Origin of the sequence: Catenovulum adriaticum (genome assembly GCF_026725475.1) — a bacterium.
GTDB classification, from domain to species: domain Bacteria; phylum Pseudomonadota; class Gammaproteobacteria; order Enterobacterales; family Alteromonadaceae; genus Catenovulum; species Catenovulum adriaticum.
In genome coordinates this window covers 57672-288357 of record NZ_CP109965.1, presented here as the reverse complement: position 1 = coordinate 288357, position 230686 = coordinate 57672, and the positions used below count along the sequence as shown (strand labels likewise).

Genomic DNA, 230686 nt, shown 5'->3' with positions numbered 1-230686 from the left:
TATTCTAAATTAGCTAAAACCTTATCGCTAAGCCTAAGATCAACCCCAACCCCAAACGACACATCCGATTCAGATTCAGACGAATCACCTAACGAACTTGTATAATCAAACGAGCTACGGGTGTAACCTGCAACGGCATACGGGTAAATAGATTGAGTAATAGGCACCCCAGCTCTAATATATGCACCATATAAACTGGCTAAATCAATCTCAGTACCCATTGTAGTATCATCTTTAATGCTTGAACCTAATCTCAGCTCTGCTGAAAAATTAGGGTGAAATTGAGAGCCAATACGACCTACCAAGCTGGTCAGGTTTACTTCGGCAAAATCTTCATCAGCAAAAGCAGACTCTGAATAATTCGTTTTAACAACCCCAATACCTGCATACTTATCAGCTATCGCAACACTGGATAAAACAGATAAACTCACGAAAGAAATTACCTTATAAAAACGATTCATGGCGTACTCCTATTACTTACTAGCTTAAGTTTAAATCTATACCAAGAAAACAAAAAATAACAAAGTTTGCCCCTTAAACTGTGAACCCGATAAAAAAGCGCTGTTAAAAGTCAGAACAAGTTCAAACTTTAACGTCTAAAAAGCGGTCGTTATAAGCATACTTTTAACTTTTGGATTGATGATTGTATATAAACTCAACTCGGTTTAATGAATTAACTGATCCAATTCGCGCTATATACATAAGGCCGGTACGCCTCCCAAAAACCAAAAAACCACATATTGTTTACAATAAACTGTAACATGTATTTTTATTTATAAAACAATAAGGTATATTTGTAAAAAATATCAATAAATTGGAATTAAAAATGTTTGCTCACTTAGTAAAATTTCGCCTTCGCAAACTGGTATTGGCATGTGCTATTTCAACCGTAGCCGCCTGCTCGGCTCCACAAAATCAGGTTGTTAACTCTGTAACCACTGCCCCTATAAAGTTAGATACACGCTCGGTACAAACCCTTAATGTAGAGGTTGAGGCGCATTTAACCCAAAGACTAACAGTCACACTTGAAAACCCGGCAAACTATGCAAACCTGACCATTTTATCGGGTAGCCAGATACTAGCTGACAGTTTAAATATTCCCACGTCTGGCCGCCATACGGTTAACGCACTCGTTCAATTTAAAAATACCGGAACAACTGAGATCTCGCTATTAGCCGAAAACGCAAATTTAGAAATTTACAGCATTGAACTGAGCCCAGTTAAAGGTGTCGACCTACCCACATTTAGCGATATTTCGGTGGCTGCCGGATTAGATAAAGTAAGTTCTATAAAATATGGTGGGCCGACAATTGCCGACTTTGATAATGACGGCGATTATGACTTTGTTGTCAACAATCATAACCTGGAGTCTAGCAAACTGTATTGGAATCAAGGAGAGGGTACGGTTAGTAAACATCATAAAGATTTATCTCGCTGGTTTATGAATGATCTACATGGGACCGCAGCCGGAGACTATGACAATGATGGTGATTTAGACTTAGTGGTAACCCAAGGTGGCGGCGTTGGCAAAAACCCTTCAACTGCTAATTTTTATCAAAACAATAACGGCGAATTAGTCTTGATGACCGAAGATGTTGGTATAACCAAAGGGGGCCGTGGGCGTGGTGCAAAATGGTCTGATATGGATTTAGATGGTGATTTAGATTTACTTTTGTTTAACGAAACCAGTCTGCACGGAGATAAACCGCAGCACTTTTTTTATGAAAACCTAGGCAATGCAAAATTTAAGTTAAAATCAGTGCCAGGCATACAAGATGTGCATCCATCGCGCGCAATTGTAACCGACCTAAATCAAGATAATATCGATGATATTATTTTTTACAGCCCCTTATCAGTTTGGCAAGGCAACGGTGATTTTACCTTTACTGATATTAGCGGGCAGTTTCCGGTTGAGGTAACAAAGTCAAAAGGCACAATCGCAATTGCAGACATTGATATAGACAATGATGGCGATTTAGATCTTTACATGACTGGGGGTGAATCTTATGGCCAAAACCCAACCAACGCCCCCATGTTTGACTTTGATGCGCTAAAACAAAAACTCTCTATTCGTAGCGAAGGTAAACCCGGAATTGAATCATTTAACTTTACAGCCAAAGGTAACGTAAAGTTTGCTAATTACGAATTTTCTGCCAGAGCCATTCAACGCAGTAAACAATATCCAATTTATGTAGGTAAAGATAAACAGCTAAAAGCCGTTGATCAAACAGACACCTTTATTTTAGATCCAAAAAATTCAACCGCTTGGCCTACCGATACCTCAAAAAGTGGGTTGTATTTAGGTTACTTAGGCAACGGCGAATGGAAAGCCATGTTAGTGCGCGAAAAGCATTTATTTTGGAATTACAGCTTTTCGTTATACGGTGTAAATTCTGCCACACCTGATTTTGAACCGGTCAACCGTAATCAGCAAGATCTTTTATTACGTAACGATCAAGGACAATTTGTTGATGTTTCACAAGAATGGAAAATTCCGTTAGGTGGTAAAACCAATGGTGTGACTGTGGGTGATTTTAACAATGATGGTTTACAAGACCTGCAACTTTACCGCTGGGGCAAAATTAGTGACCGGATATCAGATCTTATGCTGTTAAATACCAAAAAAGCTCAGTTTGAAGTAACCAGTATGCATAACGCCAGCAACATAAACAGCGCAGGCCACGGCGATATGGGACAAGCGTTTGATTTTGACTTAGACGGCCGTGTAGATTTATTAAATGGTGATGAATCGGGTGAATGGTATTTATATAAAAACCAAACTGAAAATCAAAACACATTTATTAATGTACGGGTGGGTTATTCACCCAAAGCGAATATAGACCCTATTTCGGCGCGAGTCACAATAACCACAGACAAAGGTATTGTTTATAGCCGACGTGTGGGCTCAGCTGGCGCCATTTTCTCACAAAGCCTGCTAAATATAGTCCATTTTGGTTTAGCTGATACTAAGCGTATTCAGTCGGTTAAGGTGCGCTGGCGCAATGGCGAAACACTCGAGTTTAACAATAAAACCGTTAACCAAATGCTAGATACAGATAAACGAGATCCGGCTCAAATCGCCTTTGAATCAGAACAGTTTGAGATCCGTAAAACGAGCACAAGAAACCTTAAACTTAACTTTATGCCAAACAATGCTGATCAATCCGTTCGCTGGCAATCAGCTAATTCAAAGGTTTTAAAAGTTAACCAGCAAGGCCAAATTACCGCAACCGGGCAAGTGGGTGATAAAACCGATATTATTGTGACCAGCCAAGCCAACCAAACAGTTGCACGAACAACAGGTACCATTACCAAGTGGCAGCCTGTAAAGGTAAAATCGATTGATGTATCGCTTGATAAATCTTGGTTATGGGTTGGCGAAAAACTCAAAATTAACACCAGCATAAAACCTGAATATGCAGACAACAAAATGCTTAACTGGCATACGAGCACGCCTGATATTATTAAAATTTCTAGCGAGGGTGAACTCGCAGCACTGGCACCGGGCCAAGCTGTTATAACGGTATCGGCTCAGGGCAATAACGCCATCAAAAAACACATAGAGCTAGAAGTTAAAGATAAAACGCCCGCTTCTATCAATATAATAAATGAAGATTTTTATCAAAACAGTACACACCACGTAGGAGATACTTTAGTTGTGAAAGCTGAATTTCACGCAGGCTCAGGCCATAAAGTGATTCTTGCGGACCAAGGCGGGCTGCGTTTTTGGTTACGCCACTTTGAATCAGAATGGATACCCGTTAAAGATGTCATTTTAAAAGATGCAAGTGTCGTTGGCCAAGAATCAGGTGAGGTAGAAATGGCAGTTTCATTAAAAGACTTAACGCCTTCAGATGAATTACCTGAAGGACACTTTTATTTACTGGGTGTTTCTTTTGCGTCCAGCAATGGGCAAATTTATAACAAAACCATTTACCCACTTAAAGTTGCCGCGCCTGAATAAATGAGCTGGCAACAATGAATTAAATGGGTTTCAATATCTGGCTCGCTAAAAAAGCAAGCATAGGCGTATGCTCTATGCTTGTTCAAATCAAAAACTGGCTGATCAAACAACGAACCAAACTCAATAAATTTGGTTATTTTCGCTTGTACAATGATTCAATGGTACTTGATTCAATGGTATTGGTATTAATCATAAAACCGGCCAAAGCACCAGAAGCGCCTTTTGGTAAATCTAGCTTTTCAACCGACAAAGCATACACAGTAAAACGATACCTATGCACACCATGTCCGGCAGGCGGACAAGCGCCGCCAAAACCTTTGCTGCCATAATCATTTGCTACCTGAAAACTGCCTTTAGGTGCCAAATTTTTTGTGGTACTGCCAGCGCCAGTCGCTAGCTCAGATACGTTGGCGGGAATATTAACGATTTGCCAATGCCACCAGCCACTACCGGTTGGCGCATCTGGATCGTATGCCGTAATGGCAAAACTTTTAGTGCCCTTTGGCGCATTAGACCACTTAAGGTGTGGTGATAAATCGTCCCCGTTACAACCAAACCCATCAAATTCCTGAGTTTTGCTCATAAACTCACCCTGAGCAATATCATTGCTTGATAATGTTAATGAGCTTGCTTGAGTTGCCGCTGAGATACTCAGTGATAATAAAGCAATAAGTTTTAGTGATTTAAACATAAATTCCCTCTGATTAATTGCGGTTAACTGAACAATGCCCTCAACTTACATTAAATTGGCTGTTGATTAAATTGTTGTGGCGGTTAGCTATTTTATTTAGGTTTTACCGAATTAACTAAAAGCCTGAGTCTGGCGTTTTTAAAAACGACTGCTCTTCTGGTGCTGAAACTCGCCCCAGAATTTTATTCCTATGTGGATACCTGCCAAACCTGTCAATAATCGCTTTGTGCTTAAGCTCAAAATGAAGGTTTTTTTCGATCCCCAATTTAGTATAAAGCTCAACTGCCACTTTATGAATAAAAGGCGATTCACTATGCATATAGGGCATATACATGAAACTGCGCTGTTCTGGGGTTAACTCATTATCAAAACCCCGATTTATAGCTGACTGAGCCAGTGCTAAAGCCAAACTATCATAAGCGAATGATTGGGGTTTATCTCTGTAAATGTTCCTGGAAAACTGATCTAATACAATAATTTCAGCCAAACAGCCCAAAGCAGAATCACGCCACTGATACAGTTCACAGTTAACGGCACGATCGTGCAATGCCAAAAATCTTTTTTTCAACTGTAAGTCAAACTCATCACTTTTTGCAAACCAGCTTGATTGATTAATTTCTTCAAACCAAAACTTAATCACGTCCATATACATAAGAAACCGCCTAAATCATTATAAAACCAGAATTGAGCAAAGCCGGATACAAAGTAATTTATACCGGTGCCAATTAAACAGCGGTTAATAACAAATTAACCGCCCCAGCAAAAAAGCACAACTTATTGGTTTAATAATAGTCTATCTGCCCCGCTTGGGGCGAAAATACGTAGGCCACAATCGCTATTGCAACAGGTTTTTATATTTACGCGGCTGTCGCTTTTTAGGTTTTATTATCTTAAGTCGCAAATCTTTAATCAGCGCCTTACTTTTATCAGCTGCTACCCGGGCTATTACTCTAGAAGTACCATCGCCGTTAGAGCGAGTACTGTATTGTTGAACCACGCCATCGGTCTGCCATTTTTTCCCATCAATAGTGCCTTCTATTATAAAAAAGTAATCATAACCCAGCACATCATTGCGCTGAAAGGCAAGCCCTACATATTCACCTTGCGCATCACTTACTTCAATCAAATGAGGTTTCTGTTGTGCAGTTGGTGAGTTTGGATCGGTTGGATTTGTTCCAAACACAAATTCGTGAAAATTGTCGATGCCGTCCCCGTCAGGATCATCAGTGGCATTTGAAACTGCATATTGTTTTTCAAACGCATCCGATAAACCATCACCATCGCTATCAGCTGGCGGTAATGGCGCTTCTGAATCCGTATTATAAAGATCATATTGAGCTAACATTGGCTCAAGCTTGGCTTTTTCAGCCAGTAACATGGCTTTATGCTCACCTTCTGGAAGATCGTTAATTTTAACAAAACTGTCGTAGTCAGCAGGCGTCTTGGTTGCATCGTACCAAACACCGTGCCCATCCTTGAGTACCTTATCATTACGTATCATTTGAGCATCAAGGCGCATCGCATAAATGTAATCGCGGTGCTTGTCAGTTTTTTGAGTCAGGTATGGCCACATGCTTTTTCCATCCAGTTTGTCATAACCTTCGGGAAATTCGAAGCCCATTATGTCGGCCAGTGTGGGTAAAACATCGGTCAAATCAGCCTGAATATTCTGCCGCCCCTGAACCAGTCCCTCTACACCTGGTGCATAGATCATCATTGGCACATGAGGACCTTTTTGCCGATTAATAGAAGCTTTTCCCCAGCCCTGCGTGGCATTATCAGCGGTGAATATAATCACGGTGTTTTCAAGTTCGCCCATATCCTGCAGCTTTTGAAGGTACTGCCATAATTGGTAATCAAGATACTCTAAGTGATAGCTAATCCCCTCTGGGGTAATATTTTTTGTTTTATAAGTGCCATCTTTTTGCGGAATATATTTAGCGTCTGCTCGGGTGTAGGTTCCAAACTTGCCTTCGTCTTCGTTATATGAAATTTCAGGTGTGGGTACCCACTGTGTTGGGTTGCCTTTAACAGCAGGATCTCGTGCCGTATGACCTAGATGAGGAGTGTGGTATACAAAAAATGGCTTGCCCGATGCTTTAGAACGATCCATAAAATCAAAAATGTATTCCATTTCTAGATCCGGCGCATAATCATTCAATGTGGTTTTAACATATTTATACGGCTCAGCAGGATAATCTGGATGATTGATTAACTGTATTTCCGGCCACCAATAAAATGACTTATGATCCCAATGTTTGGGATCAGCGGTTCTAAATATTTCATAAGGGTTCTCATTAGGGGTTCCAAACGGGTTCCACCCTGCGCGTTTAGTTTCGGCAGGATTAAACACCCCTTCATTAAACCCCATGCTAAGCAAATCAGCTCCGTCGGTGTTATGCGTTTTCGAAACCCAAATATTGGCATAACCTGCATCTCGGCTCATGTTTCCAAGCGTAATTGGTGCGCTTTGATAGGCTACGTATTGAGTATGACTATTGGTGCCCATGTGGCTGTTATCCCAATACTTATTTTGATGCGCATAAGTGCCATTCATAATTTGAACACGTGTAGGCTTACATATAGTACTGGCCCAAACCGTTTCAATAAAACTACCACCCTCGGCCGCTATCTTATCCAGTACAGGTGTTTTGGCCCGGCGATCGCCATACCACTTGGTCGACTCATACATCGGAAACTCTCTGGCACTGATATCGTCCGCCATAATCAAAATAACATTCATTGGTTTTGCCGCAACATACCCAACTGAAAGTATACTTAATAGCGCTAGTAATACTTGCTTCATACATCCTCTACTCATATCAACTTACTTAACAGAGCTAAGAATATATGAATTCACTAAAATTGTTTAACTTTTTTTATATTTAAAATTCAATGTTTATATAAATATTTTAAATAACTAAAGTTACATATCCAAAATAATCTATAAAATTTTTACATGGCAGATATGCCTTGTGCGCGATCTACACGCTGTTTAATTTTATCGTAACGTCAAGTTCGCCGCGCGACACAATCAAAATATAGAATGGATGACAAAAATGTTATTAACGCATTTATTGTTTAATCAAAAATAAAAACCAGCGAGCTCAAAGAAAAAACAACTAACTAACTGTCTTTATGAACTTTTATAGATGGCTGTCATTGATTTTTTTAGAAAATTAATGCCGCTCACTCTTAAATGAGCGGCATTACAGTCAAACGGGGCTTTTAGTCATTACTGATTCTGGACCAGTGGCAAATCTAATTAAGATATTTAGGGGCAGTCGGTATTTTAGACTGACGAATTTTAAGATATTCGTCGCGCATTTTTTTGGCGCGCTGCGCTTCAGTATCAACTAGATTTTGTGCTTCCAATTCGCGAATATTATCCTTTAGATTAAATAGTGCGATAGGTTCAAACTCATCTAGTTGATAGTTACTCTGCATGATCAACTTCCAATCGCCCTTAACATAAATCGCTTGGGTTTTACTGCCACCTTGCAAAAACATACGTTCACGGCTAAAAAAGTCACCAGACTGGGTTAATAACGGAAGCAGGTTATTACTATCAGGTGCTGCTTTTTCATCTAACGGCACGCCAGCTGCAGCTGCGATTGTTGCCAATAAGTCCTGAACAACCACTGCCTCGTCAGAGATCACGCCGCCAGATATGCCATTTGGCCAGCTAGCAATATAAGGGGTTCTGTGCCCGCCTTCATAAGGCAGGTTTTTTGAACCTCGATAAATACCACTGGTTTTATGACCGGCCTGAATGCTTGCTCGTTTCATTAAACCGCCGTTATCTGAGGTAATTAAAATTAACGTATTTTGATATTCCCCCCGAGCTTTTAAGGCTGTAACCAGACGCTTTATTTGCAAATCAAGTTCTTTAACCATATCTAAATGCTCTGAAGGTGTGGCGCCTGCAATCTGTTCACCATCAAAAGTTTTTGGAGGCATATGTGGTATATGCACCATTGGGCTCGCATAATAGAGAAAAAATGGCTCATTAGATGTGCGCTGATTGATAAAGTCGACTGCTTTTTGCGAAATGACATCTCCCATTTTTCGCGTATCCCAGTGGCTGTCACCCATACCTGGGCCCTTATCGCTGACAATTTTAGGCTCTATAGCGGATGTTTTATCCAGATAAGTAATTTTAGAATCATCAGTAAGCGGTTGCCACTGCTGGTTTTCATAGGTTAAATAAATCGGGCCTTGGATACCTGTGGGTAACATATAGCTATAGTCAAAACCTAAATCATTCGGGCCGCCGCCAACCATTTTAGTTAAGTCTATTTTTTCCTGTTCTTTGTAATCAGTGCCCCGGTAGATTTTATCTGAATCTTTTAACAAATAATCCCCGCCCAAATGCCATTTACCAACAAACCCTGTTGTATATCCACCGCGTTTAACAGCTCGTGCCAAGGTCATATCCTGGCTTTTAATCGCATTGGGTCTAAACGTATTCCAAACACCCCAAGGGGCATAAGAGCGATAATTATTATTGCCACTTAACACTGCGTAACGAGTGGGAGCACATAAGGCAGTTGCTGAATGACCATTGGTAAACCAAACACCTTGATTGGCAATGCTGTCAATGGTTGGGGTTTCAACCACAGGCTTTTTACCGCTAAATTTTTGGTGATAAAAGCTAACGTCACCCGAGCCTAAATCATCGGCAAGGATCACAATGATATTGGGTTTTGCTGTTTGTTTATGCGCTGCCGGTTGTGACATGGGCGAAGTTGCGGTTTGGCTACATCCGAGCGCTGTCAGTGCAAATGCAGCCGACAATAAAGTTAATTTTATTTTCATCGTATTTCTCAATTGTTTTGTAAGCTAAATCTTATTTTTGTTTTTTCCAAACTCTTACCCAATCATAATAGGTGGTGCGCGCTTCTTGGTTGCCTCTTTTAACCATGCCGCCATCTGGAGGCACTGGGTTCCAGTCGTAAGTTTCAATAGCCATTTGAATAAATGCTGGCACATCCCATACAGCCGGTGGTGTGATTGAATAAACATACTTTCCATCTAGATAAAAGCGTATTTCATCAGTTGACTTCCACCAAGCTGCATACACATAATAATCTTCATGGTTTTTGCTTTTTGTTTTAACCGAACCCTGTATTTGAATTGGCTCTGGATTATATTGGTTTTTACGATGGATCGTATTGGAATGAAAGATTTGATCCCATTCTTTTGCCCAACTGTGGGTTAATTCTGATGTGGTACCGACACATTCTTGAATGTCTAACTCAAGCTTCTTTTTAGAATTGCCTTTTGTCATTAACCAAAATGTTGATGACATTTCTGTAGCGTTGGCTTTCATGCGGGTTTCAAAATACCAGCCGGGTTGCCCTGGGTTAATCGAGCGAACAATAGCGCCTTGGTAGGTGTACTCACGCCCTTTTTGTATTACTGGATCCGGCAAAACACTGACTTCAACTTGCATTGCACCGTCTCTTTCGGACACGTTTTCGGCTTTAAATAATCCGGGTGGTCGACCAATCCAGCCCCAACCATTGCCTTCTGGCTCGATTTGCCATTTAGTTAGATCAATTTCAGTGTCATTAAACTCATCTGACATATTATCAACTAATTGCCATTGTTGAGCTTCTATTTGCGGCGCTTGTCCTGGAATGACGTAAGGACCAGAAGCCATCACCATACGGGCTGGCACAGAGGATTGAGGGGCGGAACAGGCCGTTAATAGGCCTAAGAGCAATATACTAAATATTTTTTTCATTTTATTTTGCAACCTTTTAACAAAGATATGCAAAATATACCCTATTTAGTTTTATATTTAAATTTAAAATTTTATATACATTCACCTAGATGAAGTATCCAAGACCATCACAATTACAAAACCACGCATTAAATCTATGGTTGCTGAGGTTTAATACTCATTTATTTGGGTTTCAGAGATCACTTTGTACGGCACTACAAAAATCATTGCACCAACTGCTACCAAATAAAAAAATAATAGACAGACCTAAAAACCCATGTACACAAAAGCAATAAATTACTAACCAACTGTTTTTATAACCTTTTATAGATGGCTGTCATTGGTTACTAAAAAGGCTAAAGCACTTGTTTTAATCGCATGAATTAAAGAATGCTGTGTGAATCATAAACAGCAACTTTACGCCAAAGGTGTGATGCATCTTCTACAAATTTGTGATGTACGGGCTCATCTTGGTACTTATCTTGTGCAGCTTTATCATCGAAAGTGACAATGAGAGTGTAATCATAACTGCTATCAACCACATCTCGATGAGAGCTAGCTTTAGTGCCTATGTGTTTGCTTTTAACGTATTTAGATGCATTAATAAATTTAGTAAGGTGCGCTTCAAATTCTTTGCGTTCTGAATCACTGTCAGGATTTTTTAACCAAAAGTAGACGCTGTGCACAAAGCCACCAGCTTCAATTTTTTGTTGATCAGCGCTTGCCATAAAAGGCAGCCCCATAAAGGCGATTAGTAAAATGCATAGTTTCTTCATTATTCTTCCTAAGTTTCATCAGTTTTTTGGTTTCTATAGTTTAGGGGGATTCGCTTGTTATTAGAAGTGCTTGTTCGGGGGTTGTATTACATATATCGCGAATTTAGATAAAATCTAAATAGTAGTGATTGAATAATTGAACAAAGTTATAAAAAATTATACCTTTATAAGTGGCTGTCATTTGCATTCTTCTGTTCCAATATGCCTGAATTTCACCCGTCAACAACTAACTGATATAAGGTACTAGACACATTCGTTAGATGACTGCCAAGTTTAAAAATGTCAATAATAAAAACCAATGAATCCAAAGACAAAAAATAACTAACCAACTGTTTTTATAACCTTTTATAGATGGCTGTCATTGATTATTTTTGCTCTAATTCGAGTTTAAAATTATGGCTTAAAAAGTTAGGCAAGGATCAGTGCGTTTAACTTGACAGTGGGAGTCATACCGCCGCGCTCACCGGCAATTTGAAGCGAAGCGGAAAATTGTCCGAGTGCAGCGCCTTGTTAGGGCTTGACATGTATTTTTATACAATTAAACTGGTACTCTCTACAGGTTTCGAGAAGGAAACTAAAAATGAGTACCGAAATTACCATTAAAGAAGCAGCTCTGCAACTAGATATTAGCGAGCAGAGAGTCAGAACCTTGTGCCGACAAGGTGATTTAGTCGCGCGAAAAATTGGCAATTCTTGGGTCATAGATGCTAAGAGCCTTAATAGATACGGCTTAAAAACAGCACACCATGTTGCCGAAGACCATCCTGCATACTTAGCGAATAGCACAAAGCCTATTGCACTAAGCTTCTTTTCAGGGGCAATGGGGCTTGACCTAGGTATAGAGAAGGCTGGTTTCGATATACGCCTTGCTTGTGAAATCGATAAGTTTTGTAGGCAAACTATTGCTTTGAATAAACCTGATATTGCTCTTTTAAATGATATAAACGACTACAATGCTGATGATATCAGGAGTGCTGCAGGCTTAAATAAATGCGATGAAATTGATTTAATTGTCGGCGGACCACCATGCCAAGCATTTAGCACTGCGGGAAATAGGAAGGGCTTCAATGATGAGCGTGGCAACGTCTTTTTAAAATATTTGGAATTATGCCTTGAATTAAGACCCAAGTATTTTGTAATTGAAAATGTTCGGGGACTTCTCTCATGCCCGATGGAACACAGGCCACATGAACAAAGAGGAAAGGACTTTCCTGACCTTGGCGAAGATGAACTAAAAGGTGGTGCGCTAAACTTTATAATAAATAGGCTTGAAAAATCAGGGTATGGCTACTCATTCAACCTTTATAACTCTGCGAATTTTGGAACGCCCCAAATAAGAGAGAGAGTAATAATTGTCTGTTCTCGTGATGGAAAGGCTCCACCATTCTTAATGCCCACACACTCTGAAAATGCAGAGTACAGCTTACCAAAATGGAATACGTTGAAAAAATGTATCTCGAAAATAGACAAACATGATCACATCACCTTCCCAGAGAAGAGACTCAAATATTATCGACTGTTAAAATCTGGTGAGAACTGGAAAAATCTACCGGTTGAACTACAAAAAGAAGCTATGGGTAAGTCTTTTTATTCCGGTGGAGGAAAAACCGGTTTTCTTCGCAGATTGGCATGGGATAAACCTTCGCCAACTCTCGTTACGCACCCAGCAATGCCTGCGACTGATCTTGCTCATCCAGAGGAAGATAGACCTCTGTCTATTCAAGAATATAAGAAAATCCAAGAATTTCCTGATAGATGGGATTTAGCCGGCCCCTTAATCCAACAATATAAGCAAGTTGGCAATGCTGTACCTGTAAGCTTAGGACAGGCTGTTGGAGCCTTGATTTTAAACTTACTGAGCGGTATTGATGTTATTCAATATAAAGGCTTTAAGTATTCGCGTTATAAATGCACGACGGATACGGAGTGGAGAAATGAGTTTAAAAAGCTTGTAGATCGCCATAATTCCAAATCTGAGCAGAAAGAACTGGGTTTTGGTTGAACCACAGTTCTTAAAAATCAGAGCCATGGATTTTCTTTTTCAACAGCCAAACAAGATGGGTTGCTAGCGAGGGTAGATTGAACGAAGCTTACAAAAGAATCTTCCGAAAGTGTGGTGGTTCCACAAATTCCGTTCAGGGACTCCCACATGTATTCAATTCTATCCGCTTTAATGCGGAACCATTTTTCGATCTGAGTTCCATGCCGAATTGCACTGCTTGAGCTATTTTCAGAGTTGCTACGATTTTTAATCTGAAGAAGACGACCATCTTCGTGAACGAAATCGACGGACTTTACGGTTTCTCCCCATGCACAATGCCAACCATTAGGCTCTAAGTTTACTGCCAAATACTCTTCTAAAATTAATCCGAGAATATTTTCAGCCGACATACCTAAACGGTGGGCATAGTTAATTTTGATAAGGTCATTCGGTGTAAGTGCCGTTATTCTCGCCCCAATTATTTTTTCGATAATAGGATCAGACACCGTTCCCGGAGGATTAGAAACTCTTTGGCTTGCTCTGCCATCTTTTCCGCTTCGATATTTCAAAATCCATTTTCGAATAGCGCTAGAATGATCGTCGTTTTTACCCCCAATATTTCCAGGGGCTCGTTCAAAGTCATTAACTATTGCATTAAAAACAATAGCCAAGCTTCCTTCCCATTGTATATTTAAGTCTGAGGCAATTTGCACACCCAGAGCAATCGCTTTTTCCCGACCTAATTCTTCCAATGCTTCTTTTAACTTCAAGTTATTCTCCAATATATAGGTGACGCTGAGCCCTAACAGCTTACTCATTAGAAGAGCATATAGAACTTTTTAACATTGAATCTATCAACGCCATTCTAATGAAATTTAAATTAATCATTTCATAAACTTAAGCCTTGGTTGAGTAAAAAGCAACAAGAATTTTCAGATAGAAAGCAAGCCTATCGTCAAAGCGAGCCAGGTAAGGGGCGTTATGTAAACTCATTATTAAAAAACATAAATAAAATCATATTGTTAAATAACTATATCTCCAAGAAACCAATACCTTGTTAAAAACAAAGCAAGAAATAATCTGAGTTTTTGGTACATCAGCATTTATAACTGTATAAGTAAGCAATAACTTGAGTTTAAGGAATTATTGATGGCTAAACCTCAATTTATCGAGTCAATTAGAACTGAACTCAGAACTAAGCACCATAGTTACACAACCGAAAAATCTTATTTGCATTGGGTTCGTTCCCAAGAGGCCATGTTAATTATTTCTAATCTGTCGGGTAAGTATCGAATTATAGCCAGTTTGTTATTTGGTGCCGGTTTAAGAATAAATGAGGCACTAAGATTGCGAATTAAAGACATTGATTTTCATAACAAAAGTATTTTTGTCTTCCGTGGTAAAGGGAATAAGGATCGCTGTACATTGTTGCCCGAAAATTTAATTGTCTTTTTACAAGCTCAAATTGAAAAAGCTAAGCAATTGCATCAACAAGATATAGAAGAGGGTCTTGGTTTTGCTTCAATGCAAAAAAACCATAAGACAAGCACACCTAAAAACATTCGTACCGTACAAAGCCAACTTGGTCACTCAGACGTTAAAACAACTCAAATTTATACTCATGTTTTACAGCAAGGTGCAAATGGTGTTATCAGCCCATTAAATAAATTTTTAGCTTAAGCATAAAAAATACCCAAGCCAGCTTGGATTAAAAAGCGATTGCTTGGGTATTTTAAATATTTACCTGCGCTCAGATTACATTAAAAGCAGGCCAGAGATATTAAAAGCTGGGTACTAATTGATTAAACAAGGAGTTTTTAGGGGTTGGTCTAACCCAAACTTGCGGCTCGTCTTCATCAGCAAAGTCGATAAAAAAATCATATTCGCCGGTTTGCTCTGGTACAAATTTAAAAGGTTCAAATTTAGCACTGCAATTAGCCGTGACACTGTTATCCGTTGTCACTAATTGATCGCTGGCTTCATAATAACCGCAGTTTGCACCAAGCGACCAGTTTACGTCGGCAAATTTAAATTCGTACGGCTGGCCATCGGCAATTAAGTCAACCGTGGCTTTGTATAGTTGCCCTTCAACTCTTTCTACTTTGGCGTGCTCTTCAGTGTCCCACCAAGTAAAATTACCACGTAGGTATAAAAAGTCTGACCGATCAGTATCTAGTGGATTTTTTTGGATTGGCGTTACTGCGCAGCCTGATAAGATTAAACTGCCAACCACAAATAAAATTAATTGAGTTAATTTCATGTTCAGCCCTTTTATAAAAATTTGGTTATTTATAAATGTAATAGCCAAATTTATTTTTAAGCTAAATTAGGGCGATCCACATCACAATAAAGTGGTACTTGCCCTAATTCAGATTATGAGTTTACTTTTGTAAAACCGAAATATCTGCAATCTGTAAAAATAAATCGCGTAATTCAGATAATAGCAATAAACGGTTATTACGCACGGCTATGTCTTCATCCATTACCATTACGTTATCAAAAAAAGCATCCACTGCATTTCTAAGCGATGCTAATTCGGTTAACGCTTGTTGGTAGGCTCTTTGTTCAAATACAGGCGCCAGTTTAGTTTGCATTTGTGCAATTAATTGCTGTAATGCTTTTTCTTCATCGGCCTGTAGTAAGCTTACATCAACTTGTTTGGCAAGCTCTGTTGGGTTTTTAGCTAATATATTGCTAACCCGTTTATTGGCTGCTGCAAGTGCCTCTGCTGCATCGAGTTCTTTAAATGCCGAAACAGCTTTAACACGTTTATCAAAATCAACTGGCTCGGTAGGACGCTGCGCAAGTACCGCTAAAATAATCTCTACTGGGTAACCTTGATCTTGATACCAAGTTCTAAAGCGGGCAAATACAAATTCGACTACATCAGCTTCCACTTTGTCGTTGCTTAATTTGTCACCAAATAAGCTAACGGCTTTTGCTGTTAGATCGGCAATGTCTAAATTTAGTTCATTTTCGACAATAATTCTAAGTGCACCAATGGCTGCTCTGCGTAACGCAAATGGGTCTTTGTCGCCTTTTGGTAACATGCCAATACCAAAAATACCGGCAAGGGTGTCAAATTTATCGGCTAAAGCCACAGCACAGCTTACTGGGTTTTGTGGTAAGTTATCGCCTGCAAACCTTGGCATGTATTGCTCGTTTAATGCGTTAGCTACGGCTTCGCTTTCACCATCGTGGCGAGCGTAGTGCATACCCATTACGCCTTGCACTTCGGTAAATTCCATCACCATTTCGGTCATTAAATCTGTTTTTGATAATAAGCCAGCGCGTTTGGCATCTGTGCTGTTGCCGTCAATTTTTTCAGCAATATAGGCAGCTAACTCAGATATGCGCTCTGACTTTTCATATAATGAGCCAAGCTTTTGCTGGAATAAAACACTTTTAAGGCTGTCTAACCGGCTTTCAAGGGTTTTCTTTTTATCGGTTGTAAAAAAGAATTCAGCGTCAGATAAACGCGGACGAATCACTTTTTCGTTACCTGAAATAACTTGTGATGGGTCTTTACTTTCAATGTTTGAAATAAAGATAAATTTATTGGTTAATTTACCCGCTTTTGAAAGCACCGGAAAATATTTTTGGTCGCCTTTCATGGTGTAAATTAGGGCTTCGTCTGGTACATCTAAAAATTTATCTTCAAACGAGGCGACTAATAAAACCGGCCATTCAACCAAACCTGTTACTTCTTCTAATAGGTCTTCATCCATATCGGCAATGCAGTCAAACTCTGCCGCTTTTGCATTTACTTGCGCTTTGATTTGAGCTTTACGCGCTTCAAAGTCTGCAATAACGTAGGCTTTGTTTAAAACAGCTTCGTATTCATCCGCGTGGTTAATCTTAACTAAACCTTGGCTATGAAAGCGATGACCTTGTAATTTGGTGTCTGTTTTTACGCCTAACAATTCACCGTTAATGCTTTTAGCACCATATAAAACCGTGGCGGTATGTACTGGCCGAATAAACTGAGTGGCCGAATCACCCCAGCGCATTGGTTTAGGAATAGGTAATTTAGCCAACGAGCGCGCTGCCATATCTATCACTAGCGTTTCAATATTTTGCCCTGTGACTTCGGCTTTATGTAATAACCAAGCACCTTTGTCGGTTTCTAATTGTTCGGCTTGTTCAATCTCAATACCACAGCCACGCGCCCAACCTAAGGCGGCTTTTGTTGGATTGCCGTCTTGGTCAAATGCAGCTTTAATTGCAGGCCCACGTTTTTCAACAATTTTATCGGCTTGTTTGGCGACTAACTCGGTTACTTTAATGGCTAATCGACGTGGCGATGCAAACCAGTTAATTTGCTTATAGCTTAAATCGGCTGATTTTAATTCGGCTTCAAAGTTAGTTGCAAATGCTTGTGCAAGTTTGCGTAATGCTTTTGGCGGTAGCTCTTCGGTACCAAGTTCAATTAATAAATTTTCAGTTGTCATTATTTATCTGCCTGCTGGGTATCTTTTTTTAACAGTGGAAAGCCTAGTGCTTCACGTGCAGCATAGTAGGTTTCTGCACAAGCTTTAGCTAACGCTCTAACACGTAAAATATAGCGTTGGCGCTCTGTTACCGAGATTGCATGACGAGCATCCAGTAAGTTAAATGCATGAGATGCCTTCATCACTTGTTCATAAGCCGGCAATGGCAAATTATTTTCAATCAGCTTTTGGCTTTCTTTTTCGCAGTGATCAAATTGTGCAAATAAAGCATCTACATCGGCTATTTCAAAGTTGTAGGTTGATTGCTCAACTTCGTTTTGATGGAACACATCGCCGTAGGTCACTTTACCCATAGGGCCGTCTGCCCAAACTAAATCGTAAATGCTGTCTACGCCTTGAATGTACATGGCAAGACGTTCTAAACCATAAGTGATTTCACCTGAAACTGGTTTACACTCTAAGCCACCCACTTGCTGAAAATAGGTAAACTGGGTTACTTCCATGCCGTTTAACCAAACTTCCCAACCTAAACCCCAAGCGCCTAATGTTGGTGATTCCCAGTTGTCTTCAACAAAACGAATGTCATGAACTTGGGTATCAAAACCTAGCATTTCTAATGAACCTAAATACAGTTCCTGAATATTACTGGGTGAAGGTTTTAAGATAACCTGAAATTGATAATAGTGTTGTAATCGGTTTGGGTTTTCACCATAACGGCCATCAGCAGGGCGGCGACAAGGTTGTACATAAGCGCAATTGTGAGGCTCTGGACCAAGCGAGCGTAAAAATGTCATTGGGTGGAAAGTGCCCGCGCCTACTTCCATATCTAAAGGTTGAACAATTACACAGCCTTGCTGTGCCCAGTAATCTTGCAATGCAAGGATAAGTCCTTGAAAGGTTTTAATATCGTACTTAGCCATAACGGATGTGAGTACCTTGTCTGTTTGTTGACGGTTATTCGGGTTTTCGCCATGCGAAAATGCGCTGATTATACCTAAGTGAGTAAACTGCAACCAGAGTAAATTGGCTTAGATTTTAACAAATTTGGCAAACTTAGGGGTAATTAACGATAAAATTGCGATTTCTTTACAAAGGCATGCGAATGCTTGCCTGATTTTAGTTTGCTTTCGCCAAATAGTGACTGATGCAATTCGCTTTTTTAGCCTTCTTCTTACAATGGATTCTTCTTGCAATGGATCACTCTGGCAATGGCTTCTTTTGCGATCTTTTAGGATCAAACCGTGAGTCTTATTTTTTAAAATTGATAAAAACTGATAAATTAGCGTTTTGCCTAACCTAAATAGAGCCTTTTTATGTTATCCATTGTGCGCATTCAATTAGACAACCCCTTACATTGTAAAGCTTTGCTGCAATTGCTAACTGACTATGCGCTTGATCCTATGGGTGGCGGCGAAGCGCTGGCTAACTCGACTCAAGAAAACTTAATTGCCCAATTAAAATTAAGGTCAGATTATACCCGACATTGATCAGACGATCATTCAATAATTTTATTTTTAGGGATCGTCAGATCCTCTTAAAAAACATAAAATAGCACTTCAATTTATTGAGGTGAATATGAAATTAAAAATCAAACGGTTAGATCATCATGGAATTGTAGCAGGCGTAATTGACGACTTGAAACTAGTTGAATTAATAGACCAATATTTACCTCAAGATGAAAAGCAAGAGATAACACCAGGTGAAGCGGTTAAAGGCATGATTATGAACGGGTTGGGCTTTTCTAACCGACCTTTGAGCCTCACACCACAATTTTTTGAAAATTTGCCAATGGAGCATCTTTTTAGACAAGGAGTCGAGGCAAGTCACTTTAACCGTCACAAATTAGGACGCACACTCGACCAATGCAGCGACTTTGGTTGTGACAATCTTTTTGCTCGTATTGCCTATCAAGCTTGCCAAATAGAGCAAGTCGACACCCAATTTCAATCTTTAGATACAACAAGTTATTCACTTACAGGCCAATACAATATAGATGATGAACAAGAAGATGAAATTCCAATTCAAATCAAACATGGATACAGCAAAGACCATAGACCTGATTTAAAACAAATCGTGCAAGAGATGATTGTTACGCAAGACGGCGGCGTCCCTATGCTCAGTAAAAATTGGGATGGCAATGCATCTGACAGCACTATATTTAGAGAGCGTGCCAGCGCATTGGTAGATACATTCAAAGCAAGCGATGCCCCCAAATTTTGTATAGCAGACAGCAAATTTTACCACAAAGAAAATGCCGAATTTCTCCAACAAATTCGATTTATCACTCTCATTCCATCCACGATAAAATTAGAAAATCAGTCCATTTCAGAAGCGTTAACGGCCAATGATTGGACACGTATCAACGACAACTATCAATACAGACCGCTTAGAGTTGAGCATATGGATATTGAGCAGCGTTGGCTGGTTGTTTACTCTAACGCAGCAAAAGCACGTGCACAGAAAAGCATCGAAGGTTTAGTGGCTAAAGAGCGCAAAGCATTGGATAAAGCCCTATTTCATTTGCAAGCGCAAAGATTTGCTTGTGAAACGGATGCACAAAGCGCCTTAGCAGTATTAGATAAAAAGCAAAAATACCATAGTTTAAGCATTGCTGAGTGCAACGCACATAATCAATATGAAGGAAAAGGCCGACCCAAAAAAGATGCGGTGGTTCAATCAGTGCAATGGCAACTTATCGGCCAAGTGACCGAAGATAAAGCCGCGCAACAGAATTACGTCGAACAAAAATCTTGTTTTGTATTGGCAACAAATGCCTGTGAAACTGAGTTAAGCGATGAATGCGTTTTTGAGCGCTACAAAGCGCAATCTCATGTTGAGCGAGGGTTTAGATTTTTAAAAGACCCACTATTTTTTGTCTCGTCACTTTTTATAAAAAAGCCAAGCAGAATCGATGCCTTGTTGATGATTATGACGCTGTCGTTATTGGTTTATAGCATAGGTCAAAGACGGTTACGTGCGAATATGGCTAAAGCGCAAGTAACCATTCCAAACCAGATAAATAAACCAATTAGCAATCCAACTTTACGTTGGGTATTCCAGTGTTTTGAAGGTGTAAACCTAGTGCAGCTTGATACCCACTATGACTATGAGTTGGTGCATGTGGATGGGATAAATGACGTGAGGAATAGTGTAATCCAGCAGCTCGCAGGATGTGCTGAACGCTACTATAAAATTAATAATTTTGAGCTTGGGGTCTGATCAATGTCGGATTATACCGGCTGGCTTGCTTACTGGCAGAACCAAGCGGTTGGTTTACTGAACGCCTTTGAAGGTTTTTCAACTTTTTATGCCAAACCTTTACTTAATATTCATGATTTAACCGTTCAGCCTGAGCACAGAGGTAAAGGGATTGCCAAAGCGTTAATGCAAACCGCTGAACAATATGCCGTTAAACATCATTATTGCAAGCTAACACTTGAAGTATTAGACGAAAACCAAGTAGCCAAAAAGCTTTATCAAAGCTCTGGGTTTAAAGCGTATCAATTAGCTGAAAATGCAGGCGTTGCTGAGTTTTGGGAAAAGCCATTATCGTGATTACAAGGGCAACCCTGTTGACATAGCAAACGGGTTAAAACCACAAAGCCAACCAGCACTGCGGTTGCTTAGTATTTTCAGTCTAAAAATAAACATTAATGCCGCTAAATGGATACCCGACGCCTCGGGTATGACGAATAATAGCCGTCATTTCTGTATTTATCGTCATTCCTGCGCAGGCAGGAATCCCGCCAACGCTAACAGTGCAATAAAAGCCACAAAACCAACCAGCCCTGCAGTTGCTTAATATTTTATGTCTAAAAATAAAAATTAATGCCGCTAAATGGATACCCGACGCCTCGGGTATGACAAATAATAGCCGTCATGCCTGTATTAGCCGTCATTCCTGCGCAGGCAGGAATCCAGCCAACGCGAATAATGCAATAAAAACCACAAAACCAACCAGCCCTGCGATTGCTTAGTTCTTGAATTCAAGTATTAAGTCTAAAATTAAAAATTCATGCTGCCAAATGGATACCCGACGGCTCGGGTATGACAAATAATAGCTGTCATTTCTGTATTTATCGTCATTCCTGCGCAGGCAGGAATCCAGCCATCGTGAACAATGCAATTAAAACTACAAAACCAACCAGCCCTACGGTAGCTTAATATTTTCAGTCTAAAAATAAAAATGAATGTTGCCAAATGGATACCCGACGCCTCGGGTATGACAAATAATAGCCGTCATGCCTGTATTAGCCGTCATTCCTGCGCAGGCAGGAATCCCGCCATCGTGAACAATGCAATAAAAACCACAAAACCAACCAGCCTTGCGATTGCTTAATATTTTAAGTCTAAAAATAAAAATTAATGCCGCTAAACGGATACCCGACGGCTCGGGTATGACGAATTAATCTAAACCCTCATTAACTAAACCATAGCTCAACATCTTCAATTATTTTATTGCCGCTATAAAGCGGATGATCTTTTAAGTTTTTCTCAACTTCAAAAAAGCTTTTTTCACTGTCAGACAAAGCTTCATACTCACCTATCACTTGGTATAACCAAACTTCAGGATCAAACTCTAAGCCTAATTGTTGATGATACTCAAGTGCAGACTGACGCTCACCGCTATCAATAATTTGGCAAAAATAATCTTCTACCGCTTGTTTTACTTTATTTTCATCTAATTCAACCTGAGCCATGGCTTCAACCTGAATAGCCTGCGCAGCGCTGGCAACAGGCTGAGATTTAAGATGATAAATCGATTTTAATCGCGCTACTATATGAGTTAAATCAGCTTCATGTTCAGGGTTATTTATATCAATTGCCGCAGGTTTTATAATGCTATCGGCTTGATTAAATAAATTAGGCACCTGACTATGTTTTGCGTATTGAGCAGGTTGATAGCTTGGGTTTTGCTCTAAATGCAATACAAAACCTTTAAGCAGCCGGGTTTTACCCTGAAACTCACGAAAACGCCCCAGCAATTCAGTTAACCGGCCTTGCGCTAAACTAAGCTCTTGGCTAATTAATGAAAAGTTAGATTGCAAAGTAACCACTAATAAGCGCCGTAAATCTCGGTTGCTGCCCGCTTCTTGCGCTAATTTATCAAACTCAAATAATTCAAGCTGCGCCAGCATTTGGCTTACCTGACTTTGCGCTAATTGGTTTTCACGAATTTTAGCGCCTATTGAAGCAACATAACCAAATTCTTTATGAATACGTGCCCATAAGGCCCTAACACTTTGTCTTAACGCATCCACCATTGAATAAATTAATTCGGTTAATTCGGCTAAATGCGCGGATGCTTCTGCAAACTTATGTTTGTCGCAAGCTTCTTTATAATGCGCAACCAACGTCATTACTTTGCTAAGCGAGCCGCCAATATTAGCGTCGATTTGGCGATTGCGTTCATCACTTAAGCCTTCCTCAAGCAAAGCTCGCACCACCCGACGCAAACGCATATCAGATTCAGCATCAGGTCGCCAAATAATGCCTAAATTTTGCAAGTTTTCTAATACTTGGGGCGAATATTGGCTTTCATCAACCGTACCTGTCAGGTAGGTTTGCATAATAAGCTCACTGTGGCGGCTTAATGCTCGTAAAAATTTAGCGCCAACTTGGGTCAGATTATCCTTCACAGTAAGCTACCTTGCTGCATGGCAGCTTCAGCTTGCTCAGTCAGCGATAGGCTTTCAGTTTCATCAATAAAGCGTATCACTTCGTAAATATAATCTAGCTTGCCGGTGGCAATATAAATTAGCTTTTCTGGATTTGGTTTTTGTAAATAGCCCAATTCGCTTAAGCGTTTGAAAACTTGTTTAATTTGGCCATCAACGGTTTTACTGGTTGAGTTAAATAAAGGGTAAGCCGATATCTTAGTCAATTGCTCTGCTAGTGCTGGGGTGTCTTCAATTGTGGTTTGTAGTTCGTTTAAACGAATGGCCGCCCCTTGCGTTAATGGCATGTCTTTACCACTGCTTTCTTGCACTAATAATAACCATTCAGTTAATGGTAATAAGTTGCTGGTTATCTCTTTAAACTGGCGCTCAAGCACTTTGCACTCTTTGTCTGCCAGTGATAGATAGCTGGCAAAATAAACTTCATCGTCTACCGCGGTTGATAAAGTGCGATTTAATAAATTAAGTTGCTGTTCAATCTGCGCTGCATTTTGGCTATTTTTTAAAAACTCAAAGCCATCTTCATAACTAACCCGGCAAATAAACTCACCTGATAATAAACGCTCTAATACTAAACCTGGTTGACTCATCATGCGCCGGCTCCTTCATTTTCAATCTGGTTCGCTTGTTTGGCTTTAATTCGTGCGCTAATGGGGTTCATTCTGGGCTGCACAACCTGTAATTTTTTACTCGCTTTATCAATTAAATAGCGGTTTTCAAATAAATTAAGCACTTCTGATTCTGGGTTTGGAAACGCGCCAACCACACAAATATTATTATGCTCACAAGCGGTGAAAATCTTTTTAACATTGCTTTGGTGTAAAGTGCCTAGCTCATCAATGGGCCAGTGAATCGTCGCTTTTGAATTGCCCCGTAATAAACGAGTAAAAGCCAATAAAAACTTACATAAAATTAAATAAGCCATACCATGACTTGAGGATTCATTTAGCTGGCGGTCGGTACGAATTATTAATACGCTTTGACCTTCTTTAATTTTTAACTCTATATCTAATAATTTACTAATACCGCCAGATAAAGCTGAACGGCCGATAATGTCTAACGCTTGTTTTATGCTTTGCGCATACTCTTGTGTTGGGAGCTCGTGCGCACCTTGCTCTATCCATTCTAAATACAGTTGTTGGAAATATTTGAGCTCTGGCCAAAATTCGAGTTCACTGATTTTAGAGCGAATGTTAACTTGCGATTCAGACACCCCTTCAAGAAATAGCTCTGCGTCAACCTCTTTACTAATTCGACTACTTTGGCTGGCAATGCGTTTATCAATATCGGCCAATACTTGATAATAACTAGATAAGTCTTTGCCAAATATTTTGCCTTGGTCACGTAAACCTTGTAGTCGCTGGGGCACAAAAACATGAATTAATTCAGATAACTTTTCAACCAGCTTTCGGTGATCTAATACAATAATGCCTTGTGCATTAGTTTGGCTGCACTCTTCGCGAGACTTTTCCCAAATTTCAGCTAAACCTGAGCCCGATTGTGAGGCAATTAAGCGATCAAACCGTTCAAGCTGGGTTTTAATTTCAGCTTGCAATTGCTCTCGTTCAGTTAATAAAGTTTGGCCTTGAGTAATGCGCTGAGCTAAATTAGCGTTTTCTTTTGTTACCTGCTCGGGCGGCAGTTTTAATTTAGCAATTTGGCGGTTAACTTGTTGCAGGTCACTTTCTTGCTGCTTGGCTTCTCGTAAAACTTGTTCAATTTGAGTTTGCTGGGTAAGTTGTTGCTCACGCTCTGTTTGATAGCTTTTTAGCTGGCGATTAAGGCTGCGCTCCGTTTCTAATAAAACTTGCTTTGCTTGATTAAGTTCAGCTTGCCAAGTGAGTTTATGACCATTAAATATGGTGTTATACCAATGCAAATAATCATTAACTAGGTTGCGGTTGTCTTCGGTATGTTTAATATCTTGGTTAAGCTTTTGTATAGATTTTTTCAGTAGTGAAATTTCATCAACATCAACATCGCGTTTGGCTAATTCATTTTCAACCCACAAATTGGCTTGCTTTTTATCTTGTTTAAGCCCAGTTTGTGCTTGCTTAATACGTAACTCTATTTGCTCTATTTGTTGTTGTGTATCAGCAATCAGTTGCTGCCAGTGTGCTTTATGCTCTAACTCAGCCTCTACCTGTTGTTCTTCAATTTCTTGTAAGCAAGCATCCAGTTCCGATTGCTGCGCTTGATACCTTTGTTTAAGTTGCGAAAGCTGCTTTTCAAGCTTGAGGCGACGCTCTGCCAAACCATGCTGATATTGAGAAACCAATGCATCTTTATCTTGCTGTAAGCGTTTTCGAGCTTGAGTTTTATCTGTTACCGAAATTTTTAACTGACTTAACTGGCGTTCAATTTGTTGAACTTGCTCATTGGTTTTGGCCAGTTCGCTTTCTGCGTTTTGCTGAGCCGTTTCAGCACCTGTTAGGTCGGTTTGAGCCGCGGTTAGCTTCTCTCTTAAAGTTTGTTCTGATTGTGCGTATTCTGGGGTTTCAATCGCCGATAAATCAACGAGTACATTGTAAATACCGGTTGTAGAATCTTGGGTTAACGCTTGTGCCAGTTGCGGCGCTAAATCTGAGCGTTTTAATAAGTCAGGATGAATCACCTTGCCTATATCAAGCTCCCATTCGGGTTGTTGCTTACGCAAAAATTCCAATAGCGTTTGTTCACCTGGATACAACAGGGCTTCAACCGCTTCAACTTGTTTTTCGCGTTTTAAACTGAGCTGGCGTGCTTTAGCAAGCAATTCGTCAGCTTGACGTCGGTTTTGCTCTGCACTTTTCAGTTTTTGCTCTAGTGCTTGTTGCTCATCGCGGGCGGCATCTTCAATGCCGCTGGTTTCTTTAATTTGCGCATCTAATAAATCCAGCTCGGTTTGCTCAGCTTGGCTAAACCCTAAATGATTTAATTCAACTTTAAGTTCAGCTTGTTGTTTTTCAAGCTGATGCATGGCTTCGCTAAACTCTAATTGAACGCTTTGGCTTTGCTGCTGGTAGTTTTGCTTTAATTTTTGTAGTTGAGTATTTTGCGCTTGTTTATGCTCAGACAATTGCTCGGCTTTGTCTTCTTTTTCGGCTCGGTAAATGTCTATTTCTTGGCTATATTTTTCACTTAGCTCTGCTAAACGTTTATTAAAGGCTGCTTCAATGTCTGAGTGCTTTTCTGTCAGCAGTAAATATCTTGCTTGCGCCGATTCAAGTTCGCTTTTCCATCTGGGTAGTTCGGTTAAATTTTGTTGTAACGATTCAATATCTTTATCTTGCCAAGTTAAATAATCTTGCTCAACCTGATCTAAATCTTGCTCGTATTTTTGAACATCTGCTTTGGCGGCAGAAATGCTTTGGTTAAGGCTATCTCTTTGGTGAGTCCAATTATTTTCTAATTGGTGTAAATCGAGCGAGCTTTCTTCAAGCTTGGCTTGGTTTTCAGTTAAGGTTTTGCTGAGTTTGCTTAAATCTAACGCATAGTGCTGTTTAAGCTCGGCTAGTCTTTTTTCGTTGTTTTGTAATTGCTGATAACTTTGCTCAAGTTGTTCAAATTCAGGTTTAATCGCATCAAACCCTTGGATTAATTGGCACTCTTTAATCCATTCATCCACTTTATTTAGGTTTAATTTTGAGCTGGGAGGCACAACACCATCTTCTTCTAAAATTGCTGAAACCATCGCTTTAATGGTTTCCATTTTGCCTTCTTTTGAGTGTACCGCTTTAGCCAGTTTTTCAATATGACGTAAACCAGCGTCTGCTTCGCATAAGCTATATAAACGCGCGTAAGCTAATAGCTCTCGGCTATTACTGCTATTATTAAGTTGGCTGCGATCATTTTGGATAATACCTCTAAATTGAGAGGTGTTCAGTAAGCTGGTTTGGTTAACACCTGAGCGCTTCATGTTTCGCCCTAATTCCACCATAGTAACGGGTTTGTGTTCACCATTTGCTTGTAATGGTAAATAGTCTTCTAGCTCAAAACCTTTACTGATGAGCCGATAGTTAACCCCTGAACCAGATGAAGACAATACAGCCTGACACGTTTGCTCGTTATTTCTTTGATATTCGTAAACAATAAAGCTGGATTCTCTGGGTAAGTACCAACGCTCAAAGCTGTCTCGGGTTGAGGGTACAACGCGGCTTGGAAATTCACCATAAAAAACTGGGATCAGCCGTTGCAGTGTGGTTTTACCAGACGCATTAGTGCCACATATGTTGGTGTGCCCATCTAATTTTAGTTCTACCACTCCGGGTAAATGCGTATCTATTAATATAATCCGCTGCAAACTTGGCATAATATAATCTTCTTATAAACAATTTGAATAAACCTGATAGATATAAGGGCGTGGTTGCTATATCTCAATCGTTTATAAATAAAATTAACGGTTATGCTATTTTTATGATATTTTTTAACCTCTTATTATCTTAAATTGTAAAATTAAAGTGAGGCTTACTGTGTTGTTTTCAGCCATTATTGGCATGTTAACGGTAATTGTATTTTATCTGTTTTACCGTGCAGAAGTGCTAAAACGAGAGCTTAAAGTATCGAAAGCTCGCTTAAATAACATGCACAGCTCAACTAAACATCAAAATGATATTTTATTGCAGCTGGCCCAAAATCAAGCAGATTTACTGCAAACTAAGCTTAACCAAAATAAATCATTTGCCACTGATGATTCTGCCGACACTATTCAATTAGCTGAAGCCATTCTTTCTCAGTATTGCAATATTATTGCGGATGTCGCTTTAAAAAATGAATCTGTGAGCAAATCCGTTGCCCGCTATTTAGATCGTAGCTCTGACTTTTCAGCACAAGATTTGAAACAAGTGATTATGAAACAAAGCAATGAAGTAAAACAATCATGGCATAAAAACAATTTAAGTGGGTTTATTCGATTTTGTGAGTTGCTAATAGAGCCACCTAAACCTGCTTAAGTGCTTTATAAACATAAGCAATTTTAAATTAAACCTCTATACTTAACAGATATCGCATTTATATTTTGTCGGGTAAAACTGCATCGGAGTGTGCTAAAAAATGGGAGTATCTGAGCTCGATTTATTGCTTTATGTAATTGGGATTTGTGTATTTTTAATGCCTATCGCTTTAGTTTCAAGCGACAAAAGAGTCAGCGGGCAAGAGAAAAATGCATGGTTGCTGGCAACTGTATTATTATCTTGGCTGGGTTGGCTGGTATTTGTTTCAACAGTGAAACCACAAAAAATTAAAACAGAAACAAAAATCGTCAAACTTAGAAAGAAAAAACGCTAAGAAGGAAGTCCTTTTTAGCGCTTAAGTTTAACCTGCTTTTTTATCTTGCGATCCTAAGACCGGCTGATTTCTTAAAACAATATTTGGATGGGCATCGAGCTCTCCATCTTCCGTGATTGCAGCTAAGTTATTATCTTCTCTAATTAAAACTGCCAACTTTCCTTTATCCGTATTGCGAATAAAAGCAAGCTGATAGCCAAATTGAAATAACGAATTAGCAGAAAACTTTTGCGCTAAACTCAATAAATCCCACCATTGATTTGGCGAAAGATCTAAACTGCGTTTATACCCTGCCATACAATGTACTCCTTAAAATTTTATTGAAACTAACACCTTGCTTATATTTGATAGTGAAGCACAACATAAACAGAGCGCTTTAATATCATTGCATGAAAATACAAAAAATCAAATTAAAAATATCAATTTGATAACACTGAATCGTGTTGGTTTGTAAAAACTAGCAACAATTACAATCCTGGATCTGATAAACGCACAGAACCCAAAATATTCATTTATCCAATAAAAAAGCACCTAAAATAGGTGCTTTTTTAGCAGAACAATTTGTTAAATAACTTATTTGGTTCTTGAAGCTCGTTTTCTTTCGTTCTCTGTTAAGAACTTCTTACGAATACGAATACTTTTTGGTGTAACTTCAACTAGCTCATCATCATCAATAAACTCTAAAGCTTGCTCTAGTGTATAAATGATTGGTGGCGTTAAGGTTTGAGCTTCGTCAGTACCTGCTGCACGGATATTATTTAACTGCTTACCTTTTAATGGGTTAACGGTTAAATCGTTATCTCGGCTATGAATACCAATTACCATACCTTCATAAACTTCAATACCGTGACCAATAAATAAACGCCCACGCTCTTGTAAAGTAAAGAGTGCATTAGTTAAAGATTTACCCTGACCGTTAGAAATTAACACACCGTTTTTGCGCTGACCTATAGTGCCACCTTTGTACTCACCGTAGTGATCAAATGAGTGGTACATTAAACCAGAACCTGAAGTCATAGTCATAAATTCAGTTTGGAAACCAATTAAACCACGGCTTGGAACCGTAAAGTCAATACGAACTCGGCCTTTACCATCTGGAACCATATCAGTCATTTCAGCTTTACGCATACCTAAAGCTTCCATCACTGAACCCTGATGAATTTCTTCAATATCAACTGTCATAGTTTCAATTGGTTCGATCAAGTTACCATTGTCATCTTCTTTAATGATAACTTCTGGACGAGATACGGCTAATTCAAAACCTTCACGACGCATGTTTTCAATTAATACGCCTAAATGTAGTTCACCACGACCTGATACTCTAAATTTATCTGGATCATCAGTTTCTTCTACGCGTAATGCAACGTTATGAACTAATTCATTTTGTAAACGCTCTAAGATTTGGCGTGAAGTGACAAATTTACCTTCTTTACCACAGAACGGAGAGTTATTTACTTGGAATGTCATGGTAACTGTTGGTTCATCAACCGTTAATGGTGGCAAAGCTTCAACATTGTTTTGATCACATAAAGTATCTGATATTTTTAACTCACCAGCACCCGTAACAGCAATAATATCGCCTGCGCTAGCTTCATCACGTTCGTATCTGTCAAGACCTAAATAACCTAATACTTGACCTACTTTTGCGTTTCTCGTTTTACCATCAGCACCAACAACCGTTACGGCCTGATTTACTTTAACTGAACCACGTTTCACTCGACCAATACCAATAACCCCAACATAGTTAGAATAATCTAACTGTGAGATTTGCATTTGGAAGTCACCTTGCGGATCAGCTGCTGGCGGCGCAACTTTATCTAAAATAGTTTCGAACAATGGCGTCATATCAGTGCCAATTTCGTCTTCTTCAATTGATGCCCAACCATTAATAGCTGATGCATAAACAACTGAAAAATCTAATTGCTCATCTGTAGCACCTAAATTATCGAACAAATCAAATACTTGATCCATTACCCAATCAGGACGTGCTGCAGGTTTATCAATTTTATTAATAACAACAATTGGCTTTAAACCATGCGCGAAAGCTTTTTGAGTTACAAAACGCGTTTGCGGCATTGGGCCTTCTTGAGCATCAACTAATAAAAGTACGCTGTCAGCCATTGACAATACGCGCTCTACTTCACCACCAAAATCGGCGTGTCCAGGGGTATCTAGAATGTTGATGCGGTAATCTTTGTAGTTAATTGCCGTGTTTTTAGCAAGGATGGTTATTCCGCGCTCTTTTTCTAAATCATTTGAGTCCATCACACGCTCGTCGTTATCACCACGAGAATCTAACGTACCCGATTGCTCTAACAATTTATCAACTAGGGTTGTTTTACCGTGGTCAACGTGGGCGATGATCGCAATATTTCTTAATTTATCTAACACAGGCTTTTTCCGATTCAATAATAATTCAGTAGCACCAATGCAATGTATCAGTCTACTTAACTGGTAAGTTAAAATAACCCTGAATTTTTAAACATTGATGAATTTGCGCGCATTGTACACAGTCCTGTGCTTTTATAGTAGCAATTATGATAAAAACTTAAGCAATTAAAGAATAATTGTGTTTGGCTCTTGCTCTTATGAGTACGAATACGGTATTTTAAACAAGTTATTTTTGGTGAACTCGCGCGCTAACATTGAGTGCAAGCCGCACCATAACAATGCACAAATGCACCATAATAATGCAACATTTAAAGATTTTGCCAAGTTAATGTGATAAAAAGCCTGCCAAATGCACCATTTACGCGTTGGCACATTAGTTGCTTAAGTGTTGGCAAGGCGTCGTTTATGATGTGCGCTATTTAAATTATAATTTTCGGAGAAATGCAATGTCTGCAGAAATTCTAGATATGTTGAAAGATGGCGAGATTAAATTCGTCGACTTACGATTCACAGATACTATAGGTAAAGAACAACACGTTTCTATTCCTGCTCACCAAGTGAATGCTGATTTTTTCACAGAAGGTAAAATGTTTGATGGCTCTTCAATCTCTGGTTGGAAAGGTATTAACGAATCAGACATGATTTTAATGCCTGACCCTTCAACCGCTGTTTTAGACCCGTTCTCAGAAGAAGCGACTTTAAATGTTCGTTGTGACATTATTGAGCCAAGCACAATGCAAGGTTATGACCGTGACCCACGTTCAACTGCAAAACGTGCAATGGAATTCTTAAAATCAACAGGTATCGGTGACGATGCATACTTTGGTCCTGAGCCAGAGTTTTTCTTGTTTGATGATGTAAAATACAAGCAATCTATGGGTAGCGGTTTCTACAGCGTAGATTCAGAAGAAGCATCTTGGAACTCAGATAAAGATTACGAAGGCGGCAATACTGGCCATCGTCCAGGTGTTAAAGGCGGTTACTTCCCAGTTCCTCCTGTCGATTCAGCAAACGACATTCGTGCGGCTATGTGTTTAATCCTTGAAGAAATGGGTCAAACCGTTGAAGCGCATCACCACGAAGTAGCAACTGCTGGTCAGAACGAAATCGCAACTCAATTCAACTCTATGGTTGAAAAAGCAGATGAAGTTCAAGTTAAAAAATATGTCATTCATAATGTTGCACACGCATATGGTAAAACAGCAACCTTTATGCCTAAGCCTCTTTTAGGTGATAATGGTTCAGGTATGCATGTACATATGTCTATCGCGAAAGGCAAAACAAACGTTTTTGCTGGTGATAAATATGCTGGCCTTTCTCAAGAAGCTTTATGGTACATTGGTGGTATCATTAAACATGCTAAAGCAATCAATGCTTTTACTAACGCTTCAACTAACTCATACAAGCGTTTAGTACCACATTACGAAGCGCCAATTATGTTAGCTTACTCAGCACGTAACCGTTCAGCTTCAATCCGTATTCCATACGTAACAAGCGATCGTGCACGTCGTATCGAAGCACGCTTCCCTGATCCAACGCAAAACCCTTATTTAGGTTTCACTGCGATGTTAATGGCTGGTCTTGACGGTATCATCAACAAGATCGATCCAGGCGCACCTATGGATAAAGATTTATATAATTTACCAGCAGAAGAAGAAGCTGAGATTCCAAAAGTTGCTCGTTCATTAGAAGAAGCATTAGCATGTTTAGATGCTGACCGTGAATTCTTAAAAGCGGGTGGCGTAATGAGCGATGATATGATCGACGCTTATATTGCTCTTAAAACTGAAGAAGCACAGCAAGTTAGTGTTGCGCCACATCCAGTTGAGTTCCAATTATACTACAGCTGTTAATTGAGCAATTTATTTAGCTTTTAAGTTAAATGACACTTAATTAAAAATAAATATTAAAAAGTCCGCTTAGGCGGACTTTTTTTATGGCAGATTTTGGCAACAGCGAGTACAGTTAATAAAATAAAAATTAAATACATAGGCCGCACTTCTCATTACAGTATGTTTATATTTAAAGGATTAATTAAACCACTAACACTCGTAAGCATAATATTTTTTTCCAATATATTATGTTATGCCGCAGATATTTACATGTACCGTAATAGTGAGGGCACTTTAGTATTTTCAGATAAGCCTCACCCTGAAGCCACCATAATTTCAGTTAAAAGCAAAGTAGAGTCAATTCCGGCAAGCCAGCCCAATAAAACAATAAAATCATCACCGGCCAAGAAAAATATGAGCTATCAACTTAATATTTTACAGCCCAAATCTCAGGCCACTATTCGCAGCAATCCAGGTCAACTTACGGTTAGTCTTAATGTGAGTCCTAATCGCCCTAACTCAGCCCAACTAAAGTTGTGGCTAGATGGCGCTGTTGTTAAAACCCTCCCTTATCGCGCAATAACAACCCTTGAAAATGTATACCGAGGTGAGCACCAATTAAAAGTTGAGTTAATTGACTCAAACGGCAAGCTTATTGCATCTTCACAGACAGTTACTTTTTATATGCACCAAGCTTCAATTGTAAACACTAAATAAGCTTAGCTCGGTTTAGTAAATTGGTTTCAAACGGTCTTTTTTTGGCGACTATCAGGTTAAATTCACTTGCTGTAGGCGAACTATTAACTCGTGAAGGTATTGTACCGCGGAAAAAAATCTTATTAGAAACCGCACCGGAAGATAAATCTTTTTAATTCAATGGGTTATGATTTTTTATCTAGAGTTAGGATTAAATAACACTTTTGAGCTTGAATAATGCAGGCATCTTGCTGCATTATTGTGAAATGCACAAATCTGGTGCACTACTCTATGAGCAATGAGGCCATCGTGTTTAGTGAATATATCGTTAATAATATAAGCAGTTGCATTTTAATTGCAGATGCCGAACTACAAATTGTCTATGCAAATCCTGCTGCCGAAGACTTTTTCAAATTAAGTGAGCGACGCTTACAAGAACTTAACTTTACTCAGTTGTTTCGTTACAGTTCTTACGATCTTGAACGAGTGCAACAAGCGATTCCTACGCTACATGGTTTCACTGAAACCGAAGTGTCGTTAGTCACCATGGACGAGCACCATACCATGGCTGAAATGGTGTTTACGCCCATGCAAACTGATAATGGCGCTCGGTTATTAATTGAAATCCACACGATAGATCAAATTAAGAAAGTCAGTCAGGAAAGCTTTGTTCAATCACAAATGTTGGCATCGCGCGATTTAATTAGGGGGCTAGCCCACGAAATTAAAAATCCGTTAGGCGGTATTAGAGGCGCAGCCCAATTATTAGATAAAATGCTTGATGATCAAGGCTTAAAAGAATGTACTCAAGTTATTATTAACCAGTCTGACCGACTTAGAAATTTAGTTGACCGCCTATTAGGTCCTAATAAGTTACCACAACGAAATGTTGGTAATATTCATAAAATTTTAGAACAAATTAGACGTTTGATTGAGCTTGAAGATGGCAGCAAACCCATTGAGTTTGTCCGCGATTATGATCCTAGCATTCCTGATTTTAATATGGATGAAGAACAAGTTTATCAGGCATTATTAAATGTTGTTCGCAACGCTTTTCAGGCGTTGCAAGTACAAGATAACGGAAAAATTATTTTCCAAACTCGAATCGCAAACCAAGAAACCATCCATGGTCAAAGGCATAAATTAACCGCTATTATAAAAATTATTGATAATGGACCGGGCATACCTGAAAACATCAGAGATACGTTATTTTATCCTATGATCACCACTAAATCTGATGGCACTGGACTTGGTTTGTCTATTTCACAAACCCTAATTAACCAACATAGAGGAAGAATACATTGTGAGAGCTGGCCAGGACGGACCGAGTTCACTGTATATCTTCCCATTGATTTAAGGAATTGATTTGTATGAGCGCAACTAAAGTCTGGATTGTAGATGACGACAGTTCAATTCGATGGGTCATCGAAAAAGCTCTCGATGCAGCTGGTATTAGTAATACTTGCTTTGAATCACCATTGGAGTTACTGCAAGCATTAAATACCCAAAGCCCAGATGTGATTATTTCTGACATTAGAATGCCTGAAATGGACGGGATGGAGCTACTAACTCAAGTTAATCAGCAAGATCCCGATATTCCCGTTATCATAATGACGGCTCATTCAGACTTAGATTCTGCAGTGAATGCTTACCAAAGTGGTGCTTTTGAATATTTACCTAAACCTTTTGATATTGATGATGCAGTAAGCTTAACCCAACGCGCATTAACTCATGTAATTGAGAACAGTAAAAAGAAACGTGCTCGTCCTGAAATTGAGCCTATCTCAACTGACATTATTGGCGAAGCACCATCAATGCAGGAAGTTTTTCGTGCTATTGGTCGTTTATCGCGTTCAAGTATTAGTGTATTAATTAATGGCGAATCAGGTACGGGTAAAGAGTTGGTTGCCAGAGCGCTCCATAAACATAGCCCTCGCCGTGATAATACGTTTATTGCACTTAATATGGCTGCGATTCCAAATGATTTAATAGAATCAGAATTATTCGGCCATGAAAAAGGCGCATTTACTGGCGCCAATGCCATTAGAGAAGGACGGTTTGAGCAAGCTAATGGCGGTACTTTATTTTTAGATGAAATTGGCGACATGCCATTGCAAGTACAAACGCGTTTATTACGCGTATTAGCCGACGGACAATTTTACCGTGTAGGCGGCCGACAACCTCAAAGTGCCGACGTGCGTATTATTGCTGCAACGCACCAAAATTTAGAGAAACTAGTTGCCGATGGTAAATTTCGTGAAGATTTATTCCACCGGTTAAATGTCATTCGTGTACACCTTCCACCGCTAAAAGAACGCCAGCAAGATATTCCAAAATTAGCGTCTCAATTTTTAAATCGAGCTGCCAAGGAAATGAAAGTAGAAGAAAAACGACTTTCAAAAGAAGCTTCTGATTATTTAAGTAAGTTGTCGTGGCCGGGTAATGTTCGCCAGTTAGAAAATACCTGTCGTTGGTTAACCGTAATGGCAAGTGGACAAGAAGTATTAATTTCTGACTTGCCCCCTGAGTTATTAGCTGATCAACCTCATAAAATGACTGCCTCAAGTAGCGCGGTTGAAGGCGATTGGCAATCTTTATTAACTTGCTGGGTTGATGAGCAATTAGCCAGTGGCAGAGATAATATTTTAGACGATGCAATGGCGACTTTTGAGGCCATTATGCTCAAGCGAGCCTTACATCATACACTTGGCCATAAGCAAGAAGCAGCCAAACGTTTAGGTTGGGGTAGAAATACCATTACCCGAAAAATGAAAGAGTTAAATATTTAAACTCGACTGAGTTATAACTCAAAATAAGTGTTAGCTAAAAATATGAACCTTTATTTTAACGGTTTTTGAGGCGCCAAAACTATGTTTTGGCGCTCGTTTCCGCTAATCTATACAGCATACTATTTATTTCCTGCAAGCTGTTTTCATGACAACACATAATGCGCTGGTTGATAGAGATTCCAATTGGGATACTTTTTACGAGCAATATCTACAGCCCTTTTGGCAACAATATGCGCAAAATCTGCAATACCAAACTCCTGATGGCTTAACACTTTATTATGCGTTAATTGAGCATCCTCAACCTTCAGATTTAGTTATTTTACTACCCGGTCGAGTTGAAACTTATTTAAAGTATCAAGAGGTTATTTATGATTTATACCAAGCCGGATTTAGCGTATTAACCTTAGATCATCGTGGCCAAGGCATGTCATCCCGTATGCTTAGCGATCCTGAAAAAGGCTACGTCAATAATTTTAATGATTATGCGCACGATCTACAGGCGGTTATTGAGCACAGCAAAGTCGCCAATAAATATAAAAAGGTACATTGTTTAGCTCATTCAATGGGGGCTGCTATTGCTCTGGCGTGGATTAATCAATATACCGAAAATAGCAACTTTGCGAATGCAAATATTCCACAGTTAAGTTCAATCGTTTTATCGGCACCTATGCTAGGCATTAATGCGGGCCCGCTCAACCAAACCGCGGCATTATGGGTTGCTAAAATAAGCCAAAAATTAAGCCAAATAATTTGCAAAGAGCCGCCTTTTTTTATTGGGCAGCATGGTTATTTTAAACAAAAATTTGAACACAATGTACTTTGTTCTAGTCCGGCTAGATTTAAGTTTGCGCATACGTTGCAGGCACAACATAAATTGGGTGGTGTCACCACCAAGTGGCTAGAACAAGCATTGGTTATAATTAATCAAGCAAAACGCATCGCGCCCAAAATAAAATGCAAGCTACTGCTACTACAAGCGCAAAACGAGCTAGTGGTTAGTAAAAAGTCACAAGATTTATGGATTAAATCTGCGCTAGATTCAGGCGTAAATTGCAAAAAAAGCCAAATTACGTTGGCTAAACATGAGATATTAATGGAAACAGATGCAATTCGTACACCTGTCATGCGTGAAATAATAGCCTTTATGCAAAGCCAATAAACTCTATTATGGCATTTATTTTAAGCTAAAAGCTTAATGCATAGATAATTAACAAACCTCAACCACTGTATTTCGGCCATTAGCTTTGGCTTGATACAAAGCTTTATCCATGTCTGAAATCCATTTTTCTTGGCAGCTTGGATGCTCATCAATATTAAATTCGGCCACGCCAAAACTGGCGGTTAATTTAATTTCTTGGCTAAACTCAAAGCCTTGAATCATCTTTCGTGTTTGCTCGGCAATATCAACTGCCGCGGCTATCTGACATTCAGGTAGTAAAATTAAGAACTCTTCCCCACCCCAACGACACAACATGTCAGACTCGCGTAATTGCTGCCTTAATATGCCAACCAACTGCTTAATGACCTCATCACCGACTACATGACCATACTTATCATTTATCGCTTTAAAGTAATCAATGTCTAATAAAATACCACTAAAAGGTTTATTTTTACGTTCTGCTAACCGTAAATGTTGCTCAAATAAAATATCAAAACTATGTCGGTTGAAAGCACCTGAAAGACGATCTGTTGTTGCCATGTATTCAAGTCGTCGCTGATAAGCAGCTAATGTATAGTAGCTAGCAACTAACACTATAATACTAATAACAATACTGACCACTACATTAATCATTAAAGAGTTAAACAGCTTTTTGGTTTGTGCGTCATCGGTTTGTTCAATCACGACATACCAGTTAAATTCAGGAATAAACCGTGTATTAACATATACCGTATGAGAGCCCGATTGATATTGAAACGATGCGGCTGTGGTAGTGGTATCTTTATCTAACACATTTTTAAATTCAGGCTGCTGCAGCGTTTTAGCGTTAGCTGAAAACTGACTGCCACGCAAAGTCAGCTCCCCATTTTTATCTATAAAGTAGACGACTCTATTAAATTTTCTTTGATAATTTTCAATTAATTGCTGAACTTTATCTAAAGCTAACCCCACCCCAGTGGCGCCGATAAACTGATGGTTATAATCAAACACCTTATAATTAACAAAAACCGATAATCGTTCAGGGTTAGCAGTATCGTGATCGATGTTAATTTCGTATTCAGTCGGCATTTTTTTAACGCGAAAATACCACTCGTTGATAACAGGGCCCGGTTGGATCGTCTGTATGACACCATTTGGATGATAATATTGGCGGGTTTCATCTAAAACAAAAAAAGCAGTGACTGTTTTATATTTCTTTTGTATTTCAGATAAATAACGGATAAGAGGCTGGGGTTCTTTCCCGCCTGAAATTGCCCAGTCGCGTACAAATGTATCTTGTGCCATTAACGAGGCAATAAATACAGGGCTCATTAAGTCGCGTTGAATTTCAGAATAGATATTATCACTGGTCAGTGGTAAGGCTGACTGGGTAATTTGCTTAGAAACAGCTTGGTGAGCAACAAAATAGCTAATCAGACTCGTACTGATAAACCCTAGCAAGGTTAACAAGGTTATTGCAATAACAAACCGCATTTTTTGGTTTTTACAAAGCACTTGTACCATTTTGCTCTGTTTCATAAATGTATCTCTACTTTGAAGACAAAAGATCAACAGAATCTAACAATACACTATTGAGATTCTTGTTATTTATCAAACAAAGTAAGGATAAAAACACCTATAAACCACTATTTATATCAAGCAGTTTCATAACGCAGGTTATTCAAAAATGACGGTATATCATCCTTGTTTGTTTGCATAGCCGCTAACATTATCACCCTGAAAGTGCGTAACAATGTTAGCAAGTAGCCTTGCAAATCAAACTACCGCAAGGCTGAAGTTTTATACGTACAATATTAATCAGCTAATATTTTTGTTAGCCAAGCCGAAATGTCAGCGACTTGCTCTGTGCATACATTATGCTGCATTGGGTAATCTTGCCAACGTAAATCAAAGCCAGCTTGCTTAACCGCTTGTGCCGAAGCTTTGCCTAATTGGCAAGGCACAACTTCATCTTGAGTACCATGCATGGCTAAAATTGGCGTTTTTTTAGCGGCTTCGCTTAATTCTGTAGGCAGTTTATCTGTCATCGCTAGATAGCCAGACAAAGCTAAAATACCAGCTGCGGGTTGAGTTTGGCGACAACCTAAATGATAAGCCATGACCGCACCTTGTGAAAAACCAGCGATCACTAATTTATCTGCGCTTAGCTGATTTGCATCGAGTTCATAATCAATTAATTGTTGCAATGCTTGTGCTGATTCTCGCACACCAGCTTCATCTGCTCTTTGATTAAAATCAAAAGAATTGATGTCATACCAAGCCCGCATTGGCATATTGTTATTGATAGTAATAGGTTTTACTGGCGCGTGTGGAAATACAAATCGGATGCCTAATTCATCTGCCAGCCTAAGTTCAGGCACTAAAGGCGCAAAACCATGCCCTGAATCACCTAGGCCATGCATCCAAACAACAAGGGCTTTAACTTTACCTTTTGGGTTCACGTCAATGTGAGGAATTAAATCAGCCATTGGTTCTCCAATTTTTTATTATTTAAATTTTACGTCTGAACCGGCTTGCTTGCTAACAGCTTCGTTCATAAAGTGCCAGAATTCATCTCCGAATCTTTCATCAATCCAAACGCCATCTTGGTAGTTAAAATGATAACCATTAAATTTGGTTGCAACCCATAATTGTAATAAAGGCTCTTGCTTATTAATAATGATTTTACTGCGGTCAGCAAATTCGATGTCTAGCTTGCCGCCCATGTTTTCGTAGTCTATGTCAAGTTGCTCTTCAATTTCCTCTAATTTTTGTTCAATTTCGAGTAAAATGTCGTCAACAAGTTGGTGATATTCAGTTTCTGTTATTTGGCTCATGAGTTTCGCTTGATTTTCCTATGATGAATGCGATTATAGTGCGCATTATTAAACAATATAAGTAGTGTTATGAGAATTCGTTTAGTTTGTTTTATGTTACTGACCATTTTTGGCTTAAATGCATGTGGTCAGAAAGGGCCATTATATTTGCCTGAAAAACCACAAACAAGCCCTGAACAATTATCTGATAACAATAAGTAAGCGGAGTTTAGTTTGGACTTTTTTAATTACAAAAACCAGCAATTATTTGCTGAAAATGTATCTGTAGCGAAAATCGCGCAAGATTTTAATACCCCATGCTACATTTATTCACGTGCGACCATTGAAAGACATTGGAACGCCTTTGATCAAGCTGCCCATTCACATCCTCATTTAGTCTGTTATGCAGTTAAAGCTAATTCAAATTTAGGCGTGTTAAATGTATTAGCTCGACTAGGCTCAGGGTTTGATATTGTATCTGGTGGCGAGCTAGCTCGAGTGATTGAAGCCGGGGGCGACCCAGCTAAAGTTGTATTTTCGGGAGTGGGTAAAACCGAGCCTGAAATAGAATATGCTTTAGAAGCCGGTATTTATTGTTTTAACGTCGAATCTGAAGCTGAATTAGGTCGTATTAATAAAGTTGCTGCTGAACTAGACAAAAAAGCGCCTATTTCAATCCGAGTTAACCCAGATGTTGATGCTAAAACTCATCCTTACATTTCAACCGGGTTAAAAGCCAATAAATTTGGCATTGAGCGCGAGCGCGCAATTGATGTATACAAGTATGCATCATCACTAAGCCATTTAGAAATAAAAGGTATTGATTGCCATATTGGCTCACAGTTAACTGAAGTTCAGCCTTTTATTGACGCATTGGATAAAGTGCTGGCGCTAATCGATGAATTGGCGACAAATGGTATTGAGCTTTCTCACCTTGATGTGGGCGGCGGCTTAGGCGTAACTTATCAAGATGAAACCCCACCCGCCCCCGCCGAATATGTCAGTGCTTTATTAGACAAACTCACCAATCGTAAAAATTTAAAAGTGATGTTTGAGCCAGGCCGAGCCATTATGGCAAACGCAGGTGTATTGGTTACAAAAGTTGAGTTTTTAAAGCAAGGTGAAGAGAAAAACTTTGCCATTGTTGATGCGGCTATGAACGATTTAATTCGCCCTTCGCTATACAGCGCTTGGCAAAATATTATTCAGGTTGATGAATCTCTTGAACGTGAATCAGCAAACTATGATGTGGTTGGCCCTATTTGTGAAACAGGCGACTTTTTAGGGAAAGACCGAGCATTAAAAATTGAATCTGGCGATTTATTAGCCGTTCGTTCATCGGGTGCTTATGGTTTTACCATGGCTTCTAATTATAATTCACGCGTACGCGCTGCCGAAATCATGGTTGATGGCGACACAGTTCATTTAGTTAGAGCGCGTGAAGAGTTGGTTGATTTATGGAAAGGTGAAGCGGTATTACCTGAGTAAGTCTGAATAAACGTCTTTAAACTGGGTTTGAGCGCAGCCAAACCCAGTTTATAAACATAATAACTTATTGCGTCACAGCAGGAATTAAATGAGCTGGTATATCAGCAATTTTATCATCTGCCCCTTTGGCAAAGTTACTAATATGATAGTCATTGGCTTTTGACCAATCAGCTTCGACCCGTCCATCCCCTAAAACTATATTTCCTAACTTATTTCTAAACCAATTAGCCAAGGCCGCGTATTTTGGTTGATAGGCTAAGTTGTGCCTTTCAGCCGGATCAACTGCTAAATCATACAGCGCCATTTCAGCTTTCTCTGCAGGCACATTTAAAGCCCATTTTAAATCTTTACCTAAATAATCAGATTTAACCGGACCATTAAATGGTCGGGTGCGCATTGAAAATCTAAATCTTTCAGTATGCAAGTATGCTCTTGGCCCACCCACTAAGTTAATTTCGCCTAAAATATAATCTCGTTTGGCTACTTTGTTATTCATAACATCTAATAAATTATATCCATCCAAATAGTCGTACTGATCAGATTGAATGTCTGCACCTGCTGTCGCTAACACGGTTGGTGCAAAATCAACAAACTCAATCATGTCTCGGTTAACACCACCCGGCTCAATTAAAGATTTGTCAGAGCTAACCACAATAGCAGCATTTCTAACAGACTGAATCCAAGGTCCAAATTTGGCTTCTATGCCTTGCTCACCCAAGTGCCAGCCATGATCGCCTATCGTAAATATAATTAAATACTCTTGGTTATTCGCTTCACTGTATTGCTTAAATGATTCTACGGCTTCGCCAATTAGTGCATCACCATAAGCACAAAATGCATAATAATCCCGAATCGCTTGTTGTTTTTCTTCGTATGTCATTTCGTCAACTTTCATTGACTGGTAGATAGTTCTCAACTGAGCGGGTAATAAATCTAACTCTGATTTTTCAAATTCAGGAATGTCATAAATTTTATCTTTAAATCTGTCTCTGAATTCTTTTGGAGGTAATACGGGTGTATGAGGTAAATGAAAACCTAATTGAACAAATTGAGGTTTGGAGCTATCGGGTCCTGTCGCTGATTTTCCCCAACTGGTTTTAAATTGCTTATCTGCGTTATTCAGATAATTTTGCATTTCTTTAACGATATAAGCATCAACAGTTTCACCAGCTGGTTTCGGGTTTACGCCTGCTAAAATTAAATCTTTTTGATGACGGGTATAAGCTCTCAGTATTGAAAACTCTTCAGTCGTTTGTTGTTTTTGCTCAATATCATCTTCAGTTAAGGCTTTTGCATTGCGCTTTAAGTAGTATTTGCGCGTATCGCCGTTAGGGTATTGCACATTTTCAGTAGAGCCAACCATTTTAGGCGCACCTTGCGAATGGTCGTAACCCGCTTTGGTATATAAATCACCCAAGCCATTCGCTTGCAAATCATGCTTAAAATGAACTTTATAGTCGAATAAATTAGCATCATGAAAACCTTGACCCGGCCCCCATTTAAAAATGTAGGAATCTTCTTTACCAAACACAGAAGTGCCGTATCCATAATCTCTTATCGTTTGAGAAACAGTGGGAGTAATAAAATCAGGGTTCTGATGGGTTAATTCAAACGCATAATGGCCGTTTCTAAATGGATAACGCCCGGTCGCCATAACCCCCCGTGAAGGGCCACAAACAGGAGAGTTGGTATAAGCTTGAGTGAAAAATACCCCTTCAGATGCCAGTTTATCTACATTAGGCGATTCAACATAACCCAAAGGACTATTTTTTGTGCCAAACACTTTTTGATTATAGTAACTGACTGAATCTGGTCTTTGGTCATCAGTAATAATCCAAAGTATATTGGGCTTAGCTTTAGATTCAGCTAGCTCTGCTTGCTTTTCAAGTTGTGGACTAACCTCTTTTTGCTGTGTACCACAACTGATTATCACCAACGGCAGCGTTAAGCTGAGCGCGGTTTTAATCGCTTTAACTTTATGTTTTTTAATTATTTTCATTTTTCACGTCCTTCATTGCTCTCGCACTTTAATATATATGAAATATACAGAATAAAAATATCAGTATTGTGTTAACCAAATTAATCACATACTGGTAGGTCTAATTTGGCTAATCCCGCTAGCTTTCTATCATGTGCTCCGGTTGCATAATCATTCACATAATAAGTATTCGGTTTTGACCAATCGACTTCCACGCGGCCATCGCCAATGACAATATCGGTTAATTTTTTTCTAAAATAGCGGGTAATATCGGCATATTTATCGTCATACGCTAGGTTATTTTGTTCGTTTGCGTCACAGCGTAAGTCATATAAGCCCATTTCAACTTCTTGGTCTGAAGCTTGGTAAGCCCAATTTATGTTTTCGCCTGGTTGGTAAGCTTTACCAGGAAAACCATTTTCTTTTCTTACTCGCATCGAAAACGCAAAGTCTTTTCCGCGCAAATAAGCTCTTGGGCCAACAATGGCGTTCAGTTCGGCAATAACATAATCTCGCTTTAATTCTGGCTGACGAATAACTTGCGCTAAATCAAACCCATCTAGCTCAGGTTTATCTTGCGACGCATTAAGCCCTGCCGCTTGTAAAATTGTTGGTGCTAAATCGACATACTCAACAAAATCATCCACCACTAAATTTTCAGGAAAACGCTGCTTGGTTGAATCAGCAACAATCACAATTCCTTGATTTGATGTATTCCAAGATGAAAACTTAGCTTCTATTCCTTGCTCCCCTAGTTGCCATCCGTGATCGCCTACAGTTAATACAATTAAGTAGTCTCTACCTTGTTTTTCGCTAAAGGTTTTAAATGCATCAACAGCCTGACCTATTAAATAATCGCCATATGCACAAAACGCATAATAATCGGCAATAGCTTGTTGTTTCTGTGCATACGTCATCCCATCAACTTTAAGATTTTGATAAAGACTTTTCATTTGCGCTGGTAACTTTTCAACTTCAGCTTTGCTAAAATCAGGTATTTTGTAAGTTCTATTTTTAAACTGATCTCGAAATGATTTAGGGGGCAATACTGGGGTATGCGGAAAGTGAAAACCTAGGTTTAAAAACTGTGGTTTATCCGTGTTTGGGCCTTGTATATTGCGATCAAAATGCGCTTTATATTGCTCGTTTGGGTGTTTTAAATAATCGACAAATGATTTAAGAATATGCCCATCGAGTGTTTCACCTGCAGGTTGTGGGCTAACACCACCTAAAATAAGTTTTGACTGAGAACGGGTATAAGAGCGTAAAATATCCAGCTCTTTTTCTACCGCGGTTGGCTTATTTGGATCAACTTTACTTTGGTCAATAATCTCAACACGCCCATCCGGAAATAAATAATGCTCATGTGAGGCTATTTTTTTCCATTTAGCACCGCTTTTATCAAATTGATCAATACGAGAAACATCCGTAAATAGCTTATGTTTTCCTCCATGATTATAGCTCTGATGTCCTAAATCTTTATTAAAATCAATTTTTTCATCATAAATTGGAATAATTTGTCCCAATTTATTATCGTCAAACTGCTTTAACCTAACCCCTCGTTTACCAACCAATGTCGTTTGATAACCTTGTTTTTGTAACGTTGTTGCAGTTGGCTCAAGCTTTAGGTCATGCTGATTATGATAATATTCAAACCCAAACCGACCTGAACGATGCGGATATAAGCCAAATTGCATAGATGCACGTGATGGCGCACAAGCAGGTGAGTTATTATACGCATGCGTGAACATAGTGCCCTGCGCTGCCAACTTATCAATAGCGGGTGAGGCCACAAAACCCAACGCACTTTCGCTAGTGCCACGCTGACTACGATTAAACGCCGCGATTGAATCAGCTCGCTGATCATCGGTAATAATCCATAAAATATTCGGCTGCTGTTTGGGTGTGGGTAAGGCAGATTGAACTAGCGCCGAGTCTGTTTTTGGCGGTGTTTGTTTAACTGTTTGAGCTTCGGTTTGCGGCTTAGCGCAAGCGACCAAAAATAAAGTTTGGGTCAAAGCAAAGTAAAATAAAGATTTTTTGAAAGTGAACATAAATTTGAAATAGCCATTTTTACATTTTCAAACATTGTATACAAAAAACAATAAACTATTTTTAACTTTACCAAAAAATTACACTTTAGGATACAAAAAGCCAACTTAATTTAAAGATCAAGGAGAACTGGCAAGATAAGTAAATATGAAAAAGAGAGCATGAGAGAAAATGAAAAAAATTAATAACGGGTATTTAGATTTAAACGCCCGCTATTAGATAAACTTAACAGATAAATATAACAACTTTAACGCGATTAAATTAACAAGCCTCAGGTACTGCGGTGCACTCTTTTTTCTGCGCTTGAGCTTTAATTTGAATGTAACTTAACCACCACATTACCAAACCACCCGTAAATAAGGCAGCGGCTACCATACCCGATTGATTGGGCAAAGCACCTTGCGCAATAACAATCCCCCCCATCCAAGGACCAATTGCATTAGCGGTATTAAATGCACACTGAACTAATGCGCCTAGCATTGCATGCCCTGTTGGTGAAATATCCATTAATAAAGACTGAATCACAGCCCCTATCCCAATACTGGCTCCAATGCAAAAAATAACAAGATATAAAAACCAAATGTTATGGCTGGCATAAACATAAATAAGCGCAAAAACAATACTAAACACTAAAGCAATACCCGTGGTTGGCATCGCTGCTTTATCACCTAATTTACCCAGTACCAAATTACCGATAGTACAACCAATCCCAAACATAACCATAGCAATTGAAATGGTGTAAGCGGGTGTGCCTGTTACTGCTAATATCGTATCTGCGATATAAGTATAAATGCAAAATACACCGCCAAAACCAATAATCACGATTCCTAAAATAGTCCACACTAATTTATTTTTTAATACCCCAAACTCACTCATTAAGGTAGATGGTGTAGCATTTTTTCGATTGGGTAATACTTTAAAAATCAACACAAACAACACCAGTGCTAATACAGCTGCACCGGCAACACAGTAGCGCCAGCTAAAATTTTGGCCAATTAAAGTAACCATAGGTACACCCACAATAGTGGCTATAGTTAACCCTAAAAATACTTTGGCGATAAAACTTGACCGCTGCCCTTTAGGCGCTATATCCGTCGCCAGCAAAATCGCAGTACCAAAATAAGCACCATGTGGTAAACCACTTAAAAACCTAAACACAATTAATTGATTAAGCGATTCTGCAAATGCACTCAATGCGTTAGAAATACACACCATGCCAACAAAAATAGCCAAGGCGTTGCGTTTTTTCATATTAGCCGTAAGCATCATCAAAATAGGTGCGCCCACCACAACGCCGATTGCATATGCACTAATGGCATATCCACTTTGTGACGGTGTCGTTGAAAAAGTTTCACTAATTAATGGCAGCATAGGCATCATAGAAAACTCAGTTAGACCGAGTATAAAGCCCCCCATCGCCAAAATGAGTAAAATAGGAAATACGCGTACATCAGCTGGTGCTGATATAGAATTTGATGACATAAAACGCCCTAAAATATAAACTTAAATTCAGAAAATAAGTGCGAAGAGATCGCAAGAAAAAACAGATAAAACTCGAAACTGTCTAATCTCGAATTTTAGGGCTCTATTATAATTTAAACTGGTATCCCAAAACCAGCTATTTGAACGAAAAACAGGCAATGGTTCGTGTTATTTTTAACCAGCAACAATTCAGTAAAGTAATGCTTACCTTAGCAAAACAAGGTGAAACTTCAGCTTAAAACTGATCACTTTTTTGTTCAATTCAATTTTTTAATATTGATGGTTTGAGCGGTTTAAAACCGCTCAAGTGTCCATTGTAAGGCAATAACCGCAATTAACAATGACGAACATCGTACAAAATACTGAGCATACCAATTAAAGTTTCTCAGCCAAATTAACACTGGTAAAACGAGTGCTAAGATACATAATTGCCCTATCTCAACACCTAAGTTAAAAGACAATACTGACCAAAACTTTTGATCACTTGGTAAACCCAGTTCTGACAACACGCCAGCAAATCCCATACCGTGTAATAAGCCAAACGCAAACGTTAATCCGGCGACTCGCACCACCAATGGCCAAATATTATTTAACGCCGCTAATAACACAGAAATCGCAATACCAATTTCAACCCAGCGGCTATTAACCGTCATCCAATTCATTGCTGTTGCTGTTAAGGTAATTGAATGCGCTAACGTAAAAGCGGTAACAATCCAAGCGGTTGAGGTAATAATCTGACGGTAATTTTGTTTAACTTGCCACTGGCGATTTTCACGGTATAAAACACAAGTTAATAGCAACACCAATAAAAATAAAATATGATCCAAACCTTTCCAAATATGCAGCATGCCTTGATATACATATTCTACAACGGTATTCATTAAGCTGCCGTTAGCCATATCCAACTGAACACTTTGCTGATTAGCAGTCATCACGCGACTCACTATCGCATCATCAGCTGCACTCAAATTCACTATCAATTTATGTTCTGAGTCATGTTGAAACAAAGCTTGATAATGGATTGATATAGGTCCTTCAAGCGCACATTGGGCTTTAAAGTCGGTCACTATATAACCTTGATTAAAATGTTTATCCGCCTTTAACTGCGGACTTATCATTAATTGGCAAGCCTCACCGGCCCGACTAAATGATAAATTTTGCGCAATATACTGATTAATTTTTTGTGAGCGGCTATTTACTTCAAGCCAAGTCAACTGACCATTATTGTCACTATCAAGCGCTAACGCCAAGTTAAAATCAAAACCTCTAATTTGCAGTTCACCAGATAACAAGCCTTGCTGCTCTAATTCACCAGTTAAATAGGCCGTGCTTAGCTGATGAGCCAAGACTGGACTGGTCAAAAATAACGATAAAATAATGAGTAAATATTTCAATTGATGCACCCCTTGCATTTAAATTATTCGGCTGACATCCCAGATGGTGGCTCTGGTAACATAGCTGAGCCTTGCATTGAGACTGCTGCTTCTAGTAATTTTTTGTCCGCAGCCAATTTAGTCATTCGCCAATTTTCTTCAGCCCAATGCAGTGCTTTTGAAGGATTGGGCGCGATATCAATGTAAAAACGTGCAATTTCACTGGCGTGAAAACGATCATTGCGTTGAATCCGCAATTGAATTCTAGCTAAGGTTTGTTCTGCCCAATAAGTACCTGTATTCATTTGTTTTTCTGCTATAGCTAATCTTAATAGCAATGCATCATCTTTGAATTCAGCATGATTCACAACCTCCGAAAGCTGCTTATCAACCGCTTCTGCATTATTGTTTTCTAACTGAATATCTGACCATAAAACCAACAGACTCATAGGCTTAAGCTGCTCTGAATATTGTTCAAGCCATGTAATTGCCGTTTTATTTTGTCCCAACCTGTGTGCCATATCAGCCAATATTTGCAGTATCCACACTTGTGACTCGTCGTCAGGTAAACCATAACGTTCAACTAACTCCGTTAGCTGCTGATAACTCGCTTTTAGCTTATTTTGATAGCTTTCTACTTCTAAACTGCAGCTGGCAACCGTTAACATATCTGCTTGGCCTAGCAAACTAACACAAGCACTACGCGCTTGACTGTATTGAGCAAGTGCTAAATGAATATTTGCTTTTAATAACCATGCACTGGTTAGGCTTTTGTTTTTTGATATTGATTTATCTAAATCTTTTAATGCGGCTTGAAACTGATGCTGGTGCTGTAAAATTCTGGCTGAAAGATACCAAGCTTTGCCGCTGACATCTTGTTTTAAATGAGGTTTTAATAAAGCATTTGCTCTACCAACATTATATGCGCTTTTTCCGGGATACTGTGCCTGTTCTAGTAGATTTTCTATATCAGTTAAACTAGCTGATGTTTGATTTGATTTATTAGAATTTACTTGCCAGCTGTCTAGTACAAAGTCGTTATCTTTTGGAATATAAGATTGTGCACTTACCGTCAAACAACTCACACCCGATATAAGATACAAAGATAGAGATAATATTTTTTTTATAAACATAATGTATTAATCCAAGCTTTGAAAAAATAGCCATCCTTGGCCATTGGCTATACTCTTCTGTTCACAAGGTACTTAAGTACCTTGAGCGCTTATTGATCGATTAGCAAATCATCATAAGCGGTTTGAGTTGTGACATCCTGTATAAAATTGCGTCCATTCGTTGATAAAGGTTCATCAGTTTCCATTTGATTAAAAGCACTACGACTATAGCTTGAAAAAGTTACTTCTAGCGCTTCGATATCAATGTTGACCATGCCATTTACAGCAGCATTAACACCATCTGAAACTTCAAACTCAAAGCTATCAGAACCGGTAAATTCACTATTTGGCGTATAAGTAAAGCTACCGTCATCATTGAGTTCTAACATGCCTTTCATCGGATCTGTGGTGACCGTATACGTTAACGTGTCTCCATCAGCATCTGTGGCCGTTATTTGTTCCATTACTTGGGTGTCGGTCTGAGTCATAACGGATAATGTTTCTACAACTGGAGCCATATTTTCTTCAGGCTTATCATTGTCGTTGTCGTCATCATCAAGCAAATCACACCCTCCTAAAGCAAGTGCAAATGCACAAGCCAAGGGGATTTTTGAAAGTTGGCTATTCATCATAATCTCCTTATTTTGAACCAGCGATTGGCGTAGCTAAATATGGAAATTCAGTCATCATCATGCTGGCATCAACAGGTGCGCCATCGGTAAATGGAACATTACCTACATTTGCATCAGCCTCTTCACATAAACCTAAATCTGTATCGGTTCCATTAACTGGCACTGGATAGCATAAACGACCCATTACGACTCGTAATGCAATATCAACCACATCATCACCCGGACGACGACCATTTGGGAAACCGGCTAAATCATCACCCGCAACACCAAACGCTGATTGATCGGCTGACGCTTTTGCAGCTATCGCTGTGTTTAATCGCAACATTTCAGAAGCGGTAACGGTTGATTGTTGGTTAACACCTTCAAAACCAGTTAAAAACGCAGTTACTAAATCCACTCGAGGGAAATTAGTTGGTGCTAGCGTCGGTAAATCAGCTCCTAAAGTTGTATTAACAGCATCTTTAAATAAAATATTTAATAACTCAGGTAAGCTTGGGTGAGTCACGTAATCAGCAAATTGACCATCATCTTTAGGGTGTGCTGATGAAAACTTATCTTTGTCTTTTAAACCAATAACCAACTCATTCACTAAAGGGTTACCTAAACGAGAAACTTGAGTTAACGCACCACCATTCACTTCAGTATTATTAAAGCTGGCATTTGGATTTAAAATTCGTGCTTGCGGTAAGCTTGCAGTCGTCCAAGTACCGATAACGCCATTACCAGAACCTGTCACACACTCTTTCGCAATTTCAATCGATAATGCAGTCACATTTTTATCAGCTAAGTCATCGTTATCTGATGATTGAGTAATACCACCAGGGAAACCACCTTCATCACCAGCACCCGGCGCACTGTCACCTTCAACTGGCACATAATTAACCAAGTCAAAAGTTTCACCTAGGTTAACCACAAATGGGTCTTTACGCTGACCAACAAACACTCGGCCCATGGTGTCACAACCTGGGATATCAAAGTTATAAACAAATTTGTCAGCGTATGCTTCATAACCTGATTTGTCGGTAAATGTTTTGTTACCAATATAATCAAGCGGCTTATGGAACATAGTTGTACTGTCGCTTGCATTATTTAACATTGTCGAGGTGCCAGTGCTCTGAGGGCCCGTAACTAAAGCGAGTGAATAAGATTCACTGAAATTAGCATTAGCTTGATCCATTGCACTAATACCGCCCACATTTTTAAGCGGTACTGCAATTGATTTTTTTTCGCCTTCTGCGCCTACATCTAAAGCAACTCCCGTTTCACCCGGTAATGCTTGCTCAAATCTAAACTGAAACGTCATATCCTCAACTGCGTCACCATCGTTATCAATATGAATGCTATAAACCGCAGCTGGATCCATCGCAAAATAGTTTGGACCACCATATGCATCTTGCAGTGGGATATAGTTAGCAATTAAAGTTACAAACTCACCTCGACCAGACTCGTAACTATTGAACGCATAAAAGTCGGTAGAATCTAGCGTTGGCGTACGTGTAATATTTGGTGCTTCTCTGTGACTTGAAGCTAGTGCTGTTTGACTTATTAAACCAGCGACCAGTGCAGCAGAGATTGTATTAAGTTTGATATTCATGACAAATTCCTTTGTTAGTTGTGAATAAGACTTGTTTTATTTTTAAACAAATCTGACTGTCACTAAGTTAAACGGGTGAGATGCATGATTGGATGCAAATTAATTTATTTTTTTTCAAAAATTTAAAATTAATTTTTAAAGCGTTGAATTTTAATATAAAAAACCCGGTTCAAAACCGGGTTTTAAAAGCGGATTAAGGGTCAAGTTTTGATAACACTATAACGTGACTAGCTCCGTGGTATATAAAACTTTAGTAGGTGAACCACTAGGTGAGCCACCTAAAGGTTCCAAACTAACGGCTAATGCCGCTAATTCAACTGTGCCAAATAAATCGGATTTGGCTAAGTTGAGCTCACCGGATTTAGGTAATAACCCAAGTGAAACTGGCGCTCTGCCATCCGAAGCCACAAACCAAAGTTCATAATCGTTATTAGCTTGAGCTGTTAATTTATCCGTTGCTTTAACTTTTATTTGCTGCTCACCAACTTCAATTAACCAAAGTGCTTGAGCTTTTTCGCTTTGCACTACCGCAAATTGTGATGGCGTTGAATCAACAGGTTCGAGTCGCACTAAAATAACAGCCAATATAATAGCGGCTGCCGTTGCAATGCTGGCTAATCCCGGCCAAAATTTAGCGGATTTAAGTTCAACTACTTCTGCGGATGCGGAGCTTGTTTGTCTGGTTGAAGCAATGCTGTCTTCGTCAAACCCAAGTCGCTGACTCACTTCAACCCAAACTTTGTCACTGGGTGTTTTAGGTTCGAGTTTATGACCTAATACATTAATGTATTGCTCCCAAATCCAAGTTGTTTCACGTACTAGTTGGTGCTGCATCATTAATTGCTGATAACGTCGCCTTGCGCCGCCTCGCAATGTACCCAGTACGTATTGTGCAGCTAATGCATTACGTCTGTCTTCTACTAAATAGTTCATATGGCTAAACACCTCTGCAGACTTTGCAGCCCACGTCTAATCCAACTTTTAATTGAACCCAAGGGTGAGCCCATATTGGCGCAAACTTCCCGATGGCTCAAACCATTATAATACGCAAAATGAATGGCTTGCTTTTGATCTGAATCCAATTCATCCATGCATTCAGCCATTTTTGTAGCACTAATACCAACCTGCTCTAAACTTGAATTTTCTGCTGATTCATCTACTTGCAACATATCTTGCTCTTGTAATGGCAATTCATGTCTGACATTGTGATAACGAATCAAATCTAAAGCTCGATAGCGAACAATACTAATCATCCAAGTTAAAACGGTTCCTTTACCCAGTTGATATTCACCAGCGTTATGCCAAATTCGAACGTAAGCTTCTTGTAAAGCTTCTTCCGACAGCTCTTTTTGCTTTAGCATTTTAAAGCAAACCGCATATAACTGAGCACTAGTAGCGTGATAGAGCTCAGCGAAAGCTTGTTTGTCTCCAAGCGCTGTGGCTTTTAATAACTTTAAGTGTTGTTCGTGTTCCATGGTAAGACCTTTTTATAGGCTCAGCTTAACAAGCAAATCATTTAAAGCTCAATAAGCCAAACGAGTATGTTAGATTTTTGGATGCAATTTATTTATAACAGTAGTTTATTTACGCCACATAAAGTAAATAGATCATGGCTTACTCTAGTTTATTTTATCCGCTGCAGCAAATAGATAGGCTTAACTGTTATTTTGTCGAGAAAGAGTTTTTCTTGTACTTTTCTCAATCCACAAGCTAATATACTGTTAATTTAAACAGTTCAAATTAAACTACTTTATGCAATTAAGTCGCTTAGCAAAACAATCTGTCACTAGCCTAACAGGTGTTGGTCCTAAACTGGCCGAAAAGCTAGCGCATCTGCATATCCACTCTGTTGAAGATTTACTCTTTCATTTACCATTTCGCTATCAAGACAAAACACATATTTACCCAATAAGTGATTTATTACCAGAGCTGCAAACCAGTGTGCAAGGTGAAATTATCAACAGCAGTATTTCATTTGGAAAAAAACGCATACTGAATTGTGTACTGGATGATGGTTCTGGCTTAATAACATTAAAATTTTTTAATTTTAATGCCGGTCAAAAAAATCAATTAACGCCGGGTAAATTTGTTAGAGCTTTTGGCGATATTAAACGCGGTCGCAGCGGCTGGGAAATCATCCACCCTGAATACAAAGTAAGCAGCTCAGCACAAATCGAAGTTGAAGAAGCGTTTACCCCTGTTTATTCAACAACTGAAGGCTTAAAGCAGTCAAGCCTACGGCAACTAACCGAACAAGCGTTAAATAAACTACAAAAAGCAGGTGTTGAAGATTTATTACCTAATGTTTCGCAAACTCAGCATTATAATTTGCAGGCCGCATTAGAATTAATTCATCGTCCGCCGCCTGATGTTTCACTTGCTGATATTGAGCAAGGCAAACATCCCGCACAGCAAAGATTAGCGCTAGAAGAGTTAGTGGCGCATAATTTAAGCATGTTAAAGATCAGAGCCGATGCTCAGCAAGTTCAAGCCGCCTCCATTCCTATTGCCCAACCAACGATTGAAGCGTTTCTAGCTAACTTACCTTTTAGCCCAACTCAAGCTCAAAACCGAGTTACTGGGGATATCCAACAAGATATGCAGCAAAATTACCCGATGATGCGCTTGGTTCAAGGCGATGTTGGCTCAGGTAAAACCTTAGTCGCGGCCTTAGCTGCACTCTCTGCACTCGCGCAAGGGTTTCAAGTTGCACTTATGGCACCTACCGAAATTTTAGCTGAGCAACATGCTATTAATTTCCATCGCTGGTTTAGTCCATTAGGCTATAAAGTTGACTGGCTTGCCGGTAAACTAAGTGCAAAACAAAAGCGAGAAGCACAAACCAGAATTGCCAGCGGCGAAAGTAAAATGATTGTTGGCACACACGCCCTGTTTCAGCAAGATGTTGAGTTTGATCACCTCGCATTAGCAATTGTTGATGAACAACACAGGTTTGGCGTTCATCAACGTCTTAGCTTGCGCGAAAAAGGCGCTAAAAAAGGCATGGCTCCACATCAACTAATTATGACAGCAACGCCCATACCCAGAACGTTAGCTATGACAGCCTATGCCGATTTAACGACCTCTGTAATTGATGAATTACCGCCAGGGCGCACTCCAATTCAAACTGTTGTTTTGCCTGATAGTAGACGAGATGAAGTAATTCAAAGAGTTTATCAAGCCTGCAAACACGAAAAACGCCAAGCTTATTGGGTTTGCACCTTGATTGAAGAGTCAGAAGTATTGGAATGCCAAGCCGCAGAAGATACCGCATTTCAATTACAAGCATCATTGCCCGATTTAAGTATAGGCTTAGTTCATGGCCGTATGAAGGCAGCCGAAAAGCAGCAAGTAATGACAGAGTTTAAACAAGGAAAAATGGATTTATTAGTCGCCACTACTGTTATTGAAGTAGGTGTCGACGTGCCTAATTCAAGTTTAATGATTATCGAAAACCCCGAACGACTTGGTTTAGCACAACTTCATCAATTAAGAGGTCGAGTTGGCCGTGGGGCAATTGCCAGTCATTGCGTTCTTATGTATAAAGCACCGTTGTCTGATACTGGGGCAAAAAGATTAGCCGTAATGCGCGACAGTACAGATGGCTTTTACATTGCCCAAAAAGATTTGGAAATTCGAGGGCCCGGCGAGTTACTAGGAACCCGCCAAACAGGCGACATGAACTTTAAAATTGCCGACTTATTAAGAGATAGCGAATTAATCCCTCATGCCCGCACATTGGCAAAACAAATAATGCAGCAACAGCCCGAAACCGCCAGCGCGCTCATCCAACGATGGGTTGGTAGTAAAGATATTTACACACAAGCTTAATTATTATACTTTATTGGTTATTTTTTAATAACTAAAAATAACTTTACTATATTACTTTGATTTAGTGCATTAATTGACCAAGCGTAAAATCAGGCTCTACAATAAATGAACACGCTATATTTAAAATATGCTTAATGGATTCGGTTTTTATTTAAAAAGATTGGATAATACCAATATGAAAATGTAAGCTGATAGCAAGAAAATAGCAGTCATTTAAGTAAATCAAGATAACGTTACTTTAAGTAACAAGCTACCAAGGAAAGGAGAGTTCCATGTCAACAAAACCTCAAAAGCGGGCAAGATCAGCTGAAGATAAATCGCTTAAAAAAGATCTTATTTTATCTACAGCAGCGACTTTATTTGATAATCAACCTGATTCGTTACCAACCGCTGCGGCAATTGCTAATAGTTCCGGCATTGCAAAGGGTACTGTCTATTTATACTTTAAAAGCAAAGAAGAAATTTTCCTCGCTTTGCTTGAACAACATTACCAAAATTGGTTCAGAGATATTAGAACAGCAATCACCGCAGATTCGCCCAATGCTGATGATATTATCAATGCGATTTGCCACTACATTGAAAATCAACCGCAGTTTTTTCAATTAGCCAGTCTAAGTAGCTCTATCATAGAACAAAATGTAAGTAGTAGTGTATTATTGGCCTTTAAAGAGCGCATGGTTAATATGGTTAACTCAACCTCTCATGATTTAGCCGAAAAACTAAAATTAGACGAACATGACACTTGTGCACAACTACTAATGCGCAGTTACGCCATGTTACTAGGGCTATGGCAGATAAGTCACAATCCTGAAGCATTGTCTGATTTGCTTGATCAGCCCAGCTTATCAATTATCCAGCCAGAGTTTGGGCTTGAAGCAAGAGATGCCTTATCACAACTATGGCAAGGCTATGTTGGTCAAAAAGATTCTAAATCAACAGGTCGTTTTTGGAAAATTGGAAACCTATTTACCAGTTAATGTAAACAAGCAACCCGTATACTCTATTACAAGCTACCAAAAGCCCTGCTAGGTTCAAGCCAAACAGGGCTTTTTTATAGCTCTAACCGACCAATATTATTTTGAAAAAAATCTAAAAAGACTCTTATTTTAAGGGGTAACGAGCGGCTTTGATATAACACACTTAATTGCTGCGCCACTGGTGGTTGAGATAAGCTAACCCGCTGCATTTTACAGTCGCTTTGGCACGTATAGTTAGGCAATTTTGCTAATCCTAAATCTCGTTGAGTCGCTTGCCTTCTCATTTCAGGGCTCGAAAAAATAGCTCTGGCGTTTACAGGGACAGATTGTAATTTATTACCTTGGCGAAATAACCAAGCTTCTTGTTCGTGTGACAAAATACAAGGCTCGTCAATTAAATCCTCCGGCTCTTTTAAATGTGATATATCCGCCTGATTTGACGCATAAATTGATTGCGGAAAACTCAATAAAGTTTTGGCAATACCATTCGAAGCCGGTAACTGAGATTCGTGCAACACAAAGGTAATGTCATAAGCTGTATTATTTTTTGGAAATGGCTCAGAATAATGCGCACAGTTAAGCATTATTTTTGGGTAAATGAGTGCAAACTCAGTAATCAATGCGCTCATAATCTGATTAAAAAATTCAAGTGGTAATAATATATTAAGCTCGCCTTTGGGCTCGTTAATAAAAGAGCCCACTTGTTCTTCTGCAGAATATAAAGCGTCGATATGAGGCTTACTGGTTCTATACAGCAGCTCTCCTGCCTCAGTTAGCCTTTGCGTTCGAGTGGTCCGAATCAATAATGGATTACCGACACTTTCTTCTAGCTGAACTAAATGTCGACTGACTTTTGATTTGGGAATTTTTAATTTAGCTGCCGCCTTGGTTAACGAACCTGACTCAACTAAAGTCACAAACAGTAATAAATCATCTAAGCTGGATCGCATAATTCTCTTTGTTGCATATTTAGAACAATATTTTCTATTAAACCCGACTAATCAAGTAAAAGCAAACTCGTTAGACTACACCCACTTTCAAGATAAACATTAAACAACCGAGGAGCTAACTCAATATGACAAACGTAACTCAAATTAAAGCACAAGATTTTAACCAAGCTGTTACCGAGCATGATGGTATCGTATTAGTTGATTTTTTCGCTGAGTGGTGTGGCCCATGTAAAATGGTTGCGCCTATTTTAGAGCAACTATCAAATGAACGTGATGATATAAAAATTGTAAAAGTTGACGCTGATGAAGCCCCTGACTTAATGGCTCAATTTGGTATCCGCGGGATTCCAACCTTGTTGCTATTTAAACAAGGTGAAAAAGTTGGCAGTAAAGTTGGAGCCGTTTCATTATCACAACTGCAAAGCTTTGTATCTCAAGCTAGTGCATAATATTTAGTTTATTTAATTTAAATTCGTCACTTTAAAATAAATAAAAACGGCCAGTCATATTTTATTTGCTGGCCGTTTTATTTTTGTCTGCTGTCAATCTCACAATAGCCAGTTCAGTTAATAAAGGAAAGTGATCTGAACCCACCTCATCTAACCTTCTCATGCTTCTGATTTTAAAATGCTGGTTATGAAACAAGTGATCCAGCGGCCAGCGTAAAAACCAATGCTGGGCATGAAACGTATTAAAAAAACCACGCCCGACTCTGGGATCTAAAAAACCACTTTTTTTAATAAAGTAACGAGTAGTAGGCGACCAAGCTACATCATTTAAATCACCAGCGACAATTGTAGGCATTCCATTATTGGACACTTCATCAGCCATTAGAACCAATTCTCTATCTCTCGCTTTTGAGTAAGTATTTTCCGTAGGGCTCGGTGGCGCAGGGTGCAAAAAATGAAATTGAATCAAGGTTTCATCATCCAATTCAAATTTACAATGAATGGATGGAATATCTTTTTGAATAAGCTCTGTCACTTTAATATCTGACAACGGAAAGCGACTAAAGACATGCATTCCATAAAGATTTTCTAGCGGTTTATTAATTTGGTACGGGTAGGATTGTGCAACCGATTCTAACTCTTTTTGCCACCATAAATTGCTTTCTAACGTTACAAAAATATCAGGTTGATATTTTTTTATTAGATTTAACAGCTTTGATGAGTCTTTATTGTCCATCAGCACATTAGATGTCAATACTTTAACTGTTTTAGTCGACTCATCATCGCATTCAACTTGCGTAGGGTAAAGCCTAGTATATGGCAAAATCCAATGCAGCTGATATGCCAAAGCCACTAAACTCAAAGTTAGCCCAAATAGCATCATTATAGTAGCGGGCAAAAAATAATATCCCAGCGCAACTTGGATAATAATTAGCGCTGAGATTTGCAATCTAGGAAACTCCCAAACACGTACAAGCCAATGATTACTGGGAAATAATGGCAATATCGTGATAGCAACAAAAACAAAACTGGTAATTAAAAATAGCAACATGATTGGCCTTAGCGTTTAATTTTAATCTAACTTGAATTAATGAACCAAGCTTTACTTTAAATCATCTTAACACTGTAGATGCGTGCTAAATACCAGTTATTTTATATCAAATAGATATAAACAAACATTAATTGTCACTTCTCATGTTTTATTCTGCTAGTGATAAGATAAAACAGAACGGTACGGTATAAAACATTACCGTACAGTTAATTGCTATTGCACCAAGTTGTTATTTATTGCTTTGATTTTTGCGATTGCGGTACCAGCTAATTCCTTTGACTACGACAGCCGCAAATGCAATCCAAAAGATGGCATGATAAAAAGAATGTGCTGTATCACCCAAATGGTGATCCGGATGCGCTAAAAGCTGGCTACTAAATAAAGTTAAACATAAAACAAACATTGAACGTAACATAATAAATTCCTCTGTCTTAAAACTGGGTTAAAATCAGGCTGACTTTGTAATATTTAACATGCCTTCGGTTTCGATAAAATCAATAATTTCAGCTAAGCCTTGCTGAGCTTTGATATTAGTGAAAATAAAAGGTCGGTCTCCACGCATTTTTTTAGCGTCTCTGTCCATCACCTCAAGTGATGCGCCCACATATTCAGCAATATCAATTTTATTAATAATTAATAAATCAGATTTAGTAATACCTGGTCCGCCTTTGCGCGGTATTTTATCACCGGCTGACACATCAATCACATAAATAGTTAAATCGGACAACTCAGGGCTAAAAGTCGCGCTTAAGTTATCGCCGCCGCTTTCCACTAGAACAAAATCCAATTCGCCATGACGCTCTTGCAATTCGTCAATCGCAGCTAAATTCATAGACGCATCTTCACGAATCGCTGTATGTGGACAACCGCCAGTTTCAACGCCCATAATTCTATCAGGTGATAACGCACTGTGACGGGTTAAAAACTCTGCGTCTTCTTTGGTATATATATCGTTGGTTACAACGGCCATATTGTATTTATCGCGTAATGCCGAACATAACTCACGCAATAAAGCGGTTTTACCTGAACCTACTGGTCCGCCTACACCAATTCTTAAAGTTTGTTTTTTCATTTAAATTTCCACCTTGCTTTCGCTCTTTTTGCCTATGACTTTTGCTAATGCAAAACTTCATTTAGCCGGCGAGCGATTATTAATTTATGCTTTTTTGTTTTCAGTTTTGTCAGATTAAAGTCCGAACGATTAGCCTAGAGCCTGTTGCGTGTTAGGAACAATTTCCTTTGGAAGCAATTTATTGTCGCTCGCCCTGTAAAGTGTTTAACCTCAACTCTGCCAATGATTTAGGATCTAAATAATCTGGTATATTGGGTTTCATGCCAAGCACTGGCCATTGCCAGCGCCGGTAAACTTGAGCCCACCTCATCTAATTGAGTTTGTTTAGCAATCTCAATGGCGCGGCTTGTTTTTTCACTTAATTTAAACATTAAATTTTGCGCCTGAGTTTGCCCAAGTGGCACTAACTTAGTGGCCGCGGCTATTTGGTTTTCAATAAAAGTCCAGCAAAATCCTGCTAGTGCTGCATCGCTTTCAATTTGCCAACAATAACAAGCTAATGCAAAGGCGCTGATAAAACTCACCTCATCCCACTGATTAACTTGCTGTAATACACAACCAAATTCAATATCTTGCTGATTTAATAACCGAATAAGTGCTTTACCCATAGCTAAATCAGCCAAACGTAACTCTGCACTTTCACGGCAAGCAATAATAAGCTGATTTAATTCACTAAATTGCTCAAAGTTTTGCTGCTGCAAAGCGTTAACTTGCTCAGCCAAGATAACTAAATCTGTATTAGCGATAGATTCAGTTAAATTAGTTTCAACCCAATTTGCTGTGGTTGCTGCGTTGTGAACCCAGTCAACTTCAATCGCGTACTCTAAACCTTGCGAAAATGAAAAACCGCCCACCGGTAAGCCAACGCTGCATAACTGCAATAATCGGTTTAACTGTAAAACACCTAATTGAGTCGACATTAAATTAGTGCTCGTGGCTGTGGGAATGGCCTGAATGTCCGCCATAAGCTCCGCTCTCTGGTTCAAAAATTTCAGCTTTATCACTGGTGGTTAAACCATACATTTCACACAGCTCTTGTAATACGTGATCTGGTTTAAACCTAAGCCAGCGCTCACCTACCTGCAACACTGTATGGCGGTTACCTAAGTGATAACACACTTTACTAAAAGTATGCCAATCTGAGGTTGATGCGGTAATAACTGGCTCTTGTGCCCCTTTTACTTCAATCAATTTGCCACATTCCGTTTTTAATACTTCACCCACTTTTAGTGGATGACCACGTTCAACAAAAATACCAACCGCTTCATCTTGGTCTGTTTTTGTTTTAATTCGGGCTTTCTGGCGTGTGCCATGATCCAGCGTAATGCTGTTAGTCACTGGCTCATGCACATGTGATAGCCTTTGGTAAACTTGTAACATCTAATTCCTCAAACTGCTAAACGTAAAGCCGAAAAATGCTTTACAACCAAATCAATTAAAATAAACAATATCGTTGCGCTAATGGTAGTTCTTGTGCTGGTTCACAGGTTAATAAAACACCATCAGCTCGCACTTCATAAGTTTGTGGATCAACTTCCACTTTGGGCGTTTCACTGTTATGAACCATGTCTTTTTTGCCAATGTTGCGCGTATTTTTACATACCCCTATTTTTCGGGTTAATCCCAATTGTTCAGGTACTTTATTTTCAACCGCTGCTTGCGATAAAAAAGTCATAGAGGTTTGTGAAGCCGCTTTACCTAAAGCGCCAAACATAGGCCGATAATAAACAGGCTGAGGGGTAGGTATAGATGCATTCGCATCACCCATGGGCGCTGCAGCTATCATGCCTGACTTTAAAATCATGGCGGGTTTTATTCCAAAAAAGGCGGGTTTCCACAACACTAAATCAGCCAGTTTGCCTTCTTCAATCGAGCCAACTTCATGCGCGATACCATGACTGATTGCCGGATTAATAGTGTATTTTGCAATGTAGCGCTTAGCTCTAAAGTTATCATTGTCTTGTGTATCCGGTGCTAAAGGTCCACGTTGAGTTTTCATTTTGTGGGCCGTTTGCCAAGTACGGCAAATCATTTCACCTACTCGGCCCATGGCTTGTGAATCAGAGGCAATCATACTAATAGCCCCGATATCATGCATAATATCTTCAGCCGCTATGCTTTCTTTTCGAATACGAGAATCGGCAAAAGCAATATCTTCCGGGATAGATGGATCAAGATGATGGCAAACCATCAGCATATCTAAATGTTCGTCAATGGTATTAACGGTATAAGGGCGTGTTGGATTAGTGGACGAAGGCAATACGTTTTCTTCACCACAGGCCCGAATAATGTCAGGCGAATGTCCACCACCTGCCCCTTCGGTGTGATAGGTATGAATGGTTCGGCCTTTAAATGCGCCAATCGTATCTTCAACAAAACCGGATTCATTTAAAGTATCGGTATGAATGGCAATTTGCACATCGTATTTTTCTGCAACGGATAAACAGGTATCAATCGCTTGTGGTGTAGTGCCCCAGTCTTCATGTAATTTTAAACCACAAACGCCGGCTTCAATTTGCTCGGCTAGCGCTTCGGGTAAACTGGCATTGCCTTTACCTAAAAAACCAAAATTCATGGGTAAGTCATGGGTGGCTTCAAGCATTTTATGAATATACCAAGTGCCAGACGTACAAGTGGTTGCATTACTGCCAGTTGCTGGGCCTGTGCCGCCGCCAATCATAGTGGTAACACCCGACATTAAAGCTTCATCAACTTGCTGGGGGCAAATAAAATGAATATGTGCGTCTATGCCACCTGCAGTAATAATTTGACCTTCACCAGCAATCACTTCTGTGCCCGGACCCACTTCAATATCAATATTATCTTGGATATCTGGATTGCCCGCTTTGCCTATTTTTTGAATGCGACCATCTTTAATGCCGATATCCGCTTTAACTATGCCCCAGTGATCGAGTATCAATGCATTGGTGATCACTAAATCTGCGGTATCTGCGCATGAAGCCTGGCTTTGCCCCATACCATCACGAATCACTTTACCGCCGCCAAATTTAACTTCTTCACCATAAGTGGTGTAATCTTTTTCAACTTCAATCCAAAGTTCGGTATCCGCTAAACGGACTTTATCGCCAACAGTTGGCCCAAACATATGGGCATAAGCATGCTTATCTATTGATGCCATTATTTTAATGCTCCCATGACTTCGCCTCTAAACCCGTATACTTTGCGTCTGCCTGCATAAGCCACCAGCGTAATTTCACGGCTTTGCCCTGGCTCAAAACGTACCGCTGTGCCCGCGGTAATATCCAACCTAAAACCCAATGCTTTTTCTCGCTCAAATTTAAGCGCAGGGTTGGCCTCATAAAAATGATAATGCGAGCCTACTTGCACTGGTCTATCTCCGGTATTGACCACTTCAATTGTGATTTTTTCACGTCCGACGTTTAGCTCATGTTCACCGGAGGGTGTTTTAATTTCACCTGGAATCATTTTAGCTCCCTATACAATTGGGTTATGTACTGTGACTAATTTAGTGCCGTCAGGAAAAGTAGCTTCAACCTGCACTTCTGGTATTAATTCAGCAATACCGTCCATTACTTGTTCGCGGGTTAATAAGGTACGGCCAAAGTCCATTAACTCTGCAACTGTTTTACCATCGCGAGCCCCTTCCATTATTTCCATGGTGATATAGGCCATCGCTTCTGGATAATTCAGTTTTACACCTCGGTTTAACCGCCGCTCAGCTAATAAAGCAGCTGTAAAAATCAGTAGTTTATCTTTTTCTCTAGGTAATAAATCCATAATCTTTTCTCTTAATCATTAAGATGTTAGGTTAACCAAATTCTTGGCGCCTTGCTTTCAAGTTCGCACAAAGCTTTTCGTAATATTTTCCAAATCGCAGCAAACAGTTTTTTGCATTCTTCACTTCGCTCGCCTAAATAACGAATAATAAACAAACCATCCAATTGGCTAATACTCACTTTTTCCTGAGCCTTAAGTGCTTCAACTTTACCTCTAATCAGAGTAAGTAAGTCTTCACTCTTAACTCTGTTTCTTTCACCACTTAATTGATTTGGTGCAGCGGCTATAAAAGTCCCCACGATATGATTACCTGCCAAGCCTGCTTTTTTATCCATCAACTGGTTATCTTGATTTACCTTTAACCTATCATGAAAGACTAATTTGCCATCCAATTTAACTTGGCAAAGCTGCTCAAACCGGCCTTTATCAAAAGGTTGATCCATGACGGGCAAACCTAAACAAATGACATCCCAGCCTAAATAAATGCTTGATTGAGTTAATTGAATATCTAGCTTATTGACGGCATCTGCGCCTTGAAAAATTAATGTTTCTTGCGGTAAATGCTCTAAAATCGCATTGTCGGATAATTGATATTGGGTTTGTTGAAGCTGTAAGCTAACACCTAAATTTTTATCATCTCTGGCACGATAAAACCGGTTGGCACCTGGCGTAGTTAACAAAGCATGGCTGTTTTTTTCTAGCTTGGCTGATAAATGTAGCTCGTCACCCGAGACAATGCCCGCTGGCGGATGTAATAAATAAACATGCGCGCAATCAGGGCCTTCTGGATAAAAGGCTTTTTGTACCGACAAAGGGCCATTACGTTCAATAGAACTTAGCCGGCTGCCATTTGCCGTTTGACTAAAAATTAAATCCAGATTGGCTATCCAGCTTCGGCCATTTTGAGCTGCTGTTGCTGAGTTCGCTGTGGATTGACTCATTCTGTTCTCGTTATTTATGATTCATGTTTGATTCGGGACACACCAAGTCTGTCGTTAGCGTAAAGCTTGCTGAAAATAAAAAAAGCTTCCGAGGCTAAATTTATTTTCAGCCGCTAATTATACCGCTAAATACTTAGCAATTAATTCATCATCCAATTTATCCATCGTACCCGATGCAACCACCTCGCCTTTTTCCATTAAGTGAAAGCATTCACCCACGGCCCGCGCAAACGGTAATTTTTGCTCAACCAAAATAATGGTCATTCCTTGCTCTTTGTTAAGCTTTAACAATACATCACGAATTAATTGAACTATGTTAGGCTGAATCCCCTCATTGGGTTCATCTAAAATTAATATATCAGGATTCAATACTAACGCACGCGCTATTGCTAATTGTTGCTGCTGACCGCCGGATAAATCACCACCTCTGCGGTGTAACATCTCTTTTAACACCGGAAATAGCTCAAACACTCGTTCGGGAATCTCTTTGCTGGCTTGGCGTTTGCAATTTAAGCTCACTTTTAAATTTTCTTCCACTGTGAGCTGGCCAAAAATATGCCGACCTTGGGGTACATAACCTACGCCAATTTCTGGTCTGTGTTCAACTGATTTTTTGCTAACCTCTTTTCCATTAATGGTTAACTGGCCTGTACTGATTGGCAGCATGCCCATAATGCATTTTAATAAAGTCGTTTTACCAACCCCGTTTCGGCCCATAATACAAGTACGTGAACCTTTTTCTATTTTCATATTCAGATCCCATAAGATCTGAGTGCCACCATACTTTTGATTAACTGAATTTAGCTCTATCATGCTGCCCCCTGATCTTCACCTAAATACACACGTACCACTTCCGGATTTGACTGGATTTCAGACATTGAGCCTTCGGCTAATACACTGCCTTGATGCAACACTGTGACTTTACGCGCGATTGAGCGTACAAACGCCATATCATGCTCAACCACAACCACAGAATGCTCACCCGCCAGTGAGGTTAATAGCTCAGCGGTGCGCTCAGTTTCCTGCCCTGTCATCCCGGCTACTGGTTCATCAACCAATAATAAACGTGGTTTAGCCGCTAACAACATGCCAATCTCTAGCCATTGCTTTTGGCCATGAGATAAAGCCCCCGCTTGCATATAACATTCTTTGGTTAAGCCAATGGTTTGTAAAATTTTACCAATTTCGTCTTTTTGCTCGCCGCTAAGTTTGTGAAATAAGTTAGTCCAAATGCCTTTATCGCCAGCTAAACTTAGCTCTAAATTTTCAAACACAGTCAGCATTTCAAATACGGTCGGCTTTTGAAACTTACGGCCAATCCCTGCTCGAGCTATTTGAGTTTCATCCATGCCAAGTAAATCAACCTGCTGACCAAAATTAACTTTACCAACATCAGGTCGAGTTTTTCCGGTAATCACATCCATTAGCGTTGTTTTACCAGCACCGTTAGCGCCGATTAAACAACGTAATTCACCGTCGTTTATGTACAGGCTTAAATCGTTTAGTGCTTTAAAACCATCGAAGCTCACACTAACATCTTCAACATATAAAATGACGCCATGCCTAGTGTCGGGCCGAATATTATCTTCTGCTAATAAAGGCGAACCTTGTTTATCGACAATCACTATTTCACCTCCGCAGTCGTTTTATTTGAAGCTGATTGAGCTTTTTTCGATTGCTTAATTTTATCTAAAACACTTGGTACAAAGCCAGCAATGCCTTTTGGTAAAAGCAAAGTCACGAGTACAAATAACCCACCTAACGCATATAGCCAAGCTTCTGGCATAATGGCAGTGAATCGTGTTTTTGCATAACTCACAACTAACGCACCAATGATTGCGCCATATAAAGATCCACGACCTCCAATAGCAACCCACACTACAATTTCAATTGAGTTAAGTGGTGAAAATTCACCCGGGTTAATAATACCCACCTGAGGTACATACATAGCCCCTGCTATCCCAGCAAGCATGGCTGACACAACAAATATCCATACTTTGTAATGCTCTGGTTTATAACCAATAAATCGCACCCGATTTTCAGAATCACGAATAGCTGTTACCACCCGTCCCATTTTTGAGTTCACTATAAAGTGGCAAATTGCGAAGCCTAAGGCTAAAAACAAAGCGGTTAATGCAAATAAAACAATTCGAGTGGTATCTGATTGTAATGAAAAGCCTAAAATATCTTTAAAATCTGTTAAGCCATTATTGCCGCCAAAGCCCATTTCGTTGCGGAAAAAAGCCAGCATCAGCGCATAAGTAACAGCTTGAGTCATAATAGATAAATAAACCCCACTCACCCGCGACCGAAAAGCCATTGTGCCAAAAATGTAAGCTAACAATCCTGGCCCCGCTAACACTAAGAAAATAGTAAAAATAAAGCTATCAGAACCAGCCCAATACCAAGGTAGAGCATCCCAATTTAAAAACACCATAAAATCAGGCAGTTCAGGGTTACCATAAACCCCTCTATCACCAATTTGGCGCATTAAATACATGCCCATGGCATAACCACCCAGCGCAAAAAATGCACCATGTCCCAAGCTTAGAATACCGCAATAGCCCCATACTAAATCAACCGCTAACGCTAATAAGGCATAACATAAATACTTGCCAAATAAAGTTACGGTGTAAGTACTTACATGCATTACTGAGCCTTCAGAAAATGCTAAATTGCACACAGCGACATATAAAGTCGTGATAAATAGGCAGCCAACGACAACCGGCAAGCTACCAAATTTTTTAAATAAATTTTGTAATGAACTCGGGATCATTCTGCTGCTCTCCCTTTTTGTGGAAACAAGCCTTTCGGACGTTTTTGAATAAACAAGACAAGTCCTACCAAGACAATAATATTTGCCAATACTGAACCAGTCAGTGGTTCTAAGAATTTATTAAACGAACCTAACGACATTGCAGCCACCAAAGTGCCCCATAAATTGCCTACACCGCCAAATACCACGACTAAAAATGAATCAATAATGTAAGACTGACCTAAGTTTGGTCCCACATTCGTTAGCTGGCTTAATACAACACCAGCAATCCCTGCAATACCAGAGCCTAAACCAAAGGTAATGGCATCAACACGATCACTGCGAACGCTCAATGCTCTTGCCATTTCACGGTTTTGCGCAACGGCTCTTACGTGTAACCCCAATGAAGAACGTTTCATAAAAGCAAGCAATGCTAAAAATACCGTTAATGCAAAAATAATGATATATAAACGATTATAGGTAATTGAAAATATAGGATTTATTTGCCATGAGCCACTCATCCATTCTGGCGCAGCCACGGTTCTATTTAAAGGTGAAAATACTGTTCGAACTAATTGCTGCAAGATCAAGCTAATACCAAAAGTAGCTAATAAAGTTTCAAGCGGGCGACCTTTAAGAAAACGAATAACCCCACGCTCAATTAAAATACCGACACTACCGGAGACAATAAAAGCGGCTGGAATTGCCATAAATAACGAATAATCAATCCACTGAGGAAACATTTGCTGAATAACATAAGTAGTATAAGCACCCAGCATAATCATTTCGCCATGCGCCATATTGATAACGCCCATCACCCCAAAAGTAATAGCCAAGCCAATTGCAGCCAGTAATAAAACCGAGCCAAGACTTAAACCAAAAAAGATGTTTTCTATTACTTCGTACGTCGAGCGTTTTTGCTTAATGCTATCAATGGTTTTATTTAATTGTGCTTTTAACGCTTTGTCAGATTCACTTAATTCAGAATTTTTGTATTCATTTAAGCGATTGAGCTGCTGAACCATATTATTGCGTACCGCTGGTTCTAAACTGCCTTTAAGTGATTTAACCGCCGCTAATTTAGCTTCACTATCACCATTTTTAAGCTGGTTAACTGACATAGCGGTTTGCATTAACTCAACAACATCTGTGTCTGACTCAGTGGCTAAACGCCCTTTTATTAACTGAATAGATTCATCGTTAGGATCATCTAAAATTTGTTTCACGGCCGCTAAACGCACCGTTTTATCTTTATGTGTTAAATCAATTTGTGCCAATAATCCTCTGATATGGCTTCGAATTCGGTTACTCGTTCTAATTTTTTTAAGCGCAGATTTAGATTGATTAGCAAGCGTTTCAGTCGATAAAACAGGCGTAAGCTGATAATCACCAGCTGGTTTTTTTCGAATGCTAACCACTTGCTTATTGCTTTTTAGGTAATATAAATCACCGTTTATAATTTCGGTTAATACAAAACGAACTTTATCGTTATCTTGCTCTGCTAGTTGATTTAAGACAGGGGTAATATTACGTAAGCTTTTATGGGGAAGCTGGTTAACCAAAGACTCAAACTCATCAGCGCTAGCTGCTAAGCTGGTCATTGATATCAGCAATGACATGATAAGGCAGAATGTGCGCAACATTGCGGTATTCCTTAATTTGGTGTTACTTGTATCCGGATAAATATCCTTGCTTTAGCAGCACAGTCTAAAACAAGGATATTACTTGGGAGATTAATTAAAGCGAACTAAAGATGTGCCTATAGCTTCAAAGTAAACAAGCTCCGGTATGGCGGCCGAAGCTTAGCCTGCAAATTTATATCGACATATCTTTTATTTTTAACTTAAAAGTTTTGGCCTGAACATTTAGTGGTTTTAATATCAAAGTTGCCGCAGTTAACTGGCGCAGTCCAATCCGCAATTAAGTTTTTAGAGCTAGGTAAAAAATCAGACCAAGCATCACCAATGACAGTACCTGCAGTTTCCCAAACCACTTCTAATTGACCGTTATCTTGAATTTCACCAATTAAGACTGGTTTAGATAAATGATGATTTGAGTTCATAACGGCAGTGCCACCGGTTAAGTTAGGTACGGTAATACCTATCATCGCTTGCTCAACTGCATCTACATCTGTAGTACCGGCTTTTTCAACCGCTTTAGCCCACATTTTAAAACCAATATAAGTCGCTTCCATTGGGTCATTGGTTACACGTTTGTCATCACCAATAAATTTTTTCCAGTTAGCGATAAATTTTGTATTTTCTTCACTTTCAACACTTTGGAAGTAGTTCCATGCCGCTAAATGACCAACTAGTGGCGAGGTATCAAAACCAGATAACTCTTCTTCACCTACCGAGAAAGCGACTACTGGAATATCTTCAGCAGAAATACCTTGGTTACCTAGTTCTTTATAAAAAGGTACGTTCGCATCACCATTAATCGTTGAAACTACCGCAGTCTTTTTACCAGCTGAACCAAATTTCTTAACTTCAGACACAATACTTTGCCAATCTGAATGACCAAACGGGGTATAGTTGATCATAATATCTTTATCTTCAACACCCTGCGCTTTTAAGTAAGCTTCTAATATTTTATTAGTGGTACGTGGATACACATAATCTGTGCCTAATAATACCCAGCGCTCGGCACCAATATCATTCATTAAATAATCAACTGCAGGAATCGCCTGCTGATTTGGCGCAGCCCCTGTGTAAAATACGTTTTTAGAAGATTCTTCACCTTCATATTGAACTGGGTAAAACAACAAACCGTTTAGCTCTTCAACAACTGGCAATGCTGATTTTCGTGAAACCGAAGTCCAACAACCAAAAATGACATCCACTTTATCTTTTGATAATAATTCACGGGTTTTTTCTGCAAATAGCGGCCAGTTTGATGCAGGGTCAACTACGACGGGCTCTAATTTTTTACCTAACAAACCACCCGCTTTATTTTGCTCTTCGATCATCATTAAAACAGTATCTTTTAATGTGGTTTCAGAAATAGCCATAGTGCCAGATAAAGAGTGTAAAACACCCACTTTAATGGTGTCAGCTGCGTAAGCCATTGAGGTCACTAAACTTGATGCAACTATGCTACTTGCTGCAATTAACTTTTTAATTTTCATTAGGTTATCCTTTCAAAAATTGATAATTTAAAAACTGCTTAAATTCGTTTGGGTTTATTTTTTATTTTGTTGCAGGTGAGCTGACCCACCTGCTTATTATTGTTATTAATGTAATTTTTAAATTAGAAAGTAACTAAAGCTTCTACCGCAATCGTGTTTGAGTCACCTTTTGTATCGCTTTCATCCATACGGTATTCAAACACCATTAGTAAGTTATCACTCACTGTGTAACTAGGAGAAATTGTAATCGCACTACCATCATCAATCACAGCGCCCGCCGCATCTTCAATTTCAAAATCATGGTATCTCAAAGTGATACCTGCAGAATCAAATGCATAGTTAGCCATTAAAAGAAAGCCATCCCCTTCTGAACCCGCTCCTGCAGTATCTTCAGAGCTGTTATACTCAGCCGCTAACGTTAAATCGCCAGCAGAATAGGCAGCCCAAGTGTTAAATGCTTTTGTATCACCATCTTGTAAATAAAAAGCTTTAACGGTGACAGAATCGGTAGGGGTAACGGCTAGCATGGCTTCAAAGCCAGGGTGTTCTGAATCTGTATCTTCAGGACTAAATGGACTGTTAATGACTGAAAGTGCAGCAGAAAAAACATCACCGCTATATAAACCAGAGACACCTTGCTGATAATAGCCATAAAAGTAAGGGGCATAACCTGTACCTGAGTATTGGAATAAACCTGTTGGTTCTTCCGTTTCCCAGCCCGAATAACTTAAGAATCGACCTGCTTTTACAGTAAATTCATCCGTTAACGCGTAGGTCATAAAAGCTTGCTCTAAATCTACTGCGCCATAAGCATCTTTATATTCTAAATCGACTTGAGCTTTTAGTTTGTCATCAAAATCATATAAAAAATCGATTTCGAATTGGTCTAAACCAGAGGCACTAACTGAGTCGCCGCCATCTACATCGGTATAGACATACGACATATCAATAAAGCCAGTTGCGGTTAGCTTTTCTGATAACTGGAAACCATCAGCTTGAGCTAGAGGTGTTGCGGTTGCTGCAGCCATTGCAACAGCCAAACTTAACAAACTACGTTTAGATACTTTCATGTGTTCACCCTTAATTTAAGTTTTTTATTGTATTTGGCACGCAAGCAGAACTGAAAAATCACAATTGGGAAATTGGTCAGTCAAAACAGTTCTGCTTACGACTGCAAACAGTATCTCTTGATTTAGCTATGGCGAACATTCGCCAAAGTGCGCATAGGCATACGTAGATCTACGTAGTTTTTTAACTTTTACAGGTTATACTGATGAAAAAACACCCCAGACAAGGAAGCAACTATGGGCAAAAAATTTGCCGAGTTATCAACTCAACACATTGAATTTATTAATAAACAGAACATTTATTTTGTGGCGACTGCCGCGCAAACTGGCAATGTGAACTTGTCCCCTAAAGGCGGAGATTCATTAAGAGTATTAAATAAAAACACTATCGTTTGGCTGAATTTAACGGGCAGTGGTAATGAATCAGCCGCTCACCTGATTCAAAATTCAAGAATGACAATCATGTTTTGTGCGTTTGAAGGCGCCCCTATGATTTTGCGTGCATACGGAAATGCTAAAATGTTGCATCAAACCGATGCACAGTGGTCAAAATATCAAAACTTATTTGCGCCCAGTGTTGCAGCCCGACAAATTTTTATCTTAGATATTAATTTAGTACAAACTTCGTGCGGTATGTCAGTGCCTTATTTTGAATACCAAAGCGACAGAGATGATTTAGCTAAATGGTCAGTTAAACAAGGCAAAGCAGGTATAGACAAATATTGGATTAAAAAGAACCAGCAAAGTATAGATGGCTTTGAAACTCAAATTGTTGAACGTGCGGGCATCCAACATAAAACTTAATTTATTGTTTAGGGGTGATTAAAATTCGAAATTGATAGTTAACCTAAGCCGCTTTATAGGTATTCAAGCAGCTCTATTCTATTACCAAATGGATCACGAAAATGAATCCTATCCAAGTTTTTAATGTTAACTGGCGCTGAGAATTCAATGTGAGCTTGTTGCAACTTTCGCCGCCAACTTACTAAATTCTCGACTCGGTAAGCTAAATGCGCTTTGGTATTTGCTCTGTGCTCAAAATCTTCAGCGCCAAGGTGTATTTGCTGTGTGCCTGCTTCCAACCACAAACCACCGCCTGCTTTTAAGTTGTCGGGTTTTTCAATCTCGGTAAAGCCAAGTAACTGACAATAAAACTGGCGAGCCTGCGGCTCCGAATTTTTAGGAATAGAAATTTGAACATGATCAATAATGAGCATAATACACCTTAATAATTGAAACTAAGCCAAATCACTTGGCCACTACAAACTAAGTTATTTTACCCATATTCAATTCATAGTCACCCTGATAAACTATTAACAGACTATAGCTGATTCAAAAGCATAAAATTATCAATGCAGCCAAATCCTAAAATCCGTTTTACCAGAAGAACTTATAATAAACTTGTCGCCAATGAAATGATGGAAGATTTTGCGCTGCGCTTTACCGCAAAACGTGCCAGAAAATGGTCATCAATCTGGATAGCCAATACCGCACTTGGCATTGTTTCATTTTTAGTATTAGAAGCAATTGGCGGGGCCATTACCTTAAATTATGGCTTTGTTAATGCCGCTTGGGCCATTGCAGCGGTTTTTGCTGTGGTATTTTTAAGTGGCTGGCCCATTAGTTATTACGCAGCTAAATACGGTGTAGATATTGATTTACTCAGTCGCGGCGCAGGTTTTGGCTACATAGGCTCAACAATAGCTTCACTCATTTATGCATCATTCACCTTTATCTTTTTTGCGCTTGAAGCCGCTATTATGTCAATGGCTTTACAGCTCTTGTTTGGCCTGCCTTTAGTATTCGGTTATGTCATTAGCGCGCTAATAGTGATCCCGCTGGTAACACATGGTATTACCAATATCAGCCGCTTTCAGGTTTGGACTCAGCCTCTGTGGATTATTTTACAAATAGTGCCACTCATTTATGTATTTAATCATCCAGACAGTCAGCTGGATGAGTGGATAAATTTTACCGGCGAAGCGGGCGAAGCAGGCGCCTCTTTTAACTATTTGCTGTTTGGTTCTGCCTCCGCTGTGTTGTTGGCCCTTGTTGCACAAATTGGCGAGCAAGCTGACTTTTTGCGTTTTTTACCAGAAAAACCCAAAGGCAAACGCTGGCAATGGTGGCTAGCGATGACAATGGCCGGCCCAGGTTGGATGATTTTTGGTGCAGCCAAACTTTTTTTAGGTTCATTTTTAGCTTGGCTTGCTTTAAAACAAGGTATTGCGGCGAATGTTGCTGATGATCCAGCACATATGTATCAGGTGGCATTTGGTTATGTCATTGATAACCCACAAGTGAGCGTTATTTTAGCTGCCAGTTTTGTGGTTATTTCACAGCTTAAAATTAATGTCGCCAATGCTTATGCCGGCTCTCTGGCGTGGTCTAACTTTTTTTCACGGGTTACCCATAATCATCCAGGACGAGTGGTCTGGATGTTTTTTAATGTTGCTATTGCCTTATTATTGATGGAGCTAGGAATTTACCAAACCATCGAGAACATGCTTCAGGTTTATTCGGTATTTGTTTTAGCTTGGTTGAGCTCTGTGGTGGCAGATTTAATTATTAACAAACCCTTAGGGCTGAGCCCAAAACACATAGAGTTTAAACGCTCACATCTATACGATATTAACCCAGTTGGCGTAGGCTCTATGCTGATTGCCTCGTTAATTGGCTTTACTGCGCATTTTGGTTGGTATGGTGACGTTATTGAAGCTTTTGCCTCTTACATAGCGTTTTTCTTACCTTTTATTACAGTACCTATTATTGGCTGGTTAACTAAAGGAAAATATTATTTAGTTAATCCAAACCGGCAAGAAATTAAGCAAGCAACCCAGTGCTACATTTGTGAAAACGAATTTGAGCAAGAAGACATGACTTTTTGCCCAGCTTATGGCAAAGCCATTTGCTCTTTATGTTGCAGTTTGGATGTGCGTTGCGGCGATATGTGCCGTGAAGACGCCACTTTATTTGCCCAAGCCCATCATTTTTTCCAGCGATTTTTAACCACTCAATTGCTAAAAAAAATGAGCTCTCCTATGGCTCAATTTTTAGGAGTCACCCTATTACTCAGTTTTATTAGCGCGGGCATTTTATTTTTAATTTATATGCAAGTGCCATCCAGCGATGCTGAGTTAAAAGCCGTATTTGGCGCCACTTTATTTAAAATATTCTTTTTATTGCTAATTATTATAGGCATTGTCAGTTGGCTATTTATTTTAGCCCGCAGTAGCAATCGCTTAGCCTTAAAAGAGTTACGCTTTCAAACCAAAACATTGGCACATGAAATTGATGCGCATGAATCCACCACACTCGCCTTGCAAAAAGCGAAAGAAACGGCTGAATCAGCCAACCAAGCCAAAAGCCGTTATTTAACCGGCCTAAGCCATGAACTACGCACGCCACTTAATGTGCTGCTGGGTTATGCCCAATTACTCAACCAAGATAAAGCGATTCCCGCCAGACAAAAAGAATCCATTGCGATTTTAAAACGTAATGGCGAACATTTAGCTGACTTAATTGAAGGCCTATTAGAAATATCCAAAATTGAAGCAGGCCGCATGCATCTGCAGCGTGACGAAATACATATTCGCCCATTTTTAAATCAATTGGTCGACATGTTTACCATGCAAGCCAAAAATAAAGGCATTGAATTTATTTACACCCCTTGTGAATTTTTACCTGAAGTAGTGGCCGCAGATAAACAAAGGTTTAGGCAAATCTTAATAAATTTATTATCTAACGCCGTAAAATTTACCCAGCAAGGGCAAGTTCACTTTAAAGTAAGTTATCGCAATCAAGTTGCCCAGTTTAGAGTTGAAGACAGTGGCATAGGGATTTCAGCAGCTGATCAACAGCAAATCTTTAAACCGTTTGAACGAGTAAAAGATGCTCAAATACAAGCTATTAGTGGCACGGGTTTAGGCCTAACGATATCCAAGTCTTTAGCTGAGTTAATGGGAGGCGAAATTAGCCTGACCAGCCAACTCGGTGTAGGTAGCTGTTTTAAACTTAGTTTAATGCTGGCTAGAGTTAACAATTCAGCCACTGAACCTGAATACAACAAAGCCCATGCTGTCGCTTACGATGGTGAAGCAAAAACAATTTTAGTGGTTGATGACGATCCAAATCAAAGACAATTAATGGATGACTTTTTATCACCACTTGGCTTTAAGTTACATTTAGCAGACAAACCATCCAGCGCGCTTGAACTATTAGCTCAATTTAAAATTGATTTAATTTTACTAGATGTCACTATGCCTGAAATGAACGGCTGGCAATTAGCAAAATTATTGCGCGAGAAAAAATATATAATGCCCATCATCATGGTTTCAGCTAATGCCAGAGACACTGAAAAAGATGAACAAAATGCGGGCTATCATGATGATTACATGGCAAAACCCATTAACACTGACAACTTATTAGGTAAAATAGGCCAGCAGCTTAATTTAGAGTGGATGTACCAGTTTGTGAACGAAGAAGAGCCACAAACCTCACAGCCAAGCGCTGAATCATCCGTTAGCGCCCTGCCTAAAGCCGGAAAAGCACAATATCAAAGTTTAATGGCGCTGGCCGAAATAGGCTATTTGTCAGGTTTTAAAGAAAAACTAGCAACGCTGCAAACAAGTTATCAATTTGACGATAGCAGCCTACACAAATTAAATGAGTTAGTTCAAAGCTGTAACTTTAAACTAATTACCGAATATTTACGTGAGTTAATTGATGAGCAAGCCAATCAATAATGTAGTATTAGTCGTTGACGATTCGCCTGAATCGTTAGGCATGCTTAATGTTGCCTTAAATACCGCAGGTTACACCGCCTTAGTGGCATTGAATGGACTACAAGCTTTATCTATTGCCGAAAAAGTAGAACCCGATATTGTCTTAATGGATGCCATTATGCCTGAGCTAGATGGCTTTGAAACCTGCAAACGGTTCAAACATTTGTTTCCGTCGATTCCGGTTATTTTTATGACAGGCTTAACCGACTCTGAAGATGTGGTAAAAGGCTTTGAAGCCGGCGGCGTAGATTATGTCACTAAACCAATTTCAACAGATGAAGTATTAGCCCGAATAAAAGCTCACCTAAATACCGCTAAATTGGCATTAAGCGCACAGTCAGCCTTGGATCATGCCGGTAAAAATGTATTTTGTATCGACAATAACGGCCAACTTGCTTGGGCAACTCCGCATGTATATCAGCTCATTGAAGAAATATACCCAAATCAAGATTCTCCTTGGACGCAACTAGAGTCCATATTGCAAGACTGGATAAAACAAGGGGATTTAGCGCCATTAGCATTGGATAACACCACACCGGTTGTGCAGGTAATGTATGAAAGAAAACAAGATGAGCTTCATTTAATCCGCTTAGCCAAAGCCAAAATTCAGCGCACCGCGAAAGACTTACAGCAAGCCTTGCCAATTACTAAACGTGAAGCCGAAGTATTATATTGGTTGGCACAAGCTAAAACGAACTGGGAAATTTCGCAAATTTTAGAAATGAGCCCCAGAACCGCCAATAAACATTTAGAACAAGTATTTAAAAAGTTAGAAGTCGATAACCGCACCGCAGCCGCCGCTATTGCGATCCGAATTTTAGAAGGCTCGTAATTCAGCAGCTTGCTAAAAAATTGGCGACTTTATAAACATCAAGCTCGGCCAACAAAGCACAAAATAATAGCGGCTAAAGCAAACAAACTCGCAAAAATTCGGTTTAATGTTGTTTGTTGCTCTACTGATTTAAGGTGCTGTAAAACCTGAGTTGCTAATCCGGTATAACCCCCCATTACGATAAGGTCGACAAAGATCATCGTCACCATCATTAGCAAATATTGCGGTAACAAATCTGCTGAGGTATCCATAAATTGCGGAAACACAGCCAAAATAAATACAATCGCTTTTGGATTGCTCATATTTACCAAAAATCCTTTTAAAAACAAACCGCGCTTTAAATGCTCAATTTGCTCTGCTTTTGCTAATGTAACTTGCTGAACAGGCTGTCGCCACTGTTTAAAAGCCAAATAAAATAAATAGCCAACCCCTAACCATTTAATCACATTAAATGCGGTTTCTGATGCTGCAATTAAAGCGCCTAAACCAGTGATGGCAATTAAAATTTGCACCACTATGGCAAATTCCATTCCCAGTACATTAAAATAACCACGCTTAAAACCATAGTTCACCCCGCTCGACATACAAGCTACGGCTCCCGCTCCGGGCGATACACTAATGACCCAACAAGCGACAAAAAAAGCGAACCAAGTATCAAATTGCATTTCACACCCAAAAAATATTCAAAATAGATAAAAATAGTTAAATAACCATATTCGAAATAATATAAGCCAGTTAGGTTAAAGTATTTAACCGAGGGCAATTGTAACCTCTGGGGTTTTATTAACAATTACAGATGACTAAAAAAGATTGGGGTTAGATCAGTTAGGTGCAGATTAAAGTTATTAAAAATAAAGGTAACGTTAGCTTTGTTGAGCATTTCACTCGTTCGAGCTTTAGTTCATTTGATTAATTTTATTCAAAAATACTGACAAAAAAGAGGCCATAAAAATTTTATGGCCTCTTAAAATTTTATCGTCTCCAGAATCGTAACTGGCTCAGTATGGTCATAAATTTATCACCTTTTAATTTAGTGAGTTCATAAAAACCATCATCCATTTTACTATCTAGGTTCGTTTCTTTAAGTAACGGCAGGCAGTCATCCGTATAGCCAATAAATTTATTATGGGCAAATGCATCCATAACAAAGTCTTTAGCTTCCGGAATTAAACTGAGTTCTTTTGCCCCCTCTGTTGAGGTTAATAATAAAACCGCATCATAAAGCACAGATGGCCCACCATTAACAATTTGATCTGCGGGTAACACAGTTCCGCTATCTGTTTTTACTCCGCTGCGGGTTGGGGCTATAATTTCAAACATAGCGCCTTCAACCTCAAGAGCGGCTTTTACTGAATCAAAAATATCTTGGTTTAAGCCATTTGTAGCTAAAATACCGAGCTTTCTACCTTTAAAAGTTGCAGGCGGATTTTTCAAAATACTCAGTGCATCAGATACTTTTAAGTCGGTTCTGGCTGGCATAGCTGCTTCTGCAGGTTCCGGCATTTCTGGAAACCCTAACCCTTGAGCAACAACATTCGCCAACTTTTCATCAATATTTAGCAAATGAGAAACCACACGCTCGCGAATTTTTGGCTCTTCAACTTTAGACAATTCAAATACTAACGCACTTTGAATATGTTGTTGTTCAACTTCAGTTTGGCTCTTGTAAAATTGCACAGCCTGACTATAGTGATCCGAAAAAGTTTCAGAGCGATATCTTACTTTACTTCCGCTAATTGTCTCTTGGCTACTCTTGAAACCGTGTTCAGGGCACGCTCTGGGATTATCTTCACCTCGATCCCAAGAATTGGGTTCATAGTTTGCTCGACCTTTAGGGTTCTGCATTGCCATATGGCCATCTTGCTGAAAATGACGAAGTGGACATTTTGGCGCATTAATCGGTAAGTGAGTAAAGTTTGGTCCGCCTAAACGCTTTAATTGGGTATCCAAATACGAAAAGTTTCGACCTTGAAGTAAAGGGTCTTCGGTAAAATCAATACCCGGAACAATATTTTGCGTACAAAAGGCAACTTGTTCTGTTTCAGCAAAAAAGTTATCAACCACACTATTTAGCACCATTCGGCCAACTTTTTGTACAGGCACATCTTCTTCTGGAATCAGTTTGGTCGGATCTAAAATATCAAATTCAAACTGGTCGGCAAATGTTTGATCAAACACCTGCACGCCTAATTCCCACTCAGGAAAATCGCCAGCTAATATAGAATCCCAAAGATCACGTCTATGAAAATCCGGATCCGCACCATTTAGTTTTAACGCTTCATTCCAAACTACAGATTGCAGGCCAAGTTTAGGTTTCCAATGAAACTTAACAAATTTCTCAACCCCTTGGGCATTAACAAACTTAAAAGTATGCACCCCAAAACCTTCCATAAATCTTAATGAACGTGGAATTGCTCTATCCGACATTGCCCACATAATCATATGCATAGACTCTGGGGTCAGGCTGATAAAATCCCAAAAGTTATCATGTGCCGTTTGTGCTTGCGGAAAACCTCTGTCGGGCTCTGCTTTCGCTGAGTGAACTAAATCTGGAAATTTCATCGCGTCTTGAATAAAAAATACAGGGATATTATTACCCACTAAATCCCAGTTGCCTTCTTTTGTATAAAACTTAACCGCAAAGCCACGTACATCCCGAGCTAAATCTGGCGATCCCTGACTGCCTGCGACCGTTGAAAATCGCACAAAAACAGGCGTTTTTTCATTTTTACGCTGAAATAAATCAGCACAGGTTAAGTCAGCTATTTCATCATAAGTTTCAAAATAACCGTGCGCCCCATAACCTCTAGCATGAACAACTCGTTCAGGAATTCTTTCGTGGTCAAAATGAAATAATTTTTCCCGTAATATATGATCTTCCATCAAAGTAGGGCCACGCGAACCGCCCTTTAATGAATTTTGGTCATCGCTAACCGGGCAACCTTGGGCTGATGTCATTACCTCATCGCTATTGTTAGGATGCTGATGAAGCTCCCCTCCTTTACCTTGCCCTTTGCCGTATTTAAATGTTTCAGCCATACAATTTTTCCTCCAGTGGTTTGCATTAGTGAACCTTTACGCTACTGCTTGAGAAAGGTTGATTAAAATATTACTCAAATAATGATTACTTATTACGATGCGCTAACTTCAATTCAACTCAGCGCAATGAAAATAAAACAGCTAAACTGGCGATATAACACAGCCCTAAAATGCCGGATTCAATCCCCATTCCTAATATTTTTCTTTTTGACCTCACCAATAAGCCAAGACAATAAATGGCCGTCATAAAAATACCAGCACAAAGAGCAAACGTTGCGGCAGTGTCGATTTCATTGATAATGGGCCCTTTCGTAAAAGCAAAGTCGTTTGGAAATAACAAAAATGTCATAATTAAATTGCTACCAAATACATTTGAAATAGCCATTGTGTAAGCTTTAACTTTGACTGCCGCAATAGACGTGCTTAATTCAGGTAGTGAAGTGGTTAGTGCCAACAACGAGGCTCCAATAAAACTACTGCCTAAACCAGTTTGCTTTGAAAGGGTTTCAGCTAAATCGACTAAAGAAACCCCACACGCAAGAATAACTGCGGCGCATAATATAGAAAAACAAATAAGATATTTAAGCGACTTTTGGTCAAATTTATTGTCTCTTACTGGGTCTGTTTGGTCATCATCAGGTAAATCGACTGGGCTCCAAGTGTCTTTATTTTGCATTATTTTTAAAACAAACATAGACAGCACATATAGCAGAGCAATGCTTAAGCTTCCCAAACCTAACTGAAACCCTAATTGAATGTCTCCTAACGATTTAGCCACTAGTACGGTCGATAATGAAATAATACAAAGTATGCCGGCTACCGCCACCGTAGGATCATGCGGACGTGAACACAAGGTGCCTTTTTTAACCCACACATCAGCCACAGTTAGCACAGCTAATTGTAACAACATACCACCAAACATATTATTCAGAGCCAAAGTGCCATTACCGCTGGATGAAGCGGTTAGCGTTGTGACAAACTCAGGTAATTCAGTTGCAGTCGCTAGCAAAATCAGCCCGAGCAATGCTCTGGCTAACTGGGTTTTCTCTGCGATAGAATCAATTAAATAAGAAAGGCGCGTGCCAGCCAGCCATATTAGGCTCGCTAACACGGTGAAAATTAATAAATTGATGGTTACCGGAAATTGATTAAACAACGGCTTTATCCCATAAACCATAAGTATTATGAATTTTCCCTTTAGGTAAACTCAACCCAATAAATAAGGCGCCACACAAAATACTAGATACAATAGCTAGCAAGCTAGCACCATATATAAATGGTGTGAAAAATAACGCAACACCTAAGGGGATAAGTGCAAATCGAGCAGCTCTTCCAGATTCAGCTAAGGCAGTAATGACAACGGTTATAGCCAGTGAACCAATAATATGATCAGCATTTGCCATCCCTCCCTGAGCATCTAAAGTTATTCGCGTAAACATCAACCATATACCAATTGGAATACACAAGGCTAAATTCCAAGGAAGCGTAACCCCTCCGCCTAGCATATCTTTAATAATGGTCCAAGCGGGTCTTTCAAAATCATCTGTTTTTTCTTCTTCTTTTCCTTCATCAGTATCACCTAAGAAGAAAATTCGTAATAAAGGACGTCCTTGTTTTTTACGGCGATAAAGAAATTCAGAAGTTGCCACCAATTCATCTAACGAATATGGAATTTGGATAAGCATTGCTGCGGCGGCAATTAAACATAGCGTGCACCAGGTCCCCATTAAAATAGGTTGAATAATAATAAATAAAATAGAGATAACCCCAAGCGGCACTATCATAATTCCAAATAACATAACCAACCAAGGCATGGTACGCCATCTACGAACTGAGCCCATAACACCTGTCACAATCTCTAACGCATAAGTCATAGCACCTAAACCGGCATCGGGTACGGGCCACCCTTTAGAAAAATCAGAGGTGATAATTTCTTCAGTACCATTTTGAGGATCACTTGGCATCCCACTAAAAAACGGTTCCCAAATTGAATCTATATGCCCCAATTGATAAGCACACAAATATCTGGAGATAAAAAAACCAACAAAAGCTAAAACAATGATTGGCATTCTTTGCAACCAGCCAGAAGGATTAAATCCCCAACCTGGTGGCGTATTTGGCCCTGTTTCTGAAGCAACTCTACTGACCCCTGGCGTCGGTCTTGAACATACCGCAAACCCAATCACTAACATGCCAACAATGGTATCGTTTAAATAACCTGCGGCTGTTGGTGCCCAAAAAACCAAAGGGGCACCCAAAAGCCATAACCCAATAGCACCAGCAACCCACCTTGCCCAACTCATTCGCCATGACAAAGCTAAAAACGACATCACAAGTAAACCAACCCCAGAACCCATATTACTCCAAGTCATTAACTCTGATTCATAACCAAGAATAAAAGGGGCGCTAATAAGCCAAAGCGCTAATCCCATATTAATAAAATGCGCCCACAAAAATTGCTGATGTTGCGCTTTAAAATGCGACTCGTGCTCTTCACGTAAATTATTCACATTAGATTTTTTTTCATTTGCTGTTTTTACCCAGTCAGGGGGAGTAATGCCATTTTGTTTATACCAACGCGGAGGATCTGCCTTTAAGTTTTTGACTAAAGTCTCAAGCTCATCATAAATATTATGTTTAGGTTTCCAATTAAGTTGTGATTTAGCCTGAGTAATATCTAAGTGATAATGCTGTGAAGCAAGATCTATCATAAAGGGCTTTATAAAAGGCTTTTCGCCTTGATCAATCGCGTCGGGCACTACTGGTTCTGACTTAGTTTCAAGCCAAGCACCGGCTTTAGCGATCGAGCCCGGCACGATAGCCGTACTCCACTCTTCATCCCCAAAAATTAAGCTGCCCAAGCGATTTTGTAGCGCTTGATAACCCATAACATCTTCTTCGCCAGCAAGTAAAGTATGTTGCTGAGGCACCTCATTTCGCTTTTCAATTAAGCACTTGAACATTTCAAGCATATCTTCGCGATGTATAAAAGCCTGACCTGCCATCAGATCGCCTGAATACAAATGACTTTTCAGATCGCGTTCATAAATTCGTGCTATTTGGTCAGACAAAGTAGGAACAGCTATTTTATCGTCGTATAATCCAGCCAACCGAACTAAAGAGTAAGGCATGTCTTTGCAATTCTCTACGACAACTTCTTCAGCTTTCGCTTTAGAAATTGGATATTCCCATTGAGGATCAATTGGCGTTTTTTCATTCACTTTTTGACCCGGAACGCCGGCCTGATGCACGAGCATAGTTGAAGAATAAATAAACCTTTCGACCTCAAACTCTTTCAACCCTTCAATCAGATTCCGAGTGCCATCCACATTTACTTTTTGATACATCGGGTTAGGTTTACCGGTAAAATCAAAATAAGCGGCTAAGTGCACAACCGCCGCAATATTACTGCCATGATCAGCTTTAATTTTACTCATAGCCAACGCGATTGAATCTGCAGAAGTCAGATCGCAGCGGTGAGATTCATCCGTAATTTTACTCTCACTTCTATCCAACCCTATGGTTGTGTAAGAAGATTTTAGCTGTTTACACAATTCTGTCCCTATGTTTCCTGACGCACCGGTAATCAATATAATGGGTTTAGCAGAACCTGAATTTTTGGGTGTATTTGTCATTGGTCAAATGCTCTTCCGTTGAATTAAATTAAACGACTGCGTTTGCTTGGTAAAGAACAATGCACAATGTTTGCCAGCTTTACTTTTTCTCTGTGTATTACGAAAGGTCATTGTAAAAGCAAGCTCTTTGTCTACCGCCTGCTTTTTGCTATTGTGAAAAATTTTTATAAATAACCCACATCACCAATCCAAATGTGTAAAATTTTCAACGAACCGGAAATAATTTACTTGCGGTACCTACCTTATTTAGTTTGCTTACAACTATGGTTAACAAAAAAAGTGATTAGGGTTCTAAAAAATAACCTATGTTTTTGGCTTATCTAATCTCAATTTTAATCTGGGTATGAATTATGCAGTTGACTGACTTCGCGAATGGCTAAATTCGCGAGTGACATTGATGTTTTTATTAATTTATGGAGATATAAATGAAACCGATTAATCAGTTTTCGATGCAAGATCCTCGTACTCAATATTCGATGGATAACAAACGCAGTAACCCAGAACAACCCGATCCAGGGTTAGATACTATTTTAAAACCGCAAGCCGATCACGGTGAAAACAGTTATCAAGGATGCAACCGTCTAGCTGGCCGAAAAGCTTTGATTACCGGCGGTGACTCAGGCATAGGACGCGCTGTCGCAATAGCCTTCGCTCGCGAGGGGGCTGATGTAATTATTAATTATTTACCTGATGAAGAGAAAGATGGCAAAGAAACCCTAAAACAATTGGAAGGCTGCGACGGAAAGAGCTGGGCGATTGTAGGCGATATTTCTCAACAAGATTTCTGCCAAGATTTAATAAAGCAAAGCGTAGACAAAATGGGATCGATAGACATTTTAGTTAATAATGCAGGCAAACAAATATTTGTTGAAGAACTGGAAGAGCTCAGCTCAGAGCAATTTTGCCAAACCTACGCCACGAACGTATTTGCTATGTTTTGGCTAACCAAAGCTGCCGTACCCCATATGCCACCCGGCGCAAGTATTATAAATTCAACGTCAATTCAATCATACCAACCATCAGCTGGTTTATTAGACTATGCGTCAACCAAAGGGGCAATCACCAGTTTTACAAAGAGTTTAGCTAAAATGCTAATTAACAAAGGCATTCGAGTTAACGGCGTAGCACCGGGACCAATTTGGACACCATTACAACAAAGTGGTGGGCAACCAGCTGAAAAATTAGACCACTTTGGTGAACATGTTCCTATGGGCCGTCCAGGACAACCGGCAGAATTAGCACCCACTTACGTTTATCTCGCATCTCAAGAATCAAGTTACGTAACAGCTGAAATTATGGGTGTAACAGGTGGCGCGCATTTACCTTAATGCTTAGGACATTTGTAAATGCTCATTAATGTAGTAGGCAAGTAAAGTGAGTTTGTACCTTTGCTTGCCTATTTTTTTAATCAAACTAACCAAAAAACCAGTAACAAACCACAATCGCGGCGGTGAGGCCTGCGGCATCTGCAATTAACCCACAGCTAATTGCATAGCGGGTATATTTAATGCTAACGCTGCCAAAATAAACTGCCAACACATAAAATGTAGTTTCAGTTGAGCCCTGCATAATGCTGGCAAGTCTTCCGGCAAAAGAGTCTGCGCCATGAGTATTCATGGTTTCAACCATCATAGCGCGGGCGCCACTGCCAGATAGGGGCTTTAAAAATCCCGTTGGTAGCGCATCTACAAACCGGGTGTCAAAACCCAAACTCTGTACAAGAAAGCGAATTGCAGTTAATAACCCATCCAGCATTCCACTGGCTCTTACCGCAGCTATCGCCACCAGCATGGCCAATAAATAAGGAATTATTTGAACTGCTACACCAAAACCTTCTTTCGCGCCTTCTACAAACTCCTGATAGGCTTCAACCTTTTTAATCGCTGCAATGGCTAATACCAAACAAATAAAACTTATTAATAAAAAATTAGCCCAAAAGGATGAAATCTTTGCAAGTTGTTCCGCACTCATAGTTAATAAATAACTGACGCCCGCGGCAAATAGCGCAAATATAACACCAAAGATGGCCAGCGGTTTAAGCTTAAATAACGGCAGTTTTTGAATGCTGGCTACCGCAATAATGCCCGCAATAGTTGAGCAGAGTGTAGCGAATAAAATAGGTAAAAAAACATCAGTAGCGGTTGCAGCCCCAGCTTGCGCCCGATACATAAAAACGGTAACAGGAAAAATAGTGACCGATGATGTATTAAGTACCAGAAACATAATTTGCGCATCGCTGGCAGTATCTTTGTTTAGGTTATGAGCTTGCAAGCTTTGCATAGCCTTTAAACCGAGTGGTGTAGCTGCATTATCTAACCCCATCATATTGGCGGCTAGATTCATCGAAATATGACCTTGTGCTGGACTATTTTCAGGAATACCCGGCATCAGTACCCGAAACACAGGTGACATTAAATGAGCGAGTTTATCAATGAGGCCTGCCTTTTCTGCTACTTTGCTAATGCCTAGCCAAAATGCGAGCAAGCCTATCAAACCAACCGCTATCTCAACACTTAATTTAGCCATATCAAATAAGCTTTGAATCATGCGCGCATAAACATCGCTATCGCCCATTACCAAAGCATTAAAGCTTGCATATATAAATGCAGATAAAATGAATCCAAGCCAAATCCGGTTAAGCAAACAAAGCCACTCCTGAGTTAATAATCTGCAAATGACAAACTAAGAAATACTTAAATATGTTTTATTTCAAACTGTTTTAATTCTTATCATAATAGCAAAAACAGTCGTAAAAATATTAGCTTAAATTTGACTCAACCAAAACAGCTGATTTATTTATCCATTAAAAACTGTTAGGTTTTAGCTGTCAAAACTCAAAAAATACGAATAAATACGAACATTCAGTACCCTCTAAATAATTAAAAAGGTTTAACCTTATGTCTTTGCTTTCAAGTATTGATGCAGCACTTGCTGCTTTTGTTACTTTTGTATGGGGCACGCCCTTGCTCATATTACTGGTTGGTGGCGGGCTTTTTCTGCTAATCACTTCTCGCGCTAGACCATATCGCTATCTGCAACACAGCATAGATTTACTACGGGGAAAATACGATAACCCAGATGATCCCGGCCAAGTTTCGCACAGTCAGGCATTATCCACTGCTCTTTCTGGCACATTAGGGCTAGGCAATATTGCCGGTGTTGCTATTGCAATTTCTACAGGCGGACCCGGCGCTATATTTTGGATGTGGGTAACCGCCATTGTGGCCGTTGCTACAAAGTTTTATACCGCATCTTTGTCAATTATGTACCGTGGTTATGACTCAAATGGTGAATTACAAGGCGGCCCCATGTATGTCATTCGTGAAGGCTTAAGTAAAAAATGGCGACCACTCGCTTCATTATTTGCAATCGCGGCGTTATTGGGGTTACTACCTTCATTTCAATCAAATCAAACGGTTCAGCTTTTAAGAACCGCATTTGCCGAACCATGGGGGTGGGCAAATGAAGATAATTCATTTTTGTTTGATTTAAGTTTAGGCTTGGTTTTGGCTGTTGCCGCTGGGGTTGTTATTGCGGGACGAATTCAGCGTATTGCCAAATTTGCCGAAAAAATTGTACCGGCTATGGTGGTGTTTTATCTAGCATTAACCTTTATTGTGATTGCTTATTTTTGGCAGCAAGTACCCGCCGCTTTTATGAGTATTATTAGCGATGCATTTAGCGGCGAGGCTATTGCGGGCGGTGCATTAGGCACGGTGATAGCAACCGGAATCAGCCGAGGGGCATTTTCAAATGAGGCTGGGATAGGTACAGAATCATTAGCGCACGGGGCAGCTAAAACCCGAGAACCTATCCGCGAAGGGTTAGTTGCAACACTAGGTCCGATTGTTGATACCTTAATTGTTTGCACCTGCACGGCACTCGTTATTTTAGTTACGGGTGTGTGGCAAGAGGCCGATGGGATCAAAGGCGTTAGCTTAACAGCAAATGCTTTTTCGAACGTTTTTGGAGAAAGCCTAGGGCCTATATTGTTATTAATTATGGTACTGCCGCTGGCTTTTAGTACTATGGTGACTTTTTGGTATTACGGCACTAAATGTTTTGCATTTTTATTCGGCCATAAATGGTTAAAATTTTATAGCCTAAGTTACATTATACTCATTATCGTCGGTGCTGTGGCCTCGCTAGACATAATCAATAATTTAATTATCGGTATGTATGCGATTATGGCGATTCCAACTATGGTTTCGACCTTGCTATTACATAAAAAAGTAAACTACTCTGCTAGTCAGTATTTCGAACATAACCAGAAAAAATTCACTGGAAAAGTTAATTAGAAATCCACTCTAAAAAAGGGTGACCAAAGTACAATAGTACCAGTAATATTAACGTTGAAAATATTAGCACTTTAAATAAAGCCCAAATGCTTTTACCAGCATCGCAAGACTGAATTAACCGGTTTTCTCGTTGTAAATCTGAAATCCGGCTAGTTTGCGTTTGGTTCGCATTGCTTGTATTTTGGCAATGTCCACTGGCTAACTTAACCGATTGTTCAATCGCTGTGGCTAGGTGGTTTACTTGTCCACTTTTAGTCACGGCAAGTAAATCACAGGCAAGCTCTGTATCATGTAAATAATCTTGCTTTAACCGAACTTTACCTTGTTTGGGCCAGCACCAACTTGCCCAATAGATCAGCCATTTTCGTAAATTATCATGCCGAATAGCATGGGCGTATTCGTGCATTAAGACCATATTTAATTCCTCAGGCGATAGCTGCTCTACAAGCAAGCGAGAAACATAAATTTGAGGATTAAATAATCCAGCACACCAAGCTAATGCCTTGTCACTTTCTACCAACCGATATACTAAAGATTGTTGATACAGCACATTGTCAGACACAGAATCCAAGCGCTCTGTTTGTTTAATTGATAACTTATTCAACACCGAAAGGTAGCGCTTACTTACTTTAACTTGCCTTAAGATTAGCGTTAAAAAAAGACTAATAAATAATAAAGAGAGGGAAATAAGCGTAACGCTTTCAATTTGATGAGCATCAATATGTAGCCAATGCGGAGCACAAACATTGTCGTGACAATGCCCTACCACCCAGTTTTTTATCAATTCAGGTTGGGTAAATAAAAACAATGCCAAGCTGGAAATAACCACCGGCAGTAACCCATAAAATAAACGTAGTCTCAGCCTTTGGTTAACGGGTAAATATTGGATAGATTGATTAAAAAAGCCGTAAAAAAAGCTAAAGACCAAACTATTAAAAACAAAAAAAGTAACCCAAACAAATAAAATACTGGCGATCAAAAACAACAAATTATTTTCCTTTAGGCTTATTCTCAGCACTTAAACTTTGCTGAACCTGCTTTAATGACTCGGGAGATTCGCCAGCCACAAATTCCATAAAACCAGAAATCATAGGTGCCATATCACCATCGCTTATTTGACTGGCTATATCTTGTAATAAACTGCTAATAATTGAGCTTTGCGACACGCTTGCAGTGTATAAAAAATAACGGCCTGATTTTTTACGGTTTAATAAAGTTTTACGGTGCAAACGTTCAAGTGTGCTTTGCATAGTACTCAAACTAATCTTTTCAGTTTCAATATAATCTAATACTTGTTGAGCCGACAACTCACCCTGTTGCCATAATATTTGTAAAACTTCGATTTCGCGTGCGCCTAAGGTTGGCACCTGTGTTTGTTGGCGACGATTGCCAAACCACTGACTGAGCCCCTTACCCAAATTTTTCATAAAACCTAGCCCTTATCGGTTTTTAAATCCTGTTAGATAATGAAACTAATACGAGTCAATCTGCAAATTATATCACTTATAAAGGAATTAAAAATGAAAAAGCTCTCAGTGATTTTATTAAGTACGCTTACAGCTCCCGCTTTTGCTGATGTACCAGAAAAAGAAGTGATTGAAATAGAAGGCCGAAAAATGAACCTAATTGGCGAAGCTATATCTGCGTCACAAGGGATTGTCGGTAAACAAGAAATTGAACTTAGACCTATGTTAAGAACCGGCGATGTACTTGAGTTTGTGCCCGGCATGGTGGTAACTCAACACAGCGGAACCGGCAAAGCAAATCAATATTTTTTACGTGGGTTTAACTTAGATCATGGTACCGATTTTTCTACGTCTATCGACGGTATGCCGATTAATATGCGAACCCACGGGCATGGTCAAGGTTATACAGATTTAAATTTTATTATTCCGGAAACCATTGAAAAACTCAGCTATAAAAAAGGCGGTTATTACGCCGATGTAGGTGACTTTAGCGGGGCTGGTAGCGCTCAAATGTTTACATCTAGCCAAGTCGATAATGGAGAAGCTGAAATTACTTTAGGTGAAAACAACTTCCTTAGACTGCTTGCAATGGATAGCTCAGAACTTGCCAATGGCCATATTTTAGCAGCCGTTGAATACAATGAAAACGAAGGGCCTTGGTCTGATATAGATGAAGATTTAAGCAAAACTAACTTGTTAGTTAAATATGCCCAACCTTTGGCTGACGGACAACTCAGTTTTAGTTTTATGGGTTACGATAACAGCTGGAACAGTGCAGACCAAATTCCCTCTCGCGCGGTTGAACAAGATTTAATTAGTGAGTTAGGCTCGCTGGATAACTCACTAGGCGGTGAATCCAGCCGCTATAGTTTAAATGTAGACTGGCAAAATAAACACTGGCACGCGAGTGCTTATGCAATCCAGTACGATATGAAACTCTGGTCAAATTTTACTTACTTTTTAGAAGATGAGGATAACGGTGATCAGTTTGAGCAAGTAGACAAACGAAATATTTTTGGTGGTCAACTTCATTTTATTGAGCACAGTAAAATTGCAGGGCTAGATATGAGCAATAAAATTGGCGCTGAGATCAGATACGATGATATCGACGAAGTTGGCTTATACCACACTCAACAACGCAATCGATTAGGCGTAGTACGCAAAGACGCAGTAAAAGAGCTAAGTACGGCGGTGTACTGGGAAAACCGTATTAGCTGGAGTGATAATTTACGCTCTGTTTTTGGTGCCCGTGCTGATTATTATGATTTTGAAGTGAAAGATTTAGCCGGAACCAACCAAAACGGTGTCGATTTATCAGCAAATAGTGGTGAGCAAGATGATAGCTTGGCCTCGTTTAAAGGTAGTTTGATTTACACCTTATCAGATGACTGGGAAACCTATTTATCAGCCGGACAAGGCTTTCATTCAAATGATGCGCGTGGCACTACGATTCAGGTTGATCCAAGTGATGCCAGTGCGGTTTCACAAGTTGATCCTTTAGTGCGCTCGTTTGGCTACGAAGCCGGTTTACGGGGTTTTATTACTGAAAAATTAAATACCTCAGTGGCGCTTTGGTCACTGGAATTAGACAGCGAGCTTTTATTTGTGGGTGATGCCGGTAATACCGAAGCGAGCCGAGGCTCTGAAAGAAAAGGGCTAGAGATCACCACTTACTATTATTTTTCAGAACAATTGAGCGCTGACTTTGAGTATGCTTACACGGATGCTGAATTTTCACAAAATGCACCTGAAGGAAATCATATTCCTGGTGCTATTGAGCATGTTTTACAAGCCGGTTTAAATGCTAAATTTGATAATGGTTTATTTGGCAGCGTGCGTTTGCGACACTTTGGCGAGCGTCCACTAAACGAAGACGCATCAGTTTATTCTGGCAGCAGTTCAATTATGAATTTACGAGCGGGTTACGCTTATGATAAATGGACATTTGTCGCAGATATATTAAACCTAACCGACAGTCAGGATCATGATATTGATTATTTATATGAATCAAAACTGGCCGGAGAAAATACAGCAGTAGAAGATATTCACTATCATGTGTTTGAACCTAGACAAGTTAGGTTTTCAGTCAGTTATCAACTGTAAACGTTAAAAAAAGCTGAGTAATAATACTCAGCTTTTGTTACTCGCTAATCCCTTGCCTTAATTATTAGCCGCTTAGTGTTAAATAACCTTTAGTTTTGCTTTAAATAATCCACAAAGTGGTCAGTAAAATCAGTAAATAAGCCATTAATTTCAAGCTGATGAACTAATAAATTAAATAATTTGTCTTGTGATATTCCGGTGGGGAGCAACTCAACTCGGTAAGTATATGGATGAATTTTAAAACCTAAATTTTTGGCTACTTTAGCAAACTGGCTCGGCTGACTTGTTTTAAAATTAATTAAATGTGTTATCCGTGGACCAATAAACGGGGTCACTTTCGCTATTTTTTTAAGTCCTTTTTCTGTTCGCATAAAATTATAATCGGTATCAGATTCATTCCAGCTATTTTCGCCTATCAAAAAAACCAGTTTGGCTTTTAATTGTAGCTCCTGCTTTAGTCGGCGTATTTCGTTAAAATCAAAACATTGTACATAAACCGCAGCCTTCGTACTGTCTAAATTGTGCTGGCGTAATACCTTAACCAGCATTTTAGAAATATCTTTTCCTTGGTTTTGATGCCATGCAGGTGATTTGATCTCTGGATATAAACCTACGTTTTTACCCGTCTGACGGTTTAGCTGAGTAATAAGCTCAATTTGCTCAGCAAATGTTGATATTTTAAATGCCGCATGCCCTTGATATCGATTACTAAAAACTTGGGTATTATCTATGTGTTGCCTTTCATGTACAGTTAGCTGTTTTAATTCTGCCAAGGTAAAATCAATTACATAGTATCGACCATTTTGTCTTTTCCGGCTCGGAAAAACCTGAGCCACGTTAGTGACTGTATCTAAATAAATATCATGTAAAACAACTAAATGATTATCTTTAGATAGCACTAAATCTTGCTCAATATAATCAGCACCAGCCGCATAAGCATAAGTTAAAGCAGGCAAAGTATGCTCTGGCAAATAGCCCGACGCACCGCGGTGTGCAATCACAATAGGCTTAGCCACTGAATGATAACTGACTATAATGGCCAGTATAAAAGTTGTGATTTTAATCATCATAAGAAACGCTCTTTGCAGCCTAATATAGATAATAATCAAATCAGCCATTCAATCACTATCTATAATTCAGCCTTATTTTTATTAAGTATAGCCACACCTACTAGCAATACTTATCGACAAGTTCATTCAATTGACTCAACCAGCCAAAAGTTAATACTAAAAGGTGCAAGACTTGGTTCTAAAGGAAGCTGGGGAAAGTCGTTCAATGCAATGTTTCCTTTTTTAAATTTCACTATTTGACCATTTATCATCACCTTTTTCGCATCAATTTTTTTTGCTGTGAGTGCATAAGCTTGCTGTATTTTACCAAATCCAGTTAAGTTAATATCAACTCTTAAGCTGGCCAAGTTAATCAATAATAGCGTTTTCGATTTACCTGATTTATCCGGTGTTTGATGACAATAAGCTCGAATTCGCGAATCTGAACTAGAAATTTCAAATACCTGCTCTCCCATTAATTGATTCCATAGCCAACTGACCCAGTAGTCAGGTCTGGGTTTAAGCGTTACACGGCTAATTAAACCATAATCGCCGCCAATTAAACTTTGTCGAATCATCACTTTATGACCTGATACCGCCCCTCGCCCTAACTGTTCAGCCCACCAAAAACAAGATACAAAACGATCCGATAATTCAGGTTGGCCGCCACATTGAGCTGATCCAGTTTCACCTGTCCAAAGTTCAGCTTGAGGCTGATACGTATCACGCCAAGTATTTAGTTTATCAGTGTATTGCTGAAAATCTTTAAATGATTTAGGCGACAGTAATGCGCGTAACGTCGCTGTGCGGGTTCTAACAGGTGAGCGGGTACTTTGAAATGGGTAATAATGCCAACTTAAAATATCCAGTTTAAAACTTAAATTTGCCAAAAATTGCTGACTTAAATTAGGCAAAGGTTTTAACGATTCACCCAGTTTTGGCCAATAAGCACTACCCGGGCCCATTACCTTTATATTAGGAAAATATCCCTTAACTAAAGTCGCAAAAGCTGCATAATCTAGCGCTAAATTTTGCCCGCTTGGCTGGGCACGAAAACCATGAAAAGCCCAATAAGCATTAAGCTCATTACCGAGTTCGCAAACCTCTATTTGGTAACCTTGCTGAGTTGAATAATCTAATAAAGCTTTAATTTCAGAGCCTTGCCAGTTGCCATGTTGGCTACGTTCAAATAAACCATATTTAAATGTAAAGATGAGTTTTAGTTGATTTTGTTGAACAAATTGATGCAAGTGATCCCACATTTCCGTAGTTAATACTAACGCATCAGGTTGTTGAGCTGGCCGAGAAAAATAGTGAATTTTGTCGGCTTCAGATCCGCCCACCCGCAGGTATGATGGTCCTAAAGCTTTTACGAGTCGGTTTAATTTTTTAGCCGTTAAATCAATTGGCGAAACGCGTAACGTCCCTAAACCTTTTTTAACGCCTTGACTGCCTTCCCACCAATAACCGCCAACCAGTACTGAGGTATCAAGTGAAAATGACAAATATTCGGGTTCAATTTGAGCTACAGGGTTAATTTTTTCTAGCTTAACCTCAACTGTTTTAGGGATTGCTGCTCGGTAATGAAAACGCCAAACCCGACAAAGTTGGGCATAAACTCGTCGACTTATTCGCTTAATTAGCATAAACCTCAAATGTGCATTTAAGTTATAACACTAGCCTAGCCCAGTTGGATGGCGGATTTATGACAAAGCGTTCAACAACTGGCAGACAATTTGCTCTACTAACCGAGCTAAGGCAGCTAATAGATAAACTGGCAAAAGCTTGCCGTTAATTCAATATAAGCGGCAATAACCACAAACGCAAAAAGGAAAAAGGATGATTTCAAATATTCAACTTACTCAGCAGTCAGTAAACTTACTGCAAAAAAGAGACTTATCTCAATCTGAAATAAATCAATTTTCTGGGCTGTTAAGTAAAACTAATAGCGCCGAGCAATCAGCACATGAAAAGCTACAAAGCTTAACGCCTGAAGAATTAAAGCTAGTACAAAAAGCGAATTCGTTAGCGCAAAAAATAAACATTAGCCAACTATCAGAAGAAGGGGCAAGCAACTTACTTAAACAGCCTGATAACAGTAATAAAGTAGATCTCAATAATGATGGCATAGTCGAAGTAGGAACGGCCCGAAACATAGTGTTTCCGCCAGTTAATGCCCCTGAATCAGTTAAACGTGCTTGGGAGGAATCAACCGAAGGCATGCCCGAAATGGAAAAAATGACACTGCAACTAACCATGCATACTGCCATTTATGGATTTAATATTAATGGCGCCGAGCCAAAACCTGCGCTACCACCAAAAGAGCAATGGAATGCCCAAAATATTGATAAATTGTTTGAGTATTTGCAAGGCACTTTAGATTTTAGAGTGAACCAAGAAGGTTGGACAGAGCATAATTTAATGCTAAAAGATTTTTATGCATGCTTTGAATCCAATATCAATAAGCAAACCCAGCAAGCTAATGAACAGGCCAATAACGCCGCTGTTTATTTAGCTGATCAGGATGACGAGAACAACCATAATCATTATCTTGAAAATACCCAAGACAATGCATCCAAGCAAAGTGCAACCCAAACAAACGAAGAATCGACACAAACTATTATCCAATTATTGCTGGATGCCCAAATGGGTATCGACAGAGAAAAAATAGATAAAATTGATGAAAAAATAAAAGCCGTGAATAACAACACAAGCTTAAGTGCAGAACAAAAACAAGGGCAATTAAAATCACTTGAAGAACAAAAACAAGCATTAATTGAAGACGCCCAAAAACAACGAGTTGAAGCAGAAAAACGCAAAGCCTTACTTGGTAAAAATGATCTTATGCTAGAAAACTTTCAAGAATCATCAATAAAAAATAAATTTGTTGCGGCCAGCTAACAGTATGACAGTCGACTATACTTAATCAAGGTTAAAGCGTTAAACCATATTTAACCTTGACTAAGTCAATTTGGCTGCAACAGTGCCGTTATCATTTTTAGTTTATATCCAAAATCACTCCTATGACGTCTCAGCGGTTAATGTGTTAGGTAATTATGGTTTTTCAATGAGGAAAATAGCCATGTTATTTGCAACGAATAGAACCCCCAGAGAATCCAACCGAAGTAAAAAAAATCGTAATATTTCGTTTAGCAAACAAACCACACGTCCCACTTTGGATATGTTTTTTTGTGAACGCGAACACCCAAGTAAATATACCGAAATAGGCAGTCCGGCATTTTTTGAAAGGCTTAAAAAGCTCAGTAAAAATATGCAAATATTATTATATATTCACGGTTTTAATAACACCCCAGAAGAAGATATATTCCCTGATGCTGAAAAATTACAAACTTTAATTAACCAGCTAAAAGGTGAACATTTCGCACTGGTTGTGCCATTAATTTGGCCTTGTGACGACGATTGCTTTGTCGCTTTTTTAGATGATTACTGGGACGATCAAAAAGCAGCTGATGCCAGCGGGTTGGCATTTGCACGAGTGCTCAGTAAATTTGACATTTGGCGAGCCAGTGAAGCCAAAAAAGTAAATCCTTGTACTCGGCGGGTTAATATTTTAGCGCACTCCATGGGCAACCGAGTGCTTAGAAATGCGTTTGCCAGTTGGGCAAAACATGATCACAGAGGTGCAGCGCCCTTATTGTTCAGAAATATATTTATGATGGCACCCGATGTGGTTAACCAGTGCTTAGAGCCAGGTGAAAGCGCGGCAGTATTACCGCAATGCGCTCGTAACTTAGTGGTTTATTTTGCTAATGATGATTTAGCCATGCCGGCCAGCAAGCTTGCTAATTTAAAATGTAAATCAGTTTCGAGGCGCCTTGGTATGACAGGGCTTGAACGTTTAGACAAAGTTCCAAAAAATGTTTATGAGGTCGATTGCGATAATTTTAATAATTTTTTTGATTTAAAAGGTCATCACTACTTTACAGAGAAAAATAACGTAATTAGCCCAGCGTTAACTCATTTATTAACGGTAATGGAAACAGGCAGAATGCCAAGCGAAGCACGCTCTATCATTTTGGCTAAGCCTTAAATTCAGGCTGAACTTTTCGGCTTTTTATATTGTTTAAAAAACGCATTAATGTCATTTATTACGGGGGCTTTTTTAGGTAAAAACCAAGTTAACCCCGAAATAATACCGACATGATCAACATCTGGATAAATAATGCGTTTTACTCTGCCTTGCTTCTTAAGAATTTTTTCCGTTAATAAATCAATATTTCTGCGCCACACGGCTTCGTCTTCATCGCCCCACATTAATAACATAGGTGGTTCTGTACCATCAATAAAATGACTAACAACCATATTTTTAAAATTCTCTGGTGGCCCAAACATATCTTTTAAATCAGGCGCTTTGGGTACAAAATCATAAGGTCCAGCTAAGCCAGCAAATGCACTGATAATATTAGGGCTTAAATTTTCAGCACCTAAATAAGACTCATCAGCGGTAATTAATGCCCCTATATGTGCGCCCGATGAATGGCCTGATACAAAAAGCTGCTTTGGGTCGCCACCGTATTGACTAATATGACGATAAGTCCAAGCAATAGCTTTAGCGCCATCTTCAACAAAGGTAGGAAATTTTACGTTTGGATATTTTCGGTAATCCGCAATTACAGCAATATACCCTTGATTCGCCAGTTTTTGTCCAATAAAAGCATACATTTCTTTGCTGCCGTCAGTCCAGCGTCCTCCGTAAAAGAAAACAACCACAGGGCGTGACTCGGTAATATCACCTTCTATTTGTTCCGGAATAAAAATATCTAACTTTTGCTGGTTTTGTTCGCCATAAGCCTGATTTTTAACAATGGTATGACTACTTAATTTGGCAGGTAAATTCGCTATGGTGATGCCAGCTTTGGTGCAGCCTAATAGCAATAATGAACTCAAGATCACAAGCACGCTTTTCATTTTATTTATCCTTTATCCTCTTTAACCGACGCAAAATATTAATATCAACATATCATCAATTAATACTGCTTCCATTGCGTTTTGGCTCATTTTTGATTTATAAATCGCCATGATGGCATTTACCGTTATGGGGATCTGCTCTGTGAAACGGGCTAAGGTTAAGGTAAGTTATTTTAACAAAGTGAGAAATGCTTGATTCAAAATACTAAACGGCACTTTGGAGCAAATGAAACGGAATTTGTTCCTGCTCCAATCGTAAGTTAGCTTGCCAATAATGAGTTTTAAGGTTTGAATACAGTAAGTGTTCAGCTTGAGTTAAATTTGATAGCTGCTGAGCCGCATGCACTTTGCTTTCAGGCTCTTTCCCCCAAACAGGTTTACAAGCAAGCAAAGTTGCTTCATCCATTAGCATAGATTTTACTTTAGGAAAGTAACCTCTTAGCTGAGATAAAATCGCAAAACCATGAGTGTCTATGTCACCCCAATAATAAATAGCGACCTGATTTAACCAACTTACTTCTTTTAATAATTGCACGCCATAGCCTAAACCAAAAACACAGATAGCGTTATTAACGGGCGGAAAAGCCAATCCACTGATTTTATTTTCTGTGATAAATACTTTATCAATGAGCAAATTCAATTGTGCAAATTGCGCAATTGGTAAACTTAAATCAGTCAACCCCGCTAAGTCGTCGGCAAGCAAAGGATCTAATACTCGAAAACGAATAACAGGTGCATCAAACAGCAAACCAAAACGCTTTTCAAATCCGTGCTCTGCTAATTTATCAAAATTTGCGTTAATTGCACTGGCAGGCAGCAGGTGATCAAATAAGTTCTTTAAAATTCGTTTATGGCTTTCAATAAATTTAGTATCTACCCCTTCAATATCGAGTTGGCGAATATAACAGTTGGGGTTAGGATGATTTAAAAAATATTGGCATACCCGAATCAATTTATCCCAAACCTGCATATATTCAACAATATACCGAGCGTTCCCGGGTAGCCAACTCGCTAGCCCCGGCAATTCTTGTGTTATCTTTTCAATACTGCGTAAAAAGCCTTGCCAAGCTTGAAATTGCCCCAAATAACGAGCCAGCGATTCAATATTGTCTATTTGAATCATCACCGGAATATTTTGTTTGCCCATTTTAGCAAACTGGTTGATTTGTTTAACCAATGTAAAACCCGGATATTCATCAAAGGTTTGCATTTGCTGTTGCCAATGCACAAATTCGTCCCAGTGATATAGCAAATCTTTATCTGTGACCTTTGATAACTTAACCTGAACTGGAAAGCTCAACTCTCCAGCTAGCCAATCCTGATGAAACTTAAATTGATGCCAAGAGATCGTTGCAGCTTAGCTTTGATGGTTTTGGGATCGGCTAATTTCATTGTAGCTCAAGCATTCTGGCGTATTGTTGTAATTTTTTATTCTGTTCCAGTTTTTCTCGGTAAGCATCAATGGTCATATTAAGCAACATAGAGCGATTATTTTTTTGGTCTACAAAGTGGACATTTTGAACGTAATTTTCAATAACATCCAATTTTTGCATCGGGGTAACCAATATCAGTTGCAAGCCCAGTTTTTCAAACAGCTCAAGTCCAAAACGGGTACTGTCTTTTGAGCCGCGGGCAAAAGCTTCATCAATCACCACCAAATTAAAACGGCGCTTGGCGTTGTCGAGCAATCCATATTGCAGCAAAATGGCCGCCGCCAAAATAGAGTAAGCCAGTTTTTCTTTTTGCCCACCAGACTTGCCGCCGGAATCGGAATAACATTCTTTTTCGCTATTATCTTCCCGGTACCGTTCAACCACATTAAATAAATACCAGTAGCGTACATCCACTACTTTTTCAGTCCATTTTGGCTGGTTGCGCATTTGCTCAATTAAATCTTTGACCCGCTCAAATTTTTCTTCTGAATACAAATTATCGTCAGTGCTAAGCTCGACACATTGTTTGAGTCTGACTTTAAAATCACGAATATCCACATCGGCAGAACTAATACTGTCAATTTCAATGTAGGTACCGGCTTGATAGTCTAGTTCGTGTAATGACTGATTGATTAATCGAATACGGGCAGCAATGCTTTCATCTTGCCTGTCGAGGTGGCTGCGAAACAGTGCCATGGCACGTATGGTATCCCGGTTAAGCATTTCTTTAAAACGCCCTTCATGGCGAGGAAAATCTTCATCAGTAAGCTGTTTCAGCAATTGTTGATATTCAGGCAAAGCTTCAGCACTTTTATCCAGTTCAGTCACCTCATTCGGAAATGCACTGGCGAATTCCCCCATCGCACTTATCATTTGATTCAGTTTTCGTGTACGTTTAGCTTCAAGGTTGCTGATATTTTCATTCACTTTGCTTCTCAGCTGAATTGATAAGTTATGCAGCATGTTAACCCTTATTTGCGTCGGTTTAATATGCTGTTTATAAATAGCATCTAAGCTAACAAAGGTATCAGTGCGCGCGGTTTCAGGTAATGATTCAAACAAGCTTTTGTTTTCATTCAGCGAATTTTCATCAGACGCAATTTCAGTTTCTGTTGCGCCTTTTTCTGAATAATGGCGATTTAATGCCGCTTCATTATCCTTAAACTTTTGTTGATGTTCTTGCAGCGCCTGTTGAAGGTTTTTAAGTACATCTGAGGCAGATTCCAAAGTTTGCTTTTCAAGCTGCAATTGAGCCACTTTATCGCTGTAATATGGCCAGTTTATTTGGCTAAATGTAAAATTAAAGTCGGCTAAATTAAGCGCATTTCGGCTTTGGCTAATCAGTCGGTCTTTCTCGTTTTTAAATTGTGAAAGCTCTGTTTTTAGTGCTTTTTGTTGTTGCTCAAGGTTATCTAACCGAGCACTCAGTAAGTCGATTTTCTCTCGGTTACTCCACCCCAAGACGTAACGGCTTTTATCCTGAATGTTATGCCTGTCATCTTTTTCATGGCGAAAGCGTCCACTTTTAATCTGCCCCTGCAAACTAAGCGCTTTTTCACTGCGCCTAAAATCATCTAAATGCTCACAACAGCTATAATCAAACCTTTGTTGAAGCTGGCTTTGCAACCATTGGTAATGTTCTGAATCAGGTTTTATCTCAACCTTACTCAATAAAGAATCAGACTCAGGTGAAATCGGAAAATAGTTTTGTCGTTGTTTGATACGATAATAAACTACCCGAGCGCCCAAATGCGTATTTTCAATAAAGTCACAAACATCTGCATATAGATGATCGGGCACCATTAAACTTAAAGCAAAATTATGTAAAACGCGCTCTATTGCGCCCTGCCACTTAGTTTGTTGTGATTTAACTTGTAATAATTCCCCAACAAATGGCAGCTCGGATTCATCAATATCTAATTGCTGACAGATATAGGCGCGTACATTAAGCTGCTTTATATTAATATTAGATTTACGTTGTTTAAGTGCTTGTAGCTCATCCTTGATTTGTTCACTCTGCTGCGTTGAGGTTTGAACGGCTTGTTCTTGGGTAACTTAACTTGCTTATTACCAGCTTCGCCGCGCCAGTTAATCATTTGTGAACTGGATTCATCTATGGTGGCTATCTGATCTTGTTCGCATGCTAATTTAACGTAAGTTAAAATTTCATCCAGCCCAAATTCAACCGGATAACGACTAACCACATCCGCTAACGTAACTTGCCCTTGTGTGTCTTGTAAGCAAGTTTGAATCTGGCGCTGTAATAGCTGCTCATCAATTCGGCTTATATCAAACAGTCGACTAAGATCAACATCTGGCGCTTCTTCTACGTCAGGTATGTCTGTATTCAAATTTTCCTGTTGTTTAGGCTGCTATAAGGATCGGCTGAACAGTTTAGATATATTCGCGCTAAAGCTATCAATTGAAGTGAAGCGCTGCTCTGGCTCTGTCTCGAGTTGATGTGTTTTGTTTTCAAATTCGCGGATAAGCTCTAATATACGTTTGTTATCTTGAGATTGCTCCTGAACGTAACGTCTGAGCTGCTGGTTAATTTGCTGTTTGGTTGTGTTGACTTGCGCGCCAGCTTCAAGCAAATAAGTATATAAATGCTGCAACAGTTCATCTTGCAGTAAAACAGCCCGACTCTCAGGTAATTCAAATAACGACTTTAAATCGTCACGCATATTCTCACGCATATCAGGCCGCATCAGTAATTCAAAAAATGCGCTAAATGACTTACCTTCATCTGAGCCATCAATTAAATCCTGATCACCAAATACAGTATCTAAAACCTGACCTTTATGTTGACCGGTGGCGGTGATTTTTTTACGGGTATCTTTATCCAGCACTCTAAAGTTCGCTTCAACCTGACGAAAATCACCTAATAAATGACGGGACATATCTGCCAGCAAATAAACCTTTTCCCGAATTTGAGTATCAGAATATCCTGTGTCCATACCAAGTTTAACGGCTTCTATTTGCTGTTCTAATTGCGCTTTTTGAGCTTCAAGTGATGCTAACTTAACGTCGCTATCTTCGGTTGTACCCTGCACTAAATCAGTGATTAAGCTGAGCAACATTTGCAATCTGGATTCAGTACCAACAAAACTTTTACCTTGCATGTCTTCCAGCCAACGCAGTGCTTTTTCAACATCAGGTAATAAATCACATTCAGGTTCATCTGCTTGTAACGGTAAAAATTTACGTAAATACCCACCTTTTACATTCACCCAATCGTCAATATAAGCTTTCGCTGATTTTGGGTATTTGTCTGCACCGTAAGTTTCAGCAATATCCGCTAAATGATAATCCAGCAAAGTCACTAATTCTTGATAGGCAATGCTGCGCCGGTTTTTACTTAAAAAAGCTTGATGTAAAAAACTACCGATCAGCGGAAAATTTGGAGAACGCAGCAACTTTAAAGCTAAACTTTGCTCTTTGAGGTAATCTAAAAATTCGTAATTAAACGGACTGGCAGGCATAAACTCGCATCAAAAAAACTGTTAATTTAACCAATCTATCTAAAAAATAACTCGATACATAGATGCTTGCGCGTTAATATTTAAATTTTATCAGGCCCGCCTGCACAACAGCGTTTTTAATACGCTAACTTACCGTTTTTAAAAAGTTTAAGGTTTCGCTAGTAAGCTGCAAATCTCTGCAGTTGCATCAGATGCATTACAACCTTCAATAGCTAATACCAGTAATGGTTTAAATCTGGTTTTGTTTGCGCAGTTGCGGCGATGTATTCAATTGACTAGCATTTAACTCTCCCCTCCTACTGACGAGTATGTGCCACCAAAGTAAGGGTTTCTATGGTTATGGGGTATTTGATTTAGGGAAGTCTTTTAAATTAAACATGACTATTAACTGTACTTTCGACTTGTTTATTTCAGCAAATATATTCACGCTGAAAAATCGCATTAATATCACGGATTAATTATACATTCCAAAAGATTGATTTGCGGAAGGCGCTTACATTAATTTACTACAGACTTAATAAGGTTGGAATTGGGAAGTTAGGCCAAATAAGAAAACAGCTTTAAAGCTTTTAAAATCAACAAGGTATAAAAAAGAAATGGCGCGCCCGGAGAGATTCGAACTCCCGACCAAGTGGTTCGAAGCCACCTACTCTATCCAGCTGAGCTACGGGCGCGTAGGGTGTTAACTCGATTAAGTTAACTAAAGCTGATTCTATCGATTATCTTGGAAGATTCCAGCTTTTTTTGATATTTTTCGCTTAACTGATTAAAAATAAAGCGATTATCTCCAAAGAGTAATAATCGCTTTATTTAATAAGTGTCAAGTTGAGCTTAATTTACTTTTGACGTCTCATTGCATCAAAGAATTCATTATTGGTTTTTGTCATCGACAATTTATCAATTAAAAATTCCATCGCATCAACTTCTGACATTTCATGAACAATGCGGCGTAAGATCCACATTTTTTGTAATTCATCTTGGCTAGTTAATAGCTCTTCTCGGCGTGTACCAGAACGGTTAAAGTCTAGCGCTGGGAATACACGTTTTTCCGCAATTTTACGGTTTAAGTGAATTTCCATGTTGCCCGTACCTTTAAACTCTTCATAGATAACTTCATCCATTTTAGAGCCGGTATCAATAAGCGCAGTAGCGATAATGGTTAAGCTGCCGCCCTCTTCTACATTACGCGCAGCGCCAAAGAAACGCTTTGGTTTATGTAGTGCATGTGCATCAACACCACCTGTTAATACTTTACCTGACGATGGGATAACTGTGTTGTAAGCACGTGCTAAACGGGTAATTGAGTCAAGTAAGATAACCACATCTTTTTTGTGTTCAACTAAACGTTTTGCTTTTTCAATGACCATCTCAGCAACTTGAACGTGGCGGCTGGCTGGTTCATCAAACGTTGACGCAACCACTTCACCATTGACCAATCGCTGCATTTCGGTTACTTCTTCCGGACGTTCATCAATCAATAATACCATTAACAAACAATCTGGATGGTTCGCACTAATGGCTTGCGCTATGTTTTGTAATAGCATCGTTTTACCGGCTTTTGGCGGTGCTACTACTAAGCCACGCTGGCCTTTACCTATAGGTGAGGCTAAATCTAAAACACGTGCGGTTATATCTTCTGTGCTGCCATTACCGCGCTCCATTCTAAGTCTTTCGTTAGCATGTAGCGGAGTTAAATTTTCAAATAAAATTTTGTTGCGCGAGTTTTCAGGCTTATCAAAATTAACTTGGTTAATTTTTAATAGCGCAAAGTAACGTTCGCCTTCTTTTGGTGGACGAATTTTACCGGCTATTGAGTCACCTGTGCGTAAATTAAAACGACGAATTTGTGAAGGTGAGACATAAATGTCATCAGGTCCCGCCAAAAACGACGAATCAGCAGAGCGTAAGAAACCAAAACCATCTTGCAGGATTTCTAGTACACCATCGCCAAAAATGTCTTCGCCACTTTTAGCGTGCCTTTTTAAAATTGCAAAAATGATATCTTGTTTACGTAAACGAGCCATATTGTCGAGTCCCATTGACTCTGCAAGTTGGACAAGTTCGTTAATTGGTTTGTTTTTGAGTTCCGTTAAATTCATATTGGTGGGTTCTTTATCTCAGAGACTGGCTGAAACTGTACAAGTACATAAGTGATTTGATTAAAATTAAATGGAGTTTTCGGAAAGTTGTTGGGACTATTCCCAAAACGTCTGGAAGTTAAGTTAGCACTTAACGTTGAATAGATCCAGAAAAAAGAAGCTCTTTTTTTGAGCTTCTTTTAAAAGTGTCTCAATTACAACTTATAAACTTTCGTCTAACCATTGTTTTAATTGAGTTTTAGACAAAGCACCAACTTTAGTTGCTGCTACACTTCCACCTTTAAATAATAATAAAGTAGGAATACCGCGTACACCATATTTAGCTGGTGATGCGTTATTTTGGTCAATATTTAATTTACCAACTACTACTTTATCTTGGTATTCAGTTGCGACTTCGTCCAAAATAGGGGCTATCATTTTACAAGGGCCACACCACTCTGCCCAAAAATCGACTAAGACTGGCTTTTCAGAGTTAATTACATCTGTTTCAAAGCTTGCGTCGGATAATGTTAAAATTGCTTCTGAGCTCATTGAGTTCTCCAGAATTATGACGGCATTTGCCGATGGAAATAAAACAAAGTGGTTTTTTAATCGATTCAGATTCTTTTTGCAAGCTTAAACTGATATGCTTGAGGCACTATGACAATACAAACACACTTATCTGAAGTTGAATTTGCATCACTTTCGATGCATGAAAAGGTTCAACAAGCGTTAGCTGAAGCTAACTATAAACAATGCACCCCCATCCAAGCTCAAAGCTTACCTTTGGCATTAAATGGTCAAGATGTAGCCGGTCAAGCACAAACTGGCACAGGTAAAACCATGGCTTTTTTGGTGGCAATATTCAATCAACTATTAAAGCAAGAAGTCCCAGCTGACAGGCCTGCCAACCAAGTTAGAGCGATTATTTTAGCGCCGACTCGTGAGTTGGTTGTGCAAATTCATAAAGATGCTGCACTGCTTGCAAAACATACAGGTTTAAAACTAGCTTTAATCTATGGCGGCGATGGTTATGAGAGCCAAACTAAGCAATTAGAAGCCAGCCCAGATATCGTGATAGGCACCACTGGACGTATTATAGATTACTATAAGCAAGGTCTAATTAATCTAAGCAAAATTGAAGCTGTGGTCTTAGATGAAGCTGATCGTATGTTCGATTTAGGTTTTATCAATGACATTAGATTGTTGTTCAGACGCATGCCTGAACCTTCAAAAAGACTTAATTTATTATTCTCTGCTACTTTATCAATGCGAGTGCAAGAATTAGCATATGAACACATGGACAGCCCTACTCATGTTCATATTGCCCCCGAAGAAATGACTAACAATCGTATTTCAGAAGAATTATTTTATCCTGCCAATGAGCATAAAATGATGCTTTTGTTAACCTTAATGGAAGAAGAATGGCCAGATAAAGCGATTGTATTTTCAAATACCAAACATGACTGCGACAAGGTTTTTCAGTGGTTAAAAGCAGACGGGCACAGAGTTGGCTTATTAACTGGTGATGTTCCGCAAAAGAAACGCCTGAGTATCTTAGACAACTTTACTAACGGACACTTAGATATTTTAGTAGCAACAGATGTTGCGGCTCGTGGCTTACATATTCCATCTGTGACTCATGTATTTAATTTTGATTTACCAGATGATTGTGAAGATTATGTTCATCGTATTGGTCGTACAGGTCGTGCTGGCGAATTTGGACATGCAATTAGCTTAGCTTGTGAAAAGTATGTTTACAATTTACCTGCAATTGAAGAATATATAGATCATAGTATTCCAGTGAGTAATTATGATGCCAGTGCTTTGCTTGATGATGTGACGCCACCAAAAATATCACCTAGACGCAAAATGCAACGCGGTCGACAACAAGTCAATCGCAAACCGCACCATAATAGAGGCCACCGACAATAGTTAAAAGAAGGAAGCCAAGCCTAAATGCCAGAGCAAAATTATCCGATTTATGCAGCCATAGATTTAGGCTCAAATAGTTTTCATATGTTAATCGTACGTTCAGTTGAAGGTAGCGTACAAACCATAGGAAAAATAAAACGTAAAGTGAGATTGGCTTCCGGGCTACAGCAAAATGGTGAACTTGACCAAGCCGCTATGTTACGCGGCTGGGACTGTTTATCTTTATTTGCAGAGCGCCTGCAAGATATTCCCCCGCAAAATGTCCGTATTGTTGGCACCGCAGCGCTTAGACTCGCGCAAAACAGACAAACTTTTTTAGATACAGCCGAAAGCATTCTCGGGCATCGCATTGATATTATTAGTGGTGAAGAAGAAGCCAAGCTTATTTATGTAGGTGTTGCCCATACTTCAGGGACCTCAAAAACTAAGTTAGTGATTGATATAGGGGGTGCCAGTACTGAAATCGTTGCCGGTGAGCGCTTTGAACCTAAAGTCGTTAATAGTTTAAATATGGGCTGCGTGACCTTCCGTAATCAATTTTTTGTCGATGGTGCTATTACGCTACGCGGATTTGAACTAGCAAGTGCTGCCGCACAAAGTGAATTAAACGGAAAAATACAACCTTACATGGCATTTGGCTGGCAAGCTTGTTTAGGGGCATCGGGTACACCTCAAGCCATTCAAGAGATCTTGATTGGCCAAGGCCAGAACGAAATGATTACGCTTGATAAATTATTAAGTCTCCGCCAAGCCTGTATAGATTGCGGTCATATCGACAAGTTAATTTTACCCGGATTATTAGAAGAAAGACGACTCGTTTTTGTGAGTGGCTTAGCTATTTTGATCGCATTATTCAAAGCGTTTCATATTGATTATATGGTGGTAGCAGGCGGCGCATTACGCGAAGGTATTGTTTACGGTATGATTCCTTGCTTACAAAACCAAGATATACGCCAGCGAACCCTAACCAGTTTTGTTCAGCGTTACCACTTAGACCAAGAGCAAGCTTTAAGGGTTAAAGCGATGGCACTTAATTTATATGAGCAGCTATACGCTCCTTGGTCGCTTGAGCAGCATGAAAGCCGCGCTATTTTAGAGGCTGCGGCCGTGTTGCATGAGGTTGGATTAACGGTTGACTTTAAATTTGCCAGTAAACATGGTGCTTATATATTGTCCAACACCGCTATTCCAGGGTTTAGTTTAGCTCAGCGCAAGTTACTTATCTCAATGGTTCGCAATTATCGAGAAGATATTGCAATTAATCGAATTAACCAGCAAACCATGACCAGCCCTGTCCTTGCAGGACAGTTAACTCGAATTTTACGCTTAGCTGTTATTTTAACAATGCGTCGTAAAGATGAAGTACTGCCCAAAGTTAAAGTGAAAACAAATCATATAAATGAATTAGATCTTCACTTTGAAGAAAACTGGTTAGCGAATCATCCATTAATGGAAAGTGAACTTAAACAAGAGCAAACGTATCAACAAATGGTAAATTGGCAACTTACTTATCGTTAAACTGCACCAGCTCAAGGTTACGAAGCTGATTGTTCAATGAGCTCTTCTAGCTCTTGAAGGTATTCGTCTATTTCATCATACAGATGCTGTTTTTGAGTGTCGCTAGCCTGTGCAATAAATTGAGATAAAAATTGCGCGTAAAGCGTTTGATTTAAACCAATAATCTGTTGTAATTCAGGGCTTCGCATTTGATCAGGATAACCAAGCAGGTCTGCCAGCTTCTCAAATTGATCTAGCGCTTGGTTGTTAAACAATAAAGCCTCAAACTGTTTGAGGTAATTTTGTCTATAATTAGACCACATCGTTTGACTCGACTGATATTTAGTCAGTTGTGTTTTAATTTGCTGTTCTTGCTTATCCGTTAAGCGACCAAACCATTTTTTAAAGGTTTTTATATTGCGATTTTCTGTATCTTCAACTTGCTCTTTTAATGATTTTTCTGCAAATTTATTTGCTTTTTCTTCTAATTCATCCGCTATATTATCAAGTAGTTCTTGCTTTTGTTCAGCAGACAAAGTTAACAGTTGGTGGGTGACATCCGGCGCTATATGTTCTAACAAGTTAAGCCAATGTGATCGAGCCTGATGCGTATGAGCTAAAATTTGTTGTGAATTAATACCTTGTTTGATATCCAGTTTTAATTGTTTTAACTGGTCATAATAAAGCGGAAGTTGGGTTTTTCTGTGCCACTGGTGCCAACTATTGAAGTGCTTTTCAAATAACTTGTCTTGCGAGTCGGTTAATTCAACAAAATCATCTAAGTACCAATTAGCAAACCAATCTAGTTTATTATAATAAAATGAGATTCCGCAGCCTGTTAATAAAGGCCAGAGCACCAGCAACCAAAATATTTTTTTCATTTTTACTCCTTTGCATTATATTGCTGACATTCAAGTAGCCTAATGTAAAACCACACAGATTTAGTTTCCAAAAAACGCGACTTGTTTACCTTTTAATACAGCCTTAGGCCTTAGTTCGATCGCCTTTGTTCAATATTTTATCGAAAAAATTGATATACATAGTTCGCCATTATCGTGACTCGGGTGAGCGAGCATATAAACTAAATTACTTGCACTCAACAATGAAAATATTTAAAGCTAACAAACAGTCATTGGTCACAATCCAATAAAATCAAGCTGTACTTTCAAAAACTTAAGTATATCTTACCAACTAAGCATACAAAGGCTTAAAAGTATTAAATTAAACTAAGTTAGGTTGGGAATTAACGCCTTTTAAGCTAAGATAGCTTTTAGTCTCCCAGTTTGGGTAAACAATAAAGGTGATTGAATTTATATGAAAAAGCATCTTCGCATTGCAACACGCGATAGTTTATTAGCACTTTGGCAAGCAGAATATGTGCAACAAGCACTACAGAACGAACACCCAGAGCTCACCGTTGAATTAATTAAAATAAAAACTAAAGGCGATAAAATTTTAGATACGCCATTAGCTAAAATTGGTGGTAAAGGTTTGTTTGTAAAAGAGCTAGAAGTCGCCATGCTAAATAACGAAGCAGATATTGCAGTTCATTCAATGAAAGATGTGCCGATGGAGTTTCCGGAAGGTTTAGGCTTATCTGTTATTTGTGAAGGCGAAGATCCAAGAGATGCATTTGTTTCTAATAAATTTAATAATATAAACGAGTTACCACAAGGTGCAGTTGTCGGCACATCTAGCTTACGCCGCCAATGCCAATTGCTTAGTTTACGACCTGACCTAAAAATAAAAAGTTTACGGGGTAATGTACAAACTCGATTACGTAAACTTGACGAAGGTCAGTTTGATGCCATTATTTTAGCTTGTGCGGGTTTAATTAGACTTAAATTAACGGATCGCATAAAACAATCAGTTCCCCCTGAAACTATTTTACCTGCCGTTGGCCAAGGCGCAGTCGGTATTGAATGCAGAACTGATGACGCTGATACAAAAGCCTTACTTGCTTGTTTAGGTAATGAAGAAACCAGTATCCGTTTACGCGCTGAGCGTGCATTTAACACCAAACTCAATGGAGGCTGCCAAGTACCTATTGCCGGTTATGCTACTTTTGAAGATAACCAATTACGCTTACGGGGTTTAGTTACCTCTTTAGACGGTAAAGACAGGTATTACACAGAACAAAAAGGCGCCATTGAAGACGCACATCAACTAGGCGTAAAAGCAGCGCAAGCTTTATTAGATGCAGGTGCAAAAGTGGTGCTTGACGAAGTTTATGGCGACCAATAATAGTTATTGTATATTTCATCCAAGACAAGGCGAACGAGCCGAGCAATTAAATAAATTGCTCGGCACAGCTGGTTTTCACTATATAAACCAGCCGCTATTTCATGTAGAAGCGGGCGAAGACAGCACCAATATAAATAACCCTGAGCTATACAAAGAGCACGACTGCTTAATTTTTACCAGCCAATATTCAGCGGCCTATTTAGCTCAGTTGATTAACCCACAACTACTGCACTCATTGCAAAATCATTTAGCCATTGCAGTAGGCCAAGCCACAGCAGATAAACTTAAACAACTTGGCTTTACACATATTATCACCCCAAGTGAGGCTAATTCTGAGGGCTTATTAGCATTAACAGAATTACAAAATGCTCAGCACGCTATTTTATTTAAGGGTGAACAAGGCAGGAATCACATTTCTGAAAGTTTTAAACTAGCCAATAAAGTATTAAATACCTACAATATATATAAAAGAACTTGGCAACCACTTGCAATTAGTCAACTAAACAAAATCGCCACTGCGGATTGTTTTGTATTAACCAGTGGAGAAAACGCCAACTTTTTAATTGACCAAGCCAATACAGCATTATTTAACAAGCTAAAAACGGCGCTTTGCTTAGTGCCCTCTGAACGCGTAAAACAGCAATTAGAACAACATGGTTTAACTCAAGTAAAAAATATTCATAGCGCGAATAACCACGACATTTTAACTGCGCTGCAGACTTTAAATGGTAACCCTATATGACAGAGCAACAAGACGATCCAAAAAAAACCGTTGAACTGGATACTGAAACCTCCGCAAATACAACTGAGGCAGCACCAAAAAGCACACCTGTAGAGAAAGCGCCTGCGGCTGAAACAAAACCAGAAACAACAACCGAAGCCACAGCGCGTAAAACCACTAACAAAGAACCCAATACAAAAAAATCTGGTTCAAATTGGGTTGCTTGGGTTGCACTTTTGATAGCACTGGCTGTCGCAGGGTTTGTCGCTTGGGCTTATTGGTTATACTGGCAAGACACTCAACAGCAAAAGCAACCGGATGATAACCAACAGCAACAAACTCAGCTGATAAACTCAATTAAAAGCAGTCAGCAAGAATTTAATAATCAACTAAACCAAAAGCTATCTACCTATCGCTCACAAATAGAGCAAAACTTAAAAACTCAAAAGCAAGACGTTCAAAAGTCGATTGAGCAATTTTCTGTCAGCCAAATAAGTAGTCATAATCAAGCCATATTAATTGATGCTAAGTATTTGCTCACACTGGCATCTCGCAAACTGCATATTGAGCAAGATAAAGCCGGCACTATTGCTGTGCTTAAATTAGCACAAGCCAAATTAGCAGAGCAAAATAGTAATAGCCAATGGTTTAATTTAAAAAATCAGATATCAGATGACGTAGCTCGCGTACAAACTTTAGATGAAGCTGAATTAGATAATATATTTTTTAGCTTAACTGAACTCATTCGCCAAGTGATGCATTTGCCACTGAACCAAGCCAATTTACCCGAAGAAGTTGAAAACCCAGTAGAAGACAGGGCACCAACTGAAGACATTAGCATGTCGAATTTAAAAATTATCTGGCATGACTTTTTAGAGTTATTTATGCCAAAACAAAGATCAGGTGAAGTTGAGCCTTTATTAACGCCTAAACAAGCGCAAAATATTCGTCAAAATTTAATCAGTAAATTAAATCAGGCGCAGTGGGCTGCGCTACATCAAAAACAGTCTATTTATCAATTAGCTTTGCAGCAATCAGGTAACTGGATCCAACAGTTTTACCAACAAGAAAATGCAGATGTGCAAAAGGTGATAGACCAATTAGCTAAACTGCAAAACAAACAGCTTACTCAAGATTTTTCTACATTAGAGCTAAAATCACTGGGTGTCGTTGAAAATTTAATTAATACATCGGCTCAGTCATCACAGTTAAATAATAAGGTAACACCATGATCAAAATTCTGCTGCTTTTTTGCTTTGCATGCGGTTTAATGGCCGTTGGTGCATTTGTAGTAGAAGAAAAGGGTTATGTCTTAATTTCAGTAGCAGACTGGACTTGGGAAGCTAGCCTATTTGGCTTTGCGCTACTACTACTGGCTATTTATATTAGTGTTGTTTTGCTTAGTTTAATTATACGTTCAGTGTTTAATGCGCGTAAAAATTGGCGTGCGTGGCGAGTGGAAAAAAAACAAAACCGCAGTTTAAACAGCTTACAAAATGCCATTGAAGCTTTGTTAAATCAACAATGGCAAAAAGCCGAACAACAAAGTTTAAAACATGCCAAAAACAGCCCTATATCTAGCAGCCATTATTTAATTGCGGCCGAGGCCGCTCGTCAGCAAAACCATAACGATGATAGCAGCGTTTATTTATTGCGCGCCCAACAAAGTGGCAATGAAACAGACAAACAATTGGCTATTTGTAAAAGCTTAGTTCAAGAAGGTAAATCAGAACAAGCCATTCAAAATTGTGAAGCGCTACTAGCAACAGAACCTAAACACTCTGAAAACTTACTTATGCTTGCTCGGCTTTACCAACAAACTCAGCAATATGAAGCGCTACGCGAGATTTTAAGTAAAGTTAAACGCTATACAGATATAACCAAATCCGAATTTAGAAAAATGGCCATTGAATCTTTTGAGCCATTGTTTAAACAAGCAGAAAAAGATAAAAATTTAAAATTGCTACAACAATATAATAAAGCGCTGCATAAATTTATTGAACAAGATACGCATAGTGTAAAGGCGTACTTAGTCAGCTTAAATAATGCAGGTTTTAACAAAGAGCTTGAAGCTGCATTAATTAAACTATTTGAAACAGAAATAGATCGCCAAAATATCGTTTTATTTAACCAATTAAATTTACATCAACCTTTAAAGTTAACAGCTTGGATTGAAAAGCAAATTAAAAATCAGCCTAATAATGCTCAACTAAAAGTATTGCTTGCAGTAGCTGCAGGAAAAAACAACGACTTGCAATTAGCTCAACAAGCATTAGAAAGCGCGCTGCATCAACACCCTGAGCAAATTGCAACAGCGGAAAATTATGCATTGTTAGGCGATATATATAACCAGCAAAATCAAGATAAAAAAGCGATTAGCTGTTACCAAAAAGGCTTATCATTGACGTCAAATACGAATATATAAACCTTCACTACACTTTTTTAAAGGTTGATACTTTGCCACTTTCAATGATTCGAACTGGGTACAAACACTTTATATTATGTGCGCTTGCTTGGTTTTCGGTTAATGCCAACGCTGAGCAAGCTATTATCGCCGTTGCCTCTAACTTTACGCAGCCGATGCAACAGCTTAAAAATACCTTTGAGCAAAGCTCTGAACACAACATAAAGCTATCATTTGCTTCATCAGGCAAGCTTTATGCGCAAATAACTCAAGGTGCGCCTTATGCCGCTTTTTTTTCAGCGGATCAAGTTAAACCCATATCGCTTGAAAAGTTAGGTTTGGCTGTTGCAAATACTCGGTTTAGTTATGCAACTGGCCAACTGGTTTTATGGTCGCCGCAAAATAATTTAAGCTTAACTCCGGCCAAGTTAGATTTAACCTCATTTAATAAAATTGCCATTGCTAACCCTAAATTAGCCCCTTATGGAAGTGCAGCGGTTGAAACCCTAAAATCTTTACAACAATATAAATTTACCAAAAAAAATTTAGTATATGCTGAAAATATCGCCCAAACCTATCAGTACGTATTTACTCAAAATGCCCAAATTGGATTTATCTCAGCTTCACAACTCAGTCAACATAAAACAGGTTCATATTGGCTAATACCGCAAACTTACCATTCACCTATTTTACAAGATGCTATATTGCTAAAATCGGCACAAAATAACCAAGCCGCTATTGATTTTTTACAATTTATAAAAAGCACAAACGCAAAAAACATTATTCATCAATTTGGTTATAAAACCAACGGTTCATTATAATGCTTGAGCTTAATCCAGCTGATTATTCTGCGATTTGGCTGACATTAAAACTGGCAGCTGTTGTCACCCTAATATTATTAATTATCGGTACACCTTTAGCTTTATGGCTGGCTACCAGCCGCTCAAAAATAACGCCTTGGATTGATGCTTTAGTCGCCCTGCCTTTGGTTTTACCCCCAACTGTGATTGGCTTTTATTTATTATTAGCCATGGGGCCAAATGGGCCAATAGGCTCCATCAGCCAATGGTTTGGTATAACCAGTTTTGCGTTTAGCTTTACGGGTTTAGTGATTGGCTCAGTATTTTATTCGCTGCCTTTTGTGGTTCAACCTATTCGAAATGCCATTCAGGCCATGGGCAAAAGGCCATTAGAAGTAGCCGCGACATTAGGTGCAGGGCCTATAGATCGCTTTTGCACTATTATTTTACCTAATGCAAAACCCGGTTTTATGACGGCTGCGGTGTTAGGTTTTGCCCATACCATTGGCGAATTTGGGGTAATTTTAATGATAGGTGGCAATATTCCGGATGAAACTCGGGTAGTCTCAGTACAAATTTACGATCATGTTGAAAGTTTAGCTTACGCTCAAGCCCATCAACTTTCGGCTATCATGCTGGTATTTTCATTTTTTGTTTTATTGCTGGTTTATTCGTTAAACACTCGCTCGGGGAAACAAGCTCGTGTTTTCTAACCCGTTACCAAATGATCATCAATTGCTTATTAACTGCCGAGTTAAACGAGAGCAGTTTACTGCTCAGTTTAACCTTAACTTACCGGCTCAAGGCATTACGGCTATTTACGGGGCATCAGGCTCGGGCAAAACCAGTTTATTAAGATGCATTGCCGGATTAGAAAAACACACGGACAACCAAGTGCAATTTTTAACTCAAACTTGGCAACATCAGCAAGTTTTTATGCCAACTGAAAAACGAAATTTAGCCTATGTTTTTCAGGAAGCCAGTTTATTTTCACATTTAAATGTTGAACAAAATTTGCATTACGCCCAAAAGCGAGTTAAAAAGCAGAAAAAACAAATACTCAATGATAAAAAAATCATTGAGTTATTTAAAATTGAAAATTTATTAACTCAATTTCCAGCAACACTTTCCGGCGGCGAAAAGCAAAGAGTCGCGATTGCTAGAGCACTATTAAGCCAACCTCAGTTATTATTAATGGATGAGCCTTTAGCGTCTTTAGATAACCAGCATAAAAATGAAATTTTACCCTATTTAGAAACACTAAAACGTGAATTTAATATCCCAATAATTTATGTCAGTCACAGTGCGGATGAAGTCGCTCGACTAGCCGATCATTTAGTGGTTTTGGATAAAGGTCAAATCATTTCATCCAAGCCGCTTAAGGAGTCTTTAGCTTATTTGAATCATAGCCTTGTAGACGATCATGCTATTTATATGAGTGCTCACGTGACTGAGATATCGCAGACGTGGCAGCAGATAAAAGTTGCCGTAAGCTCCTCAGCCAGTAACGTCACAAGCCATTTGTGGTTAAGCGATAATAATTACCAAGTAGGTGATGAAATCCGGCTTAAAATTCAGGCAAAGGATGTCAGTATCAGCTTAACTAAAGCCACAGATTCGAGCATTCAAAATATTTTAGCGGGTGTGATTAAACAAATTACAACTGACAAACAGAACATGAAGTTGATTAGCATTAAAGTCAACCAACAAATTTTTTTAGCGCAAGTGTCAGCTAAAGCAGTTGAGCAACTTAGCTTAGCGATAGAGAAAAAAGTATTTATTCAGATCAAAGCTGCGGCTCTATTATAAATCCGTTATTTTATTGATTCTGAATTAAGACGAAGCAGCCAATCCTAGTTCAAGTGAAAAACGCAGCATCATATTTAAATAATGCTGCGATTCGTGTCATAAAGCATAAACAGTTAGAATTTTGTTCTATGCAAGCTAATAAAATGCGTAAAGTAATATTTTAGGCATAAAGCCAATAACAAAGATAAAATAGTCCAATAAGTGGTACTGCCACCGCCGCTTGATTTAGACTCTTCTTCTGGCTCAACCTCGGGTTCTGGCGCTACCGTTTTATCTTTAATCGTTAAGGTAATAGAATCTTTATCGCCTGCAATTGCATTATTTAATGCCCCCATGGTAATCACCAAAGTTTCATCAGATTCCAGTTGGTCATCTGCCATGGCTGTCATGCTTAATGACGCTTCCTTACCTGCCTCAATAACAATGCTGCCCTCATTTAAATTATGATCTTGCCCCTGTGCAGTACCGCTGATCGTATAAGGTATGGTCACCGGATAATTCATCGCATAATCAGACAAAATTACTTTTATAGTAATGGTTTGGTTTTCATCAATATTGGCATCCTGAGCAAAATTTGCCGTAGGCTCCTCTGTTATTGGCTCAATACAAGATTCACCCGGTAACCCGTAACACCCATTACCAGTCGGGCCTAATTTTTGCTCCCATGTAATACCAGCAACCCATTGAGCATTATCACCATTTATTTCATAGGCACCTACATCTGGTTTCCCATCTGTTACATCATCTGTAAAGTCAGGAATAATTTTTCCTGCATCCACTGCGGCTGTGCCCGCTTTAAGTTGAAAGTTACCATTTTCATAATCGACAAAAGGCGAAGTTGAAATAGTCACATTGTTTTGTTTATCTGACTGCGGCTCCCATGAGTTTTTATCTGAAAGGTTATTCCACACTTTCACATTTGAAAATGAAGTCCCCTCTTTATGCCAAGCCCCCATGGTTGCACTGCCATTCCACAAAGTATTATTGTAAATATTTAAATCAGTTCCATCCCAATTAATTTGGATATTTGACCATTCCGTATTCCATATAACATTATGGTGTACGTCAAAGCCTTCGGCATCATTATCTAAATAAATACCTGCTGCTTTACTTTTACTGCCACTCGAATACGCATCATGCAGCCAATTATGATGAATTTCAGTATGACTTGGCCCACCCACTGTATAAAAAAGGCCACAGTCATCGGCTATAAGGTTGCTATAAGATATGTCATTGTAGGCGTATTCTGCGTTGTCATTAAAACCTTGAATGGCATCTCTGCCGGCGCGGGTAATGGTATTATTTAATACCTTGGTATGATTACCGCCCCTTGCATTAATAATGGCATCATAGTTACCTAAATAATTAAAATCATGAATATAAGAGTCTAATATTTGAGTGCGTTCGCCTGAATCATAAATACCAGTGCCTGAACCAAAACCGATTTCGCTTTTTTCAATAACATTGTTAACCGTGTTAAATTGATTCCAATCACTACGAATATTAATGCTTTGACTGCCCGACGCAAACCCAGAAACCACACCTAATGTGTAATTACCATATAAGCTAGTAACAGCATAAATATGGTTATTTGACGCCCCATTAGTGATTTCAATTGAACCACCAAATACCGCAAGATTTTTTATATGGATGTGATTACGAGCAGAAAGATCAATTGTTTTTTCACGCTTACGCATTTGTACTTGATCTTCTGTCGGCATACTTCCTTCAGGTAAATAAACATATAACTTTTTGTTTTCAGCATCAAAATACCACTCATTTTGATAATCTAATGCCGCTTTTATGCCTTGAAGAAAAAAGTCACCTTTGTCTGCTGGCGCATGAAAAGTACGGATCCAACTCGGATTTTTATTTAAGTCAAAATAAACTCGATTACTGGTATTGCTGGTTATAAACGCACGCCAAGTAGTCCAGCCTGACCCTGGTTTATCACCATAAAAATAAATAGAGCCACCTTTAGACCAATCGCCTTCTGGAATCCCTTGATCATAATCAAGATAAGCATTATCGGCTATTTCACTCGCGCTACCACCTGTATTTCTTAACGAGTTTTGCGTAAAGGGGTCACCATCCACATTATTCGGCCAACGCGCTAAATCCATGGCGGTCCGCCCTTGCATCACAAAGTTCGATTGACCTAGATCCCAATCAACATCAGCAACATAAATATTTTCTGAGTCGGCAGACCAACCATTAATAGGTTCCATCGCGGTAATAACGACTTTTTCATCTTGATAAGATTGAAATACAATAGGGTTTGACTCTGTACCAGAGTTAGCGGGTCTCAAAATTTCATTGTAAACGCCCGCTCTAATATTAACAGTATCACCAGCCACCGCTATTTCTGCAGCTTTCGATAAAGTTAAAAATGGAGTTGATAAGCTTCCGTCGTTGCTATCATCACCATTATTTGCCACAAAATAGTCGGCAGCATTAATGAATGGTGAAGCCACAGTTGAAACCACCACCAAGGTTATCCGCATTATTTTTGTTAATTTCATTCCCATGAGCAACTCTCGTTTATTATGTGAATTTTAGTTTTCATATTCAAACAATAATATACCAGATAAAAACAAAATCAAATATAAATTAACATTTTTAAATACAACCATAAACAAGATAAAATATCTTAAATCTAAAATTAAAGCAGCTTGAAAAACATGGGGGAATAAATAGATAATGCGTTATAATCAGGCAATGCTTAAGCGTTTTAATACAGGCATTGGAAAAAGATAATTAATTTAAATAAATCATAAACTTAAACCTTAAGCATTTGATTTTTTATGATAAAAACTCCTTCTTTACTCCCGATATTTTTCAAAGACGTTATGGCGCTCTTCATGTTTCAAGCATTTAGAATAAAGGAATTTAGATTAAAACCAACAATCACAATGTGAACCAAACAGGCCTACCGCATGTTAACCTTTTGTTTTAAACGCAATTAAAAGTCAAATATAAAAACAATAATTCACAATAAAATTAAAAAAGATTTAGTTTTACAGCTAAGTAGGATTTATTTTATCAGAAAAATCGTTTAAACCAGTTGTGAGCGAGCGCAACTAGATAAATCTCTTCAGTCTAGTTATTTGAATCGCACTATATGAAGTTTGAACCTATGTTTGTCTCGGCTTTGGCACACAGCATTAAAACCACCAAGCAGGCATATAGATCAATGGCTTTTATATTTTATCTTAAGGTAAACTCTGCTGAACAAAAAACTCTTTGGTTTCGGCTTTATAAATCGTTAATTTATTACCCCAAACACATCCAGTATCTAATCCAATAAAATTTGAATCATCCGTTTTTCCTAATAACGCTGCCCAGTGACCAAAAACATGAATAGGTGTAGGTGTGGTGGTTTTAGGTTTCAATTCAAACCAAGGCGATAAATTAAGCGGGGCTTGCGAGGGTGGTTGTTTAGTCTCAAAGTCGAGTGCGCCATCATCGTCAATAAAACGCATTCGGGTTGTTGTATTAACAATAAACCTGAAAGCTTCTTCTTCAGTTAAGTGTGATCGCCATTTTCTAGGCTCGTTCCCGTACATTCGTTCTAACCAAATTTTATAATCTTTTGAAGCTAATTTTTGACGTGCTTGGTCAGCTAATTCCATTTGCGTTTCAAGTGGTACAAAAGGATGCGTACCGGCGTGGCTTACAATAATGTTAAATTCAGGATAATAACGGATCAGAGGTTGGGTTCTTAACCATTTTGCGTAATCACTAACCATTGGAGATTGAACAAGCTTTTTTAGTTTGTCGTTTTTTTTATCTTTAAATAAACCAGCATAAATTGAGAGCAAATGCAGATCGTGATTACCTAAAACAGGCTCTACCGCATGCCCCAATTCAAGCATAAGCTTGGCCACTTTTTCAGACGCAGGGCCGCGCGCGACTAAATCGCCAACAGGGCATAAAACATCTTGAGTAGGATCAAATTTAACTTTGTCCAACAAACGCATTAGTTCGTCATAACAGCCTTGAATATCACCTACAAAATAATGCGCCACTACCCTGCTCCAAACTTAATTTAAGATGTTTGGCTGGGCAAGCCTAAAAACATCAATATTTGCTTTAAACGGAGATGCGCTTTCAATTTCGATCATATCGTAATAGCCCTGCATAGTCGCAACCGGAGTATCAACTACGGCTCCGCTGGTATATTGAAATTTACCATTGGGTTTAATAACGGGCTGCTGACCAATCACGCCGTCACCTTGCACTTCAACTTTTTTTCCATTGCTGTCGGTAATTAACCAATAACGGCTTTTTAACTGTACGGCCTGTTGACCTTTGTTTTGAATGGTTATCGTGTAAGCAAAAACGTATCTGTCTTCATTAGGATCAGACTGCTCATCAACGTAATAAGTTTCTGTTTGAATCTGAATCGATTCTTGTGGATTAATCATAATAACTACTTCTGACTGATAAATTGTGCAATTTGAATAAATTGAGCGAGTGATAATGCTTCAGCTCTAGCTTTAGGGTCGATAGATAAAGATAGCATTTCTTCTTCATTAATTAACTCTTTCAAGCTATTACGAATGGTTTTTCGGCGCTGATTAAAAGCGGCAGCCGCAACTCGCTCAAGCATTTTAGTGTCTACCTCTGCCCGTTTCGCTTTAGGGGTTAAACGTACAACCGCAGAAACTACTTTAGGGGCAGGCGTAAAGCAAGCTGGATCAACCGTTACCACAGTTTCAGCATCACAGTAATATTGTGTCATCACACTTAATTTACCAAATGCTTTGCTGCCCGGGTTAGCACACATTCGGTCAACCACTTCTTTTTGTAACATAAAGTGCATGTCAGATATTTGGTCACAAAATTCAAATAAATGAAACAATAGCGGGGTTGAAATGTTATAAGGCAAGTTGCCAAATAATTTCATTTTTTGCTCATTAGTTATCAATTGCGAAAAATCAAACTTCATGGCATCTGCTTGATAAACGTTGAGCCTACGTGTTAATAGTTGATCTTCTTCAAAACGTTCAACTAAATCTTTATCCAATTCAACCACATTAAGCCGCTGTACTTCTGCTAGTACCGGAAACGTAAGCGCACCTAAGCCCGGACCGATTTCAACCATAACGTGCTGGTCGTCTGGAGAAATAGCATTAACAATTTCACCGATAATATAATCATCTGTCAAAAAGTTTTGGCCAAAACGTTTTCTTGCTCTGTGACCTAAGTGAACCTTATCTGTCATTTTTTGATCTTTCCGCTAAGGTGATGGCTTCATTTAATGCCACTTGAAAACTACCCACTTCTGCAAGTCCGGTGCCGGCTAAATCAAGTGCTGTGCCGTGATCAACTGAAGTTCTAATAAAAGGTAAACCTAAAGTAATATTAACGGCTTTACCAAAACCTTTGTATTTAAGCACGGTTAATCCTTGATCGTGGTACATAGATAGTACCGCATCCGCATTTTGTAAATATTTATCCTGAAACAAAGTATCGGCAGGTAAAGGACCAATAATATTCATGCCACGATCCCTAAGCGTGTTAAGCGCGGGGGTAATGGTTGTAAGCTCTTCAGTGCCTAAATGACCATCCTCACCTGCATGAGGGTTTAATCCGCATACATAAATGGTTGGTTTATCAAGACCAAATTTACTTTGCAATTCGCTGTGTAAAATTTCTGTGACTTTAATTACTCTGTCATAGGTAATGGCTTTAGACACATATGCCAATGGAATATGTGTTGTCATTAAAGCAACTCTTAGGCCCTCTGTTGCTAGCATCATAACAACGTCTGCAGTATTTGACTCAGTTGCAAAAAACTCGGTATGGCCGCTAAATGAAATACCAGATTTATTAATAATGCCTTTGTTTACAGGCCCTGTCACAATAGCAGCAAACTCGCCATCCATATTTTTTTGGCAAGCAACACGCATAGTTTCTACTACATATTGACCATTTTTTGCATTTAACTCACCGCAAACAACCGGTGCTTTAAGCGGTACAGGTAAAATAGTTAGCGTACCTTTTTTTTGTGGCATAGCAGCTTGGTTTGAATCGTATTCAGTTAATTCAATATCAATGCCCAATTGCTCCGCTCTTTCAAGCAACAGCTCTTTTGAACCTACTACAACTAATTGTGCAGGCCAGTCGTACTGGGCGATTTTTAATACAAGATCCGGCCCAATACCGGCAGGTTCACCTGGTGTAATTGCAATTCTAAACGTCATTAATTGTTATCACCTAAAATTTCGATATAAGCTTGATCTCGGATTTCACGTACCCAAGCTTCGGCTTCTTCATTAAACTTTCGATTAAACAACATACGGTACGCATTATCTTCATAGGCAGAGTCAGTTGCATCTTGAATTCTACGGTCTATCAACTGAACAATGTGCCAACCGTGTGCTGTTTTAAAAGGTTGTGAATATTCACCTGGCTCAAGTTCTGCCAGTGCATCTTTAAATTCTGGAACATACATAGAAGGATCTGCCCAGCCTAGCTCACCGCCTTTAGCAGCAGAACCGGGATCTTCTGAATGTTGTTTAGCTAAATCAGCAAATTCTTCATTGCCAGCTTTAACATCTTTTAAATATTGGGTCAGTGTATTTTTTGCTTTTTCATCACTAACAATAATAGACGGCTTAACTAAAATATGGCGAGCATTAACTTCTGATACTTCAACAGTTTCACGACCACGTATATCAATAATTTTTAAAATATGGAAACCGGCACCACTTCGAATCGGGCCAATTACTGAATTTTTGCTTTGATCGGTAACGGCTTCCGCAAACAAAGTTGGCATTTCGTTTACATTCATCCACCCTAAGTCACCACCATCTAACGCTTTTGCGCCCGCTGATGAGCCAATAGCGACTTTTTTAAAATCGCTTCCATCGTTTAATAATTCTATTACTTTTTCGGCTCGGTTTTGGCTGCTTTCAATTTCACTGGCTGTCGCATCTGACGGTAAACCAATTAAAATATGACCTAAATGATACTCTTCATTTTTTTGACCACGTTCTTTTAACAGGGTGACTAAACCGTCTATTTCTTGCGGTGAAACGTAGATACGGCGAGATACCATGGCACGACGAACTTCGTTAGCGGTTAGCTCCTGACGTACCTTTTCAAGATAAGATTCATAGTTGCCACCACTGTAAATTACTTGCTGGCGTAAGTTTTCAATGGTGGTTTCTTGTTTAAGTGCAATTTCTTGAACAGCTTGCTGAACTTGAGCATCACTCACTTCTAAACCAATGCGTTGAGCAAATTGTTGCTGTAATTCATTTACTATAAGGCGCTCTGTTACTTGAACTCTTAGTGCTTTATCAGAAGGTAATTCTTGTCCTGAGCGACTCGCTTGTTGCTTAAGCTCTGCCATTAAGTCTTGTATTTCGTTTTCTAAAACAACCCCTTGGTTTACCACAACCGCTACTTTATCTAGTAACTCAACAGCTTGTGCATTTGACATGATTAACATCCAACTCGTGCACAACAGGGTTATCATTTTTTTAATTTGTTTCATCAATCACTCACTGGTTTAAAAAATTAGGTGTTCGGTAGCCAAAGATACCAGAGTTTAATACCCCTAGTGCCTGGCTCTTGCTGCTTCCAAAGCCTTTAATTGTAAAGGTTAACATTAAGCCTGAATCTCTTTCATCGGTGGCAACCGATGTTTGACTGTCGACTGCAGCCAGATTAGTTTTCACTCTTGTTTGCCAGCCAAGTTGTAGTTGCCAACAACAAGATTCATACAATAGACCGAATCTAGCTTCAACAGTTCGATCTAACTCAAGATCTTGGTGTATACTAGCAAATGTTTGCCACTGAGGGCTAATTTCCCATAAGCTGGAAACACCAACCTGTTGAATTGGGTTACCGGAAATGTCTTTAACAAACCTGTGACTGAACTGTACTAAATGGTCATCATTTCGATGATAATCAAGGGTTAGCTGACTTTTTCGGGTATTACCTTGTTGGGTATCAAATTGTAACCCGTAATGTAAAAACCAAACTTTACGAATATCAAAATCAGCTTCAAGTGCCAGTGCTGATTCGCCTTTTTCAGTGGTCTGTTTAAAATCGACAAAATCTGTTCTCGATTCTTTTAAATAAAATATTTGGCCAACACTGAATCTAAATTTCTCTCGGTTTTCATCACTAAATAAACGAGTTGTCATCCCTAACGTGACTTGGTTTGCTTCGGGTATTCGGTCTATACCACTAAAACGGCTCTCGCGAAAAAGGCCTAAATAGTCATCTTGTAATAATGCGGTATCGTATAACCCTATGTCAGATTGATCAGTATAAGGCACCCGCAAATACTGTGCTCTGGGCTCTAAAGTTTGCTTCATTGCACTACCAAACCAATCAATAGGCCTTTCTAAAATGATTCGACCATTGACTCTAAAGCGCGGTAAAACACGATCAATTTGTTGAAAGTCGCCTTCTTGCAAATCGCCGTTTACAGTTTTTTCTTGTAAATAAATCGTTGATGCAAGTGAACCTTGCGCCATTACTTCCCATGCGGGTCGATACATAGACCAAGTAAGTTTTGGTTCTGAGTGTAGTCTAAATGCTTCTGTTAAATTCGCTTCATCTGATTGAAACCACGCAAACTCGGCAGGCAAATCAAATGACCAATTTTCGTCGTTAACAAGTCCACCATACCAAAACTGCATTTCTGGCAAGGTTCGGTAAGGTCGGCTGTGCTCACCAAATACTTCAAAATCCCGTACCGTTAAATTAAATGACCAATCTTCTTGCTGCTGATAAAGACTTAAATAACGCTCAACGTGAGTATCTACTTCGCTGTAATTTTGAAACCCTAAATCACTAATGTAACCATCATCGCTCAATAGCATTATGTCAAGATCACTTTTCCAGCTTTGAAATATATCTAAACTGTTTTGCCATCTCATTGCCATTCTCGACTGGTTCATGCCGCTGTCTGTAATTTCATCAGGCTGGAAAGCTCTATCATGTGGCATCCATTCAAGATAAAACTCACCTTGGTAATTTGGCTGTAAATATCTAAATTCGCTTCCTAATTGCGCGCCTCTGTCTGTCATTACTCTTGGGGTTAAGGTCAAATCAAAATTTTCAGCAATATTCCAATAATAAGGCACACTAGCATCGACCCCTCGCTGAGATGACGTTGAAATACTTGGGTAAAGCCAGCCAGTTTTGCGTTTATCACTCAGCGGGAAAGATAAATAAGGTAAATACAAAACCGGCACTTCAAAAATCTCAATTCGACTGCCCCACGCTTCACCCCATTCATCATCAACCGATAATTTAATTCGGTTTGATATTAGTTGCCAATCAGGCGCATTTTGTGGCGGACAATTAGTAAAATCAGCATTAACTAGCTCGATACTGGCATTTTTTTGATCCACTCTGAAAGTTTCAGCTTTACCATGCCCGGTAAAGTTTGCTAACTGATATTTAGAGTCATTTAACTGAATTGCAGATTGATCAAGTTCTGCTTGCAAAGATTCGCTATAAACCTTGGTATCGCCACTTGAAAATACAATACCACCTGCCGCAGTCATCTTGTTACGGTCATTCGAAATTTGTGCACTGTCAGCGGTTATTGAGTTATTGCCTTGAATAATGCTCACTTCACCAAAAAATTTAGCTGAGCTATCGCGACCAACTTCGGTTTTATCCGATACTATCATCAGCGCATTTTCGTTTACATCTTCCAAGCCTGCCCATAAAGTAGATTGCACCGATTTAACTTGCTGATTGTCGGCCGGTTGAGGCTGATGACATTGAAGCTGAGCAGCAATTAAAGGTGGACAAAAAGCACCGATTAAAATGAAAAAAGTACGTATCACGCGAATAAAAACCAAACTCGAAAAATGAGGAAAAATACCAAAACGAGCTAAGCAATCTTACTATCGCTCGTACAAAACGTTATGATAAAACAAAATGACTCGCACGGCTATTTATACCAAGTTAAATAAAGGAAATAGCTCAAAATTTATATTAATTATTGATAAATTAATTTATGTCCCCAAAAAAAGCTCGAGAAATACAATTATTTAATTGGCTTGAACAGCAGATTGAGCCAATGCCGTCAGCATCACTTGAAATAAAATTAATTTCAGGCGATGCCAGTTTTAGGCGCTACTATAGAGTTAAGCATCAAAATCAGTCTTATATTGCGGTAGACGCACCACCAGAAACAGAAGACAACGCCTTATTTGTTCATTTATCAGAACAATTGAACCAAGCCGACATTCCTGTATCAAAAGTGCTCGCAGCTGATTTAAAACTTGGCTTTATGCTACAACAGGATAACGGCGATGTTCACTTAGCAGACATTATTAACCCCGATAATGCAAAACAAGCTTACACTCAGCTTTGGCCCGTGATTGCAAAGTTTCAGCATTGCCATCAAAATAGCCAGATAGAACTTCCCGCGTATGCACCTGAATTTGTAAAAACTGAGCTTGAGATATTTAGCACTTGGTTTATTCAGCAAGGCTTGAATTATTCGCTTTCATCGGCCGAACAAGAGTTACTGGCTCGCAGTTATCAAATATTAACTGACAATTTTAGTCAACAACCTCAGGTTGCAGTGCACAGAGATTTTCATTGTCGAAATATCATGCTCAATCAGGGATTGTTAGAGCAACCTATTTTAATTGATTTTCAAGGCGCACTTATTGGGCCTGCGAGCTATGATTTGGTCTCATTGCTAAAAGACTGCTATTTAGTTTGGTCGAATGCTTTAGTTGACCAACTCAGTGACAACTTTAGACAAGCGTATTATCCACATGTTGATGAAAATACATGGCAAACCTGGTTTGACTTAACTGGCTTACAACGACATATAAAATGCGCCGGAATTTTTGTAAGGTTGGCAATGCGAGATAATAAGCCTGCGTATCTAAATTATTTATCTAACGTGATCCAATATATAAAAAGTACAATTGTTAAATACCCTGAATTAGCTGAATTTGCCTACTGGTTTGAGCACAAGATATACCCCGTTTACCAGACAAAAGTGCAATCAAATTTGCTAGGCACAAACATATCTTCAGTTAAAGGCTGAGCATTAAGAGAAAAGAGCAATATGAAAGCAATGATTCTAGCCGCCGGCAAAGGCACACGTATGCGACCACTTACTCTCACTAAACCAAAGCCTTTACTGGAGATTAATGGGCAGAGTTTAATCGAATATCATATTAAAGCATTGGTTAAAGCCGGTATAACTGAGTTGGTCATTAACCATGCATATTTAGGTGAACAAATTCCTGCACACTTAGGTGATGGCAGCCGTTATCAATGTCATATTCAATATAGCGAAGAAGCTGTCGATCAGTTTGAAACCGCTGGCGGTATTATTAATGCGCTGCCTTTATTAGGCGAGCAACCTTTTTTAGTGGTCAATGCTGATATTTGGTGTGACTATCCTTTTTCACGATTAATCAAACATCCAATTGATCAACTTGCTCATTTGGTCTTAGTTAAAAATCCGCCGCAGCATCCAACCGGCGATTTTGCAATTGACCAAGGTATGGCACAATTAGCATCAGGCGATACTCAATTAAAAAAGTACACCTTTTCAGGCATAGCGATTTACCAGCCTGAATTTTTCCGCGGTGAGCATTCAATGCCCCTCGCGCTGGGTAAATTATTGCGAAATGAGATAAAAAACAAAAATGTAAGTGCTGAACTTTACAATGGCCAGTGGTCAGATATAGGAACGCCTGAGCGATTAGCTAATATAAAACAAAAGCTTGCACACATATAAATCAAATATAAGGTAAAAAATGAACACGACTAACTGGGGTAAAATTTTAGGTTTAATTTTTGGCTCTATGCTATTTCATGTGCCTGGTGCCATACTTGGTTTTATCATTGGTTACTTTTTTGATAAAGGTTATGCCCAAGCTTTATCTGACAGTGGTGGCTTTGCAAGCTTGATGCGACGTAAATCTAGCCTCAAAAACCGCGCTATCTTTTTTCATAGTTTATTTTCGTTAATGGGTCATATTGCTAAATCATCAGGACGTGTAACAGAAAATGATATAGCGCTAGCCTCTGCATTAATGGATAGAATGGGTTTAACAGGCGCGCTTAGAAAAGAAGCTCAAACTGCTTATCGTGCAGGTAAACAAGCAAATTTTCCGGTAGATGAAACCGTGTTGGAGTTTAAGCAATACTGCTACAGCCGCCGCGATTTTATGCTGATTTACCTAGAAATCCAAATTCAAGCCGCATTAGCTAATGGACACTTGCACCCCAAAGCGCGTGAAATATTATATTCGGTAGGTCAGAGTTTAGGCTTTAATAAAGCAACAATTGAAAGCATTATAAAACAAAACGAAGCTAGCACTCACTATCACCATAACAACCAACGCTCTGCTAAATCAGAGGGTATGAGTTTAGTTCATGCTTGCCAGATCTTAGGAATTTCAGAAACTGATGAACCGCGAGCTATAAAAAAAGCTTATAAAAAGCTAATGGCTCAACACCACCCTGATAAGTTATCAGCACAGGGGTTACCAGAGCAGGCGTTAAAATTGGCAAAAGAAAAAGCTCAAGATATTCAAGCTGCTTACGAAACCATTAAGCAGCATAAAGGTATAAAATAGGGATGAGATAACTAAAACTAAAAAACAACTAGAGCGGCTCCCGCTAGAGCGTATTTATTTACCTTTGTTTGGGCTAAAAAATAAGACAAAGGTTCACTGGCGCCGGAAACTTAATATAGCTTAAGCCGCATTGATAACAAAACCTTCTCAACTTCAATACTCGCTAGCTGAACCGCTGGCTCAAGATCTGCCGGCTTTATCTTTAATTGCTGACACAGGTTTAAGTTTTGCTCTGACTCTATGGGGTATTGTTCTGTGAACTGCAAACCCAGTGCTAACCTATGTGCCAAATATAATAATTTAGCATCCTGCCCCACCTGCATTTGCTTTGCTTGAGGGTAATTGGCAATTGGGATAATAATTTTTTCTGGAATTTTCCAAAGCGTTAATAACTCCGCAGTGACTTGTGCATAAGTAAAGCCTAAAACCGCTTGTTGAGCTTGAGTAGGTTCACAATTTAAGCTTTGTTGTGTGCATTTGTCTGCAGCAGTGGGATTAACTTTGGCAACAATTAATGCGCCAAAATTATGGAGTAATCCAACCACAAACATTCTTTCAATATCTTTTACGCCAGCGTGAAATGCCAGATTTTTGCTAATTAAGCCAGTTGATATACTTGAGATCCAAAATTGCTTTAAATCAATTGAAGGTGTCATAAAATGTTTAAATGCAGTTGTTGCTACATCAATCAGCATCATATTATAAATGGCTTGAGTACCAACCAAAGTTACTGCCTTTGAAATGGTGCTCACTTGGCTACGAAAATTGTAAATCGCACTATTCGCAATTTGCAATAACCGAGACGCCATTGACGGATCTAAGCTAATGACATTCGCAAAGTCTGCCGCACTCGAGCGTTCGTCTTCCATTAATTGTCGAACTTTAAAACACACATCAGGTAAAACAAATGACCCCTGCGCTTTTATTGCATAATCTTTTGCATTCATAATCGTCCTATTTTATGAGGTGTGATTGTGTAGTATAACTTTGGCTAATAGATATAGAATCTTATATTAAATTTAGCAGATCTTCGGTGTTAGTGTATTCAAATTCTGGCAATACAGCCCCAGGAAACGCCACCTTACTTGGATTAAACCAACCTGCAATCATATTTGAGTTAATTGCCCCTTGTACGTCTGTAATATGGCTATCTCCGACATGGACAATATTTTTAGCAGGAATATTAAGTTGCTTACTACCGAGTTCAAATATGGCTTTATCTGGCTTCATTAGCAATTCATTTTGCGGGCGAATAACCGCATCAAAAATACCGGATAAACCAATTAAATCAGGGTCAGCATTGCCATTAGTAATTGCAATTAATGGTACTTTTTGTTTCATTTTATATAAAAGTTCAATACAGCTTGGCGCAACCATAAAATTATTTCTATGCTGATGAAAATATTCATATGCCTGCAGCGCACTTGACGATGCTTTAGCTACATTAGCTGAAACCAAAAGATCCGTTAAAAAGTGTTTTCTTAACAATGACACATCATGTGCCAAACGCTGGTTTTTTTGCGTAAATAGAGACTTTTTATGCTGCCACGTTACCTCATCTAATTCAGAAAAAGCTGGAAATTTTTCAATGATATAATTTAATAGCTTATTTTCTGCGGCTTGAATGATCGGCATGTTGTCATACAAAGTATCATCCAAATCAAAACTAATGGCTAAAACTTGAGGAAAGCTTTTATAAATGGTTAGCATACTGACTCACTAATTAAAATTTAGTGCCAGCATAAAATAATTTTATTTAAAGGAAAACCACAAAACAAAAAAGGCGTAATAAATACGCCTTTTAGCCTGATGTTTTTTCATTTCCAAATTACTGTCGAATAAATTGAATGAAATTATTGGCGAGTTGCTCTTAACATCCAAGCCGTTTTTTCATGTATTCTCATTCTGTCTGAGACCAAGGCGCTTGATGATTCGTCACTTGCTTCATTTGCTAATGCTAAAACTTCGCGAGCTGTTCTTACGACTTGCTCATGACCTTGCGTTAAAATATCAACCATTTCATTTGCTGATGGCACACCGTCAACTTCTTTGACTGAGCTTAGTTTAGAAAACTCTTTATAAGTACCAGGCGCAACCACATCCAGAGTTCTAATTCGCTCTGCAATATCATCAACTGCTTCAGCTAACTCTGTGTAATGCTCTTCAAACATTAAATGTAGCTCTCTGAATAAAGGCCCAGTTACATTCCAATGGAAATTATGAGTCTGTAAATACAGAGTGTAAGAATCAGCTAATAAGCGCTTTAAACCATCTGCAATTTGAGTTCTATTTTCTGAGCTAATACCGATATCAATGTTTGTCATAATGACCCTTTTTTAATTATAAAAATTGTTAATAATGACTTTGGATAAACTTATAAGGTTGCTTAAACAACTTACAACCGAATAAATTTATCAAAAGTCGATTGACTAAAATTAATACAAACACTGTTAACAATCCGTATCTTCAGCATCCGCATTTTCTTTAGCGTCTTCACACCAGTCTTCCATTTGATTACCTGTATCTTCCATTGCTTCTTCGGTGTTTTCTCTAGCATCTTCCAATGCATCTTCGGTGTTTTCCCTAGCATCTTCCATGGCGTCTGCGGTGTCTTCTCTAGCATCTTCCATTGCGTCTTCTGTATCTTCTGCCATCTCTTCGCTAGCATCCTTGCTATCGTTCCAAGTATTTTCCACTTCGTCTTGATATTGCTTAAGCTCACTCTCATGATGCTCTGCATAAGCTAATGCTGACATGCTTAATATGGTAGCTAAGCCCACTGATTTTGCTAATATTGAAATTTTCATTTTGTCTCCTTAAAACCTTTTGTTAAAACATTTAATCCTTCGCTTATAATTTCGGTGGTCGACCTCTAACTGCATTTGCAATTAATGAAATAACCAACAATACGACAAAAACAAAAAATAAAATTTTTGCAATTCCGGCTGCAGCACCTGCCACCCCAGTAAAACCTAATACACCAGCAATTAGTGCAACAACTAAAAAAACTAGACTCCAACCTAACATAATATTCTCCTTCGCTTTTAATTTAACTCAAAACAAACTAGTTCGAGATTTAATTAATTTTACAGCTCTTTAATCGTCAGAATAGGTATTGCTAAGTTTGTGCCAACTTTAAAAAATAAACATTAAACTACTGATTTTAAATCAAAAATATAAAACTATTTTAATTCAATGGGAATATATAAGCTAAATTCTTAGGGTAAGAGTTTCATAACGAAATGTAATATTTACCGAGCGTTATTTTGACTACTAGCTCAACTAAACTAACCAGTGATAAAGATAGTTAGCCTCAACTCGGTTTAAGGAATATGTGTCAAACGCTCTTTTGTCACGGGGACTGTTTTAAATTCCCTTGCAATACGCCCCCGCGGATGGGGCAGGTAGAGCGTCGCTGGAACTAAAGCCGAGGCTAGCCATTGACACGTGAATTTATTTTGTCCACGCAAAAAATATTGCTAGAAACCATACAGCGCTACAAAGCTAAATAATTCAATTAGTTAGAATACATTTTAAGCCGAGTTGAGGTTAGCTAAAAACGATTTACTTACGCTTTGCTCTTGGGTGGGTTTGATCATAAATTTTGGCAAGGTGCTCAAAATCTAAATGAGTGTAAATTTGTGTTGTCGACAAGTTTTGGTGACCTAACATTTCTTGTACAGCTCTTAAATCTTGACTGCCTTCAAGCATGTGAGTTGCAAAAGAGTGGCGCATTTTATGAGGATTTAAATGAACGTCTAACCCTGTTTTTATTCCAGCTTGTTTTATTCTTTCTCTTATATATCTTGGGGTTAAACGGGTTCCTCTAGTGCTAATAAAAATAGCATCGTCCGTTTTAGTATTACAATATTTTAGTCGAGTTTGTAGCCAAGTCGTTAGCTTGTCGAGCGCAGTTTGGGTGACAGGAATAATACGAGGTTTACCCCCTTTACCTTTTTGAACTGTTACGGTTTTTTCATTCCATTGAATATCCTCTAGATCAATCGCTATCACTTCAGCTAACCTCAAACCCGAGCTATACATTAGCTCTAGCATAGTATTATCACGCAGATTTAAATCCACTTGATTATTAGACTGATCTAACAATTGATTGATTTGGTCAACATCCAAGTTTTTTGGTAAACGCTTGTCCAATTTAGGTGCATTAATAGCTTGTGCAGGATTAAACGCCAGTGCTTTTTTTTTAATTAAAAATTGACAAAAAGCACGTAAACTTGATAACCGTAAATTAATGCTACTGGCACTAAGTTTTGCCGCTTTTGCTTGAGTTAAAACTAAGCGAACAAATTGCACATCAAGCTCGGCTAGACTTAGGTTTGAACGCTTTTCAAAAATTGCAGTTAATTGTCGTTGGTAAGTTGTTAGCGTATTTTCAGATAACCGCTTTTCCCCTTGTAGATAGTCATAAAAAGCATCTAGATAATCAACTACCAACGAATGACTCATGCCAATTCTACCGCTTTTTCATCTGTTGAAAAATCAAGCAGTAAACGATTAATCAATTTAACCATGGGTGCTAAAAATAAAGTATCCATGTCACCTTGAAAGTGCTGTTCATCAATGCTGCCAAACGCCAAAATACCCATATCTTTTTGTCCGCCTAACCGAATCAGGGCCACAGATTTAATCGCTTGTTCTTCATTAAAAAATAAAGCTTGCTCTTGCTTTTTCAATCGACCAAAGTAGTAATCATCTTTCGCTAGGCGTGAGACTAATACATCTTGATATAAATTTCTGGGTTCAACCAATTTAGCGGTATGTTCATCACTACTTGCAATAAATAAAACTAACTTCATTCCATCAAGTTCAATTTGCTCAAGTAAGATGGCGCGCAACAAATATATCATTTGCTCGCTATCTGGACATTCTATTAACGACATATATAAATTCATAAAAGCTTTATAAATGTGCTCGTTATGCTTGGCCGTAGCAATTAGCTTTGCAATGTCTTTTTCTTGCATTGACGTTTTATTACGTAATATTTGTAATTGACGCTCAACCAAAGAAATAGTGCCGCCGTTATAATGCGCCAGTTCCATTTTACTTAAAAGCTCTGGGTGATTATTTAAAAAGTCAGGGTGTTCATTTAAATAAGCTAAAACATCGGCTTCTGTTATTGTGTTTGATTCAGGTTGTGCTTCACTCATAAATTTATTTGTCCATCAAAAACATGGGTCGCTGGACCTGTCATTTTCACCGGTGAACCCTCACCGTGCCAGCTAATATTTAATTTACCTCCAGGCAATTCAACATCAACTTGATTATTAAGCTTGCCTTGTAAAATACCAACCACAACCGCTGCACAAGCGCCAGTACCACAGGCTAATGTTTCACCAGAACCACGCTCAAACACTCGTAGTTTAATTGAATCCCGATTGATAATCTGCATAAAACCAATATTAGCTCGCTCAGGAAAACGCTCATGACTTTCAAGCAAAGGGCCTAGTGTTTCAACTTCGGCAGTATTAACATCCTCGACTTCTAAGACACAATGTGGGTTGCCCATAGAGACAGCGCCAGCCAGCAAATTACGTTCACCAGCTTGCAATAAATACGTTTTTTCGGGGTGGTTAGCTTTAAATGGGATTTTTTGTGGCTCTAATTGAGGCACTCCCATGTTAACCGAAACTTGATTGTCTTTTTCAATATATAAAACAATGTTACCGCTTTGCGTACTCACCGCTATTTTGTTTTTATTGGTTAAGCCTTTTAAGCGAACAAAACGGGCAAAGCAGCGCGCGCCATTACCACATTGTTGCACTTCGCTGCCATCAGCATTAAAAATACGATAATGAAAATCTATTTCAGGATCGTAAGGTGCTTCAACCACTAAAAGTTGGTCAAAGCCAATACCAAAGTTTCGGTTGGCTAATTTGGTGATTTGCTCAGGCGAAAAATAAATATTTTGGGTGATGTTATCCACCACCATAAAGTCATTACCTAAGCCATGCATTTTCGTAAAATTTAGCTGCATTAAGCTCTATCTTAATCTTTAACTTTCAATCTGTACAAAATACAAAGGAATGACAAAACAGTCGAGAGCTAATCGAAAATATATCCACTTTTTAGGTGATTTTTAAATAAAAAATTTAAAAATCAGGGTAAATCACCCTACGATGATCATTTTTTACTGAATTTTAGCCTTTTTTGCTGTTGCTCAATTACAAATGGAAATCGAGATAAAAAATTCATTCCTAGCAAACCATCACTACCGGCAAATGAATCAATGTCTAAAATCGCTAATTTAAAATCGTTTAGCTGCTTGTTACCAACCGAAAATGTCTCAACTTCAATCAATTCAGCTTGAGTTAATCCGCCCGCCGTTGATAAAGTTCTATAACCTAACGTTTGATAACCTAAATTAAGTTGCGCAAATTTATTGCGGCTTAAACTGGTAACTGAAGCGCCGGTGTCAATCATTAAGGCCACGCTGGCATTTTGATTAATTTTTGCCTGTACAATAAAATGCTCACCCGCCTTAGCTAACGGAACAGGTTCATCCGTAGAGCGCTCAATTTGAGCTATCAGTTGTTCCGCTTGTTCTTGATATTGAGGATCGGCCAATAAATAGATGAGTTGCTGCTGAGCCAGTTTAAATTCATTAAGTTGTATATAGCATTGGCTCAGTGCATAAATATACTCGGGTTGACTATCATCGTACCAAACTAACATTTGCAATGTTTCAAGAATCGTTTCACAGTTTTGCTGAGCCAAAACTGTTTCCATGGTTTGGTTTAACAATTGAACCAGTTTATTAAGCTGTGCTTGTCGGTATTGTCCTGCATCTAAACGATCAATAACTGAATAGATAATATCCGCCGCTAACCCTAATTGGTTTTGAGTTAAATACCAGTTGTATTCAAGTAAGCTAAGCGCGAGTAAATCAGGCGCAATTGCTTTCCATTCCGTTAATAATGCAAGGTAAACTGATGTTTGATTATCGCTAAGCCATATAGTTGCTTGATTAACCCAAGCTTGCTGCCAATTATTCGCTAATTCAGGGTTATCTTGTCTTAATTCACTCCAACGTTGTAACGCTATTTTAATTTGCTTGCTGGTAGATGAACTATTTAGTTCTGGCATCACCCATTTTTGCTCGGGCTGAGTACTAATAGAGCCCGTATTTAAGGGTATGTTTTTCGTGCTATTTTGTTGCCATGCGTTAAACAGCAGCCAATTTGCTAAACCGGATAAAACGCAAAGTGCCATAAGTACTATACTCAAGCGTCGCCAAAATTGATGAGTCATCTAGTTAAATTCCAAGTTATCGCCTTTATTAGCCCCGTTACACTTGATATATGCATCACTCATCCTTATTCTGACGCTATTGAAACTATAAATGCAAAATGAATATATATGTTGAGTAATGACATCTGGTCAAAAATAAAAACCGAAGCACAAACCATGCAAGCAAGCGAGCCTTTATTAAGTGATTATAGCCGTTTATGTATACTGCAACATAATAACTTAACACAAGCTTGTGGATTTGTATTTGCTCAAAAAATGGCTTCAGATGTTATGCCGGCTGAAAAATTAATGCAGCTTTTTGCCGAATTTTATCAGTCAAAACCAAATACCATTGAAACACTCGCATTTGATATTCAAGCGGTATTTGAACGAGACCCAGCTATTCATTCATTTTTAACAGTATTACTAAATTTAAAAGGCTTTCAAGCTATCCAAATTCACCGGCTGGCACACTACTTATGGTTGCAAGATAGAAAAGATCTTGCAACCTTCATTCAAAGTCGCAATAGCCAGGTAATGGCGGTCGATATTCATCCTGCATGCAAAATTGGCAAAGGGGTTATGTTTGATCATGCCACCGGCATTGTTGTCGGTGAAACAGCAGTAATTGAAGACAATGTTTCTATTTTACAATCTGTCACTTTGGGTGGCACAGGAAATGAAGGGGGCGATCGTCACCCTAAAGTGCGCCACGGTGTTATGATAGGCGCAGGCGCCAAAGTACTAGGTAATATAGAAATTGGCGCCAACGCTAAAATTGGTGCAGGCAGTGTTGTACTGAGTGATGTAACGCCTCATACAACAGTTGTAGGCGTTCCGGCGAAACAAGTGGGGGTTCCACGGTGTGACGTTCCGTGCCAATCTATGCAACAAAATGTATGGGATGATGCCAACGAAAGCGAAAATGAAAAAGCAGCCTTGCAGAAAGGCTAACGCTTAAACAAAACTAGCGACTGCCTAAATCAAAAGCCTCACGCAGAGGCTTTTGATTCGGTAATAGTAAAGCTCTGTTCGCACTCAGTTGATTCAACGGCTTTACGCTTTAAATAGCTAAACAATAATAAACACGTTAATGCCAGTGCTACAGCACAAAAAGAACCAATACTCGCGACTCTAAAACTATAAAACTGAGCAATTAAGCCTGTACTGCTGGTGCCTAACATCATGCCAATTTTAACTGCGTTTGAATAAAACGCAGAAGTAAAGCCAATTTTTAACGGTAGCTCTTCCTGTAAAATCGTTAGGCCGATGCCTGCAAAAACACCATAAAATAATGCATTTATAAATTGCAGTGCAATAAAGTGCCAAACCTGTTCAGCAAAATAAATTCCCGTGTAAAACAACATGGCACAGAAAAATGAAAAAATAATCATGTTAATTTTATTATGTTTTTGTGCCAACTTACCAGCCAACAACATAATAGGTATTTCTAAACAAGCAACCAACCCCATAAAAATACCCGGCATATGCTTGGCAAACCCAAGCTCTTTAATTGTGTATAAAGGCAATGCAGAAAAATACATAATATTTGCCGCAGAGCCTAACATAACAGCCGCGCCTAATATCCAAAATGAAAACGGAATAGCTTGTTTACTGTGCTCTGTCGTTTTTTGAGCATGGCTTGGCACTTCAGGAATAAACCTAAACGCAAATAGCAAAGCTACCAAAGCACAAAATGCAGCAACATACAGCGAACGACTAAATTCAGCACCAGAAGCCAATGCATAACCCAATGGCGGTCCGCCAATCCATGCAAATGAAATCGCAGCTCTTAAACCAGAGTTAAATTGAGTTACATTAATGTTAGGCTGACGCCCTGCCCACTGACGGCCCAGTGTCAATACTTGAGGAATGGCGGCATTGCCCATTGAAAATAGCAATACCCCTGCAATTAATACAGTCCAAAAAGACGTTGAATTGGCGAAAATAAGTAACGCAACACCCATTCCAGTGATCGCAATCATAAACATTTTACGTGCACTCACGCCTTTATCTGCAAGTGCGCCTAACCACTGGCTGAACACCAACCCTGCTAAAGTAACTGATACCGTATAAATGCCTATGTAAGCGGGCGGACTATTTAGTCCCTCGACAATAAATAAACTCATTAGGGGGTGTACAAATGAGCCAATTAACCCAGTTAGCATACTAAGGGTTAAAAATAAAAGGCCTTGCTGTTTTAATCCTGATAACAATCTGACTACCTGCAACAACAGCTTTTTGTTTAGTTGATAACAGGGTTAATCAAACTAATACAAAATAAGCTAAAAAATGGGTCGCATATTATACAGAAATAGAACTAAAATTACGAATTTTGAATGTAATTTAGTCAAGTTTCGTAATAATTTATCCTAAGGTTAAGCAATCTAAATAGGCTAGATAAACCAAACATTTTTCGCTGAAAATGGCTAATAAATTCAAAAGTGCTTATTTAAACAAAAACTCACAGCCGTTTATTGGTGGTGGCTCACATGCGGTTGCGCCTACTAATAGCGCCTTATCTTGCAAATCAGCCGTTATATATAGTATCAAATGACAATGTACGCCTTTTGATTCATAACGGCTGAGTGCCTGTAGTACTGCTGGTTCTTTGGCATTACACACCGCGCTTAACTGAGCTTTCACCTCATCCAACCGCGCGTCGGCTAACATAGCATCGCCTAAATCAAGCTTATACCAGCCTATCATTTAAATTAATTTAGCCACTGTTTAAACTGAGCTAAGTTAAATTCAGCTTGATAAACAAATGCAGTTTGTCTGGCTTGCTCACCGGCTTCAAAGATCAATAACGCAGGCGGGCCAAACAATTGATGCTGATTTAAGAAGGCTTGTTTTGCTTCTGTCATATCGGTTAAATCTAATTGCAAAAATTCGTAGTCTGGATAATCCGTCGCCGACACTTTAGCAAAAACTTCATGTTCGATAACTTGACAACTTGCGCACCAATCAGCGTATAAATCAACCACGACTTTTTTATCGCTAACATTAGCCATATGTTGCTCTAATTCAACGACTGAATCAATTCGCTTAACTAATTGAGGTTGTACTTGTTGCTGATTATTTGTTAATTGAAAAGGCATAAACGTTTGTAGATAAACATGGCCTAACCAACCTAACGAAGCAATAAATAAAATAATGGCGAGCGCTTTTTCATTTTTTCGCCAAGTTAAATTGGCTGTATTATCTGATAAACCTGTAAATAAGTTTAACTGAATCGCTGTCCAAACGCCCAAGGCCGCCCATAATGCAGCTCCCCAAATTGGGGCAAATAAGCGCTCAAGCATCCATACTGCCATTGCCAGCATCATGATCCCAAACAGTTGCTTAACCTTTGTCATCCAGCCACCCGCTTTAGGTACCAGCCCAGAAAAACCAGCGCCAACTGCAAGCAAAGGCAAGCCCATGCCTATACTCAATGCAAACAACGCCAATCCACCTAACAAACCATCACCCGTGGTTGATATGTATAAAAGCGCACTAGCAAGCGGCGCTGAAACACAAGGTGACAATGCAAGCGCTGAAACGCCGCCCATCACATAAGTTGCAAACAACCCTTTTTTGTTTTGTCCTTCGGTTGAGCCTTGCAATTTAGACTGCAAACTTGCAGGCAAGGCCAACTCATAATAACCAAACATAGCAAACGCCAGCGCAATAAATATGGCGGTAAAGACCAAAACCACAACAGGTGTCTGCAAATACAATTGCAAATTGAAGCTAGCACCAAAGTACCCCACTAAAACACCGCTTAACGTATAAAAACTGGCCATCCCCAAAACATAAGCAATTGATAAGATTAAACCTTTTTTCGCATTACTATGCTGCTGTCCTGTTACAATAGCAGATAAAATAGGCACCATAGGCAAAACACAAGGTGTTAACGATAAACCTATACCCAGCACAAAAAAGCCCAATATAATAAGCAGTTGGCTTTGGTTATTAAATAAGCTATTTATATTATTACTGGTATCATTTACCGGCTCTTGAACCATTGAAGCTGCAGGTTTATTTTGGGTTTTCGCTGCTATGGTTTGTTTTAATAACGGCACTTCAATTAACTGTGGAGGATAGCACAAACCTGCTTCAGCACAGCCTTGATAAGTAACCAGCAAGTGATCGGCGCTAATCTCACTGATATCAATAGTCACATCTAAATTTTTGTAAAAAACCATGACTTCGCCAAAATACTCATCATGTTTTTTCTTACCTGCCTGAACAAAATTAACGCTTAACTCTGATGATTCCGTTTTAGCTTTTGTTCTATGCTTATATAAATAATAATCGTCAGCTATTGTCCAACTAAGCGTTAATAAATCGCCTTGCTGATTAAAATCAAATTGAAAAGCTTGTTCTACTGGCAAAAAATCAGGCTCACTATTAAGTTGTGAGAAATCCAGCGCATTTGCAGCATAACTAACGACAAATAAAAAAACTGCAATACCGTACTTTTTAATCAAAGACACCAAAATAACTACCTTTATTAATAAGAGTGACAGGGGTTAAAAACGTGAAAATTAACTTTTTCTAATTTTTACTAAAAACAAAGACCCTACAAACTGATGATTTATTTCGCTTGAATGAAAAACATTTTTTTATTTAGAACAGATTAGAACAAAAATTTTAGACATTTCAATGCTCGCTTATTGACTCGCGTTTTATTAATAAGTTGCAACCAGAAAATAAAAATAAATTAACCGCCTAATAAAAATTGTTTCGCACGGCCAAACCAGCTTTCTGGCACTGCATTGTTTTGCATATCCATCACAAACAACCTAAGTGATACTGGCGCATTTGGCCCCCAAGGCCACCAAGCAGCCATGATGCAGTTTTGTTCTGACACACCTTTATGAGTAAATAATAGCTGACCACTTTCCATTTGAGAAAAAGTACCAGCCCCGCGTTTTATATTAGAAGGTGCCTGACGAATGGTTTTTTTATCCCATGAATGTTCAAACAGATCTGATAAATCGTTCTTCACTTGAACTAATTTAGGTTTAGGAATTTCAGCAATTAAGGCATCAAAGCGATTATCCATTTGCCAAATTAAGCTTTCTGGCAATTTAGCTTTAACGGCAGTAGATAGGTGATTTAACTGATTAAGCTGGCTTTCATTCATACTTGTTTTTCCTTTTGCAAAGCGGCACTTTTCAGTAACTGAGAAAAATCATCAAAAGAAACAGGACGGCTAAAATAGTAACCTTGAAATAACGTACACCCGACTGAAGTTAATTTATCGCAACATTCTTTATTTTCAACCCCTTCAGCTATTACATCAATCCCTAAACTTTTCCCTAAAGCTATCACCATTTGCGCAATGGCTAAGCTCTCATGATTATGACAAATATCCGTTACAAAAGCCCTATCGATTTTAACTAAATTGGCAGGGATTCGTTTAAGGTAGGTTAATGATGAATAGCCTGTCCCAAAGTCATCAATTGAACAATTAACACCTAAGGACTTGAATTGATGCATAATATCAACAATTTTAGAAAAGTTCTCAACCATTAAATTTTCTGTAATCTCAAGAGATAATAAATGACAAGGGACGTTATCGCGTTTAATTTTTTCCATTGTACGATTAAAAAAATCATCCTGAATTAACTGTTTAGGGCTAACGTTCACAGCTACGTTCCCAAATTCAACTGGTAAATCAAATTTTGCGAGTTGATGAATATCTTTACACGCCTGCTGAATAACCCAATCTCCAATTTCCAATATTAAGTTACTCTCTTCTGCAATTGGAATATATATCTCAGGGGAGACGAAACCACGCTTTGGATCATCCCACCGGAGCAAAGCCTCGGCTCCGGTAATTTTATTATCAGCATTAAATTGTGCCTGATAATAAAGCTGAAATTCATTATTTGCTAAAGCCTGCCTCATATCGCTTACAAACGCATCTTTTTCCGCCAAGCGGGCAGACATATATGGCTTATATTCTACGCCTGTTAATAACTTCTCCTGTTTTGCTTCATACATCGCAATGTCTGCAAATTTAACTAAGTCATCTGCATTATCAACCGCTGAAAACAAGCAATAACCAATGCTGGCAGAAATATTATAAACATTTTGTTCAATCACAAAGTCTGGCTTAAATAACCCTTGAATTTGCTGTACCAACTCTATCAATAATAATGGATGGGGCTCGTGTTCTTCTGGTAATTGATCTATTAAAATAACAAATTCATCGCCACCATACCGAGCAATATGAATATTGTTTTGCTTCAATTGCTGAAGCCTTTGTGCAACCATTAGTAACAAACGATCGCCCACTGTGTGACCTTTAGTATCATTTATTGATTTAAACTTATTTAAATCAATAAAAATTACTCCGCCTGACGCTCGATGCCCTACCGATTTAGCCAAGCTTTGTTCAATTAAGGCGTTTAAGTAATCTCGGTTATATAAATTGGTCAAGCCGTCGTGACACGCCTGGTAAGCAACTTTTTGCTCTGCTTTATGCCGGGCTTTCATTTCAATTAATAATTCATTATGCATAATTGCCGCATAGCAACTGGCTTCTAACTTTCCAATTAAAGGCACTACACTATCAATTATTTCAGCAGCAATCGGAGAATAGCTATGCCAAATTAAAAAACCATAATGCCCAATACTACATACATAATAATAAGCACCGTTCACTTCAATTTGACTGCAACCAAATATTTTTTTTGTCTTTTTTAGCTTTTCTTCAATTATTTTTAATGAATCTTGGTATTGCCATAATTCGCCTTGATGTCGCTTTGGTAAGCTTAAGTAATGGTTTAGCTGATAATCACCATTGGCTTGACTTGTTTTAGGGTAACCATTTTTATCTTGATATAAATAAACATGGCAACTGGCTAGATACGCACGATTAAGGCAAACTTTCAAAAAAGCTTTAAGCATTTTGGCAAGGTTTAGCTCTGAACCCATCGACATTGACAATTCATGCTGCAATGCAATTAAATATAAAGCTTGTTTCATTGGCTAAAAACACCCTAAGACTATTGATTTATTTAGCAGCTTTATTGCGCCATTTTGCGTATTGCTAATTTCCCCTAAAGACAGCACCCCAAAGGCGGATTCTTTAAATATTCCGCCTGATAAAATGGCATCCAATTCCTGATCAAAATCATTTTCCAAAAATAAAAAACGCCCAATACAATCAACAATAAATAAATTATTACACTCAGTTGTCGTCGCATAAAACTGTTCGCAGCTTTGTTTTAATGATTGGATTAACCCTGCTCGATCGCCCGTTAAAATATACACTGACGCATTATTGGGAATATTCCCTACACACTCAAGCGTGCCATTTTGAACTTTAATCGGTTCTCTTACCAAAATTTCATCATTGGCGCCTTTAATGCCGAGTGGGAAGTTTTTAGCTATCGTAAAAAAATCTTGCCCTTCAAAGCGCATATCGCTCAAAGATTCAATGCTAGTTTGATATTGCTCTGCCGCATTTTGATAGTTTAAAGAAGTGATTTGATGGGCTGTCGCTTCCGTAACTAAATAAGGTCCGTCTAATATTTGCCAACCGTGAGTCACATTAATAAACAGCTTAGCTGGAAGTGCCGCCAATTGAACCACATCTTGCAACATACCTTTATTGGTAAACACACATGGCCGAGAAACAAAATCAAGTGAGCCTGCACCGCCGCCAATCACTTTTACATCCCCCAAGCAATAAAACAAAGCATCAATAAAATATTCAGAGTTTGGAGAAAACGCATCATGAAAAAGAAAATAACTGGGCGCATTCACATTCAATTTCTGTTCAATTTCAGCTTCATAAACTGCCTCTGCATCCTCCGCTGAGAGTCGGCTAATGTGTTCAAACGTATCAACCTGTATCGGCTCAACAAAACCGACTAAAACATATCCAGTCGTTAATACATTTTCTTCCGATAATAACGCTGGAAAGACACCACCAAAAATAGTGATATTTAAACGGGTTAGTAATAAGTCACATTCAGTAACGGATATATGATTATCTGCACAAGCTAAAATTAATAAACTTTGTACTTTTGCTTCAACGGCTAGTTCAATGCCTTGATTTAGTGATGATATTGCGGGATTTTGGGTAAACCATTTAAACCCAATATTAAGCATAACTGTCTCTGTTATTTTAATTTAACTAAGTTTAATACATAATACAGAAATTGCTCGCCACAAAAAAAGCAATAAAGATCATAAATCAATTAAGACAACCCCAATAATCTAACAACTTTCCAGCGACCCAATAAAATGAAAATGCCCAAACCTATCTACTCAGGATTTACTCTGGCGTTTATTGCTGTATCACTCTTTTCAAGCAAATCTATTTTTATTAAATGGGCGTATCAATATGGTGTCGACACCACCACTTTATTAACACTTAGAATGTTAATTGCGCTGCCTTTTTATGCTGGCATCTTAATTTTTATGCTAAAAAAACCAGCTTCACCGATAACCAATTTAACACCAAATAGCTTAATGAGTATGATCGCTTTAGGCATTTTAGGCTACTATGCGGCAAGCTGGCTTGATCTTAAAGCCCTTAATTTTATTAGTGCACATTATGAAAGATTAGTGCTATATACCTACCCTGCATTTGTTCTAATTATTAATTTATTATGGCAGAAAAAGCGTATTAAGCGTTCAGAGATGATCGCTTTAACCATTGCTTATAGTGGTTTACTGTTAATTTTTGTTCATGATTTAAATGTATACGGCGAAACTATTTTGATGGGCACTTTGCTAGTACTCGCCAGTAGCTTCTGTTTTTCTTTTTATGTGGTCGGTAGCCAAAAATACAGTACTCGTTACGGCAGCAAATTTTTTACTTGCGTGGCTATGTTAGCCGCTAGTCTCGCTATTTTTATTCATTTTTTAATAAACAACCAACTCTCTGATTTAGTTCAACCTTGGCAAGTTATAGGGCTGGCATTTGCCATTGCTATGCTGGCTACTGTCATTCCGTCATTTTTAATGAATGCCGCGATTGAGCAAATAGGCGCTAACAATGCTGCAATTTCTGGTAGTTTAGGTCCTGTCTTGACTACCGGGTTTGCGATTTTATTATTAGATGAAGAATTTACTTGGCTGCATGCATTTGGTATGTTTTTAGTTATCTTTGGGATTTATTTTTTAATCCACAAAAGTGCGATAAAATCCAAAACCTAAGCATTTTTAAACAAATTCGATTGTATCAATGCTACAATCCTTTTTATAAATTGACGACTTCAATAAGCAGACAAAGACTATGATTAACGCTAAAAAACTTGAAGAGATTGCAAAACAAATTTCAGACTCAATGCCTCCGGGCGTTAAACAATTTGCCGACGATATGGAAGGCAAAACCAAGCAAATATTGCAAAGTAAACTGGCACAACTTGATTTAGTCACCCGAGAAGAGTTTGATGTTCAGACGCGAGTTTTAATGCGTACACGTGAAAAACTTGCTGATTTAGAGCAAATAGTCGCTCGGCTTGAAGCCCAGCAAGACTCCTCGGAAGATAAACAACTAGATTCACCACCAAATCAAGACTAATCCCATTTGTTCCCAAGCGATTTAACACCTTGTTTATCCGCTTGGGAGCGATATAAATAGCATATAACGCCTTCTATTTTAATCGACTTAATCCACCCCTCTGCTCAATAATTGTTTACAAAAAAAAGTTAACAACTCCTAAATAATATGATAAAAATATTAAACGTTATCGTTAAAAATTGGCTTTAATGATATTCTGCCTGCTGATGTCATTAAAAAGAGACAAGAAAAATGGATTTAATCCTTGATTATGTAATAAGCGTTCAATTTGCGTTATTTATCTTTGTACTAGTAACGTTAAAATCTTCAATAAAATTTGTCCCGCAAAACAGGGCTTGGATTATTGAGCGGTTCGGTAAATATCAATCAACCAAAGAAGCTGGGATTAACTTTATTATCCCTTTTGTAGACAAAGTAGCCGCTAATCGCTCGCTAAAAGAGCAAGCTTTTGACATTCCTAGTCAAGCAGCTATTACCAAAGATAATATTTCATTAACCGTTGATGGGGTGCTTTACTTTAGAGTGTTAGAGCCTTACAAAGCGACTTATGGGGTTGAAGATTATGTTTTTGCGGTCACTCAGTTAGCCCAAACCACAATGCGTTCTGAAATTGGTAAAATAGAATTAGACAAATCTTTTGAAGAGCGAGATATGCTCAATGCAAAAATTGTCTCTGCAATAAATGAAGCGGCAGAATCTTGGGGCGTTGCTGTTTTAAGATATGAAATTAAGGATATCACCCCGCCCGGCACTATTATGGAAGCGATGGAATCGCAGATGAAAGCTGAACGAGAAAGACGTGCAAAAATACTAGAATCAGATGGTGAAAAGCAAGCGGCTATCAATATCGCAGAAGGCGATAAAAGAGCTAGAGTACTAGCCGCAGAAGCAGAAAAACAAGAGCAAGTGCTAAAAGCAGAAGGTGAAGCTCAAGCTATTATTGCGGTTGCAGACGCTCAAGCACAAGCTTTAAATGTAGTGGGTGAAGCGGCCGATACCGAAGAAGGCCAAAAAGCGATTCAACTCGATTTAGCAACCAAAGCAATTCAAGCTAAACAAGCCATTGCCAAAGAGTCAAGTGTCGTTTTACTACCAGACAGCAGTACAGATATCAGTTCAGTAGTAGCACAAGCAAATAGTATATTAAACAGTTTAAATAAGCCTCAATAAATTAAGCCGGCGGAAGGTTAAGATGACAGATTTAATTAACCAGCATTTTGCAGAGTTTTTAATTGCGCTCGGCATTATTTTGTTAGCGGTAGAAGTTGCCATTTTGGGATTCGCGACCTTTATATTGTTTTTTATTGGTTTATCTTTGGTGATCACAGGTATTGGTATTTGGGTTGGGTTACTAACAGAAAGTTGGAGCACTGTATTATTAGCAAATGCGGTATTAACGACCTTTTTAGCTATCACTTTATGGAAGCCATTAAAAAAATTACAAAACCAAACCGATAATAAAGTCGCAAATAATGACTTTGTGGGTTTGCGTTTTATAACCGAACAAGTAGTCTCACGAGAAGGGCTCAGTCAGCATAAATACTCAGGCATCAATTGGACACTAAAAAGTGATGCTGAGATTGCGCCGGGCACTGAAGTTGAAGTTGTAAAAGCAGAAGTTGGCACTTTTTGGGTTCAAGCTGTCAGCCAATAAGTTGTTACTTTATTTTCTAACGTATTATTTTCTAACGTACAAAAAGGATAAGTACATGTTAAAAACCATTCGCACCATTAGTTTATTTGCAGCCTTGTTACCTGCCATCGTATTAGCGCAAGCAAACAAAACAGAGTTAATTAATCAAATTATTGAGCAATCTGGTATGGAGTCATCTTTAGATTCATTGCCGGCTCAGTTTCAAGCGCAAGCCTTACAACAAAAGCCTTACGCTAAAGATCCGCAAGCTGTTGAAACCGTAATGCAGATTTTAACCGATAACTTTGATAAACATTCAATTCAGCAAGCCATGGTTGCTACATTTGATAAAAATATGAGTTTATCAGAGCTACAACAGGTTAAAACTTGGTTAGATTCAGAGCTTGGCAGCGAGATCGCAACAGCAGAGGCACAAGCTTCGAACCCTGCTATTATGCAAGAAGTCCAAGTATTTGCTGCCAGTTTTCAAACTAATCCACCAGCGCAAGATCGCATTACAGCTATTCAAAACTTTGTGCAAAAAAGTAAACTGGTTGAATCAACATTAAATATGGTTGAACAAATAATGCGCTCTACGCTTACCAGCATCGAACAGTTTAATGAGCATCCAAATACCGACAAAGTGGATCAAACGGTTAATAAAGTAAAAGGCATGATGGAGCAAATGTTGTGGCAACAAATGATTTTAATGTCACATTATACTTATCAAGATTTAAGTGTTGCCGAAATCAATCAATACACAGACTTTTTAACTTCTGATACAGGTAAAAAATATTTAAATACCAGTATCAGTGGGGTAACAGCTGCCATTTCTCAATTAATGAATAAATCAATGCCGCAAATTAAACAAGCAGCACAAGCACATAAACAGGAAAGCTAAGCTGTAATTGCTCAAACAATCAAGCAATTAAGATTAAATCAGGTTGTACAAAGTGAAATGGTAGTTAAAATAGTCTTTTAACTGCCATTTTTTGTGGAGATTAACTTGTTAGATTTAATCAATGCGCTGCCTGACCAAGGACACGCGTATTATTTGTCTCGGCTTGGCGTGATTGCAGCAAGTATAATTATACTTAGCTTCATTGCTTTTAGATTATTATTACCCGCCCTTAGAAAAGCAGCAACCCGAACCCAACACGGCTGGGATGATTTATTAATCAGAAATAAATTTATTAGTCGAGTATTACTGATTGTGCCTGTTATTGCCGCAGATAAGTTAACGCACCTGTTATTTGACTTACCAGAAGCCGTAGATAAAAACGTCACTCACCTTATTAGCATTGCAATAACACTCGTTATTGCAGGTGTCGTACTCAGTATTATTAATACCGTCAGAGATGTCTTTGATGAAATAGAGTCACTTCGTACCTTACCTATTGATAATATTAGACAATTAGCAGTTTTGCTGGTTTATTTATTCACCGTTATTTTTATTGTCTCTATTATCTTTAATAAATCACCGCTCACCTTATTAACGGGTATATCAGCAGCGATGGCCTTGGTTCTACTGATATTTAAAGATGTTATTTTGGGTTTTGTAGCTGGCGTTCAATTATCATTAAACCGTTTAGTTAGAGTTGGTGATTGGATTGTATTTGAAAAAGGTAAAGCTGATGGCGATGTAATTTCGGTAGGTCTGACCGTTGTAAAAGTGAGAAATTTTGATAAAACGATTACCTCAATTCCAGTTTATGATCTAGTTTCAAACAGTTTTACTAACTGGCGTGGCATGCAAGAAACTGGTGCCAGGCGCATTAAACGAGCTATTTATTTAGACCAAAACTCAGTGGGTTATTTAACTCAGGCTAATTATGAAAGATTAAAAGAGCACCCTTTATTAAAGGATTATTTAGCCAATAAGTTAGCTGATGGTGCCTGTATAGCCACCATAGATGAATTGCCTAGCCATAGATGTTTGTCTAATTTAGGCACGTTCAGAGCCTATATTGAAGCCTACTTAACAAATAAAAAAGAAATTCGTAATGACATGCTCATGATGTGCCGGCAACTCGCCCCTAATGAGCATGGATTACCGCTTGAAATCTATTGCTTTAGCGAAACCGAGTGGTTAACTTACGAAAAAATCCAAGCCGATGTATTTGACCACCTATATTGCGTATCAAAATACTTTGGCTTAAAAGTGTTTCAATTTGGTGAGTTTAAAACACCTGCAAATACAAAATAACGCCTTTATGCTTGAGTTAACGCCCCCGCGTATACTCAAGCATAAAATACTCGCGCGATTTTACCGAACCTGATACAAAGGCAGGACGGCTATTCGCTTATCAATTTGCGCTGCAACTTGTTTATATTCTGCGGATTCCGTTGAGCCATAATCTTGGTTAAATTTAGCCTCTGTTAGGCCTTCAATTAAACCCGAAATAGACGGAAAAAAGATAGTTTCATCGGTAATGCCTGCCAGTACTTTTTGCGATTTAAGCGGATAATTTAATATCGTATCAGCAAAAGCCAAGCCAGCTTTATCAGCCGTTAAATCAGCAAAACTAAAACCAGAACCACCCGTGTTACTATCTAACAATTCTTTTAATTCGCCCACTTTTAAGCCCATTTGCAATTTAACCACCCGTTCTAAAACGGCTGAATATAAAAAGTGTAAGGCTAAATCGTCCCGCCCAGATAATTGAACGCTAGGTCTTTTAAGTTGGTTTAAAATTGATCTATCTATTCCTACAAAATGGCCGAATCGCTTGTTACCAAATGTAGTGGCTAATGCCCATAACACCGCTTGATTTTCGGTTGAAGCATCACTTACAGGGGTTCTTAGCTGCGCTAGATAAAACATTTTACCAATATAAAAAGCTAGGCTATTCGCAACTGGCTGCTCTTTAAAATCATCAATCAGTTGCTGTAATTCGTCTATATATACTGCGACTTTTTGTGCATTCACATTATTTTTAATGGCATCGCTCACCATGCTGTCACTAGCTGCTTTGCGGTGCAGCGCACTCAACACTTCTTGCTTCATACCTTCTTTAATATAAAGTTTAATTTTAATTTTTTTGGCTGATAACTCTGCTTGTTGCACCATATTTAATACATTATTGGTTAGCTTATCTTCAAAAACAGCGAGTAAAGTTTGCTTAAATCCCCACATGACCAGCCAATCCGGTAAGCTTAATTTGCCTAATCGACAACGTTCAATCACTAACTTTTTCTGGTTGGGCAATAAAGTACATTGCCAATTAATATATTGAGAAAAATAAGGCGTAGTCAATTTGGTGGTGGCCGCAAAATGAACCCCCATTTCAGAAAGGTTAGTTTTAAATTGAGTATCAGGCACAGTAAATGAAGCCACTGCCATTAACGCATCAACTTGGGGCTGGCTAAACGTAAATTCAACTTCACCCACACTATTGTTTAATTGGTGAGCAATAGTATGTAAAGACTTTTTCGCTTGTTCTACCCGTTTAGCTGAAACCGGATCGCTATGAGTGACCAAAGCTTCATTTGAACGAATCAAATAAACTAAAAAAACAAATAAGCCGACGCTCAATAAAGACAACCAAAGTAATTTGCGTACGGTAGAAAAAATTAATTTCATCCAAGATCCTGAAAGCCACTAAACTTAGCCTGCTTTATAAAATACTCAGCATGCTAATCCTCACCATTTTAAACCCTATGATACAAACCGTTCGCCTGCACAATAGCAGGTCAACAACACATTGATGTCTGGATTTAAAGGTATTTATATACCCGTGTTACTCAAGATACATGTTTCAAAGCTATCACAGCGCTTTCAATACAAGACACATTGGTGAATGAATGTAGGCACCTTTCAAACCAATATAACGCAGTAGTGGAAGCGCAATGAAGCTCCCGAAAGTCCGAGCTAAAATCAGTATCTTGAAGTAACACGGGTATATTAATGTTGATGCAAACTGATTGCCAGCAACTCAAGTTAAATAGCGATAATTTATTATTTTTATCAAATAAACGTGACTTAAGACATAAAATTTTAATGATTGAAACCTAAGCTCAAAAACGTCAAACTTATTGCTATTGATTTTTACTCAGTAACTTAAAGCAGACTATGGCATCAGCGCATTCTTACTTAAGCTTATTTTTTTGTTTTTTACGTTTAGGCTGCACCGCATTTGGAGGGCCCGTTGCCCATATCGCATATTTCAGAGAAGAGTTTGTTGAAAAGCAAAAACTGCTAAGCGAGCATGAATACACAACACTTGTATCCTTATGCCAATTTTTGCCCGGGCCCGCCAGTAGTCAAGTAGGCATTGCTCTTGGTTTAAATAAAGCAGGACAGCTAGGTGCTATTATCGCATGGTTTGCCTTTACCCTGCCGTCTGCCATTATCTTAATTTTATTTGCACTTAGTGTTCAAACGTTGGATAGCACGCTTGTCGATAATTTAACTCATGGTTTAAAAATTGCAGCGATAGCCATTGTGATTCATGCCCTTTGGCAAATGAGTAAAAGTTTTTGCCAAACTAAAACTAGTGTTTTAATTATGCTGGGTGCAACCGTGATAATGACCAGCTACCACTCAATTTGGCTACAGTTTTTAGTGATTAGTTTAGCCGGGGTGATTGGCGTGTTCGCTTTTAAAAGTCATCCTCAATCCGCACATAATCAACTCAACATTTCAATTAGCGCTAAAGCAGCTCATATTAGTTTAACTTTATTAATAATTGGGTTAATTGCTTTGCCGTTATTAGCAGCTCAGTCTCAGTCTGGTTTAATCCAATTGGTTGATAGCTTTTTTAGAATTGGTGCCAGCGTTTTTGGTGGCGGACATGTGGTATTGCCAATGCTAGAAAACGAAGTGGTATCGTCTGGTTGGGTAAATGAACAAAATTTTCTGGCAGGTTACGGAGCAACTCAAGCGGTGCCCGGTCCAATATTTACATTTTCCGCTTTTTTAGGCGCGGTCAATGAATTAGGAATTACGCCCTTAATTGGCGCAATTTCTTGCTTAATTGCTATTTTTCTTCCGTCTTTTTTATTAGTTAATATCAGCTTATATTATTGGCAGTTTTGCCAAGAAAATCGAAACTTAAAAAATGCCCTGACTGGCATTAACGCCGCTGTCGTTGGTTTATTATTAAGTTATTTGTACCAATTTATTTCGTCAAGCATAACTGAAAATAAACAAGATATAGGATTGATCGTATTAATTAGCTTATTGGTTTTCAGTAAAAAATTTCCAGTTTGGTTAATTGTTATATTATGCGGCGGTTTAGCTATGTGGGTGTATTAGTCGGCTATTTTTGGCAGTTTTTACAGTACACAGTTGCGCGCTGGCTAATCATTAATCCGGTTAGCTCTAAATCACACTTTTTACATTTTTCTCCCGCGCGCCCATACACCATTAGCTCCTGCGCAAAATAACCCGGTTTGCCATCCGCTTGGCTAAAGTCTTTTAAAGTGGTTCCGCCTTGTTTAATCGCTTTTGCTAAAACCAATTTAATATTTTCAACCAGTATTTTGTATTTTGCTAAACTGATTTTCGCCGCCGCTTTCTTTGGATGAATACCACTCATAAATAGCGCTTCATTAGCGTAAATATTGCCTACTCCAACCACCACTTTATTATCCATAATAAAAGTTTTAATCGATACTTGTCGCTTTTGTGCTTTTTGGTGCAAATATTCACTATTGAAATTGTCAGTTAACGGTTCTGGTCCTAAATGAGCTAATACATGATCGGCGTCAGATAACTCATTAAACCATAATACTGCGCCAAACCGCCGGGTATCGTTTAGCCGTAAGCTCTTTCCTGACTGCAAAAACAATTCAAAATGATCATGCTTTTTAAGCGGCTCGCTACTGCTAACAACACAGAGCTTACCCGACATTCCTAAATGTAAAAGCGCAACCCCCGCAGTGCAATACAGTAGTAAATATTTAGCTCTGCGCTCTATTTTTTCAATCATCTGTCCATTTAACTCTGCAATCTCAGCAGGAATTGGCCAGCGCATATTTGGGTTGTAAACCGCTACTTTTTTTACAGTTTGTGATATTAAATAAGGGCTTATCCCCATTCGAGTGACTTCGACTTCTGGTAATTCAGGCATGCGCTTTATCTCTAACAAAATTTGCGTGCAGTATACAAAAAAGCAGATAAGCGTGCACAGAATTCATGTCGGGCGCGCTAATCATTTTGTTATTGCACTATAAGCAGACAGTCAACTCGGATTTTTGTGATCGAGTCTGCATCATCGCCCTATTTTTGTGCTTGTTGCTTTTTTAATCGCACCATTTTGTAGCATTGATTTATTGAAAATTTAAAATTAACACATAAGCAATTGATTTTAAACAAAAATAAAATTATGGCACAAGAGTTGTAAGTACTGTAAAGACATTAACTTACAACACTTAGGAGCACATCGCTATGAAATTGGTCAGTGCGATCATCAAACCATTTAAATTAGATGACGTTCGAGAAGCCATTTCTGAAATCGGTATTGAAGGTTTAACCGTTACAGAAGTTAAAGGTTTTGGACGTCAAAAAGGTCATACAGAATTATACCGTGGTGCAGAGTATCAGGTTGATTTTTTACCAAAGGTTAAATTAGAAATTGCCACTCAAGACGAAAACGTTGAGCGCTTAATTGAAGCCATTAGCGGTGCAGCAAAAACAGGCAAAATTGGTGACGGTAAACTATTTGTTTACGACTTAGAACAGTGTATCCGTATTCGTACTGGTGAAACTGGCGATTCTGCAATTTAAACAATTATAAATTTTTAATTCTTTTAGGAGAGAACAATGGAAAATAATGTATTTCACTTGCAGTACGCAATGGATACCTTCTATTTCCTGATCTGTGGCGCCTTGGTAATGTGGATGGCTGCAGGCTTTGCGATGTTAGAAGCGGGTCTTGTTCGTGCAAAAAACACAACTGAAATTTTAACTAAAAATATCGCGCTATTTGCGATCGCTTCAATCATGTACTTGGTATCTGGTTATGCCATTATGTATGATGGAGCGTACTTTTTATCAGGTATTCAAACAGTAGACGTAGACGCTACTTTAGCTAGCTTTGCTGAGCAAGGCGACTTTACTGGCGGTTCTATTTATTCTGGTGCATCTGATTTCTTTTTCCAAGTCGTATTTGTTGCAACAGCAATGTCAATTGTTTCAGGTGCAGTTGCTGAACGTATGAAATTATGGGCATTTTTAGCCTTTGCTGTAGTGATGACAGGTTTAATCTACCCATTAGAAGGTAGCTGGACTTGGGGCGGACAAGAAGTATTTGGCCTGTTTGATTTAGGCGATTTCTCTGACTTTGCAGGTTCTGGTATTGTCCACATGGCTGGTGCAGCTGCTGCTTTAGCTGGTGTGTTATTACTAGGTGCACGTAAAGGTAAATATACAGCAGATGGCCGCGCTCATGCGATCCCAGGTTGTAACATGCCTTTAGCAACTTTAGGTACCTTTATTTTATGGATGGGCTGGTTCGGCTTTAACGGTGGCTCAGTATTAAAACTAGGCGATATCGCAAGTGCAAACTCAGTTGCTATGGTATTTTTGAACACTAATGCAGCTGCCGCAGGTGGTGTTGTTGCTGCTCTAATTACAGCTCGCATCTTGTTCAAAAAAGCAGATTTAACAATGGCATTAAATGGTGCGTTAGCCGGTTTAGTTGCTATTACAGCAGAACCTTCAACGCCAAGCGCATTTGAAGCGACTATGTTTGGTGCGATTGCTGGTGTGTTAGTTGTATTCTCGATTATCACTTTAGACAAATTAAAAATTGATGATCCAGTTGGTGCTATCTCAGTACACGGTGTAGTTGGTTTATTAGGCTTATTATTAGTACCAGTAACTAACGACGGTGCTAATTTTGCTGACCAGTTATTAGGTGCAATCGTTATCTTTGTATGGGTATTTGTAGCCAGCTTAGCCACTTGGTCAATTATTAAAGCGGTTATTGGTTTACGAGTAACTGACGAAGAAGAATACGAAGGGGTTGATATCTCTGAGTGTGGTATCGAAGCTTATCCTGAGTTCACAAAATCAGCTAAATAATAGCTCAAAATACAGTCAAAAATAATAATAAAGATAACTGTAAAAAAACCCGCTTCGGCGGGTTTTTTATTTTTAAACAAATTAAGTATTGATAGCTTACGCCTGTAATTCACCCTTATAAACCTTATATGCAATGATAAAACATCTTTACGAATTTTAACTCACAGCAATCTAATGTCGCTAAAACAGCGGATATAGTCGATAAATAAACCGCAACAGTAACTGGGTTTTCACTCTCGCTGTTTAAATTTAGCAAGGAGTACTTTTTACACTAATAACTGAAAAAATCACTCTCAATGTAATCTACGCTCCCTCCCCGAAAAAAATCAATCCCTAAATTAACCCCTACAAAACAATCAGTTGAGACAAGACTTAAATCAATTACTCCACTGGTATTAAAATTGCACTCGTTGTTCTAGCTAAACATTTTTGATCGAGAAATAATATGTAACATAGTTATTCTCGACAATGTGCGCCTAAATTAATGTAGGCGCATATCAATTTCGAGCAATGAAAAATACAAGCATAAAGGGGCGTCTTATACTCGCTTATGTAACACATCACACGCCACTCACTATGCCTTGGATCAATACCAAACAAACGACTGACAAATTGTACTGAATAATCAACAAGCTCAAGGAGCGGCATTATGAATCAAATTTTAATAAAGCCTCAATTCGAATGGGGCGCACGAATCGGATATGCTGCTAGAGGTATCATATACCTCTTAATCGGTGGCTTAGCAGTTATGGCTGTTTCAGGTGGTGGAGGCAAAACCACAGGTACAAAAGGAGCATTAAAATCTCTATTGGACGAACCTTTTGGGCAAATCATGTTTGGTTTGCTTGCACTGGGTTTATTTTGCTATTCAGGCTGGCGTGCCATTCAATCCATAAAAGATGCGGACAACCATGGTAACAATGCGCAAGGTGTGGCGATTCGTATCGGACTGTTTATTAGTTCGATTACTCATCTTTTATTGGCCATTTGGGCCTCTAGTATTTTGCTGGGTTTCGGCTCGTCAGGTTCATCTTCAAATCAAGGTGGCTTAATAACGCACAGCTGGGGGCAATGGTTATTTGGCATAGCCGGTTTGGCTATTGTGGCAGCTGGAGGTGCTCATTTAATTAAAGGCTGGAAAGCTGGATTTGAAAAATATATGGATATCCCGCAAAGCCAAAGAGTTTGGGCTGTTCCTGTGTGTCGAATAGGTTTGATTAGCCGAGGTGCCGTTTATTGTATCGTTGGTTTTTTCTTAGTATCTTCAGTTTGGATAGCGGGTACAGGCGAGCTAAAAAGTATTGGCGAAGCCTTGTCGTGGTTAAGAGACCAGCCTTTTGGTGCTTGGCTCTTGGGCATTATCGCAGTGGGACTTTTCTCATTTGGTATCTACAGTTCTCTTGAAGCCGTATATCGACGTATTGATCGGTAGATAAAACTTGCTAATTACAAAAATTCAAATTCAGTCAGTGACATCCGAGCTAAAACCATAACATGGCGATGGATATCGCGTATGGAAAAATTTGGTCCGAATTTTTCCATATCTGACAGAATCGTAAAGATTCGTTTGTATATAAACTTAAATTTAGTATTACGATATCAGCATTCTAAAAATCGAATAACTGACTAATCTTACCTATCTCTTAACCACAACAGTAATTTCATAAATGACAATTGCTCTTTTTTCTAAATAATAGTTCAAGATAGATTGAAGCCTTGAGCGTTTGTCTTTTAAAGTTAATCCTTTAACCGTTAAAAGATTAACTTTACTTTTTTCTTAAAAACGGGCTGTTTTTGATCATAAAAATATAGTTATCAACAATGCACTCTGCCATTGCTTCTAAATCAAAACTTTGTGGCATAAATAACCAGTTATTCATTAAACCTGCAAAATAACCATGTTTTATTAAAGCGGCTTTTCTAGTGTCTAAATTTTCTGGTAATTGACCTTTATTAACAGCGTTTAGTAAACCTCGTTCAATTCTATCGGTACAGTCACGAAAAGATTGCTGTTGTTTTGCTTCTAGCTCTGCAACTTCACCGTTAACTTCAAAGCGGTGAAATAAAATGGTAAAAACCCGACGCTTTTGTTCATCGTGAATCATGTCTTTTAAAAACCGAATTGAAAACTCTCGCATTTTTTTAAGTGGATCCGTCTCGTTTTCATCTGCTGGTTCTTCGGCCAATGCATCTAACGGCGTGCAAACTCTATCAACCATAGCTTCAAATAAGTCGACTTTGTTTTTAAAATGCCAATAAATAGCACCTCGTGTCATCTCTACATGTTTTGCCACGTCCATTAGCGTTGTGTGTGCATACCCTTTTTGATAAAAAACGATTTCAGCTGCATCCAATAATTGATTGCGAGTCGCTAACGTTTCTTCTTTAGTTTTTCTAACCATTTAAGTACACCGGTTTGTTGCACCGAGCAACACTTTAAAACAAGGCAAGTAGTTTATTCAGGTTAAAACTGCTTTACCAACAAATATAGGTTGAAAGTTTAGCCAATTTCATTCTAAAATACAAACATACATGCATGAATGTTTAAAATGTAACTTAAGCGTCATGCATTTTTAGTATTTTATCTAACTTGCGTTCTTAGTCCTGAGCTCAAGTTGCTTAGTATGGTTAATTATGCTTGGCTCAAAGCAATAGCAGCGAACTGTGCTAAACCAAAATTCAATTACACGAGGTTATTATGAAAATGAAATTCAGTGCATTAGTGCTGGCAACTGGTTTAGCTTTTGCGTTATCCGCTTGCCAGTCGGGCGAGTCAGAAGAAAAAGCGCAAGCACCTGGAGCAAAACCTGCTCAACAAGTAGATGCTATCGAAATCATAACTCAAACAATCGAATTTAGAGAGCAACTCCCAGGTCGCACCGTGGCTTCTAAAGTTGCAGAAGTTCGTCCCCAAGTAAGTGGTATTATTTTAAAACGTAACTTTAAAGAAGGTAGCAAAGTTGAGGCAGGCCAAACCTTATATCAAATTGATGATACTGTTTTTCAAGCTAACTACGAAAGTGCAAAAGCTGACGTAGCTCGTACACAAGCTAACTTAAAGACAGCTAAAACGGAACTAAAACGTTACCAAGCATTAATTCAAGATAAAGCTGTTAGCCAACAAACTTTAGATCAAGCACAAGCCAACTATCAAGCGTTAGAAGCGCAACTGGCAATGAATAAAGCAGCTATGCATAGAGCAAAAGTTGATTTATCTTATACTAAAGTGCTAGCCCCTATCTCTGGACAAATTAGTAAATCAAATATCACTGAAGGTGCGTTAGTCAGCGCTGGGCAAGCTGATAGTTTAGCCACCATTACCCAATTAAACCCTATCTATGTTGACATGATTCAGACCAGTACTGAACTCAGCAAAGTCAAAAATAAAATCGAAAATGGTGAACTTAACGTCACTGAAGCAAAAGCTGTGGTTACAGTTGCAGACGAAACTTTTACCGGCAAAATTTTGTTTAGCGAAGTTCAGGTAAATCCCTCAACAGATACTGTCACTATTCGCGCTGAATTTGATAATTCAGCCAATAAGTTAATGCCTGGTATGTTTGCCAACGTAAAACTGGTACAAGCAACACGTGAAAATTCTTTATTAGCACCTCAAAAAGCCGTTCAGATTGGACGAAAAGGTAAAGCGAGTGTTTTTGTTGTAAATAATGATAACAAAGTTGCGGTTAAACCCGTCACGATTGGCCGTTCATATGGCGAAAACTGGCTTATTACCTCTGGCCTTAAAGCGGGTGATAAAGTCATCACAACAGGTATTCAAAAAATAGGGCCAGAAGCCCCCGTAAATCCGACCATCACTAAGCAAACTCAAACTGCAGCGGAGTAAAGTATGGCCAAAACATTTATAGAACGTCCGATTCTTGCATGGGTAATTGCTATTTTGATAATGCTTGCTGGGCTATTATCAATTTTCCAATTACCAGTTGCACAGTATCCTGACGTAGCACCACCCGCTGTTTCAATTTCAGCAACTTACCCAGGCGCTTCAAGTGAAGTGGTTCAGGATACGGTTGTGCAGGTAATTGAGCAAACGCTCACTGGGATTGATGGCGTTCAGTACATTAATGCAAGTTCTGATTCATCTGGTAATGCCAGTATCACCCTAACCTTCACCGCAGGGATAGATCCTGACATTGCTCAAGTACAAGTGCAAAATAAACTGCAAAGTGCCATGCCTTTATTGCCACAAGTGGTGCAGCAAAACGGCATTCAGGTAACCAAGTCAACATCTGGCTTTTTATTGGTAATTGGTTTTTATTCATCTGATGGGAAATTATCTCGTACCGATATAGCCGATTTTTTAGCGTCAAATGTTCGCGATCAAATCAGCCGAGTCAATGGGGTCGGTCAAGTTAACTTTTTTGGTTCTCAATATGCGATGCGTATTTGGATAAACCCTGAAAAAATGACTCAATACGCTGTCACCTCAAATGATATTGTAAGTGCAATCCAAAGCCAAAATGCACAAATTGCTGCTGGTGAACTCGGCGGTGCTCCGGCTGTTGAAGGTCAGCAAATTAATGCCAGTATTATCGTTGAAACTGGCTTAAAAACGCCTGAGGAATTTGGAAATATTTTGGTTAAAGTGGCCGAAGATGGTGCCACAATCCGTTTAAAAGATGTCGCCAGAGTTGAGATTGGCGGCGAAAATTACCAAACCATAGGCGAATACAACAATATGCCTGCTGCTGGTTTAGGGATTAGCTTAGCCTCAGGTGCGAATGCACTGGATACTGCGGCGGCTGTTCGTGAGCGGATGAGTGAATTATCAGATTTAATACCAGACGGGGTTGAAGTTGTTTACCCGTACGATACAACACCATTTGTTAAATTATCTATTATGGGTGTTGTTCAAACATTAGCTGAAGCGATTTTGCTTGTGTTTGTTGTAATGTATTTATTTTTACAGAATTTCCGCGCTACCTTAATTCCGACCATTGCGGTACCCGTTGTTTTATGCGGTACATTCGCTATTTTATGGGCGTTTGGTTTTTCAATTAATACCTTAACCATGTTTGGTATGGTACTGGCGATTGGTCTGCTGGTAGATGACGCTATTGTTGTAGTTGAAAACGTTGAGCGGGTCATGCACGAAGAAGGCCTCTCCCCTAAAGAAGCAACCAAAAAATCAATGAAGCAAATTACTGGTGCCCTAATTGGTATTGGTCTTGTACTATCCGCCGTATTTATTCCTATGGCATTCTTTGGTGGTTCAACCGGTGTTATTTATCGTCAATTCTCGATTACCGTTGTATCGTCAATGGTGCTATCAGTTATCGTAGCGTTAATTTTAACCCCAGCGCTTTGTGCCACTATGCTTAAGCCTGTTGAGCATACCAAAAAACCAAAAAGAGGCTTTTTTGCCTGGTTTAACAGAAAAGTAGATAACTCAACCTTAAAATATAAAAACGCATTATCGCGAATTTTAGGTAAAACAGCGCGTTATATGGTGGTTTATGTACTGTTAATCGGTGGGCTGATATTCTTATTTACCCGCTTACCAACCTCATTTTTACCTGACGAAGATCAAGGCACCATGTTTACACAAATGGTTTTACCTCAGGGTGCAAGCCAAGAGCGTAGTGCTGAAATAATGGACTCAATAGAAAAGTTTTATTTGGAAGAAGAAGCTGAAAATGTAGAGTCTCTATTCTCAGTTATTGGTTTTAGCTTTAGTGGTCGTGGCCAAAACTCTGGTTTAGCTTTTGTAAAACTCAAAGATTGGGATAAACGCACCAATGCAGATCAACATGTTCAAGCCGTTGCCGGCCGAGCTATGGGTTATTTCTCGCAGCTAAAAGAAGCCATGGTATTTGCCTTTGTGCCGCCTGCCATTTCACAGCTAGGTACAGCATCTGGTTTTGACTTCCAATTACAAGATTTAGGTGGCTTAGGTCATGAAGCGCTTATTAATGCCCGTAATCAAGTATTAGGCATGGCTGCTAAAGATGAACGTTTAGTCGGTGTTCGTCCAAATGGTAAAGAAGACACCGCGCAATTTAAAATTGATATTGATCAGCAAAAAGCCTTAGCACTTGGCGTATCATTAAGTGATATTAACGAAACCTTTAGCACAGCTTGGGCTTCTAAATATGTCAATGATTTTGTTGATAATGGTCGAGTCAAACGAGTTTACGTGCAAGCGGACGCGCCTTATCGGATGATGCCGGAAGATCTAAAATATTGGTACGTACGAAATAATCAAGGTGAAATGGTACCAATGTCAGCCTTTAGTGAAACCAGATGGGTCCACGGTCCTTCAAAACTAGAGCGTTACAATGGTGTGTCATCGGTACAAATTTTAGGTCAAGCGGCGCCAGGGTTAAGTAGTGGTGATGCGATGCGAGCTATGGAAGAAATTGCCGCTACATTACCTAAAGGCATTGGCTTTGAGTGGTCGGGAATGTCATTGCAGGAAGTTCAATCAGGTGACCAAGCGCCTATGCTGTATGCTATCTCTATCTTAATCGTATTTTTATGCTTAGCGGCATTATACGAGAGCTGGAGTGTTCCTTTTGCGGTCATGATGGTGGTACCTTTGGGTGTGCTGGGGGCTGTATGTTTTGCGCTCGCTCGTGGTCTATCTAACGACGTTTATTTTCAGGTTGGTCTACTTACAACCATAGGTCTTGCCTCTAAAAATGCGATTTTAATTGTTGAATTTGCCAGAGCGCTTTACGAAGAAAAAGGCTTAAGTTTAGTAGAAGCGACTATTGAAGCCGCTCGTTTACGCTTGCGCCCAATTATAATGACCTCTTTGGCCTTTATGTTAGGTGTAACGCCACTGGTGATTAGTTCAGGCGCGGGTTCTGGTAGCCAAAATGCAATTGGTACAGGTGTATTTGGTGGCATGTTCTCAGCCACAGTGTTAGCGATATTTTTTGTTCCTGTGTTTTTTGTTGTTGTATTCAAACTGTCGCACAAAATCACTAACAAATCAGGTGATCAAGTATGAAAAAAATCCAAACTTTAACTTTAGCCTTAAGCGCAGCCGTTTTATCGGCTTGCTCTTTGGCGCCCGATTATCAGCAGCCTGAACTTAGTGTATTACCAAAGCATCAGCCTGCAATCGCTATTTCGCCGCTTAATTGGCAAAAATTTTATCAAGACGACCAACTTAAACAATTGATTGCATTAGCACTTAAAAACAATAAGTCGCTAAAAATGAGTGAGTTACAATTAAAGCAATTGCAGGCTAACTATCAAATTGAAACCAGCCAGCATTGGCCAGACGTCAATGCGAGCGCCAGCGGTACACGCCAACGTAATTCACAATCGTCGAGTACAGCTGCATTTTTACCAAAATACAGCAATAGCTACGCGGTTGGTGTTGGCTTTACTGCCTATGAATTAGACTTTTTTGATCGTATCGGAAGTTTAAAACAAAGTGCACTCGCGCAATTTAAAGCAGGCCAATATGCCCAAAAAACATTAGAGCAAAGTTTAGCTTCGCAAGTGGCCAATCTTTACTTTGATTACCAAGCAGGTTTATACAAAGCCCAGTTACAGCAACAAGCGATCGAAAGCGCACAGCAAAAATTTAAAATTGCAGAAAAGCAATATCAACAAGGCGTAATTGATAATGTTGACTACCGTCAAGCTCAATCAAACCAACAGCTTTCTGCTATTGTATTGAGCCAATTAACACAGGAAAACCAAGCTAAATTAAACCAGCTAAAACAACTTGTGGGATACGAACAAGCGAAAAATTTAGGCACGATAAAGACTGATTTTTCAATTGCTCAATTGAATGCTTTGCCAGCACAATTACCAGCCTCGATGTTGTTAGAGCGCCCAGATATTGCCGAAGCAGAGCAAAATATTAAAGCGGCTAATGCAAATTTGGGCGTTGCTCGAGCTGCATTTTTTCCAAGTATTAGTCTAACTTCAAACATTGGTTTTGCGAGTGAAGATTTATCTGATTTATTTAAATCGACCTCTCAAACTTGGAGCTTTACGCCACAACTTAATTTGCCTATTTTTAATAAAGGCCGCTTAGACGCGCAACAAACTATTTCAGAGCTTCAACAACAAGCTGAAGTGATTCAATATCAAAATAGAGTTGAAACCGCGTTTACTGAGCTTAATAATCAAATGCTAGCGCAAAAATCGCTTGCTGAGCAAATTGAGTTACAAAAGCAAGTCGTAGCTAACTATCAACATCAAGTTGAGTTAAGTCAGAAGCGCCTCGACCAAGGTTTAGAAGACCCACTAAACTATGAAGAATTCAAACTGTTATTAGTTGCGCAAAAGCAAAACTTAGCCAACATTGAATTAGCCTATTTAAAAAACCAAGTTACTTTATTTAAAACACTTGGCGGCCAATATCAACAAGTTGAAAAACAACTTACTATCGCTTTTAACGACTAATTATATTTACCCCCTTTATATCTTACGCACTTAAGATCAGGTTTAAGTGCGTAAACTTCCTATCTTCTAGTATAATAAAACTATTCTTAATCTAATTGTTTTTTCAGGTGTCCTAAAACGTTGAGAGCTTACAAATATTTACACAGAGCGCCTGTTAGAGTTATTAGAATTAACCGTCAAGCGCAACGGTTAAAATTAAGACGGCTTATGTTGTCGTTAAAACTGGCTCTACATCAAGAAAAAGTTGAAACCCAGGAAATGCTAACAATTTATAAGCGCCATACTCGCGGCCAAGCCAGTAAAGAAGAGCTTGCAGTTGCTCACGCTCAATTTTTTGATGTGCTGCGCGGCATTGGTCTAGGTATTTTCGCCATTTTACCGTTTGCGCCCATTACAATTCCTATTATTGTAAAGCTCGGACGTTTAGTTGGAGTTGAAGTTATTCCCAGCGCTTTTCTTGCTAAAAAGCCTTTAAAAGGCGATAGTACTGAACTATAACCTGCCTTTATCTGTCCAATTTTTATTAAAGACATCAATCTAATCAATCAATTGTTTTTAATTGTTACCCTTGTTTGTTTTTATTCATCAAAAATACTATGTTTAGTGGTATAAAATTAAACCACAAACATAATCATACAGAGGTATCTATGTTTAAATTTAGTACATTTAAATTTACGCAAGCAAAAGTAAATTTCGCAAAATTAAGTGCTATTGGTTTATGTTCATTCGCAATAGCCTTTAATGCAACGGCGGCAGACTTAGAAGTCACATGGCAAGATCCGGACGAATACACGGATATAAAAGAAGGCCAAACTAGTACTAAATCTGGCTTTAGAGAGCATGTGTTTTCTACCTTTGAAGAATTTTTAACGCATAGAGCGGCAAAATTACCAGAGGATCAAACATTAAAACTAACGGTAACTGATTTAGATTTAGCCGGTGAAACACGTTTTAATTTCGATGAAATTAGGGTGATTAAACCAACCTATATTCCAAGAATGAAGTTTAGTTATCAATTGCTTGGTCAAGCAGGCAATGAGTTAAGTGCAGGTGAAGAACATTTAAAAAGCATGGCGATGACAACAACCTATATCACTAAACCTTCAGAAGACCAATTTGAATATGAGTTTGACATGCTAAATCGATGGTTTAAAAAAACCTTTCCCGATACTGACTTTTAATCCGTTAGCCGGGCAAATTTTGCCAGTGTTAGTTGCTGTAAATCTTGGGGTTGTAACTCTATTTCCAGCCCTCGTTTTCCAGCACTCACAAATAAAGTTTGGTGCTGTTGAGCAGTCTGACAAATATAACTTTTAAGTCGCTTTTTTTGGCCTAACGGACTAACACCTCCTAATAGATAACCGGTTGCCCGCTGCGCAGCGTCTGGCTTTGCCATTTCAGCTTTTTTAGCGCCTGCTGCTTTTGCTAACAGCTTAAGGTTAAGCTGTTTATTAACAGGTAATACCGCAACTACTAATTGGTTTTTATCTAATTCAGCGATTAAGGTTTTATACACTTGACTTGCATTACACCCAAGTTTATCCGCAGCTTCTAAGCCATATGAAACGGCATTGGGAGCATGCTGATATTGATGGATTTGATAAACAATTTTATGCTGTTTGGCTAAATTGATTGCAGGAGTCATTTGAGTGCTACTTGAAGTTATTCCGTTACATTTAATACCTGACTGGCGTGGTTTGTTAATTCTTGCATCACACGCTTTTTAATTTCTAGCTGATCTTCAACTGGAATATGATACCGCTGGGCAAGTAATTGGTAATCATCCAAAGATAACGAAACTGTTAGCCTAGGGCGCTTAGGCCTTTTGGTTACGGGTAATTCTAATAAATTTCTTATTTGATCTGATGGCCCCAAGCCAGCATCTAAAGCTTCTTTACGAATAACGTATTGCAGCTTTTCATCCATGTCAAAAGCCACTTGCACTGCTTTAATGGCTTTATTGCTACTTGCCCATTTAGGTTTGTCACTTTTAACTGTCACTAACATCTCCAGGATACATTTCAACAATATCATGAATCGGTAAATGCAGAGTCAATAACACATCAGTATCGCCATCTTGCCAAACTTCAATTTCAACAGAAAAAGATTCATCACTACTGGTTAACTGAAAATAATCTAATGCTTCACTGTCATCGCCTTCTTCGATTGGCGGACGCGATGGTCGGAAATCTTGGCTATAAAAGTAGCCTCGCTGCGCAAAGTGTCGTTGAAAATAAACAGGTGAAACCCAGTTTGCGAATTCATTTTGTTCATTTTGTAACGCAAGTTCAGTATTGGTATCTTCATCAAAAATATCTGAAAACTGTTCTAAATCAAACAAACCTGATACTTCATCATGATCAATTTTTATCGATACATTTAACCATTCTTCATCATCTTGCATCACAGCTAAATACACTTGTTTATTACTTTGCCCTAATAAGACAAATTCGGTATAGCCGCTGTGCTCAAATTGATAAGTATGTATTTTTTCAACTCGAAAACTTTGCTTACGAAGCAGTTCAGGCAAGGCAAATGAATCTGAAAAAGTGATGATATCTGCAATTTTTAATGATTTAGGGTGAGAAACGTCTCGAACGGTTTTTTGTTTATCTTTGTTTGAAAACCAACGGCTAAAAAATCCCATTGAAGTGCCTTTTATCCAACTGATATCAATTACTGATAAGTATACCCAAGTGATATAGAAATGCGAGTTTGATAACGCCTCAAGCGTTTTCAAACTCGAGTTTGGTAAGGGTAATTAACCTTGTTTTGCTTTAATGCGATCTAATACTGAGTTAGCAGATGATGCTTGATCACCAATACCAGCCGCTTTCAGTTTAGCTTCAAGTGACGAATCGCCTGATTCAGCTTCTAACTGCTCTGACGCTTTTAATCTGTCGTCAAAGTTTTGCTGCTTAGCTTTAATGCGCTCTAAAGACTCTTTTGCACTTAACAATTTACTGTTGCCCGAGACAAAATTATCCGTAATTGCGGCCGTTGCTTTGTGCACGCTATCCGTTGTTTTAACAACGCTTAATTGTCGTTTGTAATCAGCAACCTGACGCTCAGATTTTTTAATTAGCTCTTTTAGCCGTGCAACGCTAGCGGTAAAGTTTTCTAATGCTGATTGCTGAGTTGTTAGTTCTGTATCTAAAGTCGATATTTTTTCAGCAATTTCTAATGCTAATGCCTCATCGCCTTTATTTAATGCTTGTCCTGCGTAGCCTTCATTGGTTGAAATTTCACGCTGGATACGCTCAACTTCGCGAGCCGCTTGCATTTGCTTAGCCATTACATCAGTTAAGTCACGCTTTGCTTTAGTTAAATGATTTTCTGCATCACGAATTTCTTGTTCAAAAATTCGAGTCGAATTTGCATCCACTACGGCTTCGCCAGCTTCTGTTACCCCACCGCGAACTGCGGTCATAATTTTTTTAAAAATACTCATGGTTAAACTCCACTGATTAAATTAAAAATTCACTAAAGTCATCAATAACATCAATCGCATTATCACTTAATACTGCTAATTCATGCTCTATTTCAGCTAGGCTTGAACTAATAGCTAATGCACCAAATACGGCATATTTGTCATCAATTTTTGCAAATGACGACAATGGCATTGGCATGTTCATTTCTAACATGGCTTCCATCATTTCAGCTCGCTTTTCGCTAACAACTTCAGTTTCATCCCATAAATAGGTAATACATAAAATTTGATCATCCGTTACCGATACAAATATAGGTAACTCTTCTCGTCCGCCTAAGCTAATTTGCAGCACATCCACTTCACCTGCAATTGGCTGACAATCAAAATCGTGTCCGGTAACAGAGTGATCACCCAGATCATTGAGATACTGTGCTATCTTATGAATATTCATTGCTATCCTCTAAATTTAGCTTTATGTGACTCGACATATTATGTCTGGGAATTAAGTTACGCCTCGAGACATAATATGTCAACCTTTTTTTATTCGTTCAATTTTCCCGTTGTTAAACGTCCACGCTCAGTTTGCCAAGCATTAAAGTGATACTCAAACAAAACCTGCGAACCTAACTCATTGGTTTTAATTTGTTCATAATCGTCATAAAAATGGGCTGGAAATTCAAAACTCGCTAAAATTAAACTTTCAGTTACCCAATTAACATCGCTAGGTAACGTTAAATTAGCTTTTAGCCTTTGGCTGACACCTTGCCCTTGCTTGCTGGCAATCGTCCATCCCCATTCACCAAAGCTAGGTACATTTTGATGATATTGTTCTACCGAACTAAAGCCAGCAGCCGACAAGGTTTTACCAATTGAAATAAAAGCTTTTCTGGCATGATAAGGTGAGGTTGATTGAATCACTAGCGCACCATCAGCCGACAATAATTGATTAAGCCTTAAATAAAAATAATTAGTATAAAGTTTATTTAAATCTGGGTGATTAGGATCAGGTAAATCAACAATAATAGAATCGTAATATTTGCCCTTTTTAAGCAGTTTATCTACTGCATTAAAAGCGTCATCAATTTTAATATGAACTCGCTCGTCGGTAAAACTAGATTGGGTAAGGCGACTGACTCGCTGCGCTAATCTAGGCGGTAATTTGTGCTCTGGATGACGAAATAAATCAACAACCTGAGCATCTAAGTCAATTAAATCTATTGATTCTGGTTGCCACTTTAAAATTTCTCTTACCGCTAAACTATCACCACCACCAATCACTAAAATATGCTGATGCCGCGCTGAGGCAGCCATGACAGGATGGACTAGCATTTCATGGTAAATTTTTTCGTCGCTTGACGAAAACTGTAAGCGCCCATTTAAAAATAAATTAATGATGGAGGGAATATCTGCACCTAAATAGCGTTCAGTTAATACCACCTGCTGATAATGGGTTTGAGTTTGATAAACCGCTTTATCTAAATACAACATATCGGTAAATTGTTGCATCCAACGATCACCCGATTTTGCTAGTAATAAAATAAATACCAACAACAACAAATGAAACCCAGCGAGCCATTTTTTAAAACCGATTTCTTGCCAAAAAACAATCAGCACTATTGTGCCAGCTACCCAATTTAAGCTTGCGGTAAAAACAGCGGCTTGGCTGATTTCAAGTGTCATCATCCAGCCAACCCAAATAGCAGCGCCTATGCCAGCACCTATATAGTCGGCACCATAAATTGTTCCGGCGTTATGGGTTAAATGACGTTGATGTAAATGCTCACGAACTCGGGCAATCAGCGGAATTTCCATGCCGATAAATAAACCTAATATCGCAGCAAAAACATAGGGGGTATAACGAGAAAACTGATAAATTGAATCCATAATACCGCCGCGCGGCAAAGCATCTGCGGGGATGCCGTAGGTATCAGCTAATAACTGCGGCAAACTAAAACTTAAACCAACCAGCATAGCGATAATTAAAATGGCACTGGCGCCAATAAGCGCAATAATGCTTTCAAGCCAGGCAAATCCGGTATAGGCGTTTTTAATTTTGCGAGCTGCAAAAGAGCCAACACCCATAAAAACAATCATCAGCCCTATGGTGGTGTAAATAGCATGCTCAACAGCGCCTAGCACACGGCCGGCATAATGCGACAATAAATATTCGTAAATTAGGCCGCACCCTGCCAAAACAGCCATCAGCAGGATAATCAGAATGTCTAATAAAAACAGCTGTTTTGAGCGGGTCGTTTGAGTACCTGTAGAACTCAAAATTTATGCCATAAGTGCAGTTAAAATCAAGGCGATAGAAACTACAATTGCAAACTCTGCAGCCGCAACCCCAATGTTATCTTGTTGGTCAACTTCAGCACAGGTATCGATATTCATCAAAATAATACGTCGGGCCAACTTGTTTAACAAGAAAATCAAAATAGTCATAATTAATGAAATACTAAACCAACCAATTAAGTTAGTAACAATACCTGTAGGCTGATAAACCAAAAAGTAGCTGGCCGCTTTAACCGCAAATGCTGTGGCTATCATATGGCCAGCATGACGAATCGCCACGGCAATTTGACCATGTTTTAATGCATCTTGAAAAGAAGCATCTTGATTGTTTTTTGCGTAATTAGACTCTCTCAACCGTGTCACAACCACGAGTACGGTTTGCGATACGGCAAAGCCAGTTAAAACTGCGATTAGGGTATAAATATCCATCCCTTCAACCCAGAGTAATACGGCCCGGATAATAATCGCTGTTGCAATGACAGCTGCTGCATCCACAATAGCAACGGCAACATTTTCATCTCGTATGGCTTCAACTTTATTAATTTTATTGAGTGACACTTTATCGTGCACAAATCGGCCAATTTTAATTAAAATTAAACCCGCCACCCCGTACGAGAATACGCCAATAGCTTCAACCAAGTAACTATTTGCAGATTCCCCAGTAATTGCGCCTGTTAACACAACGCCCATCGCAATAATGCTACCGGCTAAGCTAATACCAAATGCAAAGTTATCTTTTTGTGATAATTCTTCCGTCGTGTTGACTTTAGCCCACAGCCCAGAAATAAAACGCATAGCTGCTAATAAAATAATTGCGATTACTAAATCAATTGCTAATAAGGCAATTAACTCTGGCTTGAGATAGCTAAAAACATTAATACTATTCATTATGTCATCCATCTATTTGAATTTATTTACCGCCAAAGCCACCGCGGCTAAAGCTACTTGAGCTGCTGCGAAAACTTGAGCTACCAAAACCACTGCTTTTTTTAGAGCCCAATGAGCTCGATGATTTTTTAGTCTGATATTTACTTTGGAATCTTGATTGTGCTGTCTGAGCCGTGCGGCTAGCTGAAGAAACCCGTGAAGCGCCCGTTCGTTTTTTATCATAGGCGCTGGTAAATTTGCTGCCGCCAAAGCTTTTTTTCGCTTTTTGCTCTACCGAATATTGCTTTCTAATTTGGTTAGGTGATGAGTAGCGGTAACGGCCATAATCGTTATAATAACTATAGTTCCGTCGCCCTGCCCAGTCGTTATAATTTACCCGACCAAAGCCACCGGCAACATTACTAAATAACGAGTACATGCCATACCATTCCCAAAATGACATGCCATTGCTACCTGTCGACCATTGCCCATAGCTAGGATTACCAATTAATTGGCTGCCTGCTCCATAGTCTTGCGCTTGGTTTGCCTGCAAACTGGCCGCCTGACTAACAGAATTAACTCTGGGTAGCTCACCTTCACTTAAATCAGCCAATACATTTAATGGATCAGACAAAGCATCGTTATATAATTCAGGCGTAGCAGCCTGATAGATGTTTTCTAATTCGGCTAACCTTTCTTCTTTAGATTGGAATAACTGAGGCTGCTGAGCCGCACTTTCAAATCTGTCCAGCAAACTTGTATACAAAGGACCAGAAGTGGTTGCATCCCGAGCCATTTCATTGACTATGGTTTGCATATCTGGCTTTTGTTTTTTTAAATGTATCGCATACTGCTTGATTAAGTTCGCGTTTCTAACCTGTCCATTATCAAGTCGCTGGGCTAGCTTTTTAATTTGGGCTTGAGAAAAGTGAATTTGATTTTCAATTTTTGCATCAAGCGGATCACTACAGGCAGACACCCCTAGCAACAGCAATAAAACAAAAATGTGGCGAATTATTTGAACGCCCATACTATCCCCTGTTTTTTTATTGAGATAATGTTATTTTTTACGTACTGTACAGAGCCTAACTCTGTAGTCAATGTAAATAATAAAAACTTTAAGGTTCACCGATATGGCTTCACACCCAAGCAATTTATTTACCCCCTGTGCAACTCATCTAACTGAAATGCCAGCAGAATTACAACAAGCAGCAGATGAAGCTTGGGATAAAATTATATATCGCCATCCGCACTTTGAACAGCTAGAAGCGAAACAACAAGATAAAATAAAATGGCATTGTGCTCTAAGTAATTTTATATGTGATGCCATTTTGGCCGATCCTGAGTTTATTTTAACCCAACTCAACAACCCACAGCCTGCTGAACAAGCCTTCTTACAGGCTCAGGGGGACTTTAAACAAGCTTGCGCTCAGCTTACAACAGAAGCTGAGTTACATAAATTATTACGCCAATACCGCCGACAGCAAATGATGTGGATAGCCTGGCAAGATTTTAACGGTCATATTAATTTAGATCAGGCATTTGAATTTATCTCAAGTTTAGCCGACCAGCTAATCAGCCAATCGTTAGACTGGTTATACCAAAACTTAACCACCACCTTTGGCACACCGACCAGCCAGGATATTGATGACAAAACCCCAGGCCAAGCGCAACCATTTTTTGTGTTAGGCATGGGAAAACTCGGTGGTGGTGAACTTAACTTTTCATCAGATATTGACTTAATATTTTGTTACCCAGAGTCAGGTAAAACTCAAGGGGCGACCCGTAGTTTAAGTAATCATGAATTTTTTACCCGATTGGGTCAGCGTTTAATCACCTCATTACATCAGCAAACGGCTGACGGGTTTGTTTACCGTGTAGATATGCGGTTGCGTCCCTATGGCGATAGTGGCCCGCTGGTGATGAGTTATGCCATGTTAGAAGATTACTACCAAGAGCAAGGTCGAGATTGGGAAAGATATGCGATGTTAAAAGCCAGAGCCATAGTACCAGAGCGCTGGCAAGATCACCCAGAATTGGACTATTTAAACCAATTGATTCGTCCATTTGTTTACCGCCGATATATTGATTTTTCTGCCGTAGAAGCACTGCGAAAAATGAAAAAATTAATCGCCCAAGAAAACCGCCGAAAAGGCCTGCATAACAATATAAAACTAGGTGAAGGCGGCATTCGAGAAGTTGAATTTGTGGTACAAGCTTTTCAGCTAATTAGAGGCGGACGCGAACCCGAGCTAAGAACCCGCTCAACCCGTAAAGCATTGCAAAAGCTATTAGCGGCGGGTGAATTAGATGAACATGAAATCGATTTATTAACCGACGGCTACTATTTTTTACGCAAAGCCGAACATGTGTTGCAAGCCATAGCCGATCGCCAAACTCAAACGCTACCAGATAATGAGCTAGATAAAATGCGGCTCTGTTTCGCCATGGGCTTTGAAGACTGGGATTCGTTTTATCATGCGCTGAGTATCCGCATGAGCCAAATCCATCAAATTTTCAATGATATTATCCGAGATGATAACGAAGAAGACAGCGACTCCGTTCAGTTTGATTATTGGATCAGTCAGTTAAACGGCGATATTGCAATATCGCAATTAGAGCAAGACTACCCGAACATTGATGCTCAAGATTTTTGGCGACAAATAGTTGAGTGCCAGCAGCAAGTTGAAAAACGCTCAGTGGGCCCGCGCGGTACCGACATAATGACTAAACTCATGCCAAGATTAATTGAGTTATGTTTAGACAGTTCAGAGCCCTCAACAACACTCTCTCGGGTTAAAGACCTAATTATTGCGATTTGTACACGCACCGCTTATTTAGAACTTCTATACGAAAACCAAGCAACCTGTAAACAGCTACTACTTTTTTTACAAGCCAGTCCTTGGATTGCTCAACAGCTCAATAAACAAGCCTTTTTATTAGATGAGCTATTAGATCCACGCCAGCTTTATCGTGAACTCGATGCAAATCAATACAAACAAGATTTACGCGAACGTTTGCTGCGTATTGAAGAAGACGATTTAGAACAGCAAATGGATACCCTTCGCCAATTTAAACATGCCTACCAATTGCGTATTGCCGCGGCTGATTTAATGGGCTATTTACCTTTAATGCAAGTGAGTGATCACCTCACTTGGCTGGCGGAAGCAATTTTAGAACAAGTGGTTAATCTAGCTTGGCGACAAATGACCAGTAAGCATGGTGCGCCAGAATCGTTAAAAGGCAATGACAAAGGTTTTGTTGCATTAGGCTATGGTAAATTAGGCGGCTTAGAATTTGGCTATGGATCTGATTTAGATATGGTTTTTGTTCATAACCAAAAAAGTGATGAACAAACCGATGGCGAAAAACCAATAGGCAATACCCAATTTTATATTCGTTTAGCCCAGCGTATTATGCATATCTTTTCAATGCAAACTCACGCAGGTATTTTATACGAACTCGATTTAAGGCTTCGTCCTTCTGGCAACTCGGGCTTATTAGTCGCCACCTTAAATGGTTTTAAAAATTATCAGCAAGAAGAAGCCTGGACATGGGAACATCAAGCGTTAGTAAGATGCCGAGCGATCACCGGCGATCCTGATTTAATCCAAGATTTAAATCAAGTTAGAAACCAAATTTTAACTCAGCCTCGAGATCTAGATAAATTAAAAACAGATGTCACAAAAATGCGTTTAAAAATGTTTAACCATTTAAGCGCCGGTGATAAAGATTGCTTTGATTTAAAACAAGACAGAGGCGGCATCACCGATATTGAATTTATTACCCAATACATAGTATTAGCCTATAGCCACCAGCATCCAGAATTAACCAAATGGTCAGACAACATTAGAATTTTAAGACTGGCTGCAACCGTTAACGTGATCAGCGAAGAAGAAGCTGAAGCTTTAGTTGAAGCCTATAAACAATTTAGAAACGAAGGCCACAAACTCGCACTGGCTAAAAAGAAAGTGGTCAGCAAAATATCGCCATTTGAAGACTCAATTAAACAAGTTAAAGCCGTTTGGCAGCGATTATTTAACGAGGAGTAACAGTGTTTAGTTATCAATACAATGCGTTTTCTGGCGTGCATTTAACCCTCACTGAAAACGCCATAAACACAGCACAGTTTACTATTCAAATAGCTCCGTTAATGAATGAATTTAAACAAGCTAATAAAAAAATTATTTGGTTTACCCTGCCCATTGAGCAAGCTGCGTATATTCCGCTCTGCACCCAACTTGGATTTGAGTTTCATAATTGCCTGCCCGATCAAATTACCTTAATTTATAAGTTACAAAAAAATGCATACGCCCCTTTTGTGCCAACACATACTGTGGGGGCTGGCGCTGTGGTGATTAATCAACTCAATCAAATTTTGTTAGTTAGAGATAATTTTGGCCAATACAGAGGATTTAAACTACCGGGCGGACACGTTGAATTAGGTGAGGATATCCACTTAGCAGCAGAGCGAGAAGCCCTTGAAGAAACCGGTATAAAAGCACAGTTTAGCCAAATATTAGGAGTGGTTCACAAACATCCCTATCGTTATGGCAAATCTAACCTTTATTTTATCTGCCAATTAGAAGCCCTGACAGAAACCACCAGCATTCAAGATGCAGAAGAAATAGCCGAAGTGAAATGGATAGATATTGCGAGCTTTATCAATGACGACTCACAAAGCGAATTTGTTCGCCAAGTGGTTAAACAGGCTTACCAAGCACAACATAATAAATCAGGCTTAAAACTCACCGCCTGTGCCAAAACAACGGAAGCGAATGTTGAAAAACGTGACTTATTTATTTTATAGGTTAAGGTTCAGGCCAGATAATAATGTATAAAGATGAAACAAAAAATCGTTAACTACCATTTAGATGAAGCAGGCGACTGGGTTGCTGAACTGGCCTGCAAACACTGTCAGCATGTACGCCATAATCCCCCTTTTATTAACCGGCCGTGGGTAATAACAAACCAAGGGCGTGAACAAATGAAAGGCTACGAACTAAACTGCAAAAAATGTGATATAGGCGCCCCCAAAGATATATAAAACAAACTTAAAAATTCATGCTAGCTGTAAATTGCAGGCTTTAGTATTTTTTAATTTACGCAATAGTAAACGGCTAGGGAGTGTCGACTTTGAGCAAAAAGCTGTCACTCGATACTTTTTGAGTTCATTAAGCGTATTTTACGCTTTTGTCCTAATAGTGATGAAAAGTAATATATTAAAGTCCAAAAGATTATGGTGATCGTGTTTTCATAAATAAAAAGACTTATAAATAACACTAATACTGTTGATATAGGAATAGGAATTGAAATTTTTAACTTTAAATAAGCAAAAAATATTACCAACGTAAAAGTCAAAACATTAAAAAACTGGAAAAAGGCATAAGCTTGGAATCTCTCTGTTTTAGCTTTGTTATCTTGAACAAATGTTTTTTCAAGTTTCTTCAGTCTTTCATATTCAAGCTCATTGATAATGCCGTCAGAACTCATGTTTTGATATTGAACATGATAATAATTTTCATTATTTAATAGTTCTACCATTAAAGTCTGGCTTATATAAGTGAATATGCATATAAAAATAGTTATAAAAATTAGCTCTTTAATATAAATTACTTTACTCATATCCAAATACACCTCGATTTATGCCACTACAGACTCCTAAATCATAACAGTATGCTTCATCCTCATACCCACTCGGATCAACCATACTCAGTGGATTATTCCACACATAAGTATATCGGTTGTAACTTTGGCTATGAGTGGGGGCTTGCACCAGTATATCCGCACTTAAAAAACGGCCGATATTTGGGTCGTATACTCGGCCATTCATATGGATTAACCCATTATCATCTAACATTTTGTGGCCGGTATAACCTTTACTGGTTGCTGTTACTTGTGCCACAGAGCCGTTACTCATATTAGGCTTAAACATTCGTGGCAAACGCTAACATTTTCACTCAACCTGTGTCGGCTTTGAGCGAGAAGCGGATCTTTGTAGATTATGTTCTAACCTGAAAAACCATTCGCGCGAGCGACTTTTCACATGTTCAATAATATTGTTAGCATTCGCTTTATCCGACTAAACTTTCCTAGGTTAAAATAGCAGGTATGCCAAGTAAACTGATACAATTAATATTCTGGTTATAACCAATGTCCTTATAATAATTTTATCTGAGTCACTTAGTAATAATGAAAAATCACTATTGTCATATACTGCATTTTTTACTCTAATTCTGTCCGATTGATAAAATAGCTGATTTGCATCTTGTGGTATCTTCTTCGCTACCTTGCGAACAAATAAATGCAAAATTACACTAAGCAAAAAAAAAGTAACGAACACGCTAATCAAAATATACATTAACAACCTCTTTAAAATTTAAGTCTTCCGAATGTTGCCGGCATTGCTCTAGAGCCCCATTTATGATTGTAAGGATCCTCGATATAGGATCTATTATTTCTTCCTTGTAAATCGTCTTGTTGTCGGATCCCATTATCTGAAGTATTGTTAAATATTGAAAGAAACATAATTGATAGGTCAATCGCATCAGCTATTTGACCTATTGACATAGCTTCAGTTAAATAGGCGGATGCAATACCTTCCATTGCTAGAGGAATAGCTATACCAGTCCCCGCTAAAATTGCAGCTTGTCTACTATTATGATTAGCAATTATGTTTGCGCGAGCCCATTCTGTATCAATTCCTTTGTTTCCCCTATTCATGGCAGCATTTCTACAACGAGCATCGCAATAAGTAGTGTAAGTGCCCTGATAATTCCCTTTTCCTTTAGCTGTTTTTACAAACCCAGGATGACTTGTGAACGTCTGCTCTGTACTCCTTCCTGACATATTAGACGAAGGCTGGACTTGCTCAAATAGTTCATCATGCATTTTTTCAAGTGCTTGCTGGTGGTCGTTAAACGCACAATTAGGCGCGCATGCATCTGGAGTCGTATTACTTATAATACTAGTTTGAATGTTGACCATTTGTACAAGACATTGATTGATTTTTCTGCTCTTGTAAATAATCTAAATAGGCTTGATCACAACCGCCATAAACTGTCGACTCACCTAGTGAATGTTCGTAATGACAACCTTCGGTGGCATACCCACTCGGATCAACCATGCTCAGTGGATTATTCCACACATAACTATAGCGATTATAACTTTGGCTATTAGTGGGGGCTTGCACCAGTATCTCCGCACTTAAAAAACGGCCGATATTTGGGTCGTATACTCGGCCATTCATATGGATTAGCCTATTATCATCTAACATTTCGTGGCCGGTATAACCTTTACTGGTTGCTGTTAATTGTGCCACAGAGCCGTTGCTCATATTAGGCTTAAACATTCGTCTCAAACGCTAACATTTTCACTCAACCGCACGGTTATTTGCACCTGCCCAGTGTCGGCTTTGAGCGAATTGCAGACATTTTAAGGGGCCATAAAGTGTATAATCCTGCTAGTAAAGTTTCGCTTTTTAGCATTCTAAGAATCAAAATAAATTTAATTTTATAATCTTAGCTTGCAAGCTTTTTTAAAAATAGCTTGAAATTCTATTTTACTTATTTTTAATGCTAATGAATCCGTACAAAACTTATCTCTACTCTGTCCAGCGCCATAAACCATGATAAGTTCAAATAATTTATCATTGCCACTACTCAAAGAAAAATCCATACAACTCGGCATTTCCCCTGCATCAGTAATAAGGTAATCAGCAACTAAACCATTATCAATCACTAACTGAACCAATGATAAATTTGAGTTTATACACGCAGAGTTAATTGCAGCCCTATTATTCAAATCTTCCAAATTAATGCCTTTTTCTAATAAGGCGCTAACAAGCTTATTTGCCTGCATGTTTCCAGCTAAACTAAATAAGGTTAAATGTGAACTATATTCATAGTTAACATTTTTCATGTAAGGTATTACTTTTATTGCTTCGGTCTCATTACCCTGCATTAAGTGAGCTTTAATCATTGATGCGTAAACAGGATCTTTATTGATTTCAGTACCAGTGCAAAAAAAGCTAATAAAAAATATAAACAGACCTAATTTCATATTACTTACCTGTAGCTCCGCATTCAGAAGCGTAAAGTGACGAGCAAAAGTTTGAGATAAAGACTTCTACAGCAACTTCAGCTGCAGGGTTAGGTATGGATAATTTACCATATTTGGGTAGCTCCACTTCGATATCTTTGATTGGTGTTTTATCTAAACCTTGCCCCATCATAAAAGCAACACTATTCATTTTACTCATACAATCTTGGAACATACTGCACTGTTCAAGAGCGACGTTGTGACCTCCTCTTGAACCAATCTCCATTGCAATCTTTTGATCAACCCAAGCGTGCTTGCCATTTGGTAATTTAACCCATTGGGCAGAACTATATGGCTTGGGAGGTCTAGAATTTGAATCTTGTTGATTCAACGTCCGCTCTGTACTACTTGCAGACATTAACTGATCATTTTCTCTTGCCCACTTATCAATTAGCCACCAATAATTTATTTTCTTTGGTTTACGATAGGTGATGTGAATAACTTCCATTTCTTCTGGCTCATCGACTTCTGAACAAACCGTACCTTCACTTGGCGTTTTACCCGACTTAGCCTCTTCTTCAGTGACTCCAAAATCGTAACAATATGATTCACCCTCATACCCACTCGGATCGACCATACTCAGTGGATTATTCCACACATATGTATAGCGGTTGTAACTTTGGCTATTAGTGGGGGCTTGCACCAGTATATCCGCACTTAAAAAACGGCCGATATTTGGGTCGTATACTCGGCCATTCATATGAATTAACCCATTATCATCTAACATTTCGTGGCCGGTATAACCTTTACTGGTTGCTGTTACTTGTGCCACAGAGCCGTTACTCATATTCGGCTTAAACATTCGTCGAAAACGCTAACATTTTCACCCAACCGCACGGCTATTTTCACTAGCCCTGTGTCGGCTTTGAGCGAAAAGGGGATCCTAATTAACTCAAATATTTTATAAATATCATAAAGCCAACAAAATAGATCTACCGACTAAGAATAGTAAAGCGCTTATAAAAAAGAGATAGAAAATTAAAGCTATCAGGCGCTCTTCACTGTTGCTTGGTTCATACCTGAGAAAACTAGCCATGGCAACCTGTATAGGTTTTTTATCGAAATAGGCTTTGATATTATGAGTAAAAAACATATACAAATAAATTAAGATCGCTGCTTTAACTATTGATTTAACGTTTAGAGTTAGATAAAGATCAAACATATTCAAAATGATATATATACCAATAGATAATTTGTAAATCATAAATTAGTCCTCCGGATCAAAGTCCATTTCAATATTGGTTGAAACTGTATCAGCTAATGCATTACCGGTAGCCCCAGCAGTGAATTCGGACCTACCTTGTTTTAATAATTCCTTGCTTGCTCTAAGTCCGAATCCATAGACTCCCACCATTTATGCGCGCAACATGCTAATAGTGATTGTTGATATGCGCATTAAAGCAACATTTAACACCAGCTGCCGCGCTTAAAATAATGATTCCGCCCAACGAGATAAACAATCTGGTTTGAGTAAATGTATTCCCTGGTTCTCGAAATGACATTCCAACGGATAACACTATTAAAAAGCAGCTAAAACAGTAATAAAACCAATTGCAAATGATTTACTAGGAGTAAACTTTTTTCTTTCACAAATAACTTCAATAACTTTAAAAATTAATGCCACGAAACCAAATAATAAAAATTCCATCTAATCCCCCGTTATTGGAATAAAACCCAAACCATTTCCAAGCCACCATGAATTGTGACCCCATATGATTTCTGAAGATTTTGAACCTTGAGTAATTTGGTTGACTGCTGGCGACAAAACTTTACCAATTCCAACAGAATAGCCATAAACTTTCCCTAGAAACATCTGAATCCACAATTTCCGTTCAATTCTGAAAAGATTAAACCGCTTCCTGCTGGTTGTGATATATGGTACCTAAGCGAGCTTCCGCGTTTAACGTAAACATTGATTGTGACTCTTAAAGCCTATTTAGGCTAACCCTTAAGACTCAAAACGTTTGATTAATAATCTGCTGATTCACAAGCCATCGCTACTTTTGCCCCACATGCAACGCCAAGCCCTATGCCACCTAAAAACCATAAATACCGATATTCAGCCCCTGAATTGGAATATGAACCGACCATGATTTCACCACTAAAAAGTAAAACCATAGAAGTCACAAACAAACTAACGAACCCATAAAAAAAGCTTTTTTCATAGAAAATTTTTTAGATTTGCAGATAGCTTCAGTAATCACTAAAGCCATATATAAAATAAATGCACCTATAATTCCCATAATATGGATTAGCCCATTATCACCTAGCATCAAAATCCATGGTGGAGATGTTTATTGACGTAGCCTTATTCGCATGAAAAAACACAGGATTTTAAGCAAGTAACAAATAATTGAATTGGATTAACAACAAATTTAAAACATAAAAAAAACAAAGTAAACATTTATATTTAACTCGTCCAATTCAAAAATAAATCAATGTATTATTTCAGTGCTATTAAAATACTTGAGCAAGCGTTAAGTCACTATATAAAAGCTTTGTCGCTATAAATCCCAAATAGCAACACAGAAACAAAATATGACCGGACTTAATAAGCTATCGAGTGCTTTTTAGCTCGTAACTTTAAATAAATGAGGCTTAAATTTTAGTTAATAAAAAAGCCTGCCAAAAAGGGGGTTTGGCAGGCGGGTGGCCGATTGAATAGCGATAAAGCTGCTAAGGCCTATAAAGTTTAACTCTTTTCCAATTGAACAATCACTTTATCTAAACCAACATCTGAAATTCGGCGCACGACTTCTTTTTGTTTGGCACTTAATAAAGATATGCCTTCCGCTACCATGTCATACACTTTCCATTCACCTTGTTTGTTTTTTCTTAGCTTAAATTGCAAGTCAATTTCTGGCGCACCGGCTTCAATAATGCGTGCTTTTACTGTGGCATATTTACTCTCAGTTGGTTCGCTTGATTGAGCAAATACTACTTTTTGACCTTTATATGCCATTAGTGCATTGGCATAAGTTGATACAAGGTTAGCTTTTACTGCGTTTACAAATTTTGGAACATCATTGCGGTTCACAGTACGGATATGTTTTCCCAGCAGTTTAAAAGAAACAAACTTTAAATCCACATGCGGAAACAATTGGGCATTGACCAATTGCTTTAAATTTTCTCGTTTTTGTTGTTCATTGTCAGAATCCAGCTCTGCAATTTGAGCAAATAACTTTTGACCTACTGAACTTAATAATTCACTAGGTGATGGATGAGCTTGAGCCCATGTTGAAAATACAAACGAAAAAACCAAACCCGTGGTCAAAAATACTTTTTTTAAGAAAGCCATTATTTACTCCAAAAAATCAATTTCGTTATTATATCGAATTGACAGTTGAATACTTACCCCAATCTTGGCAATTAATTGATGCCAAACGAGCAACAATAACCTATGATTATAACTTTACTGCCAAACATGTATTAAACTATGGATTTAACAAACCGTCTGCTCATTTTTTTAGAAGTTGTCGAACAAGGCTCATTTAGCAAAGCAGCTAAACGACGTAACATAGATAGATCGGTCGTATCTAAGCAAATTAGTAAATTAGAAAGTAGTTTAGGGGTTCGTTTACTGAACCGCTCCACTCGCTCATTTTCATTAACGGCAGCTGGCGCTGAAATGGTCAAAAAGGCCGAAGAGATTCGTTATTTATTGCGTGAAACCATTCAAATATCAGAAAACTTTCACACTGAGCCTAAAGGTTTATTAAGGCTGACTAGTTCTTCTATTTTAGGTAAACGCTACATTCAGCCCGTCATTAATGAATTTCAAAAAAAATATCCGCAAGTTGACATTGAACTTAGGTTAGAAGACAGGTTGGTAGATGTTATTAGCGAAGGCTATGATCTGGCTTTTCGCGCCGGCCCACAAAAAGATTCAAATTTAATCTCAAGGCCAATCGCCCCTATCCGCGTTTTAATTGTTGCCTCACCTGAGTTTATTAAAACGTATGGCGAACCTAAAACGATGGAAGAACTAGCAAAACTCCCTGCTGCTACATACGCTGGCGAGACCAGACGTATGATTGAAATGCCGTATATTACTGAAAATGGCGAAGAAGTGAGTATTAATATGCGCTGTGTTTTTCAGGCAAACGATGGTGAGTTAATTTTATCCAAAGCTTTATCAGGCACGGCTTATGCGCCTATTCCATCGTTTGTAATTGGGCAAGAAATTTTAAAAGGTGAGCTAGTACCTTTACTAAAACATGTTAAATTACCCAATTATTATTCCATTAACGCGGTTTACCCTCATCGAGGTTTGCCTGTGCGCTCTCAGCTTTTTTTAGATGCAGTGATCGAATATATCGGAAAAGATAAACCTTTGTGGGAAAAGAATATTCCTGAGTTTGACAATATGTATGGTTATCAGGCATAACCATCAAACTCAAAGTATGCAGCTACTTTGAGTTTGATTTGATTTAAGTGTATTAATCTCTGAAGTTATTAAACTGAAATGGTTGATCAAGTGACTCATCTTGACGAACGAGTTGCATAACCGCTTGTAAGTCGTCTCGTTTTTTACCGGTCACTCTAACCTGGTCACCTTGAATAGAAGCTTGAACTTTAAGTTTGCTGTCTTTTATTAATTTAACCACTTTTTTAGCGACTGGTGTTTCAATACCTTGGATAAAAGTGGCTACTTTTTTAAAGGTTTTTCCAGAATGCTCAGTTTCACTTAACTTAATCGATCTAGGATCTACTTTTCGCTTTGCTAACTGGCTTCTTAATATGGTTACCATTTGATCCAGTTGAAAATCAGCTTCGGCTACCAGTTTAATGCTCTCTTTGTTAAATTCAAATTCAGCATCAACGCCTTTAAAATCAAAACGAGTTGATAGCTCTCGTTGTGCATTTTCGGCAGCATTACGAATTTCTTCCTGTTCGGTTTCAGTGACAATGTCAAATGATGGCATTTTACTTTCCTATTAAACAAATTTAATTTATCGCTATTTTATACTTAAGTGAGCTAAAAATGCGAATTTAACCCTTGTTTTAGCCTAACGCATAATTTGCCAATGCTTGTTGAATGCCGAGTACAGTGTCGCCATTTTTTAATTCACGCTTGATTGGATCTTGGTGGCTGCTTATCCATATTCTCAACTCTGAATCCATGTCAAAATGACCAGCGGTTTCCAATGAAAAGTGGCTAATCGCTTTATAAGGTATAGAGTGATACTCCACTTTTTTACCTGTTACCCCTTGCTTATCAATCAAAATAAGGCGTTTATTAGTAAACACATACATATCTCTAATTTCTTTACAGGCGTAAGTAACTTGTTCTTCACGACCTAATATAGGTGATAGCTCTTGCTCTACTTCTGCGCTATCAATTTCACTGGCATTGCCTAATAATCCATCTAATAATCCCATTGCTTTGCTCCTGCTAATATAAAATTAATTTATTCGTTTATTAGGTATATATCAAAACGGTGCTTTTTTGAATCAATTGTAAAGTTTGGTTTTTCACCGTTGAGCGGTTTAGCATAATCAGGTCGTTTAACCACCACTCGTTTAACTGCCATTTTTCGGGCGCTAGCTAATAAACCATCAGCATCAAGATCAGCCCCAACCAAGCTTTGAAATACTTTCATTTCTTTTTTAACTGCGGCTGATTTTTTTTTATGGGGGTACATAGGGTCTAAGTAAACCACATCTGGCTTTTGCGCTAGCTGGGGCAAAATATCTTCGCTGGTTAAGGCTGAACTATGAATTAACTTGAGCCTTTGGCTAACCCAATCTCCAATATTTGGATCTTGCTGAGCCCGATATAGACCATCAAACAGTAAAGCAGCAACACAAGGATGGCGCTCAAGCCAAGTTACATTGCACCCTAATGCTGCCAATACAAAGCCATCTCGGCCCAAACCTGCGGTTGCATCTAAAACATTAGGCCGGTAATTCGCTTTAATTCCAACGGCTCTGGCAATGACTTCTTTTTTTATGCTAGCCTGATTTCGCCTGTATTCTGATTGTGAACTGCAAAAATCAACACGCACCCCGCCTTGATTTTTTTGTTCTATTTGAAATAGTTGCAATTGACCATCTTGCCAAATTAATTGTAAAGGTGAATCGCTTTTTGTGACTAACTTAAAACCAAACTCAACTGACAATTGCTTTAAATATTCATTCATTTCAATCTCAGTTTCACTTGCTTTAATAATTAAGCTTGTTGTCATTCGTGTGGACCTTGCATACCAACATAGTTATCGCCTACGCCATAAGCAATTAGCTGGCTAATGCTTTGCAAATCGTAATTTGATTCTTGCTGCCAAGTATTAAAACAATTTTGAATAATCTTTAAATTGCGCAAACTGGTTAACCCGCCCTCAATTAATTTTTGGCTACGAAAATAAGCTTCAATATCTTGGGTTAATAAAAAGGTGTCTTTTCCCAAAGCCCTTAATGCATATGGCCCTGTATTACCACCCAGTCGGCTTCCATGCTTTTTAAGATAAAGCCAAAGTTGAGTAATTTCCGAGCTAGGCCAATCAGCCAGCCATTTCGCAAATGACGTTTGATGCTCAACTTGCACGTCGTGCATCATTAATGCGTTATCTCTAATCGTCATCACTTTTTTGGCGTTGCGAATAATGGCAGGATCACTGGCCCTTTTTTCTAATAGCTCATCGGGCATCATTAAAACTTTTTCAATTTCGAAGTTAAAAAACAAACGCTCAAATTCACTCCATTTGTTTTCTACAACTCGCCATACAAAACCAGATTGAAATACTTTTTTAGTAAATGCCGATAATATTCGACTGTCGTCATACTCAGCAATTTGCTGGTTAGAGACTGAAGTGCCTAATAAACCTGAAATGGCTTGCTCGCCACCTTTTCGTTCACATGCTCTGTTATATATATTGTCAAAATGTTCCATAGTTACCTATAGTTAATATTTTGTGATTAAAGATTGCCGTGCCTTAATGAGCCCTTTAAACTACGTATCATTGCATAAAGATTAATATCGTTATAAAAGGACGACCGTGTTTCAGCCCATTACACTTTTTTTTACTGCGCTATTAGTTATTTTTGCCTGTCCGATAAAAGCCGAAGATAATGAAAACGATAAGTCGCTCGTGCTTTTTCAGACGTTAAAGCATATTGATTGGTCAACCATTCGAACTCAAAATAAACCACTAGAAATGTGTAGTTTAACTCAAAATGAGCATTCAGCGGCTCATTTAGTTGGGGATAAACAAGCTTTTAAAAGTGGCCAGCATTTAGTTAATTTACACTATTTTTATCAGATTAAAGACTTGTCTGATTATATAATTGAGTTCAGTTGTGACATTTATTATTTTGATAATGTATTTAGCCAACTTAATATACGCCATATTTTAACCACTGCCATTCAAAAAAATAGCATTAGTATTGGTAATGGTGATGCTTTTTTATTGCAAAATGGCACGCTCGCTTTTATTCAGCAGGATGAAAATTTAACGTTAAGAGTAAACATGAATCAAGCAAACACAAATAGCCTTATAAAAAATCCTGTTATTTTAGCATTATCAGGTAACCCATAATGAAAATAAATAAGTTTCCAAGCTGGGTTATTGTTGTAGTCTGCTTATTTATCGGCTTAGCGACTTCATTTAAAGCCAAACAGAATATTGAAAACCTTGAGCATCAACTTTGGTTAAATTCAGCTGAGCCTGATAGCCATGCATTTTTAACCAAAGCAACTCAGTTGCTTAATCCAAAAGTTAATTTACTCACTCAGTTCTCAAGCATTATTTCAGCACAACCTCAATTACAAGCAGCACAATACGATGAATTAGCCCAAGCTAGTTTAAAAAACCATTCACAGCTGGATGAAGTATCACTTGGTTACTATTTAATTGATAGCCAACGGCTTAGTCATAAATGGTCATTTGGTACTGCTAATGCTTTTCAACAAAACGATGCCTTAAAAGCCGAGCTACTCAACTTATACCGGCTAAGTAAAAGCCATCAAGGCCAAGTCATATTACAACCTAAACAGGCACCAAATAATAAACCACAAAGTTTAATTGCAGCCATAAACTTTGAGCATCAAACCAATGAGTATTTTCTGTTTAGTGTAATAGATACCGCGGCTATAAATTTTGCATTGAATCATTTGCATAAGCCCAATAAATTGGCATTTAATTTAACGTTAACGAATAAAACCAAGCCAATACTTAACTGGGATTTTAATCAATTTACGACAACTAATTTACTCACAGAAAAATCGCTAACAATTATTCCTAATTATCATTGGCACCTACAAACACAAGTATTATCAAACTATAACCACGGCCCAAATTTAGCCAAAGCGAATAAAGTATTTGCAGCTGGTATTATTTTTAGTTGTTTAATTGCATGTTTAATTGGTTTTTTAGCTTGGTTAAGACATCTGGCAAATGAGCAAACGGCTCAAACAGAATTAAAACTTGAAGCTCTGCATGCTCAGCTAAATACGTGTTTAGATAACTTTAAACGCTCAGCCAAACAGGCTGTCTATAGCCAGTTAGCACCTAAAGCGATTTCAACTATTCCGCCATATGTTAGTAATGTTATTAAGATTTGTAGTTCCCTAGAAGAAAAAGGCATCAATCTAAAACGTAATATAAAAGACAAAAAAGCCACACTTGGCCAAATTGTCGCCTATATAGATAACAGTGTACTAACCACACGTCGCAGTGCTGAAAACATGATAAAAGCAGGCGAATCTTTATACAACTTAGATCATATAAAACAAGACCTTGAGCAAGATTCAATTAGACAAGTTCACTTACAAACACATATTGAAGCACTAATAGCTACATACAAACCAGCACATAAAAACGTTAATTTTATTATGACGGTTGGCCAAGATTTAATGGTAGAAACCTACCCGGGATCGTTAACTCATTTACTGACTATATTGCTCAATAATAGTTTAGAGCATGGTTTTAAAAACCGGACAGACAATGTTTTAATGGTTGAAGCATCGTTTAATAAAAGAAAAGGGCTTATTAATATTCGCGTAGAAGATAATGGCTTAGGCATTGATGCCGAAATTTTACAAGCGATCGATGACAATACCGATCATCCACAACTTGTTGGCATTGGTTTGGCATTAGCTAAGCAATTAGCTGAAGAAAAATTTAACGGAACCTTCAATATAAAAAGCAAAATTGACCGTTACACCCGAATCACACTCAATTTTCCGCAACAAGTAAATGCCCCCACAAAAGAAGCCACTCAACAAACAGAAAACGCACCAACGGACAACCAAGAATCATCTAGTTCCCCAAAAGGCGAAGCTTTATCGGCTGAGTAATAATGTTCGTAAAAGTTGACAGAAGATAATACTTATCGCCTTATAATTTTTCATTATTTACTAAGTTTAAATTAAGTTAAAAGACAGCTAGATTTATCACTCCACAAGAGGTAAATTAGCTACCCTTTAAAAATTGATTTTCAGAAACCCTTGCTTTAAATGGCAAAGTTTCCACATGGCTCTCTATTTTTAAATAATATTCAAGGGAATAAAAATAAATATAAAAAACAATAAGTTAAATACAAAAATAATAAATAATTCTTTTAATAGCACTATTAGCCCAAACTTTTTCAACAAAGTTATCCACAGCTTACGCAATTTTAATTGTGGAATTAGCTGTGCCTAAAATTCAGCAGTTCATCCGCTCAGCGTGATATACTCCATTTAAAATTAATAAACGGTACTAATTTTATGAGCAAAGTAGCAGATAACCCTCTCATATTGGTTGACGGTTCTTCATATTTATTCAGAGCTTTCCATGCTCCACCGCATTTAACCAATTCAAACGGTGAACCTACCGGCGCTGTTTATGGTGTCGTCAATATGTTACGCAGCTTAATTAATCGTTTTAAGCCAACTCAAATGGCAGTGATTTTTGATGCTAAAGGTAAAACATTCCGTAGCGATATGTATCCAGAATACAAAGCTAACCGCCCGCCTATGCCTGATGACTTGCGCGTTCAAATAAAGCCGTTACATCAAATAATAAAAGCCTTAGGTTTGCCCTTGATTTGTGTCGAAGGGGTTGAAGCCGATGATGTTATTGGCACGCTCGCCAAACAAGCCAGCGAACAAAATCGTCATGTTCTAATTAGCACTGGCGATAAAGACATGGCACAGCTAGTTAACCCTCATGTCACTTTAATTAATACCATGACTGATACCATTATGGATGAGTCAGGGGTAAAGGATAAATTTGGGATTGGCCCGGAACTGATAATCGATTATTTAGCTTTAATGGGCGATAAAGTTGATAATATTCCCGGCTTACCTGGGGTTGGTGAAAAAACCGCACTTGCTATGCTGCAAGGCATTGGTAGTATTGAAAAGCTTTACCAAGATCCAGATAAAGTAGCCAGCTTATCATTTCGCGGGGCTAAAACCATGCCCAAAAAATTACGCGAAAATGAAAACGAAGCTAAATTATCTTATCAATTAGCAACAATAAAGACCGATGTTGAGTTGGATTTAGCACATCAAGAATTAAATATCGAAGCGCCTGACCAAAACCAGCTCATCGAGCTTTATAAAGCGATGGAATTCAAACGTTGGCTGTCGGACGCAATTGGTCAGCAAGATACAAAAGCGCAAAGCGAAGTTGAAGAAATATCTGAAAAAGCAGCGGGCAATTACAGCTGCATTTTAGACAAAACCGAATTTAATCTATGGTTAGCTAAATTACAAAGCGCAGAGTTAATTGCATTTGATACTGAAACCACGTCTCTTAATTATATGCAGGCTGAAATAGTCGGTGTTTCTTTTGCTGTTGAAGCTGGTGAAGCTGCTTATGTGCCTGTGGCTCATGATTATGAAGATGCCCCCACACAACTGGATAGAGATTGGGTATTAAACCAGTTAAAGCCTTTGTTAGAAGATCCAAACAAAGCCATTGTTGGTCAAAATTTAAAATACGATAAACATGTGCTGGCCAATTATGATATTGATTTAAAAGGCATTGCACATGATTCTATGATTGAATCTTATGTTTACAATAGTGTAGGTACGCGCCATGATATGGACAGTTTAGCACTTAAATATTTAGGCCATAAAAATATTAGTTTTGAAGAAATAGCGGGTAAAGGCGCAAAACAGCTAACTTTTAATCAAATTCACCTTGATACTGCAGCACCTTACGCGGCAGAAGATGCAGACATTACACTTCAGCTTCATCAAAAACTATGGGATTTATTGGCAAAAGATGAAAAACTCAAAACGGTTTATCAAACCATAGAGTTGCCTTTAATTCCTGTGTTAAGCAAAATTGAACAAAATGGCGTTTTAATTGATAGCTATCAACTATCTAAGCAAAGTGAAGATATTTTAATTCGTTTAGCCAAACTTGAAGAACAAGCCCACGAAATCGCAGGCGAAAAATTTAACTTGAGTTCAACTAAACAGCTTCAAAAAATATTGTTTGAACAGCTCAATCACCCTGTTATCAAAAAAACACCAAAAGGTGCACCTTCTACTGCTGAAGAAGTCTTGCAAGAGCTGGCACTAGACTACCCGTTACCTAAAGTCATAATAGAATATCGTGGTTTAGCTAAATTAAAATCAACCTATACCGATAAATTACCGCTGATGGTTGCCAATAAAACAGGGCGAGTCCATACCTCTTATCATCAAGCAGTTACTGCCACAGGCCGGTTGTCTTCGACCGATCCAAACTTACAAAATATTCCAATTCGTAATGAAGAAGGGCGTAAAGTTCGTAAAGCGTTTGTCGCTCAAGATGGTTATAAAATAGTCGCAGCCGATTATTCACAAATCGAATTGAGAATAATGGCGCATTTGTCAGGTGATGAAGGTTTATTAACTGCATTTTCTGAAGGTAGAGATATCCATAAAGCCACAGCAGCGGAGGTCTTTAATACTGACCTAGATAAAGTAAGCTCAGAACAACGCCGGAGTGCTAAAGCTATTAACTTCGGGCTTATTTACGGTATGTCTGCATTTGGTTTATCTCGTCAATTAGGTATTCCAAGAGGCGAAGCTCAAAAATACATGGAGTTATATTTTGAACGCTACCCAGGTGTTTTGAAATATATGGAATCGACTCGAGCGTTTGCTGAAGAGCATGGCTATGTTGAGACGATATTTGGCCGCAGATTGCAGCTACCTGATATAAAAGCCCGCAATGGGGCCGTTAGAAAAGCCGCAGAGCGCGCTGCAATTAATGCCCCAATGCAAGGCACTGCCGCAGACATCATTAAATACGCTATGATTCAAGTTGATCAATGGATTACTGAACAAAACAATCAAGATGTCATTATGGTTATGCAGGTACACGATGAATTAGTATTTGAGATAAAAGCAAGCGCAGTTGAATCAGCACAAGCTAAAATTCAGCAAATAATGCAAGATGCGGCTAAATTGAAAGTCCCTTTATTAGTTGAGGCTGGTGTTGGAGAAAACTGGGATGAGGCGCATTAGACAGCATCTTAACCCTTTTACTATTTCAACCTGATATAAATCGTGCCGGCTGTACTTTTTTATTTGTCGCGGTGCGTTGTTCGGCTCTGAGTAATTTCAGAGCCGTCATAGCTAAACCTGCAAACACTAACACCTCTGTATTCACCATATCCATTAATTATAATCAGCTTCTTCTAAGTTAATTAGGCTTCAGCATAAGTGCTGTAAACTGAGAAACTATGCTGCATAAAAATAACACAATGGATGATATTTAATACTAACTGCTGATATATTGAATCCGAGCTCAGCAAAAGATCAAGGTGATAATATGAATAAAGCGACTAAATACCAGCAACGACAAAGAGACTGGCGCAATGGTGCCTTGGTCTATCAGGTTTTACCTGATCGCTTTGCACCTGCGACCGATCTCGATAGTAAAAAGCATCTTTACCCGGCACCTAAAAAATTAAAATCCTGGCAGCAAGCACCCCAACATGGTCACTATTTAGATAATGTAAAATTATGGAGCCACGAGATTGAATTTTGGGGTGGTGATTTCGCTAGCCTAAGCAACCACTTACACTACATTAAAAGCTTAAGCGTAGATGTAGTGTATTTAAACCCAATACATTTAGGCTATACCAATCACAAATATGACAGCTTAGACTTTCATAAAATTTCACCTGAATTTGGCAGCCGGGCCGATCTGTTAAAACTGGCTGATAAAATTCATACACTAGAGATGAAGTTAGTGCTAGATGGGGTTTTTAACCATATGGGACGCAATGCTCCAATATTTCAGCAGGCACTAGCCGATAAAAATAGCCAATACAGAAATTGGTTTATTTTTGATAATGCACTACCCGAGGGCTACCGTTGTTGGAATAACGCTGCCAATTTACCCGAATTAAATTTAGAAAACCCAGCAGTGCAAGCACATATTTGGGCCGGCGAAAACTCCGTTGTGCAGAGCTATTTAAAGCAAGGCATTGATGGCTGGCGTTTAGATGTTGCCCACGATATTGGCTATCAATTATTAACTGAACTAACTCAGGCCGTACACTCTGTTAATTCAAACGCCCTAATTGTTGGTGAAATATGGTGCTATCCACAAAACTGGTTAAAAGGCGCGGTTGATGGGGTTATGAATTTTACGGCTCGCGAAATCATCTGGCGAACTTGCCAGCAACACATAAAACCTCATATTGCTATGCGCATGTTAAAGCGCATGGTTGAAGACGCTGGCGTAGATAACCTGCTAAAATCTTGGCTTGTACTAGACAACCATGATACGCCAAGATTAGCGAGCATGCTGCCAGAATATGCCGATCAGCAACTGGCGCGAGCGCTGATGATGAGCTTGCCTGGCTCGCCTAACCTTTATTATGGCAGTGAACTTGGCATGCAAGGTGGTGACGATCCTTTAATGCGTGGCCCGATGCAATGGCAACTGAATACACCAGACAATCCACATTTAAAGGATCTCAAAGCATTAATCAAAATGCGAAAAAATAGTCCAGCATTAACCATTGGAGACATAAGATTTATTGATAGTGATAACTTACTCGCTTTTGAGCGTTATACGGACAGAGTGGCGGAATCTGTTTTTTGTTTATTTAATGTGAATTCAACCCCTGTCACTGAATACCTAATGACAACAAATTCGAGCCTGATGAATATGGGTGGGTTAAATAACGCTCTAACCGAACAACAAAGTGACATCTACATTAAAGCCGGCTTGATCAAAGTAACTCTACCGGCTAAAAGCTTTTTGTTTTTGTCTCCCAAGACACAGGCAGTGCAAGGTTACACTACCTATAAACGTGTCCCTTAATGACCGTGGTTATGATGACCGCCACCTAATGCATGACCATCTTCATGATAAAACCCAGTAGCACCGTGCTCAATAAAACCTAAATTAATCATTTTTCGTAAAAATGGATCGGCTTCGTTATCGCCAATATCTGCATAGTCTGTGGTTTGGTACCTGTCCCAAGCAGCAAACTGTTGTTTGATCTCTTTCAGGTTTGTATTCTTGTTAATCAGCTCAATTTGTGTGGTGTTATGCTGATTTTTTAAACGTGCTGATTTAACTAATTTAAGCGCTGGATACCATTCTAATTGAACTTGATAATCCGCTTTTTTAAAAGTTCTAAGCTGAACTTTATCACACCCAAAGCCCTGTTCTCCCACTACCTCCATCTGCTGAAGAAACGCCTCACTCATTAATTGGTATTTACTGTCCCAATTTTGGTCTTTTTTTAGTTCGGCAGGCTGATACTCAATACCGCGTTTGGCGTCTTCAAAATAGCGGATAGGACGGATTTGTCCGTTACGCACATGTTGCCACAACTCTGTGATTTTAGAAAACTCGTGAGCTACCTGCTCTTTTGAGCGCCATAAAATCATTTTTTTATCCTGCTTTGGTGCTGCAGACTGAGTAATTTTATATTCAGCTTTTAAATAATCTGGGTTGGTTGTGCATTGGCTGTTTTGTGCAAATAATTGCCCACAAAAAAGGCTTAAAAATAATAAAGTAATTTTGTTCACTGTATCTTCCAAATAAAACAGCGCCTCGATGATTGAGGCGCTGGATCAAACAATCGACTAATTAATCCGCCATTACAGCATCCGCTTGCGTAACTAAGTTACCTGCAAAATCCATTACATGGAAAATTAAGCTTTGCTCATTAGTACCTGCTAATAAGTGCGCACCTGGCCCTGAAGCGTAAACCCCAACATCTTCACCCGCATGGGTTTCAGAACCTAATGGGACTACGGCTTCTTGATGAAAACCGGGTTTTGTGGTGTCAACAGCAGCCAAGTCAACTCGACCTGTTACCGGATCATTGCCATAAATTGCATCGGCATCGGTTTCGTCTGCAAGATCTTTAAAACCTAAACCATTAGTGTAACCAACAGTGGTGTAAGGCATATTATCTGCAGCTAACGAGGGCTCGTCGCTACCAACAGGAATAACTTTACCCAAAATAGGATTACCGCGTTTAGGATAGCCAGCAATTGTAAATACATGGCTATGATCCGCAGTTACGATAATTAAGGTTTCTGAAGGATCGGTATTTTCCATTGCTACTTTAACGGCTTTAGCAAATTCAACCGTGTCATTTAATGCGTTATAAGCATTACCAGCATGATGCGCATGGTCAATACGGCCTGACTCAACCGTTAACAAAAATCCTTTGTCATTGTTATCTAAGATATCAATGGCTTTTTCCGTCATCTCTGATAATGAAGGTTCACCGACAATATCATTGCCGCGATCTGCTTCGTACTGCATATGAGATTCATTAAATAATGCAAATACACGCTCTGCAGTTGCCGTATCTAAACCATCAAAACCTGACTGGTCAATAATGTACTCACCATTTGGATACTTTGTTTTCCACTCTTGGGTTAGATCTCTACTGTCGGTTCGATCACCTTCAACTGAGCTAACCGCATCCGCAGAATTACTGCTGGCGTCTTTTGGCAAAAAGTGACGGCGTCCTCCGCCCATCACAACCTCTAAACCGTCTACATCTAAGCCTGTAAATCGGGCTTCTAAATTTGCTTCAAAATTAACCAACTGAGATGCAATATCTTCACAACCACCATCAATCGCATCTTGTGGCATATCAGAGATATCTTCCCAGTTACGATTTGCTGATTTCGCATAGGTAGCCGCGGGTGTCGCATGGGTAATTCGGGCTGTCGATAAAATACCCGTCGATTTGCCAGCAATCTCGGCCAATTCAATAGCGGTGATCAATTCATGTCCCTGAGTTGTGCTGCAATTACCGTATTCCACCGTTTCGTCAATGCCAATAACACCCACATCTGTTTTAACTCCAGAAATCATAGCTGTCATAGTACCGGCTGAATCTGGCGTTTGCGCATCCACGTTATAGGTTTTAACAAAACCTGAATACGGCAAGGTATCAAAGCTCAAGTTATGCTCTTCACCTAGTTTGCCATCCATTTGACCTGCTAAAATACGCGCTGCCGTCACCGTTGAGATACCCATACCATCGCCAACAAACAATATAATATTTTTAGCTTTTCCAGCTTCATTAATCGCAGACTGAGCATTGTTTTGGGCTGTGCTCATTTGTGTTTTAGCCGCTTTAAACCAGTCGTTATCTACCAAATTAGCCATTTGACTTTGTGTTAATGAGCTAGCCGGATCGTTACAATTTAATTCGCTATTTTCGATTTCATTGTCATCTAAGATGTCATTATCGTTATGATCAGTTCCGGTTAATTTTTCAGTTCCACCATTAATACATTGCTCTGAGCCAACTGAAATTTGATTAACCTGCGAGATCGTATTGTCATCAGAATCTGTGCTGAAATCCAACGTGCAACCCGCTAACGCTGTAGCGATTGCCAGTGGAAGTAATTTTAAAGTTTTCATAGTATTCGCCATTATTCTTCAGTTAATCCTAAAGCCTGATCCACAACGTGGAAGATCAGATTTTGTTCTACAACCCCTTGCACCAAATGCGCGCCTGGTCCCGTTGCATGCAATGAAATGTCTTCACCCGCATGAGTTTCTGAGCCCAATGGTACGGTTGTTTCCTGGTGGAAACCCGGTTGTGTTGTATCAACTGCGGTTAAATCAAAACGACCCGCCATGGCTGAATCGCTGTAAGCTGCATCTGCATTCGTTTCATCACCTAGATCGCGATAACCTAAACCATTGTTATAACCCAAAGTGGTATAAGGCATGTTGTCAGCAGCCAAACTTGGCTCGGTTGACCGAACAGGTATAACTTTACCTAAGATAGGATTGCCTCGTTTTGGATAACCTGCGATAGTGAAAACATGACTATGGTCAGCAGTCACCAGAATTAAGGTTTCGTTGGGATTAGTGTTGTCGTAAGCCGCTTGCACAGCTTTAGCAAATTCAATTGTATCGTTCAAAGCGTTGTAAGCGTTACCTGCATGGTGTGCATGGTCAATTCGGCCAGACTCAACTGTTAAGAAAAAACCTTTATCATTTTGTTTTAATAAGTCGATAGCTTTTTCTGTCATTTGTGATAGTGAAGGTTCACTCGCCACATCATTGCTTCGATCGGCTTCGTATTGCATATGTGATTCGTTAAATAGTGCCAACACCTTGCTAGCATCGCCAGGTATGCTATCAAATCCATTCTGATCGGTTACGTACAGCCCTTGCGGATAAATAGTTTTCCAGTCAGATGTTAAATCAATACCATCAGTACGGTCACCTTCGACGCTGCTAACCGCATCATTTGAGTTATAACTGGCATCTTTTGGTAAAAAGTGGCGGCGTCCTCCGCCCATCACAACATCAATCCCATCAACATCAATCCCTGGAAATCGTGCTTCCAGATTTTTTTCAAAATTAACAAGCTGAGAAGCTATATCTTCACAGCCACCATCTACAGCATCTTGAGGCATATCTGAGATATCTTCCCAGTTGCGATTCGCTGATTTAGCATAAGTTGCGGCTGGCGTAGCATGTGTAATGCGGGCAGTTGAAACGATCCCCGTCGCTAGCCCTTTAATCTCAGCTAACTCTGTTGTGGTAATCAGTTCGTTACCTGCAACGGTGGAACAATCGCCGTACTCAACGTCTTCATCAACCCCAATAACACCTACATCGGTTTTAACACCGGATGCCATTGCTGTCATTGTGCCGGCGGAATCTGGTGTTTGCGCATCAACATTATAGGTTTTAACCTGAGCGCTATAAGGGAAAGTTTCAAAACTAAGATAACCTTCTTCACCTAGGTTACCATTACGTTGACCTTCTAAAATGCGCGCTGCTGTCAGGGTAGAAACACCCATACCGTCACCGACAAATAGAATGACATTTTTAGCTTTGGATATTTTTTGTGCATCCGTCATAGAAACTTTGTCGGACAATTTTGTTTGGGCTTCCTGATACCAACTGCTCTGCACTTGGTTATCAGGCAAAACACCTGCGTAACAGTAAGCAGAGAGGCTAAAAGCCAAGCCTACTGCCTTTGAGATATTATTGATTTTCATGATTTGTTCCTGTGATTAAACTCAGAGCGTTAAGGAAACGACATTTATTTTTATTCCTTGCTAGTCAGATACTAAAAAGCGAATATGACAAAATAAGTCCATTACTATGACCGAAATATTAAACGTCAAGCATCCACTCGAATTAAGAAAATCTTATACCTGATAGAAAATAAATCGATTTCCATTAAGATCAGAAGAGCTTGATATATAATTTCAAGCCAGATTAAAGTGCTCAAAAGAAGACAAAACGACTTCAGTTATTGCCGTTTCTATTTGTAATATTGAGGAATTTTAATGTGTGGCGGGGGTTCTATTTCATAGCCGGTAATGGCGACTTCAGGTAATTCAATTTGTGGAAAGCTCACTTTACTGTATTCAAATTGCGATAAAATATGTTTTATACAATTTAGTCGTGCTCGCTTCTATCATCGCCAGCTTAGCTTGGGTATAATCGAACCAACGCTGGCGGCCTTCTAAATCCATCTCACTAAACTTCCAGCGCTTTCTGGGATCGGTTAGCCGTTTTCTAAAGCGTTTTTCTTGCTCTTCTGGCGATACCGAGAGCCAATATTTAAGCAAAATAATACCTGAATCAATCAACATGTTTTCAAATAATGGGCAAGATTTTAAAAAGCTTTGATATTCTTGTTGAGTGCAAAACCCCATTACTTTTTCTACACCGGCTCTGTTATACCAACTGCGATCAAAGATGGTAATTTCTCCTGCGCTGGGTAAATGCGTAACGTAACGCTGAAAATACCACTGAGATTTTTCTCGTTCTGTGGGTTTACCTAGAGCAACAGATTTAACTTGACGTGGGTTAAGCTGGTCAGTAATGGCTTTAATAACACCTCCTTTTCCCGCAGCATCTCGCCCTTCAAACAAAATAACTACTTTTAGACCTTCTTCTTTAACCCAATAATGCCATTTAACCAATTCTATTTGTAAATTGTGTAGCTCTTTTAAATAGGTTTCTTTTTTCATTCACCTAACCCTTTTTAATTTTAACTCGTTAAGCTTAGTAAAAAATACGACACCTATGCCAAAAAATTCTCCTTTTAGCGAAATAGGTACAAACAGTAACAAAATCTACTTTATAGATAGGAATAGCTCGCACCTACAGCTTAATATGTAAAAACATTGCAGATAAAGACAAACAAAGTTAAGCTTTTTGTATACAATTTTTGCTCAAAAAAGCAAATACTAATTTAAGGATATATTATGTTTAAACCGCTCGCGACCGGCCTACTGTTATCTATTCCCCTGCTCACATTCGCCAACTCAGAATTAAAGTTATCAGATCCCATTAAAGAAAGTATTCCATCCAGTTCAATTCAGGTTGGTGTCGAGTCAATTGCAACTGGCCTAACCTCGCCAGTAACAGGTACTTATGCACCAGGTGTAAAAGATTTCGTTTTTATTTTGGACCAAATTGGCAAAATTTATAGTCTTAATTTAAACAACCAAAAACTCAGTATGGTTGCTGATATGTCAGATCTTTTGGTGAGCATGCGCAATGAGTTTGACGAGCGTGGTTTACTCGGTTTAGCGTTTCACCCCGACTTTGCCAAAAATGGTTTAATGTATACTTATAGTTCGCAGCCAAACAAAGGCTCTGCCGATTTTGAGTTAAAAGATGGCAGCAAACCTAATCATCATGCTGTAGTGCAAGAATGGCAAACGCAAAAAGATAAAACGGCCGGCATAAAAATAAATACCGAGTCTCCTCGCGAAATTTTGCGTATTGCCCAACCTCAATTTAATCATAACGGAGGCACTTTAATTTTTGATGTTCAAAAAATGCTTCTACTCTCGTTGGGTGATGGAGGGCGTGCAGACGATCAAGGTCCAGGTCACGTAGAGGGGGGCAACGCTCAAGATCCCAGCCACCCATTAGGTTCTGTGTTACGTATCGACCCTTTGGCCACTGATGGCCGAAATCAAAACTATGGCATACCAAAAGATAACCCTTTTATTAATAAAAACGGTTTTATCCCAGAAATATTTATCTACGGTGTACGCAATCCCTATCGTATCAGTTATAGCTCAGGTACTTACTATATCGCAGATGTGGGACAGAATAGTGTTGAAGAGCTAACACTGGTCAAAGGTGGTGAAAACCTAGGCTGGCCACTAAAAGAAGGTAGTTTCGCCTTTGATATGAATGGCGACTCAGGTGGCTTTGTATACCCTTCTGATCAAGCTAAATTACCAGATGGTTTAACTGAGCCTAATATCGAATACGACCGAAACGAAGGAATTTCAATTATAGCTGGGCACGTGTATCACGGTCCTATTAAAGCATTAAATAATCAATTTATTTTTGCAGAATGGATGAGTCACTCGCTCCAACGTGGCAGGTTATTTGTACTTAAAGGAAAAAATGAATTTGCTGAAATTAAACTTAATTCATTCAAAAGTAAAATTTTGGGTTTTGTAGAGACAGCCAAAGGAGATGTGTTACTACTAACTTCTGAAAATGTAGGCCCTAACGGGGAAACAGGCAAAGTATGGAAATTGGTGGCCCCATAACAATTTAACCAAAAGCATATAGCATTAAAATTTAAGCGCTTTAAACCTATGAAATTAACAGTTTAAAGCGCTCCAATTAAGTGCATAAATATAATAGATTTAGAAAACACAGGGGTTAAAACGAAAAAAGCCCGACTCTTTCGAATCGGGCTGAATCTTGCGATGCTTTCACATCAAATTCTTATGTACAGGATGTACTGCATGTCTAAACTGCATGGATGCGTTGTTTAGACCTTATCCTAAAGGATAAAATAAAGAGCCTGGCAGTGTGCTACTCTCACATGGGAACTCCCACACTACCATCGCCGCTATTGTGTTTCACTTCTGAGTTCGAAATGGAATCAGGTGGTGCCACAATGCTTTGGCCGCCAGGCATAAGTCGGTTTGTTAATTCACTTTTCAGTCAATTAACCAATCAGGACAATACATAATAAAGAGTCAATCAAGTTTGTTTATTCATTCGCGCAGTCACACTTCACGTCATGTTAATAAACATTCGGCGTTGTATGGTTAAGCCTCACGGGTCATTAGTATTGGTTAGCTCAATGCCTCACAGCACTTACACACCCAACCTATCAACCTTGTAGTCTACAAGGGCCCTACTGGAGCTTATAGCTCAGTGAGAACTCATCTTGGGGCTCGCTTCCCGCTTAGATGCTTTCAGCGGTTATCGATTCCGAACTTAGCTACCGGGCAATGCTCTTGGCAGAACAACCCGAACACCAGTGGTTCGTCCACTCCGGTCCTCTCGTACTAGGAGAAGCCCCCCTCAATTCTCAAACGCCCACGGCAGATAGGGACCGAACTGTCTCACGACGTTCTAAACCCAGCTCGCGTACCACTTTAAATGGCGAACAGCCATACCCTTGGGACCGACTTCAGCCCCAGGATGTGATGAGCCGACATCGAGGTGCCAAACACCGCCGTCGATATGAACTCTTGGGCGGTATCAGCCTGTTATCCCCGGAGTACCTTTTATCCGTTGAGCGATGGCCCTTCCATTCAGAACCACCGGATCACTATGACCTACTTTCGTATCTGCTCGACGTGTCTGTCTCGCAGTTAAGCTGGCTTATGCCATTACACTAACCGTACGATGTCCGACCGTACTTAGCCAACCTTCGTGCTCCTCCGTTACGCTTTGGGAGGAGACCGCCCCAGTCAAACTACCCACCAGGCAATGTCCGCATTCCCGATTAGGGAACAACGTTAGAACATCAAACATACAAGGGTGGTATTTCAAGGTCGGCTCCACACCATCTAGCGACGATGCTTCAAAGCCTCCCACCTATCCTACACATGTAGGTTCAATGTTCACTGCCAAGCTGTAGTAAAGGTTCACGGGGTCTTTCCGTCTAGCCGCGGGTACACAGCATCTTCACTGCGATTTCAATTTCACTGAGTCTCGGGTGGAGACAGCGTGGCCATGATTACACCATTCGTGCAGGTCGGAACTTACCCGACAAGGAATTTCGCTACCTTAGGACCGTTATAGTTACGGCCGCCGTTTACCGGGGCTTCGATCAAGAGCTTCGACCTAAGTCTAACCCCATCAATTAACCTTCCGGCACCGGGCAGGTGTCATACCGTATACGTCATCTCTCGATTTAGCACAGTACTGTGTTTTTAATAAACAGTTCCAGCCACCTGGTTACTTCGACCACCTCTCGCTCCAGGCGTAAAGCCCTTCACAATAACGTGGCGTACCTTCTCCCGAAGTTACGGTACTATTTTGCCTAGTTCCTTCACCCGAGTTCTCTCAAGCGCCTTAGTATTCTCTACCTGACCACCTGTGTCGGTTTGGGGTACGGTTCTTAATGACCTGAAGCTTAGAAGATTTTCCTGGAAGTATGGCATCAACTACTTCACCCCCTTGGGGGCTCGTCTCGTGTCTCAGTCTTAAGGAAATCCGGATTTACCTAAATCTCCAACCTACACACTTTCACATGGACTACCAACGCCATGCTAGTTTAGCCTGCTCCGTCTCTCCGTCGCAGTCATTAAAAGTACGGGAATATTAACCCGTTTCCCATCGATTACGGCTTTCGCCCTCACCTTAGGGGCCGACTTACCCTGCCCTGATTAGCATGGGACAGGAAACCTTGGTCTTTCGGCGAGGGGGTTTTTCACCCCCTTTATCGTTACTCATGTCAGCATTCGCACTTCTGATATGTCCAGCATGCCTTACAGCTTTGCCTTCAACCACTTACAGAACGCTCCCCTACCACTTGAACCTAAGTTCAAATCCGCAGCTTCGGTTGCTTATTTAGCCCCGTTACATCTTCCGCGCAGGCCGACTCGACTAGTGAGCTATTACGCTTTCTTTAAAGGGTGGCTGCTTCTAAGCCAACCTCCTAGCTGTCTAAGCCTTCCCACATCGTTTCCCACTTAATAAGCATTGGGGACCTTAGCTGGCGGTCTGGGTTGTTGCCCTCTTCACGATGGACGTTAGCACCCACCGTGTGTCTCCCGGATATTACTCTCAGGTATTCGGAGTTTGCAAAGGGTTGGTAAGTCGGGATGACCCCCTAGCCTTAACAGTGCTCTACCCCCTGAGGTATTCGTCCGAGGCGCTACCTAAATAGCTTTCGGGGAGAACCAGCTATCTCCCGGCTTGATTAGCCTTTCACTCCGATCCACAGGTCATCCCCTAACTTTTCAACGTTAGTGGGTTCGGTCCTCCAATTGATGTTACTCAATCTTCAACCTGCCCATGGATAGATCGCCGGGTTTCGGGTCTATACCTAGCAACTCTACGCGCAGTTAACACTCGCTTTCGCTACGGCTCCCCTATTCGGTTAACCTTGCTACTAAATATAAGTCGCTGACCCATTATACAAAAGGTACGCAGTCACAGAACAAGTCTGCTCCCACTGCTTGTACGTACACGGTTTCAGGTTCTATTTCACTCCCCTCACAGGGGTTCTTTTCGCCTTTCCCTCACGGTACTGGTTCACTATCGGTCAATTGGGAGTATTTAGCCTTGGAGGATGGTCCCCCCGTCTTCAGTCAAGATATCACGTGTCCCGACCTACTTAATGCGTGAATGATAAATCTTCATATACAGGGCTATCACCTTCTATGGCTGCACTTTCCAGTGCATTCTACTAATTTATCATTCATCGGCTGTTCCCCGTTCGCTCGCCGCTACTTGGGGAATCTCGGTTGATTTCTGTTCCTCGGGGTACTTAGATGTTTCAGTTCTCCCGGTTTGCCTCTTACACCTATGTATTCAGTGCAAGATACTCTAAAAAGAGTGGGTTGCCCCATTCGGAAATCTATAACTTAAGCGTCTTTTATCGACTCGTCATAGCTTATCGCAGATTAACACGTCCTTCATCGCCTCCAATTGCCTAGGCATCCACCGTGCACGCTTAGTCACTTAACCATACAACCCGAATGTTTATCCAGATTGTACGTAGGACTGCTTGCTACTTTGAATACTAATTCAACTTGATTGAATTCGTTTTTCTTTATTACTTCTTGTCCAGATTGTTAAAGAGCGTGGTTAAAAAAACCAAACAAAATAATTAGCGTTAACTATTTTGTTTGGTTTCTGTGTACCTGACTTCGTTTTATATAATAATGCAAAAGTGGTGGAGCTAAGCAGGATCGAACTGCTGACCTCCTGCGTGCAAGGCAGGCGCTCTCCCAGCTGAGCTATAGCCCCATTTTTGCAGTCTTTTTTCGTAAATGTAATTCACTTTAATTCAAGGCATTTTAATGCGAACGTTTAGCCTGCTAAACGAGTATTAAAATAACGCAGAAGTAATGTGAATTTGGTAGGTCTGGGCAGACTTGAAATAACCAAGCCGACTCACCGCTAATATCAAGAGCGGGGTGCGCTCTAACTTATCAACGTCCTACGTTATTGGTAGGTCTGGGCAGACTTGAACTGCCGACCTCACCCTTATCAGGGGTGCGCTCTAACCAGCTGAGCTACAGACCTATACTTAATCTTTCACTTCAACTTGTCGGCAAACCGACCTCACCGCTTTACAAGGGATTGGGGTGCTAACTAGCTGAGCTACAGACCTATCTTATGACTTTCATCATTCGGTCTGTTGACCTTACGAAGTCTTTCTTTCAGTAACCAGTTATTTATCTGTGTGAACACTGTGCATGTTTAATGAATTTTTGTAAGGAGGTGATCCAGCCCCAGGTTCCCCTAGGGCTACCTTGTTACGACTTCACCCCAGTCATGAACCACAAAGTGGTAAGCGCCCAATGTTAAGCTACCTACTTCTTTTGCAGCCCACTCCCATGGTGTGACGGGCGGTGTGTACAAGGCCCGGGAACGTATTCACCGCAGCATTCTGATCTGCGATTACTAGCGATTCCGACTTCATGGAGTCGAGTTGCAGACTCCAATCCGGACTACGAACAGCTTTAAGGGATTCGCACACTATCGCTAGTTAGCTGCCCTCTGTACTGTCCATTGTAGCACGTGTGTAGCCCATCCCGTAAGGGCCATGATGACTTGACGTCGTCCCCACCTTCCTCCGGTTTATCACCGGCAGTCTCCTTAGAGTTCCCGACCGAATCGCTGGTAACTAAGGATAAGGGTTGCGCTCGTTGCGGGACTTAACCCAACATTTCACAACACGAGCTGACGACAGCCATGCAGCACCTGTCTCACGATTCCCGAAGGCACACTAAAATCTCTTCTAGCTCTCGTGGATGTCAAGGGATGGTAAGGTTCTTCGCGTTGCATCGAATTAAACCACATGCTCCACCGCTTGTGCGGGCCCCCGTCAATTCATTTGAGTTTTAGCCTTGCGGCCGTACTCCCCAGGCGGTCTACTTATCGCGTTAGCTTCGCTACTCACGGATTAAATCCACAAACAGCAAGTAGACATCGTTTACGGCGTGGACTACCAGGGTATCTAATCCTGTTCGCTACCCACGCTTTCGCACCTCAGTGTCAGTAATGGGCCAGGGGGCCGCCTTCGCCACCGGTATTCCTTCAGATCTCTACGCATTTCACCGCTACACCTGAAATTCTACCCCCCTCTCCCTTACTCTAGCATGACAGTTCTGAATGCACGGCCGAGGTTGAGCCCCGGTTTTTCACACCCAGCTTATCACGCCACCTACGTGCGCTTTACGCCCAGTAATTCCGATTAACGCTTGCACCCTCCGTATTACCGCGGCTGCTGGCACGGAGTTAGCCGGTGCTTCTTCTGTCAGTAACGTCACAGTAAGTTGGTATTAACAACTTACCTTTCCTCCTGACTGAAAGTGCTTTACAACCCGAAAGCCTTCTTCACACACGCGGCATGGCTGCATCAGGGTTTCCCCCATTGTGCAATATTCCCCACTGCTGCCTCCCGTAGGAGTCTGGGCCGTGTCTCAGTCCCAGTGTGGCTGATCATCCTCTCAAACCAGCTAGAGATCGTCGCCTTGGTAGGCCATTACCCCACCAACTAGCTAATCTCACTTGGGTTCATCTCGTCGCAGGAGCCATAAAGGCCCCCTTTAACCCGTAGGTATTATGCGGTATTAGCCATCGTTTCCAATGGTTATCCCCCACAACGAGGCAGATACCCAAGCATTACTCACCCGTCCGCCGCTCGACGCCTGAGAGCAAGCTCTCATCGTTTCCGCTCGACTTGCATGTGTTAGGCCTGCCGCCAGCGTTCAATCTGAGCCATGATCAAACTCTTCAAAAAAGTTTTTAAATCTTGCTCAATTAACTCAAAATCACATTTTCATGTGAGCCTGAATAAATTGATAAATTGTTCATTCATCAAATCTATGCCAGTGCTCACACAGATAAATAAGGTTACCTAATTTTTAAAGAACAGTCGTTAAAGCAGCAATCTGCTGTAACGAGGCGCGTATAATACGCTTATATTTCAATAAGTCAACAACTTATTTTAAATAGTTATCTATTTAAAATAACCTGTCAAAAAAGTTATTTATGTACAGGATGTACTGCATGTCTAAACTGCATAAATGCGTTGTTTAGACCTTATCCTAAAGGATAAAATAAAGAGCCTGGCAGTGTGCTACTCTCACATGGGAACTCCCACACTACCATCGCCGCTATTGTGTTTCACTTCTGAGTTCGAAATGGAATCAGGTGGTGCCACAATGCTTTGGCCGCCAGGCATAAGTCGGTTTGTTAATTCACTTTTCAGTCAATTAACCAATCAGGACAATACATAATAAAGAGTCAATCAAGTTTGTTTATTCATTCGCGCAGTCACACTTCACGTCATGTTAATAAACATTCGGCGTTGTATGGTTAAGCCTCACGGGTCATTAGTATTGGTTAGCTCAATGCCTCACAGCACTTACACACCCAACCTATCAACCTTGTAGTCTACAAGGGCCCTACTGGAGCTTATAGCTCAGTGAGAACTCATCTTGGGGCTCGCTTCCCGCTTAGATGCTTTCAGCGGTTATCGATTCCGAACTTAGCTACCGGGCAATGCTCTTGGCAGAACAACCCGAACACCAGTGGTTCGTCCACTCCGGTCCTCTCGTACTAGGAGAAGCCCCCCTCAATTCTCAAACGCCCACGGCAGATAGGGACCGAACTGTCTCACGACGTTCTAAACCCAGCTCGCGTACCACTTTAAATGGCGAACAGCCATACCCTTGGGACCGACTTCAGCCCCAGGATGTGATGAGCCGACATCGAGGTGCCAAACACCGCCGTCGATATGAACTCTTGGGCGGTATCAGCCTGTTATCCCCGGAGTACCTTTTATCCGTTGAGCGATGGCCCTTCCATTCAGAACCACCGGATCACTATGACCTACTTTCGTATCTGCTCGACGTGTCTGTCTCGCAGTTAAGCTGGCTTATGCCATTACACTAACCGTACGATGTCCGACCGTACTTAGCCAACCTTCGTGCTCCTCCGTTACGCTTTGGGAGGAGACCGCCCCAGTCAAACTACCCACCAGGCAATGTCCGCATTCCCGATTAGGGAACAACGTTAGAACATCAAACATACAAGGGTGGTATTTCAAGGTCGGCTCCACACCATCTAGCGACGATGCTTCAAAGCCTCCCACCTATCCTACACATGTAGGTTCAATGTTCACTGCCAAGCTGTAGTAAAGGTTCACGGGGTCTTTCCGTCTAGCCGCGGGTACACAGCATCTTCACTGCGATTTCAATTTCACTGAGTCTCGGGTGGAGACAGCGTGGCCATGATTACACCATTCGTGCAGGTCGGAACTTACCCGACAAGGAATTTCGCTACCTTAGGACCGTTATAGTTACGGCCGCCGTTTACCGGGGCTTCGATCAAGAGCTTCGACCTAAGTCTAACCCCATCAATTAACCTTCCGGCACCGGGCAGGTGTCATACCGTATACGTCATCTCTCGATTTAGCACAGTACTGTGTTTTTAATAAACAGTTCCAGCCACCTGGTTACTTCGACCACCTCTCGCTCCAGGCGTAAAGCCCTTCACAATAACGTGGCGTACCTTCTCCCGAAGTTACGGTACTATTTTGCCTAGTTCCTTCACCCGAGTTCTCTCAAGCGCCTTAGTATTCTCTACCTGACCACCTGTGTCGGTTTGGGGTACGGTTCTTAATGACCTGAAGCTTAGAAGATTTTCCTGGAAGTATGGCATCAACTACTTCACCCCCTTGGGGGCTCGTCTCGTGTCTCAGTCTTAAGGAAATCCGGATTTACCTAAATCTCCAACCTACACACTTTCACATGGACTACCAACGCCATGCTAGTTTAGCCTGCTCCGTCTCTCCGTCGCAGTCATTAAAAGTACGGGAATATTAACCCGTTTCCCATCGATTACGGCTTTCGCCCTCACCTTAGGGGCCGACTTACCCTGCCCTGATTAGCATGGGACAGGAAACCTTGGTCTTTCGGCGAGGGGGTTTTTCACCCCCTTTATCGTTACTCATGTCAGCATTCGCACTTCTGATATGTCCAGCATGCCTTACAGCTTTGCCTTCAACCACTTACAGAACGCTCCCCTACCACTTGAACCTAAGTTCAAATCCGCAGCTTCGGTTGCTTATTTAGCCCCGTTACATCTTCCGCGCAGGCCGACTCGACTAGTGAGCTATTACGCTTTCTTTAAAGGGTGGCTGCTTCTAAGCCAACCTCCTAGCTGTCTAAGCCTTCCCACATCGTTTCCCACTTAATAAGCATTGGGGACCTTAGCTGGCGGTCTGGGTTGTTGCCCTCTTCACGATGGACGTTAGCACCCACCGTGTGTCTCCCGGATATTACTCTCAGGTATTCGGAGTTTGCAAAGGGTTGGTAAGTCGGGATGACCCCCTAGCCTTAACAGTGCTCTACCCCCTGAGGTATTCGTCCGAGGCGCTACCTAAATAGCTTTCGGGGAGAACCAGCTATCTCCCGGCTTGATTAGCCTTTCACTCCGATCCACAGGTCATCCCCTAACTTTTCAACGTTAGTGGGTTCGGTCCTCCAATTGATGTTACTCAATCTTCAACCTGCCCATGGATAGATCGCCGGGTTTCGGGTCTATACCTAGCAACTCTACGCGCAGTTAACACTCGCTTTCGCTACGGCTCCCCTATTCGGTTAACCTTGCTACTAAATATAAGTCGCTGACCCATTATACAAAAGGTACGCAGTCACAGAACAAGTCTGCTCCCACTGCTTGTACGTACACGGTTTCAGGTTCTATTTCACTCCCCTCACAGGGGTTCTTTTCGCCTTTCCCTCACGGTACTGGTTCACTATCGGTCAATTGGGAGTATTTAGCCTTGGAGGATGGTCCCCCCGTCTTCAGTCAAGATATCACGTGTCCCGACCTACTTAATGCGTGAATGATAAATCTTCATATACAGGGCTATCACCTTCTATGGCTGCACTTTCCAGTGCATTCTACTAATTTATCATTCATCGGCTGTTCCCCGTTCGCTCGCCGCTACTTGGGGAATCTCGGTTGATTTCTGTTCCTCGGGGTACTTAGATGTTTCAGTTCTCCCGGTTTGCCTCTTACACCTATGTATTCAGTGCAAGATACTCTAAAAAGAGTGGGTTGCCCCATTCGGAAATCTATAACTTAAGCGTCTTTTATCGACTCGTCATAGCTTATCGCAGATTAACACGTCCTTCATCGCCTCCAATTGCCTAGGCATCCACCGTGCACGCTTAGTCACTTAACCATACAACCCGAATGTTTATCCAGATTGTACGTAGGACTGCTTGCTACTTTGAATACTAATTCAACTTGATTGAATTCGTTTTTCTTTATTACTTCTTGTCCAGATTGTTAAAGAGCGTTGGATGTTAACGTTGCCGTTAAAAAAACCAAACTGAAGCATTGATGCAGTTTATTGCACCCCAACACTTGGGTTTGGTTTTTGCTTGCCTTTAAATTTGATAACCGTTTATTTATCTGTGTGAACACTGTGCACGTTTAATGAATTTTTGTAAGGAGGTGATCCAGCCCCAGGTTCCCCTAGGGCTACCTTGTTACGACTTCACCCCAGTCATGAACCACAAAGTGGTAAGCGCCCAATGTTAAGCTACCTACTTCTTTTGCAGCCCACTCCCATGGTGTGACGGGCGGTGTGTACAAGGCCCGGGAACGTATTCACCGCAGCATTCTGATCTGCGATTACTAGCGATTCCGACTTCATGGAGTCGAGTTGCAGACTCCAATCCGGACTACGAACAGCTTTAAGGGATTCGCACACTATCGCTAGTTAGCTGCCCTCTGTACTGTCCATTGTAGCACGTGTGTAGCCCATCCCGTAAGGGCCATGATGACTTGACGTCGTCCCCACCTTCCTCCGGTTTATCACCGGCAGTCTCCTTAGAGTTCCCGACCGAATCGCTGGTAACTAAGGATAAGGGTTGCGCTCGTTGCGGGACTTAACCCAACATTTCACAACACGAGCTGACGACAGCCATGCAGCACCTGTCTCACGATTCCCGAAGGCACACTAAAATCTCTTCTAGCTCTCGTGGATGTCAAGGGATGGTAAGGTTCTTCGCGTTGCATCGAATTAAACCACATGCTCCACCGCTTGTGCGGGCCCCCGTCAATTCATTTGAGTTTTAGCCTTGCGGCCGTACTCCCCAGGCGGTCTACTTATCGCGTTAGCTTCGCTACTCACGGATTAAATCCACAAACAGCAAGTAGACATCGTTTACGGCGTGGACTACCAGGGTATCTAATCCTGTTCGCTACCCACGCTTTCGCACCTCAGTGTCAGTAATGGGCCAGGGGGCCGCCTTCGCCACCGGTATTCCTTCAGATCTCTACGCATTTCACCGCTACACCTGAAATTCTACCCCCCTCTCCCTTACTCTAGCATGACAGTTCTGAATGCACGGCCGAGGTTGAGCCCCGGTTTTTCACACCCAGCTTATCACGCCACCTACGTGCGCTTTACGCCCAGTAATTCCGATTAACGCTTGCACCCTCCGTATTACCGCGGCTGCTGGCACGGAGTTAGCCGGTGCTTCTTCTGTCAGTAACGTCACAGTAAGTTGGTATTAACAACTTACCTTTCCTCCTGACTGAAAGTGCTTTACAACCCGAAAGCCTTCTTCACACACGCGGCATGGCTGCATCAGGGTTTCCCCCATTGTGCAATATTCCCCACTGCTGCCTCCCGTAGGAGTCTGGGCCGTGTCTCAGTCCCAGTGTGGCTGATCATCCTCTCAAACCAGCTAGAGATCGTCGCCTTGGTAGGCCATTACCCCACCAACTAGCTAATCTCACTTGGGTTCATCTCGTCGCAGGAGCCATAAAGGCCCCCTTTAACCCGTAGGTATTATGCGGTATTAGCCATCGTTTCCAATGGTTATCCCCCACAACGAGGCAGATACCCAAGCATTACTCACCCGTCCGCCGCTCGACGCCTGAGAGCAAGCTCTCATCGTTTCCGCTCGACTTGCATGTGTTAGGCCTGCCGCCAGCGTTCAATCTGAGCCATGATCAAACTCTTCAAAAAAGTTTTTAAATCTTGCTCAATTAACTCAAAATCACATTTTCATGTGAGCCTGAATAAATTGATAAATTGTTCATTCATCAAATCTATGCCAGTGCTCACACAGATAAATAAGGTTACCTAATTTTTAAAGAACGTTGCGGATATTCCGCTGCTTCTTACCGAAGCGAGGCCGCGCATTCTACGCTGTCCTCTTTTGTTGTCAAGCCTTTATTTTTCGTTATTGATATTTAACGTTAAACAGGCCTTTTCAACGGTTTGAACTCTATTGAGCTGCGCATTCACTCGCTGATGTTTGTCTGCGTGTTGCTGCGTTGTGGGGGCGCATTATAGGGACTAATTAAACCCCGTCAACGCTTTTTTTGAATTTATTTGAAATTAAAGTTTGTTTGCTTAATTAACCTACAACTTGCTTATTTATTGGCTTTGTGTCTAACTTACACCTACCTTTTACCAACAAATTTATGACATATGAAAGCTCACCGAAGTTATAAAAAAATTTCACCCACCATAGCTAACACTGCGTACGTTGATGAGAGCGCTGTTTTGATTGGTGATATAGTAATAGATCAAGATTCCAGCGTTTGGCCATTAGTTGCCGCAAGGGGCGATGTTAATTATATAAAAATAGGTCAAAGAACCAATATACAGGATGGCTCAGTTTTACACGTTACCCGCTCAAGCTTATCCAACCCTGACGGCTACCCACTTATTATTGGTGATGATGTCACTATTGGGCATAAGGCGATGCTTCATGGCTGTTATATCGCGAATCGAGTTTTAATTGGCATGGGTGCCATTGTATTAGACGGTGCGATTATCGAAGATGATGTGATGTTAGCTGCTGGTGCTTTAGTTGCCCCAAACAAAAAATTAGAATCAGGCTTTTTATATAAAGGAAGTCCGGCGACCCAAGCCAGAAAGTTAACTCAAGCCGAATTAGACTTTTTAAAACAATCAGCTTTGAATTATGTTGAATTAAAAGATGACTATTTATAAATAGTCATCTTTTATTCAAGTCAATTACACTAAAACTACAATTCACCACGTAATTTTTCGACAACAGCTAAAAGGTCAGGCTTAACGTTGCGCCATATATAAAAACTTTCAGCTGCTTGTCCAACTAACATTCCTAAACCATCAAGTGCTAATTTAACGCCATTTTGGTAGGCCCATTCAACAAATAAAGTTGGTTTATCACCATAAACCATGTCATAAGCATAAGCATTCTGTTTGAAAATTTTACTAGGTACTGCGGGTAATTCGTTTGTTAAGCTGGTCGAAGTAGAATTAATCACTAAATCATAGCTTTCGTCCAACTCATTAAAAGCTTTTGCCTCTATATTGCCAAAATGGCCAAAACGCTGGGCAAGCTCTGTTGCTTTGCTAACGGTTCTGTTTGCTATAACCAACATCCTAGGTTGTGATTGCAAGAGTGGTTGTATAACTCCACTGGCAGCACCACCGGCTCCAACTAATAAAATCGACATACCTTTTAAACAAATTCCATTAGCCAACAAATCATTTACTAAACCAGGGCCATCGGTTGTATCTGCTTCTATTGTTCCGTCTTCTAAAAAAGATAAGGTATTAGCGGCTTGCGCCAATTGCGCTCGCTCGCTCACTTTATTTGCTAAGTTGAATGCTCGCTCTTTAAAAGGCATAGTCACGTTACACCCTTTACCACCCGCTTTTATAAAATGAGCGATATCTTGCTCAAAGGTATCAAGTTCAGATAACTGGGAGGTATACTCAATAGCTTGATCTGTTTGTTTGGCAAACTCAGTATGAATCAAAGGTGATTTACTTTGTTTTATTGGGTTACCATATACTTTGTACTGATCCATTAGAATCCTAAATTATTACCGAGAGTTAAGTTTGTTTGGCATTAAAAAGATATTTTCGAAGAAAAACAAGTCTACTATGAATCAAAATACCCCTTATTACTTAATTGGCGGTGAAAAAGTTGTCTATCAACTTGCCAACCGATTTTACGATATAATGGAATCTGACCCGCACGCTGCAGATTTATTAGCCATTCATCCAAAACCACTAAATAGTGTCCGAGTGAGATTTTTTGAGTTTTTATCCGGTTGGTTAGGCGGGCCTGATTTATTTGTACAAAAATACGGTCATCCACGCTTAAGAGCTCGTCATTTGCCGTTTTCCGTGACAATTCACCAGAGAGATTTATGGATGTTGTGTATGAATCAAGCACTTGATGATGTCATTAAAAATGAGCAAATTCGCCGCGAGTTACAAAAAAGCTTTTATCAACTCGCGACCCACATGATTAATTCAAATTGAGCCAGTCTTGTGGTTTTAAATACCTTTCATATAATTTAGCCTCGGCACTACCGGGTTCTGGCTGGTAATTATATTCCCATCTGGCAAGTGGTGGCATTGACATTAAAATTGATTCTGTACGCCCACCACTTTGCAGGCCAAATAAAGTGCCACGATCAAATACCAAATTGAACTCAACATAACGACCCCGGCGATACAGTTGAAATTGACGCTGAGCTTCACTAAATTCAGTATTTTTACGTTTGTCGATAATAGGGACATAAGCATCAATAAAACCTAACCCCACTTTTTTAATATAATCAAAACACGTTTCAAAAGGCCATTGATTTAAATCATCAAAGAAGAGCCCACCTACGCCTCGGGTTTCTGCTCTATGTTTAAGGTAAAAATAATCATCACACCATTTTTTGTGCTCTGCATAAACCGTATTTCCAAATGGTTCACAAAGCTCATAGGCGGTTTTATGCCAGTGAACAACATCTTCTTCAAAAGGGTAATAGGGCGTTAAATCAAACCCACCGCCGAACCACCAGACAGGCACTTCACCCTCTTTTTCTGCTATAAAAAATCGTACATTTGCATGTGATGTTGGAATGTTAGGGTTTTTAGGGTGGATAACCAAAGACACGCCACAGGCTTGCCAACTTCTCCCCGCCAATTCAGGACGATGTGCCGTTGCAGATGGAGGCATTGTACTGCCAAAAACATGTGAAAAATTTACGCCACCTTGCTCAATCACATTACCATTTGTCATAACTCGAGTTCGGCCACCTCCGCCCTCTTCTCTTCGCCACGCATCTTCCACAAATTTAGCGCCACCATCTGATACTTCTAATGATTGGCAAATTTGATCCTGTAGTGCTAATAAGAATGTTTTGACTTGATTGATATCAACTTGACTCATGATCTAAATACTTCTTGTGTTAACGGGTTGATGATTGTACTAGGTTTATCTGATTGGCCTATTTGACCTGGGACAATAAAATCGACTTTATCTGAAAAAATTTGCTCAACTTCACTAAATGATTTAGCTGATGGCTGACCGGATAAATTAGCACTCGTTGACACAATAGGTTTACCAAATTGGCGACATAATTCTCGCGCAATAGGATGGTTGGTCACTCTCACTGCAATTGTAGAAAACTGACCTGTTAATAGTGATGATACAGAATTAAGTGTTGGCAATAATAAAGTATAAGGACCAGGCCAATGGGATAAAACTTGATACCGTTTATCCTGAGGAATTTTGCTGTCATCAACATAACGCATCAGTTGCGAATAGTCACTCGCAATAAGAATAACGCCTTTTTCTTTTGGTCTTTGCTTTAATTGAAGAATTTTTTCAACCGCAGGGAAATTATCAGGATCACAGCCTAAACCGAAACAAGACTCAGTAGGATAAGCCACAACCCCACCCTGAGTTAATGCGTCAACGGCACCCGTGTAAATGCTTTGCTTAGTTTCAGACATAAAATGGGTTTAAATAAATTGAAATACAAGGATTATATACCGAACACAAATAAAAGCTAATTTGCAGGCTCAATTTTACAGCCACACTTTTTTTGTGGACACACCCATTGAATTTTACCTCTAAGCTTTTTTTCCACCATAATTGGCCAACTACAATCAGGGCATGAATGAGAGACGGGTTGGTAATTTAAAGCATACTTGCATTTAGGGTAAGCTGAGCAGGCATAAAATAACTTTCCAAATCTGTTTTGCCGCTGAATTATTTCGCCTGATTGGCATTTAGGACAAGTAATATCGGTTGTTTGGGTTTCAGCTTGATCAGTATGATCCACAAAGTCGCATTCAGGGTACTGAGTGCAGCCAATAAAAATACCATAACGACCATGCTTAACAGCCAGTTCATGTTGGCATTTAGGGCAGGATGAACCTTCAATAATTTTATTGGTGTTATCTTGTTCTTGGTGTAAAGGCTTAATGTATTCACATTTAGGGTAAGTACTGCAACCTAAAAAAGGCCCTTTTTTACCACTTCGAAAAACAAGCTCGGCATTGCACTCAGGACAAGACTGAGTCTCTTTTTCGAGTGCAGCTGTTGATTGCTTAAATAATTCAGGTGCTTTATCTGACATACAGACACAATAACACTATCGCCAAACAAACACCAAAATAATCACTAATGCAACATACCTTCTGGTTCTTCAAACACCAATTCTTCCATTTGGTTATAAGCAGTTTCATGTCCAGGAACATTAAATAAAACCATCAAAATAACCCATTTAAGATCGTCCAATAAAAACTCAGGTGTTTCTAGTTCCATTACTCTATCGATAACCATTTCACGGGTTTCTATATCAAGCACATTAATTTGCTCTAAAAACAGAATGAACCCTTGGCTTTTAGCATCTATGCGCATTTTCTCATCTTCGGTATAAACCCGAACTGAGGGACTGTGCGATGCTTTAGTTAAATAGGGAATGGTATCTGCGTTTTGTAAATCTGCCAGCTTTTCAAGCCAATGCAAAGCCTTGTAGATTTCGTCAACTTCGAAACCTGCTTTAAGTAATTCATCCGTTAGCTGGTCGTGATCAACCATCACCTCAGCTTCGCTATGAACATAGTTTTCAAACAAGTACATGAGGATATCAAACATATCTATTCCCTCCTCAATCGAATGTAACCACCCGAAGTAGCAGCAATGAGACCTTGTAATTCAAGATCCAGAAGTTGAGATAAAACCATATCGACGGGTTGTTGTGTCCTTTCGACTAACTCATCAATCGAAGTCACCTCATAATCTAACTTAACCAACAATTCGTTACTTGTGAAGTTTTCTTTATTATTTTTTTCATTATTTTGAGAAAAAAGCGATAAATTTACCGTCTTAGCATGTTCCGGCAACTCTTCGAGCAAGTCTTCTATAGTTTGTACTAATTTAGCGCCTTGTTGGATCAATTGGTGACAACCTTTACTTCTAGGGTCGTGAATACTACTTGGGATAGCAAATATTTCTCGATTTTGTTCTAACGCAAATTTAGCCGTAATGAGCGAACCGCTTTTTAACGCCGCCTCTACCACTAAAACGCCTAAACTTAACCCACTAATGATTCTATTTCGCCTAGGAAAGTGCTGAGCTCTAGCTTGAGTTCCTGGAGGAAATTCCGATACAACCAGACCTGAGTCTATAATTTTTTGATATAGCTGAAAATTGCGTTTAGGGTAAATTACATCAGGGCCTGTTCCTAATACTGCAATGGTTTTACCATTCGCTTCAAGTGCCCCTTTGTGTGCATGGCCATCAATGCCTGCAGCAAAACCGCTGGTTACTACCAGTCCATTTTGAGTTAATGCTTTGGCAAATTGGAAAGCATTGTCTTGCCCATAAAGTGAAGCACTACGGCTACCAACTAAAGCTACTTGAGCTTGGTTTAACAACTCAGGCTCACCAATAGCAAACAAAACCAGAGGTGGTGAACTTATTTGTTTTAGTCGCTCAGGATAGGCTTCACTTTGATAATGAATAATATGATGGCTGGAATGTTGTCGCTGCCAATTCAGTAAACGTTCAATTTCAGCAAAATTAATATGATTAATGGTATTAATTTGCTCAGGCTTAAATCCATAACCCGCTAACGATGTCGAATCACTTGCAAATAGCTCAGGTAAGCTTTTGAATTCTAATATTTTTAAAAGCTGACTAACTCTTAACCCTTTGATTTGCTTAACCGCAAGCCAGTGCGATGTTAATGTATCAATTGCATCCGTTTGCATAAATCATCCCAAAAAATAATCCCTTCTTTTCAGCATAGTTGAATGTTTAGGGTCTGTTAACCTTTTGGGTACAATTTTGCAGCAGTTTGTTTGGTATTTATACAAGGTATAGCGATTGACGTAACGCAGAAGAAATGCTAAACAAACGCTGCCCTTCGGGTTCGTTCTAAATGCTTTTTGCTCTGTTGCCTGCATGGATGCAGATACTTAGCGTGAGCAGGATGCGGTAGCTGTGCTCGATATTGACATAGAATAACTATGCTATATATCTCGCGTCGCGATCAAAAAGCGTTTAGTTAGAACAAAATTTGTACTCCAAACGTCAAAAGACCCTAATAAGCTCAAGCTTAATTAAGGTCGATTAACTTTATCTCCCAGCGCTAACGCTTTTTGAATTTGGGTGACAAAAGCATAACTCGCGGTTGGATACGCTTTAAACACAACTAAATGTCCAATTTTTTCAATCGGCATAGTTTCAGCGTCAGGCGCCAACTTGTGGATTAACTGATTCCATTTATCGGCATCTTCATAATAAACCGGCTTGCCATCTTTCATTAATACATCAGGGCTTTGTCGGTAAACGCCAAGTACATGGCCGCTTTTTAATCCTATATCAGACCCTGCATTAATGGTAACAACTTCGTGCTGACCAAATTCACGGAACTTAGAAGCAGATGCAATAATTTCTGCATCCAAATTTGACGATAATTCAGATAATTGAAAATAGGCTGGTAATGATTGATCTTCTAACATAGAGAATAATCGCTCACCTGGTTTGATTTCAGTTTTATTAGATACAACCGTCAATCGGCTCACATTATCATTAGAGTTCAACACTCTTGCTGTACCAGTTAAGACTAATTCAACCAAAGACTTGTTATTTTGATTGAGTTGTTCATTTTCAACTTGTTTGTAAATTCCGTACAAATGATTCGCAATTAAATTGCCTTTTGCATAAATTAAATCACCTGTGACTTTATTTTTAGTATTAGTATCCCCACCTAACACCATAGGAGCAAACTGAAACTCTGAGGCCGGTAACAATCGTCGATTTGATAAGTAAGGTGCAATGGTATTAAGCGGGATGCTAGTAATTGCATTGGCATCTTTTGGGGTAATTCGCTTTCCGGGCGAGAGTTTAAATTGTTTTTTAGCTCGATTAGATTTTGGGTTAACAACTAACCTAGGTTCACCTTGGCTGTTATATTGAAGAGATAAAATATCGCCAGGGTAAATCAAATGAGGGTTTTCTATTTGTAAGTTCATTCCCCATAACTTTGGCCAGTTCCATGGTGATTTTAAATACAAAGTGGAAATATCCCATAAGGTATCACCCTTTTTAACGACGTAACGTTCAGGCGCATCGGATTTTAACTTGAGTGTATCTGCAAACGAAAAAGCACTCACAAAACACATAGTAAAGAAAAAAATACGAGTTAACTTAAGCATACGCTTTCCTTGTTGAACGATTTATTAGCCATGGTAGCAATAAAAAGGTTAAAATGTTTAACAAATATACCCAAAATTTCATTAACGTACAGAAACATCACAAAATTATGTCAATTTATCAAGTATTAAAATATCCAGACGAACGATTACGCACTGTCGCAAAACCAGTTGCTGAAGTAACAGCTGAAGTAAAACAGATTTGTGACAATATGATCGAAACCATGTATCAAGCCCAAGGTGTAGGCTTAGCCTCAACTCAAGTTGATGTTATTGAAAGAATTTTTGTTGCTGATTGCAGCGAAGATCAAGATCAGCCTTTGGTATTTATTAATCCTGAAATTATCGCAAAAAAAGGCGAACGTATTCATGAAGAAGGCTGCCTCTCGTTTCCAGGAGTTTATGCCAAAGTAGAACGAGCAGACGAAGTGACAGTCACTGCCTTAGATAAAAATGGTGAACAATTTACCATGGACGCCGATGGTTTAATGGCAATTTGCATTCAGCACGAACTTGACCATTTAGATGGCAAACTATTTGTTGATTATTTATCGCCGTTAAAGCGTCAAATGATCCGTAAAAAATTAGATAAAGAAGCCAAGCTGGCTGCCCGATAATCAAAACAAAATAGGTTAACACTTTGCCTTTGAAAATAGTTTTTGCAGGAACGCCTGACTTCGCTGCGCGCCATTTAGAATCCTTGATAAACTCAGAGCATCAAGTGATTGCCGTTTATAGTCAACCTGACAGACCAGCGGGTCGTGGTAAAAAATTACAAGCTTCGCCCGTAAAGCAGCTAGCCCAATCGCATGATATAAGGGTGTATCAACCTGAAAATTTTAAATCAGACGAAGCGCAAAACCAGCTAGCCCAATTAAATGCAGATTTAATGGTTGTGGTCGCTTATGGGCTATTATTGCCTCAGGTTATCTTAAACACGCCTAAATTAGGTTGCATCAATGTACATGGCTCCTTATTACCAAGATGGCGAGGAGCCGCCCCAATTCAAAGAGCAATTTGGGCTGGTGACAAAGAAACCGGAGTGACCATTATGCAAATGGATGTAGGCTTAGACACGGGTGATATGTTGCTATCCCAAGCTGTACCCATTGACGATTCAGATACATCTGCAAGCTTATATGAAAAACTAGCTGATATAGGTCCACAAGCTTTACTTAAATCGCTCGAACAAATTGAAAGCCAACAAGCTTGCCCAATAAAACAAGATGATGACTCAGCTAACTATGCAAAAAAACTCAATAAAACAGAGGCGCTTATTGATTGGTCATTAGCAGCCAAACAATTAGAGAGAAATGTCCGTGCTTTTACACCTTGGCCAATGGCGTATTTTAAGTTAAATGATACGGCAATAAAGGTACACCAAGCCAACTTAGTTAACCTTGATAACAACCATCCCCCCGGCACTATTTTGCAAGTAGACAAAACTGGCGTAATAGTTCAAACCGGAAATCAAGCTCTCAAGTTAACCCAACTGCAGCTACCCGGTAAAAAAGCTTTACCTGTTGCTGATATTTTAAATGCCAGACAAGATTGGTTTCTTCAAGGAGCTCAACTTTGAGCATAAATACCCGAGCTATCAGCGCCAATATTATTTATTCTGTATTAGATAAACAGCAGTCGCTAAGCCAATGTTTTGAGCAACATACCAACACATTAACAGCCAGCCAACGAGGCCAATGCCAAGACTTTGTTTATGGTGTTTTACGCCAATATAGCCAGTTTAATTATTTTATAAACCAGTTAACCCACACTAAAATCAAACCTGAATTTAACTTAGTGCGATACTTAATTGCGATTGGTTTTTATCAAATAGATCAGGAAAGAGTGGCCGACCATGCCGCGGTAGGTGAAACTGTTGAAGCTTGCAAACAGCTTAATTTTAGTGGGTTTTCTAGCTTAGTTAATGCATTACTACGCAGCTACCAGCGAGAACAACAAAGCTTAAATGAAAAGCTCAATGCAGCTCCAGCACAAATAACGAGTGCGCATCCAGACTGGCTGCTAAAAAGATTAAAGACCGCCTACCCTAAAGGCTGGAAAAAAATCATCAAACAAAATCTAGCTAAGCCCCCATTTTGGATAAGAATAAATCAACGTAAACAAACAACAGATGATTTTATTCAAAAATTAACAGCAGCTGAAATTCCCTTCACACAAGATAATAAACAAGCAGAAACGCTACTATTAGATAATGCAGTTTCCGTAGATACCCTGCCTGATTTTTTTGAAGGTAGTTGCTCCGTTCAAGATGCAGCCGCCCAACAAGCGGCCAGATTATTAGGCGCAATGGACGGTGAAAAAATACTAGATGCTTGTGCGGCACCTGGCGGTAAAACAGCTCACATTTTAGAAATGGCGAATGTTGAATGTGATGCCTTAGATATTGATGAAAAACGTTTAAACCGTGTTAGTCAAACGATGCAACGATTAAATTTAAACTGTAATATTTTACAAGGTGACGCCAGCAAAAATGATTGGTGGGACGGTCAACAGTATGACCGGATTTTGTTAGATGCTCCATGTTCTGCAACAGGCGTCATTCGTCGGCATCCTGATATTTTATATCTTAGAAAAGATTCAGATATCAAAGCTTTAAGCGAACTCCAGCAAGAAATTTTAAAAAACATGTGGTCATTATTAAAACCAGGCGGCGTACTATTATACGCAACGTGTTCAATACTACCTGATGAAAATAAAAAACAAATTACGCAGTTTTTAAATTCACAACAAGATGCCAAACTCGACCCTATATTTAGCAGTGAAAATATAGAAGATCCAGGCTGGCAAATATTACCCGGCAGTCAAAATATGGATGGGTTTTATTACGCTCGTTTAATCAAACAATCATAACCAGTAGCGATTCGAAACAGCGATGAAAATAATAATATTAGGCGCAGGTCAAGTAGGTGCAACTTTAGCTGAAAACCTAGTCGGTGAACACAAAAGTAAAAACGACATAACTCTTGTTGACAATGACGCCTCAAGGCTTCACGAATTACAAGATAAACTCGATATTCAGGTAATCACCGGCCATGCCAGTCACCCAGATGTGTTACGCCGAGCAGGGGCTGAAGACGCCGATTTACTCGTAGCCGTCACTAACAGTGATGAAACCAACATGGTTGCCTGCCAAATTGCTTATACCTTGTATCATACGCCAAATAAAATTGCCCGAATTCGCTCGCACCAATACACCCGATACCGTCAGCAATTATTTCATAACCATGATATGCCAGTTGATAATATTATTTCACCCGAGCAACTGGTCACCAAATATATAAAGCGTTTAATTGACTATCCGGGTGCACTGCAAGTCATGGGGTTTGCCGGCGGTAAAGCCAGTTTAGTAGCAGTAAAAGCTTATTACGGCGGCATGTTAGTAGGACACGCGCTTTCGGCATTACGAGATCATATGCCAAATGTAGAAACCCGAGTTGCAGCTATTTATCGACAAGGCAAACCCATTCGCCCGTTAGGTACCACAGTGATAGAAGCCGATGATGAGGTTTTTTTCATCGCGGCAACTAAACACATACGAGCTGTGATGAGTGAGCTACAAAAACTCGAAGCTTCATATAAACGAATTATGATTGCAGGCGGTGGTAATATTGGTGAAGGATTAGCAAGACAACTGGAAAGCAATCATAAAGTTAAACTAATTGAAAGAAACCCCGAGCGCGCTGCCTATTTGTCTGAGCACCTTGAAAATACCATCGTATTTTGTGGTGATGCATCTGATCCAGAGCTGCTTAGCGAAGAGCATATAGAGCAAGTTGACGTTTTTATTGCCGTTACCAATGATGATGAAGCAAACATTATGGCAGCCATGTTAGCAAAACGTTTAGGTGCACAAAAAACCATGGTTCTCATTCAGCATGGTGCTTATGTCGATTTAGTGCAAGGGGGCGAAATTGATATAGCGATATCGCCACAACAAGCCACCATATCTGCCCTACTAACTTATGTTCGTAAAGGGGATATTGTAAATGTTTACTCACTACGCCGTGGCGCGGCAGAAGCAATAGAAGCCATAGCACATGGTGATAAAGAAACCTCAAAAGTGGTAGGCCGAGCCATAAAAGAAATTAAACTACCACCTGGCACAACAATAGGTGCAATAGTGCGTAAAGATGAAGTGATTATTGCGCACAATAATACGGTGATAGAATCAAATGACCATGTAATTTTGTTTTTGGTAGAGAAAAAATACGTCAATGATGTTGAAAAGCTCTTCCAACCTTCCGCTATCTTTTTCTAAATAAGCTTTCTAACCTAGTTTAGCTGAATTGCGTTTTAAACTGAGTATATTTTAGCTAAGTGATAGACCTAAGGCTGTTGGCATGTCTTAGGTCAATTTAAACTAACTCAGTGCTAAACTCCCGTAAAAATCTAAACTAACAAATTATGAACGCCAAAAGGTTGGTGTAAATAAAACCAGCAAAGTAAATATCTCAAGCCGACCAAATATCATAGCTACGACTAAAATATTTTTTGCGGCATCTGGAATATCACCAAAATGAGCAGAAACAGCGCCTAACCCTGGGCCAAGGTTATTTAAACAGGCAACGGTTGCAGAAAATGCGGTTAAGTCATCTAATCCTGTCGCTATTAACGAAATCATAATCACCACAAACACTAACGCATAAGCTGAGAAAAACCCCCAAACCGCATCTATTACCTTATCCGGTAGTGCTTTTCGACCAAGTTTAATTGAATAAACCGCTTTAGGATGCACCAAACGGTTCAGTTCACGCACACCTTGCAAGTACAATAAAATCACCCGCACTACCTTTAAACCACCACCAGTAGAACCCGCACAGCCACCGATAAAGCTTGAAAAGATGAGCAATATAGGCAAAAACAAGGGCCACTGTGAAAAAGTATCAGTAGCAAAACCTGCCGTTGTACTAATAGATACCGCCTGAAAAGCTGCTTGATTTAACGCAGTTTCAGGTGATTGATAAACCTGATTATCTAATAACACCCAAAACGAAACGAGCGTAATAGCCAACTGAATTCCTAAAAAAACTTTAAATTCGGGATCTTTCAAGTAATTTAAAATAGAACGGCTTTTTAATACCCCGTAGTGCAGAGCAAAGTTAACCCCAGAAATTAATAAAAAGATAATACAAATCCAATTAATCCACGGGCTATTAAAATAACCTATACTGGCATCATGAGTTGAAAACCCGCCGATTGCTATGGTGGAGAATGAATGGCAAATAGCATCAAACGCACTCATTCCGGCTATCCAATAAGCCACAGCACAAACAATAGTTAAAGCTAAATAAATAAACCATAAATGTTTGGCTGTATCTGCAATTCGGGGGGTCATTTTTGAGTCTTTAACCGGGCCGGGGATCTCGGCTCGATATAACTGCAAGCCACCTATGCCTAACATAGGCAAAATCGCCACCGCTAAAACAATAATCCCCATCCCGCCAAACCATTGTAATTGCTGGCGATAAAACAAGACGGCTTTAGGGTAATTATCTAACCCTGTTAATACAGTTGCGCCTGTTGTAGTAAGACCTGAAAAACTCTCAAATATCGCATCCGCCATTGAAATACTAGGCGTATCTAAAAACGAAAAAGGCAACGCCCCCACTAATCCCAAAACAGACCAAAATAATACAACAATTAAAAAGCCTTCCCGCGCTTTTAAATCGCTTCTGTCATTTCTATTTGGATACCATAACAATAAACCACCAAACACAGTGGTGATAAACGCTAATAAAAACGCAAGCCCGCCGCCATCTTTATAAATCAGTGAGATCAAAGCCGGAGGCAACATAAAAATGCTAAAAATGCCAACCAAGATGCCTAATATTCGGGTGATAGCGCGATATTTCATTATTATTTCTGCTTTATTCGCTTTAAAGTAAGCTGCATGTCATTTAATTTAGTTTGTAAATTGTCGCTGTTCGCTTCAGTTAGCGCAAGCAACAATTCAACTTTATCTGAGTATTGAGTTTCAACAATATCGCCATCTAGTTGAGCTAACCAATATTGAATTTGATCCCATTGTCCATATTCACAAACCAATTGATAATAATTTTTGGGAATCATCCAGCGAGTTTTCAGGTTACTTAGCGCAAGCTTAACACCACCGGCATACGCCTTAACCAATCCACCTGTACCTAACTTTACGCCACCAAAGTAACGAATAGATATAACCAAAATTTGACCTATACCAGCACCTTGCAAAACTGCCAGCATAGGTTTTCCAGCTGTTCCGCTAGGTTCTCCATCATCTGAAAACCCTACTTGGTTAAAATCTGCCGGACTTGAAGCAATAAAAGCAGAACAATGGTGTCGAGCATCCGGATACTCAGCTTTAACCGTTTTAATTATATCTTTAGCTTGATCGGCAGATTTAACAGGATACACCTGAGTAATAAATCGACTATTTTTAATTATTTCTTCGACCTGATGAAAATCTTCAGGTATCCAGTAGGCATTTGACATATTTAATAGCTAAAAACGCATTAATGTCATCAGGAATTCATTAAAGCGTTATTGTAAGTTAACGTAAAATCATTAAAACTAGGTTAACACAAAGCCAAGCAAAATTGAGCCACAAGATGACCGAACAACATAATGTCCCCACACTAAAACCAAACGGCAGTGGCTTAAGTAGAATCATTAAAGCCACTAGTTGCTCTTTTAAAGGTTTAAAAGCCGCATTCAAACATGAAGCCGCCTTTCGCCAAGAGCTATTGCTTTGCTTAGCATTAGTTCCAATTGCATTGCTAACCAGTGAATCTTTAACTCGATTTATGGCGCTCATTTCGGTTTTAATTTTGGTTTTAATCGTCGAGTTAATCAACTCAGCAATTGAAGCAACAGTTGATAGAATCAGTTTAGAACATCACAAACTGGCAGGCCGAGCAAAAGATATGGGCTCAGCAGCCGTTTCTCTGAGTTTATTAACTGCCCTAATCGTTTGGCTGGGGCATATTTATTTAACCATTTTTAACTAGGGCGTGTTGAACTTTTCTGTATGATTTTTCAGCGCGTTGTGCGGTATTTATACAATGAAGCACGATTGTAGTGTAGTTGTTCTACATAAATAAGTGCTGAGGCAGTAGAAATGCCGCACAAACGCTGCCCGAAGGGTTCGTCCTAAACGCTTTTTACTCTTTGTTGCCTGCATGGATGCAGGTACTTAGCGTGAGCAGGATGCGGTAGCTGTGCTGATTTTTGAGTTAGCCCGCTAGGCCTACAAACCAGCGCCGCGATTAAAAAGCATTTAGTTAGAACAAAATTTATACAACAAAGATCAACACGCCCTAATAAGCCCATAATATCGCTTTACCCTGCTGCTTAATTCCGGTAAAAAACAAAAAAATTGCGTTTAGATCAACGTAAACTTAATTTTCAAGGTTTTTACTTGGCTGGAATCGTGTAAAATACCGAAAATTTTACTGTGTAGTGGGTACCCTCGAATTACTTTGAGAAGAATGCACAGCCCTTTTTATTGATTATTAAAAAATGAGAACGGAGCCATGAAGAAAACTTCAATTGCATTAGCGATGTTTTTTGGTCTGACCGCAGCTAGTCAGGCATCTAGTATTTCAGGCGATGCCGACGCAGGTAAAGCAAAATCAGTAACATGCGCAGCTTGCCATAGTGTTGACGGTAACAGCGTTATTCCAGCAAATCCTAAATTAGCGGGTCAAAGCGCTGAATATCTTTATAAACAACTAAAAGATTTTAAACTAGCCGTCTCTACCGGTGGTGAAGAAGGCCGCTCAAACGCAATAATGGCAGGCATGGTTGCACCGTTATCTGACCAAGATATGAAAGATTTATCAGTCTATTTTGCAGCTCAAGAAACAAGTGTCGGCTCAACGCCAGAAGATATGATAGCAAAAGCCCAGCAATTATACCGTGCAGGCGACGCCAAACGCGGCTTAACAGCTTGTACTGCTTGTCATGGTCCAACTGGTAACGGTATGGGATTAGCTGGTTTTCCTAAATTATCTGGCCAAAACCAAGCCTATATTGAAGCACAGTTAAAAGCGTTTCGTAGTGGTCAGCGTAAAAATGACTTAAACGGCATGATGCAAGATATTGCGGCCAAGTTATCTGATCAAGATATAAAGTTATTATCTAATTACGTAGCGGGTTTACATTAATAACCTTTAGCCAGTTAGTCTAAGATTAACTGGCTGCCCCTCATTCGATGACAAAAATTATTCTGTAATTCAAGCTTTGATCCCACTACTACCTCTCATATCAAATTGAACTCATGCCCAGATCGTGAGATATTTCTCACAAACATTGTAAGACAATCTTGTGATTTAATATCAAATACAACCAACTTGATTCATAAAAGTGAAATAAATATCCTTTATTATCATAAACATATTTATTTACTTTAATAAAATACGAGTCATTTCACAGCTTTAATATAATATCGCTAATTGCTATTCACTTAGTTACCAGTAAGATAAGCAATGTTACACGGAGTAACGTCAACAGAAAAATAACAGGATAAAAAATTGGTAAGGAAACTCAGTAAGGAAGCATAAAAAACAAAGTGGACAATTTGGTTGAACAAGGATGGTTGATTTACGTTAAGGGTGACACATAAACCAATAAAACCATGGAAGACAAATAAACGTAATGGAGTTACTTTAATAAAAATTTGGAAATAATAAAAACACTGGGAGAGCAAAGACTGGGAATGTCTTAATTTATACGGAAGTGCGCTCAGATTTTCGATTTATCGCAAGATAACTTTTACAAGCGGCTTATGCCGCTTTTTTTATATCTACAAATAATTCCTGATGATACTTAGCTATTTAACCACAACATGATAAAATTAGCGCAACTAATTATTGCTAGGGCTATCGAATCATGACTCGCATAAAAAAAACACGCAAACTAGGCTCTTTAGGCCCAAGAAAAGCTGAAATCAGACCTGAAAAAAATACACACAGTACAAAAAAATCAGAGCGTAAGGGCTTAAAACCAGGCGCTAGAAATGCGCAATCACAAACTAACTTCGCAGATGCTGGTCACCAGCAAACACCAAAAGATGAGCGAATTGGTAGTAAAACGCCTATAAGCTTAAATCCTGAACCTGCTCAAACAGCAAATCAATCGCCTATCCACAAACAGCCACAAGCTAAAGTGAATAAGAATAAAAAAGCGGTAGAGCCAACTCAAGCATGGCAACAAGAATTACTCGCCTTGGAAGATAACGAGGCACTACAAACATTGTTAACTCGTTATGAGAACGATGAAAAACTCACAGCAACAGAACTCACTGAGCTGAATAAAAAAATGGCTCGTTATGCTTGGTTAATGGAAAAATTAGGTTTGAACGAAACGCCACAAGATGATGACGAAGCGCTCCTAAATGAGTGGGAAAACAGCCAACTAGAAGATAAAGATTTTTAATATTATGCAAACTTGGATTATTATTTTATTAATTACCGCCAGCCTAATTTTAATCGCATTAGCTTTTTACGCTGGCAAATTATTGTTTCAATTAAAAGCTCAAAATAAAGCCGTTCAAAAGGCGCGAGAAGATCGTGACAATAACATTATTGAAAGCATAAGAACCATAGCTCAAGCCATTGAATCAGAGCAATGTGAAACCAGTGAAGGCGCAATGCGCTTAGCGGTATTATTTGATCACCTGTCAAATTCAACAACCGCTAATTACCCACAACAATACCCTTGGGTTCATCAATTAAATGATAAAATAAAACATCTAGCTATTTTAGAAGCGCGTAAAGCTTTGCCGAAAAAAGAGCGAATGAAGCAAGATTTAGAACGTTACAAGGCTGAAGCCGAGTGTAAAGACGCAGTCAAAACCGAAGCAACTAAGATAGCCCAATTTTCGATGTAATGCTGATAATTCCCTAAACAACCTTAACCTTTTGGTTGTTTAGGGATAAAGCCAAGATAATAACGCTTTGGCTTCTCCCCCCTTCAAAAATCTAGCAATTCTTTTGGCGCTTTGTCTCCCGCCAGCTAAACTTAAGCTAATATAAAACAAGGAATGAGGTTAGGATGCAAACTAGCAAACAAACCGTTATTGAATTTGCTTTAAAACTCAGGCAGCAGGGAAAAATAGTCGACAGAACCGCGTTTAACCAACTTTGTGATTGGGATGAAATTGAAGAATGCATTCATATTTGGCAAAATTATTTAAAAAGCCAAGCCGAATCTAATACTGAATTAATTGATAACCGACTTTCAAAAAAACTGAACTCCAGCTTTTCAGCTTTATTACAGGATATTGAACAACAACAAACTGATTTTCAGCTCAGAGCAGAACAAAAAATAGAAGCTTTGCATTTGCAGTACAATACGCAGCATAACCAATCTTTAGCACAACAAAATAAACTGAACGCTACCTTGCATAAGGTTAAATCAGAATTGCATGAACAAAAAAGAATAGCTGATAAATTGCAAACAGAATACGACCTTATTTATTCGCAAGCAGAGCAAAGCCGCCACTTAATTGACCAAAAAGAAGAAGAAAACCGAGGCTTGTGGCGTCAGCTAGAAGAATTTAGCGCAGAACTTGAATCGCAAAAGGTCCAACTAGCAGAACAAATAACCTATCAAAAACAAAGTCAAGAAAACGAAACTCAACACCATCAGCAATTAGAGACTCAATGGCAACAGCAAGTTAAAATCAAAGAACAGCTTATTGCAAAACAACAATCGCAAATCAGTGAACTTAGTACCAAACTCGCGCAAGTCCAGCAAACACTCAGTTTTGCAAATGAACAACATCATAGCGATACACAAAAGCAACAAATAAACCAACATGACAATGCTCAAGCTTCATCAAACTTACACCAACAAATTTCACAATTAATTAGCGAGAATGACAAACTAAAAAGCCTACTTAAAAATCAAGAACAAAACCAAGCAAGTGAAAATCAACAAGTTGGCAGAAAGCAATCGGATTTAATTGAACAAAACACAAGATTAAACAAACATTTAGCTGAGAAAGATGAACAGCTCAAACAATTAAAAAACCACACCCAAACTCAGATAGAGTCTCTAACAAGGCAAAATAATGAATTAAAACAAACCCTCACTAGCCATCAAGAAAAGCAGCACGAACAAGCACTGCAGCTTCAGCAGTTGCATGATGAATACAAATATATTTTTGAAAAATCAGAGCAACAGCAACAACGTCAGTTAGAACACGAGCGATTTCAGCTTGAAAATGTCAGTGACCAGTTGAAAAAAGTGGAGCAAAAATTAACTGAAAGCCAACAAAAGCAGCAAAAGCAACACCTTCGATTTGACGAAGAAAAACAAATTCAAAATCAGCAAATAAAAAAACAAGATGAACTCATTCTATATTTACGTAACGAAGTGAATGAATATAAAAAACAACTGCACACAACTCAATTGATGCAACAAAGCATTGAAGATGAACGCAGCCTAAACCAAAGTAGAACAAGCCAATTACAGCAAAAATATCAAACAGAGATAGATAATGCACGGCAAACAATTAAAGCTTTACGAGATGAACTAAAACAATCGCATCAAACCCACCAACAAGCGCAAGAGGCAAAACAGGAACAAATAACTAATTACAGACTCAAATTTGAATATGCTGAAAAACAACTTAACCAATTACTACAGGCTGAAAAACAATAATGAAAGATCAGGCTTTAATTTACCAAGCATCAAATAATATTCAAGCTCATTGCCTTAAAGGCATGCTAGAGCAAACGGGAATAGCTGTTACCTTAACTGGCGAAGCGCTACAGGGAGCTGTTGGCGAACTACCAGCAACGGGCTTAACGGTAGATTTATATATCCATCACACGCACCTAGCTAAAGCAAAAAAACTGATTCAAGCATTCGAAAACACAACTCAAACCCAATGGCGCTGCCCAAATTGTCACGAAATAAATGAATCAACATTTGAAATTTGCTGGCAATGCAGTCATGATCCCCATTCGTAAACAGAACAAGATATAAAAATGAAAAAACCAGCAACATTTGCCCGTATCAAAGCACTCGATCCCAAGCAACAAATTGCCTTTAACCAAATGTTAATTAGCCGTATGTTACCCAATTATGAGTTATATCAAGAGCTAACCAACACTGGAGATATAAAGGTATTACACAATATTCATGAGCTGCTCTGGCAATGGCTATATACTGCAAAATTAAAAATAGACCAAGATATTCAACAAGAAAAAATAGAAGTCCTCATACCACAAGCACAACCAGATGATGGCATTGGCGTTTACGCAGCCATTGATGCAAGCATGGCGTTAATTGCGAACTTGGCGTTAATCTCTGACAGTGAATTCAGAAATAAAGAAGTCACTTACCCATCCCTTATTTCACAAGGTACAATAGAGCGGCTGTTAATTACCACCGCAGAAGTGGAGCATAGCCAAGAAGCCTTGGCACATCCGCATATGAAATGGGAAATAGAAACCCAAAACGAATTTTTAGATACGATAGAAAAAATAAAACATTTCAGTAAAGCCACCTGCCTTGAATTAAAAAAACAAGCATTAGCAGATGGTGTCAGCAACTTAGGGTTAGAAATATAACCCACTCAGAGAGCTTTAGACGCGGCGGTTATAAAGCTCTCTAAGGTCTGTTTATCTTTCGAGTGAAAATTTTGTTCTAGCTGAGCGCTTTCCAATCGTGGCGCGAAGGCTGTCGTATCGTTATTCTATATAAAAACCGAGCACAGCTACCGCATCCTGCTCGCGCTAAGTACCTG

The 230686-nt window shown here is 39.3% G+C and carries 194 protein-coding genes, 3 tRNA genes, 6 rRNA genes and 3 pseudogenes (1 of these 206 running past the window's edge); 77 read left to right on the top strand and 129 right to left on the bottom strand.

From position 1 onward, the window contains the following. Window positions 1-461, bottom strand: partial view of an outer membrane beta-barrel protein gene (locus tag OLW01_RS01250; protein WP_268074824.1) — the 5' portion only. It extends 70 nt beyond the left edge of the window; only the first 461 of its 531 coding nucleotides appear in the window; the start codon lies at window positions 459-461; its stop codon lies beyond the left edge, outside the window. A gap of 365 nt (window positions 462-826) precedes the next feature. On the opposite strand from OLW01_RS01250, the gene OLW01_RS01245 reads away from it, so the two are divergent. Continuing rightward, window positions 827-3964, top strand: coding sequence for a CRTAC1 family protein (locus OLW01_RS01245; protein WP_268074823.1), 3138 nt, complete (start codon window positions 827-829; stop codon window positions 3962-3964). A 133-nt stretch (window positions 3965-4097) separates the two neighbouring features. Here OLW01_RS01245 and OLW01_RS01240 read toward each other — a convergent pair whose 3' ends face one another. The 6 genes from OLW01_RS01240 to OLW01_RS01215 form a co-directional block, all read right to left on the bottom strand. Next, window positions 4098-4655, bottom strand: coding sequence for a YbhB/YbcL family Raf kinase inhibitor-like protein (locus tag OLW01_RS01240; protein ID WP_268074822.1), 558 nt, complete (start codon window positions 4653-4655; stop codon window positions 4098-4100). A 115-nt stretch (window positions 4656-4770) separates the two neighbouring features. Then, a complete protein-coding gene (locus OLW01_RS01235; protein ID WP_268074821.1) occupies window positions 4771-5307 on the bottom strand; it encodes a DUF924 family protein in 537 nt (178 codons plus the stop codon). A 183-nt stretch (window positions 5308-5490) separates the two neighbouring features. After that, entirely contained in the window at window positions 5491-7461 is a 1971-nt protein-coding gene (locus tag OLW01_RS01230; RefSeq protein WP_268074820.1) for a sulfatase-like hydrolase/transferase, read from the bottom strand. A gap of 455 nt (window positions 7462-7916) precedes the next feature. Then, on the bottom strand, window positions 7917-9473 hold the full coding sequence (locus OLW01_RS01225; RefSeq protein ID WP_268074819.1) for a sulfatase family protein: 1557 nt from the start codon (window positions 9471-9473) through the stop codon (window positions 7917-7919). 31 nt (window positions 9474-9504) lie between these two features. Next, the gene (locus OLW01_RS01220; RefSeq protein WP_268074818.1) at window positions 9505-10404 is read right to left on the bottom strand and encodes a LamG domain-containing protein; all 900 of its coding nucleotides are present in this window, start codon (window positions 10402-10404) and stop codon (window positions 9505-9507) included. A 362-nt stretch (window positions 10405-10766) separates the two neighbouring features. After that, window positions 10767-11159 (bottom strand): Dabb family protein, encoded by a 393-nt coding sequence (locus OLW01_RS01215; RefSeq protein ID WP_268074817.1) that lies wholly within the window; start codon window positions 11157-11159, stop codon window positions 10767-10769. A 580-nt stretch (window positions 11160-11739) separates the two neighbouring features. Between OLW01_RS01215 and OLW01_RS01210 the strand changes: the two genes are divergently transcribed. Continuing rightward, window positions 11740-13161, top strand: a complete 1422-nt coding sequence (locus OLW01_RS01210; RefSeq protein WP_268074816.1) for a DNA cytosine methyltransferase — start codon at window positions 11740-11742, stop codon at window positions 13159-13161. 17 nt (window positions 13162-13178) lie between these two features. On the opposite strand, the gene OLW01_RS01205 is transcribed toward OLW01_RS01210, so the two are convergent. Continuing rightward, on the bottom strand, window positions 13179-13910 hold the full coding sequence (locus OLW01_RS01205) for a SinI family restriction endonuclease (RefSeq protein WP_268074815.1): 732 nt from the start codon (window positions 13908-13910) through the stop codon (window positions 13179-13181). A gap of 379 nt (window positions 13911-14289) precedes the next feature. Here OLW01_RS01205 and OLW01_RS01200 point away from each other — a divergent pair. After that, window positions 14290-14655 (top strand): annotated as a pseudogene (locus OLW01_RS01200) (tyrosine-type recombinase/integrase); the annotation flags it as partial. A gap of 42 nt (window positions 14656-14697) precedes the next feature. Further along, a pseudogene (locus tag OLW01_RS18465) lies at window positions 14698-14820 on the top strand (integron integrase); the annotation flags it as partial. A gap of 100 nt (window positions 14821-14920) precedes the next feature. Here the strand turns inward: OLW01_RS18465 and OLW01_RS01195 are convergent. The 3 genes from OLW01_RS01195 to glyQ all read right to left on the bottom strand — a co-directional run bounded on the left by OLW01_RS01195 (window position 14921) and on the right by glyQ (window position 18511). Then, window positions 14921-15400: an early set domain-containing protein gene (locus OLW01_RS01195; protein WP_268074813.1), complete on the bottom strand. Its 480-nt coding sequence runs from the start codon at window positions 15398-15400 to the stop codon at window positions 14921-14923. A gap of 121 nt (window positions 15401-15521) precedes the next feature. Beyond that, window positions 15522-17591, bottom strand: coding sequence for a glycine--tRNA ligase subunit beta (gene glyS, locus OLW01_RS01190; RefSeq protein ID WP_268074812.1), 2070 nt, complete (start codon window positions 17589-17591; stop codon window positions 15522-15524). Next, on the bottom strand, window positions 17591-18511 hold the full coding sequence (gene glyQ / locus OLW01_RS01185) for a glycine--tRNA ligase subunit alpha (protein ID WP_268076126.1): 921 nt from the start codon (window positions 18509-18511) through the stop codon (window positions 17591-17593). Before glyQ ends, glyS begins: the two co-directional genes overlap by 1 nt. 393 nt (window positions 18512-18904) lie before the next feature. Here glyQ and OLW01_RS01180 point away from each other — a divergent pair, with 393 nt between their 5' ends. The 3 genes from OLW01_RS01180 to OLW01_RS01170 all read left to right on the top strand — a co-directional run bounded on the left by OLW01_RS01180 (window position 18905) and on the right by OLW01_RS01170 (window position 21146). Beyond that, the gene (locus OLW01_RS01180; protein ID WP_268074811.1) at window positions 18905-19078 is read left to right on the top strand and encodes a hypothetical protein; all 174 of its coding nucleotides are present in this window, start codon (window positions 18905-18907) and stop codon (window positions 19076-19078) included. Between the two features lie 88 nt (window positions 19079-19166). Then, window positions 19167-20810: an IS1634 family transposase gene (locus OLW01_RS01175; RefSeq protein WP_268073583.1), complete on the top strand. Its 1644-nt coding sequence runs from the start codon at window positions 19167-19169 to the stop codon at window positions 20808-20810. Window positions 20811-20813: 3 nt separating this feature from the next. After that, window positions 20814-21146: a GNAT family N-acetyltransferase gene (locus OLW01_RS01170; protein WP_268074810.1), complete on the top strand. Its 333-nt coding sequence runs from the start codon at window positions 20814-20816 to the stop codon at window positions 21144-21146. Window positions 21147-22012: 866 nt separating this feature from the next. Here the strand turns inward: OLW01_RS01170 and OLW01_RS01165 are convergent. Genes OLW01_RS01165 through OLW01_RS01155 form a run of 3 tightly spaced genes read right to left on the bottom strand, consistent with a single transcriptional unit; the run spans window position 22013 to window position 27560 of the window. Continuing rightward, window positions 22013-23230, bottom strand: coding sequence for a phosphoenolpyruvate carboxylase (locus tag OLW01_RS01165; protein WP_268074809.1), 1218 nt, complete (start codon window positions 23228-23230; stop codon window positions 22013-22015). Continuing rightward, window positions 23227-23862, bottom strand: coding sequence for a condensin complex protein MksE (locus tag OLW01_RS01160; RefSeq protein WP_268074808.1), 636 nt, complete (start codon window positions 23860-23862; stop codon window positions 23227-23229). Before OLW01_RS01160 ends, OLW01_RS01165 begins: the two co-directional genes overlap by 4 nt. Next, window positions 23859-27560, bottom strand: coding sequence for an ATP-binding protein (locus OLW01_RS01155; protein ID WP_268074807.1), 3702 nt, complete (start codon window positions 27558-27560; stop codon window positions 23859-23861). Before OLW01_RS01155 ends, OLW01_RS01160 begins: the two co-directional genes overlap by 4 nt. A 160-nt stretch (window positions 27561-27720) precedes the next feature. Between OLW01_RS01155 and OLW01_RS01150 the strand changes: the two genes are divergently transcribed. Together OLW01_RS01150 and OLW01_RS01145 are read left to right on the top strand one after the other, a co-directional pair. After that, the gene (locus tag OLW01_RS01150; RefSeq protein WP_268074806.1) at window positions 27721-28200 is read left to right on the top strand and encodes a hypothetical protein; all 480 of its coding nucleotides are present in this window, start codon (window positions 27721-27723) and stop codon (window positions 28198-28200) included. A gap of 100 nt (window positions 28201-28300) precedes the next feature. Beyond that, the gene (locus tag OLW01_RS01145) at window positions 28301-28534 is read left to right on the top strand and encodes a hypothetical protein (protein WP_268074805.1); all 234 of its coding nucleotides are present in this window, start codon (window positions 28301-28303) and stop codon (window positions 28532-28534) included. Between the two features lie 27 nt (window positions 28535-28561). On the opposite strand, the gene OLW01_RS01140 is transcribed toward OLW01_RS01145, so the two are convergent. After that, a complete protein-coding gene (locus OLW01_RS01140; protein ID WP_268074804.1) occupies window positions 28562-28831 on the bottom strand; it encodes a hypothetical protein in 270 nt (89 codons plus the stop codon). A gap of 276 nt (window positions 28832-29107) precedes the next feature. Further along, on the bottom strand, window positions 29108-30925 hold the full coding sequence (gene typA / locus OLW01_RS01135; RefSeq protein ID WP_268074803.1) for a translational GTPase TypA: 1818 nt from the start codon (window positions 30923-30925) through the stop codon (window positions 29108-29110). 446 nt (window positions 30926-31371) lie between these two features. Between typA and glnA the strand changes: the two genes are divergently transcribed. The 5 genes from glnA (at window position 31372) to OLW01_RS01110 (ending at window position 37401) form a co-directional block, all read left to right on the top strand. After that, on the top strand, window positions 31372-32778 hold the full coding sequence (glnA, locus tag OLW01_RS01130; RefSeq protein WP_268074802.1) for a glutamate--ammonia ligase: 1407 nt from the start codon (window positions 31372-31374) through the stop codon (window positions 32776-32778). 159 nt (window positions 32779-32937) lie between these two features. Continuing rightward, window positions 32938-33474, top strand: coding sequence for a DUF4124 domain-containing protein (locus tag OLW01_RS01125; protein ID WP_487307247.1), 537 nt, complete (start codon window positions 32938-32940; stop codon window positions 33472-33474). A gap of 270 nt (window positions 33475-33744) precedes the next feature. Next, the gene (gene glnL / locus OLW01_RS01120) at window positions 33745-34818 is read left to right on the top strand and encodes a nitrogen regulation protein NR(II) (RefSeq protein WP_268074800.1); all 1074 of its coding nucleotides are present in this window, start codon (window positions 33745-33747) and stop codon (window positions 34816-34818) included. Window positions 34819-34823: 5 nt separating this feature from the next. Further along, window positions 34824-36242, top strand: a complete 1419-nt coding sequence (glnG, locus tag OLW01_RS01115) for a nitrogen regulation protein NR(I) (protein WP_268074799.1) — start codon at window positions 34824-34826, stop codon at window positions 36240-36242. A gap of 145 nt (window positions 36243-36387) precedes the next feature. Then, complete coding sequence (locus OLW01_RS01110) at window positions 36388-37401, top strand: alpha/beta fold hydrolase (RefSeq protein WP_268074798.1); 1014 nt, start codon at window positions 36388-36390, stop codon at window positions 37399-37401. Between the two features lie 48 nt (window positions 37402-37449). Here the strand turns inward: OLW01_RS01110 and OLW01_RS01105 are convergent, their stop codons facing one another. The 3 genes from OLW01_RS01105 to cyaY all read right to left on the bottom strand — a co-directional run bounded on the left by OLW01_RS01105 (window position 37450) and on the right by cyaY (window position 40208). After that, complete coding sequence (locus OLW01_RS01105; RefSeq protein WP_268074797.1) at window positions 37450-38919, bottom strand: sensor domain-containing diguanylate cyclase; 1470 nt, start codon at window positions 38917-38919, stop codon at window positions 37450-37452. A 275-nt stretch (window positions 38920-39194) separates the two neighbouring features. After that, the gene (locus tag OLW01_RS01100; protein WP_268074796.1) at window positions 39195-39869 is read right to left on the bottom strand and encodes an alpha/beta hydrolase; all 675 of its coding nucleotides are present in this window, start codon (window positions 39867-39869) and stop codon (window positions 39195-39197) included. A gap of 18 nt (window positions 39870-39887) precedes the next feature. After that, complete coding sequence (gene cyaY, locus OLW01_RS01095) at window positions 39888-40208, bottom strand: iron donor protein CyaY (RefSeq protein WP_268076124.1); 321 nt, start codon at window positions 40206-40208, stop codon at window positions 39888-39890. A 78-nt stretch (window positions 40209-40286) separates the two neighbouring features. Between cyaY and lptM the strand changes: the two genes are divergently transcribed. Both lptM and lysA read left to right on the top strand, forming a co-directional pair. Continuing rightward, window positions 40287-40418, top strand: a complete 132-nt coding sequence (gene lptM / locus OLW01_RS18460; protein WP_428980169.1) for an LPS translocon maturation chaperone LptM — start codon at window positions 40287-40289, stop codon at window positions 40416-40418. A 12-nt stretch (window positions 40419-40430) separates the two neighbouring features. Next, window positions 40431-41684 carry a diaminopimelate decarboxylase gene (gene lysA, locus OLW01_RS01090; protein ID WP_268074795.1) on the top strand — a complete coding sequence of 418 codons (1254 nt, stop codon included), beginning with the start codon at window positions 40431-40433 and terminating at the stop codon, window positions 41682-41684. A gap of 64 nt (window positions 41685-41748) precedes the next feature. Here the strand turns inward: lysA and OLW01_RS01085 are convergent, their stop codons facing one another. The 9 genes from OLW01_RS01085 to OLW01_RS01045 form a co-directional block, all read right to left on the bottom strand. Further along, window positions 41749-43683: a sulfatase-like hydrolase/transferase gene (locus tag OLW01_RS01085; RefSeq protein ID WP_268074794.1), complete on the bottom strand. Its 1935-nt coding sequence runs from the start codon at window positions 43681-43683 to the stop codon at window positions 41749-41751. An 80-nt stretch (window positions 43684-43763) separates the two neighbouring features. Next, window positions 43764-45716: a sulfatase-like hydrolase/transferase gene (locus tag OLW01_RS01080; RefSeq protein WP_268074793.1), complete on the bottom strand. Its 1953-nt coding sequence runs from the start codon at window positions 45714-45716 to the stop codon at window positions 43764-43766. A 259-nt stretch (window positions 45717-45975) separates the two neighbouring features. After that, on the bottom strand, window positions 45976-47196 hold the full coding sequence (locus OLW01_RS01075) for an MFS transporter (protein ID WP_268074791.1): 1221 nt from the start codon (window positions 47194-47196) through the stop codon (window positions 45976-45978). Window positions 47197-47489: 293 nt separating this feature from the next. Then, complete coding sequence (locus OLW01_RS01070; RefSeq protein WP_268074788.1) at window positions 47490-48590, bottom strand: HupE/UreJ family protein; 1101 nt, start codon at window positions 48588-48590, stop codon at window positions 47490-47492. A 23-nt stretch (window positions 48591-48613) separates the two neighbouring features. Next, window positions 48614-49702: a tetratricopeptide repeat protein gene (locus OLW01_RS01065; protein ID WP_268074785.1), complete on the bottom strand. Its 1089-nt coding sequence runs from the start codon at window positions 49700-49702 to the stop codon at window positions 48614-48616. 89 nt (window positions 49703-49791) lie between these two features. Beyond that, window positions 49792-50310 carry an Ig-like domain-containing protein gene (locus OLW01_RS01060; RefSeq protein WP_268074783.1) on the bottom strand — a complete coding sequence of 173 codons (519 nt, stop codon included), beginning with the start codon at window positions 50308-50310 and terminating at the stop codon, window positions 49792-49794. A 10-nt stretch (window positions 50311-50320) separates the two neighbouring features. Continuing rightward, window positions 50321-51907, bottom strand: a complete 1587-nt coding sequence (locus OLW01_RS01055) for a DUF4331 domain-containing protein (RefSeq protein ID WP_268074781.1) — start codon at window positions 51905-51907, stop codon at window positions 50321-50323. Between the two features lie 216 nt (window positions 51908-52123). Continuing rightward, the gene (locus tag OLW01_RS01050) at window positions 52124-52840 is read right to left on the bottom strand and encodes an anti-sigma factor (protein WP_268074778.1); all 717 of its coding nucleotides are present in this window, start codon (window positions 52838-52840) and stop codon (window positions 52124-52126) included. Continuing rightward, window positions 52837-53382, bottom strand: a complete 546-nt coding sequence (locus OLW01_RS01045; protein ID WP_268074776.1) for a sigma-70 family RNA polymerase sigma factor — start codon at window positions 53380-53382, stop codon at window positions 52837-52839. The genes OLW01_RS01050 and OLW01_RS01045 overlap by 4 nt, the downstream gene beginning before the upstream one ends. A gap of 277 nt (window positions 53383-53659) precedes the next feature. Here OLW01_RS01045 and recG point away from each other — a divergent pair, with 277 nt between their 5' ends. Together recG and OLW01_RS01035 are read left to right on the top strand one after the other, a co-directional pair. Then, window positions 53660-55738 carry an ATP-dependent DNA helicase RecG gene (recG, locus tag OLW01_RS01040; protein WP_268074774.1) on the top strand — a complete coding sequence of 693 codons (2079 nt, stop codon included), beginning with the start codon at window positions 53660-53662 and terminating at the stop codon, window positions 55736-55738. Between the two features lie 272 nt (window positions 55739-56010). After that, window positions 56011-56715, top strand: coding sequence for a TetR/AcrR family transcriptional regulator (locus OLW01_RS01035; protein ID WP_268074772.1), 705 nt, complete (start codon window positions 56011-56013; stop codon window positions 56713-56715). A 74-nt stretch (window positions 56716-56789) separates the two neighbouring features. Here OLW01_RS01035 and OLW01_RS01030 read toward each other — a convergent pair whose 3' ends face one another. Next, window positions 56790-57665, bottom strand: coding sequence for a LysR family transcriptional regulator (locus OLW01_RS01030; RefSeq protein WP_268074770.1), 876 nt, complete (start codon window positions 57663-57665; stop codon window positions 56790-56792). A 125-nt stretch (window positions 57666-57790) separates the two neighbouring features. Here OLW01_RS01030 and trxA (OLW01_RS01025) point away from each other — a divergent pair, with 125 nt between their 5' ends. After that, entirely contained in the window at window positions 57791-58114 is a 324-nt protein-coding gene (trxA, locus tag OLW01_RS01025) for a thioredoxin (RefSeq protein ID WP_268074768.1), read from the top strand. A gap of 61 nt (window positions 58115-58175) precedes the next feature. Here trxA (OLW01_RS01025) and OLW01_RS01020 read toward each other — a convergent pair whose 3' ends face one another. The 15 genes from OLW01_RS01020 to OLW01_RS00950 form a co-directional block, all read right to left on the bottom strand. Continuing rightward, window positions 58176-59165: an endonuclease/exonuclease/phosphatase family protein gene (locus OLW01_RS01020; RefSeq protein ID WP_268074766.1), complete on the bottom strand. Its 990-nt coding sequence runs from the start codon at window positions 59163-59165 to the stop codon at window positions 58176-58178. Window positions 59166-59394: 229 nt separating this feature from the next. Beyond that, complete coding sequence (locus OLW01_RS01015) at window positions 59395-59580, bottom strand: hypothetical protein (protein WP_268074764.1); 186 nt, start codon at window positions 59578-59580, stop codon at window positions 59395-59397. Window positions 59581-59613: 33 nt separating this feature from the next. Further along, complete coding sequence (gene ureG, locus OLW01_RS01010) at window positions 59614-60237, bottom strand: urease accessory protein UreG (RefSeq protein WP_268074761.1); 624 nt, start codon at window positions 60235-60237, stop codon at window positions 59614-59616. Window positions 60238-60464: 227 nt separating this feature from the next. After that, on the bottom strand, window positions 60465-61202 hold the full coding sequence (locus OLW01_RS01005; protein ID WP_268074758.1) for an urease accessory protein UreF: 738 nt from the start codon (window positions 61200-61202) through the stop codon (window positions 60465-60467). Continuing rightward, window positions 61162-61617 carry an urease accessory protein UreE gene (gene ureE / locus OLW01_RS01000; RefSeq protein ID WP_268074756.1) on the bottom strand — a complete coding sequence of 152 codons (456 nt, stop codon included), beginning with the start codon at window positions 61615-61617 and terminating at the stop codon, window positions 61162-61164. Before ureE ends, OLW01_RS01005 begins: the two co-directional genes overlap by 41 nt. Window positions 61618-61672: 55 nt before the next feature. After that, window positions 61673-63376, bottom strand: a complete 1704-nt coding sequence (gene ureC, locus OLW01_RS00995; RefSeq protein ID WP_268074754.1) for an urease subunit alpha — start codon at window positions 63374-63376, stop codon at window positions 61673-61675. Further along, entirely contained in the window at window positions 63376-63684 is a 309-nt protein-coding gene (locus tag OLW01_RS00990; protein WP_268074752.1) for an urease subunit beta, read from the bottom strand. Before OLW01_RS00990 ends, ureC begins: the two co-directional genes overlap by 1 nt. Window positions 63685-63693: 9 nt before the next feature. Then, entirely contained in the window at window positions 63694-63996 is a 303-nt protein-coding gene (locus OLW01_RS00985) for an urease subunit gamma (RefSeq protein ID WP_268074750.1), read from the bottom strand. Window positions 63997-64022: 26 nt separating this feature from the next. Next, window positions 64023-64937, bottom strand: a complete 915-nt coding sequence (locus tag OLW01_RS00980) for an urease accessory protein UreD (RefSeq protein ID WP_268074748.1) — start codon at window positions 64935-64937, stop codon at window positions 64023-64025. Between the two features lie 117 nt (window positions 64938-65054). Then, on the bottom strand, window positions 65055-65750 hold the full coding sequence (gene urtE, locus OLW01_RS00975) for an urea ABC transporter ATP-binding subunit UrtE (protein ID WP_268074746.1): 696 nt from the start codon (window positions 65748-65750) through the stop codon (window positions 65055-65057). Then, a complete protein-coding gene (gene urtD, locus OLW01_RS00970) occupies window positions 65747-66562 on the bottom strand; it encodes an urea ABC transporter ATP-binding protein UrtD (RefSeq protein ID WP_268074744.1) in 816 nt (271 codons plus the stop codon). The genes urtE and urtD overlap by 4 nt, the downstream gene beginning before the upstream one ends. Next, a complete protein-coding gene (gene urtC, locus OLW01_RS00965; RefSeq protein WP_268074742.1) occupies window positions 66562-67713 on the bottom strand; it encodes an urea ABC transporter permease subunit UrtC in 1152 nt (383 codons plus the stop codon). The genes urtD and urtC overlap by 1 nt, the downstream gene beginning before the upstream one ends. After that, window positions 67710-69293, bottom strand: a complete 1584-nt coding sequence (gene urtB, locus OLW01_RS00960) for an urea ABC transporter permease subunit UrtB (protein WP_268074740.1) — start codon at window positions 69291-69293, stop codon at window positions 67710-67712. Before urtB ends, urtC begins: the two co-directional genes overlap by 4 nt. A gap of 242 nt (window positions 69294-69535) precedes the next feature. After that, window positions 69536-70819, bottom strand: a complete 1284-nt coding sequence (urtA, locus tag OLW01_RS00955) for an urea ABC transporter substrate-binding protein (protein WP_268074738.1) — start codon at window positions 70817-70819, stop codon at window positions 69536-69538. Window positions 70820-70941: 122 nt separating this feature from the next. Then, window positions 70942-71889 carry an outer membrane beta-barrel protein gene (locus OLW01_RS00950; protein WP_268074736.1) on the bottom strand — a complete coding sequence of 316 codons (948 nt, stop codon included), beginning with the start codon at window positions 71887-71889 and terminating at the stop codon, window positions 70942-70944. Window positions 71890-72123: 234 nt separating this feature from the next. On the opposite strand from OLW01_RS00950, the gene OLW01_RS00945 reads away from it, so the two are divergent. Next, window positions 72124-72690, top strand: a complete 567-nt coding sequence (locus OLW01_RS00945; RefSeq protein WP_268074734.1) for a pyridoxamine 5'-phosphate oxidase family protein — start codon at window positions 72124-72126, stop codon at window positions 72688-72690. A 53-nt stretch (window positions 72691-72743) separates the two neighbouring features. Here the strand turns inward: OLW01_RS00945 and OLW01_RS00940 are convergent, their stop codons facing one another. Beyond that, window positions 72744-73103: a VOC family protein gene (locus tag OLW01_RS00940; protein ID WP_268074732.1), complete on the bottom strand. Its 360-nt coding sequence runs from the start codon at window positions 73101-73103 to the stop codon at window positions 72744-72746. A 135-nt stretch (window positions 73104-73238) separates the two neighbouring features. Between OLW01_RS00940 and OLW01_RS00935 the strand changes: the two genes are divergently transcribed. Then, on the top strand, window positions 73239-76631 hold the full coding sequence (locus OLW01_RS00935; protein WP_268074730.1) for an ATP-binding protein: 3393 nt from the start codon (window positions 73239-73241) through the stop codon (window positions 76629-76631). After that, window positions 76612-77502 carry a response regulator transcription factor gene (locus tag OLW01_RS00930; RefSeq protein WP_268074728.1) on the top strand — a complete coding sequence of 297 codons (891 nt, stop codon included), beginning with the start codon at window positions 76612-76614 and terminating at the stop codon, window positions 77500-77502. Before OLW01_RS00935 ends, OLW01_RS00930 begins: the two co-directional genes overlap by 20 nt. A gap of 38 nt (window positions 77503-77540) precedes the next feature. Here OLW01_RS00930 and OLW01_RS00925 read toward each other — a convergent pair whose 3' ends face one another. The 4 genes from OLW01_RS00925 to OLW01_RS00910 form a co-directional block, all read right to left on the bottom strand. Then, a complete protein-coding gene (locus tag OLW01_RS00925; RefSeq protein WP_268074726.1) occupies window positions 77541-78167 on the bottom strand; it encodes a LysE family transporter in 627 nt (208 codons plus the stop codon). Between the two features lie 307 nt (window positions 78168-78474). Next, on the bottom strand, window positions 78475-80541 hold the full coding sequence (locus tag OLW01_RS00920) for a catalase (protein ID WP_268074724.1): 2067 nt from the start codon (window positions 80539-80541) through the stop codon (window positions 78475-78477). A 118-nt stretch (window positions 80542-80659) separates the two neighbouring features. Continuing rightward, a complete protein-coding gene (locus tag OLW01_RS00915; RefSeq protein ID WP_268074722.1) occupies window positions 80660-81697 on the bottom strand; it encodes a sodium:calcium antiporter in 1038 nt (345 codons plus the stop codon). Further along, window positions 81690-84176, bottom strand: a complete 2487-nt coding sequence (locus tag OLW01_RS00910; protein ID WP_268074720.1) for an NAD-dependent epimerase/dehydratase family protein — start codon at window positions 84174-84176, stop codon at window positions 81690-81692. The genes OLW01_RS00915 and OLW01_RS00910 overlap by 8 nt, the downstream gene beginning before the upstream one ends. Before the next feature lie 425 nt (window positions 84177-84601). Between OLW01_RS00910 and OLW01_RS00905 the strand changes: the two genes are divergently transcribed. Continuing rightward, window positions 84602-85504 (top strand): SDR family oxidoreductase, encoded by a 903-nt coding sequence (locus tag OLW01_RS00905; RefSeq protein WP_326498588.1) that lies wholly within the window; start codon window positions 84602-84604, stop codon window positions 85502-85504. Window positions 85505-85589: 85 nt separating this feature from the next. On the opposite strand, the gene OLW01_RS00900 is transcribed toward OLW01_RS00905, so the two are convergent. Beyond that, entirely contained in the window at window positions 85590-86819 is a 1230-nt protein-coding gene (locus OLW01_RS00900; RefSeq protein WP_268074718.1) for a nucleoside recognition domain-containing protein, read from the bottom strand. Window positions 86820-87073: 254 nt separating this feature from the next. Between OLW01_RS00900 and OLW01_RS00895 the strand changes: the two genes are divergently transcribed. After that, window positions 87074-88474, top strand: coding sequence for an alanine/glycine:cation symporter family protein (locus tag OLW01_RS00895; RefSeq protein ID WP_268074716.1), 1401 nt, complete (start codon window positions 87074-87076; stop codon window positions 88472-88474). On the opposite strand, the gene OLW01_RS00890 is transcribed toward OLW01_RS00895, so the two are convergent. Both OLW01_RS00890 and OLW01_RS00885 read right to left on the bottom strand, forming a co-directional pair. Further along, the gene (locus OLW01_RS00890; protein ID WP_268074714.1) at window positions 88467-89462 is read right to left on the bottom strand and encodes a M56 family metallopeptidase; all 996 of its coding nucleotides are present in this window, start codon (window positions 89460-89462) and stop codon (window positions 88467-88469) included. The two genes, OLW01_RS00895 and OLW01_RS00890, sit on opposite strands and share 8 nt — an antisense overlap. A gap of 1 nt (window position 89463) precedes the next feature. Beyond that, entirely contained in the window at window positions 89464-89901 is a 438-nt protein-coding gene (locus OLW01_RS00885) for a BlaI/MecI/CopY family transcriptional regulator (protein WP_268074713.1), read from the bottom strand. A 93-nt stretch (window positions 89902-89994) separates the two neighbouring features. Here OLW01_RS00885 and OLW01_RS00880 point away from each other — a divergent pair, with 93 nt between their 5' ends. Further along, a complete protein-coding gene (locus OLW01_RS00880; protein ID WP_268074711.1) occupies window positions 89995-92043 on the top strand; it encodes a TonB-dependent receptor in 2049 nt (682 codons plus the stop codon). A gap of 89 nt (window positions 92044-92132) precedes the next feature. Here OLW01_RS00880 and glpQ read toward each other — a convergent pair whose 3' ends face one another. Further along, on the bottom strand, window positions 92133-93113 hold the full coding sequence (gene glpQ / locus OLW01_RS00875; protein ID WP_268074709.1) for a glycerophosphodiester phosphodiesterase: 981 nt from the start codon (window positions 93111-93113) through the stop codon (window positions 92133-92135). Between the two features lie 122 nt (window positions 93114-93235). Then, window positions 93236-94738, bottom strand: coding sequence for a glycosyl hydrolase family 79 N-terminal domain-containing protein (locus OLW01_RS00870; protein ID WP_268074707.1), 1503 nt, complete (start codon window positions 94736-94738; stop codon window positions 93236-93238). Window positions 94739-94931: 193 nt separating this feature from the next. Here OLW01_RS00870 and OLW01_RS00865 point away from each other — a divergent pair, with 193 nt between their 5' ends. Together OLW01_RS00865 and OLW01_RS00860 are read left to right on the top strand one after the other, a co-directional pair. Next, window positions 94932-95993, top strand: coding sequence for a hypothetical protein (locus tag OLW01_RS00865; RefSeq protein ID WP_268074705.1), 1062 nt, complete (start codon window positions 94932-94934; stop codon window positions 95991-95993). 181 nt (window positions 95994-96174) lie between these two features. After that, complete coding sequence (locus OLW01_RS00860; protein WP_268074703.1) at window positions 96175-97143, top strand: alpha/beta hydrolase; 969 nt, start codon at window positions 96175-96177, stop codon at window positions 97141-97143. 2 nt (window positions 97144-97145) lie between these two features. Here OLW01_RS00860 and OLW01_RS00855 read toward each other — a convergent pair whose 3' ends face one another. From OLW01_RS00855 to trxA (OLW01_RS00825), 7 genes and pseudogenes are all read right to left on the bottom strand, one after another. Further along, window positions 97146-98021: an alpha/beta hydrolase gene (locus tag OLW01_RS00855; RefSeq protein ID WP_268074701.1), complete on the bottom strand. Its 876-nt coding sequence runs from the start codon at window positions 98019-98021 to the stop codon at window positions 97146-97148. Window positions 98022-98226: 205 nt separating this feature from the next. Further along, window positions 98227-99369, bottom strand: a complete 1143-nt coding sequence (locus OLW01_RS00850) for a Wadjet anti-phage system protein JetD domain-containing protein (protein WP_268076120.1) — start codon at window positions 99367-99369, stop codon at window positions 98227-98229. Between the two features lie 40 nt (window positions 99370-99409). Next, complete coding sequence (locus OLW01_RS00845; protein WP_268074699.1) at window positions 99410-101257, bottom strand: ATP-binding protein; 1848 nt, start codon at window positions 101255-101257, stop codon at window positions 99410-99412. Window positions 101258-101409: 152 nt separating this feature from the next. Then, window positions 101410-102936, bottom strand: a pseudogene (locus OLW01_RS00840) (DUF3375 domain-containing protein). Between the two features lie 597 nt (window positions 102937-103533). Then, window positions 103534-103610: transfer RNA gene (locus OLW01_RS00835), tRNA-Arg, on the bottom strand. 162 nt (window positions 103611-103772) lie between these two features. Continuing rightward, window positions 103773-105035, bottom strand: coding sequence for a transcription termination factor Rho (rho, locus tag OLW01_RS00830; protein ID WP_268074697.1), 1263 nt, complete (start codon window positions 105033-105035; stop codon window positions 103773-103775). A gap of 201 nt (window positions 105036-105236) precedes the next feature. After that, entirely contained in the window at window positions 105237-105566 is a 330-nt protein-coding gene (gene trxA / locus OLW01_RS00825) for a thioredoxin TrxA (protein ID WP_262792608.1), read from the bottom strand. Window positions 105567-105674: 108 nt separating this feature from the next. Between trxA (OLW01_RS00825) and rhlB the strand changes: the two genes are divergently transcribed. Then, on the top strand, window positions 105675-106949 hold the full coding sequence (rhlB, locus tag OLW01_RS00820) for an ATP-dependent RNA helicase RhlB (RefSeq protein ID WP_268074695.1): 1275 nt from the start codon (window positions 105675-105677) through the stop codon (window positions 106947-106949). 24 nt (window positions 106950-106973) lie between these two features. Further along, window positions 106974-108467: a guanosine-5'-triphosphate,3'-diphosphate diphosphatase gene (gene gppA / locus OLW01_RS00815; RefSeq protein WP_268074694.1), complete on the top strand. Its 1494-nt coding sequence runs from the start codon at window positions 106974-106976 to the stop codon at window positions 108465-108467. 17 nt (window positions 108468-108484) lie between these two features. Here gppA and OLW01_RS00810 read toward each other — a convergent pair whose 3' ends face one another. Further along, window positions 108485-109327: a DUF6279 family lipoprotein gene (locus tag OLW01_RS00810; protein ID WP_268074693.1), complete on the bottom strand. Its 843-nt coding sequence runs from the start codon at window positions 109325-109327 to the stop codon at window positions 108485-108487. Window positions 109328-109760: 433 nt separating this feature from the next. On the opposite strand from OLW01_RS00810, the gene hemC reads away from it, so the two are divergent. From hemC to modC, 7 genes are read left to right on the top strand one after another with little or no spacing between them, the layout of a single operon-like run. Further along, the gene (hemC, locus tag OLW01_RS00805) at window positions 109761-110690 is read left to right on the top strand and encodes a hydroxymethylbilane synthase (RefSeq protein WP_268074692.1); all 930 of its coding nucleotides are present in this window, start codon (window positions 109761-109763) and stop codon (window positions 110688-110690) included. Then, window positions 110677-111432, top strand: a complete 756-nt coding sequence (locus tag OLW01_RS00800; protein WP_268074691.1) for a uroporphyrinogen-III synthase — start codon at window positions 110677-110679, stop codon at window positions 111430-111432. Before hemC ends, OLW01_RS00800 begins: the two co-directional genes overlap by 14 nt. After that, window positions 111429-112643: a uroporphyrinogen-III C-methyltransferase gene (locus tag OLW01_RS00795; RefSeq protein WP_268074690.1), complete on the top strand. Its 1215-nt coding sequence runs from the start codon at window positions 111429-111431 to the stop codon at window positions 112641-112643. Before OLW01_RS00800 ends, OLW01_RS00795 begins: the two co-directional genes overlap by 4 nt. Further along, entirely contained in the window at window positions 112640-113836 is a 1197-nt protein-coding gene (locus OLW01_RS00790; RefSeq protein WP_268074689.1) for a heme biosynthesis HemY N-terminal domain-containing protein, read from the top strand. Before OLW01_RS00795 ends, OLW01_RS00790 begins: the two co-directional genes overlap by 4 nt. Window positions 113837-113868: 32 nt before the next feature. Further along, a complete protein-coding gene (gene modA / locus OLW01_RS00785; protein WP_268074688.1) occupies window positions 113869-114636 on the top strand; it encodes a molybdate ABC transporter substrate-binding protein in 768 nt (255 codons plus the stop codon). Then, a complete protein-coding gene (gene modB / locus OLW01_RS00780; protein WP_268074687.1) occupies window positions 114636-115328 on the top strand; it encodes a molybdate ABC transporter permease subunit in 693 nt (230 codons plus the stop codon). Before modA ends, modB begins: the two co-directional genes overlap by 1 nt. Further along, window positions 115318-116424, top strand: a complete 1107-nt coding sequence (modC, locus tag OLW01_RS00775; protein WP_268074686.1) for a molybdenum ABC transporter ATP-binding protein — start codon at window positions 115318-115320, stop codon at window positions 116422-116424. Before modB ends, modC begins: the two co-directional genes overlap by 11 nt. A 113-nt stretch (window positions 116425-116537) precedes the next feature. Here the strand turns inward: modC and OLW01_RS00770 are convergent, their stop codons facing one another. The 7 genes from OLW01_RS00770 to OLW01_RS00740 form a co-directional block, all read right to left on the bottom strand. After that, window positions 116538-118946: a right-handed parallel beta-helix repeat-containing protein gene (locus tag OLW01_RS00770; RefSeq protein WP_268074685.1), complete on the bottom strand. Its 2409-nt coding sequence runs from the start codon at window positions 118944-118946 to the stop codon at window positions 116538-116540. Between the two features lie 690 nt (window positions 118947-119636). Then, the gene (locus tag OLW01_RS00765) at window positions 119637-120452 is read right to left on the bottom strand and encodes a symmetrical bis(5'-nucleosyl)-tetraphosphatase (protein ID WP_268074684.1); all 816 of its coding nucleotides are present in this window, start codon (window positions 120450-120452) and stop codon (window positions 119637-119639) included. A gap of 15 nt (window positions 120453-120467) precedes the next feature. After that, complete coding sequence (gene apaG / locus OLW01_RS00760) at window positions 120468-120851, bottom strand: Co2+/Mg2+ efflux protein ApaG (protein ID WP_268074683.1); 384 nt, start codon at window positions 120849-120851, stop codon at window positions 120468-120470. Between the two features lie 5 nt (window positions 120852-120856). Next, window positions 120857-121651 carry a 16S rRNA (adenine(1518)-N(6)/adenine(1519)-N(6))-dimethyltransferase RsmA gene (gene rsmA, locus OLW01_RS00755; RefSeq protein ID WP_268074682.1) on the bottom strand — a complete coding sequence of 265 codons (795 nt, stop codon included), beginning with the start codon at window positions 121649-121651 and terminating at the stop codon, window positions 120857-120859. Further along, window positions 121641-122633, bottom strand: coding sequence for a 4-hydroxythreonine-4-phosphate dehydrogenase PdxA (gene pdxA / locus OLW01_RS00750; RefSeq protein ID WP_268074681.1), 993 nt, complete (start codon window positions 122631-122633; stop codon window positions 121641-121643). The genes rsmA and pdxA overlap by 11 nt, the downstream gene beginning before the upstream one ends. After that, entirely contained in the window at window positions 122633-123922 is a 1290-nt protein-coding gene (surA, locus tag OLW01_RS00745) for a peptidylprolyl isomerase SurA (protein ID WP_428980180.1), read from the bottom strand. The genes pdxA and surA overlap by 1 nt, the downstream gene beginning before the upstream one ends. A 16-nt stretch (window positions 123923-123938) precedes the next feature. Next, window positions 123939-126248, bottom strand: coding sequence for an LPS-assembly protein LptD (locus OLW01_RS00740; protein WP_268074680.1), 2310 nt, complete (start codon window positions 126246-126248; stop codon window positions 123939-123941). Window positions 126249-126421: 173 nt separating this feature from the next. Here OLW01_RS00740 and OLW01_RS00735 point away from each other — a divergent pair, with 173 nt between their 5' ends. From OLW01_RS00735 to djlA, 3 genes are read left to right on the top strand one after another with little or no spacing between them, the layout of a single operon-like run. Then, entirely contained in the window at window positions 126422-127471 is a 1050-nt protein-coding gene (locus tag OLW01_RS00735; protein ID WP_268074679.1) for an aminoglycoside phosphotransferase family protein, read from the top strand. 21 nt (window positions 127472-127492) lie between these two features. Next, window positions 127493-128173, top strand: coding sequence for an N-acetylmuramate alpha-1-phosphate uridylyltransferase MurU (gene murU, locus OLW01_RS00730; protein WP_268074678.1), 681 nt, complete (start codon window positions 127493-127495; stop codon window positions 128171-128173). A gap of 19 nt (window positions 128174-128192) precedes the next feature. Beyond that, entirely contained in the window at window positions 128193-129017 is an 825-nt protein-coding gene (djlA, locus tag OLW01_RS00725; RefSeq protein ID WP_268074677.1) for a co-chaperone DjlA, read from the top strand. A gap of 110 nt (window positions 129018-129127) precedes the next feature. On the opposite strand, the gene OLW01_RS00720 is transcribed toward djlA, so the two are convergent. From OLW01_RS00720 to OLW01_RS00680, 9 genes are all read right to left on the bottom strand, one after another. Next, the gene (locus OLW01_RS00720; RefSeq protein ID WP_268074676.1) at window positions 129128-129964 is read right to left on the bottom strand and encodes an HDOD domain-containing protein; all 837 of its coding nucleotides are present in this window, start codon (window positions 129962-129964) and stop codon (window positions 129128-129130) included. 61 nt (window positions 129965-130025) lie between these two features. Beyond that, window positions 130026-130727, bottom strand: a complete 702-nt coding sequence (locus OLW01_RS00715) for an HAD-IA family hydrolase (RefSeq protein WP_268074675.1) — start codon at window positions 130725-130727, stop codon at window positions 130026-130028. A gap of 143 nt (window positions 130728-130870) precedes the next feature. Continuing rightward, window positions 130871-131341, bottom strand: coding sequence for a Dps family protein (locus OLW01_RS00710; RefSeq protein ID WP_268074674.1), 471 nt, complete (start codon window positions 131339-131341; stop codon window positions 130871-130873). 126 nt (window positions 131342-131467) lie between these two features. Then, window positions 131468-131824: a midas domain-containing protein gene (locus tag OLW01_RS00705; protein WP_268074673.1), complete on the bottom strand. Its 357-nt coding sequence runs from the start codon at window positions 131822-131824 to the stop codon at window positions 131468-131470. Window positions 131825-131867: 43 nt separating this feature from the next. Then, window positions 131868-132044 (bottom strand): DUF1328 domain-containing protein, encoded by a 177-nt coding sequence (locus tag OLW01_RS00700; protein ID WP_268074672.1) that lies wholly within the window; start codon window positions 132042-132044, stop codon window positions 131868-131870. A 537-nt stretch (window positions 132045-132581) separates the two neighbouring features. Next, window positions 132582-133484, bottom strand: a complete 903-nt coding sequence (locus OLW01_RS00695) for a tyrosine recombinase XerC (protein WP_268074671.1) — start codon at window positions 133482-133484, stop codon at window positions 132582-132584. Further along, window positions 133481-134185, bottom strand: a complete 705-nt coding sequence (locus OLW01_RS00690; protein ID WP_268074670.1) for a DUF484 family protein — start codon at window positions 134183-134185, stop codon at window positions 133481-133483. Before OLW01_RS00690 ends, OLW01_RS00695 begins: the two co-directional genes overlap by 4 nt. Continuing rightward, a complete protein-coding gene (gene dapF, locus OLW01_RS00685) occupies window positions 134182-135012 on the bottom strand; it encodes a diaminopimelate epimerase (RefSeq protein WP_268074669.1) in 831 nt (276 codons plus the stop codon). Before dapF ends, OLW01_RS00690 begins: the two co-directional genes overlap by 4 nt. Before the next feature lie 146 nt (window positions 135013-135158). Next, entirely contained in the window at window positions 135159-136286 is a 1128-nt protein-coding gene (locus tag OLW01_RS00680) for a retropepsin-like aspartic protease family protein (RefSeq protein WP_268074668.1), read from the bottom strand. A 108-nt stretch (window positions 136287-136394) separates the two neighbouring features. Between OLW01_RS00680 and cysE the strand changes: the two genes are divergently transcribed. Then, a complete protein-coding gene (gene cysE / locus OLW01_RS00675) occupies window positions 136395-137219 on the top strand; it encodes a serine O-acetyltransferase (RefSeq protein WP_268074667.1) in 825 nt (274 codons plus the stop codon). 38 nt (window positions 137220-137257) lie between these two features. Here the strand turns inward: cysE and OLW01_RS00670 are convergent, their stop codons facing one another. The 6 genes from OLW01_RS00670 to OLW01_RS00645 all read right to left on the bottom strand — a co-directional run bounded on the left by OLW01_RS00670 (window position 137258) and on the right by OLW01_RS00645 (window position 144380). Then, window positions 137258-138481 (bottom strand): sugar efflux transporter, encoded by a 1224-nt coding sequence (locus tag OLW01_RS00670; protein ID WP_268074666.1) that lies wholly within the window; start codon window positions 138479-138481, stop codon window positions 137258-137260. A 232-nt stretch (window positions 138482-138713) separates the two neighbouring features. After that, entirely contained in the window at window positions 138714-138974 is a 261-nt protein-coding gene (locus OLW01_RS00665; protein WP_268074665.1) for a hypothetical protein, read from the bottom strand. A 5-nt stretch (window positions 138975-138979) separates the two neighbouring features. Beyond that, complete coding sequence (dsbD, locus tag OLW01_RS00660; RefSeq protein WP_268074664.1) at window positions 138980-140746, bottom strand: protein-disulfide reductase DsbD; 1767 nt, start codon at window positions 140744-140746, stop codon at window positions 138980-138982. Window positions 140747-140973: 227 nt separating this feature from the next. After that, window positions 140974-141399 (bottom strand): hypothetical protein, encoded by a 426-nt coding sequence (locus OLW01_RS00655; RefSeq protein WP_268074663.1) that lies wholly within the window; start codon window positions 141397-141399, stop codon window positions 140974-140976. Next, window positions 141396-143249 carry a putative bifunctional diguanylate cyclase/phosphodiesterase gene (locus OLW01_RS00650; RefSeq protein ID WP_268074662.1) on the bottom strand — a complete coding sequence of 618 codons (1854 nt, stop codon included), beginning with the start codon at window positions 143247-143249 and terminating at the stop codon, window positions 141396-141398. The genes OLW01_RS00655 and OLW01_RS00650 overlap by 4 nt, the downstream gene beginning before the upstream one ends. Before the next feature lie 3 nt (window positions 143250-143252). Further along, a complete protein-coding gene (locus tag OLW01_RS00645; RefSeq protein ID WP_268074661.1) occupies window positions 143253-144380 on the bottom strand; it encodes an FIST signal transduction protein in 1128 nt (375 codons plus the stop codon). Window positions 144381-144515: 135 nt separating this feature from the next. Here OLW01_RS00645 and OLW01_RS00640 point away from each other — a divergent pair, with 135 nt between their 5' ends. The 6 genes from OLW01_RS00640 (at window position 144516) to OLW01_RS00615 (ending at window position 149639) form a co-directional block, all read left to right on the top strand. Beyond that, a complete protein-coding gene (locus tag OLW01_RS00640; protein ID WP_268074660.1) occupies window positions 144516-145433 on the top strand; it encodes a DMT family transporter in 918 nt (305 codons plus the stop codon). Between the two features lie 79 nt (window positions 145434-145512). Then, on the top strand, window positions 145513-145800 hold the full coding sequence (gene ubiK, locus OLW01_RS00635) for a ubiquinone biosynthesis accessory factor UbiK (protein ID WP_268074659.1): 288 nt from the start codon (window positions 145513-145515) through the stop codon (window positions 145798-145800). A 231-nt stretch (window positions 145801-146031) separates the two neighbouring features. Next, window positions 146032-146970, top strand: a complete 939-nt coding sequence (locus OLW01_RS00630; protein ID WP_268074658.1) for an SPFH domain-containing protein — start codon at window positions 146032-146034, stop codon at window positions 146968-146970. Window positions 146971-146992: 22 nt separating this feature from the next. Next, entirely contained in the window at window positions 146993-147454 is a 462-nt protein-coding gene (locus OLW01_RS00625; RefSeq protein WP_268074657.1) for an NfeD family protein, read from the top strand. Between the two features lie 55 nt (window positions 147455-147509). Further along, the gene (locus OLW01_RS00620; RefSeq protein WP_268074656.1) at window positions 147510-148334 is read left to right on the top strand and encodes a hypothetical protein; all 825 of its coding nucleotides are present in this window, start codon (window positions 147510-147512) and stop codon (window positions 148332-148334) included. Between the two features lie 105 nt (window positions 148335-148439). Continuing rightward, on the top strand, window positions 148440-149639 hold the full coding sequence (locus tag OLW01_RS00615; RefSeq protein ID WP_268074655.1) for a mechanosensitive ion channel family protein: 1200 nt from the start codon (window positions 148440-148442) through the stop codon (window positions 149637-149639). A gap of 60 nt (window positions 149640-149699) precedes the next feature. Here OLW01_RS00615 and OLW01_RS00610 read toward each other — a convergent pair whose 3' ends face one another. Continuing rightward, window positions 149700-151016 (bottom strand): YfiM family lipoprotein, encoded by a 1317-nt coding sequence (locus OLW01_RS00610; protein ID WP_268074654.1) that lies wholly within the window; start codon window positions 151014-151016, stop codon window positions 149700-149702. A 489-nt stretch (window positions 151017-151505) separates the two neighbouring features. Between OLW01_RS00610 and chrA the strand changes: the two genes are divergently transcribed. Then, window positions 151506-152690 (top strand): chromate efflux transporter, encoded by a 1185-nt coding sequence (chrA, locus tag OLW01_RS00605; protein ID WP_268074653.1) that lies wholly within the window; start codon window positions 151506-151508, stop codon window positions 152688-152690. A gap of 4 nt (window positions 152691-152694) precedes the next feature. Here chrA and mutM read toward each other — a convergent pair whose 3' ends face one another. Continuing rightward, window positions 152695-153507, bottom strand: coding sequence for a bifunctional DNA-formamidopyrimidine glycosylase/DNA-(apurinic or apyrimidinic site) lyase (gene mutM, locus OLW01_RS00600; protein ID WP_268074652.1), 813 nt, complete (start codon window positions 153505-153507; stop codon window positions 152695-152697). A 317-nt stretch (window positions 153508-153824) separates the two neighbouring features. Here mutM and glnK point away from each other — a divergent pair, with 317 nt between their 5' ends. The 3 genes from glnK to OLW01_RS00585 all read left to right on the top strand — a co-directional run bounded on the left by glnK (window position 153825) and on the right by OLW01_RS00585 (window position 156894). After that, window positions 153825-154163 (top strand): P-II family nitrogen regulator, encoded by a 339-nt coding sequence (gene glnK, locus OLW01_RS00595; RefSeq protein WP_268074651.1) that lies wholly within the window; start codon window positions 153825-153827, stop codon window positions 154161-154163. A 36-nt stretch (window positions 154164-154199) separates the two neighbouring features. After that, on the top strand, window positions 154200-155462 hold the full coding sequence (locus OLW01_RS00590; RefSeq protein WP_268074650.1) for an ammonium transporter: 1263 nt from the start codon (window positions 154200-154202) through the stop codon (window positions 155460-155462). Window positions 155463-156111: 649 nt separating this feature from the next. Next, window positions 156112-156894 carry a DUF1206 domain-containing protein gene (locus tag OLW01_RS00585; protein WP_268074649.1) on the top strand — a complete coding sequence of 261 codons (783 nt, stop codon included), beginning with the start codon at window positions 156112-156114 and terminating at the stop codon, window positions 156892-156894. A 334-nt stretch (window positions 156895-157228) separates the two neighbouring features. Here OLW01_RS00585 and OLW01_RS00580 read toward each other — a convergent pair whose 3' ends face one another. Continuing rightward, window positions 157229-157864, bottom strand: a complete 636-nt coding sequence (locus OLW01_RS00580; protein ID WP_268074648.1) for a TetR family transcriptional regulator — start codon at window positions 157862-157864, stop codon at window positions 157229-157231. Window positions 157865-158160: 296 nt separating this feature from the next. On the opposite strand from OLW01_RS00580, the gene OLW01_RS00575 reads away from it, so the two are divergent. From OLW01_RS00575 to OLW01_RS00555, 5 genes are all read left to right on the top strand, one after another. Then, the gene (locus OLW01_RS00575; protein WP_268074647.1) at window positions 158161-159309 is read left to right on the top strand and encodes an efflux RND transporter periplasmic adaptor subunit; all 1149 of its coding nucleotides are present in this window, start codon (window positions 158161-158163) and stop codon (window positions 159307-159309) included. Window positions 159310-159312: 3 nt separating this feature from the next. Next, entirely contained in the window at window positions 159313-162438 is a 3126-nt protein-coding gene (locus OLW01_RS00570) for an efflux RND transporter permease subunit (RefSeq protein WP_268074646.1), read from the top strand. Next, complete coding sequence (locus tag OLW01_RS00565) at window positions 162435-163853, top strand: efflux transporter outer membrane subunit (RefSeq protein WP_268074645.1); 1419 nt, start codon at window positions 162435-162437, stop codon at window positions 163851-163853. The genes OLW01_RS00570 and OLW01_RS00565 overlap by 4 nt, the downstream gene beginning before the upstream one ends. A 207-nt stretch (window positions 163854-164060) precedes the next feature. Then, window positions 164061-164351 carry a hypothetical protein gene (locus OLW01_RS00560; protein ID WP_326498587.1) on the top strand — a complete coding sequence of 97 codons (291 nt, stop codon included), beginning with the start codon at window positions 164061-164063 and terminating at the stop codon, window positions 164349-164351. 149 nt (window positions 164352-164500) lie between these two features. After that, window positions 164501-165034, top strand: a complete 534-nt coding sequence (locus OLW01_RS00555; protein WP_268074643.1) for a DUF3016 domain-containing protein — start codon at window positions 164501-164503, stop codon at window positions 165032-165034. Here the strand turns inward: OLW01_RS00555 and ybaK are convergent. The 8 genes from ybaK to OLW01_RS00515 all read right to left on the bottom strand — a co-directional run bounded on the left by ybaK (window position 165031) and on the right by OLW01_RS00515 (window position 171472). Beyond that, window positions 165031-165498 (bottom strand): Cys-tRNA(Pro) deacylase, encoded by a 468-nt coding sequence (gene ybaK / locus OLW01_RS00550; protein ID WP_268074642.1) that lies wholly within the window; start codon window positions 165496-165498, stop codon window positions 165031-165033. The two genes, OLW01_RS00555 and ybaK, sit on opposite strands and share 4 nt — an antisense overlap. A gap of 17 nt (window positions 165499-165515) precedes the next feature. After that, window positions 165516-165860: a hypothetical protein gene (locus OLW01_RS00545; protein WP_428980168.1), complete on the bottom strand. Its 345-nt coding sequence runs from the start codon at window positions 165858-165860 to the stop codon at window positions 165516-165518. Next, window positions 165844-166500 (bottom strand): hypothetical protein, encoded by a 657-nt coding sequence (locus tag OLW01_RS00540; protein ID WP_268074640.1) that lies wholly within the window; start codon window positions 166498-166500, stop codon window positions 165844-165846. Before OLW01_RS00540 ends, OLW01_RS00545 begins: the two co-directional genes overlap by 17 nt. Window positions 166501-166614: 114 nt before the next feature. Further along, complete coding sequence (locus OLW01_RS00535; RefSeq protein ID WP_268074639.1) at window positions 166615-167304, bottom strand: PspA/IM30 family protein; 690 nt, start codon at window positions 167302-167304, stop codon at window positions 166615-166617. Window positions 167305-167320: 16 nt separating this feature from the next. Next, window positions 167321-167734, bottom strand: coding sequence for a YjfI family protein (locus OLW01_RS00530; protein WP_268074638.1), 414 nt, complete (start codon window positions 167732-167734; stop codon window positions 167321-167323). An 89-nt stretch (window positions 167735-167823) separates the two neighbouring features. Then, complete coding sequence (locus tag OLW01_RS00525) at window positions 167824-169557, bottom strand: polyamine aminopropyltransferase (RefSeq protein WP_268074637.1); 1734 nt, start codon at window positions 169555-169557, stop codon at window positions 167824-167826. A 3-nt stretch (window positions 169558-169560) separates the two neighbouring features. After that, on the bottom strand, window positions 169561-170463 hold the full coding sequence (locus OLW01_RS00520; RefSeq protein ID WP_268074636.1) for a DUF350 domain-containing protein: 903 nt from the start codon (window positions 170461-170463) through the stop codon (window positions 169561-169563). Window positions 170464-170485: 22 nt separating this feature from the next. Further along, complete coding sequence (locus tag OLW01_RS00515) at window positions 170486-171472, bottom strand: hypothetical protein (RefSeq protein WP_268074635.1); 987 nt, start codon at window positions 171470-171472, stop codon at window positions 170486-170488. A gap of 103 nt (window positions 171473-171575) precedes the next feature. Between OLW01_RS00515 and glnE the strand changes: the two genes are divergently transcribed. The 3 genes from glnE to OLW01_RS00500 are packed head-to-tail and all read left to right on the top strand — an operon-like array spanning window position 171576 to window position 175489. Beyond that, the gene (glnE, locus tag OLW01_RS00510; RefSeq protein ID WP_268074634.1) at window positions 171576-174494 is read left to right on the top strand and encodes a bifunctional [glutamate--ammonia ligase]-adenylyl-L-tyrosine phosphorylase/[glutamate--ammonia-ligase] adenylyltransferase; all 2919 of its coding nucleotides are present in this window, start codon (window positions 171576-171578) and stop codon (window positions 174492-174494) included. Between the two features lie 2 nt (window positions 174495-174496). Beyond that, window positions 174497-175252: an NUDIX hydrolase gene (locus OLW01_RS00505; protein ID WP_268074633.1), complete on the top strand. Its 756-nt coding sequence runs from the start codon at window positions 174497-174499 to the stop codon at window positions 175250-175252. A 33-nt stretch (window positions 175253-175285) separates the two neighbouring features. Next, window positions 175286-175489: a DUF3565 domain-containing protein gene (locus tag OLW01_RS00500; RefSeq protein WP_268074632.1), complete on the top strand. Its 204-nt coding sequence runs from the start codon at window positions 175286-175288 to the stop codon at window positions 175487-175489. Window positions 175490-175593: 104 nt separating this feature from the next. Here OLW01_RS00500 and OLW01_RS00495 read toward each other — a convergent pair whose 3' ends face one another. The 9 genes from OLW01_RS00495 to OLW01_RS00455 form a co-directional block, all read right to left on the bottom strand. Beyond that, window positions 175594-176067 (bottom strand): hypothetical protein, encoded by a 474-nt coding sequence (locus OLW01_RS00495; RefSeq protein ID WP_268074631.1) that lies wholly within the window; start codon window positions 176065-176067, stop codon window positions 175594-175596. Beyond that, entirely contained in the window at window positions 176060-176377 is a 318-nt protein-coding gene (locus OLW01_RS00490) for an RHS repeat-associated core domain-containing protein (RefSeq protein ID WP_268074630.1), read from the bottom strand. The genes OLW01_RS00495 and OLW01_RS00490 overlap by 8 nt, the downstream gene beginning before the upstream one ends. Window positions 176378-176814: 437 nt before the next feature. Then, window positions 176815-177429 carry a hypothetical protein gene (locus OLW01_RS00485; protein WP_268074629.1) on the bottom strand — a complete coding sequence of 205 codons (615 nt, stop codon included), beginning with the start codon at window positions 177427-177429 and terminating at the stop codon, window positions 176815-176817. Then, window positions 177410-177793: an RHS repeat-associated core domain-containing protein gene (locus OLW01_RS00480; protein ID WP_268074628.1), complete on the bottom strand. Its 384-nt coding sequence runs from the start codon at window positions 177791-177793 to the stop codon at window positions 177410-177412. The genes OLW01_RS00485 and OLW01_RS00480 overlap by 20 nt, the downstream gene beginning before the upstream one ends. A gap of 161 nt (window positions 177794-177954) precedes the next feature. Then, the gene (locus OLW01_RS00475) at window positions 177955-178503 is read right to left on the bottom strand and encodes an ankyrin repeat domain-containing protein (protein ID WP_268074627.1); all 549 of its coding nucleotides are present in this window, start codon (window positions 178501-178503) and stop codon (window positions 177955-177957) included. Between the two features lies 1 nt (window position 178504). Next, window positions 178505-179344, bottom strand: a complete 840-nt coding sequence (locus OLW01_RS00470; protein WP_268074626.1) for an RHS repeat domain-containing protein — start codon at window positions 179342-179344, stop codon at window positions 178505-178507. A 717-nt stretch (window positions 179345-180061) separates the two neighbouring features. Next, window positions 180062-180190, bottom strand: a complete 129-nt coding sequence (locus tag OLW01_RS00465; protein WP_268074625.1) for a hypothetical protein — start codon at window positions 180188-180190, stop codon at window positions 180062-180064. A 320-nt stretch (window positions 180191-180510) separates the two neighbouring features. Further along, window positions 180511-180633: a hypothetical protein gene (locus OLW01_RS00460; protein ID WP_268074624.1), complete on the bottom strand. Its 123-nt coding sequence runs from the start codon at window positions 180631-180633 to the stop codon at window positions 180511-180513. A gap of 601 nt (window positions 180634-181234) precedes the next feature. Beyond that, window positions 181235-181840 carry an MlaC/ttg2D family ABC transporter substrate-binding protein gene (locus OLW01_RS00455; RefSeq protein ID WP_268074623.1) on the bottom strand — a complete coding sequence of 202 codons (606 nt, stop codon included), beginning with the start codon at window positions 181838-181840 and terminating at the stop codon, window positions 181235-181237. Window positions 181841-181978: 138 nt separating this feature from the next. Between OLW01_RS00455 and OLW01_RS00450 the strand changes: the two genes are divergently transcribed. Then, window positions 181979-182929, top strand: a complete 951-nt coding sequence (locus OLW01_RS00450) for a LysR family transcriptional regulator (protein ID WP_268074622.1) — start codon at window positions 181979-181981, stop codon at window positions 182927-182929. A 52-nt stretch (window positions 182930-182981) separates the two neighbouring features. Here OLW01_RS00450 and OLW01_RS00445 read toward each other — a convergent pair whose 3' ends face one another. The 4 genes from OLW01_RS00445 to OLW01_RS00430 form a co-directional block, all read right to left on the bottom strand. Then, window positions 182982-183467, bottom strand: coding sequence for a YajQ family cyclic di-GMP-binding protein (locus OLW01_RS00445; RefSeq protein WP_268074621.1), 486 nt, complete (start codon window positions 183465-183467; stop codon window positions 182982-182984). Window positions 183468-183546: 79 nt separating this feature from the next. Further along, the gene (locus OLW01_RS00440) at window positions 183547-183924 is read right to left on the bottom strand and encodes a PH domain-containing protein (RefSeq protein WP_268074620.1); all 378 of its coding nucleotides are present in this window, start codon (window positions 183922-183924) and stop codon (window positions 183547-183549) included. Between the two features lie 29 nt (window positions 183925-183953). Then, window positions 183954-184685, bottom strand: a complete 732-nt coding sequence (locus OLW01_RS00435; protein WP_326498595.1) for a class I SAM-dependent methyltransferase — start codon at window positions 184683-184685, stop codon at window positions 183954-183956. 41 nt (window positions 184686-184726) lie between these two features. Next, complete coding sequence (locus tag OLW01_RS00430) at window positions 184727-185431, bottom strand: DNA-3-methyladenine glycosylase I (RefSeq protein WP_268074618.1); 705 nt, start codon at window positions 185429-185431, stop codon at window positions 184727-184729. Window positions 185432-185537: 106 nt separating this feature from the next. Between OLW01_RS00430 and OLW01_RS00425 the strand changes: the two genes are divergently transcribed. The 4 genes from OLW01_RS00425 (at window position 185538) to OLW01_RS00410 (ending at window position 192803) form a co-directional block, all read left to right on the top strand. Next, entirely contained in the window at window positions 185538-186077 is a 540-nt protein-coding gene (locus OLW01_RS00425) for a YfiR/HmsC family protein (RefSeq protein ID WP_268074617.1), read from the top strand. Next, window positions 186077-187837: a sensor histidine kinase gene (locus tag OLW01_RS00420; protein ID WP_268074616.1), complete on the top strand. Its 1761-nt coding sequence runs from the start codon at window positions 186077-186079 to the stop codon at window positions 187835-187837. Before OLW01_RS00425 ends, OLW01_RS00420 begins: the two co-directional genes overlap by 1 nt. Window positions 187838-188248: 411 nt before the next feature. After that, window positions 188249-190990: a DNA polymerase I gene (gene polA / locus OLW01_RS00415; RefSeq protein ID WP_268074615.1), complete on the top strand. Its 2742-nt coding sequence runs from the start codon at window positions 188249-188251 to the stop codon at window positions 190988-190990. 307 nt (window positions 190991-191297) lie between these two features. Then, on the top strand, window positions 191298-192803 hold the full coding sequence (locus OLW01_RS00410; RefSeq protein WP_268074614.1) for an alpha-amylase family glycosyl hydrolase: 1506 nt from the start codon (window positions 191298-191300) through the stop codon (window positions 192801-192803). Here OLW01_RS00410 and OLW01_RS00405 read toward each other — a convergent pair. The 4 genes from OLW01_RS00405 to ppk2 form a co-directional block, all read right to left on the bottom strand. Continuing rightward, window positions 192800-193519, bottom strand: coding sequence for a hypothetical protein (locus OLW01_RS00405; RefSeq protein ID WP_268074613.1), 720 nt, complete (start codon window positions 193517-193519; stop codon window positions 192800-192802). The two genes, OLW01_RS00410 and OLW01_RS00405, sit on opposite strands and share 4 nt — an antisense overlap. A gap of 61 nt (window positions 193520-193580) precedes the next feature. Beyond that, on the bottom strand, window positions 193581-195383 hold the full coding sequence (locus OLW01_RS00400) for an alkaline phosphatase (protein WP_268074612.1): 1803 nt from the start codon (window positions 195381-195383) through the stop codon (window positions 193581-193583). An 11-nt stretch (window positions 195384-195394) separates the two neighbouring features. Further along, window positions 195395-196984: an alkaline phosphatase family protein gene (locus OLW01_RS00395; protein WP_268074611.1), complete on the bottom strand. Its 1590-nt coding sequence runs from the start codon at window positions 196982-196984 to the stop codon at window positions 195395-195397. A 375-nt stretch (window positions 196985-197359) separates the two neighbouring features. Beyond that, window positions 197360-197968, bottom strand: coding sequence for a polyphosphate kinase 2 (gene ppk2, locus OLW01_RS00390; protein ID WP_268074610.1), 609 nt, complete (start codon window positions 197966-197968; stop codon window positions 197360-197362). A gap of 237 nt (window positions 197969-198205) precedes the next feature. Here ppk2 and OLW01_RS00385 point away from each other — a divergent pair, with 237 nt between their 5' ends. After that, the gene (locus OLW01_RS00385) at window positions 198206-199516 is read left to right on the top strand and encodes a PQQ-dependent sugar dehydrogenase (RefSeq protein ID WP_268074609.1); all 1311 of its coding nucleotides are present in this window, start codon (window positions 198206-198208) and stop codon (window positions 199514-199516) included. Window positions 199517-199774: 258 nt separating this feature from the next. On the opposite strand, the gene rrf (OLW01_RS00380) is transcribed toward OLW01_RS00385, so the two are convergent. The 8 genes from rrf (OLW01_RS00380) to OLW01_RS00345 form a co-directional block, all read right to left on the bottom strand. Further along, a 5S ribosomal RNA gene (rrf, locus tag OLW01_RS00380) occupies window positions 199775-199889 on the bottom strand. A 133-nt stretch (window positions 199890-200022) separates the two neighbouring features. Continuing rightward, window positions 200023-202904, bottom strand: a 23S ribosomal RNA gene (locus OLW01_RS00375). Between the two features lie 206 nt (window positions 202905-203110). Continuing rightward, a tRNA-Ala gene (locus OLW01_RS00370) sits at window positions 203111-203186 on the bottom strand. A gap of 202 nt (window positions 203187-203388) precedes the next feature. After that, window positions 203389-203465: transfer RNA gene (locus tag OLW01_RS00365), tRNA-Ile, on the bottom strand. Between the two features lie 191 nt (window positions 203466-203656). Then, window positions 203657-205188: ribosomal RNA gene (locus OLW01_RS00360) — 16S ribosomal RNA — on the bottom strand. Window positions 205189-205514: 326 nt separating this feature from the next. Continuing rightward, window positions 205515-205629, bottom strand: a 5S ribosomal RNA gene (gene rrf / locus OLW01_RS00355). 133 nt (window positions 205630-205762) lie between these two features. Then, window positions 205763-208644 (bottom strand): 23S ribosomal RNA (locus tag OLW01_RS00350). 268 nt (window positions 208645-208912) lie between these two features. Beyond that, window positions 208913-210444 (bottom strand): 16S ribosomal RNA (locus OLW01_RS00345). The 16S, 23S and 5S rRNA genes sit together here with 2 tRNA genes alongside, the layout of an rRNA operon. A 468-nt stretch (window positions 210445-210912) precedes the next feature. Here OLW01_RS00345 and OLW01_RS00340 point away from each other — a divergent pair. Then, window positions 210913-211440 (top strand): gamma carbonic anhydrase family protein, encoded by a 528-nt coding sequence (locus OLW01_RS00340; RefSeq protein WP_268074608.1) that lies wholly within the window; start codon window positions 210913-210915, stop codon window positions 211438-211440. A 35-nt stretch (window positions 211441-211475) separates the two neighbouring features. On the opposite strand, the gene aroE is transcribed toward OLW01_RS00340, so the two are convergent. Continuing rightward, a complete protein-coding gene (aroE, locus tag OLW01_RS00335; RefSeq protein ID WP_268074607.1) occupies window positions 211476-212288 on the bottom strand; it encodes a shikimate dehydrogenase in 813 nt (270 codons plus the stop codon). Window positions 212289-212364: 76 nt separating this feature from the next. On the opposite strand from aroE, the gene OLW01_RS00330 reads away from it, so the two are divergent. Next, on the top strand, window positions 212365-212748 hold the full coding sequence (locus OLW01_RS00330; protein ID WP_268074606.1) for a group II truncated hemoglobin: 384 nt from the start codon (window positions 212365-212367) through the stop codon (window positions 212746-212748). On the opposite strand, the gene hemF is transcribed toward OLW01_RS00330, so the two are convergent. The 6 genes from hemF to OLW01_RS00300 form a co-directional block, all read right to left on the bottom strand. Next, complete coding sequence (gene hemF / locus OLW01_RS00325; protein ID WP_268074605.1) at window positions 212735-213652, bottom strand: oxygen-dependent coproporphyrinogen oxidase; 918 nt, start codon at window positions 213650-213652, stop codon at window positions 212735-212737. The genes OLW01_RS00330 and hemF overlap by 14 nt on opposite strands. Beyond that, a complete protein-coding gene (gene tsaC, locus OLW01_RS00320) occupies window positions 213649-214218 on the bottom strand; it encodes an L-threonylcarbamoyladenylate synthase type 1 TsaC (RefSeq protein ID WP_268074604.1) in 570 nt (189 codons plus the stop codon). The genes hemF and tsaC overlap by 4 nt, the downstream gene beginning before the upstream one ends. Window positions 214219-214274: 56 nt before the next feature. After that, on the bottom strand, window positions 214275-214847 hold the full coding sequence (locus tag OLW01_RS00315; RefSeq protein ID WP_268074603.1) for a DNA topoisomerase family protein: 573 nt from the start codon (window positions 214845-214847) through the stop codon (window positions 214275-214277). Between the two features lie 44 nt (window positions 214848-214891). Then, on the bottom strand, window positions 214892-215368 hold the full coding sequence (locus OLW01_RS00310; protein WP_268074602.1) for a DUF494 family protein: 477 nt from the start codon (window positions 215366-215368) through the stop codon (window positions 214892-214894). A 2-nt stretch (window positions 215369-215370) separates the two neighbouring features. Continuing rightward, a complete protein-coding gene (dprA, locus tag OLW01_RS00305) occupies window positions 215371-216486 on the bottom strand; it encodes a DNA-processing protein DprA (RefSeq protein ID WP_268074601.1) in 1116 nt (371 codons plus the stop codon). A gap of 351 nt (window positions 216487-216837) precedes the next feature. Continuing rightward, window positions 216838-217935 (bottom strand): LysM peptidoglycan-binding domain-containing protein, encoded by a 1098-nt coding sequence (locus OLW01_RS00300; RefSeq protein WP_268074600.1) that lies wholly within the window; start codon window positions 217933-217935, stop codon window positions 216838-216840. A 107-nt stretch (window positions 217936-218042) separates the two neighbouring features. Between OLW01_RS00300 and def the strand changes: the two genes are divergently transcribed. Genes def through trkA form a run of 4 tightly spaced genes read left to right on the top strand, consistent with a single transcriptional unit; the run spans window position 218043 to window position 222211 of the window. Beyond that, complete coding sequence (gene def, locus OLW01_RS00295; RefSeq protein WP_268076245.1) at window positions 218043-218549, top strand: peptide deformylase; 507 nt, start codon at window positions 218043-218045, stop codon at window positions 218547-218549. 23 nt (window positions 218550-218572) lie between these two features. Next, window positions 218573-219511: a methionyl-tRNA formyltransferase gene (gene fmt, locus OLW01_RS00290; protein ID WP_268074599.1), complete on the top strand. Its 939-nt coding sequence runs from the start codon at window positions 218573-218575 to the stop codon at window positions 219509-219511. After that, window positions 219508-220803 (top strand): 16S rRNA (cytosine(967)-C(5))-methyltransferase RsmB, encoded by a 1296-nt coding sequence (gene rsmB / locus OLW01_RS00285; protein WP_268074598.1) that lies wholly within the window; start codon window positions 219508-219510, stop codon window positions 220801-220803. The genes fmt and rsmB overlap by 4 nt, the downstream gene beginning before the upstream one ends. A gap of 22 nt (window positions 220804-220825) precedes the next feature. Beyond that, window positions 220826-222211 (top strand): Trk system potassium transporter TrkA, encoded by a 1386-nt coding sequence (gene trkA, locus OLW01_RS00280; RefSeq protein ID WP_268074597.1) that lies wholly within the window; start codon window positions 220826-220828, stop codon window positions 222209-222211. Window positions 222212-222355: 144 nt separating this feature from the next. Here the strand turns inward: trkA and OLW01_RS00275 are convergent, their stop codons facing one another. Both OLW01_RS00275 and OLW01_RS00270 read right to left on the bottom strand, forming a co-directional pair. Further along, a complete protein-coding gene (locus OLW01_RS00275) occupies window positions 222356-223807 on the bottom strand; it encodes a TrkH family potassium uptake protein (protein WP_268074596.1) in 1452 nt (483 codons plus the stop codon). Window positions 223808-223809: 2 nt separating this feature from the next. Continuing rightward, window positions 223810-224421 (bottom strand): YigZ family protein, encoded by a 612-nt coding sequence (locus tag OLW01_RS00270; RefSeq protein WP_268074595.1) that lies wholly within the window; start codon window positions 224419-224421, stop codon window positions 223810-223812. 116 nt (window positions 224422-224537) lie between these two features. On the opposite strand from OLW01_RS00270, the gene OLW01_RS00265 reads away from it, so the two are divergent. The 7 genes from OLW01_RS00265 (at window position 224538) to OLW01_RS00235 (ending at window position 230510) form a co-directional block, all read left to right on the top strand. After that, window positions 224538-224936, top strand: a complete 399-nt coding sequence (locus OLW01_RS00265) for a diacylglycerol kinase (protein ID WP_268074594.1) — start codon at window positions 224538-224540, stop codon at window positions 224934-224936. A gap of 525 nt (window positions 224937-225461) precedes the next feature. Further along, window positions 225462-226094: a c-type cytochrome gene (locus OLW01_RS00260; RefSeq protein WP_268074593.1), complete on the top strand. Its 633-nt coding sequence runs from the start codon at window positions 225462-225464 to the stop codon at window positions 226092-226094. Window positions 226095-226818: 724 nt separating this feature from the next. After that, complete coding sequence (gene yihI, locus OLW01_RS00255; RefSeq protein ID WP_268074592.1) at window positions 226819-227364, top strand: Der GTPase-activating protein YihI; 546 nt, start codon at window positions 226819-226821, stop codon at window positions 227362-227364. A gap of 4 nt (window positions 227365-227368) precedes the next feature. Beyond that, complete coding sequence (locus OLW01_RS00250; protein WP_268074591.1) at window positions 227369-227818, top strand: DUF2489 domain-containing protein; 450 nt, start codon at window positions 227369-227371, stop codon at window positions 227816-227818. A gap of 164 nt (window positions 227819-227982) precedes the next feature. Next, window positions 227983-229596, top strand: coding sequence for a coiled-coil domain-containing protein (locus OLW01_RS00245; RefSeq protein WP_268074590.1), 1614 nt, complete (start codon window positions 227983-227985; stop codon window positions 229594-229596). Further along, entirely contained in the window at window positions 229596-229907 is a 312-nt protein-coding gene (locus OLW01_RS00240; RefSeq protein ID WP_268074589.1) for a putative signal transducing protein, read from the top strand. Before OLW01_RS00245 ends, OLW01_RS00240 begins: the two co-directional genes overlap by 1 nt. Window positions 229908-229925: 18 nt before the next feature. After that, window positions 229926-230510 carry a YjaG family protein gene (locus OLW01_RS00235; RefSeq protein ID WP_268074588.1) on the top strand — a complete coding sequence of 195 codons (585 nt, stop codon included), beginning with the start codon at window positions 229926-229928 and terminating at the stop codon, window positions 230508-230510. Window positions 230511-230686 lie beyond the last annotated feature (176 nt).

Coding starts and splice junctions, on each gene's coding strand:
- urtA (WP_268074738.1), bottom strand. CDS start 70,819: ATGAAAATTAAAAAGTTAATTGCAGCAAGTAGCATAGTTGCATCAAGT.
- glnK (WP_268074651.1), top strand. CDS start 153,825: ATGAAATTGGTCAGTGCGATCATCAAACCATTTAAATTAGATGACGTT.
- OLW01_RS00245 (WP_268074590.1), top strand. CDS start 227,983: ATGCAAACTAGCAAACAAACCGTTATTGAATTTGCTTTAAAACTCAGG.
- OLW01_RS00790 (WP_268074689.1), top strand. CDS start 112,640: ATGATCAAAATTCTGCTGCTTTTTTGCTTTGCATGCGGTTTAATGGCC.
- OLW01_RS01175 (WP_268073583.1), top strand. CDS start 19,167: ATGAAATTAAAAATCAAACGGTTAGATCATCATGGAATTGTAGCAGGC.
- OLW01_RS00620 (WP_268074656.1), top strand. CDS start 147,510: ATGTTAAAAACCATTCGCACCATTAGTTTATTTGCAGCCTTGTTACCT.
- ureC (WP_268074754.1), bottom strand. CDS start 63,376: ATGGCATCAATAGATAAGCATGCTTATGCCCATATGTTTGGGCCAACT.
- mutM (WP_268074652.1), bottom strand. CDS start 153,507: ATGCCTGAATTACCAGAAGTCGAAGTCACTCGAATGGGGATAAGCCCT.
- OLW01_RS00310 (WP_268074602.1), bottom strand. CDS start 215,368: ATGTTTGATATCCTCATGTACTTGTTTGAAAACTATGTTCATAGCGAA.
- OLW01_RS00270 (WP_268074595.1), bottom strand. CDS start 224,421: ATGTCAAATGCCTACTGGATACCTGAAGATTTTCATCAGGTCGAAGAA.
- lptM (WP_428980169.1), top strand. CDS start 40,287: ATGAGAATTCGTTTAGTTTGTTTTATGTTACTGACCATTTTTGGCTTA.
- OLW01_RS00530 (WP_268074638.1), bottom strand. CDS start 167,734: ATGAATATTCATAAGATAGCACAGTATCTCAATGATCTGGGTGATCAC.
- OLW01_RS01050 (WP_268074778.1), bottom strand. CDS start 52,840: ATGAACTATTTAGTAGAAGACAGACGTAATGCATTAGCTGCACAATAC.
- OLW01_RS00940 (WP_268074732.1), bottom strand. CDS start 73,103: ATGCTCATTATTGATCATGTTCAAATTTCTATTCCTAAAAATTCGGAG.
- OLW01_RS00465 (WP_268074625.1), bottom strand. CDS start 180,190: ATGGAATTTTTATTATTTGGTTTCGTGGCATTAATTTTTAAAGTTATT.
- OLW01_RS01080 (WP_268074793.1), bottom strand. CDS start 45,716: ATGTTCACTTTCAAAAAATCTTTATTTTACTTTGCTTTGACCCAAACT.
- OLW01_RS00610 (WP_268074654.1), bottom strand. CDS start 151,016: ATGAAATTAATTTTTTCTACCGTACGCAAATTACTTTGGTTGTCTTTA.
- OLW01_RS00795 (WP_268074690.1), top strand. CDS start 111,429: ATGACAGAGCAACAAGACGATCCAAAAAAAACCGTTGAACTGGATACT.
- OLW01_RS00680 (WP_268074668.1), bottom strand. CDS start 136,286: ATGACTCATCAATTTTGGCGACGCTTGAGTATAGTACTTATGGCACTT.
- OLW01_RS01045 (WP_268074776.1), bottom strand. CDS start 53,382: ATGGAACACGAACAACACTTAAAGTTATTAAAAGCCACAGCGCTTGGA.
- ppk2 (WP_268074610.1), bottom strand. CDS start 197,968: ATGAAAAAAGAAACCTATTTAAAAGAGCTACACAATTTACAAATAGAA.
- OLW01_RS00240 (WP_268074589.1), top strand. CDS start 229,596: ATGAAAGATCAGGCTTTAATTTACCAAGCATCAAATAATATTCAAGCT.
- glyS (WP_268074812.1), bottom strand. CDS start 17,591: ATGACAACTGAAAATTTATTAATTGAACTTGGTACCGAAGAGCTACCG.
- OLW01_RS00250 (WP_268074591.1), top strand. CDS start 227,369: ATGCAAACTTGGATTATTATTTTATTAATTACCGCCAGCCTAATTTTA.
- djlA (WP_268074677.1), top strand. CDS start 128,193: ATGAACACGACTAACTGGGGTAAAATTTTAGGTTTAATTTTTGGCTCT.
- OLW01_RS00640 (WP_268074660.1), top strand. CDS start 144,516: ATGAAAATGCCCAAACCTATCTACTCAGGATTTACTCTGGCGTTTATT.
- OLW01_RS01155 (WP_268074807.1), bottom strand. CDS start 27,560: ATGCCAAGTTTGCAGCGGATTATATTAATAGATACGCATTTACCCGGA.
- OLW01_RS01215 (WP_268074817.1), bottom strand. CDS start 11,159: ATGAAGAAACTATGCATTTTACTAATCGCCTTTATGGGGCTGCCTTTT.
- OLW01_RS01065 (WP_268074785.1), bottom strand. CDS start 49,702: ATGTTTATAAAAAAAATATTATCTCTATCTTTGTATCTTATATCGGGT.
- OLW01_RS00870 (WP_268074707.1), bottom strand. CDS start 94,738: ATGCTAATTAAGCGAATAAGTCGACGAGTTTATGCCCAACTTTGTCGG.
- murU (WP_268074678.1), top strand. CDS start 127,493: ATGAAAGCAATGATTCTAGCCGCCGGCAAAGGCACACGTATGCGACCA.
- OLW01_RS00845 (WP_268074699.1), bottom strand. CDS start 101,257: ATGGTGCCCGATCATCTATATGCAGATGTTTGTGACTTTATTGAAAAT.
- OLW01_RS01110 (WP_268074798.1), top strand. CDS start 36,388: ATGACAACACATAATGCGCTGGTTGATAGAGATTCCAATTGGGATACT.
- OLW01_RS00720 (WP_268074676.1), bottom strand. CDS start 129,964: ATGAATGCAAAAGATTATGCAATAAAAGCGCAGGGGTCATTTGTTTTA.
- OLW01_RS00275 (WP_268074596.1), bottom strand. CDS start 223,807: ATGAAATATCGCGCTATCACCCGAATATTAGGCATCTTGGTTGGCATT.
- glpQ (WP_268074709.1), bottom strand. CDS start 93,113: ATGATGATTAAAATCACAACTTTTATACTGGCCATTATAGTCAGTTAT.
- OLW01_RS01035 (WP_268074772.1), top strand. CDS start 56,011: ATGTCAACAAAACCTCAAAAGCGGGCAAGATCAGCTGAAGATAAATCG.
- OLW01_RS01195 (WP_268074813.1), bottom strand. CDS start 15,400: ATGAAATTAACTCAATTAATTTTATTTGTGGTTGGCAGTTTAATCTTA.
- OLW01_RS00450 (WP_268074622.1), top strand. CDS start 181,979: ATGGATTTAACAAACCGTCTGCTCATTTTTTTAGAAGTTGTCGAACAA.
- hemC (WP_268074692.1), top strand. CDS start 109,761: ATGAAAAAGCATCTTCGCATTGCAACACGCGATAGTTTATTAGCACTT.
- dapF (WP_268074669.1), bottom strand. CDS start 135,012: ATGCAGCTAAATTTTACGAAAATGCATGGCTTAGGTAATGACTTTATG.
- OLW01_RS00625 (WP_268074657.1), top strand. CDS start 146,993: ATGACAGATTTAATTAACCAGCATTTTGCAGAGTTTTTAATTGCGCTC.
- OLW01_RS01015 (WP_268074764.1), bottom strand. CDS start 59,580: ATGTTACGTTCAATGTTTGTTTTATGTTTAACTTTATTTAGTAGCCAG.
- OLW01_RS01075 (WP_268074791.1), bottom strand. CDS start 47,196: ATGTCATCAAATTCTATATCAGCACCAGCTGATGTACGCGTATTTCCT.
- OLW01_RS00440 (WP_268074620.1), bottom strand. CDS start 183,924: ATGGGATTATTAGATGGATTATTAGGCAATGCCAGTGAAATTGATAGC.
- rhlB (WP_268074695.1), top strand. CDS start 105,675: ATGACAATACAAACACACTTATCTGAAGTTGAATTTGCATCACTTTCG.
- glyQ (WP_268076126.1), bottom strand. CDS start 18,511: ATGGCTAAGTACGATATTAAAACCTTTCAAGGACTTATCCTTGCATTG.
- trxA (WP_268074768.1), top strand. CDS start 57,791: ATGACAAACGTAACTCAAATTAAAGCACAAGATTTTAACCAAGCTGTT.
- OLW01_RS00265 (WP_268074594.1), top strand. CDS start 224,538: ATGACCGAACAACATAATGTCCCCACACTAAAACCAAACGGCAGTGGC.
- ureE (WP_268074756.1), bottom strand. CDS start 61,617: ATGTTACAAGTTTACCAAAGGCTATCACATGTGCATGAGCCAGTGACT.
- OLW01_RS01100 (WP_268074796.1), bottom strand. CDS start 39,869: ATGGCTGATTTAATTCCTCACATTGACGTGAACCCAAAAGGTAAAGTT.
- OLW01_RS00385 (WP_268074609.1), top strand. CDS start 198,206: ATGTTTAAACCGCTCGCGACCGGCCTACTGTTATCTATTCCCCTGCTC.
- OLW01_RS00630 (WP_268074658.1), top strand. CDS start 146,032: ATGGATTTAATCCTTGATTATGTAATAAGCGTTCAATTTGCGTTATTT.
- trxA (WP_262792608.1), bottom strand. CDS start 105,566: ATGAGCTCAGAAGCAATTTTAACATTATCCGACGCAAGCTTTGAAACA.
- OLW01_RS01245 (WP_268074823.1), top strand. CDS start 827: ATGTTTGCTCACTTAGTAAAATTTCGCCTTCGCAAACTGGTATTGGCA.
- urtE (WP_268074746.1), bottom strand. CDS start 65,750: ATGATAGAGCTAAATTCAGTTAATCAAAAGTATGGTGGCACTCAGATC.
- OLW01_RS01220 (WP_268074818.1), bottom strand. CDS start 10,404: ATGAAAAAAATATTTAGTATATTGCTCTTAGGCCTATTAACGGCCTGT.
- OLW01_RS00485 (WP_268074629.1), bottom strand. CDS start 177,429: ATGGTCAACATTCAAACTAGTATTATAAGTAATACGACTCCAGATGCA.
- OLW01_RS00865 (WP_268074705.1), top strand. CDS start 94,932: ATGATTTCAAATATTCAACTTACTCAGCAGTCAGTAAACTTACTGCAA.
- OLW01_RS00950 (WP_268074736.1), bottom strand. CDS start 71,889: ATGAAAGTATCTAAACGTAGTTTGTTAAGTTTGGCTGTTGCAATGGCT.
- OLW01_RS00945 (WP_268074734.1), top strand. CDS start 72,124: ATGGGCAAAAAATTTGCCGAGTTATCAACTCAACACATTGAATTTATT.
- OLW01_RS01225 (WP_268074819.1), bottom strand. CDS start 9,473: ATGAAAATAAAATTAACTTTATTGTCGGCTGCATTTGCACTGACAGCG.
- OLW01_RS00430 (WP_268074618.1), bottom strand. CDS start 185,431: ATGGAACATTTTGACAATATATATAACAGAGCATGTGAACGAAAAGGT.
- OLW01_RS01055 (WP_268074781.1), bottom strand. CDS start 51,907: ATGAATATCAAACTTAATACAATCTCTGCTGCACTGGTCGCTGGTTTA.
- gppA (WP_268074694.1), top strand. CDS start 106,974: ATGCCAGAGCAAAATTATCCGATTTATGCAGCCATAGATTTAGGCTCA.
- OLW01_RS01145 (WP_268074805.1), top strand. CDS start 28,301: ATGGGAGTATCTGAGCTCGATTTATTGCTTTATGTAATTGGGATTTGT.
- OLW01_RS00935 (WP_268074730.1), top strand. CDS start 73,239: ATGCAGCCAAATCCTAAAATCCGTTTTACCAGAAGAACTTATAATAAA.
- OLW01_RS00580 (WP_268074648.1), bottom strand. CDS start 157,864: ATGGTTAGAAAAACTAAAGAAGAAACGTTAGCGACTCGCAATCAATTA.
- urtB (WP_268074740.1), bottom strand. CDS start 69,293: ATGACCAGCTTAGCAGCTAGCGCTGATGAGTTTGAGTCTTTGGTTAAC.
- OLW01_RS00800 (WP_268074691.1), top strand. CDS start 110,677: ATGGCGACCAATAATAGTTATTGTATATTTCATCCAAGACAAGGCGAA.
- glnG (WP_268074799.1), top strand. CDS start 34,824: ATGAGCGCAACTAAAGTCTGGATTGTAGATGACGACAGTTCAATTCGA.
- apaG (WP_268074683.1), bottom strand. CDS start 120,851: ATGATTAATCCACAAGAATCGATTCAGATTCAAACAGAAACTTATTAC.
- OLW01_RS01160 (WP_268074808.1), bottom strand. CDS start 23,862: ATGATGAGTCAACCAGGTTTAGTATTAGAGCGTTTATTATCAGGTGAG.
- OLW01_RS00690 (WP_268074670.1), bottom strand. CDS start 134,185: ATGAGTGAAGCACAACCTGAATCAAACACAATAACAGAAGCCGATGTT.
- polA (WP_268074615.1), top strand. CDS start 188,249: ATGAGCAAAGTAGCAGATAACCCTCTCATATTGGTTGACGGTTCTTCA.
- OLW01_RS01230 (WP_268074820.1), bottom strand. CDS start 7,461: ATGAAGCAAGTATTACTAGCGCTATTAAGTATACTTTCAGTTGGGTAT.
- OLW01_RS00535 (WP_268074639.1), bottom strand. CDS start 167,304: ATGAGTATTTTTAAAAAAATTATGACCGCAGTTCGCGGTGGGGTAACA.
- OLW01_RS00410 (WP_268074614.1), top strand. CDS start 191,298: ATGAATAAAGCGACTAAATACCAGCAACGACAAAGAGACTGGCGCAAT.
- OLW01_RS00560 (WP_326498587.1), top strand. CDS start 164,061: ATGTTGTCGTTAAAACTGGCTCTACATCAAGAAAAAGTTGAAACCCAG.
- hemF (WP_268074605.1), bottom strand. CDS start 213,652: ATGAGTCAAGTTGATATCAATCAAGTCAAAACATTCTTATTAGCACTA.
- OLW01_RS00885 (WP_268074713.1), bottom strand. CDS start 89,901: ATGAAAAATTTGGGTAAGGGGCTCAGTCAGTGGTTTGGCAATCGTCGC.
- ureG (WP_268074761.1), bottom strand. CDS start 60,237: ATGAAAAAACAAACTTTAAGAATTGGTGTAGGCGGACCAGTAGGTTCA.
- OLW01_RS01020 (WP_268074766.1), bottom strand. CDS start 59,165: ATGTTGCTATTTTTAATTACCAGTTTTGTTTTTGTTGCTATCACGATA.
- OLW01_RS00545 (WP_428980168.1), bottom strand. CDS start 165,860: ATGTTAGTGACAGTTAAAAGTGACAAACCTAAATGGGCAAGTAGCAAT.
- OLW01_RS01240 (WP_268074822.1), bottom strand. CDS start 4,655: ATGTTTAAATCACTAAAACTTATTGCTTTATTATCACTGAGTATCTCA.
- ybaK (WP_268074642.1), bottom strand. CDS start 165,498: ATGACTCCTGCAATCAATTTAGCCAAACAGCATAAAATTGTTTATCAA.
- OLW01_RS00735 (WP_268074679.1), top strand. CDS start 126,422: ATGTCCCCAAAAAAAGCTCGAGAAATACAATTATTTAATTGGCTTGAA.
- OLW01_RS00400 (WP_268074612.1), bottom strand. CDS start 195,383: ATGAAAACTTTAAAATTACTTCCACTGGCAATCGCTACAGCGTTAGCG.
- OLW01_RS00810 (WP_268074693.1), bottom strand. CDS start 109,327: ATGAAAAAAATATTTTGGTTGCTGGTGCTCTGGCCTTTATTAACAGGC.
- modB (WP_268074687.1), top strand. CDS start 114,636: ATGCTTGAGCTTAATCCAGCTGATTATTCTGCGATTTGGCTGACATTA.
- OLW01_RS00300 (WP_268074600.1), bottom strand. CDS start 217,935: ATGCTTAAGTTAACTCGTATTTTTTTCTTTACTATGTGTTTTGTGAGT.
- OLW01_RS00585 (WP_268074649.1), top strand. CDS start 156,112: ATGAATCAAATTTTAATAAAGCCTCAATTCGAATGGGGCGCACGAATC.
- OLW01_RS00565 (WP_268074645.1), top strand. CDS start 162,435: ATGAAAAAAATCCAAACTTTAACTTTAGCCTTAAGCGCAGCCGTTTTA.
- OLW01_RS00470 (WP_268074626.1), bottom strand. CDS start 179,344: ATGTTTAAGCCGAATATGAGTAACGGCTCTGTGGCACAAGTAACAGCA.
- OLW01_RS01085 (WP_268074794.1), bottom strand. CDS start 43,683: ATGAAAATAATTAAAAAACATAAAGTTAAAGCGATTAAAACCGCGCTC.
- OLW01_RS00555 (WP_268074643.1), top strand. CDS start 164,501: ATGTTTAAATTTAGTACATTTAAATTTACGCAAGCAAAAGTAAATTTC.
- glnL (WP_268074800.1), top strand. CDS start 33,745: ATGAGCAATGAGGCCATCGTGTTTAGTGAATATATCGTTAATAATATA.
- OLW01_RS01170 (WP_268074810.1), top strand. CDS start 20,814: ATGTCGGATTATACCGGCTGGCTTGCTTACTGGCAGAACCAAGCGGTT.
- pdxA (WP_268074681.1), bottom strand. CDS start 122,633: ATGACGTTTAGAATTGCAATTACACCAGGTGAACCTGCCGGTATTGGG.
- OLW01_RS00710 (WP_268074674.1), bottom strand. CDS start 131,341: ATGACAAACATTGATATCGGTATTAGCTCAGAAAATAGAACTCAAATT.
- OLW01_RS00435 (WP_326498595.1), bottom strand. CDS start 184,685: ATGAATGAATATTTAAAGCAATTGTCAGTTGAGTTTGGTTTTAAGTTA.
- aroE (WP_268074607.1), bottom strand. CDS start 212,288: ATGGATCAGTACAAAGTATATGGTAACCCAATAAAACAAAGTAAATCA.
- OLW01_RS00540 (WP_268074640.1), bottom strand. CDS start 166,500: ATGGGATTTTTTAGCCGTTGGTTTTCAAACAAAGATAAACAAAAAACC.
- dprA (WP_268074601.1), bottom strand. CDS start 216,486: ATGCAAACGGATGCAATTGATACATTAACATCGCACTGGCTTGCGGTT.
- ubiK (WP_268074659.1), top strand. CDS start 145,513: ATGATTAACGCTAAAAAACTTGAAGAGATTGCAAAACAAATTTCAGAC.
- OLW01_RS01060 (WP_268074783.1), bottom strand. CDS start 50,310: ATGAATAGCCAACTTTCAAAAATCCCCTTGGCTTGTGCATTTGCACTT.
- OLW01_RS00235 (WP_268074588.1), top strand. CDS start 229,926: ATGAAAAAACCAGCAACATTTGCCCGTATCAAAGCACTCGATCCCAAG.
- OLW01_RS00650 (WP_268074662.1), bottom strand. CDS start 143,249: ATGAAACAAGCTTTATATTTAATTGCATTGCAGCATGAATTGTCAATG.
- OLW01_RS00520 (WP_268074636.1), bottom strand. CDS start 170,463: ATGAATAGTATTAATGTTTTTAGCTATCTCAAGCCAGAGTTAATTGCC.
- OLW01_RS00460 (WP_268074624.1), bottom strand. CDS start 180,633: ATGGTCGGTTCATATTCCAATTCAGGGGCTGAATATCGGTATTTATGG.
- def (WP_268076245.1), top strand. CDS start 218,043: ATGTCAATTTATCAAGTATTAAAATATCCAGACGAACGATTACGCACT.
- OLW01_RS00860 (WP_268074703.1), top strand. CDS start 96,175: ATGTTATTTGCAACGAATAGAACCCCCAGAGAATCCAACCGAAGTAAA.
- OLW01_RS00905 (WP_326498588.1), top strand. CDS start 84,602: ATGAAACCGATTAATCAGTTTTCGATGCAAGATCCTCGTACTCAATAT.
- OLW01_RS01030 (WP_268074770.1), bottom strand. CDS start 57,665: ATGCGATCCAGCTTAGATGATTTATTACTGTTTGTGACTTTAGTTGAG.
- OLW01_RS00910 (WP_268074720.1), bottom strand. CDS start 84,176: ATGACAAATACACCCAAAAATTCAGGTTCTGCTAAACCCATTATATTG.
- urtC (WP_268074742.1), bottom strand. CDS start 67,713: ATGATCCCGAGTTCATTACAAAATTTATTTAAAAAATTTGGTAGCTTG.
- OLW01_RS01140 (WP_268074804.1), bottom strand. CDS start 28,831: ATGGCAGGGTATAAACGCAGTTTAGATCTTTCGCCAAATCAATGGTGG.
- OLW01_RS00715 (WP_268074675.1), bottom strand. CDS start 130,727: ATGCTAACCATTTATAAAAGCTTTCCTCAAGTTTTAGCCATTAGTTTT.
- recG (WP_268074774.1), top strand. CDS start 53,660: ATGCAATTAAGTCGCTTAGCAAAACAATCTGTCACTAGCCTAACAGGT.
- OLW01_RS00855 (WP_268074701.1), bottom strand. CDS start 98,021: ATGAAAAGCGTGCTTGTGATCTTGAGTTCATTATTGCTATTAGGCTGC.
- OLW01_RS00925 (WP_268074726.1), bottom strand. CDS start 78,167: ATGCAATTTGATACTTGGTTCGCTTTTTTTGTCGCTTGTTGGGTCATT.
- OLW01_RS00515 (WP_268074635.1), bottom strand. CDS start 171,472: ATGGGCGTTCAAATAATTCGCCACATTTTTGTTTTATTGCTGTTGCTA.
- OLW01_RS00490 (WP_268074630.1), bottom strand. CDS start 176,377: ATGTTTAAGCCTAATATGAGTAACGGCTCTGTGGCACAAGTAACAGCA.
- OLW01_RS00590 (WP_268074650.1), top strand. CDS start 154,200: ATGGAAAATAATGTATTTCACTTGCAGTACGCAATGGATACCTTCTAT.
- OLW01_RS00395 (WP_268074611.1), bottom strand. CDS start 196,984: ATGAAAATCAATAATATCTCAAAGGCAGTAGGCTTGGCTTTTAGCCTC.
- OLW01_RS01105 (WP_268074797.1), bottom strand. CDS start 38,919: ATGAAACAGAGCAAAATGGTACAAGTGCTTTGTAAAAACCAAAAAATG.
- tsaC (WP_268074604.1), bottom strand. CDS start 214,218: ATGTCTGAAACTAAGCAAAGCATTTACACGGGTGCCGTTGACGCATTA.
- OLW01_RS00570 (WP_268074646.1), top strand. CDS start 159,313: ATGGCCAAAACATTTATAGAACGTCCGATTCTTGCATGGGTAATTGCT.
- OLW01_RS00445 (WP_268074621.1), bottom strand. CDS start 183,467: ATGCCATCATTTGACATTGTCACTGAAACCGAACAGGAAGAAATTCGT.
- chrA (WP_268074653.1), top strand. CDS start 151,506: ATGGCATCAGCGCATTCTTACTTAAGCTTATTTTTTTGTTTTTTACGT.
- yihI (WP_268074592.1), top strand. CDS start 226,819: ATGACTCGCATAAAAAAAACACGCAAACTAGGCTCTTTAGGCCCAAGA.
- OLW01_RS00695 (WP_268074671.1), bottom strand. CDS start 133,484: ATGAGTCATTCGTTGGTAGTTGATTATCTAGATGCTTTTTATGACTAT.
- OLW01_RS00575 (WP_268074647.1), top strand. CDS start 158,161: ATGAAAATGAAATTCAGTGCATTAGTGCTGGCAACTGGTTTAGCTTTT.
- trkA (WP_268074597.1), top strand. CDS start 220,826: ATGAAAATAATAATATTAGGCGCAGGTCAAGTAGGTGCAACTTTAGCT.
- OLW01_RS00705 (WP_268074673.1), bottom strand. CDS start 131,824: ATGAAAATTTCAATATTAGCAAAATCAGTGGGCTTAGCTACCATATTA.
- OLW01_RS00665 (WP_268074665.1), bottom strand. CDS start 138,974: ATGATAGGCTGGTATAAGCTTGATTTAGGCGATGCTATGTTAGCCGAC.
- OLW01_RS00930 (WP_268074728.1), top strand. CDS start 76,612: ATGAGCAAGCCAATCAATAATGTAGTATTAGTCGTTGACGATTCGCCT.
- OLW01_RS00880 (WP_268074711.1), top strand. CDS start 89,995: ATGAAAAAGCTCTCAGTGATTTTATTAAGTACGCTTACAGCTCCCGCT.
- OLW01_RS00330 (WP_268074606.1), top strand. CDS start 212,365: ATGAATCAAAATACCCCTTATTACTTAATTGGCGGTGAAAAAGTTGTC.
- OLW01_RS01005 (WP_268074758.1), bottom strand. CDS start 61,202: ATGGCGGACATTCAGGCCATTCCCACAGCCACGAGCACTAATTTAATG.
- OLW01_RS00770 (WP_268074685.1), bottom strand. CDS start 118,946: ATGAAATTAACAAAAATAATGCGGATAACCTTGGTGGTGGTTTCAACT.
- OLW01_RS01125 (WP_487307247.1), top strand. CDS start 32,938: ATGTTTATATTTAAAGGATTAATTAAACCACTAACACTCGTAAGCATA.
- OLW01_RS00985 (WP_268074750.1), bottom strand. CDS start 63,996: ATGGATTTATTACCTAGAGAAAAAGATAAACTACTGATTTTTACAGCT.
- OLW01_RS01210 (WP_268074816.1), top strand. CDS start 11,740: ATGAGTACCGAAATTACCATTAAAGAAGCAGCTCTGCAACTAGATATT.
- OLW01_RS00990 (WP_268074752.1), bottom strand. CDS start 63,684: ATGATTCCAGGTGAAATTAAAACACCCTCCGGTGAACATGAGCTAAAC.
- rsmA (WP_268074682.1), bottom strand. CDS start 121,651: ATGACAGATAAGGTTCACTTAGGTCACAGAGCAAGAAAACGTTTTGGC.
- cysE (WP_268074667.1), top strand. CDS start 136,395: ATGTTGAGTAATGACATCTGGTCAAAAATAAAAACCGAAGCACAAACC.
- OLW01_RS00260 (WP_268074593.1), top strand. CDS start 225,462: ATGAAGAAAACTTCAATTGCATTAGCGATGTTTTTTGGTCTGACCGCA.
- OLW01_RS00700 (WP_268074672.1), bottom strand. CDS start 132,044: ATGTTAGGTTGGAGTCTAGTTTTTTTAGTTGTTGCACTAATTGCTGGT.
- OLW01_RS00895 (WP_268074716.1), top strand. CDS start 87,074: ATGTCTTTGCTTTCAAGTATTGATGCAGCACTTGCTGCTTTTGTTACT.
- OLW01_RS00480 (WP_268074628.1), bottom strand. CDS start 177,793: ATGTTTAAGCCTAATATGAGCAACGGCTCTGTGGCACAATTAACAGCA.
- OLW01_RS00645 (WP_268074661.1), bottom strand. CDS start 144,380: ATGCTTAATATTGGGTTTAAATGGTTTACCCAAAATCCCGCAATATCA.
- OLW01_RS00980 (WP_268074748.1), bottom strand. CDS start 64,937: ATGAGTCAATCCACAGCGAACTCAGCAACAGCAGCTCAAAATGGCCGA.
- OLW01_RS00475 (WP_268074627.1), bottom strand. CDS start 178,503: ATGAAATTAGGTCTGTTTATATTTTTTATTAGCTTTTTTTGCACTGGT.
- glnE (WP_268074634.1), top strand. CDS start 171,576: ATGGCTTCACACCCAAGCAATTTATTTACCCCCTGTGCAACTCATCTA.
- rho (WP_268074697.1), bottom strand. CDS start 105,035: ATGAATTTAACGGAACTCAAAAACAAACCAATTAACGAACTTGTCCAA.
- OLW01_RS00455 (WP_268074623.1), bottom strand. CDS start 181,840: ATGGCTTTCTTAAAAAAAGTATTTTTGACCACGGGTTTGGTTTTTTCG.
- OLW01_RS00420 (WP_268074616.1), top strand. CDS start 186,077: ATGAAAATAAATAAGTTTCCAAGCTGGGTTATTGTTGTAGTCTGCTTA.
- OLW01_RS00495 (WP_268074631.1), bottom strand. CDS start 176,067: ATGAGTAAAGTAATTTATATTAAAGAGCTAATTTTTATAACTATTTTT.
- OLW01_RS00920 (WP_268074724.1), bottom strand. CDS start 80,541: ATGGCTGAAACATTTAAATACGGCAAAGGGCAAGGTAAAGGAGGGGAG.
- glnA (WP_268074802.1), top strand. CDS start 31,372: ATGTCTGCAGAAATTCTAGATATGTTGAAAGATGGCGAGATTAAATTC.
- OLW01_RS00340 (WP_268074608.1), top strand. CDS start 210,913: ATGAAAGCTCACCGAAGTTATAAAAAAATTTCACCCACCATAGCTAAC.
- OLW01_RS00500 (WP_268074632.1), top strand. CDS start 175,286: ATGAAACAAAAAATCGTTAACTACCATTTAGATGAAGCAGGCGACTGG.
- OLW01_RS01235 (WP_268074821.1), bottom strand. CDS start 5,307: ATGTATATGGACGTGATTAAGTTTTGGTTTGAAGAAATTAATCAATCA.
- OLW01_RS00655 (WP_268074663.1), bottom strand. CDS start 141,399: ATGAATGAAAGCCAGCTTAATCAGTTAAATCACCTATCTACTGCCGTT.
- OLW01_RS01180 (WP_268074811.1), top strand. CDS start 18,905: ATGTTATCCATTGTGCGCATTCAATTAGACAACCCCTTACATTGTAAA.
- OLW01_RS00315 (WP_268074603.1), bottom strand. CDS start 214,847: ATGTCAGATAAAGCACCTGAATTATTTAAGCAATCAACAGCTGCACTC.